Raw genomic sequence first — 227,797 nt, 5'->3', positions numbered from 1 at the left:
CTCCTTCAGCAGGCGCTCGACATAGATGGCGACATCCCCCTCGCCGCCTGGCGGGTTTTCGCTGCGGATGGCGATGATTTCCGCAAGTTCGCGCTTCATGCGTGCGATGTCTGGCTTGTTGGTCATGATTGCATGTCACCTAGTGCAGGATCTGGTCGAGAAAGCGTGTGGCCCGCTCGTTGACGGTTCCACCGAAAAAGTCATCGCGCGAGGCGTTTTCGATCACCTCGCCGTTTTCCATGAAGACGATCTGGTCTGCCGCCCGTTTGGCAAAACCCATTTCGTGGGTCACCACGATACTGGTCATGCCCTCGCTGCTGAGCTCGGCCATGACATCAAGCACTTCGCGGATCATTTCCGGGTCCAGAGCCGACGTGGGCTCATCATAGAGCATCAGCTTCGGTTTCATGGCGAGCGCGCGGGCAATCGCGATACGCTGCTGCTGCCCGCCGGAGAGCTCGTCGGGGAAGAAATCGGCGCGCTCGGGAATACGAACCTTCTTCAGAAGATCCATGGCAATGTCATGGGCATCGCTGCGGCTCAAGCCGAGGACCTTCATGGGTGCAAGCATGATGTTCTCGATGGCGGTGAGATGCTGGAAAAGCTCGAAATTCTGAAACACCATGCCGATCTGCCGGCGGATTTCGGCAGCGCGGCGCAATTCGCGGGCAATGTCATTACCCTCAAAGAAAATGTTACCGTCATCTGCGGGCTCAAGCAGATTGATGCAGCGCAACAGGGTCGACTTGCCGGAACCGGACGGGCCGATAATCACCATGGTTTCCCGGCTTCGGACATTGAGACTGCAAGCCTTTAAAATCTGCAGATCGCCGAAGCTCTTGTTGATCCCCATGATTTCCAGCAGCGGTTTGTTCTGTGTGAATGTCATCGCGTTTTCCATCATCGGGCTTCCGCTTTTTCCGTGAGCGCCGTCAGGCGCTCCATCCAGGAGACGGCACGTTTCTTCCCGCGCGGCCTTTTACGATCAAGCGCCCGCTCGAGGAGGTACTGCAAGCCCATGAAAATGGTGGTGAGTACCAGATAATAGATGCCCGCGGCGGTCAGCGCTTCGAAATATCTGAAGTTGGAACTTGCGGTCTGGTTTGCGACGAGAAGCAGTTCCTCCACCGCCACCACTGACACGAGCGCACTCGTCTTCAGCATTCCGATCATCTGGTTTCCCGTTGGCGGCAATACGATACGAGCAGCCTGCGGAATGACGATGTAGCGCATGACGGCAAAGCGGCTCATGCCAAGGGCAAGACCGGCCGTCCTCTGGCCTTTCTTGACGGCCTGAAGACCAGAACGAATGATCTCCGCCATATAGGCACCTTCGTTGAGCGACAGCGCGATAACGGCACTGACGAAGGCCGACAGCATGATGCCGAAGCTCGGCAACACGTTGTAGATGAAAATGATCTGAAACAGGACTGGCGTGCCGCGGAATATCCACAAATAGACAAGCGTGAATATCTTTAGCGGCTTTAAGCGGGACTCCTGCAGCAGCGCAACGATGAGGCCGGTTATCATTCCGAAGAACAACGACGTCACGGTAATGATGAGGGTCAGCAGCGCGCCCTGGAAGAAAGCGGGTGAAAAGACATAGTCGAAGACCAGATCAAGTGACATCCCGCTCTCCTTTTCTGTTGTTTATCAGCCGGTTCAGTTGAAGATTGAAACCGTTGCGGGAAGCTTCCACTTCTCGATCAACGCTTTGTAAGAGCCGTCAGCAACGATCTCGCCAAGCGCGGCCTTGATGGAAGACTGAAGGGCCGCATCCCCCTTGCGGGTTGCCATGCCGATGCTGGTGTTGGACTCGAATTCTTCACCAACTGTTTCATAAACGCCGGGAACGGCGCCCTGCAGTTCGATGGCGCCCGGCGTGGAATCGAAGGTCACATCGGCACGGCCCTGACGCAGGGTCAGCGCGGAGTCCTGGGCGGTCGGGAAGGTCAGCACCTTGACGGCTTCAAGTCCTTTTGCCTTGCAGCGTGTATCATCGGCGCGCGCCTGGCTTTCCTGAATGCCGCCGAGCGTAACGGAGATCGTCTTTCCGCAAAGGCTGTCGTCGCGGCCGGTGATCTTCTTCGGATTACCAGCCTGAACGATCACCCTATTGCCGATCTTCAGATAGGGAATGAAGTCAACTTGCTCGGAGCGCGCGGGATTGATGTACATGGCCGAGTTGATGAGGTCGATGCGGCCGCCGATAAGCGCAGGAATGAGGCCCTTGAACTCCATGTTCATCGGCTTTGTCTCGGCTTTCAGCTTCTTGGACAGTGCGGCGATGAGATCGATGTCAAAGCCCGTGAGCTGGCCGTCCTTCTGAAATTCGAAGGGAGCGAAGGTCGCAGCGACACCGTATGTCAGCGCCCCCTTCTCCACCAGTCCGCTTGCCGGAAGCTCGGCGGCGGAGGCCGTGGCGGCCATGCCAAAAGGCAGGATGAGTGCAGCGAGAATGTTCTTAAGCATGCGAGTTCCCTTATTATTGTTCAGTCACATTGCATTTTATGACTACAACAATACAATTCAGAAAAACGATAAGTCAAGCCAGAAAGCAAAATATTAAGCAATTCCGATTTGTGCCTATTATTTGCTCATATTGACCATTTTTGCCACATTCTCGATTTTTTCGCCCCTTGATTGAGTTTGAGCGCTTAATTCAACACGCGATCACCAAGGGGAGATAGACTTTCCCAAAGGAAAGGCTTTTAGTAGGCTACACAAAACGAAGCCTTACGATTGTACAACATGTCAGATAGCGATACAAAAATCCTCCAGGCAGTGACGACCAACGCACGGCAGAGCCGGCATCGCCTCGCCAACCAGATTCTGGATCTTATTCGCGACGCTAAATTCGAGATCGGCCATCATCTGCGCGAGCAACAACTGGGTGACATGCTCGGCGTGTCGCGCACCCCTGTCAGAGCGGCTCTCAATCTTCTGGCCGAACGCGGGATAGTCGAGGCCAGGAAGAACCAGGGCTTTTTTCTCAAGGCACAACAGGTAGCGCTCCATCGCACCGAGCTGGAAGTGCCGGCGACCGCCGATCAGGATCTCTACGCCCGCATCGTCGAAGACAGACTGTCCGGCATTCTGGGCGACAGCATCACGCAGGCGGAACTAACCCGGCGCTACAACATCGACCGAACACTTCTGCAACGGACTTTGACGCACCTCGTCAATGATGGCCTGCTCTCACGCAATAGCGGCCGCGGCTGGACTTTTCGGCCGACACTCGATTCACAGGTTGCGCTGCGTGACAGTTACGATTACCGAAGCACACTCGAGCCGGCCGGCCTGCTTCTCAGCAGTTTCAAGTTTGACGCGGGATTGCTTGAGCGTTCGCGGCTGGAACATATTTACCTTGAAGGTCATCCAGATATCGCAAATGTAGATCCACGCCTTCTGTTTGAAACGGACGCTCAGTTTCATGAAATGATCGCGGGTTTCAGCGGCAATATTTTCTTTCTTCAGGCCATTCAGCAGCAAAACAGGTTAAGGCGCCTGCTGGAGTTCGGTGGATACTCCAATCGTCGTCGGGTACGTGATTGGTGCCGCGAACATCTCAGCATTATCGCCGCCATATCAGAGGGTGACAAAACCAAGGCCTCGCAACTGATGCTGAACCATCTAAACGCAGCAAGAGGTGCTGCCCGTCATTATCCTAAAACGGCCCAGGCGCTTTAGATAAGGCACGCAAAAAGTCGAATCTTCTTTTAAACACCCTTGTCAGGACTGCCTGCTAGCGCCGCGATTTTGCTTTGCGTGCCTTACCGGCGACCAGCGTCGACTAGAGGAGCTGACGGGGAGACGGCCACGATTGGTCTTTCAGCGAATGCGCCCGCCGATTAATTGTTTCTCAATCGACCAATAAATGGTCAAATCCCACAAACACGCTGAATGAGAAGGCGCGAATTCCCTACAAAAGTCGACTTGGCACGCCTTTTGCTTTTGACTGATTTGACCGTTTTGACTGATTTGACGGTTTGCTCAAAATAGAAAAGGGGAACTCAATGGGTTCAGAATTCAGTCGCCGCCGCTTCCTTCAAGGCTCTGTTGGCGCCGCCGCTGTTGCGGGCTATATGCAGATTAATCCTGACTTCTTCATTTCGTCGGCTTTTGCACAGGCCGGCAAGACAATGACCTTCCTGTCGGCCGAAAACATCACCGGCAACTGGGACCCGACCGCTCACACCACACTGTCGCAGAAGAACATCGAAGGCTTCGTGATGGGTTTTCTGACCCGCACGCCGATGAAGCTCGACGACCCGGGTGCGGTCGTCTACGAGCTGGCAACCGACATCAAGCTGCTTGATCCCCACCGCCTGCAGATCAAACTGCGCGACGGCATCGTCTTTCATGACGGCAAGCCCTTCAAGGCGGAAGACGTCAAGGCAACCTTTGAATACGGCTCGCGGGCAGATCGTCCGGCACAGTGGTATCCCGGCCCCACCGAAACCCTAAGCATCGAAACACCTGATGATTTCACCGTCATCGTCGATACATCGAAGGGCGGTTATCCGGCCCACCTCTTCATCTTCCTTGCATCCTTCCTGCCAATCATGTCGGCCAAGGATATCGCCGGCGGGGCCGGTGGTCCGCTGTCGCAGCGGCTCAACGGGACCGGCCCGTTCAAGTTTGTCGAGCAGCGCGGCAACGACACCGTGATGGAAGCCTATGATGGCTATTTCAAAGGCAAACCCGCCATTCCCGGTATCAATTTCACCTTCACCGGCGACTCTACCACCCGGATGCTGTCATTGATGAATGGTCAGGCTTCGATCGTCGAACGGCTTGAGCCCGAACAGGTGGATTCGATCACGGACAATCCGGCAATATTCATCAACAAGGTCGTTTCGGTCGAAAACAAGTATCTGTGGTTCCGCTGCTCGAAAGCACCTTTTGACGATCCGCGTATTCGTCTGGCGGCCTGCCATTCGATCGACCGGGACATGATCATGGAGTTGATGGGTTCGGCGGGCCACGCCTCATCCAACTTCGTATCGCCGGTCAAGTTCGGCTATGTCGACCTGCCCGACTACCCGAAATTCGACCCGGAAAAGGCACAGGCCCTGCTGGCCGAAGCCGGTTTCCCGAACGGCAAAGGGCTGCCGCCGCTCGAATACATCACCTCTGTCGGCTTCTACCCGAAGACGAAGGAATATGGCGAGATGATCACGGCCATGTTGCAGGAACAGGGCTTCAACGTCAGCCTGACCGTGCTTGAGCCGGCGGCCTGGAACGAGCAACTTTATCATCGCCCAGGCGGCGGCCCGGGCCACATGGTGGATTGCGGCTGGTCGACGGCTTCGCCGGAACCCGATCTCGTGCTGCGCACTCATTTCCACTCCACCTCCCACCGCATCTGCGGCATCGAGGACAAGGATATCGATGCCAGCCTCGACAAAGAGCGTTCGGCACCGACATTGGAGGAACGCAAGAAAATCCTTCAGGAGGAAACCATGCCGCTCATAGCTTCGAAAATGCCGGCGCTCTCCTTGTTCACCTCGGTGATGATCCACGCCATGCAGAAGGACTTTGAAGGCATGTACATCTATCCGGACGGATCGATCGATGCCACCAAACCGGCTGCCTGACAACATTCATCTGCACGCCGCCTTTCCTTTGGAGGCGTGCAGACTTTCACGTAAGTTTTCGAGCGGAGTGGCTGAATGTTTGCCGTGAACTTCCTGATGCGGCGCCTTTTCCAGGGTGCCATCATCATATTCCTCGTCTCCCTGCTGATCTTCACCCTGTTGCGGGTAGTGCCGGGAGATCCGGTGCGCCTCATGGCGGGCGGCATGGCGCCCGAGGCGCTGATCGAGAAGATCGCGACCGACATGGGCCTGCGCGATCCCATCCCGGTGCAATTCGGCAGGTATATGAGCGGCGTCGTTCGCGGCGATCTCGGTCAGTCCTTCGTGCGCCCGGCAAACGGCGCTTCGACAGGCGGAGCCACATTCAACGACACGACGCGCGGTGAGCGCGCAAAAGTCTTCGACCTGATATTCGACGCCCTGCCGATGACGCTCCAGCTTGCGGCTGTCACACTGGTGATCGCGCTGATCTTTTCTGCAATTGTCGGCATTGCCGGCGGACTGTCGATCGGCAGATGGCCCGACAAGCTGGCATTCTACATTTCCTCGGTCTTCATCTCGCTGCCGAATTTCTGGCTCGGCATCGTTCTGGCTCTGCTCTTTTCAGTCAAGCTCGGCTGGCTGCCTGCGATCGGCTATCAGGGCTTTGCCTATACGATCCTGCCCGCCATCGTACTGGCGGTCGAATTGTCGCCGGTTCTGATCCGCACGCTGGTCAGTTCCGTGTCGGGGCAGATGATGGAGCCTTATGTTTCGGTCGGCCGCGTGCGTGGCTTGAGCAAGGCTCGGATCATTTCCAACCACGCACTGCGCAATGCCTCAGTTCCCTTGCTCAATCTGCTCGGCGTGCAGTTCTCCGGTTTGCTCGGTGGCGTCATTATCGTCGAATACATCTTCGATTATCCGGGACTTGGTCTTCTGACGATCAATGCTGTGCTGCAGCGTGACTTTCCGCTGATCCAGGGCATTGCCATCGTGACCAGTGCGATTTTCGTGCTGATCAACATCATCGTCGATCTTGTCGCAACAACCATCGATCCAAGGCTGGAATACTGATGTCCATCACATCCGCACTCGACACCCCGCTCGTATCGAAGGCCGCGAGCCGCTCTATTGCAAGGCGTATCTTTGACCGCGCCGCCTCCACGCCCGGTTTTCGCATCGGCCTTGCAATCTTCCTCCTGCTTGCGATCTCAGCGGCTCTTTATCCTGAGATCAGCGGTATCGACCCAACCAAGATGGATGTGAAAGCGCGCCTCCTGCCACCGCTTTTCATGGGGGACAACTGGAGCTGGCTCCATCCGCTTGGCACTGACCAGATCGGTCGCGACATGCTGGTTCGCTCGCTTGTCGGCCTGCGTTACTCTTTCCTGATCGGTATCGCCTCGGTTGCGGTGACGCTCATCATCGGATGCGCCCTCGGAACCATCGCCGGATATTTCGGCGGTCGCATAGACATGCTGATCATGCGTCTCACCGACGCACAGCTTTCAATTCCCATGATCATTCTGGCGATCGCCGTCCTCGGCGTCTCACGCCCAACGATTCCCGCTATTGTTCTTGTCCTTGGTCTGTCGAGCTGGCCTGTCTATGCGCGCATCATGCGCAGTATCGTCATGACAGAGAGACAACGGGAATATGTGCGCGCCGCAAAGCTGGGTGGCTCGACCGATGTTCGCATCATCATCGGCTTGCTTCTGCCCCTGCTGCTCCCGCCCGTGATCTTCACCTCCGTGTTAGACGTGGCGCGAATGATGATTTTTGAATCGACCCTCGGTTTCCTAGGCCTAGGCGTCCAGCCGCCGACTCCCACCTTCGGCAATATCATCGCGGATGGGCGGAAATACCTTCTCAATGCGTGGTGGATCGCCACCATGCCAGGCGTGTTCCTCGGCCTGACGTTGACCAGCATCAATCTTATCGGCGCCTCTCTGGAGCGTGCCCGAAACACCGTTCACGGAGGGTCAGAGTGATGAGCCAGCCGCTTCTCCAACTCAGGAATGTCACTGTTGCTGCCAGACGCGGGGCCCAGCCGAAGATCATTCTCGATGATATATCTTTCAGCATCGCGCCACGCGAAATCGTTGGCGTCGTCGGCGCCAGCGGTGCTGGCAAGACGGTTCTCTCAAAAGCCGTCGTCAACTGGCTGGAAGCCCCACTCGCCTTGCAATCCGGCAGCGTGCTCTTCGAAGGCAAGGATATCTACGGCATCCCTGAGAGCGAGATGCGCGTCTTGCGCAGGCGTGTCGCCTATGTTGGCGCCAACCCGATGGGCGCCCTCGATCCAACTCTTCCGGTCGGTTCTCAGATCGTGGAGAAGCTGTGTGCAGTGGTGCCGGGCACGTCTCGGCAGGAGGCGGAAAAAAGAACAATAGAGTTGCTTGAGGCGGTCCGAATTCCATCTGCGCGCAGCCGTTTCAGCGATTACCCCTCTCAATTTTCCGGCGGCATGATGCAGCGCGCCCTGATCGTTGATGCTCTGGTTACCAATCCCGCGCTTCTCATCGCCGACAATGTGACTCAACCGCTCGATGTCACCGTTGCCGCTCAAGTCATTCGTCTGATGAAGGAACTGACTTCAAGCTTCGACACGGCCGTCTTGTTCGTCTCCTCTTCCCTGCCGGTGGCCCGCGAAGCCTGCGACCGTATGCTGGTGATGGAGGAAGGCCGCATCATCGAAGAGCAGGAGACCGAGCGGTTGATCGCGGCGCCTGCCCATGCCTACACGAAGGACCTTGTTCAGCAGACGCCGAAGATCTGGATCGAGAAAAGCGAGATCCCGCGCCTGAATGACAAGCGCGACACCGTCCTGAGTTTGCGCGACGCGTCGCAGATCTACAAGGTCAGAAAGAAAACCGGCTTTGGCGGTTTCAATCACGTCCGTGCCGTCAGAAACGTCACCTTTGATGTCCGTCGTGGCGATAGTTTTGCGATCGTCGGCGAATCCGGCTGTGGTAAATCCACGCTGATGAGGCTCCTTAGCCGATTGGAGTTACCAAGCTCCGGTCAGGTCCTGTGCGGCGACAATGATATAGCGACCCTGAGCGGCAAGGACCTTCTTTCGTTCCGCAAGAAGCTTCAGATGGTTCTGCAGGATCCGTTCGGCTCGCTTCCGCCCCGCACTTCTGTCGGCAAGATGCTGGAGGGCCCGCTTCGCACTCACGGGTGGAAAGACAGCGCCAAGATTCGCGAACGCGTACTCAGGGTGATGGGAGAAGTCGGCCTGTCGACCGATCTCTATGAAGAGCTGCCGATAGGCCTGAGTGCCGGCCAGCGCCAACGGATCAATGTCGCCCGCGCACTTGTGCTGGAGCCGGAAATTCTCATCATGGACGAGACGCTATCTGCACTCGACCAGACGGAGCAATTCAAGCTGCTCGATCTTTTCCAGAAACTGCAGAAAGAATACGACCTCACCTACATCTTCATCTCCCATGACCTCGCGATGGTCCGCAAGGTTTGTAACCGCGTCGCGGTGATGTATCTCGGCGAGGTCTTCGAACTGGCCGACAATGAGCGGTTATTCTTCGATCCTGGCCACCCCTATACCATGGCGCTTTTAAGCGCGATGCCAACGCTTGAGGAACGCCGTTACCAGCCGGAAGATTGCCTTCTCGAGGGCGAGCCGCCAAGCCCGATCGACATTCCCACCGGTTGCAGCTTCAAGTCGCGCTGTCCGCATGCAATGGCGAAATGTGGCAACCTTCAGCCTGTTCTGACTGTACGAGGCAGCCAGGACTTCGCCGCCTGTCATCTGGTACCGTCACTCGCCGGCGGTGATACACAAACACCTCAAATGGCTTCGGCCTGAACGTAGTCGCCCGGCAATGTGGTTCCGACCGTCGCTAGCATCCAGGGAATATTCATGAGTTTCACGGAACATCGCCTCAAGCTTATCCTCGACACGCTGAAACAGACCCAGCGCGTCAACGTGAAGGAACTCGCCGATCATCTGCATGTCAGTCAGGAATCAATCCGGCGTGACCTGAAGGAACTGGAGGCACGCGGTTATGCCCGCCGGGTTTATGGTGGTGCAGTTCTCGACCAGCAGGAAAGCGATCAACCCTTTACCGAGCGTCTGCGCGTCGCGTCTCGGGAAAAAGCACGGATCGGTGAGGCAGCAGCTGCCCTGGTCGAAGACGGGATGAAGGTGTTCATCGATACCGGTACGACGACCCTTGCCTGCCTGAAACATCTCGAAAGCCGCAAGGATATCACTGTCGTCAGCAATTCTCTGGCTGTCGCTGCCCATTTTTTCCACCTGCCGCAGGCGAGCGTCCGCGTTCTCGGCGGACGTATGCGGCCCGAATACCAGGCGACTTACGGACATGAAACCGTTGCCGCTCTGAAAGAGCATTTCTTTGATCTGGCCATAATTGCCATCAGCGCCATCCATTCCGATCGCGGCTTCATGGACTTCGGTGAGGACGAGGCCGTCTTGCGCCGCGTTGCCAAGGCGCAGGCCAAACGCTCAGTAGTCGTTGCCGACAGCTCGAAATTTGGCCGCCTTGGCTCCATTCACACCTTCGGCCTCAATGACATTGACGCGGTCGTAACCAGTGGCGTGATGGCCCGGGAATTCTCGGAACAATTCAATCAATCAAACGTGGAAATCATACATGCCTGACGTTCCTTCCTCTCCCGCCCCTATCAATGCCGAGCGCCTTCAGACGCTGATGGAGGCCGTGTCTACCTTCGGCGGCGGTCCTGACGGATCGATGACACGCCTTACACTGTCCAGAGAAGACGGCATGGCGCGCGATTGGCTCGGCCGCTGGTTTGCCGATAACGGTTTCACGCAGTCCATCGATGCCATTGGCAACCAGTTCGGCAAGATGACGCTGGCTGGCGCCAATGCTCCGGTGATCATGGTCGGTTCGCACATCGACAGTCAGCCGAACGGTGGGCGCTTCGATGGCGCGCTTGGCGTCATCGCGGGCTGCGAAGCGGTTCTCGCCGTGACCGAGCGCCTCAAGGCTGAGGGCCGGCTTTCCGCCTGCAACTTTCAGATCGTCAACTGGACCAACGAAGAAGGCGCACGTTTCCAGCCAAGCCTTTTAGGCAGCAGTGTTTTTGCCGGGGCAACGGAACTCGAATGGGCGTTGGATAGAGCAGATGGCGACGGCATCACCGTGCGCCAGTCGCTGGAGGAAATTGGTTACGCTGGAAAAGACAAGGTCGAAATCCCCGACGCGCTGATCGAACTGCATATCGAGGGAGACACGACACTTAGCAATGCCGGCGAGCGGTTCGGTATCTTTACACGCTTCTGGGGCGCTACGAAATATCGTCTCGCCTTCCTCGGCCGTCAGGCCCACACGGGCGCCACTCCGATGGCAGACCGGAAGGATGCGTTGCTGGCCGCTGCCTATCTGATCGCCGACCTTAAACAAATCTCGACCGAGCATGGTCTCGACTTGCATACTTCGGTCGGGCGACTTGAAGTCTTTCCCAACTCACCAAATGTAGTGCCCGCCGAAGCCGTACTGTTCATTGAATTGCGATCAGGCTCGCCGGACGTTCTGGCGGATGCCGAGCGCAAGATGAAAATCAAGATCGATGAGGCTGCATTAAGGGCAGGAGTAACCTCTGAAGTACGCTCTATTGACCGTCGCAAGGCTGGGAAATTCGCGCCTGGACTAATTGCTCTTGCTGAAAGTGCAGCAGCAAATCTCGGGTTGAGCGCTCGCCACCTCGATACGATCGGCGGCCATGACTCGGTTGCGATGTCAGCGGTTTGCCCGGCGGTGGTACTTGCGGTGCACAGTCGTGATGGCGTCATCCATCATCCAACTGAATATACCTCCCCTGAAGACCAGGCCGCTGGCACGCAGATCCTTGCCGACATGCTCTACCGGATCGCCTGCGAAGGCTTGCAGGCCGCAGAACTCGTCGAGGCTGCCGAATGAAAATAGTGGGATCGCCGCAAAACCCGCTGGAAAACCGCGCGGAGGACGCACTTCTTGCGTTTTCTGCCGTGGTCGGAAACCGACCAGCCTATACTCCCTCAACGACTGCCGTCGCATCACCGTCTTACCACGCCGTCGAGTCCAACGGCTACGCAGTGACAAGCGATGAAGGGGAAGCGCAATATTTCCTTCGCCTTGGTGCTGATGAAGTCGCTGATCTGGTCGATGGCGAGGCGGCGTTTGCTGCCGCGACCCGTTTTCATGAACTCGGCTTCTCACCCGAACCCATCGCTTACGACAAGAAGACACGTGCAACCCTTTTTTCACTCCTCGCAAACGGCTGGCGGACGGCCAGGATCGACGATCTTATGCAGCCGGCAAGGGCCGCCCGACTGATAGAAATGCAGACAACAATCGCAACCGGTGCCCCCATCGGTCAAAGGTGGTCGGTCTTTGACGGGATAGACGAACTTTGGTCGATCGTTTCCGCTGGCGATGGCGGTGTGCCCGGTGATGCCGAGTGGATGCTGTCATGGATGAGGCCAATCCGCGAGGCGGTGACGGCAGCAGGTATCGATGTGAAACCGGCCCACGGTGATACGCAGACGTCGAATGTCATGCTTGGCCCCGATGGTTCTTTGAAGCTCGTCGATTTCGACATGGCAGCCGACATCGACCCCTATTATCAGCTCGGCGTGCTGATGAATGAACTTTACCAGTTCGAGAGCCAGATGAAGCCGCTGCTGGAAATGCACGATGGCGCGTTCACCGAAAAGGCCTTCAGTCGCTGCCGGGTCTATGCTGCGGCGGACGACCTCTATTGGGCCTTACGAAGCCTCGTGCTGGAGCTTCGGTCACCACCGAAGGGTGTCGAATTCCTGAAACATGCCGGCTGGCGTTTCCTGCGCTGCCGAATGTTGCTGGGCCATCCAGACTTCGAAGCCAGACTGCGGACACTCTAGGTCTGCACTTAAAACATTGGGCTAAAAACGATAACGGGAACAAGCCTATGAACGAACTGGGAATGGCACGATCGGATGCCGAAAGGGCGCTGGAAGCCGCAATCATCCAGGTTAAACCGTGGCAAGGCAGGCGATTGCGCTACCGTCCGGTTTCCGGAGGCATCAGCAACACCAATTTTCGCATAGAGGTAGAAGGTGACGACCTGGGATATTTTCTGAAAATCCCTGGTCGCGGCACGGAGATGTTCATCGACCGCAAGGCTGCGGCTGCGGCGAGCAAGCAGGCCGAGGCGATCGGCGTCGGGCCGAAGACGTTCGATTATCTCGATCACCTCGATATCGAAATCGCTGAATTTATCGACGGCCGCCGCGCCTCGACCCATAAGGATTTCGCCGACATAGCGATCAGAAACGAGGCGGTGCGTGTGTACCGGCAGTTTCACGATGCCCCTGCGCTGCCGCTGACAAAAACCGTGTTCGACATGATTGACGAGCATTTTGATCAGGCAAGAGCACTCGGCGGCCATTGGCCGCTCGACCACGACTGGCTGTTCCGCTCCTACAAGCAGGCACGCGCAGCGCTTGAGGCTTCCGGGCTTGATCTCGTTCCGTGCTTCAACGATCCCATGCCGGGAAATTTCCTGATTGGCGACGACAAGTCTATCAAGCTTATCGATTTCGAATATGCCTCGAACAACGAACGCCTCTACGATCTGGCGATCTGGAGCGGCGAAATGTTCTATTCCGAGGACATCGACTGCGAAATCATCGAGGAATATTTCGGCTTCTACAACAAGGCGTCTCATGCCCGCTTTATCGTGCACAAGGCGCTGGCCGACATCAAGTGGAGCACATGGGCGATGGTGCAGAACCGGATTTCGACGCTTGATTTCGACTTCTACAAATACGGGATATGGAAACACATGCGCGCCCGCTCGATCATCCATGATCCTCGCTGGCCCCTTTTCCTGAAAGCGCTCTGATGACCACCGACGCAATCCATTTGCAAGAGGCAGCGCCTTACCTCGCCTTTGCCGAAGCGCTCGCCGACGCTGCACGTCCGCTGGCGCTTTCCTATTTCAGAACGCCACTGGACGTCATGTCGAAACTCGACGACAGCCCGGTCACGATAGCCGACCGTGCAATCGAGGAACATCTTCGCGAGATGATTGAGGCGCGTTTTCCAGACCATGGGATTTATGGTGAGGAGTTTGGCGTCAAGAAAGGTGACGCCTTCACTTGGGTGCTGGACCCGATCGACGGCACAAAGAGCTTTATCACCGGCTTTCCATTATTTGGCACGCTGATTTCGCTAGCCTATCAGAGCAAACCATACTGTGGCGTAGTCGATATTCCCGCAACCGGCGAGCGGTGGCTGGGACAGCCGGGAGGAACAACATTTGCCGGAAAACCGGCACGAACCAGCAGCAACGCAAATCTCTCTGACGCTCGGTTCTACACGACCTCACCCGATATGTTCACAGGCGCCGACATCGCGTGCTTCGAACGTCTGTCCAAGGCAACCAGGCTGCGACGGTTCGGGGGTGATTGCTATATTTACGGCCTCCTCGCATCTGGCCATTGCGAGATCGCGCTCGAAACCGGCCTGCAACCCTATGACTACATGGCGCTCGTGCCAATCGTGACCGGCGCTGGCGGTTCAATCACCGACTGGCATGGCAACGCGCTGTCATTTCATTCGGATGGCCGCGTTTTGGCGTCGGCCAACCCAAAACTCCATGATCACGCCCTCACACTTCTCAACCGGTAATCCACCCTATGCCCCACACGATGACGATCGAGAAAACTGTATTTCGTTTTGATGACCTGAGGGACCTCATGGCGAAGGCAACGCCGGAGCGCTCCGGCGACCAACTCGCGGGAATCGCCGCCGAAGGTCCGGTCGAGAGGCTCGCCGCGCAGATGGCGCTCGCCGATCTGCCGCTCAAGGCATTTCTGGGCGAAGAACTGATTTCGTCCGACGAAGACGAGGTCTCACGGCTGATCGCTGAACGGCATGATGCGGCAGCGTTTGCGCCGGTCTCCTCGCTTACCGTAGGCGAATTTCGCGAATGGCTGCTACGTCCCGAGACGACGCAGCGAAAGCTGGAGGCGGTGACGTGGGGCCTCACCCCGGAAATGGTTGCCGCGGTATCGAAAATCATGCGGCTTCAGGACATGATCGCTGTCTCGGCCAAACGCAATGTCGTTACACGTTTCCGAAACACCTTGGGGCTCGCCGGCCGGCTTTCAACTCGAAATCAGCCAAATCATCCAACAGATGACAGCCGCGGCATCATCGCCTCTGCAATCGATGGTCTCCTCATGGGATCTGGAGATGCCGTTATCGGCGTCAATCCCGCAACCGATGCAACGGATGATTACATTCGCATCGTCTCACTGCTCGACGAATTGCGGGAGAAGCTGGTTATCCCTACGCAGACCTGCTGCCTTGGACATGTCACGACAGCGATGCAGGCGATGGAAAGATCCGCACCTGTCGACCTTGTGTTCCAGTCCGTTGCCGGCTCGGAGAAAGCCAATCGCGGTTTTGGCATTGACCTCGCCTTGCTCAAGGAAGCGCATGAAGCGGCCCGATCGCTCAAGCGCAGCCCACCGGGCGCCAACGTCATGTATTTTGAAACAGGCCAGGGAGCGGCGCTTTCCGCCGACGCCCATTTCGGCGTCGACCAGCAGACGATGGAAACACGCGCCTATGCGGTTGCCCGCGAATTCGACCCGCTGCTTGTAAACACGGTTGTAGGTTTCATCGGACCCGAATATCTCTTCAACGGCAAGCAGATTATCAGAGCCGGCATTGAGGATCATTTCTGCGGAAAGCTCCTTGGCCTGCCGATGGGTGTGGACGTTTGTTACACAAATCACGCTGACGCTGATCAGGAGGATATGGACACGCTCCTCACCCTGCTTTGCGCGGCAAATGTCAACTTCGTCATCACAGTTCCCGGCGCAGACGACATCATGCTCAACTACCAGTCTCTTTCCCATCACGACGCCGTCTATTGCCGTGAGACCCTGAAGCGACCGCCAGCGCCGGAATTCGAGAAATGGCTGTTTGATATAGGGCTGACCGATCGCCACGGTGCCATGGCTGGCGAGCCTGTCGCGCTGTCCAATTATGTCCGAAACAGCAACCTGATTGGAGCCTGAGGTGGTGAGAATGCTCAAACCGGCAACCAGGAACACAGCTCCCAGCCTCAAGGACTTGACCGATGCCCGTGTTTCGCTTGGCCGCCATGGAGCAGGCCTTCCGACACGCGCACAACTCGCCTTTCTTCTCGACCACGCTCGGGCTCGTGAGGCCGTTTGGACAAGCGTCGATCAGCGCTCGCTGACGGATAGGCTCAATCGCCTCGGCCTTTCGGTTGTCAATGTTGACAGCGCGGCACGTGACCGCAGCATCTATGTGCGCCGGCCTGATCTCGGGCGGCAGCTTTCAGCAGAATCTACGGCCCGCCTCAAACAAAAAAGGACGGCCGAAGGCTGTGATGTCGCAATCATCGTCGCGGACGGCCTTTCGTCCAGCGCGGTTGACCTCAATGCGGTGCCTCTGATCGAGGCGCTTGTTCCGAGGCTGGCAGCACTTGAGCTTTCGTCCCCGCCAATTGTCCTTGCTAATCAAGCTCGGGTCGCCATTGGTGATCCGGTCGGTAAGGCGTTGGGTGCCCAGTTGACGATCGTGCTTGTAGGCGAACGTCCGGGACTATCCGCTGCCGACAGCCTCGGTGCCTATATCACTTATGGCCCGGCGCCGGGAAACCCGGATTCCAACCGCAACTGCGTCTCCAATATCCGGGACGGCGGCCTGCCGCCCCACGAAGCTGCCGGAATTATTACCGCCCTTACGAGGGATATGATGAGTACCCGGGTCAGCGGCGTAGGCCTCAAGGCTGCCATCGCGGCGCTTCCTGAAAGCGAGAACGGTGCGGCGCTGCCTAAAGAACCGGTGATAATTGCCGGAACTCGGTCAAACCAGCAGAAATGACTGCGTTGCTTTTTCGCAAATCTCGTCATTTGATGTGAGTCCGACGCGGATTGGGGGCGCATATGGACGGCACGCATCTGTTCGAACTCGTGATCGCGATGTTTCTCGCCATCATCGTGCTGCACTACATCGCACATCGCATGGGCCTGCCGCCATCCGTAGCGCTACTGGTGGGCGGGGGAACGCTGGCGTTCCTTCCCGGCTTGCCCACGATCGCTGTCAATCCGGAACTGGTTCTTGTTATATTTCTACCGCCACTGCTTCTCGACGGAGCGTGGTCGATCGCCGTCGATCGCCTGAAACGACACGTCTTCGGAATTGCATCTCTCGCGATCGGTGCAGTGCTGTTCACGACAATCGTCATCGCGGTCGTTGTTCACCTCCTGATGCCGTCTCTGCCATGGGCGGCCTGCGCGGCCCTTGGCGCCATCGTCTCACCTCCGGACGCCGTCTCAGCCCGTGCCGTGCTGGAAAGGGTCAAGATTCCGAGGCGTCTGCAAATCCTTCTTGAAGGTGAGAGCCTTCTCAACGACGCCAGCGGGCTCGTGCTCTTTCGTTTTGCTGTAGCGGCTGCGGCCGGAAGTACATTCAGCACCACCGACGCAATCGGCACCTTCATTTTTCTGGCCCTTGGAGGCGCCGCAACCGGCGTGGTCGTTGGCTTCGCATGGGTAAAGCTCGTCCGGCACCTTGGCGACGAGTACCTCATCATTGCCGCCACCGCAATCTTGTCATGGATCGCCTATCTTTTGGCGGAACAGGTCCATGCGTCCGGTGTAATCGCCACCGTAACGGCCGGGCTGATAGCGTCATGGCATCAGCACACCGTCTTTTCTGCGGCGACGCGAATGCGCGGCACCTCATTCTGGAACGTCCTTGTTTTCCTGATGGAGGCTATGGTTTTCATCCTGATAGGACTATCGCTGCGAGACGTCGTTGAACGTGGCGGCGGCTTTGGCTCACTGGTTGGTTCGATGGCACTCCCCGCGGCCGTAATCCTCGTTACGCTCGTCATCGCGCGGTTCGTGTGGATATTCACATCGGATCTGGTCATCAGGTTTTTTCACGGGCTCAAGGTCGCTCGCTCGACGCCCCTCGGAGCAGGAGGGGCGACGGCGCTCGGCTGGGCAGGCATGCGCGGCGTCGTGACGCTGGCACTTGCGCTCAGCCTGCCGGAGGATTTTCCCGGACGTGACTTCATTCTGGTCATGGCATTCGCGGTTATCGTGGGAACCGTTCTCATACAGGGAACGACGCTTGGGTGGATTATCGCCTGGGCGGGGCTCGGCAATATCGAACCGGAGCGCGCACCGATGACGATGAGTGAGGCTGAAGCCGCCATGGCGCAGGTCCAGCTCGCAGCCGTGCAGGGGCTTGCCTACGACGAAAGTGGGGAACTCATCCATCCCCAACTCCTGAAGAGATACGAACACCGGCTGGCGGCAAGTGTCAGATACGCCGAAAGCACCGAGAAATATTCGCCACTTCTTCATGCCCACTTTGATGTCGTTCTTCAGGCTGTCGCCGCCGGCAGAAAGGAACTTATTCGTCTGCGACGCGAAGGGAAGATCGATGATGAAACTTTAAGGGAGCTTGAGCATGATCTCGATCTTGAAGAGCTCGGCGCAATTTCTGCGAAGGCGTGACTGGCTGGATGCTTTCCAACTTAAGGAAACCAGCACCTTTAAGCAGCAGGAAGCCAAGGAAAGCATCGCAACGGTAGTGCCGCGTCAGGATCAGCCGTGAAGAACACCATAATCAATGCAACCACTCGCAACGATAGGCTAGGACCGGCTTGGCGAAGCCTTTAAGCCTGTATCGATGGCCATATACGGGGACATCGGCGCTGCCATATTCCTGCAGGGTCTTGTCCGATATCAGGATCTGATCGCTATGGGCGGCAGCACAAAGCCTTGCAGCCAGCTGAACGGTCGTGCCGAAGAAATCATTGCTGTCTTCAATCGGCTCACCACAATCCAGCCCGATGCGGATGTGAATGGGTTCGCCCCTGTCGCTGTTGTAGCGATGGAAGGCGCGCTGAATATCGATTGCACAGTCGACTGCAAATGGCGTGGAGGAGAACACTGCCATTATGCCGTCCCCGGTGTGCTTTACCTCCCGTCCTGACCGTCTTACCAGACAGCCACGCACGAGCGCATCATGCGCGCGGACGAGTTCAGCTGCCATACGATCGCCCAGGCGAGCGGTCATTTCGGTTGAACCGACGATGTCAGTGAAAAGTATCGCACGGTGGCCAGCATCCATGTGTTTGGGGGCAGGCTCGAGCGGCGTAGGGTCCTGTATTCGCCCGAGAAACGCCTCCACAGCCGACAGGGCGACTTCCACAACTTCGCTGGCGACGAAGCCGTGGGCTTCGCGGTGCACGCATTGCGCTGTTTCAGCATCCGGCGCATCCATGAGGCAGAAGGCGGTACCGCGCCTTTCATCGAACCAGTAGGTTAAAAACCTGACGCCATACCGGTCCTGAATGTCGATATCCTTAAGATGCGCGGCGGCAATATCGGCCGCAGAAACTCCGGCGAGCTCATGCCGGTCCATGAAGATAGGCATTGTTTCCTCCCGAGAGTATGTCGTTGCCTCATCTGGCGGCCAGATTACGACGTCACCGATTGACCGTCCACCGTTCATACGGGTGACGTGGAAAACACAGAAGCACCGAAAGAGCGATACTCATTCGCATTATGTCAGGGGGTGAAAGTGCTGCGCGATTTTCGTCCGCGGTTGCCCGCTTCTTACCTGCGTTTGACCATGCGGCGGAGCAACGAGCCGGACCGGGCCTTCCTCGAAATGAGGTGGATATCGCTGACCAGCTTCGCGCCACCTTCCCGGCGTTCCAGCGTAATCTTGCGGCTGTGGAAGGCCTCCAGCTCGGCGCGATGTGCCACGCTGATGATCGTAGCATCTGGCAATTCGTCGATGACCGTCTGCATCATCCTGTCCTGGCTTTTTTCATCCAGGGCGGCAGTCGCTTCATCCATGACGATGATATCGGGATCGTTCAGCAGCAGGCGGGCAAAGGTGAGCCGCTGTTTTTCACCACCGGAGAGCGTCTGGTCCCACGGCGCCTCTTCTTCAACCTTGTCCTTGAGGTGGCCGAGACCGACCTTGTCGAGAGCTGCGCCGATCTCGTCGGCAGTCCAGCTCTCCGCTGCCTGCGGATAACAGACCGCCCGACGAAGCGTTCCGGACGGAATATATGGCCGCTGCGGCAACATGAACAGCCGGCTGCCGGCACGAAAACTGACGCTGCCGCCGCCCCATGGCCACAGGCCGGCGATTGCCCGCACGAGCGTGCTTTTCCCGGATCCGGATTCACCTGCGACGAGCACCCGCTCGCCGGGTCCGATTTCTACATCCGTTTCCTTGACGACAGCAGTACCATCGCCCAGCGAAACGGATACATCCTTGAGGCTCAGCATCGGCTCACCCTCCGTTTCACCGCGCACGATCCGGCCGAGCGTATCGCTCTGTTCAGCCCGCTCGAGGCCGTCAAGCGACATCATCAGCGATGCGACACGCCTTGCGCAGGCATTCCAGTCCGCCAGCCGGGGATAGTTATCGACCAGCCAGCCGAAGGCGGACTGAACGATGGTGAAAGCCGATGCCGCCTGCATGACCTGGCCCAGCGACATGCTTCCGTCGAGGAACTTCGGCGCGCACAGCAGGACCGGAACGACGGGCGCAATCAGCATCGATCCATGCGACACGACGGTGGTACGCATATATTGCTGCGCCATTCGCTTCCACTGATGCCGGACATTGCGGAACCTGCTGTCGAGATCGCTGCGCTCTTCTTCTTCGCCACCCAGCAGCGCAATGCTCTCGCCATTTTCCCTCACACGGGTCAGCGTATAGCGGAATTCCGCCTCGAGCTGGTTCTTGACTTCCGAGACTTTGACGAAGTTCCGGCCGATCCACGCAATCGAGCTTGAGGTGATAAGCGCGTAAATTACCGCTGCCACTACCAGAAAGCCAGGTATCGTTATCCAAACGCCGCCGATCGGCAACGTCAGCGCGCCGCCGATCGTCCACAGGACGACGATGAAGGTGGATGCCGATACGAAGGCGGCAATGACCCCTGCGACGAAATCCACCGGCGCTTCAGTGGCGATCCGCATGTCCTCCGACAGCCTCGCCTCCGGATTTTGATGGTCGCCGTCAATCAGGTTAAGCTGGTAATAGCGGCCATTTGCAATCCACCGGGAGACCAGCACCTTCGTCAACCAGGACCGCCAGCGCCGCTGGATCCGCATCCTGACATAGACCTGCGATGTTACGATCAGGACGCTGCCCAGAACCAGCGGCGGGAATATGGAAGCGAGAAAATAGACCGTGGACGCATCCCGTTTTTCAATCGCGTCGAAGATGCCACGATTCCAGACGTTGACACCGTATTGGAAAGCGACATTGATGCCGATCATCACCAACAGGCCGATGGAGAACGGCCATGCCAGCCCGTCGCCGCGGCGGCTCCAGAAGCCGCGCGCGCTGATCCAGAAGCGTTTCAGCAGATATTTTTTGCGGGCCTTTTCGGCTTCCTCCGGCGTCAGGCCCTCAGCAGGTTCGATTTCCTCCGGCGGCAGCGGCTCATCGGCTGCATTCTCGACATGTACTTTCCCTGCACCATTCTTGCCGGTGCCATCGGCTCGTTTCGAATTTGCGTCAGCATCGGTCATGGACGGCTAAACGGATGGCGGTTTGAAAGGTTGCCCGCCCGCAAAGTTTTCCCGCGGGCAGAAAGGCGCACGCCCCCCGGACACATCCCTGCGTCAACGCACGCGCCTGCGTTGTGCGTCGCACAAATTTGGACAAATAGGCATGAAATTCGGACTTTTAGATACATATCATCCAGCAAAATTCTTTAAAACTCTCCCAACTCAAGGAGAGATACCATGACCGACACCACATCAGAGTTTGACGGGGCAACAATGTCCCTCGACATCGAGGAGCAACCCGCGTGGACAGCCGCCACATGGTTCGCGGTTCTTTCGATGGCGGCCACCAGCTTTGCGCTGGTATCGGCCGAGTTCCTGCCGGCGGGACTGTTGACGCCGATGGCGCGTGACCTCGGCATCACCGAAGGGACAGCCGGACAGGTCGTCACGGCCACGGCATCCGTCGGCGCAGTGACGGCGCTGTTGAGCAACGTCCTCATCGGCAGGCTGAACCGCAAGACCGTGCTAGTCGGTCTAAGTGCACTGGCGATCGGCTCAAACCTTCTTGCTTCATTTGCAACCGATTTCTGGCTTCTGTTGCTGGGCCGGGCCGGGCTCGGGATTGCTCTCAGCGGGTTCTGGGCGCTTTCGGTTGCCGTCGTCGCAAGGCTTGTCGGCGCAAATGCGACAGGGCGCGGCATGGCCATCGTTACCCTCGGCGTTTCGCTCGCCACAATCGCCGCGCCTTCGATGGGAGCCCTCATCAGCGACTGGCTGGGATGGCGCACGGCAATGTCGATGACGGCAGGACTTGCCGTCATTGCCATGCTGCTGCAGATCCTCAGCCTGCCGTCGCTGCCGGCAAGCACCAGCAACAGCCTTTCCGATGTTTTCCGCCTGACGCGGCGGCGTAGCGTTCAGCTGGCCATGCTCGCGATCCTCCTGCTCATGACGGGACATTTCGCCGGCTCGGTCTACGTCCGTCCCTTCCTCGAGCAGGTGACGCTCCTCGGTACAACGCCGATTGCTCTCGCACTGCTTGGATTTGGCGTCGCCTCGGTGATTGGCAACGTCGCGGGTGGCCGGATGGCTGATGCCAGTATCCGTCTCGCACTCATCGTCACCGCCGCACTGATGGCATTTGCAACGATTTCCCTGGTTCTTTGGGGCGTCCATACCGGTGCCGCATTTGCTCTGGTCGCCCTTTGGGGCCTTGCCTTCGGCATGGCGCCTGTCGTGCTGCCGACCAACCTTTCCCGGGGCGCGCCGGATGCGCTGGAGGCGGCAGGCAGCCTGATGGTCGTTTCTTTCCAGGTGGCCATCAGCATCGGTGCAGTGTTCGGCGGCTATATCGTCGATTCCTACGGCGCCACCGCGCCGCTGGCTCTGACCGCGATCCTCGCGACATCCACCGTCGCGCTCGCGCTGCTACAGCGCGCCGATTGATATGTGTGTGCCGGCGCTTCCCTCGCCGGCACAATCGCTGCTACGATCTGATACATAAATCCCGGTTTCAGGAAACATGCCGGATACCTGCCGCGCAGATCATCGTCTGATCGTTTTCGGATGAGGCAGGATTTGTCATGAAGAACCAGATTTTCTTTGCCGTCGCTCTTGCAGTTGTGGCAGCAGGTTTCGGAGCCGCTTATTCAAGCCTTGAGGACAGCCCGCCGGAAAACGCCTCACCCCTCTATGGCGTTACGCTTCCCGAGGGATATCGCGACTGGCGCTTCATCGCTCCCGCACAGGAAGCGCCGCCGCTCGATGAGCTTCGTGCCGTTCTGGCAAACGACATCGCCGTGAACGCTTACAAGAGCGGAACCCTGCCCTTTCCTGATGGCTCGATACTGGTGAAGCTTGCCTACAAGCGGCAGCAATCCGCGGAATTTCCACCAGCCACGGTGCCGGGCGCGGCAACCACCGTGCAGGTGATGGTCAAGGACTCCAGGAAATATCCTGACAGCCATGGCTGGGGCTTCGGGCGCTTCGTCAACGGCAAACCGGTCGATATCGCACAGCATGAGACTTGCCTTTCGTGTCATGTCGGCAACGTCAAGGACCACGATTTCGTTTTCACACGGTACGCGCCCTGACGAGCAAAGGGCCGCGCCGCCGTTGCCTTCATGGTCGACGGTCCGTCCGCTCGCCTACACTCCCATACAAAATCACCCACACACCGACACATCAGAGATACGCGACGCCGGGAAGGTGGCGCCATTACCGGCTCACCTTCGCCGCCCGGTGCCCCTAATCCCAGCTGAAAGGAAAAGATAATGACGCTTCTGGTCGTTGCCTATCTCGGGGGCGTGCTGACAATTCTCAGCCCCTGCATCCTGCCTATTCTTCCCTTCGTCTTCGCGCGGGCCGGCCAACCGTTCCTGCGCAGCACGCTGCCGCTGCTCGCCGGAATGTCGATCACCTTTGCCGCCGTTGCGACGCTCGCTGCCATCGGCGGCAGCTGGGCGATCAACGCCAACGAATATGGCCGGCTCGCCGCCCTTTCAACGCTCTCCCTTTTCGGAATTGGGCTGATGTCACCGAAGTTCGCCTCTGTCCTGTCCCGTCCGGTCGTTGAATTCGGCAACCGACTTGCCAATGCCGCCGGCAAGCCCGATGCCGCCCCGACGGTCACTGGCTCCCTGCTGCTCGGCATCGCCACCGGGCTCCTGTGGGCGCCCTGCGCCGGCCCAATCCTCGGGATCGTGCTGACCGGTGCGGCCCTGAAGGGCGCCAATCTGGAAACCAGCCTGCTGCTTTCCGCCTATGCCGCCGGTGCTGCGACATCGCTTGCCGTCGCCGTCCTCATTGGAGGCAGGGTGTTTGCGGCGATGAAGCGTTCCCTCGGTTTCAGCGAGCGTATTCGCCAGGCAACCGGAGCAGCGGTGCTGGCCGGCGTTGCCGCCATCGCGCTTGGGCTGGACACCGGTTTCCTATCGCAGATTTCCTATGCCAGCACGACATCGTTCGAACAGCACGTTCTTGATCGTCTCGACGCAGCCAGTGGGCCCGAACAGACGGTCGAAGTAGCGGAGAAAACCGCAGCCACAGCCCCGGACGGTGACGCTGCCGCCATGCGCCCGGCACTGCCGGTTGAAGGCACCGCGCCGTCCCTCGATGGAGCTGTCGAATGGCTGAACTCCCCGCCGCTCACCCGTGAAGACTTGCGCGGCAAGGTCGTGCTCATCGACTTCTGGACCTATTCCTGCATCAACTGCATCCGCACCCTTCCTTATGTGCGTGCCTGGGCGGAGAAGTACAGGGATCAGGGTCTCGTCGTCATTGGCGTCCACGCGCCCGAATTTGCCTTCGAAAAGAAGATCGACAATGTCAGACAGGCCGTCGCCGGCTTCAAGATCGAGTATCCGGTAGCAATCGACAATGATTACAGGATCTGGCGCGCCTTCGATAACAGCTACTGGCCAGCGCATTACCTGATCGATGCCAAAGGCCAGATCCGTTACCACCATTTCGGTGAGGGAGACTACAGGGAGACCGAAGAGGCAATTCAGGATCTGCTGCGCGAGGCGGGCAGCACCAGCGCGTCCGCCACTGAGACTGTGACGCCGGAGACAAAGGGGGCTGAAGCCGGCGCGGACATGAGCCACATGCTCTCCGGCGAAACCTATGTAGGCTACCGTCAGGCGCGAAGCTTTGCATCGAACGAGACAATGGGTGCAGACGCGCCCCGAGACTATTCCGTCACGGCGCCTGCCCTCAATGAATGGGGCTCTCCGGCGAATGGACGGTCGGCGCGGAAGCGGCCACCCTTGATGCGGCCAATGGCGGCATCACCTACCGCTTCAGTGCCCGTGACCTGCATCTGGTGCTGGGTCCGGTTGATTCCAGAAAGCCGGTTCGTTTCCAGATGACCGTGGATGGCCATCCGCCGGGTCCTGATCATGGCGCCGATACGGATGCCAATGGCAATGGCGTCGTCACATCAACCCGCCTTTACCAGCTCGTTCGCCAGTCCGGCACCGTGACAGCAAAAACCTTCACCATCCGCTTCCTCGACCCCGGTGTGCAGGCCTACGCCTTCACCTTCGGTTGACCCGTTTTTATCCGGCCACATGAAAGGAATAACACGATGCATCATCGTCTCATGCCAAAATTCGCGCTCGCCTTTGCAACAGCGCTGATTGCTTTTGCCGCACAGGCGGCGGAGGTAAGGAATATCGTCATCGTCCACGGCGCGCTTGCAGATGGTTCTGCCTGGCGCAAGGCAACGGACATCCTCGAAAGCCGTGGTTTCAACGTCACCATCGTCCAGGAACCCATCACCTCGCTTGCCGATGATGTGGCAGCAACAAACCGCGTGCTCAATCTCCAGCAGGGCCCTAGCCTGCTGGTCGGGCACAGCTACAGCGGCATGGTGGTTTCGGAAGTGGGCAATCGACCCGATGTGGCGGGGCTGGTGTATGTCGCCGCCTTCCAGCCGGAAAAGGGAGAGAGCCTTCTTGACCTCGCCACAGCAAAACCACCTGCTGGAAACGGCATAAAGCAAACAAAGGATGGCGCCTTCCTCTATCTGGATCCGGCGGTCTTTGCGCAGGATTTCGCCGCCGACCTGCCCAGCGATGAGGCTGCCTTCATGGCCAAAAGCCAGGTCTTTGCCGCCAAGGCTGCCTTCACAGCCAAGGCCGGTGAGCCAGCCTGGAGAACAAAGAAAAGCTGGTCGATCATCGCGACGCAGGACAGGTCGATCAACCCCGATCTCGAGCGTGACATGGCAAAACGCGCCGGCAGCGCGGTGACCGAGATCGCCGGGAGCCACGCAGTCTTCGCATCCAGGCCCGAAGAGGTCGCAGACGTCATCACAGAGGCTGCCCGGCGGTCCGCGAAATAAACACGGATCTGGTGGAACGCCACCACAGCCGCTCCTGACATCGGGAGCGGCTGATCCGCATTTAGAGGGCAAGCTGAATGTATCAGTCTGTATATAGAAGGCTCGCTGCTACAAAACCATTCACATCAGGTTCGCCCGGGACACATCGGGGATACACGTACAGCGTTAACTGCCTGTCATCCAAAAAGGACAGGAGAGACGACAATGAATTCCGAGATCAATTTCCAGCGCCGCCGGTTCTTCGGCATTGCCGCAATGACTGTTGCCGCCGTAGAGTTCGGCGCGGCGGGCCTGGCCCAGGCCAAAGGCGAGGCGCCTTCAGCTACCCCGTCAGCAACAACAGGCGAAAAAACGTCCTTTGGGCCCCTGAAGCAGGTCAAAGCGGGTGTACTCGATGTCGGTTACGCCGAAGCCGGGCCCGAGGAGGGCCCGGTCGCTCTGCTGCTGCACGGATGGCCTTATGACATCTACAGCTATGTTGACGTTGCGCCCATCCTCGCTTCGGCAGGATATCGCGTGCTTATTCCCTATCTGCGCGGATACGGCACCACACGTTTTCTTTCTGATGAAACGGCACGCAACGGGCAGCAGGCAGCACTCGCGGTCGACATGATCGCCTTTCTCGATGCCCTTGGCGTGAGACAGGCCGTCGTGGCGGGCTATGACTGGGGCGCTCGCACGGCCGATATCATGGCGGCACTCTGGCCCGAGCGCTGCACCGGCCTCGTGTCGGTCAGCGGCTATCTGATCGGCAGTCAGGAAATCAACAAAAAGCCACTTCCGCCCAGGGCGGAACTTTCCTGGTGGTATCAGTTCTACTTCGCGACGGAACGCGGCCGTGCGGGTTACGCCGCGAATACCCGCGACTTCGTTCGCCTGATCTGGCAAACGGCCTCCCCGACCTGGAAATTCACCGACGAAACCTTCAATCGTTCCGCTTCCGCGTTTGACAATCCCGACCACGTGGCGATCACCATCCATAATTACCGCTGGCGGCTGGCACTTGCCGAAGGCGAAGCCAAATATGACGACTACGAGCGCCGGCTTGCGAAACTTCCCCTCATCACGATCCCGACGATCACGCTGGAAGGTGACGCCAATGGCGCACCGCATCCGGACCCCTCCACTTACGCATCAAGGTTTTCGGGCAAGTACCAGCATCGCAATATCAGCGGCGGCATAGGGCACAACCTGCCGCAGGAAGCGCCCGAGGCATTCGCCGGGGCCGTTCTCGACGTCGCAAAGCTTTAGGCTTGCCGAAGCCCGCGAACCGTTGTCTTACTGCTGTTGGCAGCGGGCAATGCAGTAGCGGGCCACTGAAACGTCCGCACGATGAAGGCATCCAATGGAACATATCGATCACATTCTCGTCGTGGACGACGACAGGGAAATCCGGGAGCTGGTTTCCAGCTACCTGAAGAAGAACGGCTTGCGAACAACGGTGGCTGCCGACGGACGGCAGATGAGGAGTTTTCTGGACGGCAATACCGTCGATCTGATCGTGCTCGACGTGATGATGCCGGGCGATGACGGTCTGGTTCTCTGCCGTGAGTTGCGGGCCGGAAAGCACAAGGCCACGCCGGTTCTGATGCTGACTGCCCGCGATGACGAGATGGACCGGATCATCGGGCTCGAAATGGGCGCCGACGACTATCTTTCGAAGCCCTTCGCCGCCCGGGAGCTTCTCGCACGGATCAAGGCAATCCTGCGCCGCACCCGGATGTTGCCGCCCAATCTGCAAATCAGCGAAGCGGGGCAGCTCCTGACCTTTGGCGACTGGCGTCTTGACACGGTGGGCCGCCATCTGCTGGACAGGGACGGTACGACCGTGGCACTGAGCGGCGCTGAATACCGGCTTCTCAGGGTGTTCATCGATCATCCCCAGCGCGTCCTCAACCGCGACCAGTTGCTGAACCTCACACAGGGGCGCGATGCCGAAATCTTCGACAGATCGATCGATCTTCTTGTAAGCCGCGTGCGTCAGCGGCTGGGAGATGATGCGCGGGAACCCACCTACATCAAGACGGTGCGTGCGGAAGGTTATGTCTTTTCCGTTCCGGTGGAGATTTCGGAGCCAAGGGCATGAAAGGCCGGCATCTGATTGCCGGCTGGTGGCCACGCTCGTTGCGGTCCAGACTCTTTCTCATCCTGCTTGCCGGGCTTGCCATTGCCTACGGGTTGTCGTTCAGCATCCTCTTTGCCGAACGGTATATGTCTGCCAAGGCAGTCATGCTCGGGACACTGGAGCAGGACCTTGCGGTATCCATCGCCATCATAGACCGCCTGCCTGCGGAAGAGCGGGCGGGATGGGTGAACCGCCTCGGCCGCAGCAACTACCAGCTCATCCTCGGTCCTGGCCTTCCCGGCGTCGCCGACATGTCCGGGCGCGGGGCAGAAATCGCGCAGAGGATCGAAGAGGCCGCCGGGCACCGGTTTCCGGTCAGGGTGGAATCCATTCCCGGCGACGGCAAGAGGCTTCAGGCTCATCTGACGCTGTCGGACGGCTCGCCCCTGACAATTGACGTAACACCACGGGGTGTCATGCCCATCGCCGAATGGCTGCCCTACGTCTTCGCCGCACAAATGGCGCTTCTCCTCCTCTGCACCTGGTTTGCCGTGCGGCAGACGACCAGACCCCTCAGCGCGCTGGCAGCCGCGGCGGAAGCGCTCGATCCGGGGGAGAAGGGGTTGCCGATGAGTGAGAGCGGCCCGAGCGAAGTTGCCCACGCGGCTCGTGCATTCAACGCCATGCGCGATCGCGTCGCACAATATCTTGAAGAACGCGTGCAAATCCTCGCGGCGATTTCACACGACCTGCAGACGCCCATCACTCGAATGCGGCTGCGGGCCGATATGGCTGATGATACGCCGGAAAAGGAAAAGCTGGTCAGTGACCTGCGTGAAATCGAACGTCTGGTGCAGGACGGGATCGCTTATGCGCGCAGCGCCCACGGCAACGGCGAGAAGTCCTCTCGCATCGATCTGGCATCCTTCATCGACAGCATCGCCTACGACTATCAGGATACCGGAAAGGTGGTCACGGTTTCAGGCATTGTGCGCGGCACGGCGTCGACAAAACCGCACGCATTGCGACGGATACTCACGAATTTCATAGATAACGCCCTCAAATTTGCTGGCAGTGCCGAAATAAAAGTGGATCGGCATGCTGAAGGCGCCGTTGTCATCACGGTGCTCGACAAAGGACCGGGCATTCCCGACGAGATGCTGCACAACGCCATGCAGCCATTCTTCCGGATTGAAACATCGAGAAATCGCGACACGGGCGGAACGGGCCTCGGGCTTGCGATTGCGCAGCAGCTTGCCGGAACGATCGGCGGCTCGGTGCGCCTCTATAACAGGCAGGGTGGCGGGCTGGCGGCCGAGGTTTCTTTTCCCTGACGCGGAGGCAGGCCGAGCACCTCGTAACACGCCGATACGTTTCGATACAGTTTCGCGTTTTCCGGAAACATGGCCGATACGCTGATCCCTCACAAAGCTCCTATCGCAAAACGCCGCGGCAGCGGCAATCAAAGGAGCCTCCCATGACCAGAATCGAGACTGTTCTTTATACCGGCAAGACCCGCACGACCGGCGGCCGTGACGGATCGGCGCAAAGCGACGACGGCGCACTTTCCCTCAAACTCTCGCCTCCGGGCAGCGGCAAGCCGGGGACCAATCCCGAACAGCTTTTGCAGGCTGGTCGGCATGCTTCATCGGCGCGATGACAAAGGCAGCGGCCAGGCGCCAGCTTCGCCTTCCGGCTGACACCGCCGTCGATGCTGAGGTCGACCTCGGCACGACGGGTGGCGAGTTCTTCCTGCAGGCCCGCCTGTCTGTCAGCCTGCCGGGCATCGATCGTGCCGCCGCGCAGGCGATCGTCGAGGATGCGCACCAGATCTGCCCGTACTCCAAGGCAACGAGGGGGAACATCGATGTCACACTCAAGCTCGCATAAACCGCTTTTCCGCCCGCGTTGGCTCGTCATCGCCCTCGTGCTCTCGGCAATATTCGCGGTGCCCTGTGTCTATGACGCAGGTTCAGACGAGCCTTCGTCGCTTGCGGGGCTTCTGGGCGCGGTCATCTGAAACCAATATCGTGAAAGCTGATGAGCGCGGCTCGACAAAGCCGGGCTTGTTTGCATATCGGTCATTCGGGGGATCTTGTCTCGTACATCGGCAGATCCCGTTCGGGCCCGGCATGATGTCTATTTTTCGCATCGGCACCCTGCGAGAGCGGAAGCTCAAGCTGGATATCCTCCATCTCCGGCAGGCTCGCGATCCCGTCACGAAGGACAGGAGCTTCATCAGCTGGTCTGAACGGCATCGAAATCTCCATCTCCGCAGAAACCGGCCGCCGCCCGCTTTCGCCGGCAGCCGCGCCTTACGCGATCAGCCTTTCACAAAAGCCAGCAGATCGGGATTGATAACGTCTGCGTGGGTGGTGAGCATACCATGCGGGTAACCCTTATACACCTTCAGCGTCCCGTTCTTCAGAAGCTTGACCGACAATTCGGCGGAGGCCGCAATCGGCACGACCTGATCGTCATCGCCGTGAAGGACGAGCGTGGGCACCGAGATTGCCTTCAGGTCTTCCGTCTGATCGGTTTCCGAGAAAGCCTTCACGCCATCGTAATGGGCCTTGGCGCTACCCATCATGCCCTGACGCCACCAGTTCTGTATAACACCGGGATAGACCTTCGCGTCCGGACGATTGAAACCGTAGAAGGGGCCGGTCGGGACATCTAGGAAGAATTGGGCGCGATTATCGGCGACGCCCTTGCGGAAACTGTCGAAGACTTCGATCGGCAGGCCGCCGGGATTGGACGGCGTCTTCAGCATCAGCGGCGGAACGGCGGAGACGAGCACGGCCTTGGCGACGCGGCCGTGCGGCTCGCCGAATTTTGCGACATAACGCGCGACTTCGCCACCGCCTGTTGAGTGCCCGATATGAACCGCATTTCTGAGATCGAGATGTTCCACGACGGCAAAGGCATCGGCGGCGTAATGATCCATGTCGTGCCCGTCGCTCACCTGCTGCGACCGGCCGTGGCCGCGGCGGTCATGCGCCACGACGCGATAACCGTTCTCTACGAAGAACAGCATCTGCGCGTCCCAGTCGTCGGATGACAATGGCCAGCCATGATGGAAGACGATCGGCTGGGCATCCTTCGGGCCCCAGTCCTTGAAAAAGATATCGACGCCGTCCTTGGTCTTTACGAATGATTCCGTCATTGGAAATGCTCCTTCGGTGGGAGGTGGGGTGGAGTTTGAAAAAGCTGTCGATGGCATGGCCATCGCCGTGGAAAGTGCCGCGCCCGCCAGCAGAAGGTGCCGTCTGGAAAGCGCGAGCTCGATGGGATTGCCGGCCATTTCCTGTCCTGCGTTCAGCGCGCACGGCGCGTGGTTTCAAACAGGAACCATGTGCGCCGCTCGGTCTCGTCGATCCAGTTCTCGATGAGACTGGTGGTCGCGTGGTCGTTGAGGTCGGAGGTAAGGCTGTGCGTTTGCCGCAGGATGGCGGTCAGCTGTTTGTTATCCTCGCGCAGTTCGGCAAGCATATCCTCAGGCGTGACGAAGTCGGCGTCATTATCGAGGAGGCGCTGGAGGCGGGCGATATGTCCGATGGAGCGGACGGTGGTACCGCCGATCTTGCGCGCCCTTTCGGCAATGTCGTCGGTCATGGCAAAGATCTGGGCGCCCTGTTCGTCCAGCAGCGTGTGATAGTCACGGAAATGCGGACCGGAAACATGCCAGTGGAAGTTCTTGGTCTTGACGTAGAGCGTAAAGACATCCGCCAGCAGGGCGGTCAACGCCGCGGCAATGTCGCGGCTTGCCTCCGCTCCGAGATCGGTCGGGGTTGCAAGTGGAAGCTTGCGGTTTCTGGAAGCTGTTGTCGTGTCCATGATCGTTCTCCTTTGGCAATTGACCGCCCGTTGTTGAGCGTCCCTGTTGCGGCTGTCTGATCGGCCTCGAGAATAGGGAGAAGAACGGGTGAGGAGAAATCGGCTGCTGGTACAGTCTACCCGATACCTAAGTGTAGTTTCGGCTAGCGCCGGCCCGGGATAACGTTTGCCCGTCGCCCCGCCCCTCGGCGATTGGCTCACAGAAGCCAGAAGCTCCGGCGTCCCCTCCCCGGAGCCGCGGATCTCCCTCCCGATCCGCAAAAGGCCGCCCCCGCCGCAGGAGGCGGCCTTTTTCATTTCGCCCTCTGGTGAGCAGGCAACCTATGCATGAGTATGATGTTTAAGCTTGCGTACGTGGGCTACCGTCGTGGCGCACGACAATCGCCAGGCTGCAAAATCGAAGGACTTCCCACATGACAGAAGAACGCCCGGAAGGTATTGAAAAATATGATCATCCCGCCGGCGGCTGGGATGCTTTGAAAGCCGTCGCGAAAACCCTCGCGCACCAGCAGATCGTCGCCCAGGGCACCATGACGCTGCTCAAGGCAAATCAACCTGAAGGCTTCGACTGTCCCGGCTGCGCCTGGCCCGATCCCAAACACACCTCATCGTTTGAATTTTGCGAAAACGGCGCCAAAGCGATCACATGGGAATCGACTGCCAAACGATCCGGACCTGAATTTTTCGGACAGCACACGGTCTCCGAATTGTGGCAGTGGACCGACCACAAGCTCGAGGATGCCGGAAGGCTGACCCTTCCCCTGCATTACAATGCCGAGAGTGATCGCTACGAGCCGATCGCCTGGGACGATGCGTTCCGCCTGATCGCGCAGGAGCTCAACAAGCTTGGTGACCCAGACATGGCGGAGTTTTACACGTCAGGCCGGGCGTCCAACGAGGCTGCTTTTCTCTATCAGCTTTTCGTACGCGCCTTTGGGACGAATAATTTTCCCGATTGTTCCAACATGTGCCATGAGGCAACCAGCGTCGGCCTTCCGAAATCCATCGGCGTCGGTAAAGGCACAGTGACGCTGGAGGATTTCGATCATGCGGATGCGATCTTCAGCTTCGGCCACAATCCGGGCACCAATCACCCCCGCATGATGACGACGCTGCACAATGCCGCAAAACGCGGCGTGCCGATCGTCGTTTTCAATCCGCTGAAGGAACGGGCGCTGGAGCGTTTCGCCGCGCCGCAGGACCCGATCGAAATGGCGACGCTCTCTTCCACTCCGATCGCCTCCGCCTATCATCAGCTGCGCACCGGCGGCGATCTCGCCGCCCTCAAGGGCATCATGAAGGCGGTGTTTGAAATGGATGCGGAAAGCCTCGGTGCGGGCGGAGCCGGCGCACTGGACCGGGCCTTCATCGAGCAGCATACCTCAGGCCTTGACGTGCTGCGCAGCGATATCGATGCCACATCATGGGATACGATCTGCTCGGTCAGCGGGCTGACGAGGGAGGCGCTATGGAGCGCTGCCCGGGTTTACGTCAACGCCTCCAATGTCATTATCTGTTACGGCATGGGTATAACGCAGCACTCCAAGGGTACGAGCAATGTCCAGCAGATTGCCAATCTATTGCTGCTGCGCGGCAATATGGGTCGCCAGGGTGCGGGGATAGCGCCCATTCGCGGCCATTCCAATGTTCAGGGCGATCGCACTGTCGGCATCACCGAAATCCCGAACAAGGCGCTGCTGGATGGCGTGGAACGCGCTTTCGGTTTTCGCCCCTCCGCTGAAAAAGGCCACAATGCCATAGAAGCCGTCGAGGCAATCATCGCCGGACAATCCCGGGCGCTCATCTGCCTTGGCGGAAACCTCGCCGTCGCCATGTCGGATACCGCCGCGACCTTCGAAGGTATGCGCAAACTCGATCTCGCTGTCCACATTGCGACGAAGCTCAATCGCTCGCATCTTCTGACGGCACGGACATCGCTGATCTTGCCCTGTTTGGGGCGAACCGATCTGGATACACAGGCCTCCGGCCCGCAGGCGGTGACCGTCGAGGATTCCATGTCGATGGTGCATGCCTCACGCGGTTTCCTCAAACCGCCAGGCGAACTTGTGCGGTCGGAGCCCGCCATCATCGCCGGCATCGCCAAGGCAACCATCGGAAACCGCCACTGCATTGACTGGGACTGGCTGATTGCCGATTACGATCGCATTCGCGACAAGATCGAAGAGGTCTTCCCTGACTTCAGGGATTTCAATAGCCGGGTCCGCGTGAAGGGCGGCTTCCGCCTTGATGTCGCAGCCTCCTTCCGCCGCTGGAACACGGAGAGCGGCAAGGCCAATTTCCTTGTCGCCACCGGGATCGAGGAAGATCCGCTGATCTCCAATCCGGACGCCCTCGTACTGACGACCATCCGCAGCCACGACCAGTACAATACAACGATCTACGGCATGGATGACCGTTATCGCGGCGTCTTCGGCCGCAGGGACGTCATCTTCATGAATCGGCAGGACCTCGCCGAACGGGGCCTGAAGGATGGCGACCGCATCGATATTCACGGTATCGCCAAAGACAGTGAGGGGCGCCACCTCGTTCAGGGTTTCACGGCTGTTGAGTACGATATCCCGAAGGGCTCGGCAGCGGGTTATTATCCCGAGATGAATGCGGTGGTCGCGCTAGGCCGCTATGATCGCCTTTCGGGAACGCCTTCCTATAAAGGCGTACCGATTACGGTGAGTGCAGCTGGCTGACGAGCGAAGGGCCGGTGCGCATTGCAAAGGCCATGGGCCCCTGTGGACGAGGTCTTGGGTAAAAATTTTGCATATGGCGCTACACCCAGTTGCCGCTATCGTGATGGTAAGACGGCGGTGGCACGCAAGACCTATGTATAGGTCAGGTTGTGCTGAAAAAACCGTATTGTCGGCAAAAATCGCATCGGGGGAACAATGTCGATTGCGTCAATGATGTTTCGCGCGCGAGAGCCGGAGGATGGAGCCCACCATCTGGTTTTTGGAATTGGCGCGCTGGTGCTGGCGGCCGGAGTATTTTACGTTGACACCTATACCGACATAGAAGGCGCGATCGCCGTTCTTTATGTCATCACGGTTCTTCTGGCCGCGCAGGCCGTGAGCTGGTCAGGTCTCATCGCGACCTCCTGCACCTGCGCCATCCTATCGCTGCTGTCCTATGCGGCGACCCATGCGCAGGACGCCGACTTTCAGTCTGCCCTTCGATTGGTGGTCGCCCTTGCAGCACTGGCCGTCACCACCATGCTGCTGCTGAAAACCGAAACCGCGCGGCTGGCGATGCTGTCCGTCAACGCGGCGCTCAAAGAAAGCGAGGAGCGCTATCGCTCCATTTTCGACCGCACGCGCGTGGCACTCTGGGAGCGGGACTACTCGAAGCTTCACGCCCTGTTGATGGGCCTCAAATAACAGGGCGTCACCGATATACGCGCCCACGCACGCGCCAATCCGGGTTTTACGCAGCGATGTATCGACCTCATCACGGTCGTTGCGTCGAATGAGGCAGGAAAGGAAATGCTCGGTTACGACTCCTCTCTGCGCGGAACCCTCCAGCAGTCAATCGTTTCGTCTTCCGGAAAGTTCGTCGATGTCCTGCAGGCAATCATCGATAACCGGCGTGTTTTCGAAGACAAGGTGGTGGTGCGCACGGAAAGCGGTGAAGACAAGCTGGTGCTTCTTTCCATCAGCTTTCCGGCCGAGGCGGCAGCCTTCAATCGCGTGGTGGTGAGCATGGTGGATATCACCCAGCGCGAAATGGCGCTGAAGGCGCTGGCCGAAGCACAGGCGGAGCTGACGAAGGCTTCAAAGGCCGCGGCGGTGGGCGCCATGTCAGCATCGCTCTCCCACGAATTGAACCAGCCGCTTGGGGCCATCATCGTCAATGCACAGACATTGCTGCGGTGGCTGGATCGCGATCCGCCGGATCTCGCCGCGGCCCGCCGTTCGGCCGAACGCATGATCCGTGACGGCCAGCGCGCCAGCGACATCATCCAGAACACACGCTGTCAGCTCGCCCATACCAGCGGCAAGACGGAAACCTTCGATCTCGATGAGTTCATTGACGAAACGCTCAGCCTTCTCGAACACGAGCTCGAGCGCAGTGGCACCACCGTCCACGTGGAGAAACAGGCCACTCCGCCAATAACGGCCGTCAGGATCGAATTGCAGCAGGTCCTCATCAACCTTCTCACAAATGCCATTCAGGCGATGGAAGAGGCCGGCAGCACCAATCGCACCATCACGGTGCGGAAAAAACGTGAAGACGGCCACAATATCCATATTGCCGTTCACGACAACGGACCGGGATTCCCCGCGCAGATGAAGGAAAAGCTGTTTTCACCATTCTACACGACAAAGGAGACGGGGATGGGCATGGGGCTATCGATCTGCCGCACCACTCTGGAAGCGCGCGGCGGCAGGCTGACCGGTGACAATCACCCCCTCGGCGGGGCGGTCTTTACCATTTCCATGCCGATCAGCCAGGAGATGGAACATGCCTGACCCACGCAAGCAGGCGAAGGAGCCACCCCAACCCGTCGTTTTCATCGTCGACGACGACGTGTCGATGCGCGAGGCGCTGACCGATCTTTTTCGCTCCATGAAGTTTGATGCCGAAGCTTTCGACAGCGCCACCGCCTTCCTCGAAAAAGCCAATCTGAACCGGCCGGGTTGCCTGCTGCTCGATGTGCGGCTTCCGGGCATCAGCGGCCTCGACTTCCAGATGCAGCTGGAACGCGTCGGCAACAGGATGCCGATCATCTTCATGACCGGCTTCGGCGATATCCCGATGAGCGTGCGGGCGATGAAAGCCGGCGCCGTGGATTTCCTGACAAAGCCCTTCAAGGAACAGGACATTCTGGACGCCGTCGCGGCCGCGATGGACCGGGATGCTTCCCGACGCCGCGAAAGCGCCCAGAACGAGGCCGTCGCATCCCTTGCCGAACAACTAACGCCGAGGGAACGCGAGGTCATGAGCGCTGTCGTCCGGGGTCTGATGAACAAGCAGATCGCCTATGAGCTAGGCATCAGCGAGGTCACGGTAAAACTGCATCGCGGCAATGTGATGCGCAAGATGGAAGCGAGGTCGGTCGCCGATCTCGTTCGCAAGGCGGAACTGATCGGCGAGAAGATGCGCCCACCTGTATCTTAGTATGGTATCTTTGAGGGCGGCATGGGCGCATAGAGGAAAAAAGAAAAACAGAAAAGGTCGCTTTCATTGCCCCCCGTTCCCGTCATTGCCGTCGTTGACGACGACCCTGCCATCCGTGAAGCCATGGACGATCTCATCATGTCCTTCGGTTACCAATGCCGCCTGTTTGCCTCTGCCGAACAGTTTCTGGACGCGCAGCAGCAGGCGGACATCGATTGCATCGTTGTGGATGTGAAGATGCCCGGCCTCTCCGGCATCGAATTGCAGAGTGAGTTGAACCGGCGCGGCGAGCATGCGCCGATGATTTTCGTGACGTCCTATGAGGATGACCGCACCCGCAACGCCGCCCTGAGCGGCGGCGCCCTGGCCTTTCTGCGCAAGCCGGTCAATATCGGCAAACTGATGGGATGCCTGGAATCGGTTCTCGGACCGCAGCCCTGACCTTCGGTTGACGCCTGGCGAAGACAGCCTTTCATCACGCTAAGCCTCTCCCTTCGAGCCCTGTTTTTATGCCCCGGCCCCGTGCCGCCAGGGCACGCCTTGCCGTTGGCGGAATTCCTCTCGGCGTTTGCCATACCGCCACGACCTTCCGCCATACCAACTAGACCTCTGTATAGGTGCCGCCAGCGCTGCCCCGCCGTAGCCTTGTCCCAGTCAAACGCCTCCTTTCCGGACGGTCCTGACGACACGATCATCCAATTCGAGGAGCGGGGCATGACCTCCATCAGTCAGACGACAGACGAGCGCAAACCTCGACATCCCAAGGTCGCAACGGTGCTGGCTTTGGCCGCGACCGCAGTGCTCGCCGGCAACGCTCTCCTGATCAGGAATACCGACCCGGCGCTTGCCGTCTCTGAAAACGTTGCATCGGCCAGCGCCTTCCGCATCCTCACGCCGCAGGCGATCGACAGGCTGGCCGGACTTTCGGGTCCTGTTGCTCCAGGGGAGGATGCGGCAACAGGCGTGTCAGCTCCGGCAGATGACAAAACGTCCTGCATCGCCATCCGCGCCGCCCGGAAAACGGACCGGTACGAGGCGCTCGAGCCAAAAGCCTTCTGTCAACTGCAGCACCGTCTCTTCAATGCCGAGCTGATTGATCGCATTGCCGCGCTCCAGCTTGCATCACAACCCGACGATACCGATACCTCGTCGCAACTCGCCATGAACAAGGAGTTCTGAAATGGAAGCTTTGACCAGACGCGCAGTCCTCGCAATCGGCGCCGTCGGCGGCACCGCGCTTGCCGCCAGCACCGCCGGGGCAGCATCTTTCGGCAATCCCGATCAGCCTGCGGAGGGAGCAATCAACGCCAATGCCGCGGGGCTCAGCGATCCCGGCCCGAAGAACCCTGTTATCAACGACCAGTTCCCCTCCTTCCAGAACCCGCCCGCGACGGATGTCGGCGACATGCAGCTCTTCTGGGGTTCGTTCAACAATGCCGCCAAGCGTATCCAGAACGGCGGCTGGGCACGTCAGGTGACCAAATCCGATTTCGCGATTTCGGATGCCGTGTCCGGGGTCAACATGCGACTGGGACCGGGCGGCATTCGCGAGATGCACTGGCACCGCGCCGCGGAATGGGCGATCATGACCAATGGACGCTGCCGTATCACCGTGCTCGATACCGAAGGCCGTGCTTATGTCCAGGACGTCGAGGCCGGCGATCTCTGGTATTTTCCGGCCGGTTATCCCCATTCGCTGCAGGGACTTGGTCCCGATGGTTGCGAATTCGTGATTGTGTTCGACGAAGGCGACCAGTCCGAATATGGCACCCTGCTACTGACAGACTGGCTGGCGCATACCTCACCTGAACTGCTGGCGAAGAATTTCGGCGTCGAGCAGGATGTGTTCCGCAATATTCCACTGCAGAACCTCTGGATTTTTCAGGGCAAGGAGCCTGGACCTCTCTCCAGGGATCAGGAAGCCGTTGCCGGTGCAGGACTTCCCCCTCACCCCTTCACCTACAAGCTCGCGGCCTCCAAACCGCTGAAGGAGAACGCTGCTGGCGTCATTCGCCTTGCCGACAGCAGCGCCTTTACCGTGTCCAAAACCATCGCCGCCGCCATCGAAACGATCAAGCCCGGCGGGGTGCGCGAAATGCACTGGCACCCCAACGCGGACGAATGGCAATACTGGATCAAGGGTGAGGGCCGGATGACCGTGTTCGACGCCGGTCCGCGCAGCCAGACCGCCGATTTCCGCGCCGGCGACATTGGCTACGTGAAACGGAGCCAGGGCCACATCATCGAGAATACCGGCAAGACCGACCTGCAGTTCGTGGCGGTCTTCAAGACGGCAGAGTATCAGGAAGTCAGCCTCTCTTCCTGGCTCACGCATACCCCGCCGGCGCTCGTTGCCCAGCACCTGAATGTCAGCATCGAGGATATCGCCAGGTTTCCCGCAAACCAGCCGGCAATCATGCCAGGCTGAACATCCTCTCCTTCAGTAGGGCCGGCGTATCCGATCCGCCGGCCTTCTCCCGTCGAGACAGAACGAACAATTGCCAGATCGATATCGAAAGGCAGGTACGGCCATGAAACCACTGAAAATCCGCATCGCTGGCGGCTCGCTTGCCGGGCTTTTCACCGCGATACTGCTTCAGCAGGACGGACACGATGTAAAGGTCTACGAACGCTCGTCATCCGGGCTTGCCGGGCGCGGCGCGGGACTGGTGCCTCAACAGGACCTGTTCGACGTTCTGAGGGAAATCGGCTGCGAAGACGTTGCCCAGATCGGTGTGGTTGCGAAGGAGCGCATCTACCTCGATGCCGGCGGGCGCATTGCCCAGCGCCAGCAAACGCCGCAGATGCAGGTCTCATGGGACTACCTCTTTGAGAGCGTATCCTCACGCCTCCTCTCCGATACCTATCGTCTCGGCCATCACGTCAACGCCGTTCGCGAAGACCCGTATGGAGTGACGCTCTCCTTTGCCGATCGCATGGAGGAACGTGCTGACCTCGTGATCGGCGCGGATGGTTTGGGTTCGGCCATCCGCAGCGCCGTCAACCAGCATTCGGAAAACGCCTATGCGGGCTACGTCGCCTGGCGCGGGCTGATCCCCGAAACAAGACTGCCTGCCGACGCCGCCCTGCTGCTGGACCGTTTCGCCTTCTACATCACGTCCGGAATTCATGTTCTGGGTTATCTCGTGCCGGGATCGCGCGGCGAGACCCGGCAGGGACAGCGTCGCTATAACTGGGTCTGGTATCGTCCAACGCCTGCCGAAGATCTCGCCCGAACCTTCACGGGCCGGGACGGCAGGCATTTCGAGCATTCCCTACCCCGCGGCGAGCTCTCCGGCAGCCGGAGGGCGCAACTGCGCGAAGAGGCTTTTTCCCTTCTGCCGCCGCAAATGGCGCTTGCCGTGGACGTAGAGGAGACGCCATCGATCCAGGGGATTTTTGATTACCAGGCGGAACACATGGTCTCCCGGCGTATCGCCCTGGTCGGAGATGCCGCCTTTGTCGTTCGTCCCCACACGGCAATGGGTGTTTCAAAGGCGGCAGGCGATGCAATGGCGCTGCGCGACGCCCTGCGGCAAACGGACGATCTTCCTGCCGCCCTTGCGCGGTATCAGAACACCCGCCTGCTGGTGGGCAAGGCAATCGCCGCCTATGGACGCCGGCTTGGCGAAACCGCGATGTGAATACGGGTGAAAAATCGGCAACGCTCCCGCCTTGCGCCCCTGCGTGTTTGCGTTACGCTTGCAACCGGGGAATTTCTCAATGGAGGGAATAAGGCATGTGCAATAGCTGCGTGATCGAGAACGTCAAACAGAACATGCTGTCACGGCGTCTGCTGTTCAAGGGTGCAGTGGCGGGTGTAACGGCGATGGCGGCGGGAAGCCTCGCGGCCCCGGTTCTGGCGCAATCGCCCAGACAGGTCGTCGATCTCACCCATACCTACGATTCCACGTTTCCGACGTTCGACGGAAAACCCGGCATTGAGATGGAGTGGGCAGCAGATATCGCCAAAAGCGGCTATCAACTCCATAAGCTGACCATCTTCGAACACACCGGAACGCATATCGATGCGCCTTTCCACTTTAGCGCAGACGGCGCCAGCGTCGATCAACTCGAGCCGCAAAAGCTCGTCGCCCCTCTGGTCATCATCGACATTACGGACCGCGCCAGGGAGGACGCCAACTCCACGGTCGAGGCGGGCGACATCGAACGCTGGATATCGGAAAATGGCGACATTCCGGCAGGCGCAATCGTGGCTTTGCGCTCCGGCTGGGCAACGAAGGTGAAAAGCCCGGCCTTCCGTAATGACGATGCCGGAAAATTTGCCTTCCCCGGCTTCGGCAAATCGGCCACCGACCTCCTGCTCAAGCTGGATACAGTCGCCATCGGCGTCGACACACTCTCGCTGGATCCGGGCAATTCTGCAGACTTCGCTGTCCATAATTCCTGGCTACCCGCTGGGCGCTACGGGATCGAGGGACTGAACAATCTGGAAGCACTGCCGGCCAAGGGGGCGACCATCATCGTCGGCGCGCCTGCCCACCGAGGCGGAACAGGCGGACCAGCCCGTATTTTGGCTCTGGTTTGACGCCGGTAGAGTTTGCCGCAAACCCGAAATCCGAGACGGATACCATCCGCTTGCCATCGCAGGTACAAAAGGGATTCTAAAATGAAAGGCCTTCGGAAGACCCTCGTTTTGCTCCTTTCGCCATGCCTGTTGAGCGGGGTTCAAGCTCTTGCCGCCGACAGCGTGGTCGTTCCCGGCTACGCCCCGGAAACGGGGGCGGAATATCTCTACCGTTCCCATAAAACCACCTCCACCGACATGTCGTTGTGGTTCGACAGGCCGGCAGCGATCATGCGCGGAGATTTTCGGCAGCGCATGACGGTCCTGTCGCGGGATGCGCAGGGTATGCGCGTGCGCTGGTCCCTCAGCGCAGATTTGCCACAGGACGCCGAGGGCGCTGCAGACACTTACGCAATGAACGCTCTCTATCGGAACTCTCTGTCGGCCTATGGCGTCCGGCAGGTGGAATATGAAGCGGGACTTAACGGCTTTCCTGGCAAACTCGTCGGATTGGATGCGATCCTCGGCAACCTGCACAGCACCTCGGTTGTCGGACCGGATGGCAGCGTTGCGAAGCAGCCAGCGGGTTTGCGCGATATTGTCGAGGGCATCAAAAGCGATCCAATCCTGGTTATTCATAATCTCGCACCGGAGGCAGAGCTTCTTTCCACAGTACAGGAGCAGGAAAGTTCCACATACGAGATCGGCCAGTCAGGTACGGCGTCGGTGATGGAATATGCGCGGGGAACGCCCATTCCCGTCGCCATCGAATGGACGCTCGAGACCGCAGATATCTCCCGACAAACAGCCACCTTCAGCCTCCAAAAAACCTACGACCGCGTTGCGCTCCAGCAATCACAGGCTTCTGCGGTGGAAGGAGTGATCTCAAGCTTCGGTGAAAAGGCCAAACAGCTTGGCGACGAGCAACTGGCGGCCGCCAGAAACGCAAGCAAAAAAGTGCAGATGACTGTCGTCATGTCACTGCGCGATGGATCGACCCTCGAAGCGACGGAAACCGTTTTGGCGGAAAGCGGCGGCATTAAAATCAGGACCCAAACCCACGTGTGGCGTGAGGACCTGCCGCGAAATCTGCCAGACCTGCCGGACTGGAACACTCACACCGTATCTGCAGCCTCCATTGATCCGTTGCCGGAACGTGGCGCCAATGCTGCGGCCCTCACGTCAGGACTTGCCGCGCCAACGGCACTTGAAGACGGACAGGCGGCCTATGACAGCGGCAATTATGGCGCCGCCCTGCGCTCGTGGAAACCGCTCGCCGATGGGGGAAGCCCGGCCGCGTAATATAAGGTTGCCGTTCTTTACCAGGCGGGTCTGGGCGTCGACCGTGATACGGCACTCGCCGCCGCATACATCCGCAAAGCGGCGGATCAGGGCTGGGCGGAGGCGCAAAGCAGCCTTAGCGATCTCTATGCGGTCGGCCAGGATGTTCCGCAGGACCTGGAACTCGCCGTGTCCTGGGGCCGCAAAGCAGCAGAACAAGGGCTGGCTGTCGCCCAGTACAATCTGGGGTACAGCTACGAAAGCGGCCAGGGTGTCGCTCAGGATTATGCACAGGCGTTGATCTGGTATCGCCGTGCCGCCGATCAGGGTTTTGCAACCGCTCAGTACGCTGTCGGCCTGCTCTACGATCAGGGTCTCGGCGTTACCCGCGACTATGGTGAAGCAGTCAGCTGGTATAAAAAAGCCGCCGATCAGGGGCTTGCCGTCGCACAGGGCAATCTAGGGAACATGTATGCAATGGGACATGGCGTTGCGCAGGATCGGGCCGAGGCCATCACATGGTTCCGCAAGGCCGCCGATCAGGGACTCGCGACTGCGCAGGAATCGCTAAAAAGGCTGGAGCAACCCTAGCTGCGGCCGGGTCGTTTTCTGACCGGGGGCCGATGATGCCCCGGTCCTCAGCCAGCTACTTTCCGCAGCGATTTTTCAATCTGCCCGCCGCAATAAGCGTCGCCATAGTCCTCAAAGGCGCGGCGGCTCAGGGCGGCCAGCGGGGCCGTCTCTTTCATTCGGCTGGAATAGGCCCAGATGACGGGCGAGGTATCCTCGATTATGCGCCTGATGACTGGAAAGCGGTCTGCAACTGTCGTCCAGAGAATGGCCGTGACGACATCTGCGACGCCGGGTGTCTCCGTTCCCAGCATGAACCCCGAATCGCCGGTCAGACCGTGTCTCGCCCCCGTGTCCTCGAAAATGCGGATCCACTCCTGCAACCGGGGAACGAACGCCTCCCATTTTTCAGGGGTCCACATCTCGCGCCCACCGTCGAGCGTCAGTTCATCGATCACATCGTTGGCATCGTTTACGATCTTGGCAGTGAGCGCGCGTCCCTCGGCGCCCGGCGGCAGAAGCTGCAACCGCTCGCCGAGATAGAGGGCGATTGCGGGCATCTGCGAGAGCGCGAAATTGCGCTCTCGATCGATCAGCACCGGCGGTCCCATGAACGCTATGGGCTGCTTGCCGGCATCACGGCCCATGATCTCCTCGATTGCACCGGCATCGTGTTCGTCCCAGGTACACCCGCCATGCGCTAAAAGCCCGCGAATGAACTGGCCTCGGAACGGGACCGGCCAGTAATAGAGTTCGAAGTTGCTCATTGCAGGCTCCTCATTGCGGTGCGCGGCGCGGGCGGCAGGTACGGAATTGGCCTCCCGGTTTTGACATCACCGGTGTGAAACGCGGATCGCACCCGCGTCACCGAGGCTGCGCTGGACAGCTGCAATCCGGCTGGATGCAATATCGGCGGACACCTCGATCTCGCCCTCATGCGGCGCATCGCTGCGAGGCAGGTCACCACGTGAAGATTGGGTGCCGGTCGTATTCTGCTCTGATGTGGACTGGATGAAGATATCCGGACGGGAGATCCCGTGCTGCTGGACCAGATGCTCGACGGCGATATCGGCTGCCTCGCGTGTTTCGAAAATGGCGCGAATGGTGACGGTGGCATCGTCGGCCATGGCTGTTCTCCCTTCAGGCTTAACTCAAACACCCAAACGCCCGGAGAGGCTGGTGGTTTCCAGGCTCCGTCAGTTTTTGCTCGGAGATACGCGTCCTTAGCGGAAAAGTCGTGCGCGGATCGACGATGCGGCACGGCAACGCCGGAGCATCACTTGCTCCGGCGTTGCTTTTGTCATGCGACCAAGCCCTTGGTAAGTTCCAGAGCCTGCCGCTCGAACAACCGGCGATAAATGCCGTCATTGAGCCGGATCAGCGCCTGATGGTCGCCCTCTTCAACGATCCTGCCCTTGTCGAATACGAGCAGACGGTCCAGAGCCCTGACGGTCGAAAGCCGGTGGGCGATGACCAGCGTGGTGCGCCCTTCCATCAGGCGTTCCATAGCCCGCTGGATCTGCACCTCGCTTTCGCTGTCGAGGCTTGAGGTTGCCTCATCAAGGATCAGCACCGGCGCATCCGCCAGGAAGGCGCGGGCGATCGCGACCCGCTGGCGCTCCCCGCCCGACAGCTTGACGCCACGTTCGCCCACCATGGTCTCATAGCCCTTGGGCAGGGACATGATGAAGTCATGGGCGCTGGCCTGTTTCGCCGCCTGCTCGATTTCGCGCCGCGACGCGTCCGGCCGGCCATAGGCGATGTTTTCCGCCAGTGTGCGATGAAACAGGATCGGCTCCTGTTGCACGATGGCAATCTGCCCTCGCAGGCTCGCCTGGGTGACATCGGCAATGTTCTGCCCATCGATGCGGATTGCACCGGACCTGATATCGTAGAGGCGCTGGATGAGCTTGACGAAGGTCGTCTTGCCAGAGCCGGAGTGGCCGACCAGTCCCATACGCTCACCGGGTTTTATGGTGACTGAGAAGTCATCATAAAGCGGCGTGGCGTGCGCGCCATACTGGAAGGTGACGTGATCGAAAACGATCTCGCCTTTTCCAATATGAATCGGTTTCGCATCTGGCCGGTCCTCGACGCCAAGCGGCATCTTGGAAAGCAGCACCAGCTCTTCCATATCGTTGACGGCGCGCTGCAGGTTGCGGATATCCTGCCCCACGTCCCGCAGATATCCCTGCAGCACGAAGAACATGGCCAGCACGAAGGTGATGTCGCCCGGCGTCGCCAGTCCCTGTCGCCACATGATGAGGCCGGTGCCGAGAATGCCGGCCTGCATGGAAACCATCATGAAGCTCTGGATCGTGCCGTTTATCGTGCCGCGTTTCCATGTCCTGCGCGTGCGGTTATCCCACTTCACCAGCACCTGGCCGAGCCGCGTTTCTTCACGCGTTTCCGCGCCAAAGGCCTTCACGACCGAATTGCAGCTGATGGCATCCGCCAGCGCGCCGCCAAGCCTCGTATCCCAGGCATTGGCAAGCCGTGCGGCCGGCGAAACATATCCCATGGAAAGCCCCACCGTCACACCGACATAGATCAGCGAGCCGAGACCGACGATCAGGCCCATGACGGGCCAGTAACTGCCGAGAACGATGGTGGCGCCCACCAGCATGACGAGCGATGGCAGAAGCGCGATGAGCAGGAGGTCATTGAGCGAATCGAGCGCCCACATGCCACGCGTGATCTTGCGCACCGTGGAGCCGGCAAAGCTGTTCGCGTGCCAGTCCGTGGAGAAACGCTGCACCTTGTGGAAACCGTTATTGGTAACATCCGCCATGGTTTTCAACGTCAGCCGGATGATGCCGTTGAAGATGAACCAGCGCAGCGCGACGCTGGTCAGCCCCAGCGCCACCACGATGACGAAGGCGCGCAGCGCCTGATCCGCCGCATCGCCGCCGGCGATCGCATCGACGATCCGCCCGGAGAAGACCGGCACCATGACTTCGGCCAATGTGCTGGCGATGACCAGAACGATGATGAAACCCACCAGCGCCGGCCGGTGGCTCCAGTGGTGAAAGACAAAGCCGAGCACATGGCGATAGGCATCGGCGCGGAAATCGAGCTTCTTGCGAGACATTTTTACCAGCACGGCGCCATTCTGCTCGGCGACCGGTCCTTGAAATGGAAGTTGGAAGGCACAGTCCAGGCGGGAGACAAAATGATCCCGTCAGATCAATCGGACTGTGAAGGAAAACAAAACCGCATGTCGGGCGCGCAAAAGGCGGGCCGCGAATGGATATGACCTAGTGTCTGGTCATTCCCTGCGGGAGGGTTTCGATGAATGCTGGTGTCATGCAACGCCTCCCTTGGTTCGATCTGACGCGGTAAAGAAATTTCTAGCTGAACCTAGCAGACTTGCCAAGCCGGTTTTTGCAACCTTGTGGCAAGTGATGCGAAAACGCCACATTGGCGCCTGGCGACTATATCCGTGGCCGATGCGGCCCGGCAACGGCTTTATGATGCCAGAAGCCCCGCCGCGCCCCTCTGGAGACGCAGCGGAAATCGGAAGATCGGTCTATCGAGCCCGATCAATCCATCTGGACATTTGCCGCCTTGACGACGGGTTCCCACTTGGCGATTTCAGCCGAGACATGGGTTTTCAGCTCCTCTGGCGTGGAGGCGACGATTTTGGCGCTGAAATCCGCCATGCGGGCGGCGACGGCCGGATCGGCAAGCGCTTTCTTGGCGGCGGCATTCAGCCTGTCGACCACCTCGGCCGGCGTTCCGGCCGGTGCAAAGAGCGCGTTCCAGGTATAGGTCTCATAACCCGGTACGGTTTCGGCGATCGTCGGCAGATCCGGGAAGGATGAAGCGCGCTCGCTGGTGGTCACGCCAAGTGCGCGCAAGGTGCCGGATTTCATGTGGCCCGACGAAGATGGCAGATTGTCGAACATGATGGAAATCTGGTTGCCGAGAAGATCGTTGAGCGCCGGGCCGGAACCCTTGTAGGGCACGTGCTGCATGCTGACGCCAGCCATGCTCTTGAACAGCTCGCCGGAAAGATGAAGCGGCGTGCCGTTGCCGGAAGACGCATAGGCATGTTTGTCCGGCTCGGCTTTCAGCAGCGCGATCAGTTCCTCGACGCTGTTGACGTTGAGCTTGGGGTTAACGACCAGCACGTTCGGCACCACCACCAGCAATGAAACTGGAGCAAAGTCCTTTTCGGGATCATAGGGCTTGGTCTTGAGGATGAGCGGGTTGAGAGCGTGGGTCGCCACCGTGCCCATCAGGATCGTATAGCCGTCCGGTTCCGCGCGGGCAACGCGGTCGGCGCCGAGATTGCCGCCTGCGCCGGCGACATTTTCAACAACGATCTGCTGGCCAAGTTCGTCGCCCATCTTCTGCGCGATGACGCGGGCGACCACATCAGTGGAGCCGCCGGCCGCAAAGGGAACCACCAGCGTTATCGTCCGATCCGGAAAGCCCTGCGCGCTCGCCGTCATTCCCAACATGCCGAAAGAAACTGCCGCGGCGGCAAGTTTCAACACCATGCGCCGTTTCGAAAACCGGTAATTCATGAACCCTCCTGTAACATGGCCTCCCCGCCATGGCGGCATAGTAGCTCAAATGCACCTGAGGGCAAGCCGCCGGGAAATGTGGCCCGGCGGCGAAACGCGGCTAGGCTTTCATGCGCTCCTCCACAACCCGCCAGTTGACCAGCTTGTCGAGCACGGCGCGGATGTGTTCGGCCTTGCGGTTTTCATAATCGACGTAATAGGCATGTTCCCAGATATCGATGCCGAGATAGGCCGGCCGGCCGACGGCGACGGGGTTGTTGCCATCCTCATAGCCGATCAGCGCAAGCCCGCTGTCGTCACGCGTCAGCCACACCCAGCCGGTGCCGAACACGGTGTCCGAGACATCGACGGCGCGCTTGACGAAGCCGTCATAACCGCCAAACGTCTTGTCGATTGAGGCGGCAAGATCGCCCTGCGGACGGTTGGGGCCGCCCGGAACGAACTGATCCCAATAGGCAACATGGTTCCAGGCCTGGGCCGCATTGTTGAAGATCTTGACGTCCGCAGCCTCCTTCGACCGGGCGGATTCGACGACGATGCGATCGAGCTCCATATCGGCATAACGGGTGCCGGCGGCCAGCGTATTGAGCTTGTCGTAATAGGCCTTGTGATGCTTGCCATAATGCAGCCCCACAGTCTTCGCCGAAATCACCGGCGCCAGATCCGCCTCGGCGAACGGAAGTGCCGGCTGGCTGAGGGGAAGCGCCGCCCGCGCCACGTGCGGCCGGGGGAAGACGGCTGCGGCAGCGGTTGCCGCGCCGGCGGCGAGAATCGTGCGTCTGGTGATCTCCATGATGGTCCTCCATGTCAGTGACGATAGAGGCAAACCCTGAAGGACGCCGGAGGTTGCCTGGATTTTCCCGAATTCTCCGGGCGCACATCCCCGGTCGGAAACCCTGGGGCGGTTTTGCAAAGAAGGAACAGCAAAAAGGCCCTCCGGATGGAGGGCCTCGTCTGGTCAGTAGCGGTAATAATCGCGACGGTTTCGCCAGTCACGATACTCGCGGCGGTCACGCCACTCGCGCCATTCGCGCCGTGCCTGACGTTCGCGCCATTCGCGGCGACCCTCCCAGCGATCGCGCCGGTCCCAGCCACGCTCGTAGCGCGGTCCGTTCGGGCGGCAATAGCCGCGGGGTGTCAGATGAAAGCCGCGGCCGCAGGCATAGTCCACATTCTGAATGTGGGATGCCGAAGGTGCGGATGGTTGACCGACGGGCATGGCGTTCGCGCCAGTGCCCAACAGGGCGCCGAGAATTACTCCAGCGGTTAAAATCATCTTACGCATCGCATCTCCCTCCTTATGGGATAGAGCGATTTAGCGCCCCGCCGGGTGAACTGTGGCTGAATGAATCTGGGTGTTTTCGTGGCAATTCGGCGGCAGCACCGACTGATGAATTCCCGGAAAACCGCCCAATTATGACTTGCCGAATTCCTTTCTCAGCTTGTCCTTTGCCTCCTCCAGAACCTCTTTACGCTCCTTCGGAAGTTTGCCACCTGCCCGATTGATATAGAAAACCAGCATCGACATTGCCGAGCGGAACGGATTGGCCTTGCGCCGTGTCGAGTGTTCCGCCGAGGCTTTCAGCGACCGGGCAATGCCGGTGGGATCCTTTTTCGTGAAAACATCCTTCTCGAGATCAAGCGCATCGCTTTCGCTGGTTACCTTCTGCGACCACTTCTTTTTCTTCTTGCCCTTTTTCATCGGTCTTCTCCCGAACCGGCGTCATTTTCGCTCCGGATCATGCGTGTGGTGGCTGTCGCGCTCGCCGCCACCACCCGAGACCTTGCTTTGGGAGCGCCTGTCGCTGTCTGCGGGCGGCTTCTTGATGTCCAGCGGCGCCTTGGCGTTTTCATGGGACGCGCCGGGGCCGCCCTGGCGGATGCTTGCCGGTGTCTTTGTCGAGGTCGACATCGTTTCCTCCTGTCCTATTGGTCGTCCTTGGTCTTCATCGCGTCGGAGACGCGTTTTTTCCTTGGATCGCGCAGATTTTCGCCCACGGCGTCCCTGTCACGTTCTGGATCGTCCTTGGGCTTCAGGTAGCCGCGCGGCCTGTTTTCTTCCGGCCCCTCCCAGCGCGGTGATTGGTCGGTGGTGCCCGGCGCACCGTCGCTTGGCGAGTTATTACCCATTTTTGCCTCCTGAGTCGTTTCGCTGATCCCGAACCACTCAGCCCGGGCAATGTTCCCGGCCCGGCGACCGGGGCGAATTTTTCGAAACCATTCCGCCGGGTCGAAGTTAGGCGGTTTTGACACAAACTGGTGGAGCACGATGATGACGGACAAACGCCATGAGCCCGATCGCATCTCCCGGATCGCGTATGAGCAACAGCAGGACTTTCTGAGGCGGTCGTCGCTGCAGTTCCTCGAATGCGCAATCCATCTCTGTGCGACGAACATGAGCATTTCCGAGCTTGCCGGGCGGCTGGAAAAGCAGGCGCAAATTTTGCGGGAATTCGGTTAGCGGCGGGCGGAAACCCGCCGGAAGCCGTCAGGTTCTGGGGACACTTCAATGCCAAGGTTTTTCTTCAGCATCGTCAGTGGCCAGCATATTCTCGATGATGACGAGGGAAGTGATCTCGCCTCGCTCGATCAGGCCATAGAGGAAGCCCGCAAGGACGCCCGCGAACTGATGAGCGAGGCGATCCTTCAGGGACACGACATCTCCGAAGGATGCGTCGTCATTCGCGATTCGGCCCGCGAGCTCCTAAAAGTGGTTCCCTTCGCCGATGCCCTCGACAGGAAGCCCTGAGGGAACGGGAATCTCTGCCCGCCATTGCGCCATCAGGCTCTCATATTCCTTTTCGGGGACACCATAGGTGACCCCTGCTATCTCCTCGAGCACCTTGCGATCGATGATTCGCACATTGCCGCGTGTTGCCCTGATGGCCCGCATGCCCTCGAGGATATGCAGCTCATTGGTGATTCCCGGCCGTCGCACCCCCAATACACTCGACATGAACTCATGCGTAATGGGCAGATCATCGGTGTCGAGCCGGTCGTGGCACATCAGCAGCCAGCGGGACAGCCTTTCACGCAGGGCATATTGTCCGTTTGCGAGGACAAGCTGACCCACCTGAAGCAGACAGATATTGATATATCCCAGCAACAGGTCGCGAAGGCGTGCGTCCCGTTCCATCTCGTGCCTGAGATCGGCTGCAGCGATGACGAATCCCTCGCCCGCGACGCCCATCGTCGTCTCGTCGGGCGTTGTCCGCGCGCCGAGCAGAACAGGCCATCCGGTCATGCCCTCGCGGCCGACAAGCATGTTCTCCATGCTTTTGCCGCCTTCCGTCCGGGCCACGGACGAAGCAATACCGCTCTCAATGAAACAGACGCGCGAGATGGGCGTGTTGGCGCCGACCAGTTGATAGCCCACGGGCAGATTGATCATCTCCATCCGGGCGACCAGCCGCGAAAAGCCCACTTCACCCAACGCCCTCAGCAATCGGTTGCGCGCAAAAATACTCGATCCAGGCATAACCGTTACCCGCTTCCCCCTCGCTCGACGACACCAAACGCGCGGCAACTTAGCAGCTTGAAATTGCAAGGAAATGCCATGTACGTTTCCGTACCCTTGGGCACCATCGCGGCCTTGCGATCGAACCGGGCAAAACTAGAATCCCATCAATGCAGGCGACCTCACGGTTCGCTTATGGGTAAGTTATCAGCGCTTTGAGAAAACTCTCGGGACGATCCCTGGTATCGTTCAGCGCCCGGTCCAGATCATTCAGAGTATACCGGTGAGTATATAATGTCGACGGATCGAGCTCGCCCGCGGCAACCGCTGCCACGGCCTTCCTCATTCCGCTGATATAGATGGCCGGATCTCTTTCATGCGCATTGATGACATCAAGCCCGCGCCAGTTCCACAATTGCATATTGATCTGGCGCGGCCCGTCCTGGTGATAGCCGGCGATGATCAACCGGCCGCGTTCGGCCGTCAGTTCGCCTGCGAGATCAAGCGGCCACTGTTTGCCCACCGCTTCGATGACACGATCGCAGAAGCGCCCGTCAGTCAACTGCCTGACACATTCAATGATGCGCCAGTGATCATCCATCTCGACAAGCTCAGTCGCGCCCATCCGTTGCGCTACTTCAAGCGAAAAAGGCCGCCGCGATATGGCAATGACCCTTGCCCCGCGGCGGGCGGCAAGCTGCGTCAACAACGCGCCGATGAAGCCGATACCGATGATGGCGACCGTCTGCCCTGCCTCAATCCCGCTGCGTTCGAAGATGTTCATGGCGCAGCCGAGGGGCTCGCCCGGAAATGGATGACCATCCAGCTCGGACGGCAGGCGCACCACGAGGCCGGCATCGGCAATATCATGGCTGGCATAGGCATGGTAACTCAACGCCGCGACCCTGTCGCCGATCTTGAGGTCGTCGACACTCGCCCCCACCCGGTCGATCACCCCCCAGCCCTCATGGCCGAGACCGCCCGGCTCCGTCGGAAACTGCATCCATTCGGGACCGGACCAGGGTGTCAGATTGGAAGCGCAGACGCCGCATCCTTCCAGCCTTATCCGAACCTGATGCGGTCCCGGCGCGGCAAGGGGATGGGCTTCGACGTGCAGCGTTCCAGGGCCAGTGACGACGGCAGCCTGCATGGTGCTGCTACGGTTATCGACGAGATTCATCACAACGCTCCTTGTCCTGATTACGGCAGGCATGCCCGTCGGAAGCAAAACAACGGGCTCGGAGGTGCCGAACAATAGTGCACGGCTTTGGTTCCGGAAGAAGTCATTGATGAAGTAGAAGACAACATTGAAGTCATTCAAGAAGGAACTTTTGCAACGGTCTGCGGTTGGGCCCCCCAATTCGCTCCCCGACGACCGGGCAAAGGATATTCCAGATGGCGACAATTCTCGTAACAGGCGGCGGCGGTTTCATCGGCCGGCATGTAGCGGCGGAACTGGCCGATCACGGTCACAGCGTTCGCATTCTCGACGCGTTCATCGATCAGGTCCACGGCAACGGGGGCCCGGCGCCAGGCAATATCACTGACATCGTCAAGGCCGACATACGTGACAAGAACGCCGTCATTACCGCGCTGGATGGCGCGGATGCCGTGGTGCATCTCGCGGCCGAAGTGGGTGTCGGCCAGTCCATGTACGAGATCGCCCGTTATGTCGGCAGCAATGATCTCGGCACGGCCATTCTTCTTGAAGCCATGATCGAACGTCCCGTCCGCAGGATCGTTGTGGCCTCCTCGATGAGCGTTTACGGCGAAGGGTTGTACCGCGACCGCCAAGGCGCGATCCTGGGCCACGTGCGCCGGCGCGCCGATCTGGTCAAGCGCCATATATGGGATCCCGCCGATGCCCATGGCGCCAGCCTGACGCCAGTCGCCACGGACGAGGAAAAGCCCGTCGATCTGGCCTCGATCTATGCCCTGACCAAATATTCGCAGGAGCAGCAAGTGCTGATATTCGGTCGTGCCTACGGGGTTGAAGCGGTGGCCTTGCGTCTTTTCAACGTTTTCGGAGCGGGCCAGGCGCTTTCCAACCCCTATACCGGTGTACTGGCGAATTTTGCAGCACGCCTTTCCAACGGCCAGCGCCCGATCATCTTCGAGGACGGCGAGCAGCGCCGCGATTTCGTTCACGTGCAGGATGTTGCCCGCGCCTTCCGTCTCGCGCTGGAGAAACCCGCAGCACCCGGCCACGTCTTCAACGTCGGCAGCGGTCAAGCCTACACGATCGCCGAGGTGGCCGCCCTTCTGGCGCAGGCGATGGATTGCCCCGACCTCACGCCGGAGATTACGCTCCAGGCCCGCGCCGGGGATATCCGCAACTGCTTCGCGGACATTTCCAAAGCGCAGGAGCTTCTGGGCTTCACACCCCGCCATCGTCTGGAAACCTCCCTTGGCCCATTCGCCGCCTGGGTGCGCAGCACCGGCGGACAGGACCGCGGCGCCCAGATGCAACAGGAACTGCTTGCAAGAGGGCTGGTGTCATGACGGAGCGCGTCAGCAGCCTGCCGGTTCCGCCGCGGAAATTCGGTTTCGTGGAATGGTTTCGCCCTGGCGAATATGAGAGGGCGAAAACCGCCCTGCCGGATATCTGCGCCAGCGGCGCCAGCTATCTACGCACCCATCTCTCCTGGGCGGAGTATCTGGCGCCCGGTGGCGAGGAATGGTTCGACTGGCTCATTCCCCATCTCGCCGCCCAGATAGAAATTCTGCCCTGCATCCACTACACCCCGCCCTCGATGTCGCGCACCGGGCGCTCGTCCGGCGCGCCCGTGGAACTTAAATCCTACGCCGATTTTGTCGACCACATCCTTACCCGCTACGGGCGGCATTTCACCCATATCGAATTGTGGAACGAACCGAACAACCTGCTCGACTGGGACTGGCGGGAAGACAGCGACTTCATGCTGTTTTGCGAAATGGTGGGCGGTGCGGCTTATTGGGCGAGACAGCGGGGCTTCAAGCCCGTCCTTGGCGGCCCCTGCCCGTTCGATCCGTTCTGGCTGAACCTCATGGGGGAACGCGGCGTTCTTGGCGTCGTGGACGCCGTGGGTTTTCACGGTTTTCCCGGGACATGGGACAGCGAACAGGGTGCGTGGGGCGGTTGGGACATGCATCTCGGCGAAATGCGCAAGGTTCTCGACCGCTACAATCCCGGTGCGGAAATCTGGATCACGGAAACCGGTTATTCGACCTGGCGCAAAGACGAAATCGAGCAGGCACGGCGCTTCATGGTGGCGCTCAATGTCGACGCCGACCGGATGTACTGGTACGCTTGGCAGGATGTGCCGCCCGACGTCGCGGTACAGGAAGGCCTCTGGTTTGACCCCAGACACTACCATCTCGGCGCCGTCAGTCATGACAACCAGCCCAAACTTCTGGCGCGCCTGCTGACCGAAGGTGGCATTGACCGGCTGGCGGACGTAACGCGGCTTGCGACGCCACGTCTTGCCACCCATGCGGCACCCATCGTCATTACCGGCGGCAGCGGTTTCATCGGGTCCAATCTGGCGGACAGTTTCCTCAGGGATGGCGAGGATGTCGTCATTCTCGACAATCTTCAACGCCCGGGCGTCGATCAGAACCTCGCATGGCTGATGGAGCGGCATCGCGACAGGGTTCATCCGGTTCTCGCCGATGTCCGCGATTTCAATGGTATCGACGCGGTGTTTACCGATGCAAAAGCGGTCTTTCATCTGGCCGCCCAGACGGCGGTAACGACCAGCCTCGCCCATCCGCCGGACGATTTCGAAACGAACGGGCGCGGGACGCTCAATGTGCTGGAGGCGGTGCGCCGGGCAGGTCGAAGGGCTGGCGTCATCTTCGCCAGCACCAACAAGGTCTATGGCGCTCTCGACGATCTTGACATGATCGAGGCTGGCGACCGCTATCTTCCCGCTGATGAGGATATACGCGCCGTTGGAATAGACGAGGACCGGCCGCTGGCCTTCTGCACGCCTTATGGCTGTTCGAAGGGCGTGGCGGATCAATATGTGCTGGATTACGCCCACTCCTTCGGCATTCCCACCAGCGTGCTTCGCATGAGCTGCATTTATGGCCCGCGCCAGTTCGGTACCGAGGATCAGGGCTGGGTTGCGCATTTTCTGCTTCGGCTGCTGGCGAATGAACCGGTATCAATCTATGGCGACGGCAGGCAGGTCCGCGATGTCCTTCATGTCAAGGACGCGGTCGCGGCCTATCGTGCGGCGCTTCTGAACATCGGGACCGTGACGGGTGAAGCCTTCAATCTTGGAGGTGGTCCGCTCAACGCCGTCAGCGTCTTGGAAGTGATCCGGGAAATCGAGGCTGTGATCGGACGCGAGGCCGACATTCACTTCGGCGACTGGCGCGCCGGCGATCAGCTGTTTTTCGTCGCAGACACCCGGAAACTGCAACGGATGCTGGGATGGCAGGCCACCACACCGTGGCGTTCCGGACTTCGCGATCTCGCGGCATGGCTGATCGAAAGCCGGTTTCGTGACATGGCCTCGCCAGTCGATACCAGCAGGAGGCGCGCATGACACCGCCGGCGATTAACGGGCATATCCGAACCATTCTCGTTACCGTCGACGCGGTCGGAGGCGTCTGGCGTTACGCGCTCGATCTCGCGGCCGGGCTTGAAGACGAGGATATAAAAATTGTCCTGACCGGTTTTGGTCCACCTCCAACGGCCGAACAGATCCTCGAGATACCCCGGAATTGCCGGCTCGTCTGGCTGAATGCGCCGCTCGACTGGATGGCGAACGACCCGGCACAACTCTCCGCCATACCGGCAATGATCGAAGAGGTCGTCCGACTGCACGACGTCGATCTCCTGCACCTCAACCTGCCGTCGCAGGCCGCCGGGCTTGCTGTCGCAAAGCCGGTGGTGGTGGTGTCGCATTCCTGCATACCGACGTGGTTTTCCGCCGTGCGTGGAACAAAGCCGCCGCCCGACTGGGCGTGGCATGAGGAACTGGGCCGCCGGGGCTTCAACCAGGCCGATCTCGTTCTCGTTCCGAGCCGGAGCCATGCAGAAAACGTGAGGGCGGCCTATGGGCCGTTACCCTCGCTGCAGGTCGTCTACAATGCGAGCGACAGCGTATCGCAGACCGGGGACAAAGGCGATGTCGTGGTGGCGGCGGGACGCTGGTGGGACGAGGGAAAGAACGGTGCGGTTCTCGACAAGGCAGCGAGCGATACCGTTTGGCCCATTCTTATGGCCGGTTCGACGAGCGGTCCGAACGGCCAGCATCTGGATATCGCTAATGCCCGCCCGGTCGGGGAATGTGCACATTCCGAGATCATGAAGCTGATGCGCGACGCCGCGATATTCGTCTCGCCCTCCATTTATGAACCCTTCGGCCTTGCCGCGCTCGAAGCCGCAAAAAGCGGCTGCGCGCTGGTTCTGGCGGACATCCCGACATACCGCGAATTATGGGGTGGCGCCGCACTCTTTGCTTCGCCACGCGATCCATCCGCGTTCGCCGCCGCCCTGAACCGTCTTGCGGGCGATGAATCTCTAAGGGACAGGCTGGCGACGCAGGCGCTGCTGCGCTCCGGGACCTTCACCCGCAAGGCGCAGCGCGACGCCATGCTCGATCACTACCGCGCGGCGGCACGTTCGCCCCGCCTCCTCACAGCTGCGGAGTAGACCATGAAGTTCGTCTTTTATACGCACTCTCTGATCTCGGACTGGAACCACGGCAATGCCCATTTCCTGCGGGGGATCACGCGCGATCTCCTGCGGCGCGGACATGTCGCCATCGCGCTCGAACCCGTCGGATCGTGGAGCCGTAAAAATCTGGAGGCCGATCAGGGCAGCGCCGCTATCGCCGCCTTTCACGATACCTTTCCCGATCTGCGGTCCGTCATCTATGACGAGGATTTCGACCACGAGGCGGCGGTTGATGATGCCGATGTCGTCATCGTCCATGAATGGACTGAACCGGCAACGATTGCGCATCTCGGCCGCCTGCGGCAGTCGGGCGCGACCTTCACGCTCCTGTTTCACGACACGCATCACCGTGCAGTCTCGACCGACGGCGACATTGCCGGCCTTGATCTTTCCGCCTTTGACGGTGTTCTCGTTTTCGGTGAGACATTACGCCAGCGCTATCTCGACGCCGGCTGGGGACGCAACGTCTTTACATGGCATGAGGCCGCTGACGACACTATCTTCAGGCCGCAGCCATCGACAGAGAAGATCGGCGATCTGATCTGGATCGGGAACTGGGGCGATGACGAACGGACGGCCGAAATCGGTGAATATCTCGTCCGTCCGGCGGCGGAACTCGGCCTCAAGACGACGGTGCGCGGGGTTCGTTACCCGCAAGACGCGCTGGATGCTCTGAAACGGGCGGGGATCGCCTATGGAGGATGGATCGCCAACGCTTCCGTGCCCGGCGCCTTCGCGCAGAACAGGGTGACCGTTCACATTCCACGCCGGCCCTATGTCGAGCATCTGCCCGGCATTCCGACCATTCGCATGTTCGAAGCCCTCGCCTGCGGCATTCCTCTCATTTCGGCCCCCTGGGACGATTGCGAAGGGCTTTTCCGTGGGGGCGAGGATTATCTCTCCGTCAGTTCCGGGGAGGCGATGGCGCGACAGCTTCGCAACGTCCTTGCCGATCGTGAGCTGGCCGGACATCTCGTCAGCTCCGGTCTCGAAACCATACGCGCCCGGCATACATGCCGCCACCGCGTTGACGAGCTTTTGGAAATACTCAGGGCCTGCGGTACTGCACGCGTCGATGACGCATTGTCCGCACGGGAGGCAGCACAATGAAGATCGCCTTTTACGGATCGAGCCTCCTCTCCGCCTACTGGAACGGCGCCGCCACCTACTATCGCGGATTGCTGAAGGCCCTGGCAGCCAGAGGTTACGATATCACCTTCTATGAGCCCGACATATTCGACCGGCAGAAGAACCGCGATATCGACCCGCCGGACTGGTGCAGGGTCGTTGTTTATGAAGGAACCGTCAGCGCGCTGCGACAGGCTGCAAGCCGCGCGGCGGAGGCCGATATCGTCGTCAAGGCAAGCGGCGTCGGGTTTGAGGATGATCTGTTGATGGCCGAGGTGCTGGATCACGCCCGCGAGAATGCGCTGACGATTTTCTGGGATGTCGACGCCCCGGCCACGCTTGCCGAACTGCGGACCTCTCCGGACCACCCGTTGCGCCATGCACTGGCGCGGACGGATCTTGTGCTGACCTATGGCGGCGGCGAGCCGGTGATCGACGCCTATCGGTCGCTCGGCGCCAGAGACTGCATCCCCGTCTATAATGCACTCGATCCCGAAACCCATCACCCCGTTCCACCCGACCGGCGCTTCGCTGCCTCTCTGGGATTTCTCGGAAACCGCCTTCCGGATCGTGAGGAAAGGGTCGAGACATTCTTCCTCGAGCCGGCCGCACGTCTCGATAAAGAAACCTTCCTGCTCGGCGGATCGGGCTGGCAAGGAAAGGCGATGTCCCCGAACATCCGCTATGTCGGCCATGTCTCCACCCGCGACCACAATGCCTTCAACGCGACGCCGAAAGCGGTCCTGAACGTCTCGCGCGCTTCGATGGCCCAGAACGGGTTCTCGCCCGCGACCCGTGTCTTCGAGGCCGCGGGGGCTGCTGCCTGCATCATCACCGACCATTGGGACGGTATCGACCTTTTCCTGAAACCCGAGGAGGAAATCCTGATCGCACGCGACGGCAAGGATGTCATCGATATCCTGTTGGCGCTCACCCCTGCAAGGGCGGCCGCCATCGGCGAGCGCGCCTCGACAAGAGTGCGACACGAACATACCTATGAACGTCGCGCCGAGGACGTGGACCGATTGTTTCGCGCCCGCAGCGCCATGAGCGTGGAGGCGGCGGAATGATAAAACCGCTCGACATCGTCTTCCTGGGCCTCAGCCTTTCGTCATCATGGGGCAACGGTCATGCCACAACCTTCCGCTCGCTCATTCGCGGTCTCGCCGCGGCTGGCCACCGGATGCTCTTTCTGGAGCGCGACACGCCGTGGTATGCGACAAAACGCGATCTGCCCGCTCCTGATTTCTGCGAGCTCGTCTATTACGATGACCCGATCGCCGTGACGCAGGAGTATGCGCAGCGGCTGCGGCAGGCGGATGCTATCATCGTCGGATCCTATGTGCCGGATGGGGTCGGCGTCATCGACGCCGTCAAGGCGCTCGGACCGAAACGGCTCTGCTTCTATGACATCGATACGCCGGTAACTCTTGAGAAACTCAACAGGAACGACGAAGAATATCTCGCCCGAAGGCAGATCCCCCTGTTCGACATCTATTTTTCCTTCACCGGCGGCGACACATTACATCGCCTTGAACAGCACTATGGCGCGCAGCGCGCGGAAGCGCTCTACTGCTCTGTCGATGCGGCCCGTTACCGGAAATCTGGCGATGAAACCCGGTGGGATCTCGGTTACCTCGGCACCTATAGCCAGGACCGCCAGCCGAAACTTGAAGAGCTGCTGATCGAACCGGCACGCCGGTTGCCCTACATGCGGTTCGTTGTCGCCGGCCCGCAATATCCCGGCAACATCGACTGGCCGGAAAATGTCGAGCGCATCGAACATCTGCCGCCTGAAAAACATTCGGCATTTTATAGCCGCCAGCGTTTCACGCTGAACATCACGCGCGCCGATATGGTTGCGGCCGGCTGGTCGCCGAGCGTCCGTCTTTTCGAGGCCGCTGCATGCGGCACGCCGATCATCAGCGACTTCTGGCCGGGCCTCGCAGACCTTCTGCCCGAAAATGAAGCCGTTCTCATTGCCCGCAACACGGAACAGGTGATGCAGGCGCTAACTTCCGTGGGGGCAGAACGCAGGAAAGCCATCGCGGCCCAGGCCCAGCGTCGGATTCTCAAGCACCACACCGGCGAAACAAGGGCCGCCGAACTGACATCACATCTCAACGGAATACCGGCGAGGGTTCCGGAAACGGCGAAACACCCCTTCAGGCTCCAGAACAGGGAGAGCGAGTATGCCGAAGCGAAATCAAGGTACTAGAACGGTTGTTGTCGCAGGTGGCGGCGGCTTTGTGGGTTCGCATCTCTGTGACGCGCTGCTTGCACGCGGTGACAGGGTCATCTGCGTCGACAGCTTCTTGACCGGTTCGCGGTCGAATGTCCGCCCGCTCGTCAATCATCCACGTTTCCGGCTTATCGAATCCGACATATGCGAATTGCAGGACATCGATGAACCGGTTCAGCAGATCTATAATCTCGCCTGTGCGGCGTCCCCGCCGCAATATCAGGCCGATCCCGTTCATACGATGATGACCTGCGTTTCAGGCACCGGCAATCTTCTTGCTCTCGCGCAACGCCATGGTGCCTCCTTCCTGCAGGCTTCCACGAGCGAAATCTATGGCGACCCGGACGAACATCCGCAGCGCGAAGACTACCGCGGCAATGTGAGCTGCACGGGGCCTCGCGCCTGTTATGACGAAGGAAAACGCGCGGCGGAAGCGCTGTGCTTCGATCTTTTGCGTGCAGGCAAGGTCGACGCACGCATCGCCCGGATATTCAACACCTATGGACCGCGCATGCGACCGGATGACGGGCGTATCGTGTCCAATCTGCTCGTGCAGGCGATTGCGGGCGAGCCGCTGACAATCTACGGGACGGGCGAGCAGACACGCTCTTTCTGTTATGTGAGCGATCTCGTCACGGGGCTGATCGCGCTCATGGATGTCGACCCCAATCCGGGCGTTCCCGTCAATCTTGGCAACCCAGGCGAATTCACGATCAGACAGCTGGCCGACCTCGTTCTTCTGACAGTTCCCACCCGGTCGATACTGGTACACCGTCCCTTGCCGACTGACGACCCGCGACGGCGGCGGCCGGATATTTCCCGCGCCCGGGAACTGCTGCGCTGGGCGCCGCAAGTACCGCTCACCGAGGGCCTTCGCCACACAGCGGACTGGTTCGCCTTCGCCCTGGCTGGCGGGAACTCCAAGGCAGTAGCGCTCCCGGCGGGCAGCGGAGCAATCGCCGCCGGCGCAGTGCTGGGACCATGACCATGCGCCAGAAACTGGAAAAGCAGATCGAGGATCTCGGGCCCTGGTTCCAGAACATGGCGATCAAAGGCGTGGAAACAGCGCCAGACCACTTTCTCGGTAACTACCCGGCATTTAAGTGGGAGGGCTTTCGCCACATCATTCCAGAAGATCTCGGCGGTCGCAGCGTTCTCGATATCGGTTGTAATGCCGGGTTTTACAGCGTGGAAATGAAACGTCGCAATGCCGGGCGTGTCGTCGGCATCGATGCCGATCCGCACTATCTCGCCCAGGCCCGCTTTGTCGCCGAGCAATCCGGACTCGACATAGAGTTCCGGCAATTGTCGGTTTATGACGTGGCCAAGCTTGAAGAGCGTTTCGACCTCGTGATCTTCATGGGCGTATTTTACCATCTGCGGCATCCGCTGCTGGCGCTCGATCTCATCCACGAACATGTCGCAGCCGACATGATGCTCTTCCAGTCGCTCCAGCGGGGTGACGGGAGAATACCCGACCTCGAAGAAGATTACCCGTTTTCCGAATGGGCCATGTTCGAGGATCCCGCTTATCCCAAACTGTTTTTCGTGGAGGAACGGTATGCGGCCGATCCGACGAACTGGTTCATACCCAACAGGGCCGCGGTGGAGGCAATGCTTCGCAGCGCCGGCTTCATCATCGAGCGACATCCGGAACGGGAGGTTTATCTATGCCGGCGCGGGGCACGCCACTATGCGGCAGAGCCGCCGCCGGGAGAATAGACCCGTGCCGACCGCAGCCCGCAAGAACCGCCCCCCACCGGCCTTTCAGCCCGATCATGCCGATGCGCCTTCACTCGCAGCATTGCACAGGCAGGCCGAAGGCTGCGAACGTTGCGATCTTTACAAGAATGCCACCCAGCTGGTTTTTGGCGAGGGCAGAAACGATGCAAGCGTCGTGCTTGTCGGCGAACAGCCCGGCAATGACGAAGACCTGAAGGGCCATCCATTTGTCGGCCCGGCCGGCCGGCTGCTCGACGCGTGCCTGCAGGAAGCAGACGTCGATCGCTCGCAATGTTATGTCACCAATGCCGTCAAGCATTTCAAGTTTGAACAAAGGGGCAAACGGCGGCTCCATGCGCGCCCCAACAGCGGGGAAGTGCAGCGCTGCGCGTGGTGGCTGGGAGCGGAACTGCGGTTACTCAAACCAGAGCTGATCGTCGCCATGGGCGCGACGGCTTTTTATTCGCTCACCGGCCGTACCAGCGGAGTGACCGCGCAGCGGGGGCATCTCTCCGCCACCCCTGGCGGAACACGCCTTCTCGTGACCATTCATCCTTCCTACCTGCTGCGCCTTCGCGACCGCGACGAGGCGCGACTACAACGGCAGGCCTTCGTCGCCGATCTGCGCAAGATAAGGAAATTTCTGGCGGCGGCAGAATAAGCGGTCTGCTGGCAGCAATCATTTCCAGCCGCGGGAACAAGCTTCTTCAAGCGTGGTTAGGCACTGCCGAAAGGGAGGATTGATGGCAATGAAGAAGAAGATCGAATGTGAGATCATGGCACATGAAAATGGCTGGGCCGTTCTGGTCGGCAGTGTCATGGAGGCTGTTTATCCAAGCCGTTATCTCGCGGTGACATCGGCGAAGGCGCGGCACATGGACTTCATCCTGGTGGACGAAGCCATGCCACTGCGTCACTCGACGACGGACGTGATGGCGACCGACCGGGCGGTATCGCGCCGAAACGGTGAAGCGTTCCGGCTGACAGTCGCCGCGCCTTACCAGGTGGACATTCCCTTAAAACGCAGGCGCGGGGAAATAAACACGCCGGTCTCGATTGAAGGCCGGGACTTGGTCACTGGAAAATTTTAAGGGATAAGGTATGGATGCCGTCCGAAAAAGATGCCGGACGGCATCGCTCCATCTATCCGCCAGGCGCCGGTTCAGCCGGCCAGCAGCCAGACGAGAAAGCCGCCGATAAGGATGAAGACCAGGATGACGCCAAGCAATCGCGCCAGCCCCTCATTGGTATTGGTGTCGGCGCCGACAATCGTCCAATAGATCGATTTTTCGTCTGTCCGTTCGCTCATCTGCCTCTCCTCGCGGGATACTTGTCAGGATACGCGGCCAGGATGCGTACCGACAAGGAAAGATAATGCAATCACGATAGCCAGTGCGAAGATAACCAAAGCATAGATCATCATCCTCTTCCATGTTCGCTTCCGTCCGCGAAAGGCACCGTCATCGACGCCGACGGGCGAATATTTGGAATCGAACTCCTCACTGACAGGGCGATTGAGGTCCTCTTCCGGTTTTATGCGGTCGCGTGGCTCGGCCATCTTGTCCTCGTGCTTTCTGTTCCGGGTCTCAGCGGCGGGGCGCGGCCGCCAAACTCCCTTTGCCGCCAGCTTTCGCCCCCGGAAAGAGCGGCAGCTGAGTATTTTCGATACCTGACGATGGGCCAAGCGGAATACCGGCCTCCAGGCATGCTGCAATCAAATGCTCTCTCGCAACCGCCGAAGAGCCGTTTCTCAACATGGCCAGGCGGCAACTCCTCAAAGCCCGAGCGTAATGGACGCCTTCCTTTTCAGGCCATTCCTCCTCCAGCAAACGAACCGCCTCATCCACGCCAGAAACATTGAAGCAGCGGCCGCCCAGAAAAATTTCAAGCGGATATGCGCCGAGCAGCGGAATTGTCGTCATCTTTTTCTCCATCGCCGTGGCATTTGCCACGCGGTCGTGGACCATGCAGGGTTCGGACGCGGAAACAGCCCGCGCCGTCACTTACGGGTCGACTTCCGCATCCTACAATGCGGAAGACGGACCCAGCGCTATTTCCGTCAGGCCGCTTTCTGGCTTTTCGGGTTGGCTACCGTCGCGGCGAGTTTCGTCAGTTTTTTGTCGGTTGCGCCTTCTTCGTCGAGGTTTGCCTGAAGCAGCGGAACGCCTTCGTCGATGCCCAGCTGGCCCGCCCACGCCACCAGAGTGCCATAACGGGCAATCTCGTAATGTTCGACGGCCTGCGCGGAGGCAATCAGGCCCGCATCCAGCGCCGGCGAATCCTTGAAGGATTCGATGATTTCCTCGGCTTCCGCAATAATGCCCTGAATGGCCTCGCACGTCTTGCCGCGCGCATTCTTGCCGATGATTTCGAACACGCGCTCCAGACGCTCGATCTGGCCTTGCGTCTCATCCCGGTGCTGCAGGAAACCCTGTTTCGCCTCTTCGAGCTGCGCGGCGCGCGCCATTTTCGGCAAGGCCTTGAGTATCTGTTTTTCCGCATAATAGATGTCCTTCAGGCCATCCAGAAACAGATCGTCGAGCGTTTTTTGACTAGCCATTTACGTCTCCTTGAGTGAACGACGCCCCGAACCCCGCGTGCCCGCAATTGTTCCGCTCTGGCTGAAAAGACCTGAAAAAGCGCATCCAGACGTGCCGCGTTCATCGTCGGTGCATGTTCGGAACTACACAGTAGTGCCGTCTCGCATATATTTGATGAAATCGAATGAACCGACTACGGTTAGTTAGACATTATAGTATTGAATGGACATACGCATTGCCGGTGGCATGCGAGGAGCAAGGCATGCAGACTATCAAGCGTCTCCCTATACTGGTCATCGGCGCGGCCGACACAGTCACACCGGAAATAGCAAAAGCCTGGTCCCGAGCGCAGGTCGGTCTGATAGGCCCCTACCCGGCCGACGTTATGGAAAATAACGATACGCTGCTGTTTTCCGCGGCCATCATCGATGTCCGCTACGAGGCCGAGGTCATGCTGCGCCTGACCGATCAGCTTGAAGAGAAGGCCGTTCCCTACCTGTTTTTCGTGCCCCGACCGGTCTTTGAGAGCGAACCGGGACCTTTTGTGCTCTCCGCACGTTCAGAGGACATAGACAACATTGTCTCCGCCTTGATTGCGCAGGGAGGGGGCATAAGACACTAGCGAGGCAAAGCGTTATGCTGGAGCGGAGCAACAGGCGAGAAGAAACGGGTTTCCTCCTTTCCCTTCTTGATGCGGAAATCCAGAGCGAGGTGCTGAAGGCGTCGACATCGTTGACACTTTCGCTTGGCGACAAACTTTTCTCAGCCGGTCAGCACATCGATCGCGTGCTTTTTCTCGCCTCGGGCATAGCATCCATCGTTATGGTTTCGAGATCAGGACGGAAAACCGAGAGCGGCATCGTCGGACATGAAGGTTTCATACCCGCCGGCGCACTCGCCGGCGCGGAGGAGAACTTGACCGAGATAATCGTTCAGGCGCCGGGCAAGGCGGTGGCTATGGACATGGAGGTTTTCCGCAGTCTGATGGCGAAACATCAAATGTTCTCGGACATCGTGATCTGCGCCTCGCACGTCGCGAGGACGCAGGTGGAATGCACGGCCGCCGCCAACGCCACAGGCACGGTCAGCCAGCGTCTGGCGCGTTGGCTCCTGATGTGTCACGACCGCGTGCGTGGCGACCAGCTACAGTTGACCCACGATTTCCTGTCGATGATGCTGGCGGTCAGGCGCCCGAGCGTGACGGACGCCCTGCACGTCCTCGAAAGCGAACGCCTGATCCGCGCCGAGAGAGCAAAAATCACCATAAGGGACCGGGAAGCGCTGGAAACATATGCGCAGGAATATTACGGGCTGGCGGAGGAGGAAAGTGCGCGGGTGTTCGCGCGCTTTCATGCGCAGATACCCGAAGTGGCCGGAAGACATAATCTCGCATTATAGGCAGATCGGCGCCTTCGGTACGGTCACGACCATTTACCTCCATTCTTTTCCGTATAAGATAGACAGGTGATCCCTTTTTCGGCCTCGCAAAACGCAGCCGCCAAGGAGGTGAGATTGTCCGCCTATCGCGCCTATCAGAGTTCGGGTATCTTCCTGAATGACGATATCAATACGGTCAAGTCGGCTTATGATAGCGTCCTGACCGGAGAGCACGATCCCAGCCTTTGCGTTGAGGACGTCGCCCGTTACGTCCTCAAAATGTATCATCGCGGCATTGTCAATCCCGGCAAGCTCCGTGAAATGTCGGCGCTTTATTTCAGAACGAGTCGCGCCGGCCAACGCCGGGCGTAGGCCCTTGGGTCATCAATGCGCCCGGGCGAAGGCGGCCGTGCGGGCGGAACTTTCGGCGGACCGGATTGTTAGCTGACGGTAGCTGACCCACAAATCATTCGGACATTCCCATGAATTCTGAAGAGGGCCTCTTTCCCCGGTGGTGTCATCTTTGCATCGACATGCAGCGCATGTTTGCGGAAGAGACGCCATGGCATGTGGACTGGATGCCGCGCATCATCGACAACGTCGGGCGGGTGGTTGAGAACTCGCCGCATACGACCATTTTCACCCGCTTCATCCCACCGCCGGATGCCGACGCCGCCTCGGGGCGGTGGGGGCGTTATTATGAGAAATGGTGGATGATGACGGGCGAGTACCTTCGCCCTGAAATGACCGATATCGTCCGCGAATTCGCGAGCTACGTTCCACCTGCGGAAGAATTCCTGAAAACCACCTATTCCCCCTGGACGGATGGTCGCCTGCACCGAAAACTCGTAGGCCAAGGTGTCGGCACGCTTGTCATTTCCGGTGGGGAAACGGATGTCTGCGTACTCGCAACCGTGCTGGGGGCGGTGGATCTGGGGTATCGCATCTTCCTTCTTGAGGACGCCGTCTGCAGCGCACGCGATGCAACGCATGATGCCTCGCTGACGGTATTGAGGGGCCGTTTCGCGGCACAATTGACCCTCGTCAGCACGCAGGACTGGCTTCAGGGCAGAAAGGAATTCCTGCGCAGCGACTAGCCTCGAAAACACCGCGCGGAAAATTAGCGACCGCGACGAAACGGACGGGAACAATCGCTCGGAAGCAGGGTTCGACTCGTTCGATCGAAACGATCAGCACCAGATCCAAACGAGGTTCAAAATGACCAGAAAAACGCTCCCCATTCCGAAAGACAACCAGACGGACAAGGGCCCGGGCGACGATGAGCGCCTCAATGCGGAGGAAGCCTCTTCTGCGAAGGAGAAGAACGCCTCCACCCGCACGGGACGACAGGCCAACATAAAAATCAACACCACCCATCAGGGACATCAGCAGGATCGATAGCGTTCCGCGGCGCCAGGGCAGAATTGCGGATCGGCCGTCCTTGATCTGAGCGCCGCCGCCCGCCCCCGTGACGCGGCACACCCAATAAAGCGGCGAGAGGCTTTGCAAACAATAAAAGCCCCGCGTCTCCTCACGATGACAGATCGACGAAATGCGGAGGCATTCATGCAGATTCTTGCCGTCACGGCCGAGATGTTCCCTTTCATCAAAACCGGCGGGCTGGCCGATACGACGGGAGCATTGCCGGACGCGCTTGCCAAACTCGGTGCGGAGGTGCGCACGCTGCTGCCGCTCTATCGCAAGCTGCGTCCCCTCATCGGCGGGCATCAACCCTGCTTCTCCGGGAGCGTGCTGGGACAGGACGTTACGATATATTCGCTCGTTGCCGACAAGAAGAATTTGCTGCTGCTCGATGCGCCCGACCTCTTTGAACGGGATGGGCATCCCTACGGCGAAAAGGACCACCCGTTTCCCGACAACGACCTGCGCTTCGCCGTCCTGTCCAAAACCGCGGCGGACATTGCCCTCGGATCAATCCCCGGGTGGAGGCCGGATATCGTCCACGTTCACGACTGGCACGCCGCCTTGACCTGTGTCTATCTGGCCGACGCGGCGCCGGGCGAGGTGCCGACCGTCCTGACCATTCACAACCTCTCATTTCAGGGTCAATATCCTTTTTCGCGCGCAAAAGTTCTGGGGCTTCCGGACGAGCTCTGCACGGTGGAATGCCTCGAATATTACGGCGACATCTCTTTTCTGAAGGGCGGCCTGACGACCGCATCGGCCGTTACCACGGTCAGTCCAACCTATGCGCGCGAAATCCTGACACCGGAAGCCGGCATGGGCATGCATGGCGTGTTCGGCACGCGAAGCGAAAGTGTGCGCGGCATCGTCAACGGCGTCGATCAGGATGTCTGGAATCCCGCGACCGATCCCTTCATTCTCGCGAATTTCATGTCGGCGACGGTCGCAAGGCGGAGCCTGAACAAATATGCGCTGCTTCAGGCTCTCGGCCTTGCCCACACACAGGGTCCGGTATTTGGCGTGGTGAGCCGCCTCACCTGGCAAAAGGGCGTTGATCTCTTGCTCGATGTTGTTCCCCTCATCATCGCGCGGAAAGGCAGGCTGATCGTTCACGGAGAAGGAGACGGGCAACTGGAAGATGGCCTGCGTGAGCTGTCGAAAAGATATCCGGAAATGGTCTGTGCCCATATTGGTTATGACGAACGTCTGGCCCACATGATCCATGCGGGGTCGGATTTCATCATCCAGCCTTCGCGCTTCGAACCATGCGGCCTGACCCAGCTTTACGCATTGCGATATGGCGCCTTACCCATCGTCAGCCGCACCGGAGGTTTGGCCGAGACGATCATCGACGCCAACGACGCCGCCATAGATGCGGGGGTTGCTACCGGCTTTCAGTTCGAACCGGCAAATATCGACGACCTGCGGGCGGCGCTGGAGCGCGCCATCGCTGCGTTCAACAACAGGGAACTCTTCAAGCGCCTCCAAGCCCAGGCCATGCGTGCCAACTTTTCCTGGGAAAAGAGTGCGGCCCGATATCTGGCGCTTTTTGAAGGGCTCGTCAGCAAAGAGCCGCAGGAGTCGCTTTCGTTTCCCGACATATTGCCGGACGCATTTGCGAGAATGCGTATCGAGCGGCGGCAGGCCAGACAATAAGGCAAACGCCGCCTTTACCGCGCATCAGAGGAGCCGGTCCTGTTTCCAGCGGACATAGGGAGCGAGCGACTGGCCAGGAAACCGGTTTTCGATCTCCGTGGCTGTCAAATCCACCAGTGCTTCCACTTCCTCCAGCCCCTCCTTCTCGCTCTTCGCTTCGAGTTCGCGCATCTTGTGGAATAATTCGTCGTCCGTTGCCACGCGGAGAAAGTCGGCAAGGTCGGTTTCCTGTGTCATGTCACCGTCTCTTTCTGTCTTCAGGTCAGCGATCGGGCGGCAAGCTGATGCCCGCCGAGCCGTCGTTTTGGCTGTTCAACGGCGAACGACGGCCAAACCCGTTTGTTCCTTTCATCAGCATATTCCCGGTGCGGAGGCAGGAACCGACCGACGGCGATCCGGTTAGGACCAAACGAGGCTGACTGGAGGTTCCGTGAATGTTCAACGCAATGAAATATCGCAAATGGGGCGTGCAATTCGATGCTGCAGGAGATGCGCGCTTTCGCATCTGGGCGCCCGGTTCTGATGCGCCGAGGCTCGTTATAAACGGTGCGGAATACGAAATGCGGTCTGAGGGGAACGGCTGGTACGAAGCCGTTGCAGCGGATGTGAGTGGCGGCGCCACCTATCACTTTGTTCTGCCGGACGGGCGTGAAATCCCCGATCCGGCCTCACATTGGCAGGAAGGCGGCCTGGACGGCCCGTCAACCATCATCGATCACGACTTTGCGTGGCGGCATGAGAACTGGACCGGCAGGCCGTGGCACGAGGCTGTGATCTACGAGGTTCACATCGGCACGTTCACGGAAGAAGGGACTTTCCGGGCAGCCGAAAAGAAGCTGGAACGACTGGCTGAACTCGGCATCACCGTCATTGAGGTGATGCCGCTCGCGAGTTTTCAGGGAGATCGCGGCTGGGGCTACGACGGCGTTGTGCAATTTGCGCCGCAGCGGGATTATGGATCGCCGGACGATCTCAAAGCCTTCATAGACGCGGCACATGGCCTGGGGATGATGGTTTTGCTGGATGTGGTTTACAATCATTTCGGGCCGGAGGGGAACTTCCTTCAAACTTATGCGCCCGACTTTTTTCAGAAAAACGAAACACCCTGGGGCCCTGCTCCCGATTTCGACAGCGCCGATGTGCGATCATATTTCCTGCAAAACGCCCTTTACTGGCTTCAGACCTACCGTTTTGACGGGTTGCGGATCGATGCCGCCGACCATCTGGCCGGCGGCGGCGGCGAGGTGGATTTCCTGACAGAGCTTGCCCAGACGATCAGGCACAAGGTGACGGGCAGGCATGTGTATCTTGTCATAGAGGATGCAAGAAACACGGCAAAGCCGATGACGCCCGAAGAAGATGCTCCGCCGCTGGTGGACGCCCAGTGGAACGACGACTTTCATCACGTCGTCCACGTCATGACGACCGGCGAAGATGGCGGTCTTTATCAGGATTTCGTTTCGAACCCGGAGAGCCTGCTTCGTCGGTCGCTTGCGACCGGCTTCGTTTATCAGGGCGATCCGCGCCCTTCCCGGGACTTTGCGGGGAGCGGCGAACGCAGCGATCATCTATCCCCGCAAACCTTCGTGAATTTCCTTCACAATCACGATCAGGCCGGAAACCGGCTTTGCGGCGAAAGACTGCGTGCCCTGCTCGAACCAGCTCTTTTCGATATACTGGAGTGCATTCTCCTGCTCTCCCCCCAAACGCCGCTGATGTTCATGGGCGACGACCACGCATCGACGCAGCCCTTCTACTTCTTTTCCGACCACCCGAAGCACGATCGGGAAGCCGCGATAAAAGGGCGGTTGCGGCAGGCTGAAATGTTTCAGGGAGCTCTTCCCGAAAACGCGCGCGATCTTGTCCAGGACCCCAATGATGTGCGCACGCGGCTCCTTTCTACCTTGAACTGGCGTCAGGCCGATGAGGAAGGTGGGAGACGGGCAAGCGAGATCCTTGCGGGATTGCTTGCAAAGCGCCGGCAGTATGTCTGGCCCCTGCTCGCTTCGGAATTCGGAGGCGGGACGGCACTCGGTTCACCTGCGCGAACGCTTGCCATAGACTGGGCGTTTGCGGCCGGCCGGTTGCAGCTCAGGGCCAATTTATCCGATGCTCCGGGGGATCTGCCACCGGTGGAAGGGGAAATCTTCCACCGGCTTGGCGACATCGACGGGCGAACGGGGAAATCCTGCAGCTACAGTGTGCTGTTCGCGGTAGCCCGCTGATGTCAGGCGAGATTGCGCCGCAGGGATTCGCGGGCGCGGTTGACGCGGCTCTTGATGGTGCCCACCCTGCAGCCGCAGATGGAGGCTGCATCGGCGTAGCTCGTTCCTCCGGCAACGAGCAGCAGCGCCTTCTTCTGATCCGCATCCAGATCGCGGATTGCGCGCATGACTTCATCGTGCTCCATCCGCCATTCCTGACTGGCGGGGACCGACATCGTTTGCTCTATTCCCGCCGGCAGCCCGACGCATTCGCGCCTTGCGACCTTGTATCGGGTACAGAAGGTGTTCCGCAAAATGGTGAACAGCCACGATTTCAGGGCTGTTCCGGGGGTGAAGCGGTGCAGGGAACGAAGCCCCCGCATCATGGTTTCCTGAACGAGATCGTTGACATCCTCGTCATTTCTGACGAAACGACGCGCAAACGCCGTCAGCGCTGGCGCGAGATCGGCAATTCCGATACGCAAGGTCTCAAGTTGCGCTTCGCTTAGTGCGGGGCCGGACTCTTCATTTATAGCGTGTTTGGCCATGGTCCTTCCTTTCACATAGAAGGGAAATGGCCCATCTACCGCTTGGTTGCCGTACGCCAACGTACAATGCGTATTTTTTCGGCGGTGCCAGAGGTCCTAGTGGCCCGAAGGGGACGCGGCCTTCTCAGACGTCTCCGGCGACGAGCGGGAAAGACGCAGCAGACGAAAATACCCGGTTGGGGGGATCGTCCTGTTTTCCGTCAGATGGAATGACGGGTTGCGGCGTAACCAGTCCTCAATCCCGTCCAGACGAAATGCCGAACTGAGCCCGATGTTATGGGCCACCGGCGAGACGATCTGTTCTATGCGGCGAACTGCGCCGCTGCTGTCGGTGATCTTGCTGACGATGACGATCTCGCCACGCGGCTTCAGCACTCGGGCGCATTCGGAAAGCAGCCGGCCGGTATCGGGAATGAGCGTGATGACGAAGGGCAGCGAAATCACGTCGAAGGACGCATCCGGAAACGTGGTTTCGCAGGCATCCATCACATGCAGTGCCTTCACATGCGGCAGTGAACCGCCTGCCACCTTTGTTTTGGCCTTCCGGAGCATGTCCGCTGAAATGTCGATCCCGGTCACGTTGCTGGCCGGAGGATAAAGCGGAAGGACCAGCCCCGTGCCGACGCCGATTTCGAGAATGTCGCGACCGGCACCACCCACACATCTGGCCAACTCCATCTGCGCCCGCTTGAGAAAGAAGCCGTAGACACGGTCATAAACCGGGGCCCAGAACCGATATGCCTTTTGCTGCTGTGCCCGGTTCGGGATACTCGATACCGTTTCGTCGCTCACTCGCCTCTCCCTCAGCGTGAAATGAACTTGTTGAAGCGGCTCTCGCCGCCCGACGTTCTGTCCTGATAAAGGAATGCCAGCTTCCTGTCCTCGAAGATTTCAAAAAACTCGTCCCATGATATGGCCTTCAGCGCATCCTCCGGCTCACCGAAATCGATCCTGAGGATCCCTCCATCGCCCGAGATGTCCACTTTGGCAGGGTGGCCATCGCGCTGCTCCGCCCATTTCCGTATCGTGTCATGATCGGTGGTTGTTGCGGATTCCGTCATCGTTGTTCTCCTTGTCTTCGTCGCGCCCATACCGGGAGCGCCTTTCGCGTTCGGCGTTTTCTGTCGCCTTTTCACGGTCTTTGCGGCTTTCATCGCTTTCAGTCGAGCGTGCGTCATCGGTGCCGGGTTCGGGCCTGACATCGTCCTGTGATCGGGTCATCGCGGAAGCCCCTTTTTTTTAAAACATCCTGCAGCGCAGACCCTGCGGTCCGCTCTCTCCTTCTAACCCCGGGAGCAAAAAGCGGTTCCGCACTGATGGTTCGAGGGAATAGCATCGGCGCAAAAAGGTTAGGGACAGACAGGAGGATGCCATGACGAAGAAAGACAAGCTCGAGCAGATTCACAAGGACAGCGCGCCCCAGTTTGCCCCCGGCAAAAAGACCTCGACCAATAACGGCGTTGCGAGCGCGAAGCCGAGGGTCATCACCGGCTCGGACGACGCAACCGCCAACAAGCTGCCACCAGGCACAAAAAAGCCGGAAAAAGACTGGGACATCAATTACGACGAGCGGGAAAGCAACGAGGGCGACTTTCGCGGCTAGAGGCGCGGCGCCCTTGCCGCGCCGAGTGTTCGCGAAGCGGCTAGCGAGCCAGGTCCTCGACAACCAGTTCGATGGATTGCGGCTCGGCGCCCTCCTTCGTCTGCACGCTTAGAACACTTCCGGTGTTCAGCACGCCTTCGAGGAGCGTTCGACCGTCGATGGTGATTTTGACCACCTTGGGGGTTGCGGCCTCTATGTTCAGGCTGTTGCAGGTCTCGTGATCAGTTTCCGGGTCCACGTGCCGACCTCCATGGGGATTGAACATGCCGGCCTAACCACAGTCGGCTCCGGTTGTTCCCGAACGGCGGCCATGACTGGCAATATGATCGCGCGGGAACCACAAACGGCATGCGAAGTTCGATAGCGGCGGATCAGCCGTGCGGCCGGACCCCGGCGCAATCATAAAAGTATGCTCTGACGATGGACCTTTCCGATGATGGTTCGCGAGACTCCCGGTTTTCATCTGTCGGTTCAGGCAGGCCGGCTGTTGATATGGTGTCTCGCAGCGGCGGCCTGCCTGGGAGCCTGGCTTCTGACCACGCCGAAGCCGGTCTTCGGACCGAACGACATCGGATCATCGCCCGGCGATCCGCAGCAGGGAAGACTGGTATTTCTGGCTGCAAGCTGCGGGTCCTGCCATGCCACGCCGGGACAGCCGGACTCGCTCGTGCTCGGAGGCGGATTGGCGCTTTCCTCCTCCTTCGGCGTTTTCCGTCCGCCGAATATATCCCCCGACATTGCCGACGGGATCGGCTCCTGGACCGTTGAAGATTTCGCAAATGCGCTGGTCGCCGGCATATCGCCTGACGGCCGCCATTATTATCCGGCCTTTCCCTATACGAGCTATACGGGAATGAAGATCGAGGACATAAAAAACCTTTACGCCTATCTGCGGACCCTGCCGCCTGTTTCCGGCAAAGCGTCGCCGCATGATCTGTGGCCACCCTTCAGGTTGCGCCGTGCCGTTGGCGTCTGGAAGCTTTTGTTCTTTGACGAGGTCGGCAAACCGCAGGCGATCACCGGCGATCCCGCTCTTGATCGCGGCTCCTATCTGACGGAGACGCTTGCCCACTGTGCCGAATGCCATTCCAGCCGAAATATCTTCGCCGCCATCCGCCCGGAAACCCGTTTCGCTGGTGGTCCCGACGCGGAAGGCACGGGCTTTGTGCCAAACATCACGCCGGCACGTCTCAGCGGGTGGACGCAGACCGACATCTCTACCATGCTCGCAACAGGCCAGACGCCACAGGACGGACATGTCGGGTCCGCAATGGTGGACGTGGTCGCCAATCTTTCGCAGTTGCCACAGGAAGATCGCGACGCGATTGCCCGCTACATCAAGGCCCTGCCGGCAAGGCAAACCCCGCATCCGTGACCCGTCAGTGAGCATAAAGATAGGCCGCGACATGGCGTGCTTCGGCCTCGGTGATACCGGTTTCGGGCATAGCGCTCTGCCGCGAAAAATGCGTCGGCGAGACGATCCAGCGAATGAGGTTGTCCGGTGTGTTGTTGAGGCCGTCACCGATATAGACCCGCTGGCGAAGTGAACGTAGTTCGCCCCCCACCTTCCCGTCCGCACCGGCAACGCCGGGGATCGCGTGGCAGCCCGTGCAGCCGTAGCGCCGGAAAATCCCCGGCGCCAGACGCGCATCACCGCCAGTGATTGCCGTGGCAACGGCGCCGCGCTGTGACACGTTCTTGACGATTGCGACCGCAATGCCCGTGGCAAGCGCCGCCGAAAGCACCGCAACGAGTATAAGGCCGGTTCTAGAGAAGGGACGCGCCATATCGGTCCTCCCTGCCCGACCGGGAAATCCACATCGCCAGCATCGCGAGCGCCGCCCCGGCATAGATGACACCGCCAGGCACCCACATCAGGAGACCGGCAAGCTGCTGGTCCTCGAAGGGCGTCAGGCCCCATGCCGGCGCGTCTCGGGTCTGGGCCACGTAAATCACCTGTGGCGCCAGCGCGATCAGGGCGCCGAGAATGCTGGTATGCATCATCGTGACAAACAGGTGCCAGGCCGCAAGCCCCCGGTCCGCGCGCCAGAAAACTGCCCACCAGAACAGGATCGCGGTCAGAAAGAAAAAGAGATGCTGTATCCGGTGCAGTGGCACGTTGCTCACCGTCGCATCGAACAGCGCAGGCGCATGCCAGCCCCAGATGGCAAGCCCGTGCAGTGATGTTGCCACAGCCCCGCCGGCAAGAACATTCCAGCTGGCCCGCACGCGCCTGTCGGTCATCACCGCAGCCATACGACGACGAATCATGCGCGGCATACTCCAGAGAAGGATACCGACGGGGCGCGCCAGAACGATCAGCGGCGCGGCAACCGCCATTACCATCTCGTGCTCTATCATGTGGAACGTAAACAGGTGCTCGCCCATGGAATGGATCGGAGAGACAAGTGCAGCAACCAGAACAAGCCAGCCGCCGGAAAAGGCGAAGGCGGACCTCGCCATCCACCGGCTGGTGCCCGACCGTCTCCGCAGCCGAAAAAAACCGGTACTGAAAAGGCTGGCTGCGACAAGCAGCGGTCCGATGATCCAGCCATCGAAAGTCCACATCAGCGCCGTCGGATGCGCCTCCCCCTCATGGGCCGAGAGCGGCCCGGCGCTGACCAGCAACAGAAAGATCAGTGTCAGCGCGCGCATGGGTTCAGCAGCAATGTCGCTGCCCCCTGAAGAAGGAGTGCGAAGGCAAAAACCAGCGCGACGAGGACGCCCAAAGACATCAGGAACATCGCCATTCGCGATGCCGTAAAACTCCGGCCCCTTTCCGAAAGAACGCCGCAGGTAACCGCAATCCCGGCAGAGAGGAAGGCAGCGACAGCTGTAAAGCCCGTCCGGCTGCCGCAATCGACCGCCGGCAAGATCTGGCCGAGCTGCGTGTTGAACGCCCAGATCAGGGGAGCGCCGAACAGTCCGGCAATATCGAGGGTTTTTAGGGTCATAGCCGTGGTATCCAGTAAAGGCAGGCGTAAAGCGGAAGCCAGGTCACGACGACGAAATTCCAGTAGAGCGCGTTGTCCTCCACATCGCCGTAACGGCGGGCGCTGTCGCCATGCCGGGTAAACATCAGGCAGGTCAGGACGATGGTATCGATGAGGTCGGTCAGAATATGGGTCGTGTGCAGTCCGAGGATCGTCCACACGATCGATCCATAGGCATTGTCATCCCACTTCACCTGGAGGGCTGGGAACTCAAAGGCGCGCACCGCCAACAGGACAAAGCCGATGGAGGACATGACGACTAAACCGAAACGGACGTGAACAAGCCGCCTCTGCCTGGCCCAGCGACTGACGAGGACATTCGGAACGACGCTGACGACAAGCAGCGCTGTCAGCACCGTGCCGGCTGAAAGATCCGGCGGCGGGGCGTCGATCGGCCATCGTGGTGCCAGGCTCATCAGGTAGAAATAAACGGCGACCGCGAGCGCGAAGCCCGTTCCTTCGATCAGCATGAAGGCGCAGGTTCCCCACCATGTGGGGCTGGCGGTGCCGTTGCCGGACATCGGCAGCTTGGAGACATCGAGCGCGACACGTTCCTTCATGCTTCCTCCTCCACCATTCCTTTCGGCCAGAACCAGCCGATCAGCGCTACAGCAATCGGGATCGATCCCCAGACGACTGCCCAGGGCGAGAACATGGACCAGATGAGCATGATGGACGTTGCGATGGCCGCCCAGAACGGCCACACGGAGTCCGTCGGGGAAGCCTCGCGGGCTTCGGGCAGCGCCTCGACGACGCTGGTGACCAGAATTTCACGGCGATCCACCCGCATCCCCGCGACAACAGGCAGTTCTCCGGTGTTCTCCCACAGTGGATCGCGGCTACCCACCACGGGTATGGAGCGGAAATTGAAGGGCGGCGGCGGAGAGGCGGTTGCCCATTCCAGCGTGGCGGCGCCCCAGGGATTGTCCCCGGCGGGACGGCCTTTGGCAAAGCTTCGGACGATATCGATGAAAAAGACGAGAAAACCTGTCGCCAGCACGACGGCGCTGAGGCTCACGAAGAGGTTGAGGCCCGCCCATGGCATCTCCGGCTGGTAGGTATAGATGCGTCGCGGCATTCCCTGCAGACCGAGAATATGCATTGGAAAAAACGTCAGGTGGAAGCCGACGAAGATCAGCCAGAAGCTGATGCGGCCGAGCGTTTCGCTCATCATCCGCCCCGTCATTTTTGGAAACCAGTAATAGACGGCTCCGATCAGGGGAAAAACGGCGCCCCCGATCAGGACGTAGTGAAAATGCGCGACCACGAAATAGGTGTCGTGAACCTGTGTGTCGAAGGGCACGGACGCCACCATGACGCCCGTCAGACCGCCGATGACAAAGGTGACGATGAAGCCGATGATGAAAAGAAGCGGGGTCTTGAAAACCGGCCGCCCGGCCCACAATGTTGCCAGCCAGCAGAATATCTGCACGCCGGCCGGCACGGAAATCGCCATGCTGGAGGCAGTGAAGAAACTTTCTCCGAGTTTCGGCAGGCCAGCCACAAACATGTGATGCACCCAGAGACCGAAAGACAGGACACCGGTTGCGACAAGCGCCATGACCATGGGCATGTAACCGAATATCGGCCGGCCGACAAAGGCGGGCAGGATGGTGGAGACCATGCCCACAGCCGGCAGGAAGATGATGTAGACCTCCGGATGTCCGAAAAACCAGAAGACATGCTGCCACAGGAGCACGTCCCCTCCTTCGGCCGGATTGTAAAAATGGGTGCCGACGAGACGATCCATGATCATCGTGGAACTGGCGAACATGATCGCGGGCATGGCGATGATGACGAGAAAGGCCATGACCACCATTGCCCAGACGAGAAGCGGAATTCGATCGAGCGACATGCCGGGAGCGCGCTGCTTGAAAACCGTCACCACGATTTCCACCGCAATGGAGAGCGCGGAAAGCTCCGTAAAGGTTATCATCTGAGCCCATATGTCGGCGCGTTTGCCGGCGCCATATTCCGGACCCGCGAGCGGCACATAGGCGAACCAGCCGACATCAGGCGCGCTGTCCAGCACGAACGAGACCCAGAGAAGCAGCCCGCCCACAAGGAATACCCAGTAGGAATAGGCGTTCAGCCGGGGAAAGGCGATGTTGCGCGTCCCGACCATCAATGGCACGAAATAAACTGCCATCGCCTCCATGACCGGCACGGCGAAGAGGAACATCATGTTCGCGCCATGCATGGTGAATATCTGATTGTACCGGTCCGGGTCGATAAAACGCGCTTCGGGCGTTGCCAGCTGCAGGCGCATGACGAGAGCAAGCAGGCCGCCGAGTATCAGGAACACGAAGGCCGTGACAATATATCGCCGGGCTACCACCTTGTGGTCGACAGTACCAATCGCGCCCCAGAAACCGCGGCTCGACCCCCATGTTTTTTCGAGCGCGCTCTCCATGTCGGGAACCGGCAGATCGGTATCCATGAGGACGGAGGCCTGTTTTCTCGCCATCAGTCGAGCCCCTCCATATAGGCGGAAACCTGCCGCAACTCTTCCCCGGTGAGCGGCACCAGCGGCATGTTGTTGCCCGGTTTCAACGTCTGTGGATCGGCGATCCATGCGGCAAGCGAGCCGCGTGTGGTCTCCAGCAGGCCTGCGCCGATCGTCCGGCGGCTGCCGACATGGGTAAGATCAGGCCCGTTGGTGCCGGCGGCCGGCGTTCCCCTGACGGTATGGCAGGCGGCGCATTGCTTGCGCAGGAACACGGCCTTCCCGGCCAGAGCATCTGCGTCCTGTGGCATGGCGGCCTCCGCCTTCTGCTTATTGGCCCACCGGCGATAGGACGCCTCGTCATCGGCCATGACCATGAAAGCCATGTGGCTGTGCTGAAGGCCGCAGAACTCCGCGCATTGGCCCCGATAAACACCCGCCCTGTCAGCGCGAAACACAAGCGTATTTTCCCGTCCCGGAACGAGGTCCATCTTGCCGGCAAGGCTGGGCACCCAGAAGGAATGAATTACATCCGGGCTTTCGAGCAAGACCCGGACATTCCGCCCGACCGGAATGTGCATTTCGTTGGCGGTCTGAAAACCGCCATCCGGCGTGGCACTTTCGTATATGAACTGCCACCACCATTGCTGGGCGCGAACACGTATCGTCAAGTCTGCCTCGCCGGTGAAGCTGATGGCCCGCGTTGCAAGAAAGCTCGCTAGCGTCAGGCCGGCGACAACGAAAACCGTCATCATGACCGCGCCCGTGACGAAAAGCTGCAATCGCCTGCCGCTTGCCCCCTCGTCCTGCGCCGCGATCCGCCGACTTCTGACGAGAGACAGGATCAGGATCGCGATCACTGCCAGCCACACGACGAGGCTCACCGCCACGATGAAGAGGATCAGGTGCTTCAACATCGACGCTGACGGCCCTGCAGCGTTCAGCACCGACTGAACGTCGCCGCACCCCGAAAGCAGGGTAAGGACAGCAAGGAGAGCGGCGACGATCTTCAAGGCACCGGCTCCTCCGGTCTTTTCCACGCCGACCCTTCGTTGAAGAGGATGGCAGCAGGCGCCCGGTTCTCAGCCGGACGGGTCTGACGGTCGTCATTGCGGGCCGGGGCCGCCACCGATGGCGAATAGGCCCCGATGGTTCTCACATATCCCGCAAGCTGCCAGATCTCTTCAGTCGTCATCTTGGCGCGGAAAGGCGGCATGCCGTGCGGCCGGCCATCCCTGATCGACGCCGCGACAGAGACCATGGATGGTCCATAAATCCATTGACCGTCGAGAAACGATGGACCTTTGCCGCCTTCGCCTTCACCGTGGCAAGCCGGGCATCCGAACCATGAATAGAGGCGTTTTCCCTGGGAAAGATCATAAGCACCGTTTTCGAACGGCCTGCCGAGAGCGAAATAAACTTCCGGCGGCGCGCCGGCCACGGGAACGGGCATGAAGCGCAATCGCTCAAGCGCTGCCGTTACGGGAGGGTCGCTGCGGAATGTTCGCGGTTCACGCCAGTAACCCATGATCGCCGCTGCCCCGATCAAAGAACCGCATAGAGCGGACCATGGAAGTGTCGCTGAACGATTGGCCTTTTCCCTCCTCCGCATCCCGCACCTCGAGTATCCTCAGTTGGAAGGAACCGTGGTTGACGGCGTCAATCGGACGGGCAGCAGCTTGTATGATGGCGTCTTTGCTTTCGGACTATGATGGCTCAGCGGAAACAACGGGTTGGTTTCCGGAAAATAGCCAGCACAACAGCCATGGGGAATATCATAGGCAACGATCCTGAACCCGCGGACCGCCCTTGGCGTCTGCGGCTCGATTGCCGTAACGATATCGACGATATCGCCGTCGGCAAACCCAAGCAGGGCGATGTCATCGACATTCATGAACAGAACCTGCCGCGTTCCTTCCACGCCGCGAAAACGGTCACTATAGCCGTAGACGGTCGTGTTGAACTGGTCGTTGGATCGCAACGTCGACAGGTGCAGGACGTCCGGACCCGACGCTTCAGGCGGGAATTCCGGGAACAGGCGGTCGGGCGTCAGGAAATTCGCCTTGCCGCTTGAGGTTACCCATTTTCGCTCCCTTGCGGGCAATGGGCGCGGGATGCCGCCGGGTTTGAAAAGCCGTTCGTTGAAGTTCCTGAAGGTTTCCGGATAGGTTTGCTCTATGGCGTCGCGAATGCGCGAATAATCGTGAACCCATTGCTGCCAAGGTACGTTGCCGCGCGTCAACGTCGCCACGGCCATGCCGGCAATGATCGCCGGTTCCGAGAGCAACTCCCGGCTGGCCGGCTTTGCCCTGCCACGCGAACCATGGAAATGCGCAACGGAACTTTCCATGGAGACGGCCTGGGGCCCTGTCGCCTGTTCATCGATTTCGATGCGTCCGAGACAGGGAAGCAGAAAGGCGATCTCGCCGTGGATGACGTGGCTGCGATTGAGTTTGGTTGCGATCTGGACCGTCAGCCGCAGCTTGCGCCACGCGGCTTCCATCGCCTCGGTTTCCGGCGCTGCCCGCAAAAAATTGCCGCCGAGGCTGATGAAAGCCTTTGTTTCCCCGGCGAGAATGGATTTGCAGCTGTCAACCGTCGAGTGGCCTTCCCACGCGGGCGGCTGGAACTGGTATAGGTCGGCGAGCTTGTCCAGCGGCACGAGGCCGGGTTTTTCCGTAATGCCGACTGTACGCTGGCCCTGCACATTCGAATGGCCCCTGACGGCACAGATATTTGCACCCGGCTTGCCGATATTGCCGCGCAGCAGCGCGAGGTTGGCAACCATGTGAACGTTCTCCACGCCCATCACATGCTGGGTGAGGCCCATGCCATAGACCATCATCACCGCGTCGGAATCCGCATATATGGCGGCGGCTTCCATCATCTCCTCGCGGGTCAGGCCTGAAACGCGCTCCAGCTCCTCCCATTCATGGCGGCGGGCTGCAGCGGCGAAATCGTCAAAACCCGCCGTGTGCTCGGCAAGAAAATCATGATCGAGCACATGCTTCTTGTCAGCCGCGGCAATGGCGGCGGCAAATGCGACCGCCGCCGCATTGGCCGGATCGCGCGGCTGCCCATCCGAGCCGGAAACCTTGCTTGCGCCACTCGCATGCAGCACGTCGTCTGCCTCGATAAGCGCCTTGCAGATGCCAAACAGGGCAGCGATATCGCCGCCATTCTTCACCTGGTAATACTTCGTCGAGATCGGCGTCGCGGGGGTCGCCAGCATCTGGCCGGGCGACTGCGGGTTGACGAAGCGCTCCAGCCCCGGCTCCCGCAGCATGTTGAATGTCAGTATCTTCACGCCGCGGTCGACAGCATCCTGCAGATCGTGCAGCAGTCGCGGCGAGGATGTTCCGACATTCTGCGCCATATAGAAAATGCAGTCGCAATTCTGGAAATCCGAAAGGATCGCCGTTCCCACGGAAGCGCCGATGCTTTCGGGCAGGCCGACGGACGAGCTTTCATGGCACATGTTGGACGAGTCCGGAAGATTGTTACTGCCATAGATGCGGGCAAAGAGCTGGTACATGTAAGATGCTTCCAGCGAGGCGCGGCCTGAGGTGTAAAACTCCGCCTGCTGCGGCGCGATGGCGCGCAGCTCCCGGCCGATCTCCTCGAATGCGGCCTGCCAGCTGACCGGCAGATATCTGTCCGTGGCCGCGTCCCAACGCATTGGCTGGGTCAGCCTGCCCTGTTCTTCCAGATCGTGGTCGCGCCAGCCCTCCAGTTCGGCGAGGGTGTGTCTGGCGAAAAACGCACCGTCGGCGCGTCGGTTCGTTATTTCCCACGCGGTGGCTTTCGCGCCATTTTCGCAAAATTCCAGGGGATGGGTCTTGGCCGGTTTCGCCCAGGCGCAGCTGACGCACATGTATCCCTGCGGCTTGTTCTGGTGTTTCAGCAATGTCGGACCGGACAGGGGAACATGTTCCCTCAACAGCACCTCTCCCACCGACTTGGCCGATCCCCATCCGCCGGCCGGACCGGGCTTAAAACCGATATCGGGAGCTGCCTTGCGTCGTGATGTCATGATCGATGAACTCCCGAATTGCTGAGTAACCGAACCTCTGAAAGCGCGGCGGGTTTCCATTCTCTAAAAAAAATTCCGCCCTGCCTTGCCGCCGGGAGCGAGAAGTTCCGGTGCCGCGTGGAACTTTCGCGCGGACGCCCGGTTAGGCACCCGCTCGACAAAGGGCGCTTCTGACAACCCAGCAGATAATGAAGGTGAGCGACATGAAGGCACTGACCTGGCACGGCAAACACGACATTCGCTGCGAAAGCGTTCCCGATCCGAAAATCGAGCATGGGCGCGATGCGATCATCAAGGTCACGGCCTGCGCGATCTGCGGCTCAGACCTCCACCTCTATAATGGCATCATGCCGGACATGCACAGCGGCGACATCATGGGCCACGAAACCATGGGCGAGGTGGTTGAGGTCGGTAAGGACAATACCGCGCTCAAGGTCGGAGACCGCGTGGTCGTCCCCTTCACCATCGCCTGCGGCGAGTGCTTCTTCTGCAAGCGTGGCTATTATTCCGGCTGCGAACGCAGCAATCCCGATCCGCACAAGGTGCGGAAGATGTGGGGCAATTCGCCCGCCGGCCTGTTCGGTTACACCCATCTTCTCGGTGGCTTCAGCGGCGGCCAGGCGGAATATATGCGGGTGCCTTACGCCGATGTCGGGCCGATAAAGGTTCCGGACGGTCTGACCGACGAGCAGGTCCTCTTCCTGTCCGACATCTTTCCGACCGGCTATATGGCCGCGGACTTCTGCAACATCCAGCCGGGCGATACGATTGCCATCTGGGGCTGCGGTCCGGTGGGTCAGATGGCGATCCGTTCCGCCTTTCTCCTCGGTGCGGAACGGGTCATCGCCATCGACGCCGTGCAGGAGAGGCTCGATCTCGCGGCGAAAGCCGGCGCGATGACGCTCAATTACCTCGACGAGGACATTTACGACCGCATCATGGAACTGACCCATGGTCGCGGCGCGGATGCCTGTATCGATGCGGTAGGAACGGAGCCCGATCCCGCGGCAGGATGGGATTCGAGGATCGACCGCATCAAGGTCGCCACCTTCATGGGAACCGACCGGCCGCATGTACTTCGCCAGGCAATCTATTGCTGCCGCAATTTCGGTACGGTCTCGCTGGTCGGCGTCTATGGCGGTCTTCTTGACAAAATTCCCATGGGTTCCGCCATCAATCGCGGCCTGACGTTCAAGATGGCGCAGACGCCCGTTCAGGCCTACCTCCCCAACCTCATGGGCCGCATCGAAAGAGGCGAAATCGACCCATCCTTCGTCATTACCCATCGCGCCACCCTCGATGAGGGACCCGATCTCTACAACACCTTTAGCCACCGCGACGATGGCTGCATCAAAGTCGTCCTGAAGCCATAGGAGGTGATCATGAGCAGGGGAGAATCCACCAAAGGCCTTGCAGTCGTCACCGGCGCTTCGTCCGGCATCGGTTATGAGCTCGCCCGGTGCGCCGCGCAGGATAGTTACGACCTCATCATCGTGGCCGATGAAAATGACATCGATGCCGCGGCCACCCGGCTGCGCGCGGCCGGCACGCAGGTAGAGGCGGTGCGGGCCGATCTTTCGACACAGGCGGGCGTGGAGGAGCTTCTCACGCGCATCACCGCCTCGTCGCGGCCAGTCGATCTTCTGTTCGCCAACGCAGGACAGGGCCTGGGCGATGGCTTTCTCGATCAGAGAATGGAGGACATCCAGCGGGTCATCGCCACCAACATCAGCGGCACGATTGCGCTGGTTCATGCCCTTGCAGGCGGAATGCGCCAGCGTGGCAATGGACGTATCCTGTTTACGGGTTCCATCGCCGGTTTCATGCCGGGCACGTTTCAGGCGGTCTATAACGCCACCAAAGCGTTCATCAATTCCTTTTCCTTCGCGCTGCGCGAAGAGCTTGATGGCACGGGTGTCACGGTAACCTGCCTGATGCCGGGGGCGACGGACACGGAGTTCTTCGAGCGTGCGGACATGCTCGACACCCCCGTTGGCAGACAGAAGAAGGACGATCCCGGTTTCGTGGCCAAGGCCGGCTATGAGGCGATGATGAATGGTGAGGGCGATGTCGTGTCCGGCTGGAAAAACAAGCTGATGTCGGCGATGGCCAATGTAACGCCGGCGGAAACGCTCGCCAGACAACACCGCAAGATGGCAGAGCCGGATGGGAAATAGCCTCGCAGCACTTCCGGCGCCACGAAGCCACATCCGGCCCGGCCGGACGTCACCTCAATCATCCGCGCCGCGCTTGTGGTGCGGGCTTTCCTGATTTTCACCGCGCAGCATCTGGCGATCATCCTTATCCGTTAATTCCGCATTGCCACCGCGAAGTTTCTCCGCCCCTCGGCGGGCATCCCGTTCTTCCTTCGACCGCTTCAGCTCCGCCTCGGCGTTAAAACCATCATCGGCATTAGCGGTGTTCTCGCGTTTTTCGATGATGCGGAGCTGTTGTTCATGCGTTTTTGGACCGGCCATCGTTGCGCCTCCTGTCGTCTGTTCGTGCGTCCGCGCCGCCGTTCAAGACAAAGCCCCCTTCCCGTGCGATCACGAACCACGGAGGGCGACAGAAGTTCCGGAACGAAAAGGCATGGGGGAAGTTCGGGAGCGACGGGTGGCGGCCTCGACTGCCGCAGCAGCCCAACCGACGCCAAGAGGAGGCGATAATGGCACATGCAGACAGGAAACACTTCGGAAAAGGCACGCAGGGGAAAGGTGCCGGCGCAGGCGCAATGACCGAGCTGGACAAGGGAAGCATTGAGGAAAACCAGATCCTTTCCAACCGCGACAAGAAGCAGCATTCGAAAGAGCGGGGCCAGGACGGTGCCGCCATCAAGACCGATCAGGAACAGGACCACGCCGCCAACAGGCGTCCCTAGGATAAACGCTGACGGGGGCGGTCAGACTTTGGGATCCACCCCCTCTGCCTTTCACCCGCCGGTCTCGCTATGGGGTGCTGCCACAGGTTTGGATTCGGGCGACCGCCTGAACCGCAGGAAGATGGACAGGACGATCAGGACTGCGGTGGAGAGGAACTCCGACTGCCAGTTCTGGAAGGACTCGAACCAGAACTCAACGCTTCCCAGATGCGCCATCAATGTCGTCGCCGGTTCGCCGTGCAGGCGTGCCTCCACTGCCGCGGCATCGGCGCTGTATCTCAGATGCAGCAGGAAGCTCGCTACAAAAAGAACAAACAGCGCCACTCCGAGCGAATAGGAATAGACGACGCGAATGATGCCGCCGGCCCTGACCGGCCATGGTGCTTCAGGGTCGTTTTTCTTGCGTGAAGGGTCCTCGTCTTGCGCTGTCGGCTCATCGGGATCCTTGGATTCTGCGGACCCGCGCTGGAACAGGAATGCCGTCAACACCACATAGGCCGACATCTGCAAAAATTCGCTTTCCCAGTTTTCGAACAGCGCCGAAAGGAAATGCCCGCTCGTGGCGTAGGACAAAAGCGTGAGCGGTTTATCATGATGTTGCACGAGTTCATCATTGTGAACGACCCAGCCTGTGGCGAACATCCCGCCGATCGTCAGCAGTGATGCAAGGACAAGGACGATGGTCAATCCGTTGTCGCGGACAAGCTTCATAATCAGACCTCGCTCTGGACAAGACCTCCGGGTGAGAAGTGCCGCCAAATGTGGCGGCACTGTCGTCTGCCGGTGCTGCGGCGCAGTGGCCGCGGGCGGCGCTCCCATAAACCGCGGGCGGCGCTCCCATAAACGATGAGGGCACGCCGCCGGTTGCGTTATCCGTTAGCGACAGGGACTGATGCCTTCCCAAGCTTGACCGACGGTTCGCGCGCCCAAACGCGCAACTTGCCGAGTTCGGAAACAAAGGCTGCCAACCCGTCTTCTCCCGGCAGAGGCAAGACGCCCTCATCCATGGCATCGGCAATTCCAGCCTTTTCCAGCAATGGCAGGGCCGACTGGTCATAACCGATGAACTTGCAGTGCTGGAACGCATCCGCGACAAAATCCCGTGCCGTTGCTTCCTTGACGAGATCGTCGATGGCCTCTGCCGATGTCAACAAGGCCACCGCATCAAAGAGAACCGAAGGACCGCCATCGATCATGTAATGCGCTTTAATGAGAGTGCCGTCCGAAGCCACGGCGCCCCCGACTTTAGGCGCGATCAACTCGACGACGGCCTTCTCGGCCGTAACAGCCTCGGTCAGCCCCTGCAGCAATTTTGCGTCGACGCCATCCGTAATGAGAATGCCGAGCTTGCGCCCTTCGAAACGTTGCGGCCCTCGATTGACGATGCTGAGGGCGGGTGAAGGCTCCAGGTCCTGTCGGGTCGGCACTGCCGCCTCCGCCGGTTTAGGCATCGTCTGGAAACCAAGCTTCTGGGCAACGGTCGACGCAAGCGTTTCATCGATGTTGAGGAGATGCGACACCATCCGTTCACGTATGGCGACCGTCTCCACCCTGCTCAGCTCGAAAGTGAGGGCGGAGGCGATATGGCGCTGTTCGGGAGGAGTCTGGCTGAGATAGAATTGCCTGGCCTGACTGTAGTGATCTGCGAAGCTCTCCGGCCGCAATCTCGCCTTGGCGCCCTGCTCTTCGCCTGCAAAATGCGTAAAGCCGCGCGCTGGCGATTCTCGCGGGCCTTCGCCAAAGGAGTTTGGCTGATAATTGGCGCGCCCCGTTGGATTGCGCATCGCCATGTGGCCATCCTGCTGGAAATGCGCGAAGGGACACTTGGGCGAATTGATGGGCAGGTGCGTGAAGTTCGGCCCGCCGAGACGCTTCAATTGTGTATCGAGATAGGAGAAATTTCTTCCCTGCAGCAGCGGGTCGTTACTGAAATCGATCCCTGGCGGCACGTTCTGCGTCATGAACGCCACCTGTTCGGTTTCGGCAAAGAAGTTGTCTGGCATGCGGTCGAGAACCAGCCTGCCGACCGGCTGCGGCGGCAATATCTCCTCGGGAATGATTTTGGTGGGATCGAGGACATCGAAATCGAAGCTGTCGGCGAAATCCTGGTCGAAAAGCTGGACCTGCAACTCCCATTCCGGAAAATTGCCGGACTGGATGGCCGCCCAGAGATCGCGACGGTGGAAATCGGGATCGGCACCATTGATCTTCACCGCCTCGTTCCACGCCACGGACTGGAGACCCAGCTTCGGCTTCCAGTGAAACTTCACGAAAGTCGACTGGTTTTTCGCGTTGATGAAACGGAAGGTGTGCACGCCGAACCCTTCCATGAACCGGAACGACCGCGGAATGGTGCGGTCGGACATGATCCACATGACCATGTTCATGCTTTCGGGCGTGAGGCTGATGAAATCCCAGAACGTATCATGAGCCGTTTGCGCCTGCGGAAAGTCGCGGTCTGGCTCCTGTTTTGCGGCATGGATGAGGTCGGGAAATTTGATGGCGTCCTGGATGAAGAATACCGGGATATTGTTGCCGACGAGATCCCAGTTGCCTTCCTGCGTATAAAGCTTGACGGCGAAGCCGCGCACGTCGCGCGCAAGATCGAAAGAGCCCTTATTGCCGGCCACGGTCGAAAAGCGCACGAAAGCCGGGGTTTTTTCGCCTGCACGCTGAAAAAGATCCGCTTTCGTGTAGGCGGCCAGGGATTCGTAGGTCTCGAAATAGCCATGGGCCCCATAACCGCGGGCATGAACGACACGTTCTGGAATTCGCTCATGATCAAAATGAAAGAGCTTTTCCCTGAAATGGAAATCGTCCATGACAAGCGGGCCACGAGGACCGACACGAAGCGTATTCTGGTCATCCGCGACGGGCCCGCCCTGCGCTGTCGTCAAGACGGGTGTGTCACCTTCGGCGGTCTGGTGCAACTCGCCGCCCTCGCCGCGGGAAAGTTTCTGGTCGTGGATCGTAACAACGTCGCTTTTTCCCGCCGATGCGGTGGTTTCCGGTTTTTTGGCCATGGTAACTCCTGAAAGCTTTTCGCAAGGGCGTGGCAGGACGCCACGCCCGGTGGGCGGTGGGGAACGCTCCTGTCAAAGCGCCGAGCGGCGATATCGGTTCCGCTCCTGCTCAACATCTTCAGCGGCGTAGGGCCTCGACGTTTCGTCAAAACGCGTCCAGCCCTCCTGACCATAGGCCGATCGCCGTTCGAAGGGATCGACCCAGTTCGAGCGTCGGAGGATAGCCTCCGCCTCAGGCACAAAATCGTCTTCAACCCGAGCAGTGACGAGAGTTCCGCCTCTGCGCACGCCCTCCGCATAGACATTGGCGTCCTCTTCCGAAACGCCTGAGCGGGTCATGGCTCCGATCAATCCGCCAGTGGCTCCTCCGGCAACAGCACCGCCTGCCGCACCGACGGCGGTGGCGGCCAGCCAGCCAGCGGCGACGACGGGTCCGACACCGGGTATAGCCATCATGCCGAGGCCCGTCAGCAGGCCGCCGGCGCCGCCGACAATGGCCCCGATGCCGGCACCGGTGCCGGCACCTTCAGCGGCTTTGCTGTCCTCGCCGTGGCGTCTGTCGGCGTTACTGGCCACAATGCTGATGTCGCTTGAGGGGATGCCCGCGCGCTCGAGTTCGCTGACAGCGTTACTTGCATCATCATAATCATCAAAAAGTGCAGTTACGGTTCTCATCATGTTTCTCCCAAAAATCCGTGCGCTTAAGTCCTGCCCTCACCTGGCGACAACGTTGCCTTGGTAATCGAGTGCTATGGCCACGGTTTTTCCGTCTTTCATTCCCGATGCCATCCACACGCCCTTGTCATTCTTGGTGAGGCCTGTGATCCCGGTGTAACCGGACTCCTCCATCCGCTTCTTCGCCTGCGCCTCCGTGAAGCTGTTGGCGCCTTCCACCGGAGCCGTCGGGTTTTTCGTGTCCGGCGTCACAACGGCCGGCGTATCACCACCGGGATTGGCTGTCGGAGCCTGCTGGGCAAAGGCCGAAACAGCCCCGGCTCCAGCAAACAACGCCATGAAAAAAGTCTTCTTCATTTGGGTCTTCCTCCCTTTTCACCATCGGCCATACTTCCCGTCGGAGGCGGTGCCTTTCCGGCCCGGGAAAGGCGCCTTCCAAACAAAGCGGGAGGCGGAGAGTTCCAAAAAAATAATGAGGGGGTGCCGCTTGAACCGTCGCCTCCGCGCGGCGACCGAAGCGGTGCCTGTTCACCAGCCGGAACAAGGCCCGCGCTACTGATCGCTGCCGGGATACGGGGAATTCCTGAGAAGAGCCGCCAGGTGCGCGGTATTGCGCACCAGCATGCTGACCATGGTTTTGACGGGCATCGGGCGTCTTGTCCAGATCGACGAAATTCGTCGACCCCATCGCTTCCCCGACCCAATAGGCAACCGCATTGGCAGGGATGGTGAAGCCGACGTCATTCAGCGCCTGAAAGAGCTCCGCCGAGACGTGGTGGGCGCCGTCTTCATTTCCGACAACCGCGACAGCCGCAACCCGGCCATAAGAAACCATCCGACCCTCATCATCGGTTTCCTCCAGGAATGCATCCATGCGCTCCAGCGCTCTCTTGCAGACGCTTGAAGGTTGGCCCAGCCAGATCGGTGTTCCCACGAGCAGGATATCGGCCTTCAGCATCTTTTCCCGAATGGCCGGCCAGGCATCGCCTTCGCCCTCGTCGGAACTGACGCCCGGCTTGATATCGTGATCGGCGAGCCTGATCGTCTCGGCCTTGATATCCTGGCTGGCGAATTCCCGTAATATGAGATCCAGCAGCTTCTCGGTGGAGGATGGTTCGGACGTGGCCGACGGTTTGAGCGTCGCGTTCAAAGCAAGAACGGTGAGTGGCATGGTAACTCCTTCTGCCATTCGGTCTTTCCAGGGTTTGGAAAGTGTTGTGAACAATGATCGGCCATCGATCAGGGCCGGTGACTAACGCCGGGAAAGCAGACGATCCATGGCGTGATGGGGCGGCGGCTTGTTGCTTTCCCGCCCGTTTTCTTTTTCGAGACGGGTCCGGATCTCCTCGATCTCGTCCTCCGTCAGATGCTCGATGCCGATGAAGTCGGCGCGCGCCTGCTCTACAGCCCGCAGCAACTCGTCCAGTTTCGCCTCCATCGCGGCGGAATCCCTGTTCTGGGAATTCTGTACGAGAAAAATCATCAGGAAGGTGACGATCGTCGTGCCGGTGTTGATGACGAGTTGCCAGACCTCCGAAAAATCAAACAGGGGTCCGCTGATGCCCCAGATGAGGACGGTGGCGAGCGCCACGACAAAGGCGCTGGGCGAACCTGAGAAAGATGCGATACGGCTCGCAAAGCGAGTGAAGAACTTGTTCATGACACGCTGAACCCTGCGGCTCGACACGAAAGCAAAGCCCGGTAAGGACCGTGGCTTTCCAGTGAAGCTCACAATCGAGGACAGCGATTGTTCCGTCATGCAGAAACGCCCACGGAAAGGAATTCCGTGCCGCGCTTTATCTCGCCCAATGTTTCAAGCCCGGGCGCGATGTTCGTGTTTTGCCGGAACCCGATCTGCCTTCGCACATTTACAGGTGCAGACCAAAAACAGTGGGAGGATCCAATGGATTGGAATCGTGTTGAAGGCAACTGGAAGCAGATGAAGGGCAAGGTCAAGGAGCAGTGGGGCAAACTCACCGACGACGACCTTGACGTCATCAACGGCAAGCGCGAACAGCTGGAAGGCAAGATTCAGGAGCGCTACGGTTACGAGAAGGACCGCACCCGAAAAGACATTGACGACTGGTATGGTCGCCAGACCTGGTAACGGAAACCCCGCTTCGGCGGGGTTTTTCTTTATGCTCCGTCGCGAATAGGCGCGATATGGGCGCGCGGCTCCGCGGCGGCGCGGGCGGACTGTCACGAAAGCGTTATGGAAAGACATTAGAACCGCGGCCAGCTGGTCCAAAAATGCACGGCTGTGCAGCGACCGGCCTGCGCCTGCCGGCCCCCCCGGGCAGCGCTCGACAGTTCCACTCGCGCCGACGATATCGGAGACATAGATGAAACGCCGCACCTTTATGATGTCCGCCGCAGGCGCCGCCGCCGGTCTCGCCCTTGCACCGCGCATGAGCTTCGCAGCTGCAGGCACGATCGACTGGTACACCAGTTCGGATACAAACATCCTCGATTTCTGGTCCAACACGGTCAAGCCCGCCTTTGAAGCCGCCAATCCTGGCCTGAAGCTCAATCTGGTTGACGCTGGCGATGGCGCCGGCATTATCGCCATCGGCGAGCGCGCCGTTGCCGCGAAGCAGACCGGTACCGATCCGCAGGCCGATTATTTCGAAACGGCCGATCCCCTGCTGCCTGCCGGCGCCATCGAAGCCGGTATCTATGTGAACATGGCGAAGGCCGGCCTTTCCAACTATTCGCGTGTCAACCCGCTCGCTATCCAGAGCGAGTACAGCCTGCCCTATCGCGGCAGCCAGGTCCTGCTCGCCTATGACACGAGCAAGCTGAAGCCGGCGGATGCGCCGAAGACATGGGATCAGCTCGTCAGCTGGATCAAGGCCAATCCGGGTCAATTCGTTTACAACCGCCCCGACAAGGGCGGTTCGGGCGGCAATTTCGTTCGTCGCGCCATCCATCAGGCGAACGGCCTTGATCCCAAGGCCTTCACTGTCGACAATTACACGCCGGAAGCAGGCGACAAGGCGCTCGGCAAGGCATGGGAACTGCTCAAGGACATCGCACCGTCGCTTTACGACAAGGGCGCCTACTCGTCCGGCAACACCCAGTCGTTGCAGCTTCTTTCCCAGGGCGTCGTCACCATGACCCCGGTCTGGTCCGACCAGGTGCTTCAGGCAATCGATCAGGGCGTTCTGCCGAAGGAAACCGGTCTGGTGCAGCTTCAGGATCTCGCGCTGTGCGGCAATTTTTCGCGTGCCGTCGTACTGGCGAACGGCGCCAATCGCGATGCGGCCCTGAAGCTCGCGAATTTCGTGCTGTCGGAAGAAATCCAGGGGGCAATCCTCACCGAACTTGGCGGCTTCCCGGGCGTTTCCTGGGACTTTGTGCCGGCAGAACTGCGCAAGCGTTTCGCCGACATCATCCCCCAGACTATTCCAACCTTCCCGGCCGGTAAATGGGAAACCGCCATCAATGATGGCTGGTATCGCAACGTCGCTCCCAACGTTGACCGCAAGTCGTGACCGAAGTCGCAGAAGGAGCGGCTCGCCCGCTCATGGACAATACGTCAGGCAGGAGGCCAAGCGGCCTCCTGCTCGTTGCCATACCCGTATTCCTGATGATCTGGCTCGTTATATGGCCAGCGATCAACGCCATCGGCCGCACTGTCTGGCGCATCGACGCCAATGGTGAAACGCGTTTGGACCTTTCCAGCTACGCTTTTTTCTTCTCGGACGGCTACAGTCTCGACAATCTTGCCGTGACATTGTGGACGACGATGGTCTGCGCGATCCTCCTGCTGGTCATCTGCCTGCCGATCGCGCTTTACCTGCGCTTTTCGCAGGGCCGCCTCTCGGCCTACGTGCAGGCGCTGGCCATCTTCCCGATGTTCGTGCCCTCCATCATCCTCGCCTTCGCCTTCATCCGCGTTCTCGGTCCGAACGGCATGGTTGACATATTGCTCAACGCCGTCGACCTCCCGAAAATCCGCACGCCCTATCTCACGCCCTGGGGACCCGTCATAGGTCTTGTCTGGGACAATATTCCGCTGACCGTGCTTATCCTGCTCGCGGGGCTTGGAAGCGTTGCCAACCAGTCGGTAGAGGCGGCGCGGGATGTCGGCGCAAACGTGCTGCAGGTTTTCTGTCACATCATCCTGCCACGCATTAGCAATTCCATTCTCGTGGCGCTTTCCTTTTCGGTGCTCGGCATTTTTTCCTCCTTCACCCTTCCATATCTTCTCGGACCGGCCTCTCCCGAAATGCTCGGCCCTTTCATGCAGCGCACGCTGCGCGAAGTGCAGGATCCCATCGGCGCCATGACGCAGGCCGTCATCGCTTTCGTTTTCTGCATTGCTTTCGGCCTGTTTTATGTGCGTTCGGTCGCGCGCAACCAGGGGAAATGACATGACGACGATGACGCGGGTTCGAGCCCGCATGGACTGGCCCGGCATTTTTTTTGCTACGCTTCTCACCATCGCCATCGTCGGGCCGCTGCTTGTTGTGGGCACATGGGCATTCACCGAGGTCTGGCGTTTCCCCAATGTCATCCCACAACAGTTCGGTTTCCGGTTCTGGGGCCAGACACTGGGCCGCGCTGACGTGTGGAACGCTTTGATGTTGAGCCTGCGGCTGACGACGGTTGTGACGCTGCTTTCGGCGGTGATCTGCCTTCCTGCCGCATACGCCTTCGCGCGTATGAGCTTCCCCGGCCGTAACCTCCTGTTCTTCTCCTTCCTCGCCGGCCACGCCTTTCCGAAATTCGGGCTTCTGGTGGCAATTGCCGCCATTTTCCTGCAGCTCAACCTCATCGGTACCTTCTGGGGCGTCGTTCTCATCCAGTTGGTCGGCACGCTGATGTTCATGATCTGGATTCCCGTGGCGGCATTCCAGGCCGTCGATCGGCGCATGGAAGAAGCCGCCCGGGATGTCGGCGCCAGCCCGCTCAGGGTCTTCTGGTCAATTACCCTGCCACAGGCGGGACCGACTATTGCCGCTGCCGTTCTGCTGAGCTTCGTTGGTACTTTTTATGAGACCGAGGGTGCATGGCTGATCGGGGCGCCCGGCATTCGCACGATGCCGGTTTTGATGATCAGCTACATCAACAACCAGATGGTCATCCAGTATGGTGCAGTTCTGTCCGTCCTGCTCTGGGTGCCGTCCTTCATTGCCCTCATGTTCGCCCGCCGCGTCATCGGAGGCGGCGCATTTGCCCGCGGTTTCGGCGGTTAGGAAATCTACATGTCCGTACTTCAAATTCGCCAGGTCACGAAAAGCTTTTCCGGTGGCACCAAGGCAGTCGACAGTTTCTCGCTCGATGTCGCTGATGGCGAACTCGTCTGCCTTCTCGGCCCCTCCGGTTCGGGAAAATCGACGTTGCTGCGCATGGTTGGCGGGTTCGAGCAACCGACAGGCGGGCAAATCACCATAGATGGCGAAGACGTCACCCGCCTGCCTCCGGAGCGGCGGCCGACCGGCATGGTATTCCAGAGCCACGCGCTCTGGAGCCACATGAATGTGTTCAAAAACCTTGCTTTCGGCCTCAAACTGCGCCGCATGCCGGCTGCCGTGATCAGGGAGAAAGTGGAGGCCGTGCTCGAACTCGTCGGTCTCTCCGGTTATGGCGAGCGAGCCACGAGCCAGCTTTCGGGCGGCCAGCAGCAGCGTGTGGCGCTTGCCCGCTCGCTGGTTCTGGAGCCGAAAATCCTGCTTCTCGACGAGCCTTTCGCCAGTCTCGACCAGCATCTGCGCGAAAGGCTGCGGGAAGAGGTTCGGGATATCCAGCAGCGTCTCGGCATCACCACGCTGTTTGTCACCCACGGCCAGGATGAAGCGCTTTCCATGGCAGACCGCATCGTCGTGATGGCGAATGGCAAGACCGAACAGATCGACCGGCCGAATGTGATCTACCGGGAGCCGAAGACCCCGTTCGTCGCCGGCTTTATCGGCACCATGAACCTGATTGAGGGCATGGTTTCAGGTGGGAACTTCATGCGCGCTGGCTTCACCTTTCCGCTTCCCGTCTCTGATGGCCCGACCATTCTCGCCGTTCGTCCGGAAGCCATCGATCTGGCGACCTCCGAAACACCGGAGGGGAGTGTGCACCGGGTGACGGATTATGGCACCCATGGCCTTGTCGACCTTGATCTGACCGATGGTACCAGGATCAAATCCATGGTCTCCCATCCGGATATGTTCCAGGCGGGACAGGGGGTACGGATTTCGCCCCGTTCCATTACGGCCTATCGCGACAACCGCCCGATCTACCGGAGCTGACATGACCCATCCGATGCTCATCGACCGCAACGGCCACAAAACCTGGCTCAAATGGCACCGCGGCCGACGCCGTGCTTCCGATCCGGTTTTTACGGGGGAGCGCATCATCGAAGCGATGCGGCTCGGTGCAAGCATCGAAGTCGATCTCGTCATTCATGCCGATCACGGTTGCGCCGTTTTGCATGACCGGACGCTGGAGCGGGAAACGACTGGCACCGGGAGGGTACGCGACACATCCGCTGCCGCCTTGCGAGAGCTTCACCTGCGCGACAATGACGGCCAGCCGATCGTTTCAAAAGTGATGCTGCTCGAAGACCTTTGCGCCCTGCTTGCCGATGACGCCGTTCATCCCGACGCCCTGCTCCAGCTCGATTTCAAGGAAAACCGGCAGGCGCTTGCTCCGCAGGTCGTCGCCGGGTTCGGGATGAGCGTTTCACCCATCGCAAAGTCGGTGATCCTGTCAGGCGGCGATTTCGACGCTATTACCGCGCTGGCTGGCTCGGCCCCCGGCCTTCGCACTGGCTATGACCCCTGCCATCGCGGCACCCTTGCAGAGTTGAAGGCAAGCGGAAACTATCGGGGCTTCATCGAAGACGCCCTTGCCACAGCACCCGATGCGGACATGATCTACCTCGCGTACGAGATCGTGCTTGCAGCTGCGGATGCTGGTGTCGATATCATCGCCCCGATCCATGCCGCGGGCCGCCGTGTGGATGCTTGGACGATCAACAGCGTCACGCCGCAATCCATCGAGCAAGTGACGCGCCTTTTAGGGCTCAAGGTGGACCAGATCACCACCGATGATCCGGAAGGGCTGGCGGAGGTTTTCAGCAAATGACAGTCAATTACAGCGCCATCCTCGAGCACATGGTCGCCACCGCCCGCGAAGCCGGCGCATTGACGCTCGACCATTTCCGGCGCTTTCGCGACATCGAGATCGGCGTCAAGGGGCCGGGAGACTTCGTTTCCGATGCCGACAGGGATTCCGAGACGCTGATCCGGAAGCGTTTGCTCGGCCAATATCCTTGGGGACTGACCGGCGAGGAATTTGCGCCTGTGGAAGGAGCCGATCAGGATCATCGCTGGCTGGTCGATCCAATCGACGGCACCACCAATTTCCTCTTCGGCCAACATTACACGATCACCATCGCGCTAAGGCGCGGCAACGAGACCATATGCGGCCTGGTCTACAATCCCGTCTCCGACGAGATGTTTACGACGATCAAGGGCTGCGGCGCCTACCTCAACGGCGAGCGCCTGCAGGTCAATGCCAGCACCGATGTTGCTTTGATGTGCGTCGGCACCGGTCTTCCCACGCCCAATCTCCGGCTTTATCCCGGCGCCTATCAGCGCCTCGACGCGATCCGCGCACCCATCGGCGCGATCCGTGTTGTCGGCAGCGCCGCCAATTCGTGCGCGTACGTGGCATGCGGCCGGCTGACCGGTTATTACGAGGAAACCGGTTTCGTCGACACCGCAGCCGGAATCCTGCTGGTGCAGGAGGCGGGCGGAATCGTGACCGACTGGTGGGGTCGCGGTCCTGAATTCTACGAAAAGACGGGCACGCTGATCGTCGCCAATCCCGCGACCCATGCTTACCTGATGGAGCACCTGCGAGGCGTTCCGCTCAAGAACCCGGCTTAACGGCTTCTTCTTCGAAGCATTGATACCGCAGCAACCGCCTCAGGCCACCTGCACCAGATGGCCGGGCGATACCGTCCTGTAGTTTCGCGCAGGTGTTTCATATCCCATAGCCCGTATCGGGCTCTTCAGCTCGTCATTGGATATGCCACGCCTTATCCCCCGCCTTGCCGGATCGGGCACTGGCACTGCTGCCATCAGCTTTTTTGTGTAGGGATGCTGCGGATTTTCGAAGACGGCTGCCCGCGGGCCGATCTCAACGATCTCGCCCAGATACATCACCGCGACACGATGGCTAACACGCTCCACCACCGCCATGTCATGGCTGATGAACAGAAAGGCGAGGTTGAGGCTCTGTTGCAGGTCGAGCAGCAGGTTGCACACCTGCGCCTTGATCGAAACATCGAGCGCCGACACGCTCTCATCGGCGACGATGACCTTCGGATCGAGCGCAAGCGCACGGGCAATGGCGATGCGCTGGCGCTGGCCGCCCGAAAATTCATGGGGATAGCGATTGGCCATGTCGGCTGAAAGGCCGACTTTTTCGAGAAGATCGGCCGTCTTTTCCTTCGCCTGTTTCGTGGTGCCCAGCCTGTGCTTGATGAAGGGCTCAGAAATCGCCGTACCCACCGTCATGCGCGGATTGAGCGAGGAGAACGGGTCCTGAAAAATCATCTGCACGGATTTGCGCATGTTGCGCAGCCCGACCGTATCGAGACGCATCACGTCGTAACCATCGAGTGACACATCGCCGGACGACGGCTCAACAAGCCGCATGATCGAGCGACCGGTGGTGGATTTGCCACAGCCGGATTCGCCCACAAGCGACAACGTTTCACCCTGAAAGAGATCGAATGAGACGTTTTCAACGGCATGAACCGCACCCGTCTGGCGCGCCAGCAGGCCGGACCGGATGGGAAAACGCGTCACAAGGTTCTTCACCGACAGGACCGGGGTCTGACCGCTTGCAACGGTCTCGGCCACCTCTTGCGGCTCAGTCGAAAGACCGGTCTTCATGTCGAGCACGGGAAAACGCGTCGGCCATTGCCGGTCACGCATTGAGCCGAGTTTCGGCACCGCTGAAAGCAGCGCCCGTGTATAGGGATGCTTGCCGCGTTTGAATATATCCTCGGTCGGCCCGGTCTCAACTTCATCACCGCGATACATCACGATCGTCCGGTCGGCGATTTCGGCCACGACGCCCATGTCATGCGTGATGAAGAGCACCGACATGCCCTCCTCTTCCTGCAGCAGTTTGATAAGGTCGAGGATCTGGCCCTGAATGGTCACGTCGAGCGCCGTCGTCGGCTCGTCGGCGATCAGCAGTTTCGGTCGTGAGGCGAGCGCCATGGCGATCATCACGCGCTGGCGCATGCCGCCCGAAAACTGGTGCGGATATTCGTCGAAACGGCCTGCTGCATTGGGAATTCGGACCTTTTCCAGAAGCCGCACCGTCTCGGCCCGCGCCTCGTGTTTCGAAAGCCCCTTATGGCGAATGAGAACTTCCGAAATCTGACGGCCGATGGTGAAGATCGGATTGAGCGACGTCATCGGCTCCTGAAAGATCATCGAGATATCGTTGCCGCGTACACCGCGCATTTCCTTTTCGGAAAGCGAAAGCAGATCGCGGCCGTTGAGCAGCACCTCGCCTTCTATCCGGCTGGAGGCCGGGGCAAGCAGGCGCATCAGCGACAGCGACGTCACCGATTTGCCGGAACCGGATTCCCCGACAATGGCGACGGTCTCGCCGGGCGCGACATCAAAGGAGACATCACGCACGACACTCTTCCAGGCGCCATCGACAAGGAAGGATGTGGTGAGGTTGCGGACGGAGAGGACTGGTTTTGTCTCCATGGTCTCACCGCCCCACCGCATAGGCCTGCATCAACCGCGGTGTTGCGGCGGCGCGCAGCAGGCCGTCTGCATCGCGACGAGCGGCAGTGAGCCGCCCCACCGACCAGGCATCGGCAACCGTGACCCGGTGGCCTCGACGGCGAAGCGCGGCGAGCGTTGCCTCGCCCACTGTGCCCTCCACCATGATTTCACCCGGTGAACTGGTGCGCGGATAAAACGAACCCGGAAAATGCGAGGTATGGAACAAGGGCATGTCGATGGACGCCTGCAGGTTCTTGCCGTGGTGGGCGTAACGCAGGAAGAAGGGTAGCTGCCACTGGTCCTGCTGGTCGCCACCCGGCGTACCGAAGACCATGGAAGGCCGGCCCTGATGCAGCGCAAGCGAGGGCGTCAGCGTGGTGCGCGGGCGTTTGCCCGGCGAAAGCGAGGTCGGCAGGCCTTCCTTCAGCCAGAACATCTGGGCGCGGGAATTGAGCGCGAAACCGAGACCCGGCACGATGGGGGATGACTGCAGCCAGCCGCCCGATGGCGTGGTGGAAACCATGTTGCCCCAGCGGTCGATGACATCGATATGCACGGTGTCACCGCGCTTTTCGGTCAGATGCGACATGGTCGGCTCGTAGACGGTGCCCTTGCCGCTCATCTCCGCCAGCATCGCCATTGTCGCGTCCACCTGCTTTTCGTAACCCGGCACGATGCCTGGACGCAGCTCCAGCGAGGCCTCACTACCGATCAGCGCCCGGCGCCCGGAATTATAGCCCTCGGAGAGAAGATACTCCGTTGGAATCTGCCCGAATTCCGGATCGCCGTAATAGACCTCGCGGTCAGCAAAGGCGAGCTTCATGGCTTCGACGATGGTGTGGATGAAATCGGGACCGGACGGGTCCATGGCCGCAATGTCGAAGCCCTTTAGAAGCGCAAGCGACTGCAGCAGAACCGGACCCTGCCCCCAGGCGGGCGTCTTGGCAATCGTCCAGTCGTGATAATCGAGCGTCTGTGGCGCTTCCACGGTAGCGCGCCACCCGGCCATATCCTGCGCCGTCAGCACACCCTTGTGCCTTGTGCCGCTGGCATCCATCACCTCTGCGGTGCTGATGTAACTGTCGATGGCTTCCGCAACGAAACCCCGGTAGAAGGCATCGCGCGCCGCCTCGATCTGGTTTTCGCGGCCAGAACGCGCTTCGGCTTCGGTGATGATCCGCTGATAGGTCGCCGCCAGAACAGGGTTGCGAAAATTGGCGTGAGGCTCCGGTGCGGCACCACCCGGCAGCCATGTTTCGTAGGATGTCGGCCATTCCGTCTCGAAGAAATGGGCGAGCCCCTTGATGGTGGCAGAGACACGCGGCAGCGTTGGATGCCCATGTTCGGCATAATAGATGGCCGGTTCCAGCACGTCGCGCACGCTCATCGTGCCATAGTCGCGCAGCATCAGCATCCAACCGTCGAAGGCGCCGGGAATGACGGTGGCGAGCAGCCCATCGCCAGGGATGAGTTTCAGACCTTCCGACGTATAATGTTCAATCGTCGCACCGCTCGGGGCCGGGCCCTGGGCACAGATGACCTCCACCTTGTCCTTCTGCTTCGAATAAAACACGGCGGGCATATCACCGCCCGGACCGCACAGATGCGGCTCGACGATCTGCAGGACGAAACCGGTGGCGACGGCGGCGTCGAAAGCGTTGCCACCCTTCTCGAGGATCGCCATGCCGACGGCCGAGGCGATCCAGTGGGTTGAAGTGACGACGCCAAAGTTGCCAAGGATTTCAGGGCGTGTGGTGAAATCAGTCATTCCGATATTCCTTATAAAAAATCATGCTTCGCGCGGATCGAGCGCATCGCGCAGGCCATCGCCCAGAAGATTGAAACCGATGACGACGAGGAAGATGGCAATGCCGGGCCACATCGTCATCCATGGCGCCTGGCTCAAGAAGTTCTTGGCGGTGTTCAGCATCGAACCCCAGGAAGGCGCCGGCGCCTGCTGGCCAAGCCCGAGGAAGGAAAGGCTCGCCTCGGCGATGATGGCGGTCGCCACCGTCAGCGTCGCCTGCACGATGATGGGGGCAAAGACATTCGGTAGGATGTAGCGGGTCATGATGTCGATGTGGTTGAGGCCGATAGACCTTGCACCCTCGACATAATCCTCCATCTTGACGGCCAGCACCTGCCCGCGCGTCAGCCGCACGAAGATCGGCATGGCCGAAAGGCCGATGGCGATCATCGCATTGGTAAGGCTCGGGCCGAGAAAGGCGGCAAGCGCAATCGCCATGATCAGGAACGGCATGGCGAGTAGCGCTTCGGTAATGCGGGAGATGACCATATCCGAACAGCCGCCGAAATAGCCGGAGATCAGCCCGAAGGGGACGCCGATCACCACCGCGATCATGACGGATACGACGCCGGCCATCAGCGAAGCGCGGGCGCCATAGATCATGCGCGAGAGAATATCGCGGCCGAGATCATCCGTGCCGAGCCAGTGGGCCGCCGACGGCGCCTTGCGAATGGCCGACCAGCTGGTCGCAACCGGATCGGCAATCGGCAATATTGGCGCGGCAATCGCCAGCACGGCGAAAAACAGCACTATGAGTAAGCCGGCGAGCGCCGACTTGTTGCGCTTCATTTTTTTCCAGGCGCGGCTTTCCTGCCGTGTCGCCGGTATCGAAAGGTTTTGATCCAGAACGGTCATGATATCAGGGCCTTAGATTGTCGCCCTGAGGCGGGGGTTGAGCAGGACATAGGCAATGTCGGCCAGGAGGTTCATGAGGATGAAGCCGACGGCGGTGCAGAGCACGATGCCCTGCACGACGGCATAATCACGGGTGAAGACCGCGTCGACCGTCATCTTGCCGAAGCCGGGAATGGTGAATATCTGCTCCGTCAGAACTGCACCGGCCAGCAGTTCCCCGAACAGCAGCGCCAACAGCGTGATAACGGGCAGAAGCGCGTTGCGGAAACTATGCGACAGGATGATCTCCCGCGGCGAAAGCCCCTTGGCGCGGGCGGTGCGGATGTAATCGGAACTGAGCACCGCCACCATCGCCGAACGCGTATGGCGCATCAGCGTCGCCGCCAGTGCGTTGCCCAGCACAAAGGCGGGCATGATCATGGTTTCGATGGAGCGGACAGGGTCGACGAAGATCGATTCATAACCGGATGCCGGCAGCCAGCCGAGTTTCACCGACACCAGCAAAATGAGCATAATGCCGAGCCAGAAATTCGGGATGGACAGGCCGGAAAGCGCCACGATATTGGCCGTGTAGTCAATCCAGGTATTCTTCTTCACGGCGGCCAAAATGCCGATCGGAATTCCGATGACCATGGCAAAGAACATCGCCATGACAGCCAACTGAATGGTCACCGGCAGCTTCTGACCGATCAGTTCCAGAACCGGCTGGTTCGTGCGCAGCGAAATGCCGAAATCGCCGGTTACCACGCCGCCCAGCCAGTTGACGTATTGGAGTGGAACCGGGTCGTTAAGACGGTATTTCTCGCGCAGAAACTCAATCGTCGCGGGGTCGCGCTCCTCGCCCGCCATCGCCAGGATGGGATCGCCCGGCAGAAGTTTCTGCAGCGAGAAAACGAAGATGGAAATGATCAGAAGCGTCGGGATCGCGACCAGCAGTCGCTTGCCGATATAAACAGGCATGGCATTGCCCCCGTTTTGGTCCGGTCTTGGCGGCCGCACGGCAAGCCGCGCGGCCTATGCGAAGTGGTCAGTCCTTGGAAACGCCGAGGAGGCGGATCATGCCGTCAGGCGACGGCGCCCAGCCCTTGACCTTTTTGGAAATGGCATAGGCATAGGGCTGGTGGCCGAGGTAGATGATCGGCATGTCATCGTTGAGGATGACGCTTGCGGCGTCGTATTTTTCCTTGCGGACCGCGTCGTCGGTCGAAGCGCGGGCCTCGTTCAGCAGCTTGTCCACTTCAGGATTGCAATATTTCACATCGTTGATGCCGCCCTTGCAGGTGACGAACTGGTGCAGGTTGCCATCGGGATCGATACGTCCCGACCAGTCGGAGCGGCTGAGCTGATAATTGCCCGCAGTCTGCTCGGACAGAAGCGTGGCAAATTCCGTGGCCTTCAGGGTGACGTTGAAACCGGCCTCCGCCACCATGGACTGGATGACCTGCATCATCTGCGTCTGCGTGGTGTTATTGGCATGCTGAAGCTCGACATCCAGCGTCTCGTAACCCGCCTCCTTCATCAACTGCTTGGCCTTGTCGATATCACGCGGCGGAACCGGCAGGTTTTGGTTGAACCAGGGGCTTGTGGGCGGATAAGCCTGATTGCCGGCCTTGGAGGTGCCTTCAAAAACAATCTGGCCGATCGCTTCGCGATCAATCGCGTAGGAAAAGGCCTGACGCAGGCGCTTGTCCTTGCCGAGCGGATTATCCGCGCGCGCGCCATTGTTGATGTTGACATACATGGCCATGTAGCCCGGTCCGATGACATCGGCATAGTTCAGTTTGGGGTCATTCTTGACGGATTCCGCATCGGAAGCCGAGATGCGCTCGGCGAGATCGAGATCGCCGGCACGAAGGTTCGCAAGCTTCACCGTGGTGTCGGGGATCGGGAGATAGACGACCTTGTCGACGAGGATTTTGTCCTTGTCCCAATAGTCAGCAAATTTCTCGAGCACGATGCGATCCTGCTGAATGCGCTCGACAAATTTGAACGGTCCGGCGCAGACCGGCTTCGAACCGAAATTGGCGCCCAGTTCCTTGGCCGCTTTCGGTGCGACGATCATGCCGGCGCGGTCGGAAAGCTGTGCCAGAAGGGTAACGTCAGGCGTCTTCAAGGTGAATTTGACTTCCAGCGGTGCTGCCGCCTCGACCTTCTCGACGGAGGACAACTCGCTCTTGCGGCGGGATTCCGGCAGCGTCATGTTGCGCTCGATGGTGGCGACGACGGCCGCCGCATCCAGCGTTTCGCCATCGTGGAACTTGACGCCATCGCGGATTTTCATGGTCAGCACCTTGCCGCCTTCGGACCAGGCCCATTCGGTGGCAAGCTGGGGCACGATCTTCATGTCCTGCGAGATATCCACCAGCTTGTCGCACATGGCGGTGTAAACGATGCGGCCGACGAAGGTGCGCGATTGCGCGGGGTCGAGCACATCGGCATCGTCATTGAGGCCGATGCGCAATTCGGACGATAGCACCGGCGAGGCCAGAAATACGCTTGCCAACAGCGCCGCAGTCAATGTCTGGATTTTCTTCATGTTCGTTCCTCTGGTCAGGTTATTTTGACTTTTTGTCATTGGCCGCCCCGTGAGGGGCGACAGTTTTCATCCGTGGCCTCAAGAGGCCTCAGTCATCGAACTAACAGCTTCGGCCGCATCGCCCTTCCCGACGCCTTCCTCCAGAAAGCCGAGAGACGTGGCGCGGATCAGCCTTTCCTGATGCATGAGAAGATGCTGACGCATGGCTTCACCGGCTCTGGCGGGATCACGGTCGGCGATGGCGTCGACAATGGCCATATGCTGTTCGAAAGACGCCCTGCCGTTTGCGCCGCTGCGCCGGGCAAGCTCCCGTATCGACTGCCAGGCATCATCCTGACGCACGCGGTTGATGACATCGAAGATGGACAGGAAAAGTTTGTTGCCAGCGCTCTGGGCAATCTGGCGATGAAGCGAGCCATCCCATAATTCCTTGGCGTCGGCATCCGTGCTCTGACCGGTCTTTTCGACAAGGGCGCGCATACGCTCCACCTCGTCCGGCTTGGCGCGCAAGGCCGCGAGCTGCGCCAGCTGCGGCTCGATGCGTAGGCGCACTTCCATGATTTCCATGAAATCCGTCCCGGCGACCAGTTCCGTGACCTGGGCGGACCAATCATCCGGTTTTTCACCCACAAAGGTTCCGGCCCCCTGCCGCCGCCATATGAGGCCTTCGGCTTCCAGAACCTCAAGAGCGCGACGAACCGCACGACGACCGACATTGAAGGTTTCCGCGAAGGCCCGCTCCGTGGGCAGGCGACGGTCTTTCGCAAGATCCTGCGTCTGAACGTACTCCCGCAACTTCGCAAGCGCGTAGTTGGAGTTGTCGTTGGGGTTCACCGTCACGTCGCACCATTTACCGAACCAATCTTACATTGGTTCATTTGGTGAGAAATTTTTGCCGTCGTCAAGCTTATTTTTAAGCGGCAATAACTGACGCTCAAAATATGGGCATGTGGCGTTTTTGAGGGTGAACGGCGGGCGCTGGGCGATTGGGCGCTATAGACGCACCCACCCCTCCTGAAGATCGATGGAGAGCCTGATGCGCCCCGACAGGCGCTCGCCGGGGCCAACCGTCATCAGACCCTGCCCTTCTCGCTGCGCCTGGGGCAGGCCAAGCGCTCCGGCGGCCATGGAAACGGGTTCAAGACAGAGATAACGTTCCATGCGGTGTACGGCGAGATGGCCGAAAACCGCATCGGCTTCGAGCCGTAGTGAAAACCTGTCGAAGTCGACCTGCGCGCTTGACCAATCGGTGAAATGCAATGTGTATCCCGTTGCAGCGGGAATGGCGGGTTTCGGGCGAGGTGCCGGCGGCTGGCCGGTTGGCACGTTCTGCGCGTCCAGCGGATATTGCAGTTTGGCGTCCGTCCGCGCATCGCAACCGAGCCCGGCCGCCAGATAGGGATGCCAGCCCAGCGACACCGGCGCAGGCACATTAGCGCGATTTGTTATCGACAATTCCACGGTCATGCTGTCGTCTTGCAGCAGGAAAGACTGCTCGGCGCGGAAGGAAAACGGCCACTCTTCGTCAGCCTCGTAGTCCAGTGCCAATGCGACCCGATCCGACGACAGGTCCGAAATCTCCCACGGCCGGCGGTGAGCCGGGCCATGCATGGCGTCAGGCGCAAGCGCCGGATGCGGCAGTAGGTCATGGCGGATAGCTGTATGGACGAAGGACCCGCGATAGAGCCGGTTGTGATAGGGAAACAGCGGGTATGCGCCAGCCCTCGGCCAGTTGAACGGCTCGAAATCCTGCTCCGTTATCGGCACCAGAATATCGCCGTAGTCCGCGTGCCACAGATGGGTCATCCTGCCACCCCAGGCGGGGCGCAGGCGGGCAGAGAGCCGCCCGCAGGCAATCGTAACCGTTTCAGGCGAAGGCATAGGAGCCGTCAGGCCGTTTCGGCACCCGTCTTTGCCAATGAACATAGCCATCTTCCTGCATGGCTTTTTCATCCATCTCGACACCCCAGCCTGGGCGGTCGGGCCTCAGCTCCAGATATCCGTCCTTCGGCAGATAGGGGTCGACGACATAGCGGGTTTCGTCCTCGCGTTTTTCGAGATCGGTGCCGCCATAGACGTAGCATTGCCCTTTCGGCAGCCGGTATTCGAGAATCCGGAAATTCTGCTGGGCAGCGGAAAAATGCACGTTGACGGCGGTGGCGAGCGGTCCCATCGGGTTATGCGGCGCGATGCTGACGAAGTGGGCTTCCGCGAGCGTGGCGATGCGGCGCATCTCCGAAATGCCGCCGACAACGCAGATATCCGGCTGGATGATATCCGCACCCTTTACCTGAAGAAGACGCAGGAACTCATTGCGATTATAAAGGCTTTCACCAGTTGCCAGCGTGCAGTTCAGCCCCTGTTTCAGGTCTCCCCACATCTCGATGTTTTCCGGGCGCAGAGGCTCTTCGAAGAACAGCGGATCATAAGGGGCAAGCGCATTGCCAAGCTGGCGGGCGGCCGCTGGCTCGAAAATTTTGGCATGGGCGTCAAAGGCGATGTCGTAGTCGGGCCGCACCGTTTCGCGAAGCGAACGGAAATATTCGGCGGAACTGCGCACAACCTCGCCCCAGCGATGGGCGTGGATATCGAGGCGCCACGGGCTGAGCTTGAAGGCCGTGAAGCCCCAATCCTCGTTGAGACGGTCGAATTCCTCCTTTGCCGCCGGCGCATCCGGCGCGGTGTAGACACCGGCATAGACCTTGATACGGTCGCGCACTTCGCCGCCCAGCAGCTTGTAGACCGGCACGCCCGCCGCCTTGGCCGCGAGGTCCCAGAGGCAATGATCGAGCGCCGAGATCGCCGACAGACCGAGCGCTCCAGGCGGAAAGCGGTTCTGCTGGAGCAGGAGATTATAGAGATACTCCACCCGAGTCGGATCCTGACCGGCGAGGAATCCGTAGAGGTAATCCAGCACCGGCGGCAGGGCGAGATCGGGGCCGTGATTGTAACATTCACCCCAGCCGGTCAAACCGTCATCGGTATCGAGAGCGACGATGACACGGGGGCGGTCCTTGTCGCGGGTGACGAATACCCGCATGCGATCGATTTTCATGCTTCAGTTTTCCTCATGAATTGCAGCGTGCGAGGCCCGGCATCATCGCGCGACGGCCCCGTTCTTGACTTCGGATGGTTCGACGTAGCGGAATCTGCGGGTACGGTCCCGGTCGCGTGGGTCCGGGCGCGGAATGGCGGAAAGAAGCGCCTGCGTATAGGGATGATCCGGCGCGTTGCAGACCTTTTCGGCGTCTCCCACTTCCACCAGCTTGCCGCGATACATCACGCCTACGCGGTCACACATATAGCGGATGACGCCGATATCGTGACTGATGAAGATATAGGCGAGCCCCAGCTCGTCCTGCAGCCGCATCAAAAGATCCAGCACCTGAAACCGCACCGAAACATCGAGCGCCGAGGTCGCCTCGTCCGCCACGATGATACGCGGCTTCAGGGTTATGGCGCGGGCGATGCCGATGCGCTGGCGCTGGCCGCCGGAAAAAGCGTGCGGGTAACGTTCACGTCCGGCCGGATCGAGACCCACCTGCTCCATCAGGGCGCAGACACGCTCATCCAACTCCCTGCCCCTGGCAATGCCGTTGACCAGCAACGGCTCGCCGATGACCTGTGCCACGGTCATGCGCGGATTGAGCGAGCCGAACGGGTCCTGGAAAACCATGCGCAGCTCACGCCGTGCGGCTTTCAGCTCGGGACCTTCTATCCTGGCCAGATCGACCACGCTGCCATCTGCCCGGCGATAGAGCATCGCGCCGCCGGTCGGATCGTAAAGGCGCATGATGGAGCGGCCCATCGTGGTCTTGCCGGAACCGCTTTCGCCGACGATGCCGAGCGTCTCGCCCGGCAATAGCTTGATCGACACGCCATCCAGCGCCTTCATCTCGCCGAAATGCATGGAAAGGTCATTCACTTCGAGCACCGGCGCGGCCGTGAGATCGAGCGGAGGTCGCGCAAGCCGGATTTCAGCCTTCTGCTCCAGCTTCAGCACGGAGCCGATCAACATGCGGGTATAGGGGTCCTGCGGATTGTGGAATATCTCATCCACGGTTCCATATTCCTTGGCGACCCCATGGTGCATGACCAGCACGTCGTCGGCAATCTGCGCCACCACACCCATATCGTGGGTGATGAACAGCACCGCCATGCCATGCGCCTTTTGCAGCCGCGATATCAGGTCGAGGATTTCGGCCTGTGTCGTTACATCGAGCGCCGTCGTCGGTTCGTCGGCGATCAGAAGCTGCGGTTTGCAGGCCAGCGCCATGGCGATCATCGCACGCTGGCGCATGCCTCCCGAATATTGGAAGGCGTAGCGATCCAGCGCCTTTTCGGGGTTGGGGATTTCCACCTGCCGCAACAGTTCGATGGCCTCGGCGCGCGCCTGCGCCTTGCTCATCTTGAGGTGCAGCCGCAGGACCTCGGTGATCTGGTCACCAACGGTATGCACGGGTGAAAGCGACGACATCGGCTCCTGAAAGATCATCGCGATATCAGCGCCGCGCACCGAGCGGATGGCACGGCTGCGCGGATCGAGCTTTGCCAGATCCAGAGAGGTGCCGTCGGCGCGGTTGAGGATGATCGACCCGGACGCAATGCGACCGGGACTGTCGATGATCTGCAGGATGGAGCGGGCGGTGACGGATTTGCCGGATCCGCTTTCGCCAACGACGCAGAGGGTCTTGCCGGGATCGATGGAGAAAGACAGATCGTTGACGGCCCGGAAAACGCCGTTTCTGACCGGAAATTCAGTGACCAGATTGCGGACTTCAAGCAGCGGTTTGGCTGGCTTCATGGAAAGAATGTCGCTCATCCGGGGCCTCACTTGTTATAGGGGTCGGCTGCGTCGCGCAGGCCGTCGCCGAGCAGATTGAGAGCCATGACGGCAATAACGACAGCCACACCGGGCAGGAACAGCCAGGGTGCGGTTGCAATCGAGCGGATATTCTGCGCCTCGCGAAGCAAAACGCCCCAGGAAATCGTCGGCGGCTGCAGACCGAGACCGAGGAAGGACAGCGATGTTTCCGCAAGGATCATCGCCGGAACCGCAAGCGTGACCGAAGCGATAATATGGCTCGAAAAGCTCGGCAGCATATGGCGGAAGATGATGCGCCCTTCCGGCACGCCATCCAGCCGGGCCGCGGCCACGAACTCTTCGGTCCTGAGCGACAGGAACCGGCCGCGCACGACACGGGCGAGTTGCGCCCAGCCGGTCAGAGACAGGATGATGGTGATCATCATATATTGCAGCGTGGCAGGCCAGCCCTGCGGCAGGGCGGCGGCCAGCGCCAGCCAGATGGGAATGGTGGGGAGCGACAGCACGAAGTCGATCACGCGCTGCATGACGAAATCGATGCGGCCGCCGTAATAACCGGATATGCCACCGAGAACGACGCCGAGCAGCAGCGAGAAGAACACGCCGACAAGACCAATGGACAGGGAAACCTGCGCGCCCTGCACAACGCGACTGAAGACATCGCGCCCGAGACGATCCGCGCCGAAGAGGAAGAGCGGCCGCGTTTTGTCGGTGGATGCCAGCAGATGGAGGTCCGTGGTGAACAGGCCGAACACGGAATATTCGTAACCGCGACCAAAAAGCTGAACCGGAATTTTCTTCGCCGTATCCTCGACGAAGACCGCCGCAAGCGTCTCCGGATTGCGGGTCAGCTTCAACGGATAATAGTGCAGCCCGAGCGAGAAACCCTCGGTCGTATCGATGAAGTGGACGCGCTGCGGCGGATGGAAGGTGGCGCGGGCATTCTGCAGCACAGGATCGTTGATGGCGAAGAAGCCCGGCACCAGCGCGACGATATACATGGCGATGGTGATGAACAGGGCGGCCATGGCCAGCTTGTGGCGTTTGAACGCCCACCAGATGAGCTGCCACTGCGAAGCGACGGCGGCGCGGTCCTGCCGGGCATTGGTGGTCATGGTGATATCGCTCATGGCGCCCTCCTATTCGAGCCGGATGCGCGGATCGACCAGCGCAAGCAGGATGTCGCTGATAAGCGAACCGATCAGCGTCAGCGCGCAGATCAGCAGCACGAAAGCGCCGGCGAGATACATGTCCTGCGCCATCAGCGACTGCAAAAGCAGCGGCGCGGCCGTCGGCAGATTGAGCACGATGGCGACGACCACGGAGCCCGAAATGAGATTGGGCAGCAGCCATGCGATGGTGGAGATGAACGGATTGAGCGCAATTCTGAGCGGATATTTCGTCAGCAGCTTGAACTCGGACAATCCCTTCGCCCGCGCCGTGGTTACATAGGGCTTGGGCAATTCATCCAGCATATTGGCGCGCATGACGCGGATGAGGCTTGCGGTGGAAGACACGGCAAGGATGGCGACCGGCAGCCAGATATGAGCCATCAGGTCCATCATCTTGGCGATGCTCCACGAGGCGGTCTCATATTCCGCGGAAAACAGCCCGCCGACATCGGCCCCGAACTCTACCGCCGCGACATACATCAGCACCAGCGCCAGCAGGAACGAGGGTATGGAAAGGCCGAAAAAAGAAAAGGCAGTGAAGAGATAGTCTCCTATCGAATATTTGCGCACGGCGGAGAAGACGCCGATGGGAAGCGCGATGGCCCAGGTTGCAAGAAGGCTTGCGATGGCCAGAACCAGCGTCAGCGCCATGCGCTCCCAGATGAGGCCTGAAACCGGCTGCTGCCATTCGAACGAAATGCCGAAATCGCCGCGGCTGACGATGCCCCATATCCATTTCAGATATTGCACGATCATCGGGTCATCGAGGCCGAAACGTTCGCGCAGCTGCGCCGCCGTATTGTGGTCGATGACCTCGTTGGAGGCGGCCAGTGTGGCGATATAGGTCGTCACATAGTCGCCGGGCGGCAGCTGGATCAGGACAAAGGCAAGGAAACTGACGGCAAACAGGGACGGTATCATCCACAGCAGGCGTTTTACGATGAAAAGCAGCATGTCGTTCTCGCAATCACATTGTGCCGCACGCACCGCCTTCCACTCAGGAGACGGGCTGTGGGTGGTCGAAACAACCTGAGAGGCGTCGCCGCGTTACGGCAGCGACGCCCATGTGGCGTTATCAGCTTGTGAAGGTGAACTGTTGCGGCAGCGCCGGGCCGGGATTGGGCCAGGTCCAGCTGTCGGGTTCCGTTTCCGGCACGTTGCGCAGATTGTTGCGGATGATGCCGAAACCGCCCACCGCAAGGCAGAGGCCGATCGTTTCGAACTCTTCCGCCGTAATGTCGAAGATCTGCTTCATCTTCTCGCCGCGCTTGGCAAGGTCGGCCGTGGAGCGCGCCTCATCGAAAAGCTTGAAGCGCTTCTTCTGGCTTTCTGGCGGCTCCTCGCCCTTCTGGCCGTTGGATGTATACCAGAGCGCCCACGGAATGGCGTAACGCGACCCCTGAGGGTGGAAGGCGAAGAAATCGCGCGGGTCGAGCATCGGATCGAGACCGCCGGGACCGGGCCAGACGGCGGCATCATGGGCGTTGTCATCGCCGCGTGTATAATAGAGCGCGCGTTCGATGGTATTGACCTTGATGTCGACGCCGATCTGCGCCCATTGCGCCTTCACCAGCTCCAGCGCATCGACCAGATCGGGATAGAGCGTCGGGATAACATCGATGGAGAAGAAGATCGGCTGGCCATCGGGACGAAGCCGCATGCCGTTGCCGTTCTTCTTGTCGTAACCGGCCTTGTCGAGAAGCTCGTTCGCCTTGTCGGTGTCATATTCGGTGAATTGCCGCGCCAGCTTTTCATTGTACCAGGGATGTGTCGGACGTGGCCCGGCCTGATACCCTTCGCTTTGGCCGAAATAAACGATGTCGATGATTTCCTGCCGGTTGAGCGCAATGGACAATGCCTGACGGAAAGACTTGTCTGCAAACATCTTGCGCATTGCCGGGTCTTTGTGGGTGATGTTCAGGTAAATCTGGCACTGCTGCGCGGCAGACGGCACCAAAGTCAGCAGGCGGTAGTCACCCTTTTTCATGTTCTGCGACAGGGTCGGCTTGTTGGCGAGAACGCTGATATGGCGCTCCTGAATGTCGATCTTGCCGGAAATGACGTTCAGCATCAGCGATTCGACATCCTGCGAAATGCCGAAATTGATTTCATCGATATAGGGTAACTGGTTACCTTCGGTATCGACCTGCCAGAAGTATGGGTTGCGGGTCATGACCACCCGTGTCGCACCGCCGGAGTAAGGCTCCTTCACCACCCATGGATCAAGCGTCGGCTTTTCGACATTCGACCAGCGGGAGGGAATTTCGATATCCCCGCATTTGGCGCGGAACAGTTCGGTCCAGCTGGAGACGCCCGCCGCCTTCACATCAGCATCGAGCGCCGTGTTGTATTTCGGCAGGAACTTGCTGCAATAGTGTTTGGGAAACAGCGTCGGATGCTGGCCAAGTGGCGTGGCGAGGTTTTCGAGATAAAGCGCATTCGGCGCGGCGAATTTGAACTTTACCGTGAAATCGTCGACTTTTTCGACATCGACCGCCTTGCCGGCCACGGAGAGCTGCGCCGGCGTGGCACTGTAAAGCTCCTTGTTCTTGATGCAGTCCTCGATGGCGAACACCACGTCATCTGCGGTGAAGGGGTGGCCGTCCGACCATTTTGCGCCCTCCAGCAAATGGAAGGTGAATTGCGAGGCATCGTCGTTGACCTCCCATTTCACCGCAAGGTTCGGAAGAACCTCGGTGAAATCCATGTTCCAGCGAACAAGGCCCTGATTGCCGACCATGCGCAGGATGCCGTTATGGTCCGACGAACCGCGCAGGCCACGGCGCAATGTGCCGCCATAGGTGCCGATTTTCTCGTGCGGCGTCACCACCATCGGATTTTTCGGCAGGCGTTCGGCCAAGGGCGGCAATTTGCCGTCCTTTACCAGCGCCTCCAGTTCCGGCGCCTGCTTGCCGGCAGCAGCCCGCGCCGAGGCTCCCATGACGGAAAGTGCGGCCACGCCGCCAACACCCGCCATAAAGGTTCGGCGCGTTACGCCCAGTGAAAATGCTTCGCCATCGCGCATCGACAATCCTCCCAAAAAATCACCGGCAGCGAGACGGCTTTCACCGAACCGCGACGGCCCTCCCGGCCAGCCAGCAAGCCGATCCTCCATCGGCAGGGGCAGACCATATGGGCGTTTTCAGATGATTACAAGTATTGACAGATTTTTACATCTTTTTTATCTCTAGACCGGATTTCAGGATCAGGCTTGAAGAAAAAATCGGTACGACAGCCCCCCGCGCATAAAAACTCCGGTATTTCTGTTGCGATTAAAATGCAGGAAACCCATTAACTTCAGCGATTTGCAACGAAAGGGCTGCTGATGGACAATCACACTGCATCTGCCGCCGCTCGAGGCGAAACTCGGCTGAGCGACATCATCTACGAAAAAATCGTCGGCATGATTTCGGACGGGCGGTTTCCTGTGAACGAGCGGCTGCCATCGGAACAGAATCTGGCGTCGCTGTTCGGTGCATCGCGGCCGGTTGTGCGGGAAGCGCTGGAGCGGCTTCGGAACGACGAGCTTATCGTTTCGCAAAAGGGATCCGGCTCCTATGTACGCCAGCAGCCGGATTCTTCCGTGTTGCAACAGGTGCCGGTCGGCTCGCTGGCCGACGTGCAGCGTTTTTTTGAGTTCAGGGCCGGATTGGAGGCTTCCGCGGCTGAGCTTGCGGCGCGCAACTGGCAGGCCGCTGACAGGGTGCGGATCGAGCAGGCGATTGCCGCGCTGGAACAATGTCTCGAGCGCAACGATCTAGGTGCTGAGGAAGATTTCGCCCTGCACGAAGCCATCGCGAAGGCGAGCCACAACCAGTTCCACATCACGGTGCGGATCTGGTTCAAGCCGCATTTCGCAATCGGCCAGTCGGTGACACGTAGCCTCAGCCTCAAGCGGACGCCGCAGCATGTGCGCGAAGTCCAGAACGAGCACACGGCAATCGTGGAAGCGATTTTTGCGCGACGGGAGCAGGCTGCGCATGACGCGATGAAAGACCACATATTGAAGGCGCGCGCCCGCATGTTTCAGGGCGTTGGCAGTTAGGCCGCATCCTGCACTGTCGAAAATAGAATCATAAAGGGCGGATGAGGGAGAGGAACCAGTGAGCCAGCCGCATAACATAGAACCGAAGCTCCGTTCCTTGATCGATACCCCGTTGAAGGTCGGCGAATCGCCTGCCTGGGACGATCGAACCGGCGATCTGTGGTTCGTCGATATTCTCGCGCCCGCCATTTTCCGCCTGCATCCCGGCGGAAAACTCGACAGATACGACATGCCCGCCCAGGTCGGCTGTCTCGGCCTTTGCGACAATGGCTTGATCGTGGCGGGCCTCAGGACCGGCGTGCATCTTCTTAATCCCGCGAGCGGCAAGCTCGATCTTCTCTGCGATCCGGACGGCGGGCGGCCCGACAGCCGCCTCAACGACGGGAAAGTCGGCCCGGACGGCCATTTCTGGGTGGGGACCCGCGATGAGGCCGCGGTACAGACGGGCAATGCACGCCTCTATCGCGTTGCCCCGCATGGCGGCATCGAACGCATCATCGATGGCGGCATGTTCACTTCGAACGGACTTGCCTGGAGCCCGGACGGCAGACGCATGTACCATTCCGACAGCAGCGGCCTCATGTATCAGGCGTTCGATTTCGATGTCGCGACCGGCAGGATCGGCCCGCCCGAACGTCTGCACGATTTCGCGCCGGATGAAGGCAGGCCGGACGGTGCGGCGACCGATTGCGAAGGCTGCTACTGGAGCGCCGGCGTTCAGGCGGGACGTCTCAACCGCTTTTCACCGGACGGCGAATTGTTCGAGGTCTACAGGCTGCCGTTCAAGGGGCCGACCATGCCCTGTTTCGGCGGTCCCGACCTCAAGACGATCTACCTTACAAGTCTCGTCACCGAGACGGACGGAATAACCACAGCAGGTACGGTTGTTGCATTCGATGCCCCGGCCGCCGGCACGCCCGTTCACAAATTCTCCATCTGAAGATGACTTTTGATCTTAAGGAACCCAGTTGATGACGACATTCGATTTTCGCCAGGCCCTGAAGGGCATCTCCGGCGTTCCGGTAACGGCTTACGATGCAAGCGGCGAAGTGGAGACCGGTGTTACCGCCGAGGTTTACGCACGCGTTGCAAAGGCTGGAATCCATAATATCGTCGCGGCAGGCAATACCGGCGAATTCTACGCCTTGACGCCTGCAGAAATTCTGAAGGTCTATGAGGCCGCGATAGAAGGTGTCGGCGGGAAAGCCCCGGTCACGGCGGCTATTGGACGCTCTCAGCGCGAAGCGCTCTCCTTGGCACGTCAGGCAAAAGAAATGGGCGCATCCGCCGTCATGTCGCATCAGCCAGTCGATCCTTTCGCAGCCCCGCAATCGCAGATCGACTACTTTACCGGCCTCGCTGAAGGCAGCGAACTGCCGCTGGTCGCTTATGTCCGGGCGGACGGCTTTTCGGTCGATGACATGGTGCGGCTTGCGAGCCACCCGAATGTCGCCGGCATCAAGTTCGCAACGACCGACATCATGCTTCTGTCGCGCGCGATTGCCGCTTCCGATCCGAACGGCGCTCTATATGTCTGTGGACTGGCTGAAAGCTGGGCGGCTGCCTTCGCGGCGGTTGGTGCGCGCGGCTTCACCTCCGGCCTCGTTAACGTGGCGCCGCAATTTTCGCTGCAAGTTCATGAGGCACTGACCTCAGGCGATTTTACGGCTGCACGAAAGATTGTTCAAAAGATCGAATTGTTCGAGCGGCTGCGCACACGATATCGCAACGGCGCCAATGTGACCGTTGTGAAGGAAGCCATGGACATACTCGGGTTCAAAGTTGGCCCGGTGCGAGCACCGGGACTGGCGCGTCTGGATAAAGAGGACCGTGCGACCCTTGAGGGACTGCTTGCCAGCTGGTCTTGATGGCGCCGCACCGTCCAGCTGCAAATTACGCAAATGACGGGGCGCGGTTCATCTGACGTGATCCGAACCGCGCCGCCTCGCCTTGATCGATCATGTGCCGGCCAAGAGCTGGCACATGAGTTTTTGCCAGAACGCCTAGCCGAATAGCGCCAGACTGCTTTTTACCGTGACCCACACGCCCCAGAGAAGCGGAATACCAACCGCAGCCCAGGCAAGAGCGGCCTTGGCGTCCAGTCCACCGCGACCGATCCCGAAGGAGCCTGTCGGCCCGGCATTCGCAGCCGCAGTCTTCGCCTGAAGCGCCGCCACCTCCGAATCCGACATGAACCATTTGTCCGAGAGCGGCCGCACGAAGGCGTTGGCCACGAGGCCGATCGCCAGCATGCCTGCCAGAATATACATGGTGCTTGTGTAGAGTGCGGGTCCGGGTGCCACGCCCGCCGCGATCTGTGCCTCGCGGATGTAATTGACGACGACGGGACCGGCGATGCCGGCAGTCGCCCATGCCGTCAGGAGACGGCCGTGGATTGCGCCGACGAACTGCGTGCCAAAGATGTCCGCAAGATAGGCCGGGATGGTGGCAAAACCGCCGCCATACATGGACAGTATGATACCGAAGGCGAGAACGAAAAGCGCCTTGTTGCCCATCGTCGCAAGCGTCGGCGCCAGCGCGTAAAGAATGATGCCGAGAATGAAGAAGCAGAAATAAGTGTTCTTGCGGCCGATCTTGTCTGACATGGAGGCCCAGAAAAAGCGGCCGCCAATGTTAAAGAGCGAAAGAAGGCCGGTGAAGCCGGCAGCAATCGCCGCAATCTGCGCCTTCTGGCCGGCATCGAGATCAGCAAAACCGACACCCGGAAGGCCGATCAGAGAACCCGCAAAAATTTCCTGCAGCATCGGAGAGGCCATGCCGATGACACCGATGCCGGCCGAAACATTCAGGCAGAGCACCGCCCAGATCAGCCAGAACTGTTTCGTCTTATGCGCGTCGCGCAGATGGACGTGTCGCGTGGTGATCATCGCGCTTTTGGCCGCCGGCGCCGTCCAGCCTTCCGGGCGCCAGCCCGCAGGCGGAATGCGATATCCGAAGGCGCCGGCCATCATGAAGACGAAGTATATCAACGCCATGACGACGAAGGTCTGCCAGACGCCGACAGAGGTTTCAGTCTTGAAGGTATTCATCAGCAGGTTAGCGAGTGGCGCACCGATCATCGCGCCACCGCCGAAACCCATGATGGCCATGCCCGTGGCCATGCCGCGACGATCCGGGAACCATTTGATCAGGGTCGAGACCGGCGAAATATAACCGAGGCCAAGGCCAACGCCGCCAATGACGCCGGCACCCAGCCACATCAGCCACAATTGGTGGGTCATGACGCCAACGGATGCCACCAGAATGCCGCCGCACCAGCAGCAGGCGGAAACGAAGCCCGCCTTGCGCGGTCCCACCCGTTCCAGCCAGCCGCCCCAGATAGCCGCCGAGCAGCCGAGAAGCACGAAGAAAAGCGTATAGATCCATCCAAGATCAGCCACACGCCAATTGCATTCGGTGGTAAACAGTGCGCCGACCAGCGTGAGGCTGGAGCAGCTCGGATCCGTCGCTGGCAACGCTTTCGACAGCGGCAGCCAAAATACGCTAAAGCCATAGGCCATGCCTATGCACAAATGAATGGCAAGCGCTGCCGGCGGCACCAGCCAGCGATTGAAACCCGGTCTTGCGATTATTCGTTCGCGGTCCAAAAACCCGGCTTGCGCCGCCTCTCCCGCCGTTGCGCCTGCTACTGCCATTGACACTACCTCCCTCGTGAATGTCTGGACATCTTTCATTCGCCCCGCCAGGCGAATAGCGATGCCGCCGAACGTCCTCCCATGCGGCGGCAAGCTTCATTCATTTCCGCACGCGTCAGACGCGCGTTGTTTCGGGCACGCTCGGCTCCGAAAGGGATTCTCCCGCAATCGGTCCCTTGCCGCCCGGTGCGCCCTTTGCGTCTTCGCCCAGCCCTACGGCATCGGCCGCTGGCGCGTCTGGCCTTCTGATCTCTCTGGATGCGGCAATCACAAGCGGTAGAAAATCACCGGCACCGGCGTCCACCATCTCAAAGAAGCGCCGCCGCATGCGCGGTTCCCAGAACTTGTTGATATGGGTGGCAACACCATCGATACGGATATCTTCCGGCTGTGACAGAAAAAACGTCGCAATCTGGTTCGCCATCCTCACCAGCTTTTCGTCCGTGTGATTGAGTAACATGATCTACTCCCCGCGCCAGTTCACGTCCCGACGCCACATGATGAGAAGGCCGGGACAAGCCCGGCCCCCGATTATTCCGCAGCTTCCAGCTTGCCGGCGATGCGGCGGGACTGACGCGAAAGCGCATCATATTCTTCCTGCCATTCCGTCGGCCCGTTGGATGGTGAGACCTGAACCGCCGTCACCTTGTATTCCGGGCAGTTGGTCGCCCAGTCGGAGAAATCGGTGGTGATGACGTTCGCCTGCGTGCCGGGGTGATGGAAGGTCGTGTAGACCACGCCCGGCGCCACGCGGTCGGTAATCAGCGCTCTCAGCGTCGTGTCGCCCGACCGGCTGACGAGCTTGATCCAGTCGCCGTCCTTTACACCACGCTGTTCGGCATCGTGCGGATGGATTTCCAGACGATCCTCCTCGTGCCAGACGACGTTTTCGGTGCGCCGTGTCTGCGCCCCGACATTGTATTGCGACAGGATACGGCCGGTGGTGAGCAGCAGTGGGAAACGCGGTCCCGTGCGCTCATCCGTCGCCACATATTCGGTGCGGATGAACTTGCCCTTGCCGCGCACGAAGCCGTCCACATGCATGATCGGCGAACCCTCTGGGAACTTTTCGTTGCAGGGCCACTGCACCGAGCCCTTCTCTTCGAGGTAAGCATAGGAAACGCTGGCAAAACTTGGCGTCGTTGCCGCTATTTCGTCCATGATCTCGGAGGGATGGGTGTAGTTCCACGAAAGACCCATGGCCTGTGCCAGCTTCTGGGTTACTTCCCAGTCGGCATAACCGTTCTTCGGCGACATGACCTTGCGCACGCGGTTGATGCGACGCTCGGCATTGGTGAAGGTGCCGTCTTTTTCGAGGAAAGTGGAACCCGGCAGGAAGACATGCGCATAGTTCGCCGTCTCGTTCAGGAAGAGATCGTGCACCACGACACATTCCATGGCGGCAAGGCCGGCGGAAACGTGCTTGGTATCGGGGTCCGACTGGAGAATGTCCTCGCCCTGAATATAGATGCCCTTGAAACTGCCATCGACAGCGGCATCCAGCATGTTGGGGATGCGCAGCCCCGGTTCGTTGTTGAGCTTCACGCCCCAGAGTTTCTCGAACACATCGCGTGTCGCATCATCGGAGATATGGCGATAGCCCGGTAGCTCGTGCGGGAAAGACCCCATATCGCAGGATCCCTGCACATTGTTCTGACCGCGCAGCGGATTGACGCCCACCCCGGGACGGCCGATGTTGCCGGTCGCCATGGCAAGATTGGCAATCGCCATGACGGTCGTTGAACCCTGGCTGTGTTCGGTAACGCCAAGACCGTAATAGATCGCGCCATTGCCACCCTTGGCATAAAGCCGGGCCGCGCCGCGCAGATCTTCCGCGGGAACACCGGTGAAACGTTCCGTCTCTTCCGGGCTGTGCTGCGGCTCGGCTACGAAAGCAGCCCAGTCCTCGAATTCCGACCAGTCGCAGCGCTCGCGAATGAATGCATCGTTGAACAGCCCTTCGGTGACGATCACATGCGCCAGTGCCGTGAGCACCGCAACGTTGGTTCCCGGCAGCAGCGGCAGGTGGAAAGCGGCCTCCACATGTGGCGTACGCACAAGATCGATACGGCGCGGATCGATGACGATCAGCTTTGCGCCCTGACGTAGCCGCTTCTTCAGTCGCGAACCGAAAACCGGATGGCCGTCGGTCGGATTGGCGCCGATGACAAGCACGACATCGGAATGCTCCACGCTGTCGAAATTTTGCGTGCCGGCAGATGTGCCGAAGGCCTGGCCAAGACCATAACCCGTGGGCGAATGGCAGACGCGGGCGCAGGTATCAACGTTATTGTTGCCGAAACCGGCGCGAATGAGTTTCTGGACGAGGAATGTTTCCTCATTCGTGCAGCGGGACGAGGTGATGCCGCCAATGGACTCTTTCCCATAGGTGCCCTGGATACGCCGGAACTCGGACGCAACGTGGGAGAAGGCTTCCTCCCAGGTGACTTCCCGCCACGGATCGCTGATCTTTTCGCGAATCATCGGGTTGAGGATACGATCTCTGTGGGTCGCATATCCGTAAGCGAAGCGGCCCTTGACGCAGGAATGGCCACGGTTTGCCTGTCCATCCTTCCACGGCACCATGCGCACCAGCTCTTCACCACGCATTTCCGCCTTGAAGGAGCAACCGACGCCGCAATAGGCGCAGGTGGTGACCATCGAATGTTCCGGCTGGCCAATCTCGATCACCGATTTTTCGGTGAGCGTCGCGGTCGGACAGGCCTGCACGCAGGCACCGCAGGACACGCAGTCGGAATCGAGGAATGCCTCGTGCGCGCCGGGCGATACCCTGCTTTCAAAACCGCGGCCTTCGATCGTGAGCGCGAAGGTGCCCTGCACTTCCTCGCAGGCGCGCACGCAACGGGAACAGACGATGCATTTGGAAGGATCATAGGTGAAATAGGGATTGCTTTCGTCCTTCGGCATAAAGCGGGCATTAAGATCGCCCTCCCCGGTGCGGGCCTTGACGTGATTGTCGCCCTCGTAACCATAACGCACATCGCGAAGGCCCACCGCTCCCGCCATATCCTGCAATTCACAATCGCCATTCGCGGCGCAGGTCAGGCAGTCGAGCGGGTGATCGGAGATATAAAGCTCCATCACGCCCTTGCGGATCTGCTTCAGCCGCTCCGTCTGCGTGTGCACGACGAGACCGGCGGCAACAGGCGTGGTGCAGGAGGCGGGGGTGCCGTTGCGGCCCTCCACCTCGATAAGACAGAGCCGGCACGAGCCGAAGGCATCCACCATGTCGGTGGCGCAGAGTTTCGGCACATCGATGCCCGCTTCACGCGAGGCGCGCATGATCGACGTTCCCGCGGGAACAGTTACCTGGCGGCCGTCGATTGTGAGCGTCACCATGTCCGTAGCGTTGGACTTGGGGGTGCCGTAGTCGAATTCAGTTACAAGGGCCATGGTCTTACTCCGCCGCTTCAACACGTGGGGTGGGGGCAAAATCAGCAGGGAAATGCCGGAGCGCGCTCATGACGGGATAGGGCGTGAAACCGCCGAGCGCACAGAGCGAGCCGAATTTCATGGTTTCGCAGAGGTCTTCCAGCAACGCCGTGTTTTTCTCCCGCTCGATTCCGAGCGCGATCTTGTCCACCGTCTCGACACCGCGTGTCGAGCCGATGCGACAGGGTGTGCACTTGCCGCAACTTTCGACGGCGCAGAACTCCAGCGCGAACCGGGCCTGATGCAGCATGTCTGCCGTATCATCGAACACCACGATGCCCGCATGGCCTATCAGGCCACCAGCCGCCGTAAACGCTTCGTAGTCAAAGACCGTGTCGAACAGCGACACCGGGAAATAAGCGCCGAGCGGACCTCCCACCTGCACCGCCTTGACGGGACGGCCGGTGATCGTGCCGCCACCGATATCGTTCACCAGTTGCCCGAGCGTCAAACCGAAGGCGGTTTCGTAAAGCCCGCCATGCTTGAGGTTGCCAGCAAGCTGGATCGGGATGGTGCCGTGCGAACGGCCGACACCGAAATCGCGATAAAACGCCGCGCCACGATCCATGATGACCGGAATGGAAGCGAGCGAAATCACATTGTTGACGACCGTCGGCTTACCGAACAGGCCCTGCAGGGCGGGTAGCGGCGGCTTGGCGCGCACCGTGCCGCGTTTGCCTTCAAGGCTGTTCAGGAGTGAGGTCTCCTCGCCGCAGACATAGGCGCCGGCGCCCATGCGCACTTCCATGTCGAACGCACGGCCTGACCCGAGGACGGAGGACCCAAGAATACCCTCACGCCTTGCGATCTCGATCGCCTTTTCCATGACCCTGATGGCGTAGGGATATTCCGAGCGGGTATAGATGAAGCCCTTGGACGCGCCGACGGCGAGGCCGGCAATCGCCATGCCTTCGATCAGCACGAAGGGGTCGCCCTCCATGATCATCCGGTCGGCGAAAGTGCCGCTGTCGCCCTCATCCGCATTACAGACGATGTATTTCTGGTCTGCCACCGCATCGGCAACGGTCTTCCATTTGATGCCGGTGGGGAAACCAGCGCCGCCGCGTCCGCGCAGGCCGCTCTGGGTCACCTCCGCAACGATATCCAGCGGGGCCATCGTCACAGCTTTTTCAAGACCCTTCATGCCCTGATAGGTGCGGTAATCCTCCAGCGACAATGGATCGGTGACGCCACATCGGGCAAATGTCAGACGCGTCTGGCTCTTCAGGAACGGAATGTCCTTTGTCAGCCCGAGACAGAGGCGATGGTCGCCACCAGTCAGAAAATCCGCGTCAAAAAGCGAGGCGACGTCGCTTGCCTTGACGGGGCCGTAGGCGATACGGCCATGCTCGGTGCGCACTTCGACCAGCACTTCCAGCCAGAGCATGCCACGCGAGCCGTTGCGGACAATCTCGACCTCAAGATTACGGCCAGCGGCCTCGCGGGCGATGGCATCGGCAACACGGTTTGCGCCAACGGCAAGAGCGGCGGAATCGGCGGGAACAAAAACGGTGACACTCATCGGCGCGCCTCCGTCAGAATGTCGCCAAGACAGTCCTCATCAAGACGGGCATGGACTTCGCCATCCAGCATCAGCGCCGGTGCCTGAGCGCAGAGCCCGAGACAGAAGACCGGCTCAAGCGTGACGGAACCGTCAGGCGCGGTTTCGTGCCAGTCGAGGCCGAGGCGGGACTTGATGGTTTCCGCAAGAGGCTCGCCACCCATCGACTGGCAAGCCTCGGCGCGACAGAGCTTTAAGACATGGCGACCATGCGGATGATCACGGAAATCGGGGTAGAAGGTGACGACGCCATGAACCTCGGCGCGCGATACGTTCAGCGCGGATGCGATGATCTGCTTGGCGCTTTCCGGGATATAGCCGAATTCTTCCTGCATTGCGTGCAGGATGGGCAGCAAAGGCCCCTCCAGATGGAGAAATTCATCAATGATGGCGGAAACACGCGCCGCCTCATCTACGGCAACCGCTCGAATATTCATAAGCCAGTCCTCCCAAACCGACAGGGGCAGGGATAACGAGCGGGATATAGTCAATCCTTTCGCCGCCCTGCAGTGCTTGCAAGAATGTCGAGATCGGCGGGATCAGGTCAATAATCAGTTTCCGTCATTTGATAGGAAATTCCTATCAAATGCCTTCTCGGCGGCCCTTTGGCGAGCCTCGTGAAGCAGCGCGGAGACAAGGGGGGTGTGTGGTTCCCGGTGGGTGGCAATCAGGCCCACGAGGTGTTCGGGGTCCGGATCAGTAATCGGGATTATCCTGATCTGCTTAGGAAAACCAAACGATTCCGCGAGGTTACGCGGCATTATTGAAGCCCATTGTCCGGTGCGGATATGAGAAAAAAGCACAATCATCGAGTTGGATTCGAGAGTCGGCTTGGCCTCCACGCCAGCCTCGGCCATGTGCCGGTTGATGATGCGCCTGTTCTGCATGTCCGGAGTTAATAGACAAAGCCTAAGACTGGAAACCTGTTGCCAGGTAACGCTTTCCTGATCAGCAAGTGGCGTTCCGGCAGCCGCGATGAGGTGATAACGCTCGGAATAGAGCGGCACGGTGGTCACGCGTCCGAGCGGCTCATTGTCGAGGTAACTGATTCCCGCGTCGATCTCGAGGTTTTCAATCTGGCTCAAAACCTGCAGCGAGGTGCGGGACGTGACGGAAAAAGTCACATCGGGATGGCGCGCCTGGAAGGATTCGGTCAATCGCGGCACCATGGCAAGCGCGGTCGGAATGACGGCCAGACGTATATGTCCGGCCAGGCCCCTACGGGCGGCGCGCATTTCCTCACGCATGGTGCGTGTATCGCCAACGATACGACGCGCCCATTCCAGCACACGCTGGCCTTCCGGCGTCAGCCCCTGATACCGCGCTGAACGCACCACGAGAACGACGCCCAACTGATCCTCCAACTGCCGGATTGCCGCCGACAGGCTGGGCTGGGAGACACCACATTCCTCCGCCGCCCGGCCGAAATGTTCAGCCCGCGCCAATGCAATGAAAAATTCCAGCTTGTCGATCATACGCTCTCCCCCGCGGCGCGCCCGGTTGACCGGTGTGCGCGGGAGAACACTAGAACGTGGCGCGAGCGCCCGCAAATGGCCGCGGGCATTTTCCTGCAGACTAGGCGCAGGCGACGAGGGCCGGCCCCTTCACGCGCGGATAGTCGTAAGCATTGACCTTCGAGGTATTGTAACCGGCGCCAACAAGAGCTTCGGCAAGCTTGATCGCTGCCGTCACGCCATCGATGACCGGAACACCTGTGGCGTCGCGCAGCCGGTCGCAGAGCGAGGACATGCCGGCGCAGCCGAGAATGATCGCTTCTGCCGCATCCTCGCGCTTGGCGGCCTCGATTTCGCGCCGAAGCAGGGCTTCCGCGACCTCCGGGTCTTCTTCAAGGCCAAGAACCGGCAGGTTGATTGCCCGGACCTTCCGGCAATGCCGTTGCGCGCCGTAATCCTCCACCAGATCTTCGATGATCGCGATGGAACGCGGCAGCGTCGTGATGATCGAGAAGCGGCGGCTGATCGTCATCGCCACCTGCACGGCGGCCTGGCAGATGCCGATGACGGGTCCACGCGCCACTTCGCGTGCGGCGTGAAGGCCCGGATCGTCGAAACAGGCGATCACATAGGCATCCACGCCCTGCGCCTCACCCTTGCGGATTTCCGCGAGCAGCCCGGGAAGAGCCATGGCCTCATCCGCCTGCCCTTCGATGCTGACGGGGGTATCGTCAGGATTTGCCGCGGAGACGTGGGTCTCCTTCTGCTTGACCCTTAGCGCGCTATCGAGAGCCTGCGCGGTCATGGAGGCGGTGGAATTGGGGTTTATCAAACGAATATGCATCGCACGCATCCTGATGAGCTGTCACTTGCCGTCAGGCGCGGTGAAATCGGTGATTGGTGGCGCCTTCAAAACAAACTGGCGGTCCGAGGTAATGTAGTTGTCGGCGTGAAGCCGGGCGATCGGCTGGTAGCGATCGGCATCGACATAACGTCCCTCCTCATCGAGGCATTCGTTATGGACATGCATATGAACCACTTCGCCCAGCACCAGCGTGCGGCGGGGGTAATCGATCAGTCGCTCCACCCGGCACTCGAAGGCGCAGGGCGATTGCGCGGCATAACTCGCATCGATCTTGCTGCAGGGCATGGCCGTAAGCTTGGCCATCGACATCTCGTCAACTTCATTGTCGAAGCCGAGACCGCAGATCAGCATCTGCTCCGAAAGCGACATATCGACCATATTGACGACGAACTCGCCAGTGCGGCGGATATTCACCATCGTATCCTTTTCCTCGCCGCTCACCTTCGGCTGAATGCCGAGGACCACGATAGGCGGATCATGCGAAAAGACGTTGAAGAAGCTCATCGGCGCTGCATTGTTATGGCCAGCTTCCGAGCGGGTCGTCACGAGTGCGATCGGCCGCGGACCGATAAAATTCGTCAGAAGGCGGTAGCGGCTCTGGGGCTCAAGCGCGCTGAAATCGAATTCCATGATCGACATCCTAATTTAGTCTACAATTATCTCTCATATTGTTGACAATGTTGCAACCAAAATCCCGTTGATACGGTTGACTTTTTCATTCACATCACGCTTCTCTAGGACGATTGGGGAGTATGTCGAATGAGCGAGCAGGCCGGCCCGTCCACGCAGCAGATTGTCGAGAAAGTATGGCTTTCGATCGCCGAACGCCGGCTGCGTCCGGGGGTGCAGCTGAAAGAAGAGCAACTGGCGACAATCTTTGGCGTCAGCCGTGCCAGAATCCGCCAGGCCTTGTCCGTTCTCGAACGTGACGGACTGGTGACCATCGTTCCCAATCGCGGTGCTTTCGTCTCCAAACCGTCGGTCGAGGAAGCCCGCGACGTCTTCTTCGTGCGCCGTACCGTCGAGCAATGCGTTGTCGAAAGACTTTGCAAATCCGCCACCAAGACCGATCTCAAAAAGCTACGCGACCACGTGGCCAAAGAGCGCGTGGCCAATGCCAAAAACGTCACGACCGACATCATCAAGCTTTCCGGCGGGTTCCACCTTCTGCTTGCGGAAACGCTCGGTTCTCATTTCCTCTTTACCACCATGCGCGACCTCATTTCCCGCTCGTCGCTGATAACAGCCGTTTACCGTAACACGGATCGCTTCAACTGCGGCCCGGACGAACATGCAGAAATCGTCGATGCTATTGCCAACAATGATCCGTCGCGGGCCATCCACCTGATGACCCACCACCTCGAGCATGTGGAAGCGGAGCTCGATCTCAGCGAAATCCGCGACCTTTCCCACGACCTCCGCGCCGCGCTCGGCTGATTTTTCCGCTCATGCGCGATGTCGCTCGCCCGCCCATTGCGTGTCATCTTCGACCAGATGACAGGCAACCCGCGTGCCGTTGGCAAGGCTCTTCACCTTAGGCACTTCTGCCGAACATTGCGCCGTTGCGAGCGGACAACGCGGGTGAAATGCGCAACCCGAAGGCGGCTTCAAAGGGCTTGGCACTTCACCGGCAACAATCTCCCGGTCCCGCTGCGGCGCCTTGATATTAGGGATCGTCTGGAGAAGCAGCCGGGTATAGGGATGGCGCGGATTGGCGAAAAGCTCTTCCGTATCCCCCTCCTCCACAATCCGCCCGAGATACATCACCGCAATGCGGTCCGACATGTGACGAACAACGCTCATGTCGTGGCTGATGAAGAGATAGGTGAGGCCGAGTTCATCCTGCAGGCGGCGCATGAGGTTCAGCACCTGCGCCTGCACCGAAACGTCGAGCGCCGATGTCGGCTCATCGCAGACGAGGAATTCCGGTTCACTCGCCAATGCACGGGCAATGGAGATGCGCTGGCGTTGGCCGCCGGAAAATTCATGCGGAAACTTTTCGCCGTCAGAGGCCGACAGCCCCACAGTCTTCAGAAGCTCCTCCACCCTATCCATCGTCTCAGCCTTGGTCGCGCGCAGCTTCAATTCGCGGATCGGTTCGGCGATGATGTTCTTCACCCGCCAGCGCGGATTGAGCGAGGCATAGGGATCCTGAAAGATCATCTGTGCCGACAGCGGTTTACCCTTGCCGCCTGCCGCGAAACGAAACTCGCCGGCACTTGGCCGAAAAAGTCCCGTTACCAGGCGGGCAACAGTAGATTTGCCACAACCGCTTTCACCGACGATACTGAGACAGCCGCCGGCCGGAACGGAAAAATCGATATCGTTGACGGCCTGCACGAACTGCCGTGGTTTGCGCTCGATGATGCGATTGAGCAGCGGGGCCGAAACGTCGAAGGTTTTCGTCAGGCCCTTCACCGTCAAGGCCGGCTTGCTCAATGCTGCCTTTTGAGATGCGGATTGTGTCATGCTGTGCCTCCTGCATTCAGCCAGCACGCACTGGCGCCGTTGCCGACGGTTTCGAGTTCAGGCCTTTCCCGCCGACAGCGTGGCCCGGCGAGTCCACAGCGTGGATTAAACGCGCATCCGGGCGGGATCGCGTCGAGACGCGGCATTGCGCCGTCGATCTGGTTCAGCCGCTCCACCCGTGCGCCAAGTGACGGGATGGAGGCCATCAAGCCCTGCGTATAGGGGTGGCGCGGTTCGTGCAGCACCTGCTCGACCGGGCCCACCTCGATCAGCCGGCCGGCATAAAGCACCGCCACACGGTCGGCAGCCTCGGCAATGACGCCCATGTCGTGGGTGACGAGCATGACCGCCGTCTGCTTTTCCTTGCACAGCCGCCGCAGCAGGGAAATGATCTGCGCCTGGATCGAGACATCGAGCGCCGTCGTCGGCTCATCGGCAATGATGAGTTTCGGAGAGGCGGCGAGCGCCAGCGCAATGACGACACGCTGGCGCATGCCGCCAGAAAATTGGTGCGGATAATGATCGACACGATCCGCAGGTGATGGAATACCGACATCCTTCAACAGTTGAACGGCCCGTGCGCGTGCATCCGCTTTCGACAGCGGCAGGTGCTGGCGGATCGTCTCGACAAGCTGCACACCGACCGTAAAGAGTGGATTGAGCGAGGTTAGCGGGTCCTGAAAGATCGCGCCGATCTCACGACCGCGAATGCTTTCCATCGCCCGGTCATCCAGTTGATCGATACGGCGCGACCCGAGCCATATTTCGCCATCGGCAATGTGGCCGGGTTTCTCGAGCAGGCCCTGTATGGCAAGGCCCGTCATGGATTTGCCGGCACCGGATTCACCGACAACACCCAGAATTTCACCGGGCCGGATCGAAAGGCTGATATCGGAAAGCGCAGTAACGGTGCCTCGACGGCCGGGAAACTCGACCTTGAGATTGCGGACATCGATAACCGATTGGTTCATGTCAACCATGCTGGGCGACCTCCACCGGATAGCTCGGAGGGAAGATTTCGGAGACGGGCGGATTTGCCCAGCTCCGTTCGGGATATTTTGCAATCAGGCGATCGAACTGCGCCTGCGCCTGTTCACGGGCACGCCGCATGTCGATACGGGCGACCTGCCTTTCACGCATGGAAAGACGGCCGTCGACAAAAACGGCCCGCGTGACCTTGCCCGAACCGCCGGTCACCAGCGTGGTGATCGGATCGATGCTCGGCGCCATGACGGTATCGTCGAGGTCAAAGACGGCAATGTCTGCCCTTGCGCCCGGGGAAAGATGGCCAAGGTCAGATCGTCCAAGAGCCCGCGCGCCGCCAAGTGTGGCCGCATCGAAGAGATCGGCACAGCGGATCTGGTCCGGAGCACCGTCATTGATGCGGCAGGTGATCAGCCCTACGAGCAAATTCATCAGCATGTCCGCCGGGGCCGTATCCGTTCCCATCGCGATATTGATGCCGCGTTTGCGGCAGGAGGAGAAGGATGAGAGCGTGCTGCCACCACGGCTCGAAACCAGCGGACAGTGGACGATGGAGACGCCGTTTTCCGCATAGAGCACCAGATCTTCTTCCGTCGCATTGGTGGCGTGCGGGGCGATCAGCCTTTCGCTGAGCAGCCCGGCCTTGGCGAGCCAGACTGGCGCGGTCGAACCGTGGAGCTTGCGAACCGTATCGACCTCCATGACGCCCTGCGCCATATGGAGACGGAACTTGCAGCCGAGTTCGCGGGCAGCCGCATCGGTGCGCTCTATGAGCGCCAGGGTGGAGGTTTCCACGCGGTCCGGCGCGAGCATGCCGCGCACCAGATCGCCGTGCCTTCCACTCTGCTTTTCGATGAAGGCGATCGCGTCGGCGAGGCCCTGAAAACCACGCTCCTCATCAAAAACAGGCACCATGCGGCCCGGTTCTTCCAGCACCATGCCGCCTGAACGGAAGGCGGGGCTGAGATAAACGCGCAAACCAAGTTCTCCGGCGGCATCGGCGGCCGCCTCGAATTCCGCCACGGTCTCCCCCCATTCGCGATAGAACAGCGAAGCGATGGGGGCTGCCGTGGTGATGCCATTGAGGAGCAACTGCCCGAAGGCGAAACGCTTCTGGAAGGCAAGCTCTTCCGGGGAATACATTTCGTAGGGACCAGCCTCGACATAGGAGCGCGGCCAGACACGACCCTTCGCCCAGCCCGGATGATGATCAATGCCGAGGATCGTCGTATCGAGATCGGAAAGCGCATCGAGATCGATCAGGCCGGGGCTGACGAGCGCATTGCCAAAATCGATACGCCGGGCAACCTCTCCGGGAAATCCATGTCCGACAAAGGCGATCTCGCCGTTTTCGAAGACAACCTCGCCGTTTTTCAGAAGGCGGTGCGATCCGTCCTTGTGCCCGACAACCCAGCTGGCTGTGAGCAACGTCCGCCCTTGCGGCCTTTCGCCAAGTTGCAACGCATTGAGAACGTCGCTCATCACGGCGCCTCCACAATGGCTTTGCCATCTCTCGCCGTAACCCGGCCGCCTTTGACGACCAGCGGCCGCGGCGCGATATCAACAACAGCATGCGCCAACGTTTCGCCGGTCAGCAGCGTGAAGTCGGCAGCACAGCCGATCTCCATGCCGTAATCCTCAAGACCCATGACATCGGCGCCACCCTTGGAAACGACATAGAGGACATGCGCAAGTTCGATATCCGAACGCAGACCGTTTTTCATGCCGATGATCTTGGCGCGATCCAGCATGTCCGGCTGTCCCCACGGACCCCATGTGTCGCGGATGCCATCACAGCCGCCGCCAACGCGCACACCCGCCTCCTTGAGGCGCATGATCGACGGCACGCTTGCCGATGGCGCACCCGTGGTCAGGATGGCGACATCAAGCCGCGCAATCTCGTCGATCAGCCTGCCGACGCGCAGATAGTCGTTCATGCCAAGGGCAAAGGCGTGGCTGATGGCGACGTTGCCCTGCATGCCGTTCGCCCGGATGCGCTCGAAGATGAGCTCCATCGTGAAGGCGCCGAGGTCGGCGGCTTCGTGCAGATGAATATCGATCGGCACGCCGTGTTTTGTCGCCAGTTGAAAAAGAATGTCCAGCTGGCCCTTCGGATCGCGGTCAATTCCGCAGGGATCGATGCCGCCAAGCACCTCGCAGCCTTGCTTCAACGCCTCATCGAGAAGCTCCACCGTGCCGGGCATGACCATGACGCCGGATTGCGGGAAGGCGACGACCTCGATGTCGATGATGCCATTAAGCTTCTCACGGGTTTCCCATATGCCCTCTACCAGTTTCAGGCCATGGGTGGGGTCGATATCGACATGGCTGCGAATATGGGTGCCGCCATTGGCCGCAAGGCCGATCGCATGGCGCATGGACTGGCGATGCGGATCGATGCCGATCTGAACGCGGTTTTCCCGCTCGAAATCGATCCGCTCGCGCAGGATAGCAGCACGATTGTTGACATGCCAGGGCATGCCCCACGTCGTCTTGTCCAGATGCGTATGGGCATCGATAAGACCGGTAACGGCAATTGCTCCCTTGCCATCCTCAACCGGCATGCCGGGTTCGGCGTCAAATGTTCCGAAACCTGAAATCTTGCCGTTCCTGATCAAAATATCGCAGGCTTCGCCCGCCATGGGCCGTACGTTGCGCAGAAGAAGATCGTGCATGGAGCTCACCTCAGTTTCGGATTGAGCGCATCGCGCAGCCAGTCACCCAGAAGGTTGACGGTGACGACGAGCAGGCAGAGTTGGAAGACAGGGAACAGCACGATCCACCAGGAGCCGGAAAACAGGAACTGGTTGCCGATACGGATCAGCGTGCCGAGCGACGGCTGGCTTGGTGGCATGCCAATGCCAAGGAAGGACAGCGTCGCTTCCGTCAGGATCGCCATGCCGAAATTCAGCGTGGCGGCAACCATGATCGGCGTTAACGTATTGGGCAGGATATGCGCCGCCATGATGCGGCGGGCGGGCACGCCGATCAGCTTAGCGGCCTGAACATAGTCCTTGCCGGTTTCTACAATCGCCTGTGCACGGACCGTTCGCGCATATTGCACCCAGGCGGAAAGCGCGATGGCGAGAATGAGCACGGCGGATGCACCGACCTCACGCAGATTGTCGGGCAGCATTTGCCGCACAACTGTCGACACGAGGATGGCAACCAGAATGGTCGGGATGGACAGCGTGATGTCACCGATGCGCATCAGGAGGCCATCGGCAAAACCGCCGAAGTACCCCGCCACCAGACCTGTCGTCATGCCGATGACGAGCGAAAGCAGCACGGAGGCGACACCGATGACGATAGAGATGCGTGTGCCGTAGAGAATGGCCGAGAGCATGTCGCGTCCCTGCGTATCCGTTCCAAGCAGAAACGGCCATTCGCCGCCCTCCTGCCAGATCGGCGGCAGCTCGGCCTTCCACATGTCCAGCGATGCACCGTCATAGGGATTCTGGGGCGCAATCCACGGCGCGAAGACAGCTGCGAGGATCAGGATTGCGAGAATGAGCGCGCTGATCTTGGCCGATTTACTGCGGCTGAACGACCAGTAGAGGTCGCTATCGCGCATGCGGCTGAAAAGTGACCGACGGGCGGTTTTTTCCGTTTGCGAAAGGTCTGTCATGAAACTGGCTCCCTTCGGTCAGCGCGCGGTGCGCAGACGCGGATCGATGACGGCATAGGCGATATCGACGAACGTGTTGAGGACAACGAAGATGAAGGAGATGATGCAGAGATAGGCCGCCATGACGGGGATATCGAGGAAGGTAACCGCCTGAATGAACAGCATGCCCATGCCCGGCCACTGAAACACCGTTTCCGTGATGAGCGCGAAGGCGATGAGCGAACCCACATTCATCGTCGTCAGTGTCACCACCGGCATCAGACAGTTGCGCAGCGCATGACGGAAGTAGATCCGCCAGCGCGGAATGCCGCGGGCCCGTGCGAACTTCACGAAATCGGACCGCAGAACTTCAAGCATTTCAGCCCGCACCAGACGCATGACGAGGGTGATCTGATAAAGCGAAAGCGCGATAGCCGGAAGAATGAGCGCAGCACGCCCGGACGAGGTCAAAAGCCCGGTTGACCACCAGCCGAGCTGAACGACATCGCCACGGCCAAATGCCGGTGCCCAGCCGAGGGAAACGGAAAAGACAAGAATGAGAAGAATGCCGACAACGAAGCTTGGCAGGGACACCCCGACGATCGACAGGAACTGCAGACCTTCCGTGTACCACTTCCCGCGCCGGATCGCCGTCAGAACACCCAGAGGCAGGCCGACGACCAGAGAGATCACGGTGGCAACCAGCACCAGCTCAAGGGTCGCGGGGAACCTTTCCGCGATCAGCGGCAGCACCTGCTGGCCGTTGCGGTAGGAAACGCCGAAATTGCCCTCCGCCGCGTCTTTGACGAACCGCAGATATTGGGTCGGCAGGCTGTCATTGAGGCCGAGCCTCTCACGCAGGGCTGCACGATCCTCCTGCGAGGTCTGTTCGCCGACCATCAGCTCGACGGGATCACCCGCCAGCCGAAAGATGAGAAAGGCGATAAGCGCAACGGAAAGCATGACCAGCACGGCATTTCCCAAACGCTTGATGATGAATACCAGCATTGTTACCTCTCGGACGCGAGCCTGAGCCGCGTAGGCTTTCAGGTTCGATCATTCTCTTCCAGAGATGGGGCAAAGGTTGCGCGGTGCGCAAGAACCACGAACACGATGCAACTTTGTCGACAATTTTTGGCACAGCTTCGTTCGGTTCCACACGTACTCGAATGTCTGCTGAAACAGGCAAGGCGCTCGGTCCAGTGACCGGCGCCTCGCTTGCTGTCCGTCTTATTTGTCGAGCTGGGTCAGCCAATGGCGTGGCTTGTTGTCGGCGCGGAAGTCGACACTTTTGACCTTGGCCAGCATCGCCCACGCAATCGGCTGCTGATGCAGCGGAACGAGCATGGTCTCGTCCTTGGCGATTTTCAGTGCGGCTTCTTCGAGCGCCAGACGCTTCGTATTGTCCTGCTCCTGCGCCGCCTGCGCGACAAGCTTGTCGATCTCGGGATTGGACCAGCCGCCATAGTTGGAGACGCCCATCGCGCCCTTGCGGGTCGAGAGGATCTGCGACAGCATCGAGAAGGCGTCGAGTGTCGGCTCGTTTGCCCAGCTGAGGTTAAAGACGTCAGCCTTGCCGCCATTGCGCTTGGGTGACTGCACGGAACGTGGTGCAATGTCGATGGTCGGCTGGAAACCACCACGCTTCAACATGTTGGCAACGCCCGAGCAGATATCCTCCTCGTTGACGCTCTCGTCATTCATGCAGGTATAGGTGAAGGCAAGGTTCTTCATGCCCGCATCGGCAAGCAGCTTCTGCGCCTTGGCCGGATCGGCCGGCTCGAACGTGTCGAGAGATTTGGCATAACCAGCGATCTCAGGTGCGATCAGCGAGCCGGACGGCCTTGCAAGACCACGCATGACTTTCTTGTTGATCAGGTCACGATCGATGGAGGCTTCGAAGGCCTGACGAACGCGCAGATCATTGAAGGGATTTGGCTGACCGTTTTCCAGTTTTTCGCGGCGGTTGAAGCCAATGAAAAGCGTGCGAAGCTCGGTGCGCTTCTTGACCGTGATATTGGGCGAGGATTCAAGGCGCGGCAAATCCTGGATCGGCGCCGAATCGATCAGGTCGATTTCACCTGACAGCAGTGCCGCGACGCGTGTTGCCGCAGATGCGATCGGCACGAATTCGATGCGGTCGAGATTGTGCTTCTTCTGGTCCCACCAGCCTTCATTGGCAACGAGAACAGTCTTGCTGTCGGGAACGCGGCTTTCGAGCTTGAACGGGCCTGTGCCGTTGGTGTGCATGGTGGTGTAGCCGTCAACCTTCGATGCAAAGTCTGTGGGCTTCTCGCTATTGTTATCTTTCAACCACTTGGCATTAAAAATGAAGATGTTGGTTATGTCGTTCAGAAAGAGAGAAGTCGGTGCGTTGACATCGAGGTCCACCGTGTAGTCGTCAACTTTTTTGACGCCAGCGTAAATCGGGATATTGCCCCGCAGCGGCGACGTCGCGTCCGAAGCGCGCGTGAAGGATGCGACGACATCATCAGCGGTGAAGTCTGCGCCGTCATGGAATTTCACGCCCTTGCGCAGGGTAAAGCGCCAGGTCTTTCCATCAATCAGCTTCCATTCGGTGGCAAGGGCCGGCTCGATCTGGAAGTCCGGGCCGTAGCGAACGAGGCCCTCGTAGATATGGTTCAGAAAAGCGAGGTTGGATGTGGACGGGACCGAATAGGGATCGAGCGAATAGAGATCGGCGCGACCGGCCCAGCGGAGGGTCTCGGCATTGGCGGGAACGGCAATGGCGGCGGCAGCCATGGCCGCCAGGACGAAACTTCTGATACGGGACATTTGATCCCCCTTTTTATAAATCGTTGGAAGACCGGCAGGCGGTCCGGTCGGGCAAGGGGAGTATTGTTTCGCTCAGGCTTATTGTCAATAATATTGTTGACAATTATCGTACTCAAAATTGTAAGTTTTTGGATACGAGTTCAAAAGAGGGAGGACGGAATATGGCAGGCTATCTGCTGCTGCACGGAACGATCGTCACGGTCGACAGGGAGCGGCGCACTATTGAAGACGGCGCCTTGGCCATCGACGGCGACAGGATTGTCGACATAGGCACTGCGGACGAACTGGAACCTCGCCATGAAGACAAGGAGGTTATCGACTGCAGGGCGAAACTGATCATCCCCGGGCTGATAGATGCCCATGGTCACGCAGGCCACGCACTTCTTCGCAGCATTGCAGCGGACACCAATGCAATGTGGATGAAAATCATCACCCCGACCTATTACCACTACGTCACCCGCGACTACTGGTATGCCGACGGGCTGATTTCCGGCATTGAACGGCTGCGCGCCGGGGTGACGACCGGGGCCAGCATCATCACCTCGATGCCGCGCGCGGATGACCCCGTCTTCGCGATCAACCACGCCCGCGCCTATAGCGAGCTCGGCCTTCGCGAAATCATCTGCGTCGGACCGTCGGGCCTCCCATGGCCTCATCCGGTCACTCGATGGGAGAGCGGTCTACCGGAACGTCGCGACGTGAGCTTCGACGAGATGATGGATGGCAGCGAAGCGGTGATCGACGCATTGCACGGCAGCGCCGATGGCCGCATCAGCGTTTTCCTGACGCCTTTCACCATCGTACCATCCGTCGAACCCTCCAATGCATCGACGCCGGACCTGGCTGTGAAACTGACAGAGGGTGACAGAATGCAGGCCCGCCGGATACGCGAGATGGCGCGCAAGAGAGGTGTCAGGCTTCATTCCGACGCCTTTGCCGGGCAAATCCGCATGGCGTTTCAGGATAAGGAAAATGCCCTGCTTGGCCCTGACATTCACCTTCAGCATTGCTGGGGTATCTCCCACGACGAAATAGACATACTGGCCGAGACCGGCACACGCGTGACCCATGCGCCGCCGGGCCGCGCAACTCCCATCATGGAAATAATGTCGAAAGGCATTCGTGTCGCCATCACCACCGATGGCGCAGCTCCAAGCCGCCATTTCGACATGTTGCAGACGGCGCGCCTCGCGCAATTTACGCAACATCTCCTGCACAATCACGACCGCTACCTGCTTCCGCCCGGCAAGATTTTTGAGATGATCACGATCGATGCCGCCCACGCTATCGGCATGGAAGACGAGATCGGTTCGCTCGAAATCGGCAAGAAAGCAGACGTCGTCATCATCGATATGCGCAAGCCGCATCTGATGCCCATCTGGATGCCGGTCCACCGTCTGGTACATCAGGTCCTTGGTAGCGATGTCGATACCGTCTTCGTGGACGGTAGATTGCTGATGGAAAATGGGCGGGTCCTGACATCAGATGTCGACGCCGCGCTTACCTTTGGCCAACAAGAAGCCATGGCGCTGGTCGAGCGCGCCGGACTGAAAGCACACATGCATGATCCGGGCTGGGGCCGCCTACTGCGCACGTTCGACGAACCCGTGCTCCCTCCCCGTCCGCCGGCGGATGCGAGATTCCGCGCCGCCGACCAAGGGCCTGTTCAGGATCACCAATCGACGCGGGATCACTAATCAATTGGGGTCGGCAAGGTCTCTTGGACTTCTTGCCAACATCATGACAAAGACTCCCCGGCCAGGAGAGGACCGGGGAGCAAACCTGACATCATGTCAGGAACTTTGACTGGAGCTAGCACTCACCCGTTCAAGAAACGGGGTGGATCTGAGTTGTCTAACCCGGTTATGCTGTTTGTCAGGCTCTGTTAGAACGAACGCTCGAGACGAACGAAACCGGTCCAGCTGTCGCCACCACCGTTTACGCCCTTTTTGCCATCGACGTCCTGATAGGTGACAGCAACCTTGGTGGAGAGACCAGAGGTGATCTTGTAACCGGCAGCAACACCAGCGCGCCATGCATCGCGGCTGCCAACGAAGTCGTTGTTAGCGCCGATGTCGATCGTGCCGAAATACTGGAAGCCGGGGGTGATGGTCAGCTTGTCAGTTGCCTTGATGGCGTATTCAGCAGCAACAGTCCACTCAGACTCTTCGTAGTAGTAGTTGGCGCCGGAAGCCCAAGCACCGGAGATGCCGAGCGTGCCGGGACCGATGTCAGCAGTGATGATTGCACGGATTGCACCGTTTTCCTGGTTCGTGTCGTAACCGCCAAGCAGGTTGGCCTTAACGCCGCCGATCTTTGCGCCGATGATGGCGCTGATGCCAACATCGTTCGTGTTGGTCTGGAACTTGCCGCCCTTCGTAACGCCGAGTTCGGAAGTGCCCTTACGCGAACCTTCGAGCTCTTCAACAGCGGCACCGACGTAGAATGAGCCGGCGTCGTAGGTGTAACGGATAGCGTTCAGACGGGTGCGGTTGGAGCTGAGCTGGTCATACTCACCGGAGAGACCGTCGTCCCACCAGTTGTAGTAGAAACCGACTTTCAGGCCACTGAGTTCGATGAACGCCTGATCAAGAACCAAGTTGCGGTCAGTATCGTTGTCGGCCTGACCGCGCAGACCGATGTAGCCACGCAGGGCGCCGAGTTCGGTGTCGGTGCGGGTGTCAATGTTGAACTGGGCGCGGGTGAAAGAGTCCCAGTCAGATGTACCGGACTGGTTGCGACCGAAGTCCGTCTGGAAACGAACGTAACCGTCGAACTTCAGGCAGGTTTCGGTGCCGGGGATGTAAAAGAAGCCGGTGCCAAAAGCATCGCAGACGCGAACATATTCCATGGGCTCGGGCTCAGCGGCGACGATGGCGTCAGCGGCCTGTGCGCCGGATACTGCTGCGAGAGCCGCAGCGGAGCCGATCAAAAGGCTCTTGATGTTCATTTGTAATCTCCAGTCAAAAATTTTTCAACGAATGCGCAGATTCGTGGGCTGGTCTTTTCCCTGCCGCCCGCTTCCCTGCGCTGATCAGCAAATGACAGAAATCGCGGGGGAGTCGCAATTCAAATCTCCGGATTTAAAATACAACACGATAACGCAATCACATTGCGTAGTAAAATTACAACAAATATAAAGTTTAAAATATAAAAATACGCTTATATACGTTGGGAAGATAAGCTTTATTTGATATTTAATTTACGATAATATTCTAATATTACGAGATTAGTAACAATATTGCTGCGGAAGGAGCCCAACAGCTCACCTTGAATAACAACGGTGATGTGACAATGGCCGAGGCTGGTGCAGTGAGTGCGCGAGGCGGCGATACCCGACCCGAACTCGCGCGTGGTGCTTCAATTCCGTTCGGATAACGCAGCGGGCGGTGGATCGGCGATTACAGCGGTTGGCTGGAAGAACCGGTTGCAAATGTGGACATCGCCTTCAGCATGCCCTCGATCTCGCCAGCCGCCACGGGGCGGCCGAAATAGTAACCTTGCCCGTAGGGACAACCGGCAGCGCGCAGAAAGTCAGCCTGCTCGGCCGTTTCCACGCCTTCGGCAATGACATCGATGCCCAGTGAACCGGCAAGCTGGATCATGATCGAAACAATGGCGCTGTCTTTGGTTTTTGCCGGCAGATGCGTGAGGAACGACCGGTCGATCTTCATGCACGAAAGAGGGAATGTCTTGAGCATGCCAAGACAGGAATAGCCGATGCCGAAGTCATCCAGTGCCAGGCTGACGCCCATCTGCTTGATGGCGCGCATGATGCGCACTGACGTGTCGACATCCTGAATGATGAGCGTCTCGGTAATCTCGATTTCCAGCAGCGAAGGTGCAAGGCCGGTTTCCTTCAGCACCGAACTGATCTGGTCCGCCAGGCCGGCCTGAAACTGCCGGGGGGAGATATTGACTGCCATTTTGACAGGCGACAATCCAGCAGCCATCCAGTCTCGCGCCTGACGGCACGCTTTTTTCAGAATGCTCTCCCCAAGCGCCACGATGAGGCCGGTTTCTTCCGCAAGGCCGATGAATTCCGCAGGCCCAAGCAGTCCCTCCGCCGGGTGCTGCCAGCGCACCAGCGCCTCCACCCCGCTGATTCCGCCGGTAAGTAGATCGACCTGCGGCTGGAAATGCAGGATGAATTCATCCCGTTCCACGGCCCTGCGCAATTCCTCGATACGCGTGACCTTCTTTCTCAAATCGTCTGCCATGCGCGGCGAGAAGGTGGCGATACCGTCCCGACCATTATGTTTCGCCTGATACATGGCAAGATCGGCAGCGGCGACGATCTCCGCCGTGGTTTCCCCATGTTCCGGAAAAAACGCCACGCCGATGCTGGATGTCGCCTTGATATCATAATTGCCGATGCGCAGCGGCTGTGAGACCGCAGCCTGGATGCCCCGAAGCCGGGATTCGAAACCGTCCCGCTGCTTCTCCAGAATGACGACGAACTCATCCCCGCCCACCCGCAACACGAGATCGTTCCGACCGAGGCTCCCTGCAATGCGCGCCGCCGTCTTCGAAAGCAGCGCATCGCCGACGCTGTGGCCCAGCGTGTCGTTGATCTGCTTGAAATTGTCGAGGTCGAGAAAGCAGACGGCGATCGTCCGCCTGGCTTTTGCCGCGGCCGCAAGAACTTCCGGCAGTCGTGTATCGAGAAAACGGCGATTGGGGAGGCGGGTCAGCATGTCGTGATCGGCCAGAAAGGCGATATGTTCGGCCGCACGTTTGCGGTCGATCGCGAGCCCCGCCATGCGTGCAGCCGCACCGATAAATTCCACCAGTGCCGGATCTGGCTGGCGGGCCGCGAGCATGCACCAGACAAAACCGTGCGCCTCGCCGTCGCTGGCGGGAATATCGAAGCTGAAGGCCGTGTTATCGGCAGGGGAAATGAGGCTGTCAGGATCGCTGACCGAGGAAATCAGCGCCGTCAGCCCCGCATGCGGAGCGAGTGCCGGCGATGCATAAACCGAAGGTTCACCCGTAGCGGCGTCGAACACCCGTACGGCACAGGCAAGCCCCGTGGCGAGATTTTCAATCGCCTTGACGAATTCCTCTAGGAAATCCTCGATACGCGCCGCCGCGACAATCATTTCGAGAATGCGCGCCTGCGTCTGCAGCAGCCTTTCGGAAGCCTTTTTCTGGGTTATGTCCCTAGAAGCGCCGACCACCCCGATGATGTTGCCGGACTTGTCCCGCAGCGGCACGCGCGACATCATCAGCCAGCGGTCAATGTCGCCGCGCATGGCCCGCTCTTCATAACCGAGATCCGGTTCTCCCGTGCGCATCACCCGTGCCTCGGTGTCGGGAATGCCCGCCCGCCGTGCTGCTTCGCCGTGAATATCGTAATCGGTGAGGCCAATCAGCTCCTCCACCGTGTCAAAACCATTTTCCTTGACGATTGCGCGGTTCGCAAACAGGAAACGACCTTCCAGATCCTTGGCATAGATAAAATCCGGCACGTGGTCGATCATCGCTTCCAACAACACATGCCGGTCGGATGGATTACTATTTTCATCTGTTGGGGTAGAGGCAGATGGCCCTGTTTCGCGCTTTTTTCGCGATATCCGGTTCTGCACGGGTGTCTTCGGGCCCTTGGAACGCACCTATCCGCCTCATCACTTTATAAGAGAGCAGAATAGTAGGATTATACATATTATATAAATATGAACGAGGGGCGGAGATAGGGTGGCCGGTAGCCGTCTGTACGCTTGCGGCGATGAAATAGCGCCTGTCTCAGGGAAAACGGCGCGGATAGAAGCCGCGCCGCAAGAATTCCGGCATCCAGCAAGACCCCGTCACACCACCGGCGTCGGCAGCTCCCTGCCGGCAAAATGCGCATCGAGATTGGCAAGAACGAGGTCTGCCATGGCCCGTCGCGTCTGATGCGTGCCGCTGCCGATATGTGGGGCGAGCGTGACGGTTTCGAAAGCAAACAGCGCTTCCGGCACACGCGGTTCATCCTCGAAGACATCAAGCGCAGCACCTGCGATCACGCCATTCGAAAGTGCCTCAATGAGCGCCTTCTCATCCACCAACGAGCCGCGAGCCACGTTGACAAGCACGCCCTGCGGGCCAAGCGCGTTCAGAACCTCGGCGCTGACGATGTGACGCGTTTCGGCGGTGGCCGCTGCGGCGATGATAAGCACGTCACAATTAGCGGCCAGAGCTTCGATGCTGTCATAATAATCATAGGCGACATCGCGACGATTTCTCGCGGTGTAGGAGATATGCGCATCGAAACCTTCGAGCCTCCTGGCAATCGCCTGACCGATGCGGCCGAAACCGAATATGCCATAGCGACGACCGGCCACGCGGGTGGAAAGGCCCATGTCGCCCTTCAGCCATTGCCTGGTGCGGACATATTGGTCTGCCTGCGGTAGCCTGCGCGCCTGCGCCAGAATAAGGCCCAGAGCAAGATCCGCGACATCGGCCGTCAACACGTCAGGCGTATTGGAAACACGAAAGCCGCGCCGCTTCGCTTCAGCCAGATCGACCTTGTCGAAGCCGACGCCGTTGATGGCAACGATTTCAAGCTTTGGTAACGCTGCACCAATATCCGCCGGCAGGCCGATATGACCGCCGGTGACGACGCCGCGGATCGCGCCGCCTTTTTCAACAAGGAAGGCGGCCCTGTCTGACACTTCGAACAGGCGATGCACGGTGAAGCGCTGCGCAAGTTCTTCCTCCAGTGCCGGGATGAGCGGGCACAGCTGCACGATTTCAGTGGTCATGGATTTTCCTTTGTGCCGGTGAACTACTTCACATCGGCCTTGACGAATTGCCGGAGTTCCGGCGTTTGCGGATTGGCGAAGAGTTCGGACGAGCGACCCTGCTCCCAGATCTTGCCCTTGTGCATGAAGATCGTTTCGGTCGCCACGCGCCGCGCAAAGGCCATCTCATGCGTCACGAGGATCATGGTCATGCCGTCTCTGGCGAGGTTTTCCATGACAGTCAGCACTTCTTCGGTGAGTTCCGGATCGAGCGCAGACGTCACCTCGTCGAACAGCATCACCTTCGGCCGCATGGCAAGCGAGCGCGCAATCGCCACACGCTGCTGCTGGCCGCCGGACAGCTGGTCCGGATAGGAATCGAATTTCTCCGAAAGACCGACGAGCTGCAGAACCTCACGGGCGATATCCTTGGTTTCCGATTTTGCCACGTCCTTGACGATGCGCGGCGCAAGCATGATGTTTTCGCCGACCGTCAGATGCGGGAACAGATTATAGCTCTGAAACACGATGCCGACATCGGTGCGCAGCTTCCGCAGGGCCTTGGCGTCTTCACCAATCGCATGACCAGCGATTTCGATGCGCCCGGAATTGATCTTTTCCAGCCCGTTCATGCAGCGCAGCAGCGTGCTCTTGCCCGAGCCCGAGCGGCCGATGAGGGCGAAGACTTCACCACGGCCGACCGTCAGCGACACGCCTTTGAGTACCTCCAGAGCGCCAAAGCTCTTGTGAACGTTTTCAACGATTACTTCCGGCATGAAGCCTCCTTTCCAGCCAACGCGACAGCTGGGATAACGGGTAGCAGACGATGAAATAAAGTACGGCCACCGCCACGAAGACGCGGAACGGCTGGAACGTGGCATTGTTGATGAGCTGCCCCGCTCTCGCCAGTTCGACGAAACCGATGATCGATGCGATGGACGTGTTCTTGACGACCTGGACGGCAAAACCGACGGTCGGCGGTAGCGAAATTCGGATCGCCTGCGGCAGGATGACGTAGCGATATTGCTGGGCGCGGGTGAGAGCGAGCGATTCCGACGCTTCCCATTGCTGCTTCGGCACCGCCTGGATGCAGCCGCGCCAGATTTCCGCGAGATAACCTGACGTATAGATGGTCATCGAGGCACCGGCGGCAAAAAGTGGCGGCAGTTCCAGCCCGGCAAGGCTGAGACCGTAATAGGACAGGAACAGGATCATCAGCACCGGAATGCCCTGGATCACCTGAATGTAGGTGCCGGCGGCAATGCGCAGCGCCTTGAAATTCGAGGTGCGGGCGAGCGCCACGAAGAAGCCGACGATACCGCCGCCGATTAGCGCAATGATCGTCAGAAGCACGGTCCATTGCAGGGCGGTCAGCAGGAAGCCGAATTCGTTCCAGCCGAAAGTTCTAAGGGTCATGACTGCACCTCCGGCAAAGCGGTCATCGTCTTGCGGGCCACGCGGCGACCGAACAGCCACATGCCGACAAGGGCAAGGATGAGCCGCAGGCTGAGCGCCAGCGCCAGATAGATGAGCGTGACGACGATGTAGACCTCGAAGGAGCGATAGGTCTGCGATTCCACGAAGGCTGCAGCGGCGGCAAGCTCATGGGTGGAGATGGCCGAGCATATGCTCGATGCCAGCATCATCAGCACGAACTGGCTGCAGAGGGATGGATAGACCTTGGCAATGGCGGGCACGATAATGACGTGACGATAAATCTGGTACTTGGTGAAGCCCAGAGCCTCACCCGCCTCGATCTGCGACTTGTGCACCGCCTCGATGCCGGCGCGGATGATCTCCGTCGAATAGGCGGCAAGATTGATCGTCATGCCGATCAGCGCCGCAGTATCCGCCCCGACGCGAAAGCCGAGACCCGGCAGGCCGAAATAGACGATGAACAGCTGCACGAGGAACGGCGTGTTGCGGATGACTTCGACATAAGCATCCACGATGATGCGGACGATGCCACCATTGATGGAGCGCAATGAAGCGAGAAGAATGCCGAAAGCGCAGCCGAGCACGATGGAGAGGACCGACAGCTTGATCGTCAGCCATATGCCGTTCAGAATTTCATTCTGATATTGGGCGAGCGCGCCGAATTGGAATGTATAGGACATGCGTCACTCCGTTGACATTTCCCCGCCCGCCGAACGTATTCCCGGCGGGCGCGTTGAAAGGCTCAATCAGAAGCTTGGCAATTGCGGCAGCGGGCGACCGGTCCACTTGACCGAGATGCGGTCGAGATCGCCGGACATCTTCATCAGGTAAATGGAGGTGTTCAGCCACTGGCGCAGCTCGAAATCCTCAAGCTTGGTCGCCATGGAATTGCCCTGCTGGAAGAAGGTGAATCCGACCTGGAGACCGGCTTCCGGGCGCTGCTTGATGATTGCTTCACCAACCGTGGACGGCAGGGCGACGGCATCCACCTGACCCGCAAGCAAAGCCTGGGCGCTGGTGGAATCGTCTTCGTAAACGACGATTTCGAGACCTTCGACGTTAGCCTTGCGCAGCGCGGTTTCCTGTGAGGAACCGCGGTTGACCGACACGCGCTTGCCCTTGAGGCTGTCGAGATTTTCGAATTTCTGGTCCTTGCCGGAGATGATATCCATGTTGAAGGCGCTGTATGGCTGCGTGAACATCACAGTCTTGGCGCGTTCGCCGGTCGGCGCGAGCGTCGCAACGAGGAAATCGACCTTGCCGGTCTGAAGGGCCGGAATACGCGCTGGAGGCGTCAGCGGCACCAGTTCCACCGGCAGCGACAGGTAGGAACCGATGAGATTGGCAACATCGACGTCATAACCGGAAGGGTTGCCCTTTTCATCCACCATGCCCATCGGCGGCGCGCCCGTGAGGACACCGATCTTGACCTTGCCGCGCGCCGTGATCTCGCTGAGCGAGACGGCATGGGCGGACGTTGTAGCCGCAAGCGAAGCTGCGGCAACGCCAACAGCAACGGTCATGTTTTTCAGAAATCTGGATATGCTCATGGTTTCTCCTCCAACCCAAATAGTAGCTGCCCAATGCAGAACAGCGGCCTTCGCAAACCGAAAAATGTTCTCGATAACATTTCTAGGCGCTTGACTGAAAACTCCTCCCAAGAAACTGTGAAAACACAGAACCAGATGGATTTCTTATGAAACTCAATCAGTTGGGATGATTATCGATTTTCCTCTCTTCGACATCGCTTCACGTTCTTGGCAGGATCAATAATGCATGTTATCGGTATCATTGCAAGTCCGATCTACAGAACTGTTTCGGTCGGCATTCATTTCGGGAGGAAACATGTACACACGCTCGGCAATTTTCGAAGGCAGGATTCACGCAGGCCGGGAGGAGGAGTTTTTTCGCATCGTCGAGGAAAAATTACTGCCTGTCTGGAAGCGCATGCCGAATGCGCAGGCGGTGCGAGTGATGCGTACGGAGCGCACGGACCCGGACGCGGCCCAGATCATCATGGTGCAGGAAATCGACTATCCGTCGATGGAGGCCGTGGAGGAAGCGCTGGTCTCGCCGGTCCGGCTGGAAGGCCGGGTACTGACGGATGAGATGATGAGCATGTGTGACGGGCGTTTTTATCATCTGGTCTATAGCCGCGTCGCATAAATCCGGTGCACGTCGCATTGATCTGCAATCATACGGCGTGCTTTCCCTTGGTATCTTCGTGTATGTCTTGTCGTGAACCGGTCTTCATTCAGCCGGATTGTAACTGGGGAGACATGCTTTGGTGGAGCGCACGCCCTTGGCCGCAGCGTTAGTCACGTCAAAAAAAGCTACCATGAGCGACGTCTCGAAACTCGCGGGCGTCTCCAAGATGACCGTTTCGCGGGTGCTGGCCGATCCTGCCCTGGTGTCGGAAGAGACGCGCCAAAAGGTGATGAAGGCCATTGAGAAGCTTGGTTATGTGCCTGACCGAATCGCCGGTTCGCTTTCCTCTCGCCGCACCAATTTCATCACCGCCATCCTGCCGACACTCACCAACTCAAACTTCGCCGACAGCGCTCAAGGCCTGGCCAATGCGCTACGCGCCGCCGATTACCAATTGCTGATCGGTTACACCATGTACGACCTGCAGGAAGAAGAGCGCGTCATCCGCACCATGATGGAGCGCCGTCCCGACGCGATTGTCGTCGCCGGCACGGTTCATACCAAGATGGCAAGCGAAGTGTTGATGCGCGCCGGTATCCCGATCGTTGAAATCTGGGACGTACCCGAACATCCGATCGACCACGCGGTCGGTTTCTCCAATTACGAAGTGGGAAGAACCGCCGCCAAACACCTGATATCGCTTGGATTCACGCGCATAGGCGCACTTGGCTCCCGAGCCGATGGCGACGTTAAGGACTGGCGCGGCGAAAGCCGCCTGCTCGGTTTCGGGGCGGCGCTGCGCGAAGCCGGCATCGCCGATGATCTCATCATCCGCGAGGGCAGCGCGCCGGTCTCATACGATCACGGCGCGAAAACGCTGGGCTCCCTGTTGGCCAAGGCGCCCGATGTCGAAGCCATCTTCGCCGTGTCGGATATTTCCGCTGTCGGTGCGCTGATGGAATGTCATCGCCGCGGCATTCATGTACCAGACCAGATTTCCATTCTCGGCTTCGGTGATTTTGATATTGGCAGACAATGCTATCCGGCGATTTCAACGATACGGGTCGACGCACAGATGATCGGCCGCAAAGCGGGCGAGTTGCTGCTTTCGATATTGGAGGCAGAAAAGGATGCCGCTGTTCCCGAGGGTGCGCGGGTGGATGTCGGCTTCCAGCTTATCGTGCGGGAGACGACGAAGCGGTTGGGCCGGTGAAGCTTTAGCCTCGTTGGAACGAGCGTGTACCGCTTCTTTCCCCGCCGGGGAGATGTCCGCGGCAGCGGGATGAGGGGGCAAGCTCTCCGAATATCGCTAACGTAGCCCCCTCATCCGACCCTTCGGGCCACCTTCTCCCCGGCGGGGAGAAGAAAAATGCCGCAGCGCCGCGACATATCTCAATATGCCATCTGAGTGACCTGTACGCCCTTATTTACCTCGCACCCCAGGTATCCGTCAGCCGATACCCTTCCGGCCATGGATCCGACGGATCGAGCATGTGCTGGTGTATTCCGGTGATCCAGCCGCGGCCGGATATTTCCGGCAGGATGGCCGGGCGGTCGCCGACTGTTGTGGTCCCGAGGATACGGCCTGTGAAGGTCGAGCCGATCAGCGACACCGCCGTCAGCGTTTCCCCTTCCTTCATTTCGCCGCGTGCATGCAGCACGGCCATACGGGCCGAAAGCGCCGTGCCGGTGGGGGAGCGGTCCACCTTGCCCGGCTGGATGGCGACGGCCGCCCCTGCCCGCAGGCCTTCGGCCGTGCGTTCCACCTTGCCGGCGAACAGGCAGAAGGAAAAATGCCGCCAGTCCGGGTTTTCGGGATGATCGAAACCCAGAGCCTTGTTGGCGGCGTTGGTGATGCGCACGCCGAGGCGGGCAATCTCGTGCGCCTCTTCCGGTTTCAGGCTGAAGCCCATTGCTTCGGCATCGACGATGACGAAACTGTCGCCGCCGTAGGCCGTATCCACTTTGAGCTTTCCAAGGCCTTCGACCTCGAGTTCGGCATCAAGCTTCGCGGCGAAGCTTGGCAGGTTCTGCACGAAAATACGCTCGGCCTTGCCGTTGCGGCATTCGGCCCGCACCTTCACCAGCCCGCCGGGAGCTTCCAGCAGCATATGGGTTTCCGGCTCCTGCATCGGCACGATACCGCCATCGAGAAGGACGGTGGACACGCAGATGGAGTTAGAGCCGGACATGGGCGGCGTATCCTCCGGCTCCATGATGATGAAGGCGGCATCCGCATCAGGATGTTTCGGCGGAACCAGCAGATTGACGTGGCGGAATACGCCGCCGCGCGGCTCATTCAGCACGAAGTTGCGAAGCGTCTCATCACGGGCGATGAAACGGCTCTGTTCCCAGATCGTTTCGCCTGGTGGCGGCTTGACGCCACCGACAATCACATCCCCCACCTCGCCTTCCGCATGGGCGGAAATGACATGAACGGTCTTAATACTGCGCATTGAATTCTCCTCAGGAAAGCCAGGCGGGAAGACGGGAAGCGGCACGGCCGGTCAACGCGCTCTCGACGCAATCGGCAAGGCTGCCGAAGCGCACCGCGCGGCCGCTGAGGCCGGGTCCGTAATGGGCGTATTTACCGGAATTGGTCATCAAGGCGCGCGTCTTCGTCGGGAAGACCGGCTCGGAAATCGAACACCAGCAGAGATCAGGCAGCACCTGTACGCCACAGTCCTTCAATTTCTGCAGCGTGCCGTCCTGCGCAGCTGCATCGATGACCTGCTGGCCGGCTGTGACGATGACGGCGACATCCGCACGGCGCCTGCGACCGTCGAAAACTGCCGCAAGGGCGCGGCACTCCTCCAGCGACGCGTGGGGACTACCGATGGCGACCAGTTGCACCTCCTCCGGTCCCTCGTTCAGCAGCGACCACCCGGCCGCCATATCGGCAAGCGAAATGCCGACCGTGTCGGCCGTTTCCAGAGGCGCGATACCGGCTTCCGGCGTAACGCCCTCTATATGCAGCATGGGCGCTGCGGAGGTGGTGCCGAAGGCAGCGCAGAGCGCTTTCAAATCATCCCGCGAGGGTTTCGCAGCCCCAAGTCCGCGCAGCAGCGGTATGCAATCGGGGGCAGCCTTGCCGGCGAGATAACCGACGAGCGGCCAGAACGCATCGTCTATCCCTTGCGGCAGCATCACGTCCACGATGCGCTGCGGCCGGCGATTTTCCTCCAGGTAAACACCCGAAAGCGGCGCCCTGCCCGTCATCGCGATACATAGATCGAGGAAATCGGGATGTTTGGCAGTGCGTGCACCAAGCACCGTATTGGCAAAAATCACCGCGTTCGATTCCGCCCAGGCAATCGATTCACCCGCGCCCGGCGCGCTGTCGAGCAGGTAAGGCGAACAGGTGAAGGTGGGCCGACAGCCCATGCGCACATAAGCATCCGCCAGTCTCGCCGCCGGATCGCCGAAATCATCCGGCACGCCCTGTGCCCGCCAGTTGGCCTTGTCCACCGAAATGGCGTTCATGGTCGTCGGCACCCGGACCTTGCCACCCATCTCAGCCATTTTTTCCGCGAAGGTGAGATTGGCGGGACTGGCATAGATGCAGCCGTCAATATGGCCCTGTGTGACATTAACGAGCGCGGAAGCGCCCTGCTGGGCTGCCATGGCGACGATGATGCGCATGGCCTGGCGCACGGCGATGCCGTCGCGCCCTTCCAGCATCGCGCGGTCGTCACCCGTGAGATCGAGACGGGCAGTCGCGGGATGCGCTATGGCAAGCGAAAGGCCATCGGCCTCGATGCTGTTTTCATCGATGCGAACATGGGCCGCGCGGGAAAAGCGGGCAAAACTTTCGGCGTCGAGACGGACGACCGGCAGCGCCCGCTCGAACATTTCCGCCGCGACAAGTGCGCCCAAGGTCAGCACATCCTCCGCCTCGCAGAAAACGAGAGCGGATGGCGCCCGGCCCGTTAGAATAAGGTCGAGCAGAACGCCAGACCCGGTGCACGAGCCCCGGCTGGTCGGCATGAAGAGCACGCCGCCGGTTAGACTGACGCCGTGCAGCGGGTGATGCACGTCGATCACCCTGCCGGTGGCGGGATCGACACCGCCCCAGAAACTCAGCGCTTCCGTCGTGGCGATCACGGGGCCTTCGGCCGCACCGGTAAGAATGCTGCGGGCTTGCGGAACGGCAGAAGACATCGAAAATCTCCCTAAGGCATTTCCAGTATAAGCGCGTCGCGCTTTGAGCCCCGGTAAATGCGTGAAAAAGTGCTAGAGAATTTTTGCGTTTCGGGAAAAAGCCGAAATCCTCTAGAAACGTTGCGGCGAAAAAGCGCTTGTGTCGATGGCGGGTTTTTGCCCCGTCAGAATGTCGGCGACGATGCGCGCCGTACCCGCAGATTGCGTCAGTCCCAGATGTCCGTGGCCAAAGGCGTAGACCACCCGCGCCGTGTGTCGCGCATGCCCAATGGCCGGCAGGCTGTCCGGCAGCGAGGGGCGAAAGCCCATCCACTGCTTGCCGCCTTCGGTTTTCAAGCCCGGCAGGAAGGCTTTCGCCTTGGCCAGCAGCGCTTCGGATCGGGCAAAATTGGCTGGAAGCTCCAGCCCGCCCAACTCGACCGCACCGCCGACGCGGATGCCGGAGGAAAGCCGGGTAACGACGAAACCATGGCCGCCGAAGGTCACCTGCGTCCGCAGATCGAATGCGCCTGAGGGCAGGGTTGTATTATAGCCCCGTTCCGTTTCCAGCGGAATTTTTTCCCCGAGCGAACGGGCAATGCGGTGCGAAAAGGCGCCTGCCGCCAGTACCACCCGGCCTGCCTTGCGCGTGCGGCCGTCATGGCTAACCACCTCGACCCCATCCTCCAACGGCCGGAGCGAGGCGATATCGAGGCATTCGATACGCCCGCCCATGGTGCGAAAATGGTCGGCCAGCGCCAGTGTGTAAAGCCTGGGATCGGCAATGGAATACCAGCCAGGCGTGAACGTGCCGCAGGTGAAGCGCGGTGCGATGCCGGGCTGTATCTCGGCCATCTGCTCTGCGTTCAGATGCCGGAACTCGATACCGTGGCGCTCACGCGCCTTCCAGCCGCCGAGTGACGCTTCGAATTCCGCATCGCTTTCATAGACCTGGAGGTTGCCTTCCCTGCGCAGCCTGGCAATGGTGTCGGTTTTTTTGAGGAACGGCTCCAGTTCGGCCCTGGAAAGGTCCATCAGTGCCGTCTGCGCTGCAGTTGAGTGCTCCACCTTCGAGACGGCGCAGGCCCGCCAGAACCGCAACATCCAAGGCGCGATCTTCAGCGCATAGGCCGGCGGCACGCTGAGCGGCCCAAGCGGATCGAGCAGCCACTTCGGCGCCTTCCAGAGAATGCCGGGCGACGCGAGCGGCAGGATATCGGTGAAGGCGAAGGCGCCGGCGTTGCCAGCCGAAGCGCCCGCCGCCGGTCCCTCACGGTCGATCACCGTGACCGAAAGACCGCGGCCCTGCGCCGCGATTGCCGCCGAGAGGCCGACAACGCCGGCCCCGATGACGATGACATCATTTGCAGGCATTACCGAACGCTCGCCAGGAACTTCTGCGTCTCGGGATGCTGTGGTGCGCCGAACAACTGATCTGGCGTGCCGATCTCGGCCATCACGCCCTGATGGAAGAAGGCGACGCGGTTCGAGACATCACGGGCGAAGGCCATTTCGTGCGTGACGCAGATCATCGTCATGCCCTCATCCGCCAGCATCTTCAGCGTGTCGAGCACCTCGCCGACCAGCATCGGATCGAGCGCGGAGGTGACTTCGTCAAACAGCATGTATTCCGGCGACATGGCGAGCGCGCGGGCGATCGCCATACGCTGCTGCTGGCCGCCTGACATGCGGTTCGGATAGACCTTCAGCTTTTCGGCAAGGCCGACGTGGGTCAATTGCTTGACCGCAATTTCTTCGGCCTTCTCTTTCGAAATACCGAGCACCTTGCGCGGCGCCAGCATGACGTTTTCAAGCACCGTCAGATGCGGAAAGGCGTTCCATTGCTGGAAGACGATTCCGACCTTGCGGCGCAGCTTGTTGAGATCGGTCGACTTTGCATGCACCTCGGTGCCATCGATGACGATCTTGCCGCTGTCGATCGGCTCGAGGCCGTTGATGCAGGTGAGCAGCGTCGACTTGCCGGAACCGGAGCCGCCGATGATGGTGACGACCTCGCCCTTGTTGACGGTGAGGTTGATCCCTTTCAGAACCTCCAGCGGGCCGAAGGATTTGCGGACGTTTTCGATCTCAATCATTGGGGGACCACCGTCTTTCGAGATACCCGCCAAAACGGGCGATGGGGAAGCTGATAAGGAAGTAGATGGCGCCGCAGATCATCAGGATGGTCAGCGGTTCCTGCAGGCGGGTCACGAGAATCTGCGAGGCACGCAGAAGCTCAATGAGCCCGAGCCAAAGGACGAGCGCTGAATCCTTCATGACCCCCAGCGTCAGGCCGATCCAGGCAGGCAGCGACACGCGCGTGGCAAGCGGCAGAACAATGTACCGCATGTCCTGCGACCAGGTCATACCGAGCGACCGGCAGGCGCGGCGGGTGTTCGAGGGCACCGCTTCGATGCCGCCACGCACGATTTCCGTGCAATAGGCCGCGGTATAAAGCGACAGAACCACGCAGGAGGTCGTAAAGGGTGGCCAGCCGAGCTTTGCGATCGACTGGAAGGCATTGCCGAGAACCAGCTGGATAAGCAGCGGCACGGAACGGAAGACATCCAGAACGAAGGTGAGCGGCAGGGCCCAGTAAGGCCCGAGCTGGAAGCGGAGGACGCCGAAGATGATCCCCATGATGGTGCCTGCCGTGACGGCGACGGCGGTGACGGCAAGCGTCATGCCGGCACCCTTGGCCAGGAAGGCGAGATCACTCCAAGTGAGAGCGGTTTCAAACATGGCTCACCTCTCTCAGTAACGGAACAGACGCGCGGCCAGCAATCTGGCGGCGAGCGTGACGATCTTGGCGATCACGTAATAGATGACCGCGGCGAGCGCGAAAAATTCGAAGGTGCGGAACGAACGTGCGTTCAAGGCCTGCGTGACACCGGCGAGATCCGTGTTCATGCCGACCGTGACGCCGAGCGAGGTCATGAGGATTGCCCAGACCATCTGGTTCGTGGCCGGCAGGAAAGCAACCCGCAGCATCTGCGGCAGGATGATCAGCCTGAAGGTCTGCATCGAGGTCATGCCGAGCGAGCGGCCCGAACGCGTCTGCGTATCCGGAATGGCCTTCAGCGCGCCACGGAAATTTTCCGCGAGATAACCGGCATTATTGAAGGCGATGCCAACCAGAAGCGCGGTATAGGGGCTCAGATGAATGCCGAAATTGCCGAGCCCGAAATGGGCCATGTAGATCTGGAACAACGCAGGCGTATTGCGGGCTATTTCCACCCAGACCGAGGCGAAGGCGCCGAGGATACGGTTGCCCGAAAGCCGGAACAACGTGAGAACGATGGCGCAGGAGACACCGATGACCATCGACAGGATAGCGATCTGCAGCGTCACCACCGCACCGTCCAGAAGCTGCGGCAAAGCCTTCAGCGCCTGATTCCAGTGAAATGTGTAGTTGAACATAACCGTCTCACCTTTCAGAAACGATCGACGGCGCGATCATTCGACCGCGCCGTTTCCGAAAAGTCCTGATCAGCGATAAACGCCGTTGACGGTGAGCGAAGGCACTTCGCCGCCAACCCATTTTTTGTAGAGCTCGGCGTAGCGGCCGGTGCGAACCTGCTGATTGATGAAGAGGTTCAGGTAGTTGATGAAGCCGTATTCATCCCGGTTGGTGAAGAGCGCGACGTAATCGATGTCGTAAGGCGCCTTGCCGACCACCGAGATACCGGCGAACTTGCCGCTCTTGACGTTGGACTGCGCAACGGTCGACGTGGAAACGGTGGCATCGATCTGCCCCTGGCTCAGGGCAAGGAACACATCAGCCTGGGTCTGGTAAGGACGGAATTCGCCGACGCCCCACTCCTTGACCGACTTTTCAAGCGCAATGGCTTCGAACGTGCCGGCGGTTGCGCCGACCGTCTTGCCCTTCATGTCCTCGAAGGACTTGACGCCGGACTTGTCGTAGGCGGTAACGGCCATTTCGAAGGCAAAGTAAGGCACGGTCATGCCAACCGTTTTGGCGCGCTCCAGCGTATCGGAGGTCGAAGCGACACCGACGTCGACGCGGCCGGACATCAGTGCCGGAATACGCTCGGGGAACGGCGTCTCGACGATTTCAGCCGTGACGCCGAGCGCCTTGGCGAGGTCGTTGCAATAATCGACGTCGAAACCGATAGGATTGTTGGCGTCATCGCGCGCGCCCATGGGCGGGAAGTCGAGCACAACCGCGCAACGCAGCGTGCCAGACGAGATGATGTCGTCAAGCTTGTCGGCCTTGGCCGGGGTGATAGCGGAAGTGGCGGCCAGCAGGCCGGCGAAAATGACCGATTTTTTCATTCTTGATTTGCTCCCAGAATTGGTCTGCCCTTGAAGGCGCGGTCACTATTTCCCCGTGGGGCTGAGAAATCAATAGAAAAATACAATGAGTATACAAAAAGAATTTTTTGCATCTGCGAACTGATGAGGTGTCGTGGATGATTACGCGAGCCGGCGCGGGGGAGCGAACAAGGTGGGCGAAACATTCAGCCTCCTTCATGCCGTTGCTTTTCACAGGAATCTAGCCAGCCCAAATCTCTGGGCTGAAAGAGGCTTTCCGATGCGCGCACGCGCGTCGACTGCAATCCTATGACAAGCACAGGAATGAGGGCTTAAGGTATCTTCGTGTTTGAGACGGTGGCCTTCTGCTGTGACTGAGCTTCATCGAAAAGACACGTTGCAATACTCACACCTTTGTATACTTTATGTATTCAAAATGTGCGAGCCCGACATCGGAGGATAATGATGAGCGACACCACCACCTTGACCATTGAAGAGCTTTCGACGCGGGTCGAGGCGATTTTCAGCAAGGCGGGCCTCAATAAGGTGCAGTCGGGCGCATTGGCACGCGTCATCACCGCCGGTGAGCGCGATGCCTGCAAATCGCACGGCATTTACCGTATCGAAGGCGCCCTCCGCACCGTCAAGGCCGGCAAGGTGAATCCGGATGCGATACCTGAAGTGGCCGAAGACGACGGCACGGCCGTCGTCAAGGTCAATGCCCATGGCGGCTTTGCCAACCCCGCCTTCGAACTCGGTCTGCCGGTTCTGGTGGAGCGGGCGAGACGCTCGGGCATCGCAGCACTCGTCGTCAATGACTGCACGCATTTCTCGGCGCTCTGGCCGGAAGTCGAAGGGCTGACCGAAAACGGTCTCGCCGGGCTGGTCATGTGCCCGAGCTATTCCACCGTCGCGCCCACCGGCGGAACCAAGCCTCTGCTTGGCACCAACCCCTTCGCCTTCGGTTGGCCGCGCAAGGACACCTCCCCTTATGTCTTCGATTTCGCGACGTCGGTTGCGGCCCGCGGTGAAATCGAACTACACCGGCGTGCCGGAAAGCCCCTGCCGGAAGGCTGGGCTCTGGACGCTGACGGCAAGCCGACGACCGACCCGGAGGCGGCCCTCGCCGGTTCCATGCTGCCCTTTGGCGGCCACAAGGGATCGGCCATCGGCACCATGATCGAGCTTCTCGCCGGCATCATGATCGGCGATCTCACTAGCCCCGAAGCGCTCGAATTTCTCGGCACCACCACGCTTGCCCCCACCCATGGCGAATTGATCGTCGCTTTTTCACCTGAAGCCTTTGCCAAGGGCCGCCCCGGCGACCCCTTCCAGCGCGCGGAAGTGCTGTTCGACGCCATTATCGGCCAGGGCGCCCGCCTGCCCTCGGGCCGCCGCTTCATTGCCCGCGCTAAATCCGAAAGCGAAGGCATCACGCTTACCGCCGCCGAAATGGCCGGGCTCGACCGGCTGCTGGAAAAGGGGCTGGACGCGGTTTCCTGACCATTTGGATGGGGAAATGGAAAAAAGGCCCGCAATTGCGGGCCTTCATAACGACAACGTCACCCAGCGTTTTTTTGCGACTGCATAGCATCCCCGCCCTGTCAGCCCGGACTAGATCCGGGGTCCAACGCGATCAAGTCCTTGACCGCGGAAGAGACCTTTCATGACGCAGACGCGCCCCGGCTGGATGCCGGATCTTGTCCGGCATGACGGAGGAGAGACATCAAACCTCATCGCATGCAAAAAAGGCCCGCAGTTGCGGGCCTTTTTTTCACAGCAGCAATATCTCAGGCGGCCTTGCAGGCCTGCACTGCGCCCGGCAGCTTGCTCCAGTCGGCGTACCAGCTCTTGAACAGCTTGAACTGTGCTTCGACATAACCCCGCTGGCTGTCCGTCAGTGCATCTGTTTCGTTGAAGTGCAGCGTGTATTCCTTGTCGCCCTTCAGCACCATCATGTGCTTGAAATAGAGAACCAGATCCGGGCCCTCGTCGAAGGACGAAAGAACGGCCAGCGCCTGTTCCAGTTCCAAGGCGCGTGCGCGGGCATCGGCGTCACCCTTGGCGGCAGCCTGCGACAGCTTGCAGAGGTGGATGACTTCCTTCGGCAGCACGTTGCCAATGCCGGTGATGGCGCCGGTTGCGCCGCAATTGACGAAGCCGTGGAAGACAGCGGTGTCGACACCGATCATCAGCGTGACTTCATCGTCACGGCTGGTGATGTTTTCAGCCGCATAGCGCATATCCGCCGGGCCGCCGAATTCCTTGAAACCAACGAGGTTCTTGTGCTCGGCGCGCAGCGCGAAGAAGAGATCGGCGCGGGTCGCAAAACCATAATAGGGGCTGTTATAGATGACGGCAGGGATTTCCGGAGCAGCCGAGAGGATTGCCTTGAAGTGAGCCTTCTGGGCGGCGATGACCGAACCGCGCGACAGAACGCGGGGAATGACCATCAGGCCCTTGGCGCCAACCTTCTGGGCGTGGGCGGCATGGGCAACGGCAGACGCCGTGTTGACCGCTCCGGTGCCGACGATGACGGGAACACCGGCCTTCACCAGACGCTCCACGCCTTCCATGCGCTGCTCGTCCGTCAGGAGCGGCCAGTCGCCCATGGAGCCGCAATAGACCACGGCGGACATGCCATCGGCGATCAGTTCCTTGCCCTTGCGAACAAGCGCATCGAAATCGGGGGTGCGATCATCCTTGCAGGGGGTCATCAAGGCGGGAATCACGCCGGAAAAAATGCTGGCCGTCATTACTAGCTCCTAAGGGACATGTTTTTCGGGAATGGACGCACGTCCGCGCCACCCTTTCGAGAGGGACATTACTATCTTGTATTTTATTTGTCGACAAGAAATCGACAAGCTACAGATTTATTTCCAGCCGTTCGTTTCGCACCAGCAGTTTCTGCACCTGCCGGACGATCTGTTCGGCGTGCTCCCGCGCCAGCCTTTCGGAAAGAGCGATATCGCGTGCGGCAATCGCCTCGATCATCTCTTCATGATCATCGACAAAGCGCTTCGGCAGACGATCGTCATAGGACTGGTAATAAAGCCTGAGAATGCGCCGCCCCTCGTCCAGCAGCCGCTTGAACAGGCTGGTGAAATAGGGGTTGCGCCCGGCCTCCGCGATGGAAAGATGAAGGGCGGCGTTGGTGGAAATCATCGCCAGCGCATCCTGCTCCTCCACCGCAACGGCGAATTCCGCATTATGGGCGCGAATGCCAGCCAGATCTTCTGGACGGTGATATTGCGCGGCAAGCTGGGTCGTTACCCGGTACATCAAGACCAGCGCATCGAAATAGGTGTGCATGTTGAGGAAATCGATGTTCGACACCATGGTGGAGCGGTTCGGCAGCGTATCGATCAGCCCCTCGCCCGAAAGCCGTACCAGCGCCTCACGGATCGGCGTTCGCGACATCTTGAACCGTTCGGCAAGCTGCACTTCATCAATGGGACTGCCGGGTGGCAGGACGAGATCAAGAATCTCGTCGCGCAGCAGATCGTAGACCATCTTCACACCGGAGCCGCGCTTGCGCTCGGCAGAAGCAATTATATCCGTCATAATCAAATCCTTCTTGTCGACATAAAGAGTACTATTATATTTTTTCGTTATCAACGACGTGTCACCGGGTCGCTGGCTTGCATGACGGAATAATTGTTCAAAAACAACAAAAAGACGTCGCGAAAATTGCCCGCGACGGCTTTCGATCGTTCGGTTTGTGGCGCAGACGTCTTTATCGCGCTTTCACGGCCGAAGCAGCGAATAGCGGCTTCCAGCGGCGATGCGACGCCTTACTCGGAGATCAGTTCCGCAGGCCGGTGGCCACGACGGAAATCTTGAAAGCGCCGTCCAGCGTTGGGTCGAACGAAGCGCCCATCACAACATCGGTTTCCTCGCTGACAGCCTCACGTACCAGCGTCATCGCTTCATCAATCTCGTAAAGCGTCAGGTCGTTGCCGCCGGAAATGGAGACCAGCGCGCCACGGGCTTCCTTCAGCGAGGGCTCGCCGAGCAGCGGATTGGCAATGGCCGCTGCCGCTGCTTCCGAAGCACGCTTTTCGCCCTTGGCCTGTGCGGTGCCCATCAGCGCCCGGCCGCCATTCTTCATGACGTATCGCACATCGGCGAAATCGAGATTGACCAGACCTTCACGCAAAATGAGATCGGTGATGCAGCGCACGCCGAGCGACAGCACCTTGTCGGCGGTTTTGAGCGCATTTTCGAAGGTGGTGCCGGCATCGGCAATGCGCAGCAGGTTCTGGTTGGGAATGACGATGACGGTATCGGCCGTGTTGAGCAGATTGGCGAAACCGTACTCAGCAGCCCGCATGCGGCGCACGCCCTCAAAGCTGAAAGGAAGCGTGACGACACCAACTGTGAGAATGTTCTTTGCACGGCAGGCTTCGGCAATAACGGGTGCCGCACCCGTCCCGGTGCCGCCGCCCATGCCGGCGGTGATGAAACACATATCATAGCCGCTCAGGTGATCCATGATCTCATCGAGGGAATCGATCGCAGCCTGCCGGCCAACCTCGGGATCAGCACCCGCTCCAAGCCCGCCCGTCAGTTCTGAGCTGAGCTGCACGAGCCGTGGCGCATTGGTCTTCTTCAGCGCCTGCGCATCCGTATTGGCCGCGATGAAATCGACGCCGCCGATACCCTCGGCAATCATGTTGTTGATCGCGTTTCCGCCACCGCCACCAACTCCGACGACGGCGATGTTGGGAGTGTTGCGGGCAATGGTGGCGCGCGGAGACTGTGTCATCGTCTAATTCTCTTTCCAAATTCATAGGGTCCCGCGCCGGTTTTGACCGCGGCACGCGATTGATCGGTGGCGTTCCCGCTCTTCCTTCCTGGCGCGCGAAGGAGGCCGTAACGTCTTGAATTTCCATGTAAGCCTTAAGGACCGATTGCGGCCAAAAGACTGGTGCTCCAGCGGCGAAAGATGCGCTACGGCGACGTTCCTCCACCCTTCCCCCGGATGAAAACCAAACCGAATCAACTGCTTCGCTATCAAGAGGTGATAGCCCAAAAGGCACGTTGTTTACACTCCATTCACTATGTTTATCTCACTTTGGAACGAGTTGGCCCGCCGGGTGTTTGCTTGCCGACCGTGCTGAGGCGGCGGGTGATGAGATCAAACAGTCCCGACGCTCCAGATATTGTCGAAGCACCAGACGACCCCAAACCGCGGCGTATTTTTTCAGTTCGGTGCTTGGTAGCGTACTCAATGGAGGCAGGCATATGTTGGCAGACGTTTTGCAGAGTGAACCCGGCTTCCGCATGGAGCAGCCGCGGGTACTGATCGTGGAAGACGAGTTCCTCATCGCCATGGACATAGAGGATTCCATTCTTCAGGCGGATGAAGAGGCAGACGTCATCGGTATCGCCAACAAGCTGGATGATGCCGTGGCACTTGGCCGCCGCGCCGATATTGCATTTGTCGACGTCAATCTTGCCGATGGACAAACCGGGCCGGAAATCGGGCGACGGCTTTCCGAAGAGCACGGTGTGGTGGTCATCTTCATGACCGCAAACCCCGAGGTCGTGGTTAATCTCGGCATCGGTGCCGGCGTCATCGCCAAGCCCGTTCCGCAGGATGCAGTCGAACAATGCCTCACTTATGCACTCGCCAGACGCGCAGGCACCCGTGCCGTGACGCCCATCGGCATGATGGCATTCGACTGAGATATACCAACACGGAAAACGGTCAAAAACAAAAAAGCCTGCCGCGGGAGGAGGTGCGGCAGGCTTTCTGAAAAGATGAACAGCGATATGGGAGGAGGAAAACCGCTGTCCCCGGGGCAATCCTTTGGGAGGAGGAGTAGGATCACCCGCTTTACGAAAAGGATGTGGGAGGAGGTACATCCGTTTCGATGAGAGGAACATACCATTTCCCTGCGCATTTGACAGGCACAAGGTTGCAGCACAGATATGCGCTGAGCGCATGGCGTCCGTCACGAAGGAAGATACCGGGCACTCACCCGCTTATCGCGGATCCGGCCTTTACCGATTTCCCAACCTGCACGGAACCTCGACAGCAATCGAGAACAATGCGGCGCATCCGGTGGGAGCGCCGCCTCGCTGTCAGACACCCCCAATGAAGTGCCTTCATTTTCAAACCAAACAAAAACGCCCGCAAAGCGGGCGTTGAAGCATTCAGAATGTGGCGGTATCGCCCTATTTACTTGCCAACAGCGGCGCGAGCGACACTGGTGATCTGGCTGCGATCGATACCGAGATCGTGCAGTTCACGGGTGCTCATGCGGCCGAGTTCGGTGATGGTCTGACGATATTTGCGCCAATTGTTGAAGCTGCGTGCTACGTTCATGACATTACCCTTTCTGAGGTTTAGGTGACGTCAGTAACGTTTTCGTTCCGGCGTCCTTCGATGACCTCTATATGCGCTTTCCAATGGGGAATTAACAGGCAGAATAAGGCAATCCACCCATGCGTCAGACGCAAGGGTTGCCGGCGCCGGTTTGCGTTGAAACAGAAACGTGGCTGAAATTCAGACAGTTCGCAGGACCTTATAACGTCGCGGCGGCTTAGAACTTGTAGCGGACTCCGAACACGTTGGCGTTTGTGGCGCCCTTCATGTTGCCAAGTGTTTTGCCGCCACCGGAACGGTGGTGGAGGCGCCAGAAGAATTCCGTCGAGGAACCCTCGCTGAAAGACACGTTGATTTCCGGCCCCAGATAAAAAAGGACATTGGCGTTGCCGTCGTCCTTGATTTCCTGTTCGCGCTCGCGGCCGGGCTGCGCATCCGTAACAAGGCTGAGCCCTGCTGTAAAACTTGGGGTGATGAACAGTCGCTCTCCAAGCCTGATCTGTTCATAACGCGCGACCGGGCCCGCCCACACCTCGCCGGTGAAGCCCTTGCCGAACCTGACGGCCATGCCGACCTCACCGCCCAGTTTTATGTTGCCGATACGGTAAGGATAGAACTGATAGCCGCCGCCGATGACAGCGTTTCTTTCATAGTCCACGGGAATAAGCGCCGCGCTTTTCAGCATGTCTTCTTTTGTCATGGCGCCAGCGAAGCCGAATATCGCCTCACTCGTCTCAGAGGTCATATCCTCCGACGCGAAAGATGATGTGGCAGCCAGTGCGACCATGGCTGCAGTCGACAGACGTGCTGCAATATTCATCGTGCTACTCCTGAACAAAGCCCGCTTTACCCTGCCGTCCTCATAGGCATAAACGCGGAAGGCGAACATACCGTTACCGAACACAATTAATTCAACTTGCGTGGAATCGGCTGAAACATGCGCATGATTCCGATGCTGTCAGCGCAGGAAACGCCTGAACCGGCGAAGCGCAAAAACGAAAAGAGCCGAGCCGATGGCAAGCAGCGCAAGCAGTTGCGGCCAGACCACATCCAGCCCCGCCCCTCTGAAAAGCACCGATTGCGCCAGGATGATGAAATGGGTGTTTGGCGCAAGAAGCATGATGTACTGGATGATATCAGGCATGCTTTCGCGAGGCGTCATGGCGCCGGACAGCACCTGCAACGGCAACAAAAACAGGATCAGCAACATGCCGAATTGCGGCATGGACCCGGCGACTGTCGCGAGAAAAATTCCCATGGAAGTCATGGCGAAGAGTTGCAATGCCGTTCCGAGCAGGAAAAGAGAAAGCGAGCCTTCGATGGGAATGGCAAGCAGGCCCCTCACCACCACGAACAGGGAAAATGCAGAGGCCACCAGCACGACCAGCCCCATGGACCACACCTTGCTGAGCATGATTTCCAGCGGCGTCACCGGCATGACCAGCAGATGCTCGACCGTTCCGTGTTCTCGCTCGCGAATGAGCGCCGCGCCCGTCAACACGATGGATAGCATGGTAATGGCGGTGATGATGTTGTTGATCGAGCCGAACCAGGACTTGTCCAGTTCCGGATTGAAGCGGGAACGTAGCGTGAGGTCCACCGGCACCGAGGTCGCGCCGCGATAGCGGTCGACATACTCCTGTATTTCGCTCGTCACGATGCTCTGCACATAACCGCCACCGCTGAAAGCCTGGCTCATGCGGGTAGCGTCGATATTGAGCTGGATGGCCGGCTGCTGTCCGGCCATCAGCCGGCGCTGGAAATCCGGGGGAATGTTGAGCGCGAAGGTATCGAGGCCCGCATCCATGCGCTTGTCCATTTCAGCGATGGAAATCTGCTTCGGCGGGGAGAAATAGGGCGGATAAAACGCCGTGCTGATGCGGCTGGAAAGCGGCGACTGATCCTCATCGACAATGGCGATGGCCGCGTTGTTCAGCGTCTCCGGCAGCGCGCTGGAACCGGTATAGATCTGCAGCGTGAAGGCATAGACGATAAGCAGCATCAGCATTCCGTCTCGCGCGAGACCGCGCAGTTCCTTTATGCCGAGCTGGAAGATGTTGGACGAAAAAAGCCTCATGACGCCTGCTTTCTCAAAAGTGCAGCGCCGGCAATGAGGAGCAGTGGAATGGCGATGAGAAGCGGTAGAAACGAGCCGGAAAGTCCGGCGAAATCCAGGCCCTTGGAGAAAGTTCCGCGCGAAATGGTCATGAAATAGGTGGCAGGATAGACGTTGCCGATAAAGGCGCCCGCCCCTTGCAGCGACGAGACGGGATCGATCATGCCCGAATATTGCGTCGCCGGAATGAGCGTCAGAAGAGCCGTGCCGAAGATTGCCGCAATCTGGCTCTTCATGAAGGAAGACATGAGGAGGCCGATGGATGTGGCGATGATGACATAGAGCAGCGCGCCCGTCGCATAAGCGAGATAACTTCCGGTGAACGGCACCTGAAAGATGAAGACCGCAAATGCCGTCAGAAGCACGAAATTGAGCATGCCAAGGGCGACATAGGGAAGCTGCTTGCCGATCAGGAATTCCAGCCGCGTGGTCGGCGTCACGTATAGATTGACGATCGAACCGAGCTCTTTTTCCCTGACGACGCTGAGGGCCGCCAGCATTGCGGGGATGAGCATGAGAAGCAGCGGAATGACCGCCGGCACCATGGCGACAAGGCTCTTGACGTCGGGATTGTAACGATAGCGCGTTTCGATGCTGAAGCTGCTTTGCGTGGCCGCGCTGCCGTAAATTTCGGCGGCCTTCCGCGCCAGCCATGTCTGATGCATGCCCTGCACGTAACCGCGAACGGTCTCCGCCCGCTGCGGCATGGCGCCGTCTATCCACGCCCCTACCTCCACAGTCTTGCCGCGCAAGACATCGCGGCCAAAGCCAGGAGGAATTTCTATGGCAAGGCTCAGTTCGCCATCACGCATCCGCCGGTCCATATCGGCATAGTCCCGGATAGGTTCCTTCTCGATGAAATAACGGGAGCCGGCAATGTCGAGCACGTAATCGCGGCTGATGGTGGAATCGTCGCGATCCAGCACCGCGAAAGTCAGGTCCTCGACATCGAGATTGATGCCGTATCCGATGACGAACATCAGGATGACGCTGCCGAGCACGGCCAGCGTGCCGCGAATGGGATCGCGCTGCAGTTCCAGTGCCTCGCGGCGCGTATAGCTGAACATGCGCCTGAAATCGAAAAATCTCTTTCGGGTGGGCGCCGCATGTTGCGTCACCTGCACGTCCGCTGCTGCCACAGATGCTGTCGCAGGCGCGTCCCTCGTAACCCCGGAAGCATCTTCCAGATAGGCGACGAAAGCCTCTTCAAGTGTTGCGGCATTACGGCTTCTGGTGATCGCCTCGGGCGTATCGCTGATCAACACCTTGCCGGCGTGCATCAGCGAAATCCGGTCGCAGCGCTCCGCCTCGTTCATGAAATGGGTGGAGATGAAGATGGTGACATTATCGTTGCGCGAGAGATCGGCGAGGATTTGCCAGAAGCCGTCCCGCGCCACCGGGTCGACACCAGAGGTCGGCTCATCGAGGATGAGAATATCGGGCGAATGGATCATCGCCACCGCCAGCGACAGCCTCTGCCGGATGCCAAGCGGCAGGTCGTCCGGCAGCGTGTCCATGACCGCGCCAAGATCGAAACGCTCCGCCATTTCGGCGATACGCGGTTGAATTGCCTCTTCCGGCAGCTTGAACAGGCGGGCGTGCAGATCAAGGTTCTGCCGCACCGTCAGTTCCGAATAGAGCGAGAAGGCCTGGCTCATGTAACCGACGCGGTGGCGGATCGCCATGTCGCTCGCATCCACCTTGTGTCCGAAGAGCTTCGCCTCTCCTTCGCTGGCGGCCAGAAGGCCCGTCAGCATCTTCATGGTGGTGGATTTTCCGCAGCCATTGGAGCCGAGAAAGCCAAAAATCTCGCCGCGCGGAATCTTGAAGCTGACATTGTCGACGGCGGTGAAATCGCCGAAACGCATGCTAAGGTGGGATGCCTCGATGGCATAATCACCCTCACCGGTCGGCTTTCGTGGCGCGATATGGACTTCGTGGTGATCCTTGCGCTTTTCTTCGGGAAGAAGCGCGATGAAGGCGGCGTCGAGATTGGGTGCCGCGGTGCGGTCGAGAAGTTCGGCGGGCGAGCCGGTGGCTAGAATCTTGCCGCCATCCATGGCAACCAGCCAGTCAAAACCGGCGGCCTCCTCCATATAAGCCGTTGCGACGATGACGCTCATGCCCGGACGCCCGGCACGGATAGAGTCGATCAGTTCCCAAAACTGCCGCCGCGATAAAGGATCAACGCCTGTCGTCGGCTCGTCCAGGATCAGCAGGTCCGGGTCGTGGATGAGCGCGCAGCAGAGCCCCAGCTTCTGTTTCATGCCCCCGGAGAGCTTCATCGCGGGACGATCGGCAAAAGGTTCGAGGCCGGTGCTCTTGAGCAATTCGGCGATACGCGCCTGCCGTTCCCTTGCGTCCTGTCCGAACAGCCGCCCGAAAAAGTCGATGTTTTCAAAGACCGACAGGGTGGGATAGAGGTTCTTGCCAAGGCCCTGCGGCATATAGGCGATACGCGGGCAGGTATCCTCGCGGTGGCGCGGATCGGACATGTCGCCGCCTAGAACCTCCACCTTGCCCTTCTGGATGGCGCGCGCGCCCGAGACCAGCGACAACAGGCTCGATTTGCCTACGCCGTCAGGCCCGATGAGCCCTATCATCAGCCCGGCGGGTATCTCGACCGATATGTCGTCCAGCGCAACCGTGCTTCCGAAGGTCAACCGCACATCGGTCAATCGCGCAACGGGTGCGTTTCTGTCATTCGTTTCGGGAGGCGCGACCATAGCGGCCACCCTCACTTGACGAGATTGCGTTCGAGATTCTCCGGCCAGGCGGCCTCCGGATCAAGCCGGACATAGGCCATGCCGGGCAGCCCGGTTTTCACATATTGAATATATTTCTGCAGAAGTGCCTGGGGGATTTGCGCCCTTACCCGGAATGTCAGCTTCTGGCGTTCCTCTTCGGTCTCCACCGTTTTCGGTGTGAACTGCGCGACATCCGCGACGAAGGACACTTTTGCCGGAATGGTGTATTGGGGGGCGGCATCCAGTATCAGTCGAACATCAGACCCCATGGACGTGCGGCCAGCCTCGGCCGTTGGCAGGAAAAACGTCATATAGACGTCGCCGAGATCGACGAGGTTCAGAACCCGTCCACCGGCGGAAAGCACTTCTCCGGGCTGGGCGATGCGATATTGCACGCGACCGTCGCGGGGCGATTTCAGCGTCGCATCGGCTATGTCAGTCTCGATGCTCTCGATGTCAGCCTGTGCGGCGTCTACCGCCGCTTCGGCGTCGACGATCTGCGCCTTGGCGGCGTTGATCGCGGCGTCGGAAGCCGCAAGCGAGGCCTGCGCAGAGGCGAGCGTTGCGCGGGCGGACTGCTCGGCGGCCTCGCTGTCATCAACGATCTGCTGCGAGACCGCATTGCCCGTCAGCAATTGTTTCGAGCGTGCATTGGTCTTGGAGGCGGAATCGAGCTGGGCCTTGCGCTGTTCCACCACCGCAAGCGCCGACGTCTTTTCCGCTTCACGCTGGGCGACAAGACTGTGGGCCGTGTCGATTGCTATTTTCGCACGGCGAAGCTGTGCTTCCGCCTGGCGTTTCCTCGCCTCCAGCTGGGCCGTATCCATCTGCGCCAGAACCTGTCCGGCCTTCACGAAATCACCCTCGCGGACCATAATATCCTGAAGGCGGCCGGCGGTCTTGGTGGAGATATCGATCTCGACGGCCTCGATGCGACCGTTACTGGCCACGAATCCCGAAGGCAGGCCCTCGGCCGTCAGCTTCGACCAGGCGAAATAGCCGGCCACGGCCAGAACCACAACCGCCAGACCAATGAGCAAGCCCTTTTTAGACATCCGTCTTCCCCATGAACCCTTCAGTTTCAACCGTAGTACGATAAAACCGAAGAAGCCAGCCACCATCACGTTCATAATTCGTACCTGGTATTTCCCGCACTGAAAGCGGAATAACCGGTTTCCGGGACTGTCTACGCCAGAGAGCGGCCTGCAGCCTTGACACAAGTCAAGCGGCGAAAGGATTTAATGGAGAGCGTCATCAAGGCGCCCCCGTTCGCCGGCAGTTAACCGGCTCACCTTTGAGAACACCGACGGTACCAAGCGATCATACCGATGCCGCGCCATCCCCTCGACAATCGGACGTCATCCTCGAGCTTGTCCCGAGAATGACAGAGTAGGGTCTTCGATAGCGCTTGCGAAAGGATGATGTGGGCTCGCTGCACACCTCCGATCCGTTATTGAGGGCGATGATGTTTACACAGCCCGCGCCCGTTTCACCTCCGCCTGCGTCCATTCCGGCAGCCAGTCACTATGGGCCAGCAGCAGATCGTCCACCAAGGACCAAATCTGATCGAGATCGAGTTCCGCCGCAGTATGCGGGTCCATCATCGCAGCGTGAAAGATGTGGTCGCGGTTTTCGCTCATCAACGCCCGCACGGTCAGCTCCTGAACATTGATGTTGGTGCGCATCAGCGCGGTGAGCTGCGGTGGCAACTCGCCGATGAAGGTGGGCTGCACGCCGTTATGATCGACCAGGCACGGCACTTCCGCCGCGCAATCCGATGGCAGCGAGGTGATGCATCCATTATTGCGCTGGTTGCCGTAGATGACGGAGGGCTCGCCGGTCCAGACCGAATTGATGATCGAGGAGGCATATTCCTTCGACTGCTTGACCTCGATCTTTTCGGCCGAGCGATAGGCGGCCGCCTGGCCCTTCCAGCGCTCGATCTGTTCGATGCAGCGCTTGGGATATTCATCGAGCGGAATGCCGAATTTCTCGATCAGGTCTTCGCGCCCCTCCTTGATGAAATAGGGCGTGTATTCCGCGAAATGCTCGGAGCTTTCGGTGACGAAATAACCGAGCCTCGTCAGCATCTCGTACCGCACCTTGTTGGGGCAGCGTGGGTTCCAGCCGGGTTTTGGCGCGCGGCCTTCGCGATAGGCGCGCACGAGATCGGGGTAGAGGCTCCTGTAGCTGCCATCGGGCTGGCGATGCTCGAATTCCAGGAAAAACGCCATATGGTTGATACCGGCCGAACGGTAGCGGATTTCCTCATAGGGAATATCGAGATCATGGGCGAGTTCCATCGCCGTGCCCTGCACGGAATGGCAAAGACCCACCTGCCGGATCGTCGGGTATTTTTCGGCAATCGCCCAGGTGTTTATCGCCATGGGATTTACATATTGCAACATGATGGCGTTCGGGCAGAGGGCCAGCATGTCCTCGCAAATCTTCCAGAGGTGAGGCACGGTGCGCAAGCCGCGCATGATGCCGCCGACGCCAAGTGTGTCAGCAATGGTCTGGCGCAGCCCATACTTACGCGGCACTTCGAAATCAGTGACCGTGCACGGCTCGTATCCGCCGATCTGGAACGCCACGATAACAAAATCCGCGCCGGAAAGCGCCTTTTTCTGGTCGGTATAGGTCTCGGCCTTCGCCTTTGCACCGAGCGTCGAAATCAGCTTGTTGACGACGATGGCGCTTTCTTCCAGCCTTTCACGGTTGATATCCATCAGCGCGATTGTGGCGCCGGAAAGGGCCGGACGCTGCAGCACGTCACCGATGATGTTCTTCATGAACACCGTGGAACCTGCGCCGATGAATGCAATCTTGGGATCTCTTGCCATGTCTACCTCCGGCAATTGGGAATTCAAGCGATTTCGAAAGCGGCTCGCACAAGCCGCTGTGTATATTCAGTTTTCGGCTGACTGAGCACGTCCTCGACAGGCCCCTCTTCGACAATCCGCCCGCGCTGCATGACGATGACGCGGTGGCAGAGGGCGCGGACCACTTTCAGGTCGTGGGAGATGAACAGGTAGCTCAAGCCACGCTCATCCTGCAGCTTGCGCAGGAGATCGATGATCTGCGCCTGCACGGAAAGATCGAGTGCGGAGGTCGGCTCATCGAGGAGGATGAATTCCGGCTCCAGCGCGACGGCACGCGCAATCGCGATGCGCTGTCTTTGGCCGCCGGAGAATTCATGCGGGAAACGCGAGAGGATGTTGCCGGGCATACCCGCCGCCTCCAGCGCGTCGCGCACCCGGTCCAGCCTCTCGGCCTTCGTTTTGCCGAGACCGTTGATGATGAGGCCTTCCTCGATGATCTGGCCAATGGTCATGCGCGGGTTTAGCGAGGCAAACGGATCCTGGAAGACGATCTGCATGCGCGACCGCAGAGGCCGCATTTCAGCCCGGGAACGGCCATCGACCCTCTGACCGTCAAAAACAACCTCGCCTCCGACAGGCTCGTTCAACCGGAGCAGGGACTGGCCGAAGGTCGTCTTGCCGGAGCCGGATTCACCCACGAGCCCCAGTGTCTCGTGCCGCCTGAGCGTCAAGCCGAGGCTGTCGACCGCTATCAGCTCCTTGAGTTCTGGTTTGAACAGGCCGCCATATCGCATCATGAAGGAGACGCGCACGCCGCTTGCCGTCAGGAGGACGCCGGAGTTCTCCGGCAGCGGCTTTGCCGTGCCCCGAGGTTCGGAAGCAAGCAGCCTTTTCGTGTAGGGATGCTGCGGCGCTGCAAACAGCCGCTCCGTGGTATTGTGCTCACGCATCTCGCCGTGCTGCATGACATAGACGTAATCGGAAAACTGCTTCACGATCGTCAGGTCATGGGTGATGAGCACTACGGCCATGCCGCGCTTCTTCTGGAGATCCCGGATGAGGTTGAGTATCTGCGCCTGTACCGTCACATCGAGCGCAGTGGTGGGTTCGTCGGCAATCAGCACGTCAGGATCATTGGAGAGCGCCATGGCGATCATAACGCGTTGGCGCTGGCCGCCGGAAAGCTGGTGCGGATATTGTTTGAGCCGCGCTTCCGGCTCCGGTATCTGCACCTGACGCAGCAGATCGAGCGCCCTCGCCTCTGCCTGCTTCTTGCTCAATTTCGAGTGGACGCGGATTGCCTCTACAATCTGGCTGCCGATCGTATAGATCGGGTTCAGCGAACTCATCGGCTCTTGAAAGATCATCGAGATGCGATTGCCGCGCAGCGCCCGGCGCTGGCGCGACGAGAATTTCAGGATGTCGTCGCCGTTGAACCGGACGACTGCCGATTTCGCGACTGTGGCGCGCTTGGTCAACAAGCCCATGACGGTGCGGGCTGTCACTGATTTTCCCGAACCGGATTCGCCGACGATGGCGATGGTCTCACCCCGGTAAAGCTGGAAGGAAATGTCCTTCACGGCCTCCACCATTCCGTGCTCCACCTTGAAGGTCACGGCAATGTTGCGGGCATCGATGATGGCGTTATCCTGACGATCATCCGCGTCGAAGCGGATGGCGGGGGCGAAGGTGTTGTTCAGGGCAGCTACCATGTCACGCTCCTCTCAATAGGGATCGACGGCATCGCGCAGGCCGTCGCCCAGCGCGTTGAAGGCAAAGACGGTGACCAGCACGAAACCAACCGGTGCAAGAATCCAGGGATAGGAACCTATGACCGAATAAGTAGCGGTATCCTGCAGCATCAGCCCCCAGGAGATCAGCGGCGGCTTTACCGCAAAGCCGAGGAAACCGAGGAAGGATTCGAGCAGCACGACGCTTGGAATATGCAAGGTCACCGCGACGATCACATGGCTCATCACATTCGGCAGGATGTGCTGGAAGATGATACGCCTGTCGGTGGCGCCAACAGCGATCGCCGCCCGGACATAATCGATCCGCGCCAAAGCCAGCGTCTTGCCGCGCACCTCCCTCGACATCTGCGCCCAGCCCAGCGCCGACATGACGCCGACCACAAAGACGAGGAACACGGTGGTTGGTGCGGTGACCGGAATAAGAGAAGTCAGCGCGAGATAGAGAGGCAATTGCGGGAAAGCGAGCACCACCTCCACGAAACGCTGCACCCAGGCATCCAGCGGCCCGCCGAAATAGCCTGAGATCAGCCCGACGCTGGTGCCGATGACGGTAACGATGGCGACAACACTGAGCGCAATGGCAAGCGAGATGCGCGAGCCATAAATGGCGCGCGACAGCACATCGCGCCCGAACTTGTCTGTTCCAAGAAAATGCACGGGCTGGCCATCGGTAGAGCCGAAGAAATGCCGGCTCATCGGAATGAGACCCAGAAGTTTGTATTCCGCACCCTTCACAAAGAAGCCGAGATAGACGGGATTATCGTAATCCGGGCCGACGATCGGCTGGAAGGTGACCGGATCGAGCTCTTCCGTCTCCGCAATGGCATAGACCCGTGGCGCCAGGCTGAAATTGCCGTCCTTGTCGGTGAACCGAACCACCTGCGGCGGTGAAAAACTGCCATGGGTTTCAAGCGGGTTCATCGGCGCGAAGAAGTCCGCAAAAATGGAGATGAGGATCAACAGCACCACCAGTACCAACCCGACCATACCCGTGAAGGATCGTCTGAGACGCCGCCAGACAAGCGCCAGATAGGTCTCGTTGCCATTGGCGGAGCGGTCGGGTTTTGCCGCGGCGGCCGTTTCGGTTTTCATCTCGTCAAACGCCATCATCTCAGGCCCTCCCGAATTCGCGGACGCGCGGGTCGAGCATGGCGAGCAGCATATCGGCGATGATGTTGCCGACGATCAGCGTGGCGGCCAGCACCATCATGAAGGTCGCGGTGACATAGACGTCACCCACCGCCATGGAGCCGACGATGGCGGGGCCGACGGTCGGCAACGCGAAGATGATCGCGGTTTCGATCTCGCCGCTCAGCATGTAGGGCAGCACCACGCCCTGATACATGACGAGCGGGTGCACGGCATTCGGCACCGCATGGCGCATGATGACGGCGCCTTCCGAAAGGCCCTTGGCACGCGCCGTCTCGACATATTGCGCATTCAGCGTATCGAGCAGATTGCCGCGCATCACCCGCATATTATAGGCCAGCCCCCCGAAGACGGCGATGGCGACGACCGGCCAGACGTGGCTGACCAGATCGACGAATTTCGCCCATGACCACGGCGCACCGCCATATTGCGGTGAAAAGAAACTGCCGATCTCCGACACATCGAAATGAAATACCATGAGGTAGACGAGGATCAGCGCCATCAGGAAGCGCGGGATCGTCATGCCGAGGAAGGCAATGGTGGAAAGCAGGTTGTCGACCCAGGAATATTGCCGTGTGGCGGCCCAGATGCCGAAGGCGATGCCAAGTACCGATGCGAAGATGTGGCAGACCAGCGCCAGAGCGATAGTGCGCGGCAGGCGTTCGCCAACCACATCGGCGACCGGCTTGTTGTAATAAAAGCTGTAGCCGAAATCGCCGCGGGTGAGGATGCCGCCGATCCAGTTGAAATATTGAATAACGAGCGGCTTATCGAGTCCGTGTTCGATACGGTATGCCTGCGCCTGCGCTTCCGCCTGCTCGAAGGACGCTCCGCCCTGGTTCATCAGCTGCGAGCGGATGTAATCGGCGTAGTCGCCGGGCGGCGCCTGGATGATGGCGAAAGTCACCACGCTCAGGATCAACAGCACCGGAATGGCGGATGCCACGCGTATCGTCAGAAATCTCAGCATCGAACGGTCTTCCTCGGTTTGGATTGGCCGTGTGTTGCCGGCCGCGCTTCACGCGCGACCGGTACCGGGTGTGCTCCGGGAGGAGTTCTTCAGGTTTTCGTACTTCCGGACATAATGGCGTTACGCACCTTTACCGGAAGCTTCAGTTGATCGGCCCGCCCTCGCCCGGCTTGCCGGGAAGCTGCTCAGGGAAAAGTTCGTATTTGCCCTGCCTGTCGGCCGCGACCCACAGGCGTTCGCGGATGATGGCGTCTTCGGCCCAGTTGAACATGAAGATCGGCGTACCCTGCGGCACATTGGAGAACCGCTTGTTGACGATGAGCGCACCGGGATATTCGGTGAGGCCAATCGTGTAGAGGTTCTGCGTATAGACCTTCTGGTACTGCTTCATCAGATCGGCCCGCTCGGCATTGTCCTGCGAAGATATGAACTTGCGCACAATGTCGGCCATGTCTTTTTCGAAGGGCATCAGGTCCAGTTCCTTGCCTTCGGGTGCGCGATGGTTCCAGCTGGTGCGCGGCCCGACAGGGGCCAGTTGCTCAGTATTCTGCACCACGGATGAAAGCTCGGTGGAATTGCGCCGCACCAGCCAGTCAAACTGCCCGCCATAATGGGCGGCGTCACGCTGGTTTGAATCAAGGCTATTGATGACAACGCGAAGCCCAAGTTTCGCCATCTGGCCAACGAGACCTTCCGCAAGGCTCTTGTCCGTCGCGTACCCGTTGTTGACGAGAAGGGTAATCTCGACATTACGGCCACCAAGCGTTTCCCTGGGGAAATTCAGGAAACCATCGCCATCCGTATCCTTCAGGCCAATCGAAGCCAGTGCAGCCTTGGCAGCCTCGAGGTTGAAGGGGTAATAGACCGTCGAAGAGCGATCATAGAAGCTTGTCCCGGACGAAATGCCACCCGGATAGATCGCCGTGAAAGGCCCCTTCACCAGCGAGTCACCGATCGCCTTGCGATCAAGAGCGGAGGTGACGGCCTGGCGGAACACCTCGTTACGGTTCAGCTCACGAATGGCCTGTCCGCGCTCATCCGGATTGCCCCAGCCATTGGCGGAAAAGTTCATCTGCAGATTGTACCCGATAAGGCGCGGCCCAAAGGCAAGCCGGGCCGGCGCATTGGGGTCAGCGGCGCGTTTCAGCGAGGCGACGAAATTCTCCGGCTGCTCGAGATTGGAGAAATCGCCCGATCCCGCTACGGCCTGCACATCGCGGTCCGCCCAGGTAGAAAGCTTGTAATGGACTTCATTGAGATAGGGCAACTGCTGGCCTTTCTCGTCCACTTTCCAGTAATAGGGGTTGCGCCGCAGCACGATGAGATCATCCGGCCGATAAGAAACCGGAACCCATGCGCCCATGACCGGCATGTTCATATACTCAGGCGGGAACGCGTTTTTGAACTGATTATAGGTGTTCTTGGAATATTTCGGATGCTGGGGTTTCAGAATATGCGACGGCCCGGGGCAGAAGCTCGGATAGGCCATGGTGTAGAGATATTGCTTCGGAAACGCCGCCTTGAACGTCCATTCGACGGTGTAGTCATCGACCTTCTTGAGCGTCGTTCCCTCACCGAAAGCCTCAGGCGATGCACCGCCGCCAAGCGGTGAGACATTCGGATCGATGACGGCGTCTTCCCAGTAGAACATCACGTCATCGGCATTGAAGGGCTGGCCGTCGGACCACTTGGCACCCCTGACGAGATGCATCGTCAGCTTGTGACCATCTTCCGACCACTCCCAGCTTTTCGCCAGATTAGGCAGCGGCTCGGTATCCTTGGCATCCACCTGGAACAGCGGGGCGGTGCGCGTCAGGCATTCGGAAAGGGCGATATCGATGCCGCCCCAGCCCTGGCTCTGGCCTGCAATGTAGTTCCAGCCCTCCGGCCTGCCGCCGACCACATGGCGCATTGTGTCACCATAAACGCCGGCGCCGTCAGGCATGTTGGCCGCCTTGTAGACCAGCGGCTCCTCGGGCAGGCGCTCTTTCAGCGGCGGCAGCTTGCCGGTCTTTTCGAATTTCTCGGTAATCCAGTCGGGTTCGCTGTAGCTTGGCAGCGCCTTGAATTCGAGGATCGAGTCGCGCGCCACATAGTTGATCTTGCCTTCGGCCGGAAATTGCGGCGGCTCGGGCGGCGTAGTGGTCTCGAAGGCATTCGCATTGAGTGCGATCATCGAAACACCGAACCCCAGTGCCGAGATGATACCAATCCTGCGTTGAAGTAACATCGTCATTCCTCCCAAATGGCAGCTCTTCGACCGCCGACCCTCTCTCATCGTTGAGACCGGACGGCGAACTCCCTTCCGCCGCCGGCCTTTTCCCATGTCTTTTCCTTCAAACAGCCTTTTTCAGCGCCGATTTCTCGGCCCGCAATTCCTCGATGGAACGCACGTTGCGGCGCGCGGCACCCGCCCAGTCACGGGTCTTGACGCTGGACTTCGCAAGTCGCTCCTTCGCCGCCGGAACGGCATCGGCATATTGCGGCAGCCAGCGCGCCTGAGCGACAACCATCTCGTCAACCATCTGCCAGACCTCCTCCGGCGTGGCGACGGCGCCGACCAGCGGATCATGCAGCACGGCGAGTTTCAAAAGATCGATATCGCCAGTGACTGCCGCATGGACCGACATGCGCTGCACGTTGATGGACGCCATGCAGGTGGCCGCGCAGGCTTCCGGCAACGTGATGCCGGAAACCATGTTGATGCCGAAACGGTCGACAAAACCGGGCGATTCGATGATGGCGTCCGCCGGCAGATTGCTGATGACGCCATTGTTCTTGACGTTGAAGTGGCCGCGATAGACACGCCCGGTCTCCAGCGCCTCAAGAATATGGCTTGCATGTTCGTTGGAGCGCTTGGCCGGATCAATCGGCTTGTCGGCCGAGGCGAGAAACTGCGGGAACTCCGTTTCGAACCAGTTGCGCGTTTCGGTGGAGTGGCGGAGATAACCGCCGGTTTCCCCGTGAATCCAGTCGGACATGTCGATCCAGCGGGCGATTTCCTCTGGCCGCTTACGATACCACGGCAGATATTCGGAGAGATGGCCGTTGCTTTCGGTCGAATAGACCCCGAAGCGCTTCAGCACGTCGATGCGAAGCTTCTCCTGCTGCGAGAAGACCGGATGCGCCTCAAACGCGGCAACCAGCTCCTCCTTACCGATCTTGCGGCCATTGAGCCGCAGATCGATGAACCATGTCTGGTGGTTGATGCCGGAGCAGATGTAATCGAGTTCTGCCGGGGATTTCGCACCGAGGATTTCGGCAATCTGTTCCGCCCCGTGCTGAACGCCATGGCAGAGACCGACCGTATCCACCTTGCCATATTCGATGGCTGCCCAAGTGTTCATGGCCATGGGGTTGGCATAGTTCAGGAACTTTGCGCCGGGTGCCGCAACCTCGCGGATATCCTTGCAGAAATCGAGAATGACGGGAATGTTGCGCTGACCGTAGAGAATGCCGCCGGCGCAGATTGTATCGCCTACGCACTGGTCGATGCCGTATTTCAGCGGAATGCGGATATCGTCCGCATAGGCTTCGAGCCCGCCGACCCGCACGCAGCTGATGATGTATTTCGCGCCCTCCAGCGCCCGGCGGCGGTCCGTATGGGCGGTCACCTTCACGGGGAAACCATTTGCCTCAATGATCTTGTCAAGGATCGCCCTGATCATATCGAGATTGTGCTGGCTGATATCCGTGAGCGCGACTTCAATATCGCGAAACTCCGGCACACACAGGAGATCGGTGAACAGTTTTTTCGTGAAACCGACGCTGCCAGCGCCAATAATAGCGATTTTGAAACTCATAACGCCACCTCTGTTGCAAATCGAACGGGTGAAACGGGCCGAAGGATCGTAAAATGGCATTGCAGAAAAATACCCGTGAGAATCCCGGAAAACCGGCCTTCCTCTCCAATTTTTCAGCAACAATATCCTGCTGGCTGTCTCCTCGCATCGGGATTATGCGTATAATACCGACGAGGACCAGAGAAGGATTATGCTTTCATGGGTAATTTTGTGCTGCGGGATTTGATCGATCAGGGACCCGGCATGCGAACCGTCTCGCTGCCGCGCGGCCGCCAGACGCTGCACACCATGCCGACCAGCAGCGGCTACGAAATCCGCCGTGGCGGTACTTACGACTGGGATGGTCGCAAACGCGGGCAGACGCCCTTTACCGTCCTGCAATATTGCATCAGCGGTCAGGGCAACCTGCGCTATGAGAACCGTCATTACGTGGTCAGGCCCGGCGAAACCCTGCTGCTGCTCATTCCCCACAATCACCGCTACTGGCTGGAAGATGGCAAGGAGTGGGAGTTCTTCTGGATTTCAATGAATGGCGAGGAAGCGCTCCGCATCCACCGCAACATTCTCTCCGTCACCGGCCCGATCCTCAAGCTGCAGCCGGAAACGGTGGATCATCTCGCCGGATGCTGCTCACGTCTCGTCAATGGTGCCGAGACACCGGGGGCGGCGTCGGCTGTCGCCTATGAGGCGGCGATGACGCTTTATGACGATGTCTTCGGCTCGCATCCTTCCTTTGGCGGCGAATATCGCACGATGCAGCAGGTGCTGAGCTATATAGACAGCCACCTTGGCGACCGACTTTCCGTCAGCGACCTGGCCGCCGTGGCGGGTCTCAGCCGCGCGCATTTTTCCCGAATCTTCACCGCAAGCGAAGGCCTGCCGCCGGCGGAATTCGTCTTGCAAAGACGCCTGAGACGGGCAGCCAAGCTATTGACGACTGCAGCCCACGTTCCGATCAAGGAAGTCTCGGTGCTATGCGGCTTCGAGGATCCGAACTATTTCTCGAAGGTGTTCCGCAGGCTTTACGGCACCAATCCGAGCGAATTCCGCACCACCGGCATGTATGCCAGTGTGAGGCAGGGCTGACGCGAAACAGGACTTGGTTTTGACATGTTTCAGGCGATTAAGAATAGGCGTTACACCTTCTTTGGAGGCTGGCAGAGGTGAACAGCAAAATCCGGACGATTCTCCTCTTTCCGCTCAGGGCGATCATCGTTTTCGCCATGGTCCTCGACGGCATTTTCCGCCCGCTCTACCGACCGGTCATCAGGGCCCTGTCGAACCTGAAAATCATCCAGCGGCTGGAAAGCCGGATAGCGCAGCTGCCGCGCCTTGCCATTCTACTCTGTCTCGCCGTTCCCTTCGCGATTGCGGAACCGATGAAGATCATCGGCCTCGTCCTCTTCGCCCATGGGGCTTTCAAGTCGGGGGTAGTTCTGACGATCATTGCCCATCTTTCCACCTTCCTGATTGTCGAACGCATCTACCATGCCGGCCGGGAAAAGCTTCTCACCTATGGCTGGCTCGCCTGGATCATGCGCTATGTGCGTTTTGCCCGTTCGTTTTACGACCGTTTGAAACTTGCGGCGCTGAGCTGGATTAGGCTTCGGCTCCTTGCACAATCGCGATAGAACCTGCCCGTCATCTTTTGCGGCGCAGCCTTTTCAAGAGATATTCCGCAAGCGCAGTCGATTGCAGCGACACGAGAATGATGACGATGCCGAACACAACGCGGGCTTCAGGCACTTCGTCGAACAGAAAATATCCGACCGCAGTCACAAACAGGATCGACAGATAGCTGACCGGCGCAAGGACGCTTGCATCCGCGATACGATAGGCCCGCAGAAAGCAATATTGTCCCATCTGCGCCAGCAATCCGATGCCGAGCAACGGAACCCAGTCAAATGACGCAACCGGCTTCCATGTCCAGATTGCCGGAATGGCGGTGATGACGGCGAGGCCCACCGTATAGAACACCATCATGACAGTGGTGTTCTCCCGCCGCAGCGCTCGTGTCTGGATAACCGCAAGCGCACCGAACACCACCGATATCAGCACAACGATCACGCCCACGCCAAATTCCGCGCCGCCCGGCCCAATGACGACCAGAACGCCGACAAACGCAAGACAGGCTCCCGCCCAGCGAAAGCGGCTCACGCTTTCGCCAAGAAAGGCGACAGCCAGCGCCATCGTCACCAATGGCCGGGAAAAACCAACGGCATTGACGGTCGCAAGCGGCAACAGGGTGATGGCGATGAAATTGCTGGTGAGTGCGATGGCATTGCAGCAGATGCGGAAAATGTTACGCCAGGGATATTGGATGCGCGCCATTTCTCCCCGGTGCCGCCAGATGAGTGGCAGGATGAACATCAGGCCAATCATCGCCCTGATGAAGACGAGCTGGAAGGCGGGATAGGTGACGCCTTGCGCCTTGACGAGCGCGGTCATACCGCCCGCAACAAGGGTCATGTCCAGCAACAGCCAGCCTATGCCCGCGCGGGTGTCCGTTTCGCGAGGGCCTTGCTGTTCTTCGCTTTGATCGTCGCCATTCACGCCGGTTGCACAAGATTGGCCATGAGGCGGAAAGCGCCAGGCACAAGCTTGTCCATCTGGTGATGCAGCACGAGGCTGGTATGGGTATGCCTACCCTTGCCGATGACGCCCGAAACCAGCGCACCCTTCAGCGGCTGCTCATCGACATCATGCATGGCGAGCAATGGCTCGTAGACATCATCCCAGCGCGAGGCGAAATAAAGCCCGCGCTCCTTGTCCCAGCCCCCCCAGTCGGCGGCATCAATCCTGTTGGGCCCGGCAAGCAGCGGATGGTCGGGCAAGAGCACCGTTACCTCCGCCTGCGGATCGGTCACACGCCAGCGCAGGGAAGGCTTGCCGATCTCAAGACGCCGAACTGGTGTCGTTTCCGGATTCCATCCGTCAGTCGGCCGGTGATAGAGCGTGACCAGATGACCGCCGTTTTTGACGAAGCGGTGAAGTTTCTCCGTCTCGGCAGCGAGATCCCTGCGGATGCCGAAGGCGAAGATGCCGATAACGATCGTCGTAAAGGATGACAGGTCCCCGCCAAGCGCCTGAGCGTCGAGGTCGGTGACATCGAGTCCCATTCGCGACAGCCAAAGACCCACCCTGTCAGCACCACCACCGACATAGCCGATCCGCGCCTTCTCGGGCAGCTGCAGGTCCAGCGAGAGGATTTTCAGAACGGACGGCGCCAGAAACCTTGCCCGACCGATGTGCGGATAAGCGATCGGCGTTATCTGAAAAGCGGGTTGCGCACCGACAAGCGCCTCGATCTGGGCAAGGCCCACCCTGGCCTCGCCGTTACGTTCGGCTATCCAGTCGCCGCCGTTCTTGCGCAGGTTCCAGCCGCCCGTATTCCTGAACGACAGCGACGCATCGGCGCCCTTTATATGAGCCTGAAAGACATGAGCCTCCTGCCCCTGTCCGAGGGGAACCAGAAGAGCGTCCGGCGCAATCGTCAGCGACTGCGCCGGCGTCACGAAAAACGGTTCCTCAAGGTCGAAGGCGGCCGAAACCGTTCTGCCTTCAACCGTTGCGGAAAGCCGCACTGAGGCATGGCCATTGCCGCCCATGGCTTTCCAGTCAGGCTGATACAGCCCGGAAACAGGTGCATCCTGATCCGCGACAAGCGTAAAGACCCGCCTCTCGCCAAGCGACTGGATGGATGACGATACACCTGATGGCAGGACCGGGGTGACCTCGACATCAATGTGAGCCGCCTTGTCTGAAAGCTCCACGGAAAGAACCGACGTTCCACCTGGTACGATCTCCGCCGGCGCGGCGTAGGCCCGCTCGAAAACATCAAGCGCCGTCAGGATGGCGGCATCGACCTGCGCCCGTTTGCGCCTGATCCGATGTCCGTGCAGTTCCGTGAAATCCGTCGTGGCGGATTCGTCCACCGTCTGCAAAAGCGCTGCAGCCGCAAGAAGTGACGCCGTGATCCGCTGCCTGTCGGGAAAGGCTGATATCGCTTCGCTTATCGCCTGTTCCGCCTTGACCAGCGCCTTTGCCAATTCGGTATCCAGGCCCGGGAACACCGCAAGGTCTGACAACGAAGACGGCAGCCCGTCGAGGATCGAGTGTTCTTGGCCCCCTGCATCACTGGCGAGTTCGAGATGCAGCGGCCAGACCTCTTGCGCCAGCTTAGGCCAATGTCCCATTCCCTGAGAAGCGTGATAATAACGCGACCATTCGCCGATCCGGTCATATTGCGCGCCAGTCGCCTGCTCCCTGCCGCGAGCATTTACCGTTACGGTCGTCTCCGGCGGCGGCACTTCGTCATCATAGGTGTCACCACCGCCCGACCACGCGGGAAGGTAATATTTCTCCACCTGCCACGGCTTCAGCCCCTCTGCAAGATGTTCAGGAAAGGCCGCAGGGTCCGCCGCCAGCGCGATGGCGCTCTTTGCCGCACGCGTCATGGCGCGGTGGTGCCCATGTTGTCCCGGCACATCGAGAAAGGTCGGGATGACGATATCCGGCCGCTCTTTGCGATAGGCGCGCACCAGCCGCTCAATGATGCGCTGCTGCCCCCAGCGGCCAAAGGTCTGGTCGCCATCCTTGGAGAACCCGAAGTCATGAATGAGATCCGCCGGCCCATGGCCGAGCCAGCTGATATCCGCATCGATGACGCGGGCCGCCTCCTCCAGCTCCCGCGAGCGGATGACGCCCAGCGCGCCAAGTCTTTCCGGCCCCAGCGCATTCTGACCGCCCTCGCCACGTGTCGAGCAGGCGATGATGGTACGCATGCCAAGCTCCATGCGGAAATAGGCAAGCAACCCGTTCTGCTCGTCGTCCGGATGCGCGCCGGTATGCATGACGGTCACCGTGGACTTCAGCGCGCTCAGCCTGCGATGCAGGCGTATGAGCCACGGATCGGCCATTTGCCGTTCGATGCGCTCCCGGGGGGTAAGCATGGGCGGTCTCCTCCAATATTCAGCCGGGTGCCTGCGCTGCGGCTCCCATGGATGTCTCAAGTTTTGGCGTGACGATATCGAAAAGCGGCAAGGCGGCAGCGCCAAGGGCAGCAGTCAACTGCCCGGACTTGCCATGGATGACACGCGGAAGTTCCCGCTGCCTGCGACTTGCGACCGAGGTCGGCAAAGGCCCCATCCGTGCAATGATTTCACTGATGATGACCTCAGGCAGAGCGCCGCCGAGAATGACTGTCTGCGGATCGAGAATATTCTCGAGCATCGCCACCATGGGCGCCAGATGCGCCGCAGCTTCGTCGATCCATTCCCTCACCACGGGATGGCCTGCCTTGAACAGGGCCTCCAGATCATCAAGTTCCGTATCCGCAACACCGGCGCATACAAGCTTTTCCTTCAGTACATAGACTGAGGCATAAGCCTCCAGGCACCCTCTCTGCCCGCAGGAAGGACAAGGCCTTCCCCTCGGCGAAACAGTCACGTGGCCGATTTCGCCGGCATTCCCGAATGCACCGCGATAGGGCGCGCCATCCTGGATGATGCCGAGGCCGATACCCACGCCGAAATAGATCATGCAGAAATTCGGGATCGCCAGACCAGCACCAAACAGCCGCTCCCCGACTGCTGCAGCCGTGGCATCGTTTTCAACCACGACCGGCTGGCCGCAGGCTTCGCCCAGCATCTGCCGGGCATCAATGCCGCCCCAGCCGGAAAGCGTCGTCGGTCCCACCGAAGTCATGCCATCGATCTCGAAGGGACCGGGCATGACGACCCCGGTGCCGAGCAGCCTGCAGCCTAGATTTTTGGCAACGGCGTCATGCTCGGCGGCAAAGGTCTTGAATATGGCTTCCGGTGTCGTGTCCGAGAGCGGCGTGATGCGCTGCGTGCGAAGATCGCCGGCGAGATCAAGACCGACGGTGACCATATGGTCGGCGGCGATTTCCACGCCGATCGTCGCCCCGCCATCCGGGTTGACCGAAAACTGGATCGGCGGCTGGCCGCGACCGGAGCGACGACGGCCGAGCTCCTTCAGCAACTCCTCGCCCATGAGTTCATCGACGATATTGGCGACCGCCTGCGGCGTCAGATGCGTGATCTTGGCGATCTGGGCGCGGCCGAGGGAGCCGTGCCGCCTGACAATATCGAGGACGACTCGCCTGTTATGTTCGCGGCTCCGCTCAGGGTTTTTTCCGATTGCTACGGGATAAGCGTCCACCGTGTGCACCGTCATCTCTTCAACTTCCCGTCTGTTAGAAAATTAATAGCGTCGAACCGACGATAAGCGCAATATAATAATTCAAGTAAATTATCTTATTGACAAATGCCTGCCTTCAGAGAACCGTAAGAGCGACCGGGGGTCAGGCTTGCCCGGGCGGAAGAGGAAACTCCGCCACCGGCAAATCGATGAGCGCGCGCGAAAGCGCGGAAAAGGGAACGATGGCTCCGCATCCGGAAGACCGGGCGGAGGAAAAGGAGGCTTACATGCGCAGGGCAACTCTGTTCGCCGGCTTGGTTGCCGGTTTCAGCACATTTGCATTCAACGCCGCGCAGGCGGTTGAAATCGAATATTGGCAATATGTCTTCGACACCCGCGTGAAGGCCATGGACGAGCTGATCGCACAGTTCCAGAAGGCCAATCCCGACATCACCGTCAAGCAGGTAACCTTCCCTTATGCCGATTACCAGACGCGCGTGATTGCCGCCAATATGTCCGGCAAGGGCCCGGACGTGATGCAGCTGTTTTACGGCTGGCTCGACAAGTTCGCGGCGGGCGGGATTTTGCAGCCACTGCCAACAGACGCTTTCCCGCATGACAAGATCGAAAGCGAATTTTTCCCGATCGTCAGCGCCATGAAACGCGGCGAGGACTATTACGGGCTGCCGACCGCGGTTCGTTCGCTTGCACTGTTCTACAACAAGAAGCTCTTTACCGAGGCGGGCCTCGATCCCGCAAATCCGCCGAAGACGCTCGATGAATTCGTCGCCGCCGCGCAAAAGATCGCCAAGCACGATGCCGCCGGCAATCTCACCGTCGCCGGTTCCACGCTCGATATGGGCGGACAGGATCACCAATGGTGGCGTGAGGTGCTCATCCGCCAATATGGTGGCGAGCCCTATACCGACAACGACCAGAAGGTCGCATATAATAGCGAGCCGGGCATCCAGGCTCTGAAATTCTACACCAGTCTGCAGCTCGAAAAAAAGATCGGTCAGGCGGGTTTCATGGATGAAGGCCAGGCCGCCTTCCGCGCGGGCAAGGCGGGCATGACCATCGACGGCACTTTCCGGCTGGGCTCGTTCCGCACCATCAAGGATTTCGAGTGGGGCGTGACCGAACTTCCGACCAATGACAAGAATATCCGCTCCAACTATGCGAGCTATTTCGCCAACGGCATCAGCGCCAAGACAACGGGTGAAGAGCTTGAGGCGTCCAAGAAGTTCCTCGCCTATATCTCTTCACCGGAAGCCATGGCGATATGGCTGAAGACAGTGGGCGAACTGCCGGCGCGACGCTCCGCAGCGCTGACCGAAGAAAACCTGAAGGACCCGATCTACGCGCCGTTCCTGAAGGGTCTGGAATATGCCCACACGACACTGTTCATGGATGAGGCCGCCCAGCGCCAGAACGCCATTGACATGACCAACCGGGTCCTGCTCGAGGGCCAGTCGGTTGAAGATTCCATCAAGCAGGCCGCCGAGGCCGAGCAGGAAATCATCGACGCGGCGAAACCCTGAAAACCGCAGGTCCAATCATGACAGCGACAGATCAACAGGGGGCGGTATCCGGCCGCCCCGGCGGCTCCTTTGGGGACCGTCTTTCCATGCGCACGAAACGGCTCTTATGGATATGGAGCTTTCTGGCGATCCCTATCCTGTTTTACAGCATCATCCGTTTTTACCCGACGCTGCAGGCCTTCTATCTGTCCTTCACCAACTGGGACCTGCTGAGGCCGGCAAAGTTCATCGGCGTCGCCAATTACGTCAAGCTCTTCAAAGACCCGCAATTCTGGAAGGTGTTCAAGAACACCTTCGCGTATCTCATCGTCGGCACGCCGATCAGCCTCGTGCTCGCCTTCGTCATCGCCTTTTATCTCGACCGCGTACGCATCCTGCACGGTTTCATCCGTGCGCTTTATTTCCTGCCCTATCTGACGACGGCGGCCGCGATGGCCTGGGTCTGGCGCTGGTTCTATCAACCGCCGCCCATCGGCATCATCAACGACGTCTTCGCACTTCTCGGCATTCCGCAGCAACCCTTCATCCGCTCTACGGACCAAGCGCTTTATTCGATCATGGTGACAGCCATCTGGGCAGGCCTTGGCTTCCAGATCATCATCTTCATGGCCGGGCTGCGCGCCATTCCAACGACATTTTACGAAGCCGCCCGCATCGACGGGCTGGGCGAATGGGCGATCCTGCGCAAGATCACGCTTCCGCTTCTGAAACCCACCACGGTCTTCCTCGTGGTCTTCTCGTCCATCGGTTTCCTGCGCATCTTCGACCAGGTCTACAACATGACGACCAATGATCCGGGCGGACCGCTCGGCTCAACGAAACCGCTGGTGCTGATGATCTATCAGACGGCGTTCAATTCCTATGCCATGGGTTATGCGGCAGCGCAGACGGTCGTCCTGTTTACCATTCTTCTCGTCGTATCGCTGATCCAGCTCTGGGTCCTGAGGGAAAAGAAATGAGCGAAGCAAAGCCACTTTCCCACGCCCGTATCCGCCCCGGTCGCATTCTCGCCTGGACGTTGCTGTTCATCGGCGGCGTGATCATGGTTTCGCCGCTACTATTCATGTTCTCGACCTCGTTCAAGACGGCGGACCAGGTCTATGATCTCAGGCTCATTCCCGCAGCACCGACGCTTGCCAACTATATCACGGTCATGGCCGACGGACGTTTCCTGCGCTGGTTCTTCAACTCCATGCTGGTTGCTGTCATCGTTACCGTCTCCAACTGCTTCTTTGACAGTCTGGTCGGGTACACGCTGGCGAAGTTCGAGTTTCGCGGCCGCTACTTCATCTTCCTCGCCATCCTGTCCACGCTGATGATCCCGACCGAAATGCTCGTCATTCCCTGGTATCTGATGTCCAGCCAGCTGGGCTGGCTCGACAGCTACTGGGGCATCATGTTCCCCGGCATGATGACGGCCTTCGGCACCTTCCTGATGAAGCAGTTCTTCGAGACGGTTCCGAACGACTTCATCGAGGCCGCACGCGTTGACGGGCTGAACGAATTCCAGATCTGGTGGAAAGTCGCCCTGCCGCTGGTGACGCCCGCGCTCTCCGCACTCGCGATCTTCACCTTCCTCGGCAACTGGACAGCATTCTTCTGGCCTCTGATCGTCACGACAAGCAAGGAACTCTACACCCTGCCGGTCGGTCTTTCGAGCTTTGCCGTGGAACAACAGATCCAGTGGGAAATGATCATGACGGGCGCAGCCATTGCGACCATCCCCACCCTCATCGTCTTCATCGTCCTGCAACGCTACATCGTGCGCGGTGTGATGCTGGCGGGCTTGAAAGGATAATATCATGGCCGATATCAACCCGCGCCAGTCGGATACCAGCAAGTTTCCCGACCCCGTCTACAAGGAAACCGTGCTGCGCCCGCTGTTTGACGGCGCCAAGAACCACCATGTCGATGGGTTCCGCCGCATAGACCGCGCCCACCTTGTCATGCTGCGCGAAACCGGCATTCTCGATGCCGAAACAGCGGCCAAGATCGCCGGCGCGCTTGAGGATATCGACCGGACCATCGAGCCCTCCGAGCTCGTCTATACCGGCGAAGTCGAGGATTTCTTCTTCCTGATCGAGAAAGAGCTGAAAGCCCGCATCGGCGTTGATGTCGCCGGCCGCCTGCACACGGCCCGTTCACGCAACGATATCGATCACACGCTGTTCAAGATCGGCCTGAAGGAGAAGATAGACACGCTCACCGTCAAGGCGCGTGTTCTGCTGAAAGCGCTGATCGATGCCGCCGAGCGTAACCAATCCGTGCTGATCGTGGCCTATACCCATGGGCAACCGGCCCAGCCCACCACCTTCGGCCATTACCTTTCTGCCGCCATCGAAGTGTTGATCCGGGATATTGACCGCTTTGCGGAGGCACGCCGCATCGTTGATCTTTCGCCGATGGGCGCGGCCGCCATCACCACCTCTGGCTTTCCAATCGATCGGGCACGCGTTGCTGAATTGCTGGGTTTTGCTGCACCGTTGCGCAATTCCTATTCCTGCATCGCAGCCGTGGATTACACGACCGCGACCTATGGCGCGATCGAACTGATGTTCCTGCATCTCGGCCGGCTCATCCAGGATTTCCAGTTCTGGACGAGTTTCGAGGTCGGCCAGATCTACGTGCCGAATGCGCTGGTGCAGATTTCCTCGATCATGCCGCAGAAGCGAAACCCGGTGCCGATCGAACATCTGCGCCACCTCGCCAGCCAGACATTCGGGCGGGCGCGCACGGTGCTGGATGTGATGCATAATACGCCCTTCACCGACATGAATGACAGCGAGGGCGAGACGCAGGGCATGGGTTATGAAGCCTTCACTTCTGCCGGCCGGGTTCTCGATCTTCTTGCCAGCCTCGTTGGCCAGATCAGCATCGACCCCGAAAGGGTCGACCAGAACATCCGCCGGTCGTGTATCACCATCACGGAACTGGCGGATTCGCTTGTCCGCATCGAAGACCTGTCTTTCCGCCAGGCCCATGAGATTGCCGCGACTGTTGCCAAGAGCGTCGTCGCGCTGAAAGGCGATCTGCCGAATGACGGTTACCAGCCGTTCCTCAAGGCGTTCCATGAGCTGACAGGGCGGCAAACCGGGATCGATGAGGAAAAATTCAGGCAGATCGTCTCGCCCGAGCACTTCGTTGCCGTGCGCAGCCGTTTCGGCGGCCCTGCCCCCGAACCGATGCGGGAGGCGATTGCCACCTATCGCAACAGGCTTGCTGCATTCGAGGCGGAAGCACGGCGATCCGCCGATCACGAAGCGGCAAAGGCCGCGGAACTCACAGAGAGATTCACCGCCCTGACGGGAGCCCGATGATGGCGACAATCGAATTCAATAAACTCGTGAAGCGCTACGGCAAGGTCGAGGCGGTCAAGGGCATCGATCTTGCCATTGAAGACGGCGAATTCGTCGTTTTTGTCGGCCCGTCCGGCTGCGGCAAATCCACCACCCTCAGAATGATCGCCGGGCTGGAAGAAATCTCCGACGGAGCGCTGAAGATCGGCGGCGACATCGTCAATGAGAAGGAACCGAAACAGCGCAACATCGCGATGGTCTTCCAGAACTATGCGATCTATCCGCACATGACGGTTCGCCAGAACATCGGCTTTGGCCTCTACACCTCGAAGCTTGACCGCGAGGAAAAGAACCGCCGCATAGAGGAGGCCGGCCGGGTGCTCGGTCTGGAGGCCCTGCTCGACCGGCGGCCGGCCGCCCTGTCAGGCGGTCAGCGGCAGCGTGTCGCCATCGGCCGCGCCATGGTGCGCGATCCCGCCGCCTTCCTGTTCGATGAGCCACTGTCTAACCTAGACGCCCAGCTGCGCGCACAGATGCGTATTGAAATCAAGCGCTTGCATCAGCGTCTTAAGACGACAACCGTTTATGTCACCCACGATCAGGTGGAAGCCATGACCATGGCCGACAGGATCGTCGTCATGAAGGACGGCCACATCCTGCAGGTCGGCACGCCAACGGAACTTTATGAAACACCCGTCGACATCTTTACCGCACGCTTCATCGGCAGCCCCTCGATGAACCTGCTGCGCGGAACCAGAGCCGGCGACAGCGTCGCGCCGTCCGCCACGGGTGAGCTTCTGATCGGCGTCCGGCCGCATGATCTGCTTGTTGGCGAGTCTGGGTCCGCTCAGGGGACGTTTATCCTGGAAGGAACGGTAACGGCAGTCGAGCCGCTCGGGCCGGAGACGCTTGTCCATCTGGACACCGACACCAGTTCGGTAATCGCCACGGCGAGAAGCAAAACCATTCCGGCCGTCGGCGGCAGGCTGCAATGCCAGGCGGCGCGAGGTTCGCTTTATCTTTTCGACGCCAAGACGGAAAAGCTTCTGGGCCGCGCATGATGACAACGGAAAAAACTGCCGTCATCAGCATCGGCCGGATCTATTGTGACCTCATTTTCACCGGTCTTAATGAACTGCCAGTGCTCGGCCGGGAACTGTTTGCCCGAGACATGGAAATCGCCCCCGGCGGCGGAGCCTTCATTGCCGCTGCCCATTTTGCCCATGTCGGACGCCCGGTTGCTCTGCTCGCAAGGCTCGGCACCGATACATTTTCACGCGACATCGGTGAGAAAATGGCGCAAAGCGGCGTCGACCTGCGGTTTCTGGAACATGCAGCAGATGCCGGACCGCAGGTGACGGTGGCGACGGTGGTTGGCCAGGACCGGGCGTTTTTGACGCGCCGCGCCGGTGCCGCCCGTCCCTCGACGCTCGATGCCGCCTTCGCGTGGGATAACGCCCGGCATCTGCACATCGCCGAATTCGCCACGCTGCATGAGATGCCTGATCTGGTTTCACGCGCCAAGGCAAGCGGATTGTCAGTATCGCTCGATCCAAGCTGGGATGCTTCGCTGATTTACGACAAGGGGCTGCTGAAGGCCTGTGCCGGTGTCGACGTGTTTTTGCCCAATCTTGAAGAGGCGGAAGCAATCACGGGGCATTCTGACCCGGAAAGAGCCATCCACGCCCTGTCAGAGGCCTTTCCCGTCGTGGCGCTGAAAGGCGGCGCGCAGGGCGCTTGGGTATCTTGTCGAAGGGGCTTGCAGCATCTGGCAGCCCAGGAAGTACCCGTGGTCGATACGACCGGCGCCGGCGATGCCTTTAATGCCGGTTTTCTTGATGCCTGGCTTCAAGGCAGGGACGAACAGCAATGCCTCACAGCCGGGGTTGCCGCGGGCAGTCTTGCCGTGCAGGCGGCGGGCGGCGCACCGAGGGTGTCGACCACCGCTTGAGGCACCTTGCCCACCTCACTCGCCGCGCGGAAAACGCTGGTTTTCTTCCAGCACGTTGAGGTCCATGTGGTTACGCATGTAGCGTTCCGAAGCATTCTGCAAGGGTTGGTAGTCCCACGGGTAATAGGCGCCGTTGCGCAGCGCCTTGTAGACCACCCAGCGCCGCGCCTGACTTTCGCGAACGGCGGCGTCGAACACCGGCAACTGCCACCGCTGGCCAATTTCGGCGGAAAGCAACGAGAGCACGTCGCTGAAAGCGGGATCGCCAGCGAGATTGGTGCGCTCTTCGGGATCGGCGTCCAGATCGTAAAGCAGCGGCGGATCGGCCTCACAGACGGACAATTTGTATCGGCCGTCCCTGATGGCGACGAGCGGCGAGATCGAGCCTTCGGCCGCATATTCCATCGGCACCGGGCCGCGCCCGCCGGTGCCAGCAGCCAACGGCGCCAGATCCTCGCCATCCGTCCAGCGTTTAAGCGAGGTGATATCAAGCCCTGCCAGACCGCACAGCGTCGGCGTCACATCCAGTGTCGAGGCCGGCGTATCGATCAATGCCGGCTGCCATCCTGGCGCGGCGATCATCAGCGGTACGCGGGCCGAGCCCTCGAAGAAGCACATCTTGAACCACAGGCCGCGCTCACCCAACATATCGCCATGGTCTGAAAGGAAGAGGACGATGGTGTCCTCCTCCATCCGCGTCGCCTTCAGGACGCCAAGGATTTCGCCGATCTTCTCGTCGATATAGGAGACGTTGGCGAAGTAACCGCGGCGTGCCCGGCGTATCTGCTCCGGCGAAATATCGAAGGCATTGTGGTCACAGGCTTCCAGCAACCGTTTCGAATGCGGGTCCTGCTGATCGAAAGCAATGGCCTCCGACTGCGGATCGAGCGCCGGGCAATCCTCATAGAGATCCCAGAATTTCCGCCGCGCCACATAGGGATCGTGCGGATGGGTGAAGCTGACCGTCAGACACCACGGCCGGTCATCGAGCCGACGAGACAGGTCATAGAGCTTGCGGTTGGCGTGGTAGGCTACCTCGTCGTCATACTCCATCTGGTTGGTGATTTCGGCAACCCCTGCACCCGTCACCGAACCCAGATTGTGATACCACCAGTCGATCCGCTCGTCCGGCTTGGTATAATCGGGCGTCCAGCCAAAATCCGCGGGATAGATGTCGGTCGTCAGACGCTCTTCGAAGCCGTGCAGCTGGTCAGGCCCGACGAAATGCATCTTGCCTGAGAGACCGGTGTAATAACCGGCCGCCCGCAGATGGTGCGCATAGGTCGGAATGTCGGAGGCGAACTCGGCGGCATTGTCGTAAACCCGCGTCCGGCTTGGCAATTGCCCGGACATCAGGGAAGCACGGGCCGGCGCACAAAGCGGGCTGGCCGTATAGGTATTGGCGAAGCGTACAGATCGCTCCGCCAAGGCTTTCAGATGCGGTGCATGGAGAAAATCGGCCGGTCCATCGGGAAACAACGTCCCGTTGAACTGGTCGACCATCAGTATGAGGATATTGGGACGCGGCATTTCCACTTTCCGGCTCAGAGACCAAGCTTGCCCTTAACGGCATCCGTACCCGGTTTTCCATCCAGCGTGGTAACGCCCTGCAGCCAGCCATCCAGCGCTTTGGGGTTGGCCTTCACCCAGGCCGCTGCCGCGGCTTTGGAATCCTCTCCGCCGAGAATCGAACCCATGAGGGCATTTTCCATGCCGATATCGAACTTCAGGTTTTTGAAGAGCGCCGCCGCGTTGGGGCATTTTTCCGGCCAGCCGGTGCGGGCAAGCGTATAAACCTCTGCGCCGCCGAAATTCGGGCCGAAAAAGGCGTCACCGCCGGAGAGATAGGCGATATCGATCTTCTCGTTCATCGGATGCGGCGCCCAGGCAAGGAAGACCACGGCCTTCTTATCCCGGCCCGCCCGTTCCACCTGCGCCAGCATGGCCTGCTCACCGGATTCGACGAGCTGCCAGCCTTTAAGGCCGAAATCATTGGCGTCTATGATCTTCTGGATATTCTGGTTGGCGGGTGCGCCGGGCTCGATGCCGTAAATCTTGCTCTCGAATTCATCGGCATGTTTGGCGAGATCGGCAAAATCCTTCACGCCCTTCTCCGCCATGTAAGAAGGCACCGCCAGCGTGAACTTGGCGCCCTCGAGATTCTTCGTCAAGACCTCGGCAGCTTTCGCCGAATTGAGGTCATCTACGAAGGATTTCTGCGCTGGCATCCAGTTCCCGAGGAAAACGTCGATTTCGCCGTTCTTCATCGCCTGATAGCCGATGGGCACGGAAAGCGTCTTGACGTCGGCTTCATAACCCAATGCATCGAGCAGTACCGAGGCGACGCCATTGGTTGCGGTAATATCCGTCCAGCCGGGATCGCTTAGACGTACCAGCTTGCAGGACGCGTCATCGGCCGCCTGAAGCGGGGTGGAGAAGGCCGCCACGGACAGGAACAGGCCGGCGGCGATGCGGTGCAGATGAGAAACGGTTTTCATTGCGGCTCCCCTTGTATTAGTCCAGTTTATTGAACACCACATTGTTTTTGCCTGTGAAGCAGGTATTTTTCGATAAGTGATATAAGGAAATTTAATGTCAGACCGGCCGCTCGATCTCGGATGGATGCGCATCTTTACCGAGGTTGCCCGCCAGGGCAGCCTGACGGCGGCGGCGGGCTACCTGCGGCTCACCCAGCCTGCCGTCAGCTATCAGATGCGCAGGCTCGAAGAGGAGCTTGGGGTGGCGCTCATCCGCCGCAAACATCGCGGCATCGATCTGACGGCAGAGGGACAAAGGCTGTTCGAGATCGTCTCCCGCAATGTCGATGCCATTGATCTGCTCGCGCAGCAGCTTCGACGGACGGAGGAACGTCAGACCATCCGCCTGCATACGGACTATGCCTTTTCGTCATTGTGGCTCATTCCGCGGATGCACGGATTTCGAGCGCTCAACCCTGACGTCAACATCCAGATCGTCGCCACGCAGGACCCGTTGGGTCAGGGCAAGCATGACAGCGACGTGATGATCATTTTCGGCACCCGGCAGGAGGCGGGTGACGGGGCCGTACTGCTGCTTTCGGAAAAAGTCACGCCGGTCTGTTCACCTGCGTTTCTGGCAGCAACGCCGGCGCCCGCAGGCGTTGCTGATTTTTCGCGGCGGAAACTCATCCACCTCGAAAACACATCGCAGGCGCACTGGTTCGACTGGGCTTCCTATTTCAAGCATTTCGGCGTTCAGAGAGGCCCCGAAAACGACGGCGGCGACATCAGCTTCAACAATTACACCATGGTGGTTCAGGCGACCATCGGAGAACAGGGCTTTGCGCTCGGCTGGGCCGGGCTCGTCGATCCACTGCTCGAGGCTGGCGTACTGGTCACGGCAGGCCCTAGCCTCGATGCACCGGGGCGCGGCTACTGGTTGATGCGGCCGAAAAGCAGCGACAGCGCGGTGAGAAAACTCACCGGCTGGCTGATCGACGAGCGGCGGTGAGGCCGCCGCAGCCGCCCCCGGCGTCCGGTTCAGATCGGATAATGCAGCGGCCCGTCCTGGAGCGTGACCCAGCGTAATTCGGTGAATTCCGCAATGCCCGCCGTGCCGCCGAAGCGGCCGTAACCGGAGGCCTTGACCCCGCCGAAGGGCATCTGCGCCTCATCGTGAACAGTCGGCCCGTTGATGTGGCATATGCCGCTTTCGATCCGCGCGGCAATGGCAAGCGCCCGCGCCTGGTCCCTGCCGAAAATCGCGGCGGAAAGACCAAACTCTGTTTCATTGGCGATGCTTACCGCCTCATCGACGCTGCCCGCCCTGATGATGGAAACGACCGGACCGAAACTTTCCTCGGAATAAAGCCGCATGGCCGGAGTGACGCCATCGACGGCGATCGCATCGAGCATGGTGCCAGTGCCGCCGCCGCCCGCGACCAGCTTTGCGCCTTTGGACACGGCGTCGTCCACCAGCGCCCTTATGCGTGACGTCGCTTCGGCGCTGACCAGTGAGCCGAGCGGTGTTTTGCCCTCACGTGGGTCTCCGGCCGTGAGGCTGGACGCTTTTCTGGCGAAGGCCTGCACGAATGTATCGGCAACGCTGTCGAGCACGATGATGCGCTCCGTCGACATGCAGATCTGGCCCTGGTTCATGTAGGCGCCGAAGGCGGCCGCCGCGACCGCTGCATCGATATCGGCATCATCAAGCACGATGAACGGCGCCTTGCCGCCGAGTTCCAGCAGTGCTGGCTTCAGGTAACGGCCGGCCGTTTCGGCAATCACGCGGCCAACGCGGGTCGACCCGGTGAAGTTGACACGTCTGACAGCGGAGTGCGCAATCAGCGTGTCGACGATCTTTGCTGCATCCTCCGGTGCATTGGAGACGGCGTTGAGCACGCCCTTCGGCAGACCTGCCGATGCCACCGCCTCGATGATCAGCGCATGGGTACGCGGGCAAAGCTCCGAGGTTTTCATCACCACCGTATTGCCGCAGGCGAGCGGCGTGGCGATGGAACGCACGCCGAGAATGACGGGAGCATTCCAGGGGGCGATGGACAATACCACACCCGCCGGCTGGCGCAGTGCCATCGCCGTGGTTCCCGGCCGGTTGGAGGGAATGATCTCGCCCTTGATCTGGGTGGTCAGGCTTGCGGCTTCCACCAGCATATCGCTTGCGAGCTTCACATTGAAACCAGCCCAGGCATCGGTCGCGCCGATTTCTTCCTTCATCGCCTGGGTAATGTCAGGCCCGGCGGCGAGTAGCGCCTGAGCCGCCGCCAGCAGCAGGCGGCGGCGCTCGCCGGGCGATGTGGCCGACCAGACGGGAAAGGCGGCCGCGGCAGCATCGGCCGCACGGGTAGCGTCCTCCACCGTTGCCGCCGCCGCGCTGGTCGCGACGTCGCCGGTGATCGGATTGTGACGCTCGAAGCGCTTTCCGCTCGCGGCCGGGCAATGGTCGCCACCGATGAAAAGATTGACAGTCTGCATGGTCTTCCTCCTGAATTCAGACAATGGCGGCGGTGGTGCCGCCGAGAAACGCCCGTTGCACGGCGGTATCGGCAGAGAGGGCTTTAGCTGTGCCTGCCCCGACAATCCGTCCTGCTTCCAGCAAATATCCGCGATCGGCAAGCGCCAGGCTTTCGCGCACATTCTGCTCCACGAGCAGAATGGAAAGGCCGGTCTTCTTGATCTCCGCCAAGGCGGCGAAAAGTTCCTGCGTAACGATGGGCGCAAGGCCAAGGCTCGGCTCGTCCAGCAACAGATAATCCGGTGCCGACATCAGCGCCCGCCCGATGGCGACCATCTGCTGTTCGCCGCCGGACATGGTGCCGGCAAGCTGCTGCCGGCGTTCGGCGAGACGCGGAAACAGCGAGAAAATATGCTCCCGCGTTACTTTTTCTGCTGAACGGGCATGGCGGGGATTGGCGCCGAGGCGAAGATTATCCTCCACCGTCAGCGCCGGGAAAATTCCGCGTCCTTCTGGCACCAGCGCCACGCCGCAGTCCACGATCCGATGAGGAGGAACAGCGGCAAGCGACGCCCCGTCGACGCGCACTTCGCCGGACGCCGGCACAACCATGCCGCCGACGGCTTTCAGCAGCGACGACTTGCCGGCGCCATTGGCGCCAAGCAGCACCACGGTCTCGCCCTTGGCGACATTGAGCGATATGCCGTCAACCGCGAGATGTTTGCCGTAGCGGATTGTCAATGCATCTATTTCAAGCATGTGCCGCTCCCAGATATGCGGAGATAACCTGCGGATCATCAAGCACCGCTGCCGTCGGCCCGTCGGCGATCTTGCGGCCGGCCGCCATGACCACGGAGCGCGGGCAAAGGGCGCGCACGGCCGCCATGATATGTTCCACCAGCAGGATGGTCGTCCCTTCCGATGCCAGCCGCCGGATCAGCGCGATCCCCTCTTGCAGCTCCGTGGGGTTGAGGCCTGCGAGCCATTCGTCGAGAAGCAGAAGCTTTGGTTCGCCCGCAAGCGCACGAGCCAGTTCGAGGCGTTTCTGATCGATATAGGTGAGATCGCCGGCCGGCATGTCTGCCCGCCCGGCGAGCCCTATTCTTACCAGGCAGGTGCGCGCGACCTTCTCGGCCGCGGGGCGGGACAACCGCTGCGGCCCGAACATGGCCGAAACCGCGACATTGTCCAGTAGGGAAAGCGAAGGCAAAAGCCGCACGAGCTGAAAGGTGCGCGCCACGCCTGCGCGCGCAATCGCATCCGGCCGCCGGCCGGCAATCTCCTTCCCTTCCAGCCGGATCGATCCCTCCGTCGGCTTCAGCGCGCCCGAGATCAGGTTCATCAGCGTCGTCTTTCCAGAACCGTTCGGCCCGAGCAGCCCCACGACCTCGCCGGCCTTGATAGTCAGGCCCAGACCATCCACTGCCTTCAGCCCGCCGAAGGTCTTGCGGATATCAGCAATTTCGAGAACGGTGCTCATGCCGTCTTCTCCTTGTTGCGCAACTTGTCCAGCGCCGCCAGCACGCCATCTGGCAGTACAAAGACGATGAGGATGAAGAGAGCGCCGAGAATGATGGAAAAATGGTTTGGGAAATTAGCGCCCAGCCATTCGAACAGCAGGAATAGCGGCACTGCACCGAGGATGGGTCCCCAGCGGCGCGAGGCTCCGCCAAGCAGGGCCATGATGACGGTGAGGAACGAGACCTGCGGATTAAAGACGATGGCCGGCTCGATATAGACCCAGCGTGGGGCCTGGATGGCGCCAACAAGCGTGATGATGGTGGCGGACAGCACGAAGAGCGTCAGCTTGGTGCGGGCAAGATTAATTCCTGCATGGGCGGCCACCACCTCATCATCGCCGATCGCCTTCAGCGCCAGGCCGAGCTTGCTGCGGTCGATGAGCGTCGACAGGACAAGAGTAACGGCGGCCAGCGCCAGCAATTGCCAGAGGACATGCTGCGGCTCCAGCGGCAGGAAGATATAGCGCCCGAGCGTTCCGGTCACATTCACTTCATACCAGGTGATGAGCTGGCGGATGAGTTCGGCGAGGCCGAAGGAAAAGATCACGAAATAAATGCCGGCGACGCGCAGCGTGGAAAGCCCGACGACGAAGGCAAGCGCCGCGCCGACAAGGGCGGAGCACAGGAGGACGAGCGGCCATGGCAAAACCTCGCTCAGCACCGCGACCGTATAGGCCCCGACACCGAAAAAGGCGACGGTGGCGAGCGATATATAGCGGGTCGGACCGGAGAACATCGCCCAGGCGGAAGCAAGCGTGGCATAACCGAGAAGGCCGATGATGACGCCGACACCATAGGCATCGAAGAAGAAGGGGGAAAACGCCAGCAGCGCGGCTGCGGCGAGGCCGATCAGAAGCGGAATCATTTGCCCCTCCTTGCGAAGATGCCTTCCGGACGCCAAAGCAGGACCACGAGAAAGAGCAGGTAGGTGGCGGCAAGTGTGAGGCCGGGATCGACATAAACCAGCACAAAGGTTTCCACGAGGCCGAGCAGCAGGCCGGCGACCAGCGCTCCGAGCAGATTGCCGACACCGCCCATGATGACGACGACAAGCGCCTTCATGGTGAAGACCACGCCATAGGAAGCGGAGAAGGTCTGGTACATTGAGATCATCACCCCGCCCGCCACGGCGATTGCGCCGCCGAGAGCAAAGCCGAGGGAAGCCACGCGGTTCACATCGATACCGACCAGCGGCGCGGAACGGGGCGACAGCGCCACTGCCCGCAGGTTAAGACCCCAGCGGCTGTGGGTGAGCACCAGATAAAGCCCACCGCCAATCAGGACCGACAAGCCGAAAGACAGAAGCCGGTTCATTGCCACCGTCGTACCGAAGATATCGACGCCATCGGCGAGATAGGAATAGGAATGGTAATTGCCACCGAACGCCACGAGCATGATGCCCTGGACAACGAAGAGCAGTCCGAAGGTTGCCAGAATGGAATCGACTTCCAGACGGCCGGAGCCGCCTGACCGGCGCACCAGCGGCCGCATCATGACCCGGTAGATCACGAAAGACAGGGCGTAACCGAGCGGCACGATGATGAAAAGCGACCAGAGCGGCGAAAGCCCGTAACCGGAAAACAGAACGAAGGTGATGAAGGCCGCCGCGATCAGCACTTCGCCATAAGCGAGGTTCATGATGCGAGCGATGCCATATTGCAGCGAAAGTCCAAGCGCGATCAGCGCATAGGTCCCTCCCAGCATCAAGCCGAAGATGAGGGTGGATAAGAACAAGGAAATGTCTCCAGTCTGGAACATGGCCGAAGCCTTCCGGCCGGGTTCACGGGTCCCGGCCGGAAAGGGCTTACCATTGCGGCTTCGGGACAAGGGGCTTGGCCGCACCGGGGCGATCCGCGGGCGCAATCGCGACGAAACGCTCGCCCTGCCATTGCCCCGCCCACCACAGCTGACGAAGCTGGTTGTCTTCAAGTTTGACCGGGCCAATAACGGTGTCGAAGCTTCCCGTCGAAAGCTCGCCCGCCACCGCTGCCCGGTCGAGCCCGACACGCTGGATTGACTGGGCCAGCATTTCGAGGCTCGCATAGGTGATGGCGCTTGCCCAGCTGTCCGGCTTGGTGCCGATGAAGGCTTCGTGACGCTTGAAATAATCCTCGATCCTGTCGCTGCTTCCATCGACGCCGCCGATGCTGATGACACCTTCCTGCTTGCCATCGGAAACCTTCGGGAAAATCGGGAAAGCACCGCCGACACCGACGTAGAACACCTTCGGATTATATCGTGCAGTCTGCGCCTGCTTCGTTACCGCGAAACTGTCCGGCGGGTAGGAGAAGGCGATGAAACTGTCCGCACCGCTTGCCGCGGCCTCGTTCACAAGCGCGGCAAAATCCGAGGTGCCGACCGGATAGGTCTTGTCATAAGCAAGCGTAAAACCTGCTTCCTTCAGCGCGGGTCGCGCGGCCTTGATGAGATCGATGCCGAAACCGTCCGCGACAGATATAACGGCCACCTTGTCATTGATCTGGCCTGCTTCGCGGGCGGCTTTCAAAACATCGGCCAGTGCATTGGCATAGTCGTGGCCCCCGCCCAGCATCCAGAAGCTCTTCTTCCATCGCGCGGCGAAATCGGGCGCCTTGTCGGTGACGCCGGTGACCGCGAGCTGCGGATAACCGAAACGGTCATAAAGCGGCGCAACCGCCAGATTAAATCCCGTGCCCCAGGGCGGCAGGATGAAATCCACCTTGTCCTGGCTGGCCAGCCGCTCGGTGAACCGCACCGCGTCCTCGGCCGAGGAACGGTCGTCATATTCGACCACGTCAACTGGCAAGCGCTTGCCATTCGGCAGCGTGAGGCCGCCGGCATCGTTGACCTCTTTCACCCATAATTTGTAGTTCGGAATGGTAGTGATGCCCGCGCCGGTGGCGTTGGCGCCGCTTTTTGACACGGCATAACCAATCTTTACAGAAGTGCGGTCCTGCGCAGTGGCATGACTGAAAGACACTGCCGACAGAGCAGCACCGGACAGCAGGCAGAACAGCGTTCTGCGCTTCAAATTGTTCATGATGTTCCTCCCAAAGCGCTCGATCGGGCAGCTCTTCTCCTCAAGACTTCCCGCGCGCTGATCGAAGTTTAGCAATGACAGTCGCATATAAAATGCACTAGTGTAGTACATTATTGCACTTTTGGAGATTGAATGCCGCTGCACACCCAGTTTGCCGCCAATCGGGTGGAGATCGCGGCACGCACCTTCGCCTCCTCGCTGCGCGTATCCGAATTCCGGCTGGAAGCAGACGGCGCCCACCTGCTTTTGCTTTCTGTCGGGGAAGCGGAGATCACGCAGGGCGATAAGAGGCTGGATGTCCCTTCGCCGGGGCTCATCTGGCTGCCCATAGGCCCGGCAGGCCGCGTGAGACTGAGCGCCGGAAGCCGCGGATCGCTGTTGACGACCACCGAAATCGGGCTGGCTCACGCGATGCCGACGGGCACGAGCGCAAGCGCCGTACGCGCGATACTGCAGCGTATTCTGGTACAGACGCCCGAAGAGCAGGACCAAAAGGAACTGGAGGCTTATCTCCAAACAATCGCGAGCGAAAATGTCCGCGCAGCGACCGGTTCCGACACGATCATCGCCAGCCTGCTCTGCGTCACTCTTGTCCGCATCTGCCAGCACGCCATCGCCGATATTGCCGCCGCCGTCTCCACCCCGGGCGGCCTCGCCGAACGTTTCGTCCTTCTGGTGAGCCAGCACAAGCACGATCAATGGGCAGTGGACGATTATGCACGCCATCTCGACGTCACCCGCGAGCGACTGGGATTCGCGGTTCGCAAGGCCACGGGGCTTTCGCCACAGGCCTACATCCACCGGGAACTCCTGTCAGAGGCGCGCGACCTTCTTCTGAACTCTTCGTTGCAAGTTGCTGAAATCGCGTTTCGATTGGGTTTTCAGGACCCCGGTTACTTCAATCGCTTCTTCACGCGCAACGAGGGTACCTCTCCTGGCCGTTTCAGAAGAACGGCAAGGCAGATGCAGAACATGCCGCCGCCATCCTATGCGGCTTGGCCGTGACGTCTGGCATACGCTTGTAACTTCAGTGGCCTATTGCTCTCCGTTATGCTCCGGATGCGATCTTACGCAGCCAGACCGGCGAGATATTTCATTGGATTTAATCCCGATTTTTATATCAGACTTCACATTTTGTAACTTATAAATTACAATCCGAATTAGAAATGCAGATCAAGCAATCTACTACGTTCAAAAAATGGTTTGGGAAGCTGAAGGATGAACGCGGCAAAGCTATTATTGCGTCCCGCTTGAACAGGCTTTCCTTTGGTCACGCAGGTGACGTTGCGCCGGTTGGCAATGGAATTAGCGAATTGCGCATCCACTACGGGCCGGGCTATCGGGTCTATTTCATCATTTCGGATGATGTCGTTGTCGTTCTCCTTTGTGGCGGTGACAAGAGCACGCAGGAGAAGGACATAAGAGCCGCAAGGGTGATTGCGGCGCAATGGAGTGATGACGATGAGTGAAAAGTTCACGAACTTCAATCCTGCCGAACACCTCAAGAGCGATGAAGCAATTGAAGTATTTTTGGAGGACGCGTTCGCAACCAACGACGCGGCATACATAGCAAATGCGCTTGGTGTTATCGCGCGCGCAAAGGGTATGACGCGGGTGGCTCGGGAAACCGGACTTGCCAGAGAGCATCTCTACAAATCCCTCAGCGAGGCAGGAAATCCGACGTTAGAAACCACAATAGCCGTTCTCGACGCCCTGGGCTTGCAACTCACCAGCAAACACAAGGCAGCATGATCATCACCTGACGTCAGTAGCTGCCGTCCGATGCCGCCCGATCGGCAGCATCATCGGTTTGCCCGATGTCGGATCCGTGATGACACGGCTTTCAATACCAAAAACGTGGCGGACATTTTCTTCCGTCAACACGTCTTCCGGGGTGCCGAAGCCATGCAGCTTTCCGTCCCTCATGGCGACGAGATGATCGGCATAACGGGCTGCGAGATTAAGATCGTGCAAGACCATGACGATGGTGGTCTCACGCGACTGGTTGAGGTCTGTGAGAAGGTCCAGCACCTCGACCTGATGGCTGATATCGAGGAAGGTGGTCGGCTCATCCAAGAGCAATATGTCGGTCTGCTGGGCAAGCGCCATGGCGATCCACACGCGTTGCCGCTGGCCGCCCGATAATTCATCCACCGGCCGTTCGGCAAGCTCGACCGTGTCGGTGGCGACGAGTGCTGCGGCAACCGCTTCGTCATCCTCACGTGTCCAGCGTGCGAACAGGCCGTGATGCGGATGTCGCCCACGGCTGACGAGATCCGCAACCACGATACCTTCAGGCGCTATCGGCGATTGCGGCAGGAGACCCATACGCTGAGCCAGTTCCCGGGAAGGCAGACGATGGATCGACTTGCCGTCGAGCAGGACCTGACCGGCGCGCGGTGTGATGAGCCGCGACATGCTGCGTAGCAGAGTGGACTTGCCGCAGGCATTCGCGCCGACGATAACCGTGATCTTCCCGCGCGGGACGGCGAGGTCCAGCTCTTCTATGATGAGGCTGTCGCCATAGCCGGCCGAGAGGCCGCTTAGGGAAAGAGAGTGGCCGGTCATAACGAGCCTCCGCTGCGGTTGACCCGCACGATCAGATAAATCAGATAGGGCGCACCGAGCGCACCGGTGACGACGCCGACCGGGTAACGGCCGGGCAGCAGGAACTGGCCGCAATAGTCACCCGCCAGCACTAGCACCGCCCCGACCAGTGCGGCGGGAAGGAGCAGCGATCCATTGCTGCCGACGATACGCGCTGCAATTGGTCCGGACAGGAACGCAACGAAGGCGATCGGCCCCGAGACGGCCGTAGCAAAGGCGATCATGCCAACGGCTGCGACGATGACGATAATGCGTGTTGCCCCGACCCGAACGCCGAGTGCCGCGGCGGCATCATCACCGAGCCTGAGCGTCTCGAGATCCCGTGCACGGCTGAGAAGCAGGCCGCCGAAGAAAACCAGCGCGATGGCAAGCGGCAGTGTCTGGGCAAGTTTGGCGCCATTGACACTGCCGGTCAGCCAGCGCATCGCCTCCTGCAGTGTCCAGGCCGGCGCGACGGAGAGAATATAGGCGATGATGCTTTCCAGCATGGCGGAAACACCGATGCCGACAAGGATCAGACGCGTTCCGGCCACGCCGTTGCGGAAGGAGAGGAGATAGACCAGTAGGGCGATGCCAAGGCCGGCGACGACGGCGACAACCGAAACCAGCGGTCCGTTCATCTGCAATACGACGATGGCAAAGACGGCGGCGGCGCTGGCGCCGGAGCTGATGCCGATAATGTCGGGGCTGGCGAGCGGGTTGCGTAGCATGATCTGAAAGGCGACGCCGCCAAGGCCGAAGCTCAGCCCCGCCAGCACCGACGGCAGCGCGCGTGGCAGGCGCAATTGTCCGACGGTAAAGCTGACGCCGGCGATGTCCTCGCCAAGGAGCACGCGGATCACCTCACCGGGCGGGGTGAATGATTGGCCGAGCGTCAGCGTGAGCGCAAAAGCCGCGACGAGAAGCGTCAGCAGGCAAAAGATGACGAGACGGCGTCTGCCCTGCCGACGATGGCGGTTGAAACCCAGCGTTTCGACGACTGACGGAAACATGCTCACAGCTCACGCACCCTCTGCCGTCTGACTATCCAGATGAAAAAGGGCGCGCCGACCAGCGCCGTGACGATACCGACATCGAGTTCGGAGGGCCGCGCGACGATGCGGCCGACAATATCGGCGGCCAGCAGCAGGCAGGCGCCTCCAAGCGCTGAGAACGGAAGAAGCCAGCGATTGTCCACCCCGACCAGCGAGCGGCAGAGGTGAGGCACCACCAGACCGACAAAACCGATCGGCCCGCAAATGGCGGTGGCCGCACCGCAGAGCAGAATGGCGCCGAAGGATGCCATGGCTCTGGCGACGGCAACGTTTTCTCCAAGGCCGGCGGCCAGCTCGTCGCCAAGCGCAAGCGAATTCAACTTCCGCGCCGAAAGCAGGCTTATGACGAAACCGGCAGCCAGAAAGGGCAATACGGTCTCGATACGTTCGAAGGTTGCCCCGCCGACACCACCGATCTGCCAGGCACGGACGCCGCCGGCGATATCGCTGCGCGGCAACACCACAGCGATGACGAGCGACGAGAAGGCGACGGAGGTGGCGGCACCCGCAAGCGCGAGTTTCAGCGGCGTGGCCCCACCTCGCCCAAGCGAACCGACAACATAAACGAAGATCGCGGATGCGCCCGCCCCGGCAATTGCCGTGACGATGAAGGCCTGAGCCGAGGCGATGCCGAACCAGACGATGCCGATGACAACGGCAAGCGACGCCCCCATGTTCACGCCGAGAATACCGGGATCAGCAAGCGGATTGCGTGTGACCCCCTGCATGATCGCGCCGGCCAGCCCCAGCGCGGCACCCGTTATAAGCGCAAGCACGGTGCGCGGCAGGCGCACAGCAACCGCCGCTTCTGCAACCGTTTCGACACGGCCACTCACCCCACCAAGAATATCCGCAAATGAGACCTCACGCGTGCCGATGGCAACCGACAACGCACATAGCAGCCCGAGAAGCGCCAGCACCGCGCCAAGCCACGCCATCCGCACGCGGTTCGAGCGCCCGGCCAAAAGCACGGCAGCCGCTTTGCCGGATCCGGACATTGTCACTGTGATTTCCCGGACTTACCGGCGGCCCTTGCCAGAAGATCGGCATAGTCCTTCAACACCCATGAAATCGACAGAGGCGTGGGATTAGAAGCCGTGCCGAGCGGATCGTGCCCCAGCATAACGACAGCATCGTTTGAGACGGCGGGCATCCGGGCGAGAAGCGGATCGGCGCGCATGGCATTCAGCAGCGGCTCGCTACCATAGGTCACTATGATATCGACATCGTCGAAGGCATCGACGCGCTCGGCGCTGATACCGGCAGCGAATTGCCCAGGCCTCGTTGCCTCCGCGACGCTTTTGGGGGACGCAAGGCCAAGATCTTTGAAGAACTTAACTCTGGTATCATTGGCCGTATAGAAATTGACAACGCTGAGATTTGTGGCGTCGAGATGGGTGACAAACATGGCCGACTTGCCCTTCAGTTGCGGGTGTCCGGCAACGACCTCGGCTATTTCGCCCTCGATGCGCTTGATGAGCGCCTCCCCTTCTGCGGCCATTCCAAGACCGGCGCTATTCAGCCGGATCATGTCGCGCCAGTCCGTCGCCCATGGCGAGACAGGATAAGCGACCACCGGCGCGATCTGGCTGAGCGTGTCGTAGTCGGACTGGCTGAGGCCGGAATAGGCCGCGAGGATGACATCCGGCTGCGTTGCCGCCACAGCCTCGAAATCGATGCCGTCACCCTCATCGAACAGCACAGGCTTTGGCGCGTCTAGCTCGGATAGCCGCTTCGCCACCCAGGGCAGCAGCCCGTCACCGTCATCATCGCCGAAGTTGGCGGCGGCAAAACCGACGGGCACGATGCCGAGCGCCAGCGGCACCTCATGGTTGGCCCAGGCAACGGTGGCGACCCGCTCGGGCTTCTTCGCAATCGTCGTCGTGCCGAACGCGTGTTTGATGATGACGGGATAGGGTGCCGTCTCCTCCGCCACAGCGATATTCTGTGCGATTACGGACAGAAGAAACACGAAGACCGGTACAAGACCACAAAACAGGCGGGGCATCAGCGAGGCTTTCAAAATTCAAAAGTAGACTTGAATTCTCAGCTTCAATTGCCCCCGTCAAGTCCGGGGACGAAATGCTGCCGCAACAGCGGTGAAATTTCCGGGGTTTTGTACAAAACCGCAAAAATCTACAATACCGGACAAACTTTCTCAAGTTATTGGGCGCATCGAGAGTGGTCCGTGAAAACGGCGATCGGGGCATTAATTTCTGGAACCTACCAATGAATATCGACATCCAAGGCAGAAACCGCAAAACCGCGCGACATCTCCACGGGAAAGCGGCCCTGCTGGCCTGCACGGCGCTTGCCGCATCCATGCCCGGCCTTCTCGTTGCGCAGGAGGCTGCCAACACGGGCGGCAGCACGGTTCTGGAGACCATCACCATCGACAGCGGTGACAATGATCAGAAATCGATCGTCGCCACCCGCACGACGAGCGGCAGCAAGATGGCGACCGATATTCTCGACACACCTGCCTCTGTCTCTGTCATCACCGCCAAGGAAATGCAGCAGCGCGGCGTGCAGACGGTGGAAGAAGCACTGCAATATACCGCCGGCGTCACCACGGATTTTTACGGCTCCGATGACCGTTTCGATTATTTCAAGATTCGCGGTTTCGACGCTTACATGTACCGCGACGGCCTGACGCTCGGCCGCCCCTTCGGCGCGCTGCGCGAAGAAACCTATGCCTATGAGCGCGTCGAAGTCTTAAAGGGCGGCAACTCCACGACCTTCGGTGTTTCGGACCCCGGCGGTTCGGTAAATTACTCCACAAAAGTGCCTAAACATGCGCGTTTCGGCGAAGCCTATGTGACCGGCGGTTCTTATGGCCGCGCCGAGACCGGCTTCGATTTCGGCGACAACATCACCGGCGACGACACTCTGTCCTATCGTCTGACCGGCAAGCTTCGCAACGCAGATGCGGAATATGACTATTCCCGCGACGACGAGAAATTCTTCATGGGCGGTCTGACCTGGCGTCCGACCGACGCCACCAGCCTCACTGTCGTTTACGACCATCTCAACAAGGATGGCGTTCCCGGTGGCGGCGGCCATCCCGTCGGCTCGCATTTCGACCGGAGCCGCTTCTTCGGCGAACCCGACTACAATTATCGCGGCACGAACCGTAACTCGCTGAGCGTGATGTTCGAGCACGATTTCGGATCCGGTCTGACGCTGAGTTCCAACGCCCGCTACAGCAAGGCGAATACGGACTTCGGTTATGCCTATATCTCATCGACGCCGACTAACGGTTCGACCATCGCCAATCGTTCCTATTTCGGTAACGACACCGAGACCGAAAACTTCCTGATCGACACGCGCCTGCAATATGACACGCGGTTCGACAACGTCGAAAGCCGCAGCCTGGTCGGTGTTTTCTATAATGACTACACCTCCGGCAGCAAAAGCTACTTTGGCGCTGCACCGAGCATCAACTGGATGAACCCGATCTATACCGGCGCGCCCTCTTCCGTGCCGCTCTATGCGGACTCCCTGACGGACCAGAAGACAAGAGCGCTCTATCTGCAGCAGGACCTGACCTTCTTCGACAGGCTCACCATCAGCGCCGGCCTTAGAAACGACTGGATCGACACCGACCAGACAAACCGGCTGAACCGCACGACGGCGAGCGGCGACATCAGCGAACTTACGAAGCGCATTGGTGTGTCCTACAAGATTACCAACGAGATCGCGCCCTATATCAGCTATGCTGAATCGGTTGTGCCCGCGTCCGGTCTCACCGTCGAGCCGGAGCGCGGCGAACAGATCGAACTCGGCGTAAAGTACCGTCCGGACGCTTTCCCGGCTCTCTTCACCGCCTCGATCTACGATCTGAAAAAGAACAACATCACCGTCACAAGCCCGATCACCAGCCTGCCCACAACGATCGGCGAGGTGCGTGTGCGTGGTCTTGACCTCGAGGCCAAGGCTGAGGTCACAGACAGTCTCAGCCTGACGGCAGCCTATTCCTATCTCGATGCGGAAATCACCGAAAACGGCACTGGCGGCAATGTCGGCAACAGGCCGCAGTTTGTGCCCGAACATCAGGCCTCGCTATGGGTCAACTATACGCTTGCGGGCAACGACCATTTCGGTGACATGACGTTCGGTCTCGGCGGCCGCTATACCGGCGCCTATTATTTCGACAACGCCAACAAGGTCGAAACCGGAAGCAGTGTGACCGTGGATGCGGCATTCAGCTACAAGATCCAGGAAACCGCCTCGCTGGATGTCAATGCCTCCAACCTTTTTAACGAAAAACACGTTTCTTATGGCGGGTTCGGAGCAGACTTCTACGACCCGGGCAGGGCGTTTTCGGTTACCCTGCGCAAGACATGGTGATGTAAGATATCCACAATATTTCAATATATTGTGGATATTTCCTGATGCACGACATCATGCTCTGGCTTGTCTGGAAATTCAAAAGGCGGTCGCCCGCCACCACCTACGCGCCAGGAGGCCAATCCCGCCTTTTCAAAGCAGCCTGTGCAGACGTCGCCAGGCAGCAGGCGTGTTACCCACGGACTGACGGAAAGCCTTGGTGAGATGAGCCTGATCGGAAAAACCGAGCTGGGCAGCAATATCGGCCACCGTCAGATCGCCTTCCAGCAGAAGTTTCTGTGCGGCATCGATACGCCGCTCAAGTTGCCATTGCAGAGGTGTTTTGCCGGTTGTTTGGCGAAACACCGTGGCGAACCAGCTTTCCGACAGCCCGACAATATCGGCCATCTCGGCGACCGTCATGCGGTCATCACCGCGCTTTTCCACGCGGGCGAGTAACCGGTTCATCTGCGCCTGCGTCAGCCTGCCATTGGCCTGCTCGGGCGTTGGTCCGGGAATATCCAGCAAGCCGGCAACAATACCGCCGACGAGGCTTTCGGCATAAAGCGGATGTTTCTGCGGCTCGGCCAGTTCATCCACCAGCAGGCCCGCCAGGGTTTCCACCCCGCCGATATCCTGTATCTCGACCGGACGGCGTAACGCGGTCATGGCCGCCGAACCGCCGACCGCCGGGGACAGGAAGCGGAGAAGCCGGTCCTTGTGGATATGCAGGTTGAGATGGGAAAAACGATGCGTGGCGTTGCTGCCCGTCCACATGGGCACGCCTGCCGGCACGTAAACCGCCCGCGTCATCGGCCGCGAATGTTGCGAAAGCTCGCCGTCGCGATTTGATATTCGGATTCGTGACGAGACGTCGTTGAAGAAAATCATGATGCGTGGATCGGCGGCGAGGTAATACCCCTTCGCCCCCACCTGGCTCTCCGCCTCCCAGAAAGCGCTGACCAGCCCGTCGAACTGGCGCCACTTGACCGGCGCGGTGACACTGATCCCTTCCGTGTGCCAGGTCATGGAATGCCAGAAACTCAATGCAATTACCGTCCGGTTGTCGAGCCGAGGCCGAGGCGTGGAAACAAACGTGGCACAGGGCAATCGTGGCGCTCACCCTGCATGCCGCCATAACATGACTTATCTATTCATGTTAATAGCAAAGATCATTATGAATAGAAACATTCTCCCCCGCGAAAAGGCTGGAACCTCTGCCCGGGACGACCGTTGAATTCCTGACAGGAACCAAACGAGGGAGATTATTCATGGACCGCAACAAGGAACCCGGCGACTTCGCAGAGAAGAAGCGCGAGGAACAGGGCCGCGGCGTCATCGTCGCCGGGCCGGATGCCCACGAGAATGAAAAGAGCGGCAGAACCCCGTCGCAAGGAGCGGAGAAATCATCCCCGAAGCGTCCGGTACCGTCTTCCGACCGTCGGTGATCCGCCGCCGCGTCCAGCACATTTGCGCAACGTGTGCGAGAGCGCCAAGCCGATCTACGAGAAGCCGAAAACAAAAGCGCCTCCCCGATCGCTCAGGGAGGCGCTTTTCAATGGCAAACAGGCTCGTTACAGAAGATCGAAACGGTCGGCGTTCATCACCTTCGTCCAGGCGGCGATGAAGTCGCGGACGAATTTTTCCCTGTTGTCGTCCTGTGCGTAGACTTCCGCATAGGCGCGCAGGATCGAGTTCGAGCCGATCACGAGATCGACACGGGTGGCGGTGTATCTTGCCACGCCAGTCCTGCGGTCACGGATCTCATAGAGATTGTTGCCGGTCGGGACCCAGGTATAGGCCATATCCGTCAGCGTCGTGAAGAAGTCGGTCGTCAGCGTGCCGGGCTTGTCAGTGAACACGCCATGTGTCGCACCGCCGTAATTGGCGCCAATGACGCGCAGACCGCCGATAAGTACTGTCAGTTCCGGCGCAGTCAGGCCGAGAAGCTGGGCGCGGTCCAGCAGCAGTTCTTCGGGGCTGACAACATAGTCCTTCTTGATCCAGTTGCGGAAACCATCCGCCAGCGGCTCGAGCGGAGCGAAGCTGTCAGCATCCGTCTGCTCGGCGGAAGCGTCGCCGCGGCCCGGTGCAAACGGCACGGCGATATCGAAGCCAGCCGCTTTCGCGGCCTGTTCCACGCCGTAATTGCCGGCCAGAACGATGACATCCGCGATGCTCGCACCGGTTTCACGGGCAATCGGCTCAAGAACCGAAAGCACATGGGAAAGACGGGCGGGCTCGTTGCCTTTCCAGTCCTTCTGCGGAGCAAGGCGGATACGTGCGCCATTGGCGCCGCCGCGCTTGTCCGAACCGCGGAAAGTGCGGGCGCTATCCCAGGCGGTGGCAACCAGATCTGCGACCGGAAGGCCGGAAGCGGCGATCTTGGCCTGTACGGCAGCCACATTGTAGCTCGTGGAGCCTTCGGGCACCGGGTCCTGCCAGATCAGGTCTTCTGCGGGAACATCCGGTCCGAAATACCGGGATTTCGGCCCCATGTCACGGTGCGTCAGCTTGAACCAGGCGCGGGCGAAGACTTCCGAGAAATGATCCTGATCGTCCTTGAACTTCAGCGAAATCTCACGGTAGATCGGATCGACCTTCAGTGCCATGTCCGCATCCGTCATCATCGGGATGGTGCGGATCGAGGCATCCTCGACGTCAACAGGCTTGTCTTCTTCGGCAATGGTGATCGGCGCCCATTGCGATGCACCGGCGGGGCTGTGCGTCAACGTCCACTCATGCTTGAACAGCATGTCGAAGAAGCCATTGTCCCACTTGGTCGGATGGCTCGTCCACGCGCCTTCGATACCCGAGACGACGGTATCACGACCGATGCCGCGGCCCTTGGTGTTGATCCAGCCAAGGCCCTGATATTCCGGGCCTGCGGCTTCCGGATCGGGGCTGAGATTGGCCGCGCTGCCGTTGCCGTGCGACTTGCCGATCGTGTGGCCGCCGGCGGTGAGCGCCACGGTTTCCTCGTCGTTCATGCCCATGCGCGCGAAGGTCTCGCGCATCTGCGCCGCCGTCGCCAGCGGATCGGATTTGCCGTTCACGCCTTCCGGATTGACGTAAATGAGACCCATCTGCACGGCGGCAAGCGGGTTTTCCAGCGTTTCCGGCTTCGTCACGTCGCCGTAACGACCGTCGCTCGGAGCCAGCCATTCCTTTTCATCACCCCAATAGGTGTCCTTTTCCGGAGCCCATATGTCTTCACGGCCGAAGGCGAAGCCGAAGGTCTTCAGGCCCGCAACGTCGTAGGCAATGGTGCCGGCGAGCGCGATCAGGTCTGCCCAGGAAATCTTGTTGCCGTATTTCTTCTTGATTGGCCACAGCAGGCGGCGACCCTTGTCGGTGTTGACGTTATCAGGCCAGGAATTCAGCGGTGCAAAACGCTGGTTGCCGGTGTTGGCGCCGCCGCGGCCGTCCGTTACGCGATAAGAGCCGGCGGCATGCCAGGTGACACGGGCCATCATACCCACATAGCTGCCCCAGTCGGCCGGCCACCAGTCCTGGCTATCGGTCATCAGGGCCCGAAGATCGGCCTTGAGGGCCTCGACATCAAGCGTCTTCAGCGCTTCGCGATAGTTGAAGGAGGTGCCAAGCGGATTGGTCTTGGTGTCGTGCTGATGAAGAATATCGAGGTTCAGCGCGTTCGGCCACCAGTCGGTCACCGATTTGCCGGAAGCCGTATTGCCTCCGTGCATGACGGGACATTTGCCAGCCGGTTTTGAAGTTGCGTCCATTTCGCCCTCCGATGGGTTTAGCAATTAAACAAAATAAGTTCGACACGGGCAGCGGTATGAATCAGCGTTCGCAACGGGTTACTGCCAACCGCAACGACACTGACGGCCTTTCACAGCTACAGCCTCTTTCTGTCATGATGATGACTATCAGGCGGGTTCCATAATTTCCAATTGTATATTCTAAAGGCTGCGATATGCTGAGCTTATGATTGCGCTCTCCATGAAACATCTCCGCTATTTTGACGCTTTGGCGAAGATCGGCCATTTCGGGCGTGCTGCCGAGGCCTGCGCCATTTCGCAGCCCGCCCTTTCGCTTCAGATCCGTGAACTGGAAGAACTGATCGGTGCGCCGCTGGTCGAAAGAGGCAGCCGGCAGATCAGGTTGACCGCTCTTGGCGAGGAGTTTGCCGAGCGCACCCGCGCGATCCTTCAATCGGTCGATGAGCTGCAGGATCTGGCGCGGGCTCGGCACGGGCCGCTCAGCGGCCGCCTGCGCATCGGCGTCATTCCGACCGTTGCTCCCTATCTTCTGCCGCAGGTCATCAAGACGCTTACGAGACATTACCCCGGGCTGGAAGCACGTCCGCGGGAGGCGGTGACGCAAAAACTGATCGAGGACCTTCTGGAGGCCCGGCTGGACATGGCCATCGTCGCCCTCCCCGTCTCGGAACCGTCGCTGGAGGAAATCCCGCTATTTTCCGAGGAATTCATTCTGGTGCGGCCGATGGAGGATGCGGGCATGCCGGTGCCGAGCGCCGACAAGCTCGGCGAAATGCGCCTGCTGCTTCTGGAGGAAGGCCACTGTTTCCGCAATCAGGCGCTATCCTTCTGCAGCACTACGAATGCGCCACCCCGCGTGCTGATGGAGGGGAGTTCACTATCCACCCTTGTGCAAATGGTCGGCGCCGGCATCGGCGTCACGCTCATTCCGCAAATGGCCGTCGACATGGAGACCCGGCAGTCCACGGTCTCGGTCTTCCGTCTGGCGGAACCGCGACCGTCCCGCACCATCGGTATCGTGTGGCGGAAGAGTAACCCGCTTTCGGCGCAGTTCGCTCATATCTCGGAGATCATCCGAGACTGTGGCCTGCAAAAAATTCAGGGCGGTAACGTTTCCACCAGATAGTGGTCAGGCGCACAGGGTGCGCAAAGTCGGGCCGAAGCCTCGAAAAAAGCCTTTTTGATGCGGCTGCGCTTGTCACTGCCATCCATTGTGGAAATGGGCACTTCGAACCCGAACATGCTCTCCGGCATTGCAAGCCGCTCGTTCCAGAAAGCGTCAATGTCCGAAAGCAGCATCTTCTGGCGCCGTCTTCGCCGGTGGTTTATCGGATGCCGGGCCTGCGAGATCGCAAAGAAGCTATGAGCACCCTGTCCCAGATAGGCCTGCATAACCATCAACACCGCCTCTTTGGGGCGCAGACCACAAAGATCACGCGTTACAGCCACCATTTCCTGCTTCGCCGCGTGCGGCCCCTGCATTCCGCCGACCACGATCGTCCTGACATCGCCCCTGTTTACGAACATGAACTTGGCTGTCCAAACTGTCGCCTCATCCCGGCATCGGATCAACCGGATGGCAAACGCGCCCTCGTGCCGGCCGCCAAAGCGGTCCGCAAGCGCCAGGTTGCACCGGTAATCGTCGGAACGGCCGGAAATCACTGACATCTGGACGGCCTCCCCAGCCCAGATCGCTGCCATCACACTGCGCGAAAAGCACTCCCTGGCGAGGTGAAAATTCGAGGTCAGAAGTGCGAGACGTTTCTGAGAGCCCAGATTGGCGATAAGGAATTTCGAGAAAGGTTTTTGCAGCAGATCGTCGTGCGGAAGCGCTAACTGCTCCATTGCCGAAAACCGCATGAGAAAAAGCCACCATCGCAGCGTCACGATGGGATTGCCTGCAAAACGCATCCACAAAAGAAAACCGCGCTTCCAGTGTGCCCGGCGGGTGAACCCCGCGAGCCTTGTCATAAGCGGCAAAAAAGACACTCCCGCCCCCTCAGAGGCTGGGAGACCTTGCGGGTAAGCCGGCAGCGGATCAAGCGCACCAGGGTCATGATCACGGCGGAGGGCAGACGTTTCAGCGCGCCACATTTTGACACCTGCAGAGAGAATGAGAGCAAAGGGAAAAGAGGGAGGAGGACATCTCGATAATAGCAATCACCTGCGAATCCGGATTTTGCCGCGCCAATCCAATTAGGCCCGTCAAGCTGACATGACTGTGAATCCAAACGGGCGGCGCATGATGAAAACGAAGACTTTTCAGACGGGGAGTCTTCACGTGGCGGCACGGCACCGGCGTCATCAAGAAGGGATCCACTGCGCCATCCCGGCCCATAGCGCCTTTGCCATCAGTCACGATCCGTCTCCACACCACAAACCAACTCAGTTCGGTCAGTATGACGGGCGTTCTGCACCGGTAACGTTACGTCAACATTATGCCGCCGGGCATTCGGGCCGGGTAATGCTGCTGCAATTATGGATGCCTATCCCTTGGCCATCGGCCTGGGCGCAGGCGACGTGACCCGGCGGTACCGGATTGGTTTTATCTGGAGAAACGATGTTATGTGGATAAAGAGAACGATAAAGGCGGGGGGCGCGCTTGCTGGCTGCGTTCTCGTCGTCACCGCTCTCGGTCCGGTACGCGGAAGCGCGGATGCGAATGAGCGCGTCAAGGGTGTCGTGGCGGCGGCTACCATGAGCCCTGCCGGCATTCCTTTCGAACTCACAGAGCAGGAAACGGCAAAGATCGGTACACGCTCCATGGCGGAGCGCCTCAGCATCAGCGGTGAGCTTCAGCCAATCAGCCGCGTTGTGATCCGCGCCCGCGAAGCCGGAAAGATACTTGAGATGACGGTCCGGGAGGGGCAGCCGGTCAAGGCGGGCGACCTGCTTGCGCGTTTTGAAACCGACGAGTTGCAATCAACGCTGCTGCTCCGGCAAAGCGACCGGAATGCGGCCGAGGCTGAGCTGACACTGGCGATGCAGGCGCTGGCGAGAACCGAACAGCTGGCTGCAAAAAACATTGCCTCGGCAGAACAGCTCGACAAGGCGAAAAGCGATGTCGTGGTGAAGACGGCAAGGGTTCAGAGCCTGTCGGCACAGGTGGATATTGCCCGTCTCGCCGTCCGCAACGCCGAAATCCGTGCACCATTTGACGGAACCGTTACCAGACGTGTGGCAGAGACGGGGTCGCGGATCAGCGCCGATGGCGAACTTCTGACGCTGGTGGATAGCAGCATGCTGGAAGCAAAAGTCCTCGTAGCCACCCGCGATGTTCCCCGCATCGCACTCGGCCAGACGGCCGACCTGGAGATCGACGGGCTAAGTGGGGACGTCGTCAGGAGCACCGTCGACCGCATCAATCCTCTTGCCGAAGAGGGGACGCGTTTCGTCGCGGTCTATCTGCGGCTTGCCAACCGTGACGGCAGGTTATGGGGCGGAATGTTCGCAAGCGGATCGATCCTTCTGTGGGAAAAAAACGACGCGCTGGTAGTTCCCGCCATCGCGCTTCGCAAGGATGAGACGGGCTATCATGTCCTCAAGGTGCTGAACGGCCATCTCCGCCGCCAGGCTGTTGCGCTTGGAGCGCGCTGGAACGGTGGAAGCTCTGTCGAGATCGCCGCCGGCCTGAACGGAGGCGAGACGATCCTCACCGCGCCGTTGCCGGAATTACAGCCTGATATGGCGGTGACGATAGACAGGGCGGGCTGACATGGTTCTGACCCGCATATCCGTTACTCATCCCGTTTTCACCACCATGATGATGGTGGCGCTGCTGGTCCTGGGCTTCTTTTCACTGCAGAGACTGGGGCTGGACCAGTATCCCAGGGTCGACCTGCCCGTCGTCGTGGTGGCCATTACCTATCCAGGCGCGACACCGGAGACGGTGGAGACCGACGTGACACGTCCGGTCGAGGAGGCCCTGAACACCGTCGGCGGTCTGGATGAAATCACCTCTACCTCCTATGAGGGGCGATCCGTCGTGGTCGCGAAATTCAAGCTGGAGGTTGAAGGCGCGACCGCCGCACAGGATGTGCGTGACAGGGTGGCCGCCATTGAGGCAAGTCTGCCGGAAGACACGAAAAAGCCGGTCATCTCTCGCTTCGACCCCGCTGCGGAACCGATCCTTTCGATCGCGATCAGCTCCACGGCACTCGATGTGTCCGCCCTCACCACACTTGCCGACCAGAAGGTGTTGCGGCAACTGACCAGCGTCTCAGGCGTCGGACAGGCGACACTCGTCGGCGGCCGAAAGCGGCAGATCGATGTTGCAATGGACGAGACACGCATGCGCGCGCTCGCGATTGGCGTCAACGAGGTGGCGAATGCGCTGCGCAGTGGCAACGGTAACAGCCCGGCAGGCAGCATCGTGGAGCCAACCTCCGAACGTACCATTCAGGTTCAGGGCCGCATCGACACCCCACAGGCACTGCTGGAAATGGTCGTGGCGCGGCGCGGCGGAGCGCCGATCCTGCTTGGCGACGTGGCAACAGTTTTCGAAGGGGCGGCCGACGCGGAAAGCCGCGCCCTTTACAACGGCCAGACGGCACTGGCGATCGATATCGTCAAGATACAGGATGCCAACACCGTTCAGGTCGTAAGGGACGTGAAGAGCCGCCTTGACGATCTCAATAGAGAACTCGCCCCGCAGAACGTGCAACTGCGCATCGTCACGGATTCGTCTATCCCGATCCGGGAATCCGTCACTCAGGTGCAGACAACCCTGATCGAGGGCGCGGCACTTGCAATCGCCATCGTTTTTCTCTTCCTCAATTCATGGCGCAGCACGGTCATTACCGGATTGACCCTGCCCGTCGCCATCATTGGCACGCTTTCAGTAATCGATTCCCTCGGCTTCACGCTCAATACGCTCAGCCTGCTGGCGCTGACGTTGTCGATCGGCATTCTGGTGGATGACGCGATCGTGGTACGCGAAAACATCACCCGCCATCTTCACATGGGCAAATCCCATATCCGCGCAGCACTTGATGGAACGAACGAGATCGGGCTTGCGGTTATCGCCACCACCGCGACCATCGTGGCAGTCTTCCTGCCGGTCGCCTTCATGGGCGGCATTGTGGGCCGGTTCTTCTACGAATTCGGCATCACCGTCTCGGCCGCCGTGCTCATTTCCCTCTTCGTCGCCTTTACGCTCGATCCGATGCTGTCGAGCGTCTGGTACGATCCTGGTTCACAGCCTGACGCGAAACGTGGGCGCATCGGTCGCCTGATTGCACGTTTTGATCATGGCTTCGGACATTTCGCCGGCAGGTACCGACGCGTGATCGGCTGGACCCTCCGCCATCGGCTCGTTACATTGCTTGCCACCATCGCCATTTTTATCGGTAGCCTCTTCATGGTGCCGCTGCTCGGCGCGGAATTCGTGCCGACCGCCGACGGGGGCCGCTTCCAGATAGCCGTTACCGCACCAGCCGGCTCTTCGCTGGATTACACCACGGCGAAGGTCCGGCAGGTCGAAAAGGCGCTCGGGCAGTTTCCAGAAGTCGAGACGCTTTATTCCACGATCAATACCGGCGGCGCCGCCGGCAAACATCGCGCCATCATTCAGGTGGCGCTCGTGCCGCTGGAGATGCGGAGCAGGACGCCGCTGGCGCTTGCCGACCCGATCCGCCAACGCCTGACGGCCATACCCGGCATTGAGTTCTCGATCCTGCAGGACGGCCTTGGCGGCGAGGAAAGCCCGGTGCAGCTCAGCGTTCTCGGCGACGACAGGGAGGTACTCGACAAAATCTCATCCGCCCTGATGGAAGACATGAAGAAAATCCAGGGCCTTGTGGATGTCACCTCCAGCGCCCGCAACGTGAGACCCATCCTTTCCGTACGCCTGAAATCCGCAGCCGCGAGCGATCTCGGTGTCAGCAGGTCCGAACTCGCTGCAGCACTCTCCCCACTCATCGGCGGGGAAGACGTATCGAAATGGACGGACAGGAACGGCAACAGCTACGACATAGTCCTGCGCCTGCCCGCCGAGCGGCGTTCCGATGTCATGGCGATCAGCGACCTCATGATCGCAACCGGACGGACCACGTCAAACGGCGCCCCCGTCATGGTGCGTCTCGATCAGGTCTCCGAGATCACCGTCGTTCCGGCACCGGCGGAAATCCGCCGTATCGACAATCGCCGCGAGGTGCTGGTCACGGCCAATATTGCCGGCCGCACGCTAGGCGATCTGACGGAAGCGTTGCAGAACCTCACAGCGCATCGCGATCTGCCGGATGGTTACCGCATACGCTTCGGCGGCGAGGCCCAAACAATGGAGGAAACCGTGGGCCATATGGTGACAGCGCTGACCATGGCGGTCATCTTCATCTACATCGTCCTTGCCTCGCAGTTCGGCAGCTTCATGCAACCACTCGCCATCATGGCATCGCTGCCGCTCTCGCTTGTCGGCGCCCTCGCCGGCCTTATGGTGGCCGGCAGTACGATCAACATGTTCTCGCTGATAGGCTTCATCATGCTGATGGGCCTCGTGACTAAGAATGGCATATTGCTGGTCGATTTCGCCAATCGTGAACGGCGGCGCGGCCTTTCCCTGAACGAGGCGCTGGAAAATGCGGGCGTGATCCGCTTCAGGCCGATCATCATGACGACGCTCGCGATGATCTTCGGCATGATCCCTCTCGGGCTCGCCATAGGTGGAGGCGGCGCGCAGCGCGCGCCCATGGCCCATGCCGTAGTGGGCGGCCTCATCAGTTCCACCTTTCTCACCCTGATCATTGTGCCGACCATCCTGTCCTATATCGACAGCATCAGCACGCGTTTCGCCCGACTGCTGCCGAAACCGCCGGACGAGGCGGATGAGCACGACGTGTCGGATCGGCAGCTGCAGTTTCTTCAGCATGAGCTTCACCTGCCAGAAGATATCCGGCAGATTTGAGCCTGTCGTTTTACGCCCACATTAGTCGTCGGTTCAGCCAGGCGATGCGGCAGATCTTCATGCCCCTTCGCCCGTGCGGCCCTTCCGTTTGCCCTTTGGCCTGAAATCGACCAGCAGCGATTTCAGCTCGATATCCCTGACCCTTCTTGCGGCCTCGTCCGGGCGAACCCATTCCACCAGGCGCTCGCCACGCTCCTTGAATTTGGTTTCCGCGCCCGTCACCTCGATCTGAAACACGTCCACGACGCAGGGCACGACTTCGCCATCATCGAGCATCTTGAGATAGGTATAGCGGCCGACCGCTTCCTTTCTGACCCGGCCACGAACACCGGCCTCCTCCCAAGCCTCAATTGCCGCGGCCTCATGGGGCTTCTTGCGCTTCATCGGCCAGCCGCGCGGAATGATCCAGCGACCGCTGGTGCGTGAGGTAACGAGCAGGATTTCGACATTGTCATCGCCCCCGCCATATCGAAAGCACAGCGCAGCATATTGCTGCCGGAAAGCGCCTGTGAAGAGCTTTTCCGGAACCGCAGCAAGCTGCTGAAGCAATGTCAGGGGGCGGGCCGGGCGGGATTTCCGGCTTTTTTTCGTCGATTTCATATCCGTTGATAGTGCTGATTTTCCGGGTTGCATCAATGCCCCGCGTGCATTTATGACAGTTTTATGACAATTACCCCCCACAACATTAAAAGCGCCACTGAGGGCCAATTCGCATGATGAGCTTTTTCCGCAAACTGATGCCGCGCGAGGATCGTTTCTTCGACCTGTTCAGCAAACATTCCGAAACCGTCATCAAAGCGGCCGAAGCCCTGGACAGCCTTTTGAGCGGCGTCGATGTCGAAAAGAACTGCGATCTCATCGTTGCCCTCGAACATCAGGCGGACGACATCACCCGCGACGTGTTGCTTGCGGTGCGACGCAGTTTCATTACGCCTTTCGACCGCGGCGATATCAAGGACCTTATCCAGTCCATGGATGACGCCATCGACATGATGCACAAAACGGTCAAAACCATCCGTCTCTTCGAGCAGAGCGAATTCGACCCGCTGATGAAGGAGATGGGCCATGAGATCGTGCGCGCGGCTAGCCTGATCGCAGAGGCCATTCCGCTTCTCGAAAAGGTCGGCACCAATGCCCAGCGCCTGTCATCGATCGCCGAAGAGATCACCCGCGTCGAGGGGCGCTCCGACGACCTGCACGACCAGGGACTGAAAGACCTGTTCCGCCGCCATGGCGCCGCCGGCAATGCCATGGCCTACATGATCGGCAGCGAGATCTACGGCGAACTCGAAAAGGTGGTTGACCGCTTCGAGGATGTGGCCAACGAGATCAGCGGCATCGTTATCGAGAACGTCTGATGGATGTCGCACTTGCACTGCCGCTGCTTGTCGGCCTCATCGCCATTGCACTGTTCTTCGATTTTCTGAACGGTCTTCACGACGCCGCAAATTCCATTGCCACGATCGTTTCCACCCGGGTGCTGCGGCCGCAATATGCCGTTGCGTGGGCGGCCTTCTTCAATTTCATAGCCTTCCTCTTCTTCGGCCTGCATGTGGCGGAAACGCTCGGCACCGGCATCATCGATCCGGCCATCGTATCTCCGCAGGTGATTTTCGCGGCGCTGATCGGCGCGATCGTCTGGAACATCGTCACCTGGATTTTCGGCATCCCCTCCAGTTCGTCGCACGCCTTGATCGGCGGCCTCGTTGGCGCAGGTCTGGCAAAGGTCGGCTTCAATTCCATCGTCTGGTCGGGGCTGCTGAAGACCGTCGGCGCAATCTTCATGTCACCGGCTATCGGCTTTTTCCTCGCGCTGCTTCTGGTGCTTGCGGTATCGTGGCTTTTCGTGCGGCAGACGCCCTTTGCAGTCGATCGCACCTTCCGCGTCATGCAGTTCATCTCCGCCTCGCTATATTCGCTGGGCCATGGCGGCAATGACGCGCAGAAGACCATGGGCATCATCGCCGTGCTGCTGTTCAGCCAGGGACATCTCGGGGAGAGTTTCTACGTGCCTTTCTGGGTGGTGATTTCCTGCCAGTCTGCCATGGCGCTCGGCACCTTGTTCGGCGGCTGGCGCATCGTGCATACGATGGGTTCAAAGATCACGCGGCTCAACCCGATGCAAGGTTTCTGCGCTGAAACCGGCGGCGCATTGACACTGTTCGGCGCCACGTGGCTCGGCATCCCGGTCTCCACCACGCACACCATCACCGGCGCCATCGTCGGCGTCGGGGCCGCACGCCGCGTCTCCGCGGTGCGTTGGGGACTGGCCGGCAACATCGTCATCGCCTGGATCGTGACCATGCCGGCCGCGGCACTGATTTCCGCTTCCGTTTACTGGCTGACATCGCTGTTCGGCTGACACTCCCCTGCCCCATCGGCCCCTCCCGGAACAAAAACCACACCGTGGCTGTTTGATCCGGGAGATCAACGGGCAAGCGGATCGCGGGAAATGGCACGTCAGGTTTTCTGGAAGGGTTATCTGAAGCTGTCGCTGGTGACGGCCTCCGTGTCGCTGACACCTGCAACGACAGAAGGCAACAAGTACCGCTTCCACGTTCTCAATCGCAAGACCGGCAATCGCGTCGAAAGCCGTTATGTCGACAGCGTCACCCACCGCCCCGTTGCGGCGAAAAACCAGGTGAAGGGTTTTCCCCGTGGCGAGGACGATTATGTGCTGCTCGAGGATGACGAGATCGATGCGGTGGCGCTCGAAAGTACGCGCACGATCGATATCAAGACCTTTGTGCCAAAAGGCTCCATAGACTGGATCTGGTACGACCGACCGCACTTTCTTCGCCCGGAAGACAAGATCGGCGCCGAAGCCTTCAGCGTCATTCGCGAGGCCATGACGGCAAACGGCGTTTTCGGCATTGCCCGGCTTGTGCTCTACCGGCGGGAACGGGCCGTGCTGCTGGAACCTTCCGGCAAGGGTATCATCCTGTGGACATTGCACTACGGCGAGGAGGTGCGCGAAAGCATTGACGCTCTCGATCCGAAGATGAAACTTGAAAAGCCGCTGCTGCAGGCCATGGAAAAACGCATTTCCAGCCAGATGACGGAGTGGAAACCAACGTTGGTTCAGGACCCGATCCAGAAAAAGATCAGGTCGCTGCTCAAGAGCAAAGGCAATGAGGCGCCCGCCTCGAACAAGAAGGCCGGCACCAAGGCCCGAACCGGCGGCAACGTCATCAACATCATGGACGCTTTGAAGAAAAGCATCGCGGCCGAAAAGAAGCGCTGAGACGCGGTCTTAGCGCGCCTTTTTCGGCAAAACCTCCGCGGCGGCAAAAAAGCCCTCCCAGGGATCTTTCTTCAATGCGGAAAGACGTGCCCCGATATTGTTGACCGTGAAATGGGCAGGACCGATATCGGCCGTGAGTTCGGACCATTCGAGGGGGGCGGAGACCGCCGCACCCGGCCGCGCCCGGGTCGAATAAGGCGCCACCGCGGTATTGCCGCGACCGTTGCGCAGATAGTCGATGAAAATGCGGCCTTTGCGTTTTGCCTTGGTTGCGACCGAGAGATACCTGTCCGGCTCGGCCTTCGACATGTCTGCGGCCATGGCTTTGGCAAATGCCTTGACTGCCGTCCAGCCAGCCTGCGGCTTCAGCGGGGCAACCACATGAAGCCCCTTGCCGCCTGATGTCTTGACGAAAGCTGCCAGACCCGCCGCTTCAAAACGTTGCTTCAGTTCGAGCGCCGCCTCTATCACATCCTCCCAGGAGACATCCTCGGCGGGATCGATATCCATGGTGATCATATCCGGCTTTTCCCAGCTCGCGGTGGTCGCTCCCCATGGGTGGATTTCAAGCGCCGCGGACTGCACGAGCGCCATCATGCCATCAAAATCGGTAATGCGGATCAGTGGTTCGCCGGCCTTATCCTTGGGATCCCTGATCTGTTCGATGGCCTTGTTGATGCCGCGCCAGGCGTGTTTCTGGAAAAACCGCTGCCCTTCTATACCCTCCGGGCAGCGCAGCAGCGCGAGCGGCCTGTTGACCACGAAGGGCGCCATCTGCTTCCAGACCTGGGCATAATAATCGGCAAGACCTTCCTTCGTCACGCCGTCATCCGGCCAGTAAAGGCGGTCCGGGTGAGTGAATTGGATGGCAGACTGCGGCGGTCTGGTGTCGTTCACGGCCTTCTCCTCGCGTTCGATTTCTTGAGCAGGCTTATCCTCGCGCAGTCCTCGGAATGAGGCGTGCCGCAGATTGCCATCGCCCGACCACGCCCGGAATTCGACCTCCGCCACGAGGTCCGGTTTGACGTAGTGGAGGTCGCGACGTGCAAGCGCGGTCAGCTTTTCTCCGAAGGGGCTTTCCTTTTGCGCGAGCGGCTTCAGGCGTCCGAGCAGCATCTCAGCCACCTCGCCGGTGTAACCCGTACCGACGCGGCCTACATGGCGCAGCTTGCCCTTTTCATAGACGCCGAGGGCCAGTGAACCGATGGCATGATCCGAAGTGGAAGAAACCGTATAACCACCGATGACGAATTCCTGCCGCATCGAACATTTCGATTTCACCCATTCACCCTTGCGGCCGGAGACATATTTGCTGTCCTTGACCTTGGAGATCACCCCTTCGAGGCTGAGACGACAGGCGTGGTCCAAGACCAGCGCGCCGCTCTCCTCGAAATGTTCACTGTAACGCAGCTGGGGATCGCCCGCCGGAAGGAGTTTTTCGAGGAGAGCCTTGCGTTCGGTGAGCGCTGCGCCGCGCAGGTCGGACCCATCGAGATACAGGAGATCGAAGGCGTAGAAGACGAAACGGTCGCTGCGCCCTTCGCTTAAATCCTGTTGCAGGGCTGAAAAGTCGGATGCGCCGCTGTCCCGTTCCACGACGATTTCACCGTCGATCAGGGCTGTTTCGGCGGGCAAGACCTTTAACGCGCGGGCCACCGCATCCCCAAATTTCTCTGTCCAGTCCAGACCACTACGGGTCAGAAGCTGGAGTTTGCCGTGGTCGAGCCGGACCTGCAGTCGGTATCCGTCGAACTTGATTTCGTGCAGCCAGCGATCGCCGCCAGGCGGTTTCGGCTTCAGCGTGGCAAGCGCCGGCGGCACGAAGGACGGAAGCGCCTGTTTACGCGCGCCCCTGGGCAAATCATGCGCCTGCTTCCGGCCTGAAGAGGATGCCGTGGCCTTTTTCGACACGGGTTTGGAATTCCACGTGTCCTTGGGTTTTGAAGCGACATCTTCGACGCTGCGACCGGTTTTCACCGATTCCGGCCGCTCTTCCAGAATGTCGGCACCACCGTCTTGCCGCGCCTCGTCATCATCGCCCTTGATCAGCAGCCAGTTTTCCCGCTTTTCGCCAGGCTTTCCGTGCATACGCACGAGATGCCAGCGGCCTCTCAGCTTTTCGCCTTCCAGCTCGAATTCGAGATGGCCTTTTCGATAGCCCTTTCTGGCGTCGCCGATCGGCCGCCAGACGCCGCGATCCCAAACGATGACGGTGCCGCCACCATATTGTCCCTTGGGGATGACACCCTCGAAATCGCCATAGCTGAGCGGATGGTCTTCCACGTGCACGGCAAGGCGCTTTTCTTCCGGATCAAGGCTTGGGCCTCGCGTGACCGCCCAGCTCTTCAGCACCCCATCCATTTCCAGACGAAAATCGTAATGCAGCCTGCGGGCATCGTGTTTCTGGATGACGAAGCTCGAGCCTTCGACCTCGGCCTTCGTCCCTTTGGGCTCAGGGGTCTTGTCGAAGCTGCGTTTGGCGTTATAGGTCTGCAATCCCATGGATCAGCTCGCTTTCCGCGACGTCTTGCGGCCTGACGGCTTCGCTTTTTTTCCGGCGTCTTCCCTTGCGCTGCGACGAAGCGCCTCCTTGAGATCAATCACATTGTCCTGTTTCTGCGGTGCCCGCTTGCGGATTTCCCGGCCCTCAATCTTGGCTTTCACCAGCTCCGCAAGGGCATCGTTGTAACGGTCGCTATAATCGGAGGGATCGAAGGTGCCGGCCCGCGTTTCGATGATATGCCCGGCAAGTTCCAGCATTTCGTCATCGAACTCGATGTCCGGGATGGATTTGAAGACGGTATTCTCTGCCCGAACCTCGTAACCGAAATTCAGCGTGGTTGCGACGAGCGCCCTGCCGCTCGGGCGGATGAGGACCACGCGGTTGCGCCGGAACAGCACGGCCTCTCCGAGGGCAGCAACATTTTCGTCTTCCATCGCTCTGGCGAGAAGCGTCAGCGCCTCCTCGCCACCTTCCTGCGTCGGCGCAAGATAATAGGATTTGTCGAAATAAAGCTTGTCTATGTCGTCGCACTGGAGGAAGTGCCGGATACGGATGACCTTGTCATTTTCCGGCATCAGCTTTGAGATTTCGTCACCCTCGATGACGATGTAATCGCCATTATCGCGTTCGTAGCCCTTGACCTGCTCGTCCCGTTCGACCGCCTCGCCGGTATCGCTATCCACATATTGCCGTTCCACGCGGTGACCCGTCTTGCGGTTGACGATGTTGAACGAGATTTTCTCCGACGAGGTCAGCGCGGAATAAAGACCGATTTCACAGTTCAAATCACCAAAGACCAGATGGCCTCTCCAGCTCGCCCTCCTGTTCATGACGCCCGCCCGTGATTGTCGTTACGCGACGAGCGGCCGCCATTCCGGTCTGCGGCAAGAATGCGCTCGATGGCAGGAACGTCCGCTTCCGCAAGAACCGGCACAGGGTCGGAGGCCATGGCTTCCAGCACTTCAGGGGAAAGGCCGCCATTGCGAATGACCCATTCCATGGCCTCTCTCGTCTGCCTTTCCGCCTTCAGCTGCGCGTAAAGGGCCAGTATCAGCCGGTCGCGTACATCGAAGGGTTTTGCATCCGTTTGTGAACGTCGTTCATGCCTTTTCATGTCTGCTCCTCGAACAGCCAGCTGGCGCCTGAGTCATTGTCTCAGGCAATACCCTTGCCGCCGGTCACGCCGTAAACCTCGCCATTGATAAAACTGCCGTCCTGCGATGCGAGCAGGACATAGACCGGCGCAAGCTCCACCGGCTGGCCGGGGCGGCCAAAATCGCTATCCTTGCCAAAATTGCGCACCTTTTCGGCGGGCTGGCCGCCGCTCGGTTGCAGCGCCGTCCAGAACGGGCCCGGTGCGACAGCGTTGGCGCGCACACCCTTGTCTATCAGCTGCTTCGCGAGCGCTTTGGTGTAGGCCCCGATGCCCGCTTTTGTGGTCGCATAATCCAAGAGGATTGCAGAAGGCTCGTAGGCCTGTATCGAGGCCGTGGTGATAACGGAGGCGCCCGGCTGCAAATGGGGAACTGCGCCCTGCGCAATCCAGTGAAGAGCATAGAGATTGGTCTTCATCGTTCGGTCGAAATCTTCGGTCGACAGCTCCTCTATATTCTCGCGATATTGCTGTCTTGCGGCATTGATTACAAGAATATCCAGGCCGTTGAGATCGCCAGCCGCCTTTTCGACGAGTTCGCGGCACCAGCCTTCATCGGTAATGTCGCCCGGCAACGCCACCGCCAGACGTCCTTCCGCCTCGATGAGCGCGACCACCTCCTCGGCGTCGGATTCTTCTTCAGGAAGGTAGGAGATCGCGACATCCGCTCCTTCTCGTGCGAAAGCGATTGCCACCGCACGGCCGATGCCGGAATCGCCGCCCGTTATCAGCGCCTTGCGACCGGCAAGTTTTCCCGAGCCCCTGTAGCTCTTCTCCCCATGATCCGGAAGAGGCATCATGTTGGTCACCAGACCCGGCATCTCTTGCTCCGGCGTCGAAAAAGGCGGGCGCGGATACTGGCTGCGCGGATCCTGGGGCTCGAGGCGGTCTGTCATTGCGGGCTCTCCCAATAAAAGGTGTCCATTCGTCGCGCGCGGTCCGGGAAAAGCTGATCCGACAGCTTTGTCCTAGCGGTTGTCCGGCGCCGGCACCGACACGGACAACAGGGCGCGCCACACGCAATCCTAACGATCTGCGCAGGCTCTCGTTCCATGAAATCAGGCTGGGAGGATGAATGGCCGAGCGTGGATGGCCGACCTAGAGATGGACGGCAGCGAGCGCCACGCGCTGCCGCGCCTTCCTCAAACGGTATATTTCTTCCGGGTGGTTGTGCCCGCGGCCTGTGCCGGCGCCACATCCGGCTTGCCAAAGAGATAGCCCTGGGCCTGCGCGCATCCTTCATCGACGACCATGCGATATTGCGCATCGGTTTCGATTCCTTCCGCCGTTACCGGCAGATCGAGGCTGCGTCCAAGGCCGATAACCGCGCGCACGATGGCGCGGGCATTGTCGTCATCGCTCATGGCGGCAATGAAGCTGCGGTCGATCTTGATCTTGTCGAAAGGGAAGCTCTGCAGGTTGCTGAGCGAAGAATAACCCGTACCGAAATCGTCCATGACAATGGCAACGCCAAGCGCCTTGAGCTGGGTCAGAATTGTCAGCGTCGCCTTGCGGTCTTTCAGCAGAGCAGCTTCGGTGATCTCCAGTTCCAGCCGGTTCGGCGAAAGGCCGGTTTGCATCAGGATCGTACAGACGACATGGCCCAGATTGGCAAGGGAAAATTGCAGCGGCGAGACATTGACCGCGATTTTCAGATGCGGCGCCCAGGTGTTCGCCTGACGGCAGGCCTCGCGCAGCACCCATTCGCCGAGCGAGATGATGATACCACTTTCCTCGGCAATCGGGATGAACACGTCTGGAGGCACCACGCCTCTCGTGGGATGCTGCCAGCGCACCAGCGCCTCATAACCGACGACCTCACCGCATTCGACGGAAAGGACCGGCTGGTAATTCAGCACGAGCTCATCACGATTGATTGCCAGCCTCAAATCCGTCTCGAGCTGGCGACGCTCGCGCGCCTCCTGATCCATCAGTGGGTCATAAAAGGCCAATATGCCACGGCCGCCCATCTTGGCGCGATAAAGCGCGAGATCGGCGGCATGCAGGATACTCTCGTCATCCTTTCCGTCGCGCGGAAAGACGGCAATACCGATGCTGACACCGACGGCGGTCGGATCGTTGGCGGCATTCATTTTGAGGGCGAACATGGCGAGGATCGTCTCGGCAAGCAGGCGCGCTTCTTCCGCCTTGGTATGCCGCGCGGTCAGAATGACGAACTCATCACCACCGAGCCGGGCGACCACATCGCCAGATCTCGCGCATTCATCGAGAATCGCCGCGACTTTCTTGAGTACCCTGTCGCCTTCGGCGTGGCCGAATATATCGTTGACCGCCTTGAAGCGGTCAAGGTCGAGCGCCAGCAGCGCAAATTCGTCCCCCTCGCCGCAATGTTCGATCTGCTGGCGCAGCCGCGTCTGGAACATGGTGCGATTGGAAAGGCCGGTCAGCACATCGTGGCGGGCAAGATATTCGATCTCCCGCTGCGCCTCACGCTTCTCCGTCAGGTCGCGGATGGCCATGACCTCGCAGGGACGACCTCGGTATTCGATGGTGCGCACGGCGAGTTCGAACACCTGCGCGCGGTCGGCGCGCTCACGTATGGCCTCTACGGGCGCATTACGGGGTACATAGACGGGTTGCCCATCCGTGGCCCGGAAAAGTTCGTCGGGATTCTTTCCGACCAGCGACGTTTCATCGCGCCCCAGCAGGCCTGCGAAACGCGTATTCAGCTCGACGATGCGGCCATCGCGCACGACCGCAAGACCGTCCAGTGTCGCGTCGACGAGACCCTTGAGGTCGACGAGATACCGGTCCACGAGCGCCGCGGTTGCGGTTGCGGAAAGGATCAGGAACGTCACGCTGGAAACCGCGCCGATCATGATCAGCCGGCCGAGATTGTCGGGGTCTGGTCCGGAAATGGACGGGTCGGGCGAAAGAACGGTGGCCGACACGGCAGTGAAATGCAGTGCGCAGATTGCAAGGATCGACGCGGCGGCGGGAAAAACGATGCGCTTCCAGGAGCCGAGGCGGTGAAACAGCCAGGAGGACAGAAGAAAAAACGTCCAGGCGACGGCAAAACCGCCAAGAACAGCCCCCCAATCGTAGCTGACCGTGGCGGCGACATCTATTCCCGCCATTCCGACGAAATGCATGACGGCAACGGAGAGCGTCACCAGGGTGGCGGCGATGACCGGGCCGAAAATTGCCTGCGGGCGGGCGGTAAGCGCCAGCCAGAAGCCGAGTACGGCAAGAACCGCCGAAAGCGCGGTGAAGGAAAAATCGAAGCCGATGGGAACAGTGCCCTTATAGGCAAGCATGGCGACAAAATGGGTGGCCCAGACGCTGAGCCCCGCCGCGAAGGCGGCAACCAGGATCCAATAGGGCTTTCGGCTGGAGGGACTTTCCTCAGCGCGCAACAAGAGGTGAAAAAAGGCGAGCATTCCCAGCAGACAGATCAATGCCGCAAGAAGCACGATCTCCCGATCGTGTTGGACGGCAACGCATTCCAGCACCGTGAACATGATGCACTCTCCCAGCCTCTGAAGAACCGCTCACGATGGCACTATGAAAGTGGTTTATTTATAAATATCTAATGCAACTATTGATAATGGCCTCTTCTCGACCAGAATCCTGAGTAGAGTCCGGGCCGGTGTGCCAGGCTGTAACGCTTTTGGCAAACCGACCCGACGGTAAAAAGGAAAACCCTTTATTTCCAGCTTTGATAATCCGCAGCGGCGCAGCCAAACGGAGCCCGGCCGTCAGAGGAGCGTTCTTGCAGGCGAGCGCAGCCCCACTCGTTGAGTGCCGCCGGCAGCATGTTGTTGATGTCCATGCCGGGGGAGTTGAATTGCGACGGAGCGCTTGTGACATACCACAGCCAGTAGCCCATCACCGCCACGATGATGACGGCGAGAATGGCGACGAAAGTCCCGAGCCTACGCAAGAGGCCGGGTCCCTTGTTCATCGACGCGGCCTGGGCGGCGGCAGCCTCCTGCGTCTCGTGCGCGACCATCGGGGCAAGCGATGCGAGAGCTTCCGCGCGCTCCTGTTCCGTCAG

The 227,797-nt window shown here is 59.8% G+C and carries 212 protein-coding genes and 5 pseudogenes (2 of these 217 cut by a window edge); 92 read left to right on the top strand and 125 right to left on the bottom strand.

Features of this window, described 5'->3' with window-relative positions:
- The 4 genes in view from BTN45_RS24160 to BTN45_RS24145 are tightly spaced (at most 33 nt apart) and all read right to left on the bottom strand, a layout consistent with a single transcriptional unit that may run on beyond the window.
- Positions 1 to 126, bottom strand: partial view of a M20 family metallopeptidase gene (locus BTN45_RS24160; protein ID WP_207591550.1) — the beginning only. 1,038 nt of this gene lie to the left of the window's left edge; 126 of the gene's 1,164 nt are visible here — the first part of the coding sequence; it begins with the start codon at positions 124 to 126; its stop codon lies off the left edge, out of view.
- A gap of 13 nt (positions 127 to 139) precedes the next feature.
- Positions 140 to 889: an amino acid ABC transporter ATP-binding protein gene (locus BTN45_RS24155; protein WP_281434757.1), complete on the bottom strand. Its 750-nt coding sequence runs from the start codon at positions 887 to 889 to the stop codon at positions 140 to 142.
- 11 nt (positions 890 to 900) lie between these two features.
- Positions 901 to 1,629, bottom strand: a complete 729-nt coding sequence (locus BTN45_RS24150) for an amino acid ABC transporter permease (RefSeq protein WP_207591549.1) — start codon at positions 1,627 to 1,629, stop codon at positions 901 to 903.
- Between the two features lie 33 nt (positions 1,630 to 1,662).
- Entirely contained in the window at positions 1,663 to 2,472 is an 810-nt protein-coding gene (locus BTN45_RS24145) for an ABC transporter substrate-binding protein (RefSeq protein WP_207591548.1), read from the bottom strand.
- Between the two features lie 279 nt (positions 2,473 to 2,751).
- On the opposite strand from BTN45_RS24145, the gene BTN45_RS24140 reads away from it, so the two are divergent.
- The 13 genes from BTN45_RS24140 (at position 2,752) to BTN45_RS24080 (ending at position 18,123) form a co-directional block, all read left to right on the top strand.
- Entirely contained in the window at positions 2,752 to 3,690 is a 939-nt protein-coding gene (locus BTN45_RS24140) for a GntR family transcriptional regulator (protein ID WP_207591546.1), read from the top strand.
- Positions 3,691 to 4,016: 326 nt separating this feature from the next.
- Positions 4,017 to 5,600 carry an ABC transporter substrate-binding protein gene (locus tag BTN45_RS24135; RefSeq protein ID WP_207591544.1) on the top strand — a complete coding sequence of 528 codons (1,584 nt, stop codon included), beginning with the start codon at positions 4,017 to 4,019 and terminating at the stop codon, positions 5,598 to 5,600.
- Positions 5,601 to 5,675: 75 nt separating this feature from the next.
- The gene (locus BTN45_RS24130; RefSeq protein ID WP_207591542.1) at positions 5,676 to 6,656 is read left to right on the top strand and encodes an ABC transporter permease; all 981 of its coding nucleotides are present in this window, start codon (positions 5,676 to 5,678) and stop codon (positions 6,654 to 6,656) included.
- On the top strand, positions 6,656 to 7,573 hold the full coding sequence (locus BTN45_RS24125; RefSeq protein WP_035210544.1) for an ABC transporter permease: 918 nt from the start codon (positions 6,656 to 6,658) through the stop codon (positions 7,571 to 7,573). Before BTN45_RS24130 ends, BTN45_RS24125 begins: the two co-directional genes overlap by 1 nt.
- Positions 7,573 to 9,411 carry an ABC transporter ATP-binding protein gene (locus tag BTN45_RS24120; RefSeq protein ID WP_207591540.1) on the top strand — a complete coding sequence of 613 codons (1,839 nt, stop codon included), beginning with the start codon at positions 7,573 to 7,575 and terminating at the stop codon, positions 9,409 to 9,411. The genes BTN45_RS24125 and BTN45_RS24120 overlap by 1 nt, the downstream gene beginning before the upstream one ends.
- A gap of 54 nt (positions 9,412 to 9,465) precedes the next feature.
- Entirely contained in the window at positions 9,466 to 10,227 is a 762-nt protein-coding gene (locus BTN45_RS24115; protein WP_006700553.1) for a DeoR/GlpR family DNA-binding transcription regulator, read from the top strand.
- Complete coding sequence (locus tag BTN45_RS24110; protein ID WP_207591539.1) at positions 10,220 to 11,509, top strand: Zn-dependent hydrolase; 1,290 nt, start codon at positions 10,220 to 10,222, stop codon at positions 11,507 to 11,509. The genes BTN45_RS24115 and BTN45_RS24110 overlap by 8 nt, the downstream gene beginning before the upstream one ends.
- A complete protein-coding gene (locus BTN45_RS24105) occupies positions 11,506 to 12,471 on the top strand; it encodes a phosphotransferase (RefSeq protein ID WP_207591538.1) in 966 nt (321 codons plus the stop codon). Before BTN45_RS24110 ends, BTN45_RS24105 begins: the two co-directional genes overlap by 4 nt.
- Before the next feature lie 47 nt (positions 12,472 to 12,518).
- Positions 12,519 to 13,454 (top strand): choline/ethanolamine kinase family protein, encoded by a 936-nt coding sequence (locus tag BTN45_RS24100; protein WP_207591537.1) that lies wholly within the window; start codon positions 12,519 to 12,521, stop codon positions 13,452 to 13,454.
- Positions 13,454 to 14,242 (top strand): histidinol-phosphatase, encoded by a 789-nt coding sequence (hisN, locus tag BTN45_RS24095; protein WP_207591536.1) that lies wholly within the window; start codon positions 13,454 to 13,456, stop codon positions 14,240 to 14,242. Before BTN45_RS24100 ends, hisN begins: the two co-directional genes overlap by 1 nt.
- An 8-nt stretch (positions 14,243 to 14,250) precedes the next feature.
- Complete coding sequence (locus BTN45_RS24090; RefSeq protein ID WP_207591533.1) at positions 14,251 to 15,642, top strand: ethanolamine ammonia-lyase subunit EutB; 1,392 nt, start codon at positions 14,251 to 14,253, stop codon at positions 15,640 to 15,642.
- A gap of 10 nt (positions 15,643 to 15,652) precedes the next feature.
- On the top strand, positions 15,653 to 16,477 hold the full coding sequence (gene eutC / locus BTN45_RS24085) for an ethanolamine ammonia-lyase subunit EutC (RefSeq protein ID WP_207591529.1): 825 nt from the start codon (positions 15,653 to 15,655) through the stop codon (positions 16,475 to 16,477).
- Between the two features lie 62 nt (positions 16,478 to 16,539).
- On the top strand, positions 16,540 to 18,123 hold the full coding sequence (locus BTN45_RS24080; protein WP_207591528.1) for a Na+/H+ antiporter: 1,584 nt from the start codon (positions 16,540 to 16,542) through the stop codon (positions 18,121 to 18,123).
- Positions 18,124 to 18,235: 112 nt separating this feature from the next.
- On the opposite strand, the gene BTN45_RS24075 is transcribed toward BTN45_RS24080, so the two are convergent.
- The gene (locus BTN45_RS24075; RefSeq protein ID WP_004444419.1) at positions 18,236 to 19,048 is read right to left on the bottom strand and encodes a nickel-binding protein; all 813 of its coding nucleotides are present in this window, start codon (positions 19,046 to 19,048) and stop codon (positions 18,236 to 18,238) included.
- 182 nt (positions 19,049 to 19,230) lie between these two features.
- Positions 19,231 to 21,174: an ABC transporter ATP-binding protein/permease gene (locus BTN45_RS24070; RefSeq protein WP_207591527.1), complete on the bottom strand. Its 1,944-nt coding sequence runs from the start codon at positions 21,172 to 21,174 to the stop codon at positions 19,231 to 19,233.
- A 216-nt stretch (positions 21,175 to 21,390) separates the two neighbouring features.
- Here BTN45_RS24070 and BTN45_RS24065 point away from each other — a divergent pair, with 216 nt between their 5' ends.
- From BTN45_RS24065 to BTN45_RS24030, 8 genes and pseudogenes are all read left to right on the top strand, one after another.
- Positions 21,391 to 22,599, top strand: a complete 1,209-nt coding sequence (locus BTN45_RS24065; protein ID WP_207591526.1) for an MFS transporter — start codon at positions 21,391 to 21,393, stop codon at positions 22,597 to 22,599.
- A gap of 137 nt (positions 22,600 to 22,736) precedes the next feature.
- Positions 22,737 to 23,246, top strand: coding sequence for a cytochrome P460 family protein (locus BTN45_RS24060; RefSeq protein ID WP_207591524.1), 510 nt, complete (start codon positions 22,737 to 22,739; stop codon positions 23,244 to 23,246).
- A gap of 180 nt (positions 23,247 to 23,426) precedes the next feature.
- Positions 23,427 to 25,204: pseudogene (locus tag BTN45_RS24055) on the top strand (cytochrome c biogenesis protein DipZ).
- A 36-nt stretch (positions 25,205 to 25,240) separates the two neighbouring features.
- The gene (locus tag BTN45_RS24050; RefSeq protein WP_207591522.1) at positions 25,241 to 25,999 is read left to right on the top strand and encodes an alpha/beta hydrolase; all 759 of its coding nucleotides are present in this window, start codon (positions 25,241 to 25,243) and stop codon (positions 25,997 to 25,999) included.
- Positions 26,000 to 26,203: 204 nt separating this feature from the next.
- Entirely contained in the window at positions 26,204 to 27,250 is a 1,047-nt protein-coding gene (locus tag BTN45_RS24045; protein WP_207591520.1) for an alpha/beta hydrolase, read from the top strand.
- A gap of 94 nt (positions 27,251 to 27,344) precedes the next feature.
- Entirely contained in the window at positions 27,345 to 28,085 is a 741-nt protein-coding gene (locus BTN45_RS24040) for a response regulator (RefSeq protein WP_022563954.1), read from the top strand.
- The gene (locus BTN45_RS24035) at positions 28,082 to 29,398 is read left to right on the top strand and encodes an ATP-binding protein (protein WP_207591519.1); all 1,317 of its coding nucleotides are present in this window, start codon (positions 28,082 to 28,084) and stop codon (positions 29,396 to 29,398) included. The genes BTN45_RS24040 and BTN45_RS24035 overlap by 4 nt, the downstream gene beginning before the upstream one ends.
- A 143-nt stretch (positions 29,399 to 29,541) precedes the next feature.
- A pseudogene (locus BTN45_RS24030) lies at positions 29,542 to 29,954 on the top strand (organic hydroperoxide resistance protein).
- Between the two features lie 191 nt (positions 29,955 to 30,145).
- On the opposite strand, the gene BTN45_RS24025 reads toward BTN45_RS24030, so the two are convergent.
- The 3 genes from BTN45_RS24025 to BTN45_RS24015 all read right to left on the bottom strand — a co-directional run bounded on the left by BTN45_RS24025 (position 30,146) and on the right by BTN45_RS24015 (position 31,901).
- The gene (locus BTN45_RS24025) at positions 30,146 to 30,322 is read right to left on the bottom strand and encodes a hypothetical protein (protein ID WP_207591518.1); all 177 of its coding nucleotides are present in this window, start codon (positions 30,320 to 30,322) and stop codon (positions 30,146 to 30,148) included.
- Between the two features lie 65 nt (positions 30,323 to 30,387).
- Positions 30,388 to 31,368 carry an alpha/beta hydrolase gene (locus tag BTN45_RS24020; RefSeq protein WP_172873905.1) on the bottom strand — a complete coding sequence of 327 codons (981 nt, stop codon included), beginning with the start codon at positions 31,366 to 31,368 and terminating at the stop codon, positions 30,388 to 30,390.
- A 14-nt stretch (positions 31,369 to 31,382) separates the two neighbouring features.
- Positions 31,383 to 31,901, bottom strand: coding sequence for a Dps family protein (locus tag BTN45_RS24015; RefSeq protein WP_207591517.1), 519 nt, complete (start codon positions 31,899 to 31,901; stop codon positions 31,383 to 31,385).
- Positions 31,902 to 32,314: 413 nt separating this feature from the next.
- Between BTN45_RS24015 and BTN45_RS24010 the strand changes: the two genes are divergently transcribed.
- From BTN45_RS24010 to BTN45_RS26450, 11 genes and pseudogenes are all read left to right on the top strand, one after another.
- Positions 32,315 to 34,606: an FdhF/YdeP family oxidoreductase gene (locus BTN45_RS24010; RefSeq protein WP_207591516.1), complete on the top strand. Its 2,292-nt coding sequence runs from the start codon at positions 32,315 to 32,317 to the stop codon at positions 34,604 to 34,606.
- 195 nt (positions 34,607 to 34,801) lie between these two features.
- Positions 34,802 to 36,382, top strand: a pseudogene (locus tag BTN45_RS24005) (ATP-binding protein).
- The gene (locus BTN45_RS24000) at positions 36,375 to 37,031 is read left to right on the top strand and encodes a response regulator transcription factor (protein WP_207591512.1); all 657 of its coding nucleotides are present in this window, start codon (positions 36,375 to 36,377) and stop codon (positions 37,029 to 37,031) included. The pseudogene BTN45_RS24005 and the gene BTN45_RS24000 overlap by 8 nt, the downstream one beginning before the upstream one ends.
- A gap of 66 nt (positions 37,032 to 37,097) precedes the next feature.
- Positions 37,098 to 37,472: a response regulator gene (locus BTN45_RS23995; protein WP_004444449.1), complete on the top strand. Its 375-nt coding sequence runs from the start codon at positions 37,098 to 37,100 to the stop codon at positions 37,470 to 37,472.
- Between the two features lie 273 nt (positions 37,473 to 37,745).
- Complete coding sequence (locus tag BTN45_RS23990) at positions 37,746 to 38,210, top strand: hypothetical protein (protein ID WP_207591510.1); 465 nt, start codon at positions 37,746 to 37,748, stop codon at positions 38,208 to 38,210.
- A 1-nt stretch (position 38,211) separates the two neighbouring features.
- The gene (locus tag BTN45_RS23985) at positions 38,212 to 39,459 is read left to right on the top strand and encodes an oxalate decarboxylase family bicupin (protein WP_207591508.1); all 1,248 of its coding nucleotides are present in this window, start codon (positions 38,212 to 38,214) and stop codon (positions 39,457 to 39,459) included.
- Between the two features lie 103 nt (positions 39,460 to 39,562).
- Positions 39,563 to 40,675: an FAD binding domain-containing protein gene (locus BTN45_RS23980; RefSeq protein WP_207591507.1), complete on the top strand. Its 1,113-nt coding sequence runs from the start codon at positions 39,563 to 39,565 to the stop codon at positions 40,673 to 40,675.
- Between the two features lie 95 nt (positions 40,676 to 40,770).
- On the top strand, positions 40,771 to 41,580 hold the full coding sequence (locus BTN45_RS23975; protein ID WP_135856113.1) for a cyclase family protein: 810 nt from the start codon (positions 40,771 to 40,773) through the stop codon (positions 41,578 to 41,580).
- Between the two features lie 81 nt (positions 41,581 to 41,661).
- Entirely contained in the window at positions 41,662 to 42,861 is a 1,200-nt protein-coding gene (locus BTN45_RS23970) for a sel1 repeat family protein (protein WP_246751730.1), read from the top strand.
- A gap of 12 nt (positions 42,862 to 42,873) precedes the next feature.
- Positions 42,874 to 43,050: pseudogene (locus BTN45_RS26455) on the top strand (sel1 repeat family protein); the annotation flags it as partial.
- Positions 43,030 to 43,431, top strand: coding sequence for a tetratricopeptide repeat protein (locus tag BTN45_RS26450; protein ID WP_246751729.1), 402 nt, complete (start codon positions 43,030 to 43,032; stop codon positions 43,429 to 43,431). The pseudogene BTN45_RS26455 and the gene BTN45_RS26450, both read left to right, overlap by 21 nt.
- A gap of 47 nt (positions 43,432 to 43,478) precedes the next feature.
- Here BTN45_RS26450 and BTN45_RS23965 read toward each other — a convergent pair whose 3' ends face one another.
- The 9 genes from BTN45_RS23965 to BTN45_RS23925 all read right to left on the bottom strand — a co-directional run bounded on the left by BTN45_RS23965 (position 43,479) and on the right by BTN45_RS23925 (position 50,072).
- Complete coding sequence (locus BTN45_RS23965; RefSeq protein ID WP_207591506.1) at positions 43,479 to 44,177, bottom strand: glutathione S-transferase; 699 nt, start codon at positions 44,175 to 44,177, stop codon at positions 43,479 to 43,481.
- 66 nt (positions 44,178 to 44,243) lie between these two features.
- Positions 44,244 to 44,537, bottom strand: coding sequence for a hypothetical protein (locus BTN45_RS23960; protein ID WP_080823111.1), 294 nt, complete (start codon positions 44,535 to 44,537; stop codon positions 44,244 to 44,246).
- A gap of 173 nt (positions 44,538 to 44,710) precedes the next feature.
- On the bottom strand, positions 44,711 to 46,501 hold the full coding sequence (locus BTN45_RS23955; RefSeq protein WP_207591743.1) for an ABC transporter ATP-binding protein: 1,791 nt from the start codon (positions 46,499 to 46,501) through the stop codon (positions 44,711 to 44,713).
- 451 nt (positions 46,502 to 46,952) lie between these two features.
- Entirely contained in the window at positions 46,953 to 47,876 is a 924-nt protein-coding gene (locus BTN45_RS23950; protein WP_246751755.1) for a tripartite tricarboxylate transporter substrate binding protein, read from the bottom strand.
- A gap of 166 nt (positions 47,877 to 48,042) precedes the next feature.
- Positions 48,043 to 48,735, bottom strand: a complete 693-nt coding sequence (locus BTN45_RS23945) for a superoxide dismutase (RefSeq protein ID WP_207591504.1) — start codon at positions 48,733 to 48,735, stop codon at positions 48,043 to 48,045.
- Between the two features lie 165 nt (positions 48,736 to 48,900).
- The gene (locus BTN45_RS23940) at positions 48,901 to 49,227 is read right to left on the bottom strand and encodes a hypothetical protein (protein ID WP_207591503.1); all 327 of its coding nucleotides are present in this window, start codon (positions 49,225 to 49,227) and stop codon (positions 48,901 to 48,903) included.
- 129 nt (positions 49,228 to 49,356) lie between these two features.
- Complete coding sequence (locus tag BTN45_RS23935) at positions 49,357 to 49,644, bottom strand: DUF3175 domain-containing protein (RefSeq protein ID WP_006700511.1); 288 nt, start codon at positions 49,642 to 49,644, stop codon at positions 49,357 to 49,359.
- A gap of 21 nt (positions 49,645 to 49,665) precedes the next feature.
- Positions 49,666 to 49,854, bottom strand: coding sequence for a hypothetical protein (locus BTN45_RS23930; RefSeq protein ID WP_006700510.1), 189 nt, complete (start codon positions 49,852 to 49,854; stop codon positions 49,666 to 49,668).
- A gap of 14 nt (positions 49,855 to 49,868) precedes the next feature.
- Positions 49,869 to 50,072, bottom strand: a complete 204-nt coding sequence (locus BTN45_RS23925; RefSeq protein ID WP_022563935.1) for a hypothetical protein — start codon at positions 50,070 to 50,072, stop codon at positions 49,869 to 49,871.
- A 142-nt stretch (positions 50,073 to 50,214) separates the two neighbouring features.
- On the opposite strand from BTN45_RS23925, the gene BTN45_RS23920 reads away from it, so the two are divergent.
- Positions 50,215 to 50,403, top strand: coding sequence for a hypothetical protein (locus BTN45_RS23920; protein WP_207591502.1), 189 nt, complete (start codon positions 50,215 to 50,217; stop codon positions 50,401 to 50,403).
- A gap of 48 nt (positions 50,404 to 50,451) precedes the next feature.
- Positions 50,452 to 50,691, top strand: a complete 240-nt coding sequence (locus BTN45_RS23915) for a hypothetical protein (RefSeq protein ID WP_022563934.1) — start codon at positions 50,452 to 50,454, stop codon at positions 50,689 to 50,691.
- Here the strand turns inward: BTN45_RS23915 and BTN45_RS23910 are convergent.
- Both BTN45_RS23910 and BTN45_RS23905 read right to left on the bottom strand, forming a co-directional pair.
- The gene (locus tag BTN45_RS23910) at positions 50,647 to 51,420 is read right to left on the bottom strand and encodes a Crp/Fnr family transcriptional regulator (protein WP_022563933.1); all 774 of its coding nucleotides are present in this window, start codon (positions 51,418 to 51,420) and stop codon (positions 50,647 to 50,649) included. The genes BTN45_RS23915 and BTN45_RS23910 overlap by 45 nt on opposite strands.
- Before the next feature lie 172 nt (positions 51,421 to 51,592).
- Positions 51,593 to 52,579, bottom strand: a complete 987-nt coding sequence (locus BTN45_RS23905; protein ID WP_207591500.1) for a zinc-binding dehydrogenase — start codon at positions 52,577 to 52,579, stop codon at positions 51,593 to 51,595.
- A 215-nt stretch (positions 52,580 to 52,794) separates the two neighbouring features.
- On the opposite strand from BTN45_RS23905, the gene BTN45_RS23900 reads away from it, so the two are divergent.
- The 10 genes from BTN45_RS23900 to BTN45_RS23855 all read left to right on the top strand — a co-directional run bounded on the left by BTN45_RS23900 (position 52,795) and on the right by BTN45_RS23855 (position 63,253).
- Positions 52,795 to 53,901, top strand: a complete 1,107-nt coding sequence (locus BTN45_RS23900) for an NAD-dependent epimerase/dehydratase family protein (protein WP_207591498.1) — start codon at positions 52,795 to 52,797, stop codon at positions 53,899 to 53,901.
- A complete protein-coding gene (locus BTN45_RS23895) occupies positions 53,898 to 55,934 on the top strand; it encodes an NAD-dependent epimerase/dehydratase family protein (RefSeq protein ID WP_207591496.1) in 2,037 nt (678 codons plus the stop codon). Before BTN45_RS23900 ends, BTN45_RS23895 begins: the two co-directional genes overlap by 4 nt.
- Positions 55,931 to 57,046, top strand: coding sequence for a glycosyltransferase (locus BTN45_RS23890; RefSeq protein WP_207591494.1), 1,116 nt, complete (start codon positions 55,931 to 55,933; stop codon positions 57,044 to 57,046). Before BTN45_RS23895 ends, BTN45_RS23890 begins: the two co-directional genes overlap by 4 nt.
- A gap of 3 nt (positions 57,047 to 57,049) precedes the next feature.
- On the top strand, positions 57,050 to 58,180 hold the full coding sequence (locus BTN45_RS23885; RefSeq protein WP_207591492.1) for a glycosyltransferase: 1,131 nt from the start codon (positions 57,050 to 57,052) through the stop codon (positions 58,178 to 58,180).
- Positions 58,177 to 59,268, top strand: coding sequence for a glycosyltransferase (locus tag BTN45_RS23880; RefSeq protein WP_207591491.1), 1,092 nt, complete (start codon positions 58,177 to 58,179; stop codon positions 59,266 to 59,268). The genes BTN45_RS23885 and BTN45_RS23880 overlap by 4 nt, the downstream gene beginning before the upstream one ends.
- A complete protein-coding gene (locus BTN45_RS23875) occupies positions 59,265 to 60,416 on the top strand; it encodes a glycosyltransferase (protein ID WP_207591490.1) in 1,152 nt (383 codons plus the stop codon). The genes BTN45_RS23880 and BTN45_RS23875 overlap by 4 nt, the downstream gene beginning before the upstream one ends.
- Positions 60,391 to 61,425 carry a UDP-glucuronic acid decarboxylase family protein gene (locus BTN45_RS23870; protein WP_207591489.1) on the top strand — a complete coding sequence of 345 codons (1,035 nt, stop codon included), beginning with the start codon at positions 60,391 to 60,393 and terminating at the stop codon, positions 61,423 to 61,425. The genes BTN45_RS23875 and BTN45_RS23870 overlap by 26 nt, the downstream gene beginning before the upstream one ends.
- Before the next feature lie 2 nt (positions 61,426 to 61,427).
- Positions 61,428 to 62,162, top strand: a complete 735-nt coding sequence (locus BTN45_RS23865; protein ID WP_207591488.1) for a TIGR04290 family methyltransferase — start codon at positions 61,428 to 61,430, stop codon at positions 62,160 to 62,162.
- A gap of 4 nt (positions 62,163 to 62,166) precedes the next feature.
- Positions 62,167 to 62,823 (top strand): UdgX family uracil-DNA binding protein, encoded by a 657-nt coding sequence (locus BTN45_RS23860; protein WP_246751728.1) that lies wholly within the window; start codon positions 62,167 to 62,169, stop codon positions 62,821 to 62,823.
- Positions 62,824 to 62,911: 88 nt separating this feature from the next.
- Positions 62,912 to 63,253 (top strand): hypothetical protein, encoded by a 342-nt coding sequence (locus BTN45_RS23855; protein WP_044458996.1) that lies wholly within the window; start codon positions 62,912 to 62,914, stop codon positions 63,251 to 63,253.
- 71 nt (positions 63,254 to 63,324) lie between these two features.
- Here the strand turns inward: BTN45_RS23855 and BTN45_RS23850 are convergent, their stop codons facing one another.
- From BTN45_RS23850 to BTN45_RS23835, 4 genes are all read right to left on the bottom strand, one after another.
- Positions 63,325 to 63,471: a hypothetical protein gene (locus BTN45_RS23850; protein ID WP_004444478.1), complete on the bottom strand. Its 147-nt coding sequence runs from the start codon at positions 63,469 to 63,471 to the stop codon at positions 63,325 to 63,327.
- Between the two features lie 24 nt (positions 63,472 to 63,495).
- A complete protein-coding gene (locus tag BTN45_RS23845) occupies positions 63,496 to 63,720 on the bottom strand; it encodes a hypothetical protein (protein WP_004444479.1) in 225 nt (74 codons plus the stop codon).
- A 28-nt stretch (positions 63,721 to 63,748) separates the two neighbouring features.
- Positions 63,749 to 64,129 carry a DUF982 domain-containing protein gene (locus tag BTN45_RS23840; protein WP_207591485.1) on the bottom strand — a complete coding sequence of 127 codons (381 nt, stop codon included), beginning with the start codon at positions 64,127 to 64,129 and terminating at the stop codon, positions 63,749 to 63,751.
- Between the two features lie 92 nt (positions 64,130 to 64,221).
- Positions 64,222 to 64,722, bottom strand: a complete 501-nt coding sequence (locus tag BTN45_RS23835) for a ferritin-like domain-containing protein (RefSeq protein ID WP_004444481.1) — start codon at positions 64,720 to 64,722, stop codon at positions 64,222 to 64,224.
- 242 nt (positions 64,723 to 64,964) lie between these two features.
- Here BTN45_RS23835 and BTN45_RS23830 point away from each other — a divergent pair, with 242 nt between their 5' ends.
- The 6 genes from BTN45_RS23830 (at position 64,965) to glgA (ending at position 69,160) form a co-directional block, all read left to right on the top strand.
- Complete coding sequence (locus BTN45_RS23830) at positions 64,965 to 65,324, top strand: hypothetical protein (protein WP_207591484.1); 360 nt, start codon at positions 64,965 to 64,967, stop codon at positions 65,322 to 65,324.
- A gap of 14 nt (positions 65,325 to 65,338) precedes the next feature.
- Positions 65,339 to 66,100 carry a Crp/Fnr family transcriptional regulator gene (locus BTN45_RS23825; protein WP_207591483.1) on the top strand — a complete coding sequence of 254 codons (762 nt, stop codon included), beginning with the start codon at positions 65,339 to 65,341 and terminating at the stop codon, positions 66,098 to 66,100.
- Positions 66,101 to 66,214: 114 nt separating this feature from the next.
- Positions 66,215 to 66,451 carry a hypothetical protein gene (locus BTN45_RS23820; RefSeq protein WP_207591481.1) on the top strand — a complete coding sequence of 79 codons (237 nt, stop codon included), beginning with the start codon at positions 66,215 to 66,217 and terminating at the stop codon, positions 66,449 to 66,451.
- 110 nt (positions 66,452 to 66,561) lie between these two features.
- Positions 66,562 to 67,176, top strand: a complete 615-nt coding sequence (locus tag BTN45_RS23815; RefSeq protein WP_207591479.1) for a cysteine hydrolase — start codon at positions 66,562 to 66,564, stop codon at positions 67,174 to 67,176.
- Between the two features lie 121 nt (positions 67,177 to 67,297).
- On the top strand, positions 67,298 to 67,480 hold the full coding sequence (locus BTN45_RS23810) for a hypothetical protein (RefSeq protein WP_006700478.1): 183 nt from the start codon (positions 67,298 to 67,300) through the stop codon (positions 67,478 to 67,480).
- Between the two features lie 165 nt (positions 67,481 to 67,645).
- Positions 67,646 to 69,160 (top strand): glycogen synthase GlgA, encoded by a 1,515-nt coding sequence (gene glgA, locus BTN45_RS23805; RefSeq protein ID WP_207591476.1) that lies wholly within the window; start codon positions 67,646 to 67,648, stop codon positions 69,158 to 69,160.
- A gap of 24 nt (positions 69,161 to 69,184) precedes the next feature.
- On the opposite strand, the gene BTN45_RS23800 is transcribed toward glgA, so the two are convergent.
- Positions 69,185 to 69,397, bottom strand: a complete 213-nt coding sequence (locus tag BTN45_RS23800; RefSeq protein WP_044458872.1) for a hypothetical protein — start codon at positions 69,395 to 69,397, stop codon at positions 69,185 to 69,187.
- Positions 69,398 to 69,594: 197 nt separating this feature from the next.
- On the opposite strand from BTN45_RS23800, the gene treZ reads away from it, so the two are divergent.
- On the top strand, positions 69,595 to 71,385 hold the full coding sequence (treZ, locus tag BTN45_RS23795; RefSeq protein WP_207591475.1) for a malto-oligosyltrehalose trehalohydrolase: 1,791 nt from the start codon (positions 69,595 to 69,597) through the stop codon (positions 71,383 to 71,385).
- Positions 71,386 to 71,387: 2 nt separating this feature from the next.
- On the opposite strand, the gene BTN45_RS23790 is transcribed toward treZ, so the two are convergent.
- The 4 genes from BTN45_RS23790 to BTN45_RS23775 all read right to left on the bottom strand — a co-directional run bounded on the left by BTN45_RS23790 (position 71,388) and on the right by BTN45_RS23775 (position 73,133).
- Complete coding sequence (locus BTN45_RS23790) at positions 71,388 to 71,912, bottom strand: sigma-70 family RNA polymerase sigma factor (RefSeq protein ID WP_004444493.1); 525 nt, start codon at positions 71,910 to 71,912, stop codon at positions 71,388 to 71,390.
- 96 nt (positions 71,913 to 72,008) lie between these two features.
- Positions 72,009 to 72,704, bottom strand: coding sequence for a class I SAM-dependent methyltransferase (locus tag BTN45_RS23785; RefSeq protein ID WP_207591474.1), 696 nt, complete (start codon positions 72,702 to 72,704; stop codon positions 72,009 to 72,011).
- 11 nt (positions 72,705 to 72,715) lie between these two features.
- Positions 72,716 to 72,973, bottom strand: a complete 258-nt coding sequence (locus BTN45_RS23780) for a hypothetical protein (RefSeq protein WP_112552857.1) — start codon at positions 72,971 to 72,973, stop codon at positions 72,716 to 72,718.
- The gene (locus BTN45_RS23775) at positions 72,942 to 73,133 is read right to left on the bottom strand and encodes a hypothetical protein (protein WP_004444502.1); all 192 of its coding nucleotides are present in this window, start codon (positions 73,131 to 73,133) and stop codon (positions 72,942 to 72,944) included. Before BTN45_RS23775 ends, BTN45_RS23780 begins: the two co-directional genes overlap by 32 nt.
- Before the next feature lie 151 nt (positions 73,134 to 73,284).
- Between BTN45_RS23775 and BTN45_RS23770 the strand changes: the two genes are divergently transcribed.
- Complete coding sequence (locus BTN45_RS23770) at positions 73,285 to 73,515, top strand: hypothetical protein (RefSeq protein WP_004444504.1); 231 nt, start codon at positions 73,285 to 73,287, stop codon at positions 73,513 to 73,515.
- Between the two features lie 40 nt (positions 73,516 to 73,555).
- Here the strand turns inward: BTN45_RS23770 and BTN45_RS23765 are convergent, their stop codons facing one another.
- Entirely contained in the window at positions 73,556 to 73,753 is a 198-nt protein-coding gene (locus BTN45_RS23765) for a hypothetical protein (protein ID WP_022563908.1), read from the bottom strand.
- A 195-nt stretch (positions 73,754 to 73,948) separates the two neighbouring features.
- Between BTN45_RS23765 and BTN45_RS23760 the strand changes: the two genes are divergently transcribed.
- Positions 73,949 to 74,890: a cytochrome c gene (locus BTN45_RS23760; protein WP_246751727.1), complete on the top strand. Its 942-nt coding sequence runs from the start codon at positions 73,949 to 73,951 to the stop codon at positions 74,888 to 74,890.
- Between the two features lie 4 nt (positions 74,891 to 74,894).
- Here BTN45_RS23760 and BTN45_RS23755 read toward each other — a convergent pair whose 3' ends face one another.
- The 8 genes from BTN45_RS23755 to BTN45_RS23720 all read right to left on the bottom strand — a co-directional run bounded on the left by BTN45_RS23755 (position 74,895) and on the right by BTN45_RS23720 (position 82,987).
- The gene (locus BTN45_RS23755; RefSeq protein WP_207591471.1) at positions 74,895 to 75,302 is read right to left on the bottom strand and encodes a cytochrome C; all 408 of its coding nucleotides are present in this window, start codon (positions 75,300 to 75,302) and stop codon (positions 74,895 to 74,897) included.
- Positions 75,283 to 76,170, bottom strand: coding sequence for a cytochrome c oxidase assembly protein (locus tag BTN45_RS23750; RefSeq protein ID WP_207591469.1), 888 nt, complete (start codon positions 76,168 to 76,170; stop codon positions 75,283 to 75,285). The genes BTN45_RS23755 and BTN45_RS23750 overlap by 20 nt, the downstream gene beginning before the upstream one ends.
- Positions 76,158 to 76,469, bottom strand: coding sequence for a hypothetical protein (locus BTN45_RS23745; protein ID WP_207591467.1), 312 nt, complete (start codon positions 76,467 to 76,469; stop codon positions 76,158 to 76,160). Before BTN45_RS23745 ends, BTN45_RS23750 begins: the two co-directional genes overlap by 13 nt.
- Positions 76,466 to 77,068, bottom strand: a complete 603-nt coding sequence (locus BTN45_RS23740; protein ID WP_207591465.1) for a cytochrome c oxidase subunit 3 — start codon at positions 77,066 to 77,068, stop codon at positions 76,466 to 76,468. The genes BTN45_RS23745 and BTN45_RS23740 overlap by 4 nt, the downstream gene beginning before the upstream one ends.
- Complete coding sequence (ctaD, locus tag BTN45_RS23735) at positions 77,065 to 78,975, bottom strand: cytochrome c oxidase subunit I (RefSeq protein WP_207591457.1); 1,911 nt, start codon at positions 78,973 to 78,975, stop codon at positions 77,065 to 77,067. Before ctaD ends, BTN45_RS23740 begins: the two co-directional genes overlap by 4 nt.
- A complete protein-coding gene (gene coxB, locus BTN45_RS23730; protein WP_207591455.1) occupies positions 78,975 to 79,967 on the bottom strand; it encodes a cytochrome c oxidase subunit II in 993 nt (330 codons plus the stop codon). The genes ctaD and coxB overlap by 1 nt, the downstream gene beginning before the upstream one ends.
- Positions 79,964 to 80,482, bottom strand: coding sequence for a cytochrome c (locus BTN45_RS23725; RefSeq protein WP_107340418.1), 519 nt, complete (start codon positions 80,480 to 80,482; stop codon positions 79,964 to 79,966). Before BTN45_RS23725 ends, coxB begins: the two co-directional genes overlap by 4 nt.
- A 102-nt stretch (positions 80,483 to 80,584) precedes the next feature.
- The gene (locus BTN45_RS23720) at positions 80,585 to 82,987 is read right to left on the bottom strand and encodes an FdhF/YdeP family oxidoreductase (RefSeq protein ID WP_142187658.1); all 2,403 of its coding nucleotides are present in this window, start codon (positions 82,985 to 82,987) and stop codon (positions 80,585 to 80,587) included.
- 203 nt (positions 82,988 to 83,190) lie between these two features.
- On the opposite strand from BTN45_RS23720, the gene BTN45_RS23715 reads away from it, so the two are divergent.
- Both BTN45_RS23715 and BTN45_RS23710 read left to right on the top strand, forming a co-directional pair.
- Positions 83,191 to 84,360: a zinc-dependent alcohol dehydrogenase gene (locus BTN45_RS23715; protein ID WP_004444520.1), complete on the top strand. Its 1,170-nt coding sequence runs from the start codon at positions 83,191 to 83,193 to the stop codon at positions 84,358 to 84,360.
- A gap of 9 nt (positions 84,361 to 84,369) precedes the next feature.
- The gene (locus BTN45_RS23710; RefSeq protein ID WP_207591453.1) at positions 84,370 to 85,164 is read left to right on the top strand and encodes an SDR family NAD(P)-dependent oxidoreductase; all 795 of its coding nucleotides are present in this window, start codon (positions 84,370 to 84,372) and stop codon (positions 85,162 to 85,164) included.
- Between the two features lie 54 nt (positions 85,165 to 85,218).
- On the opposite strand, the gene BTN45_RS23705 is transcribed toward BTN45_RS23710, so the two are convergent.
- On the bottom strand, positions 85,219 to 85,464 hold the full coding sequence (locus tag BTN45_RS23705; RefSeq protein ID WP_037092885.1) for a hypothetical protein: 246 nt from the start codon (positions 85,462 to 85,464) through the stop codon (positions 85,219 to 85,221).
- Positions 85,465 to 85,652: 188 nt separating this feature from the next.
- Between BTN45_RS23705 and BTN45_RS23700 the strand changes: the two genes are divergently transcribed.
- Positions 85,653 to 85,865 carry a hypothetical protein gene (locus BTN45_RS23700; protein ID WP_207591449.1) on the top strand — a complete coding sequence of 71 codons (213 nt, stop codon included), beginning with the start codon at positions 85,653 to 85,655 and terminating at the stop codon, positions 85,863 to 85,865.
- A 51-nt stretch (positions 85,866 to 85,916) separates the two neighbouring features.
- Here the strand turns inward: BTN45_RS23700 and BTN45_RS23695 are convergent, their stop codons facing one another.
- The 6 genes and pseudogenes from BTN45_RS23695 to BTN45_RS23670 form a co-directional block, all read right to left on the bottom strand.
- Positions 85,917 to 86,576, bottom strand: a complete 660-nt coding sequence (locus BTN45_RS23695; protein WP_207591447.1) for a DUF6766 family protein — start codon at positions 86,574 to 86,576, stop codon at positions 85,917 to 85,919.
- Between the two features lie 158 nt (positions 86,577 to 86,734).
- Positions 86,735 to 88,888 carry a catalase gene (gene catE, locus BTN45_RS23690; protein WP_207591445.1) on the bottom strand — a complete coding sequence of 718 codons (2,154 nt, stop codon included), beginning with the start codon at positions 88,886 to 88,888 and terminating at the stop codon, positions 86,735 to 86,737.
- A gap of 72 nt (positions 88,889 to 88,960) precedes the next feature.
- Complete coding sequence (locus tag BTN45_RS23685; protein WP_006700454.1) at positions 88,961 to 89,563, bottom strand: general stress protein; 603 nt, start codon at positions 89,561 to 89,563, stop codon at positions 88,961 to 88,963.
- 39 nt (positions 89,564 to 89,602) lie between these two features.
- Positions 89,603 to 89,920, bottom strand: a complete 318-nt coding sequence (locus BTN45_RS23680) for a PepSY domain-containing protein (RefSeq protein WP_207591439.1) — start codon at positions 89,918 to 89,920, stop codon at positions 89,603 to 89,605.
- Between the two features lie 195 nt (positions 89,921 to 90,115).
- A pseudogene (locus BTN45_RS23675) lies at positions 90,116 to 90,734 on the bottom strand (NAD(P)H-dependent oxidoreductase).
- A gap of 81 nt (positions 90,735 to 90,815) precedes the next feature.
- Positions 90,816 to 91,223 carry a low affinity iron permease family protein gene (locus BTN45_RS23670; RefSeq protein ID WP_034497847.1) on the bottom strand — a complete coding sequence of 136 codons (408 nt, stop codon included), beginning with the start codon at positions 91,221 to 91,223 and terminating at the stop codon, positions 90,816 to 90,818.
- 243 nt (positions 91,224 to 91,466) lie between these two features.
- Between BTN45_RS23670 and BTN45_RS23665 the strand changes: the two genes are divergently transcribed.
- The 7 genes from BTN45_RS23665 to BTN45_RS23635 all read left to right on the top strand — a co-directional run bounded on the left by BTN45_RS23665 (position 91,467) and on the right by BTN45_RS23635 (position 97,452).
- Positions 91,467 to 91,670 carry a CsbD family protein gene (locus tag BTN45_RS23665; RefSeq protein WP_004444538.1) on the top strand — a complete coding sequence of 68 codons (204 nt, stop codon included), beginning with the start codon at positions 91,467 to 91,469 and terminating at the stop codon, positions 91,668 to 91,670.
- A gap of 235 nt (positions 91,671 to 91,905) precedes the next feature.
- A complete protein-coding gene (locus BTN45_RS23660) occupies positions 91,906 to 93,057 on the top strand; it encodes an extracellular solute-binding protein (protein WP_207591438.1) in 1,152 nt (383 codons plus the stop codon).
- 32 nt (positions 93,058 to 93,089) lie between these two features.
- Positions 93,090 to 93,938, top strand: a complete 849-nt coding sequence (locus BTN45_RS23655) for an ABC transporter permease subunit (RefSeq protein WP_246751726.1) — start codon at positions 93,090 to 93,092, stop codon at positions 93,936 to 93,938.
- Between the two features lie 10 nt (positions 93,939 to 93,948).
- Positions 93,949 to 94,764: an ABC transporter permease subunit gene (locus BTN45_RS23650; RefSeq protein WP_207591741.1), complete on the top strand. Its 816-nt coding sequence runs from the start codon at positions 93,949 to 93,951 to the stop codon at positions 94,762 to 94,764.
- Positions 94,765 to 94,773: 9 nt separating this feature from the next.
- Positions 94,774 to 95,808 carry an ABC transporter ATP-binding protein gene (locus tag BTN45_RS23645; RefSeq protein ID WP_207591429.1) on the top strand — a complete coding sequence of 345 codons (1,035 nt, stop codon included), beginning with the start codon at positions 94,774 to 94,776 and terminating at the stop codon, positions 95,806 to 95,808.
- A 1-nt stretch (position 95,809) separates the two neighbouring features.
- On the top strand, positions 95,810 to 96,646 hold the full coding sequence (locus tag BTN45_RS23640) for a glycerophosphodiester phosphodiesterase family protein (protein WP_207591427.1): 837 nt from the start codon (positions 95,810 to 95,812) through the stop codon (positions 96,644 to 96,646).
- Complete coding sequence (locus BTN45_RS23635) at positions 96,643 to 97,452, top strand: inositol monophosphatase (protein WP_207591425.1); 810 nt, start codon at positions 96,643 to 96,645, stop codon at positions 97,450 to 97,452. The genes BTN45_RS23640 and BTN45_RS23635 overlap by 4 nt, the downstream gene beginning before the upstream one ends.
- Positions 97,453 to 97,491: 39 nt before the next feature.
- On the opposite strand, the gene BTN45_RS23630 is transcribed toward BTN45_RS23635, so the two are convergent.
- The 12 genes from BTN45_RS23630 to BTN45_RS23575 form a co-directional block, all read right to left on the bottom strand.
- Complete coding sequence (locus BTN45_RS23630) at positions 97,492 to 99,303, bottom strand: ABC transporter ATP-binding protein (RefSeq protein ID WP_207591424.1); 1,812 nt, start codon at positions 99,301 to 99,303, stop codon at positions 97,492 to 97,494.
- A 4-nt stretch (positions 99,304 to 99,307) separates the two neighbouring features.
- The gene (locus BTN45_RS23625; RefSeq protein ID WP_207591423.1) at positions 99,308 to 101,092 is read right to left on the bottom strand and encodes a gamma-glutamyltransferase family protein; all 1,785 of its coding nucleotides are present in this window, start codon (positions 101,090 to 101,092) and stop codon (positions 99,308 to 99,310) included.
- A 21-nt stretch (positions 101,093 to 101,113) separates the two neighbouring features.
- Positions 101,114 to 101,986: an ABC transporter permease gene (locus tag BTN45_RS23620; protein WP_207591422.1), complete on the bottom strand. Its 873-nt coding sequence runs from the start codon at positions 101,984 to 101,986 to the stop codon at positions 101,114 to 101,116.
- Between the two features lie 12 nt (positions 101,987 to 101,998).
- On the bottom strand, positions 101,999 to 102,946 hold the full coding sequence (locus tag BTN45_RS23615; RefSeq protein ID WP_063951703.1) for an ABC transporter permease: 948 nt from the start codon (positions 102,944 to 102,946) through the stop codon (positions 101,999 to 102,001).
- Between the two features lie 67 nt (positions 102,947 to 103,013).
- Positions 103,014 to 104,522: an ABC transporter substrate-binding protein gene (locus BTN45_RS23610; RefSeq protein ID WP_207591419.1), complete on the bottom strand. Its 1,509-nt coding sequence runs from the start codon at positions 104,520 to 104,522 to the stop codon at positions 103,014 to 103,016.
- Between the two features lie 78 nt (positions 104,523 to 104,600).
- Entirely contained in the window at positions 104,601 to 105,362 is a 762-nt protein-coding gene (locus BTN45_RS23605; protein WP_207591417.1) for a FadR/GntR family transcriptional regulator, read from the bottom strand.
- Positions 105,363 to 105,515: 153 nt separating this feature from the next.
- Positions 105,516 to 106,403, bottom strand: coding sequence for an aldose 1-epimerase (locus tag BTN45_RS23600; protein ID WP_207591415.1), 888 nt, complete (start codon positions 106,401 to 106,403; stop codon positions 105,516 to 105,518).
- Positions 106,390 to 107,577, bottom strand: a complete 1,188-nt coding sequence (locus BTN45_RS23595) for a galactarate dehydratase (RefSeq protein ID WP_022563876.1) — start codon at positions 107,575 to 107,577, stop codon at positions 106,390 to 106,392. Before BTN45_RS23595 ends, BTN45_RS23600 begins: the two co-directional genes overlap by 14 nt.
- A gap of 42 nt (positions 107,578 to 107,619) precedes the next feature.
- The gene (locus BTN45_RS23590) at positions 107,620 to 109,344 is read right to left on the bottom strand and encodes an ABC transporter ATP-binding protein (protein WP_207591413.1); all 1,725 of its coding nucleotides are present in this window, start codon (positions 109,342 to 109,344) and stop codon (positions 107,620 to 107,622) included.
- An 8-nt stretch (positions 109,345 to 109,352) separates the two neighbouring features.
- Positions 109,353 to 110,477: an ABC transporter permease gene (locus BTN45_RS23585; protein WP_004444561.1), complete on the bottom strand. Its 1,125-nt coding sequence runs from the start codon at positions 110,475 to 110,477 to the stop codon at positions 109,353 to 109,355.
- 9 nt (positions 110,478 to 110,486) lie between these two features.
- Positions 110,487 to 111,473: an ABC transporter permease gene (locus tag BTN45_RS23580; protein ID WP_003521681.1), complete on the bottom strand. Its 987-nt coding sequence runs from the start codon at positions 111,471 to 111,473 to the stop codon at positions 110,487 to 110,489.
- Between the two features lie 121 nt (positions 111,474 to 111,594).
- On the bottom strand, positions 111,595 to 113,544 hold the full coding sequence (locus BTN45_RS23575; RefSeq protein ID WP_207591411.1) for an ABC transporter substrate-binding protein: 1,950 nt from the start codon (positions 113,542 to 113,544) through the stop codon (positions 111,595 to 111,597).
- Positions 113,545 to 113,844: 300 nt separating this feature from the next.
- Between BTN45_RS23575 and BTN45_RS23570 the strand changes: the two genes are divergently transcribed.
- From BTN45_RS23570 to BTN45_RS23560, 3 genes are read left to right on the top strand one after another with little or no spacing between them, the layout of a single operon-like run.
- Positions 113,845 to 114,564: a FadR/GntR family transcriptional regulator gene (locus tag BTN45_RS23570; protein ID WP_003521683.1), complete on the top strand. Its 720-nt coding sequence runs from the start codon at positions 113,845 to 113,847 to the stop codon at positions 114,562 to 114,564.
- 58 nt (positions 114,565 to 114,622) lie between these two features.
- On the top strand, positions 114,623 to 115,504 hold the full coding sequence (locus BTN45_RS23565) for an SMP-30/gluconolactonase/LRE family protein (RefSeq protein ID WP_207591409.1): 882 nt from the start codon (positions 114,623 to 114,625) through the stop codon (positions 115,502 to 115,504).
- 31 nt (positions 115,505 to 115,535) lie between these two features.
- Positions 115,536 to 116,432 carry a dihydrodipicolinate synthase family protein gene (locus tag BTN45_RS23560; protein ID WP_207591407.1) on the top strand — a complete coding sequence of 299 codons (897 nt, stop codon included), beginning with the start codon at positions 115,536 to 115,538 and terminating at the stop codon, positions 116,430 to 116,432.
- A 135-nt stretch (positions 116,433 to 116,567) separates the two neighbouring features.
- Here BTN45_RS23560 and BTN45_RS23555 read toward each other — a convergent pair whose 3' ends face one another.
- From BTN45_RS23555 to BTN45_RS23520, 8 genes are all read right to left on the bottom strand, one after another.
- On the bottom strand, positions 116,568 to 118,220 hold the full coding sequence (locus tag BTN45_RS23555) for an OFA family MFS transporter (RefSeq protein ID WP_034497883.1): 1,653 nt from the start codon (positions 118,218 to 118,220) through the stop codon (positions 116,568 to 116,570).
- A 115-nt stretch (positions 118,221 to 118,335) separates the two neighbouring features.
- The gene (locus tag BTN45_RS23550) at positions 118,336 to 118,680 is read right to left on the bottom strand and encodes a formate dehydrogenase subunit delta (RefSeq protein WP_004444566.1); all 345 of its coding nucleotides are present in this window, start codon (positions 118,678 to 118,680) and stop codon (positions 118,336 to 118,338) included.
- A 71-nt stretch (positions 118,681 to 118,751) separates the two neighbouring features.
- Entirely contained in the window at positions 118,752 to 121,634 is a 2,883-nt protein-coding gene (fdhF, locus tag BTN45_RS23545; protein ID WP_207591405.1) for a formate dehydrogenase subunit alpha, read from the bottom strand.
- Between the two features lie 4 nt (positions 121,635 to 121,638).
- Positions 121,639 to 123,195: an NADH-quinone oxidoreductase subunit NuoF gene (locus tag BTN45_RS23540; protein WP_207591400.1), complete on the bottom strand. Its 1,557-nt coding sequence runs from the start codon at positions 123,193 to 123,195 to the stop codon at positions 121,639 to 121,641.
- Complete coding sequence (locus BTN45_RS23535) at positions 123,192 to 123,671, bottom strand: formate dehydrogenase subunit gamma (protein WP_207591399.1); 480 nt, start codon at positions 123,669 to 123,671, stop codon at positions 123,192 to 123,194. Before BTN45_RS23535 ends, BTN45_RS23540 begins: the two co-directional genes overlap by 4 nt.
- Before the next feature lie 114 nt (positions 123,672 to 123,785).
- Positions 123,786 to 124,709, bottom strand: coding sequence for a LysR family transcriptional regulator (locus BTN45_RS23530; RefSeq protein ID WP_006700319.1), 924 nt, complete (start codon positions 124,707 to 124,709; stop codon positions 123,786 to 123,788).
- A gap of 100 nt (positions 124,710 to 124,809) precedes the next feature.
- Positions 124,810 to 125,532 carry an aspartate/glutamate racemase family protein gene (locus tag BTN45_RS23525; RefSeq protein WP_004444573.1) on the bottom strand — a complete coding sequence of 241 codons (723 nt, stop codon included), beginning with the start codon at positions 125,530 to 125,532 and terminating at the stop codon, positions 124,810 to 124,812.
- 21 nt (positions 125,533 to 125,553) lie between these two features.
- A complete protein-coding gene (locus BTN45_RS23520; protein ID WP_022563864.1) occupies positions 125,554 to 126,183 on the bottom strand; it encodes a flavin reductase family protein in 630 nt (209 codons plus the stop codon).
- 129 nt (positions 126,184 to 126,312) lie between these two features.
- Between BTN45_RS23520 and BTN45_RS23515 the strand changes: the two genes are divergently transcribed.
- Complete coding sequence (locus BTN45_RS23515) at positions 126,313 to 126,990, top strand: GntR family transcriptional regulator (RefSeq protein WP_207591398.1); 678 nt, start codon at positions 126,313 to 126,315, stop codon at positions 126,988 to 126,990.
- Positions 126,991 to 126,999: 9 nt separating this feature from the next.
- Here BTN45_RS23515 and BTN45_RS23510 read toward each other — a convergent pair whose 3' ends face one another.
- The 7 genes from BTN45_RS23510 to BTN45_RS23480 all read right to left on the bottom strand — a co-directional run bounded on the left by BTN45_RS23510 (position 127,000) and on the right by BTN45_RS23480 (position 135,409).
- Positions 127,000 to 128,022 carry an ABC transporter ATP-binding protein gene (locus BTN45_RS23510; RefSeq protein ID WP_037092940.1) on the bottom strand — a complete coding sequence of 341 codons (1,023 nt, stop codon included), beginning with the start codon at positions 128,020 to 128,022 and terminating at the stop codon, positions 127,000 to 127,002.
- Complete coding sequence (locus BTN45_RS23505; protein ID WP_207591397.1) at positions 128,019 to 129,002, bottom strand: ABC transporter ATP-binding protein; 984 nt, start codon at positions 129,000 to 129,002, stop codon at positions 128,019 to 128,021. Before BTN45_RS23505 ends, BTN45_RS23510 begins: the two co-directional genes overlap by 4 nt.
- Complete coding sequence (locus tag BTN45_RS23500) at positions 128,995 to 130,488, bottom strand: amidohydrolase family protein (RefSeq protein WP_184287273.1); 1,494 nt, start codon at positions 130,486 to 130,488, stop codon at positions 128,995 to 128,997. Before BTN45_RS23500 ends, BTN45_RS23505 begins: the two co-directional genes overlap by 8 nt.
- Positions 130,488 to 131,681: an amidohydrolase family protein gene (locus tag BTN45_RS23495; RefSeq protein ID WP_207591396.1), complete on the bottom strand. Its 1,194-nt coding sequence runs from the start codon at positions 131,679 to 131,681 to the stop codon at positions 130,488 to 130,490. The genes BTN45_RS23500 and BTN45_RS23495 overlap by 1 nt, the downstream gene beginning before the upstream one ends.
- 5 nt (positions 131,682 to 131,686) lie before the next feature.
- The gene (locus BTN45_RS23490) at positions 131,687 to 132,634 is read right to left on the bottom strand and encodes an ABC transporter permease (protein WP_207591395.1); all 948 of its coding nucleotides are present in this window, start codon (positions 132,632 to 132,634) and stop codon (positions 131,687 to 131,689) included.
- An 18-nt stretch (positions 132,635 to 132,652) separates the two neighbouring features.
- The gene (locus BTN45_RS23485) at positions 132,653 to 133,621 is read right to left on the bottom strand and encodes an ABC transporter permease (RefSeq protein ID WP_004444583.1); all 969 of its coding nucleotides are present in this window, start codon (positions 133,619 to 133,621) and stop codon (positions 132,653 to 132,655) included.
- Between the two features lie 222 nt (positions 133,622 to 133,843).
- Positions 133,844 to 135,409 carry an ABC transporter substrate-binding protein gene (locus BTN45_RS23480; RefSeq protein ID WP_207591394.1) on the bottom strand — a complete coding sequence of 522 codons (1,566 nt, stop codon included), beginning with the start codon at positions 135,407 to 135,409 and terminating at the stop codon, positions 133,844 to 133,846.
- Between the two features lie 161 nt (positions 135,410 to 135,570).
- Between BTN45_RS23480 and BTN45_RS23475 the strand changes: the two genes are divergently transcribed.
- Positions 135,571 to 137,106, top strand: coding sequence for an amidohydrolase family protein (locus tag BTN45_RS23475; protein ID WP_207591393.1), 1,536 nt, complete (start codon positions 135,571 to 135,573; stop codon positions 137,104 to 137,106).
- Positions 137,107 to 137,294: 188 nt separating this feature from the next.
- On the opposite strand, the gene BTN45_RS23470 is transcribed toward BTN45_RS23475, so the two are convergent.
- From BTN45_RS23470 to BTN45_RS23440, 7 genes are all read right to left on the bottom strand, one after another.
- The gene (locus tag BTN45_RS23470; protein WP_207591389.1) at positions 137,295 to 138,359 is read right to left on the bottom strand and encodes a porin; all 1,065 of its coding nucleotides are present in this window, start codon (positions 138,357 to 138,359) and stop codon (positions 137,295 to 137,297) included.
- 451 nt (positions 138,360 to 138,810) lie between these two features.
- A complete protein-coding gene (locus tag BTN45_RS23465) occupies positions 138,811 to 140,985 on the bottom strand; it encodes a GGDEF and EAL domain-containing protein (protein ID WP_100911619.1) in 2,175 nt (724 codons plus the stop codon).
- A 231-nt stretch (positions 140,986 to 141,216) separates the two neighbouring features.
- Complete coding sequence (locus tag BTN45_RS23460) at positions 141,217 to 142,152, bottom strand: 2-hydroxyacid dehydrogenase (RefSeq protein WP_207591387.1); 936 nt, start codon at positions 142,150 to 142,152, stop codon at positions 141,217 to 141,219.
- 23 nt (positions 142,153 to 142,175) lie between these two features.
- On the bottom strand, positions 142,176 to 142,907 hold the full coding sequence (locus BTN45_RS23455) for an amino acid ABC transporter ATP-binding protein (protein WP_004444596.1): 732 nt from the start codon (positions 142,905 to 142,907) through the stop codon (positions 142,176 to 142,178).
- Positions 142,888 to 143,547 carry an amino acid ABC transporter permease gene (locus tag BTN45_RS23450; protein ID WP_003521700.1) on the bottom strand — a complete coding sequence of 220 codons (660 nt, stop codon included), beginning with the start codon at positions 143,545 to 143,547 and terminating at the stop codon, positions 142,888 to 142,890. The genes BTN45_RS23455 and BTN45_RS23450 overlap by 20 nt, the downstream gene beginning before the upstream one ends.
- Positions 143,544 to 144,248: an amino acid ABC transporter permease gene (locus tag BTN45_RS23445; RefSeq protein ID WP_006700307.1), complete on the bottom strand. Its 705-nt coding sequence runs from the start codon at positions 144,246 to 144,248 to the stop codon at positions 143,544 to 143,546. Before BTN45_RS23445 ends, BTN45_RS23450 begins: the two co-directional genes overlap by 4 nt.
- A 66-nt stretch (positions 144,249 to 144,314) precedes the next feature.
- Positions 144,315 to 145,118, bottom strand: coding sequence for a transporter substrate-binding domain-containing protein (locus BTN45_RS23440; RefSeq protein ID WP_004444612.1), 804 nt, complete (start codon positions 145,116 to 145,118; stop codon positions 144,315 to 144,317).
- A 295-nt stretch (positions 145,119 to 145,413) separates the two neighbouring features.
- On the opposite strand from BTN45_RS23440, the gene BTN45_RS23435 reads away from it, so the two are divergent.
- Together BTN45_RS23435 and BTN45_RS23430 are read left to right on the top strand one after the other, a co-directional pair.
- Positions 145,414 to 145,734 (top strand): hypothetical protein, encoded by a 321-nt coding sequence (locus tag BTN45_RS23435; protein ID WP_006700306.1) that lies wholly within the window; start codon positions 145,414 to 145,416, stop codon positions 145,732 to 145,734.
- Positions 145,735 to 145,906: 172 nt separating this feature from the next.
- Positions 145,907 to 146,929, top strand: a complete 1,023-nt coding sequence (locus BTN45_RS23430; RefSeq protein WP_006700305.1) for a LacI family DNA-binding transcriptional regulator — start codon at positions 145,907 to 145,909, stop codon at positions 146,927 to 146,929.
- Between the two features lie 214 nt (positions 146,930 to 147,143).
- Here BTN45_RS23430 and BTN45_RS23425 read toward each other — a convergent pair whose 3' ends face one another.
- The 7 genes from BTN45_RS23425 to BTN45_RS23395 all read right to left on the bottom strand — a co-directional run bounded on the left by BTN45_RS23425 (position 147,144) and on the right by BTN45_RS23395 (position 154,152).
- On the bottom strand, positions 147,144 to 148,172 hold the full coding sequence (locus BTN45_RS23425; RefSeq protein ID WP_006700304.1) for a proline racemase family protein: 1,029 nt from the start codon (positions 148,170 to 148,172) through the stop codon (positions 147,144 to 147,146).
- A 10-nt stretch (positions 148,173 to 148,182) separates the two neighbouring features.
- A complete protein-coding gene (locus tag BTN45_RS23420) occupies positions 148,183 to 149,877 on the bottom strand; it encodes an aconitase X (protein ID WP_207591385.1) in 1,695 nt (564 codons plus the stop codon).
- 111 nt (positions 149,878 to 149,988) lie between these two features.
- Positions 149,989 to 151,230: an FAD-dependent oxidoreductase gene (locus BTN45_RS23415; RefSeq protein WP_207591383.1), complete on the bottom strand. Its 1,242-nt coding sequence runs from the start codon at positions 151,228 to 151,230 to the stop codon at positions 149,989 to 149,991.
- Entirely contained in the window at positions 151,230 to 151,952 is a 723-nt protein-coding gene (locus tag BTN45_RS23410) for an amino acid ABC transporter ATP-binding protein (protein ID WP_004444624.1), read from the bottom strand. Before BTN45_RS23410 ends, BTN45_RS23415 begins: the two co-directional genes overlap by 1 nt.
- Entirely contained in the window at positions 151,945 to 152,598 is a 654-nt protein-coding gene (locus tag BTN45_RS23405) for an amino acid ABC transporter permease (RefSeq protein WP_006700301.1), read from the bottom strand. The genes BTN45_RS23410 and BTN45_RS23405 overlap by 8 nt, the downstream gene beginning before the upstream one ends.
- Before the next feature lie 12 nt (positions 152,599 to 152,610).
- Positions 152,611 to 153,276 (bottom strand): amino acid ABC transporter permease, encoded by a 666-nt coding sequence (locus BTN45_RS23400; protein ID WP_004444628.1) that lies wholly within the window; start codon positions 153,274 to 153,276, stop codon positions 152,611 to 152,613.
- Between the two features lie 69 nt (positions 153,277 to 153,345).
- The gene (locus tag BTN45_RS23395; protein WP_207591382.1) at positions 153,346 to 154,152 is read right to left on the bottom strand and encodes a transporter substrate-binding domain-containing protein; all 807 of its coding nucleotides are present in this window, start codon (positions 154,150 to 154,152) and stop codon (positions 153,346 to 153,348) included.
- Between the two features lie 444 nt (positions 154,153 to 154,596).
- Between BTN45_RS23395 and BTN45_RS23390 the strand changes: the two genes are divergently transcribed.
- On the top strand, positions 154,597 to 155,634 hold the full coding sequence (locus BTN45_RS23390) for an Ldh family oxidoreductase (protein ID WP_207591381.1): 1,038 nt from the start codon (positions 154,597 to 154,599) through the stop codon (positions 155,632 to 155,634).
- Positions 155,635 to 155,921: 287 nt separating this feature from the next.
- Here BTN45_RS23390 and BTN45_RS23385 read toward each other — a convergent pair whose 3' ends face one another.
- The 3 genes from BTN45_RS23385 to ftsZ all read right to left on the bottom strand — a co-directional run bounded on the left by BTN45_RS23385 (position 155,922) and on the right by ftsZ (position 158,899).
- Positions 155,922 to 156,887: a dihydrodipicolinate synthase family protein gene (locus BTN45_RS23385; protein WP_108081321.1), complete on the bottom strand. Its 966-nt coding sequence runs from the start codon at positions 156,885 to 156,887 to the stop codon at positions 155,922 to 155,924.
- 109 nt (positions 156,888 to 156,996) lie between these two features.
- On the bottom strand, positions 156,997 to 157,695 hold the full coding sequence (locus BTN45_RS23380; protein ID WP_004444640.1) for a GntR family transcriptional regulator: 699 nt from the start codon (positions 157,693 to 157,695) through the stop codon (positions 156,997 to 156,999).
- A gap of 241 nt (positions 157,696 to 157,936) precedes the next feature.
- Positions 157,937 to 158,899: a cell division protein FtsZ gene (ftsZ, locus tag BTN45_RS23375; RefSeq protein ID WP_004444641.1), complete on the bottom strand. Its 963-nt coding sequence runs from the start codon at positions 158,897 to 158,899 to the stop codon at positions 157,937 to 157,939.
- A gap of 479 nt (positions 158,900 to 159,378) precedes the next feature.
- On the opposite strand from ftsZ, the gene BTN45_RS23370 reads away from it, so the two are divergent.
- Positions 159,379 to 159,822: a response regulator gene (locus tag BTN45_RS23370; RefSeq protein ID WP_006700295.1), complete on the top strand. Its 444-nt coding sequence runs from the start codon at positions 159,379 to 159,381 to the stop codon at positions 159,820 to 159,822.
- A 496-nt stretch (positions 159,823 to 160,318) separates the two neighbouring features.
- Here the strand turns inward: BTN45_RS23370 and BTN45_RS23365 are convergent, their stop codons facing one another.
- From BTN45_RS23365 to BTN45_RS23315, 11 genes are all read right to left on the bottom strand, one after another.
- Positions 160,319 to 160,465 (bottom strand): DUF1127 domain-containing protein, encoded by a 147-nt coding sequence (locus BTN45_RS23365; protein ID WP_004444643.1) that lies wholly within the window; start codon positions 160,463 to 160,465, stop codon positions 160,319 to 160,321.
- Positions 160,466 to 160,682: 217 nt separating this feature from the next.
- Positions 160,683 to 161,285 (bottom strand): hypothetical protein, encoded by a 603-nt coding sequence (locus tag BTN45_RS23360; protein WP_035209641.1) that lies wholly within the window; start codon positions 161,283 to 161,285, stop codon positions 160,683 to 160,685.
- Between the two features lie 138 nt (positions 161,286 to 161,423).
- A complete protein-coding gene (locus tag BTN45_RS23355; protein WP_035209548.1) occupies positions 161,424 to 162,542 on the bottom strand; it encodes an ABC transporter permease in 1,119 nt (372 codons plus the stop codon).
- Entirely contained in the window at positions 162,539 to 165,307 is a 2,769-nt protein-coding gene (gene rbbA / locus BTN45_RS23350; RefSeq protein WP_207591380.1) for a ribosome-associated ATPase/putative transporter RbbA, read from the bottom strand. Before rbbA ends, BTN45_RS23355 begins: the two co-directional genes overlap by 4 nt.
- A gap of 11 nt (positions 165,308 to 165,318) precedes the next feature.
- Positions 165,319 to 166,383, bottom strand: a complete 1,065-nt coding sequence (locus BTN45_RS23345; protein ID WP_035209543.1) for an HlyD family efflux transporter periplasmic adaptor subunit — start codon at positions 166,381 to 166,383, stop codon at positions 165,319 to 165,321.
- Between the two features lie 414 nt (positions 166,384 to 166,797).
- The gene (locus tag BTN45_RS23340) at positions 166,798 to 168,171 is read right to left on the bottom strand and encodes an alpha-glucosidase/alpha-galactosidase (protein ID WP_207591379.1); all 1,374 of its coding nucleotides are present in this window, start codon (positions 168,169 to 168,171) and stop codon (positions 166,798 to 166,800) included.
- A gap of 23 nt (positions 168,172 to 168,194) precedes the next feature.
- Positions 168,195 to 169,862, bottom strand: a complete 1,668-nt coding sequence (locus BTN45_RS23335; RefSeq protein WP_153775103.1) for an ABC transporter ATP-binding protein — start codon at positions 169,860 to 169,862, stop codon at positions 168,195 to 168,197.
- A 12-nt stretch (positions 169,863 to 169,874) separates the two neighbouring features.
- Entirely contained in the window at positions 169,875 to 171,011 is a 1,137-nt protein-coding gene (locus BTN45_RS23330; protein ID WP_022563840.1) for an ABC transporter permease, read from the bottom strand.
- Between the two features lies 1 nt (position 171,012).
- A complete protein-coding gene (locus tag BTN45_RS23325) occupies positions 171,013 to 172,020 on the bottom strand; it encodes an ABC transporter permease (protein WP_004444659.1) in 1,008 nt (335 codons plus the stop codon).
- A 142-nt stretch (positions 172,021 to 172,162) separates the two neighbouring features.
- A complete protein-coding gene (locus BTN45_RS23320) occupies positions 172,163 to 174,250 on the bottom strand; it encodes an ABC transporter substrate-binding protein (protein WP_207591377.1) in 2,088 nt (695 codons plus the stop codon).
- Positions 174,251 to 174,356: 106 nt separating this feature from the next.
- Positions 174,357 to 175,823, bottom strand: coding sequence for an alpha-glucosidase/alpha-galactosidase (locus BTN45_RS23315; RefSeq protein ID WP_207591374.1), 1,467 nt, complete (start codon positions 175,821 to 175,823; stop codon positions 174,357 to 174,359).
- Between the two features lie 198 nt (positions 175,824 to 176,021).
- Here BTN45_RS23315 and BTN45_RS23310 point away from each other — a divergent pair, with 198 nt between their 5' ends.
- Complete coding sequence (locus BTN45_RS23310) at positions 176,022 to 176,909, top strand: AraC family transcriptional regulator (RefSeq protein WP_207591372.1); 888 nt, start codon at positions 176,022 to 176,024, stop codon at positions 176,907 to 176,909.
- Positions 176,910 to 176,986: 77 nt separating this feature from the next.
- Positions 176,987 to 177,454: a hypothetical protein gene (locus BTN45_RS23305; RefSeq protein ID WP_207591370.1), complete on the top strand. Its 468-nt coding sequence runs from the start codon at positions 176,987 to 176,989 to the stop codon at positions 177,452 to 177,454.
- Between the two features lie 10 nt (positions 177,455 to 177,464).
- Here BTN45_RS23305 and BTN45_RS23300 read toward each other — a convergent pair whose 3' ends face one another.
- Genes BTN45_RS23300 through BTN45_RS23290 form a run of 3 tightly spaced genes read right to left on the bottom strand, consistent with a single transcriptional unit; the run spans position 177,465 to position 182,021 of the window.
- Positions 177,465 to 178,376: a DMT family transporter gene (locus tag BTN45_RS23300; protein WP_035209532.1), complete on the bottom strand. Its 912-nt coding sequence runs from the start codon at positions 178,374 to 178,376 to the stop codon at positions 177,465 to 177,467.
- Positions 178,373 to 180,775, bottom strand: coding sequence for a PIG-L family deacetylase (locus BTN45_RS23295; RefSeq protein WP_207591368.1), 2,403 nt, complete (start codon positions 180,773 to 180,775; stop codon positions 178,373 to 178,375). Before BTN45_RS23295 ends, BTN45_RS23300 begins: the two co-directional genes overlap by 4 nt.
- 19 nt (positions 180,776 to 180,794) lie before the next feature.
- Complete coding sequence (locus BTN45_RS23290) at positions 180,795 to 182,021, bottom strand: ROK family transcriptional regulator (RefSeq protein WP_100911500.1); 1,227 nt, start codon at positions 182,019 to 182,021, stop codon at positions 180,795 to 180,797.
- Between the two features lie 251 nt (positions 182,022 to 182,272).
- Here BTN45_RS23290 and BTN45_RS23285 point away from each other — a divergent pair, with 251 nt between their 5' ends.
- The 6 genes from BTN45_RS23285 to BTN45_RS23260 are packed head-to-tail and all read left to right on the top strand — an operon-like array spanning position 182,273 to position 188,773.
- Positions 182,273 to 183,526 (top strand): extracellular solute-binding protein, encoded by a 1,254-nt coding sequence (locus tag BTN45_RS23285; RefSeq protein WP_037092597.1) that lies wholly within the window; start codon positions 182,273 to 182,275, stop codon positions 183,524 to 183,526.
- A 17-nt stretch (positions 183,527 to 183,543) separates the two neighbouring features.
- Positions 183,544 to 184,485 (top strand): sugar ABC transporter permease, encoded by a 942-nt coding sequence (locus BTN45_RS23280; RefSeq protein WP_045533932.1) that lies wholly within the window; start codon positions 183,544 to 183,546, stop codon positions 184,483 to 184,485.
- Entirely contained in the window at positions 184,482 to 185,324 is an 843-nt protein-coding gene (locus tag BTN45_RS23275; protein WP_044458934.1) for a carbohydrate ABC transporter permease, read from the top strand. Before BTN45_RS23280 ends, BTN45_RS23275 begins: the two co-directional genes overlap by 4 nt.
- A 4-nt stretch (positions 185,325 to 185,328) precedes the next feature.
- Positions 185,329 to 186,843: an argininosuccinate lyase gene (gene argH / locus BTN45_RS23270; protein WP_207591367.1), complete on the top strand. Its 1,515-nt coding sequence runs from the start codon at positions 185,329 to 185,331 to the stop codon at positions 186,841 to 186,843.
- Positions 186,843 to 187,883, top strand: coding sequence for a sn-glycerol-3-phosphate ABC transporter ATP-binding protein UgpC (gene ugpC, locus BTN45_RS23265; protein WP_207591365.1), 1,041 nt, complete (start codon positions 186,843 to 186,845; stop codon positions 187,881 to 187,883). The genes argH and ugpC overlap by 1 nt, the downstream gene beginning before the upstream one ends.
- On the top strand, positions 187,880 to 188,773 hold the full coding sequence (locus tag BTN45_RS23260; RefSeq protein ID WP_207591363.1) for a sugar kinase: 894 nt from the start codon (positions 187,880 to 187,882) through the stop codon (positions 188,771 to 188,773). The genes ugpC and BTN45_RS23260 overlap by 4 nt, the downstream gene beginning before the upstream one ends.
- 15 nt (positions 188,774 to 188,788) lie before the next feature.
- Here the strand turns inward: BTN45_RS23260 and betC are convergent, their stop codons facing one another.
- Together betC and choX are read right to left on the bottom strand one after the other, a co-directional pair.
- The gene (gene betC, locus BTN45_RS23255) at positions 188,789 to 190,303 is read right to left on the bottom strand and encodes a choline-sulfatase (protein WP_207591361.1); all 1,515 of its coding nucleotides are present in this window, start codon (positions 190,301 to 190,303) and stop codon (positions 188,789 to 188,791) included.
- 14 nt (positions 190,304 to 190,317) lie between these two features.
- Positions 190,318 to 191,271 (bottom strand): choline ABC transporter substrate-binding protein, encoded by a 954-nt coding sequence (choX, locus tag BTN45_RS23250; protein WP_207591359.1) that lies wholly within the window; start codon positions 191,269 to 191,271, stop codon positions 190,318 to 190,320.
- Between the two features lie 94 nt (positions 191,272 to 191,365).
- Here choX and BTN45_RS23245 point away from each other — a divergent pair, with 94 nt between their 5' ends.
- Entirely contained in the window at positions 191,366 to 192,262 is an 897-nt protein-coding gene (locus BTN45_RS23245) for a LysR family transcriptional regulator (protein WP_207591357.1), read from the top strand.
- A 29-nt stretch (positions 192,263 to 192,291) separates the two neighbouring features.
- Here BTN45_RS23245 and BTN45_RS23240 read toward each other — a convergent pair whose 3' ends face one another.
- From BTN45_RS23240 to BTN45_RS23215, 6 genes are all read right to left on the bottom strand, one after another.
- Positions 192,292 to 193,743, bottom strand: coding sequence for an aldehyde dehydrogenase (locus BTN45_RS23240; protein WP_207591355.1), 1,452 nt, complete (start codon positions 193,741 to 193,743; stop codon positions 192,292 to 192,294).
- A gap of 16 nt (positions 193,744 to 193,759) precedes the next feature.
- Positions 193,760 to 194,482: an ABC transporter ATP-binding protein gene (locus tag BTN45_RS23235; RefSeq protein WP_207591353.1), complete on the bottom strand. Its 723-nt coding sequence runs from the start codon at positions 194,480 to 194,482 to the stop codon at positions 193,760 to 193,762.
- Positions 194,475 to 195,203 (bottom strand): ABC transporter ATP-binding protein, encoded by a 729-nt coding sequence (locus BTN45_RS23230; protein WP_207591351.1) that lies wholly within the window; start codon positions 195,201 to 195,203, stop codon positions 194,475 to 194,477. The genes BTN45_RS23235 and BTN45_RS23230 overlap by 8 nt, the downstream gene beginning before the upstream one ends.
- Positions 195,200 to 196,108 carry a branched-chain amino acid ABC transporter permease gene (locus tag BTN45_RS23225; protein ID WP_207591349.1) on the bottom strand — a complete coding sequence of 303 codons (909 nt, stop codon included), beginning with the start codon at positions 196,106 to 196,108 and terminating at the stop codon, positions 195,200 to 195,202. The genes BTN45_RS23230 and BTN45_RS23225 overlap by 4 nt, the downstream gene beginning before the upstream one ends.
- The gene (locus BTN45_RS23220; RefSeq protein ID WP_207591348.1) at positions 196,105 to 196,977 is read right to left on the bottom strand and encodes a branched-chain amino acid ABC transporter permease; all 873 of its coding nucleotides are present in this window, start codon (positions 196,975 to 196,977) and stop codon (positions 196,105 to 196,107) included. The genes BTN45_RS23225 and BTN45_RS23220 overlap by 4 nt, the downstream gene beginning before the upstream one ends.
- A gap of 70 nt (positions 196,978 to 197,047) precedes the next feature.
- Positions 197,048 to 198,262: an amino acid ABC transporter substrate-binding protein gene (locus tag BTN45_RS23215; RefSeq protein WP_207591346.1), complete on the bottom strand. Its 1,215-nt coding sequence runs from the start codon at positions 198,260 to 198,262 to the stop codon at positions 197,048 to 197,050.
- Positions 198,263 to 198,394: 132 nt separating this feature from the next.
- Between BTN45_RS23215 and BTN45_RS23210 the strand changes: the two genes are divergently transcribed.
- The 3 genes from BTN45_RS23210 (at position 198,395) to BTN45_RS23200 (ending at position 200,014) form a co-directional block, all read left to right on the top strand.
- Entirely contained in the window at positions 198,395 to 199,267 is an 873-nt protein-coding gene (locus BTN45_RS23210) for an AraC family transcriptional regulator (protein ID WP_207591344.1), read from the top strand.
- Positions 199,268 to 199,428: 161 nt separating this feature from the next.
- Positions 199,429 to 199,731, top strand: a complete 303-nt coding sequence (locus BTN45_RS23205; RefSeq protein ID WP_207591342.1) for a type II toxin-antitoxin system RelE/ParE family toxin — start codon at positions 199,429 to 199,431, stop codon at positions 199,729 to 199,731.
- On the top strand, positions 199,724 to 200,014 hold the full coding sequence (locus tag BTN45_RS23200) for an addiction module antidote protein (RefSeq protein WP_207591340.1): 291 nt from the start codon (positions 199,724 to 199,726) through the stop codon (positions 200,012 to 200,014). The genes BTN45_RS23205 and BTN45_RS23200 overlap by 8 nt, the downstream gene beginning before the upstream one ends.
- 3 nt (positions 200,015 to 200,017) lie before the next feature.
- On the opposite strand, the gene BTN45_RS23195 is transcribed toward BTN45_RS23200, so the two are convergent.
- Genes BTN45_RS23195 through BTN45_RS23180 form a run of 4 tightly spaced genes read right to left on the bottom strand, consistent with a single transcriptional unit; the run spans position 200,018 to position 203,911 of the window.
- A complete protein-coding gene (locus BTN45_RS23195) occupies positions 200,018 to 200,830 on the bottom strand; it encodes an ABC transporter ATP-binding protein (protein WP_207591338.1) in 813 nt (270 codons plus the stop codon).
- The gene (locus tag BTN45_RS23190) at positions 200,827 to 201,861 is read right to left on the bottom strand and encodes an iron chelate uptake ABC transporter family permease subunit (protein WP_207591337.1); all 1,035 of its coding nucleotides are present in this window, start codon (positions 201,859 to 201,861) and stop codon (positions 200,827 to 200,829) included. Before BTN45_RS23190 ends, BTN45_RS23195 begins: the two co-directional genes overlap by 4 nt.
- A 2-nt stretch (positions 201,862 to 201,863) precedes the next feature.
- Positions 201,864 to 202,907 carry an iron ABC transporter permease gene (locus BTN45_RS23185; RefSeq protein WP_207591336.1) on the bottom strand — a complete coding sequence of 348 codons (1,044 nt, stop codon included), beginning with the start codon at positions 202,905 to 202,907 and terminating at the stop codon, positions 201,864 to 201,866.
- Positions 202,904 to 203,911, bottom strand: a complete 1,008-nt coding sequence (locus tag BTN45_RS23180; protein WP_077987594.1) for an iron-siderophore ABC transporter substrate-binding protein — start codon at positions 203,909 to 203,911, stop codon at positions 202,904 to 202,906. The genes BTN45_RS23185 and BTN45_RS23180 overlap by 4 nt, the downstream gene beginning before the upstream one ends.
- A gap of 221 nt (positions 203,912 to 204,132) precedes the next feature.
- Here BTN45_RS23180 and BTN45_RS23175 point away from each other — a divergent pair, with 221 nt between their 5' ends.
- Complete coding sequence (locus tag BTN45_RS23175) at positions 204,133 to 206,253, top strand: TonB-dependent siderophore receptor (protein ID WP_207591335.1); 2,121 nt, start codon at positions 204,133 to 204,135, stop codon at positions 206,251 to 206,253.
- Positions 206,254 to 206,385: 132 nt separating this feature from the next.
- Here BTN45_RS23175 and BTN45_RS23170 read toward each other — a convergent pair whose 3' ends face one another.
- A complete protein-coding gene (locus tag BTN45_RS23170; protein WP_207591334.1) occupies positions 206,386 to 207,279 on the bottom strand; it encodes an AraC family transcriptional regulator in 894 nt (297 codons plus the stop codon).
- Positions 207,280 to 207,503: 224 nt separating this feature from the next.
- Here BTN45_RS23170 and BTN45_RS23165 point away from each other — a divergent pair, with 224 nt between their 5' ends.
- Complete coding sequence (locus BTN45_RS23165; protein ID WP_207591333.1) at positions 207,504 to 207,680, top strand: hypothetical protein; 177 nt, start codon at positions 207,504 to 207,506, stop codon at positions 207,678 to 207,680.
- Between the two features lie 126 nt (positions 207,681 to 207,806).
- Here BTN45_RS23165 and katG read toward each other — a convergent pair whose 3' ends face one another.
- A complete protein-coding gene (gene katG, locus BTN45_RS23160; RefSeq protein ID WP_207591332.1) occupies positions 207,807 to 209,978 on the bottom strand; it encodes a catalase/peroxidase HPI in 2,172 nt (723 codons plus the stop codon).
- 205 nt (positions 209,979 to 210,183) lie between these two features.
- Between katG and BTN45_RS23155 the strand changes: the two genes are divergently transcribed.
- A complete protein-coding gene (locus BTN45_RS23155) occupies positions 210,184 to 211,104 on the top strand; it encodes a hydrogen peroxide-inducible genes activator (protein WP_035208302.1) in 921 nt (306 codons plus the stop codon).
- On the opposite strand, the gene BTN45_RS23150 is transcribed toward BTN45_RS23155, so the two are convergent.
- A complete protein-coding gene (locus BTN45_RS23150; RefSeq protein ID WP_246751754.1) occupies positions 211,077 to 211,949 on the bottom strand; it encodes a DUF535 family protein in 873 nt (290 codons plus the stop codon). The genes BTN45_RS23155 and BTN45_RS23150 overlap by 28 nt on opposite strands.
- Before the next feature lie 594 nt (positions 211,950 to 212,543).
- Here BTN45_RS23150 and BTN45_RS23145 point away from each other — a divergent pair.
- Positions 212,544 to 213,692, top strand: a complete 1,149-nt coding sequence (locus BTN45_RS23145; protein WP_207591321.1) for an efflux RND transporter periplasmic adaptor subunit — start codon at positions 212,544 to 212,546, stop codon at positions 213,690 to 213,692.
- A 1-nt stretch (position 213,693) separates the two neighbouring features.
- Positions 213,694 to 216,879: an efflux RND transporter permease subunit gene (locus tag BTN45_RS23140; protein WP_207591320.1), complete on the top strand. Its 3,186-nt coding sequence runs from the start codon at positions 213,694 to 213,696 to the stop codon at positions 216,877 to 216,879.
- A gap of 57 nt (positions 216,880 to 216,936) precedes the next feature.
- Here the strand turns inward: BTN45_RS23140 and BTN45_RS23135 are convergent, their stop codons facing one another.
- Positions 216,937 to 217,479, bottom strand: a complete 543-nt coding sequence (locus tag BTN45_RS23135; RefSeq protein ID WP_060942131.1) for an NUDIX hydrolase — start codon at positions 217,477 to 217,479, stop codon at positions 216,937 to 216,939.
- Between the two features lie 113 nt (positions 217,480 to 217,592).
- On the opposite strand from BTN45_RS23135, the gene BTN45_RS23130 reads away from it, so the two are divergent.
- The 3 genes from BTN45_RS23130 (at position 217,593) to BTN45_RS23120 (ending at position 220,123) form a co-directional block, all read left to right on the top strand.
- Positions 217,593 to 218,237, top strand: coding sequence for a DUF47 domain-containing protein (locus BTN45_RS23130; protein ID WP_022563805.1), 645 nt, complete (start codon positions 217,593 to 217,595; stop codon positions 218,235 to 218,237).
- Complete coding sequence (locus BTN45_RS23125) at positions 218,237 to 219,241, top strand: inorganic phosphate transporter (RefSeq protein WP_004444749.1); 1,005 nt, start codon at positions 218,237 to 218,239, stop codon at positions 219,239 to 219,241. Before BTN45_RS23130 ends, BTN45_RS23125 begins: the two co-directional genes overlap by 1 nt.
- Before the next feature lie 90 nt (positions 219,242 to 219,331).
- Positions 219,332 to 220,123 carry a Ku protein gene (locus BTN45_RS23120; RefSeq protein WP_035208297.1) on the top strand — a complete coding sequence of 264 codons (792 nt, stop codon included), beginning with the start codon at positions 219,332 to 219,334 and terminating at the stop codon, positions 220,121 to 220,123.
- Between the two features lie 9 nt (positions 220,124 to 220,132).
- On the opposite strand, the gene ligD is transcribed toward BTN45_RS23120, so the two are convergent.
- The 6 genes from ligD to BTN45_RS23090 all read right to left on the bottom strand — a co-directional run.
- The gene (gene ligD, locus BTN45_RS23115) at positions 220,133 to 222,625 is read right to left on the bottom strand and encodes a DNA ligase D (RefSeq protein ID WP_207591318.1); all 2,493 of its coding nucleotides are present in this window, start codon (positions 222,623 to 222,625) and stop codon (positions 220,133 to 220,135) included.
- A 3-nt stretch (positions 222,626 to 222,628) separates the two neighbouring features.
- Positions 222,629 to 223,456 (bottom strand): Ku protein, encoded by an 828-nt coding sequence (locus BTN45_RS23110; protein ID WP_207591311.1) that lies wholly within the window; start codon positions 223,454 to 223,456, stop codon positions 222,629 to 222,631.
- On the bottom strand, positions 223,453 to 223,740 hold the full coding sequence (locus BTN45_RS23105) for a hypothetical protein (RefSeq protein WP_004444758.1): 288 nt from the start codon (positions 223,738 to 223,740) through the stop codon (positions 223,453 to 223,455). Before BTN45_RS23105 ends, BTN45_RS23110 begins: the two co-directional genes overlap by 4 nt.
- Positions 223,741 to 223,781: 41 nt before the next feature.
- On the bottom strand, positions 223,782 to 224,675 hold the full coding sequence (locus BTN45_RS23100) for an SDR family oxidoreductase (protein ID WP_207591303.1): 894 nt from the start codon (positions 224,673 to 224,675) through the stop codon (positions 223,782 to 223,784).
- Between the two features lie 246 nt (positions 224,676 to 224,921).
- Positions 224,922 to 227,261 (bottom strand): EAL domain-containing protein, encoded by a 2,340-nt coding sequence (locus BTN45_RS23095; protein ID WP_207591301.1) that lies wholly within the window; start codon positions 227,259 to 227,261, stop codon positions 224,922 to 224,924.
- 185 nt (positions 227,262 to 227,446) lie between these two features.
- Positions 227,447 to 227,797, bottom strand: partial view of a hypothetical protein gene (locus tag BTN45_RS23090; RefSeq protein WP_207591739.1) — the 3' end only. 753 nt of this gene lie beyond the right edge of the window; 351 of the gene's 1,104 nt are visible here — the last part of the coding sequence; its start codon lies off the right edge, out of view; its stop codon occupies positions 227,447 to 227,449.

It is taken from the genome of Rhizobium sp. ZX09 (assembly GCF_017357485.1).
Classification (GTDB): domain Bacteria; phylum Pseudomonadota; class Alphaproteobacteria; order Rhizobiales; family Rhizobiaceae; genus Agrobacterium; species Agrobacterium pusense.
Note: the sequence above shows the minus strand (reverse complement) of the source record. Positions and strands in the feature narration are given on the sequence as shown.

What these genes read in the sequence shown, in the direction of transcription:
- BTN45_RS24155 (WP_281434757.1), bottom strand. Translation starts at nt 889, where the DNA reads ATGACATTCACACAGAACAAACCGCTGCTGGAAATCATGGGGATCAAC.
- BTN45_RS24150 (WP_207591549.1), bottom strand. Translation starts at nt 1,629, where the DNA reads ATGTCACTTGATCTGGTCTTCGACTATGTCTTTTCACCCGCTTTCTTC.
- BTN45_RS24145 (WP_207591548.1), bottom strand. Translation starts at nt 2,472, where the DNA reads ATGCTTAAGAACATTCTCGCTGCACTCATCCTGCCTTTTGGCATGGCC.
- BTN45_RS24140 (WP_207591546.1), top strand. Translation starts at nt 2,752, where the DNA reads ATGTCAGATAGCGATACAAAAATCCTCCAGGCAGTGACGACCAACGCA.
- BTN45_RS24135 (WP_207591544.1), top strand. Translation starts at nt 4,017, where the DNA reads ATGGGTTCAGAATTCAGTCGCCGCCGCTTCCTTCAAGGCTCTGTTGGC.
- BTN45_RS24130 (WP_207591542.1), top strand. Translation starts at nt 5,676, where the DNA reads ATGTTTGCCGTGAACTTCCTGATGCGGCGCCTTTTCCAGGGTGCCATC.
- BTN45_RS24125 (WP_035210544.1), top strand. Translation starts at nt 6,656, where the DNA reads ATGTCCATCACATCCGCACTCGACACCCCGCTCGTATCGAAGGCCGCG.
- BTN45_RS24120 (WP_207591540.1), top strand. Translation starts at nt 7,573, where the DNA reads ATGAGCCAGCCGCTTCTCCAACTCAGGAATGTCACTGTTGCTGCCAGA.
- BTN45_RS24115 (WP_006700553.1), top strand. Translation starts at nt 9,466, where the DNA reads ATGAGTTTCACGGAACATCGCCTCAAGCTTATCCTCGACACGCTGAAA.
- BTN45_RS24110 (WP_207591539.1), top strand. Translation starts at nt 10,220, where the DNA reads ATGCCTGACGTTCCTTCCTCTCCCGCCCCTATCAATGCCGAGCGCCTT.
- BTN45_RS24105 (WP_207591538.1), top strand. Translation starts at nt 11,506, where the DNA reads ATGAAAATAGTGGGATCGCCGCAAAACCCGCTGGAAAACCGCGCGGAG.
- BTN45_RS24100 (WP_207591537.1), top strand. Translation starts at nt 12,519, where the DNA reads ATGAACGAACTGGGAATGGCACGATCGGATGCCGAAAGGGCGCTGGAA.
- hisN (WP_207591536.1), top strand. Translation starts at nt 13,454, where the DNA reads ATGACCACCGACGCAATCCATTTGCAAGAGGCAGCGCCTTACCTCGCC.
- BTN45_RS24090 (WP_207591533.1), top strand. Translation starts at nt 14,251, where the DNA reads ATGCCCCACACGATGACGATCGAGAAAACTGTATTTCGTTTTGATGAC.
- eutC (WP_207591529.1), top strand. Translation starts at nt 15,653, where the DNA reads ATGCTCAAACCGGCAACCAGGAACACAGCTCCCAGCCTCAAGGACTTG.
- BTN45_RS24080 (WP_207591528.1), top strand. Translation starts at nt 16,540, where the DNA reads ATGGACGGCACGCATCTGTTCGAACTCGTGATCGCGATGTTTCTCGCC.
- BTN45_RS24075 (WP_004444419.1), bottom strand. Translation starts at nt 19,048, where the DNA reads ATGCCTATCTTCATGGACCGGCATGAGCTCGCCGGAGTTTCTGCGGCC.
- BTN45_RS24070 (WP_207591527.1), bottom strand. Translation starts at nt 21,174, where the DNA reads ATGACCGATGCTGACGCAAATTCGAAACGAGCCGATGGCACCGGCAAG.
- BTN45_RS24065 (WP_207591526.1), top strand. Translation starts at nt 21,391, where the DNA reads ATGACCGACACCACATCAGAGTTTGACGGGGCAACAATGTCCCTCGAC.
- BTN45_RS24060 (WP_207591524.1), top strand. Translation starts at nt 22,737, where the DNA reads ATGAAGAACCAGATTTTCTTTGCCGTCGCTCTTGCAGTTGTGGCAGCA.
- BTN45_RS24050 (WP_207591522.1), top strand. Translation starts at nt 25,241, where the DNA reads ATGCATCATCGTCTCATGCCAAAATTCGCGCTCGCCTTTGCAACAGCG.
- BTN45_RS24045 (WP_207591520.1), top strand. Translation starts at nt 26,204, where the DNA reads ATGAATTCCGAGATCAATTTCCAGCGCCGCCGGTTCTTCGGCATTGCC.
- BTN45_RS24040 (WP_022563954.1), top strand. Translation starts at nt 27,345, where the DNA reads ATGGAACATATCGATCACATTCTCGTCGTGGACGACGACAGGGAAATC.
- BTN45_RS24035 (WP_207591519.1), top strand. Translation starts at nt 28,082, where the DNA reads ATGAAAGGCCGGCATCTGATTGCCGGCTGGTGGCCACGCTCGTTGCGG.
- BTN45_RS24025 (WP_207591518.1), bottom strand. Translation starts at nt 30,322, where the DNA reads ATGCCGTTCAGACCAGCTGATGAAGCTCCTGTCCTTCGTGACGGGATC.
- BTN45_RS24020 (WP_172873905.1), bottom strand. Translation starts at nt 31,368, where the DNA reads ATGGCCGGCAATCCCATCGAGCTCGCGCTTTCCAGACGGCACCTTCTG.
- BTN45_RS24015 (WP_207591517.1), bottom strand. Translation starts at nt 31,901, where the DNA reads ATGGACACGACAACAGCTTCCAGAAACCGCAAGCTTCCACTTGCAACC.
- BTN45_RS24010 (WP_207591516.1), top strand. Translation starts at nt 32,315, where the DNA reads ATGACAGAAGAACGCCCGGAAGGTATTGAAAAATATGATCATCCCGCC.
- BTN45_RS24000 (WP_207591512.1), top strand. Translation starts at nt 36,375, where the DNA reads ATGCCTGACCCACGCAAGCAGGCGAAGGAGCCACCCCAACCCGTCGTT.
- BTN45_RS23990 (WP_207591510.1), top strand. Translation starts at nt 37,746, where the DNA reads ATGACCTCCATCAGTCAGACGACAGACGAGCGCAAACCTCGACATCCC.
- BTN45_RS23985 (WP_207591508.1), top strand. Translation starts at nt 38,212, where the DNA reads ATGGAAGCTTTGACCAGACGCGCAGTCCTCGCAATCGGCGCCGTCGGC.
- BTN45_RS23980 (WP_207591507.1), top strand. Translation starts at nt 39,563, where the DNA reads ATGAAACCACTGAAAATCCGCATCGCTGGCGGCTCGCTTGCCGGGCTT.
- BTN45_RS23975 (WP_135856113.1), top strand. Translation starts at nt 40,771, where the DNA reads ATGTGCAATAGCTGCGTGATCGAGAACGTCAAACAGAACATGCTGTCA.
- BTN45_RS23970 (WP_246751730.1), top strand. Translation starts at nt 41,662, where the DNA reads ATGAAAGGCCTTCGGAAGACCCTCGTTTTGCTCCTTTCGCCATGCCTG.
- BTN45_RS23965 (WP_207591506.1), bottom strand. Translation starts at nt 44,177, where the DNA reads ATGAGCAACTTCGAACTCTATTACTGGCCGGTCCCGTTCCGAGGCCAG.
- BTN45_RS23960 (WP_080823111.1), bottom strand. Translation starts at nt 44,537, where the DNA reads ATGGCCGACGATGCCACCGTCACCATTCGCGCCATTTTCGAAACACGC.
- BTN45_RS23955 (WP_207591743.1), bottom strand. Translation starts at nt 46,501, where the DNA reads ATGTCTCGCAAGAAGCTCGATTTCCGCGCCGATGCCTATCGCCATGTG.
- BTN45_RS23950 (WP_246751755.1), bottom strand. Translation starts at nt 47,876, where the DNA reads ATGTTGGGAATGACGGCGAGCGCGCAGGGCTTTCCGGATCGGACGATA.
- BTN45_RS23945 (WP_207591504.1), bottom strand. Translation starts at nt 48,735, where the DNA reads ATGGAGATCACCAGACGCACGATTCTCGCCGCCGGCGCGGCAACCGCT.
- BTN45_RS23940 (WP_207591503.1), bottom strand. Translation starts at nt 49,227, where the DNA reads ATGCGTAAGATGATTTTAACCGCTGGAGTAATTCTCGGCGCCCTGTTG.
- BTN45_RS23935 (WP_006700511.1), bottom strand. Translation starts at nt 49,644, where the DNA reads ATGAAAAAGGGCAAGAAGAAAAAGAAGTGGTCGCAGAAGGTAACCAGC.
- BTN45_RS23930 (WP_006700510.1), bottom strand. Translation starts at nt 49,854, where the DNA reads ATGTCGACCTCGACAAAGACACCGGCAAGCATCCGCCAGGGCGGCCCC.
- BTN45_RS23925 (WP_022563935.1), bottom strand. Translation starts at nt 50,072, where the DNA reads ATGGGTAATAACTCGCCAAGCGACGGTGCGCCGGGCACCACCGACCAA.
- BTN45_RS23920 (WP_207591502.1), top strand. Translation starts at nt 50,215, where the DNA reads ATGACGGACAAACGCCATGAGCCCGATCGCATCTCCCGGATCGCGTAT.
- BTN45_RS23915 (WP_022563934.1), top strand. Translation starts at nt 50,452, where the DNA reads ATGCCAAGGTTTTTCTTCAGCATCGTCAGTGGCCAGCATATTCTCGAT.
- BTN45_RS23910 (WP_022563933.1), bottom strand. Translation starts at nt 51,420, where the DNA reads ATGCCTGGATCGAGTATTTTTGCGCGCAACCGATTGCTGAGGGCGTTG.
- BTN45_RS23905 (WP_207591500.1), bottom strand. Translation starts at nt 52,579, where the DNA reads ATGAATCTCGTCGATAACCGTAGCAGCACCATGCAGGCTGCCGTCGTC.
- BTN45_RS23900 (WP_207591498.1), top strand. Translation starts at nt 52,795, where the DNA reads ATGGCGACAATTCTCGTAACAGGCGGCGGCGGTTTCATCGGCCGGCAT.
- BTN45_RS23895 (WP_207591496.1), top strand. Translation starts at nt 53,898, where the DNA reads ATGACGGAGCGCGTCAGCAGCCTGCCGGTTCCGCCGCGGAAATTCGGT.
- BTN45_RS23890 (WP_207591494.1), top strand. Translation starts at nt 55,931, where the DNA reads ATGACACCGCCGGCGATTAACGGGCATATCCGAACCATTCTCGTTACC.
- BTN45_RS23885 (WP_207591492.1), top strand. Translation starts at nt 57,050, where the DNA reads ATGAAGTTCGTCTTTTATACGCACTCTCTGATCTCGGACTGGAACCAC.
- BTN45_RS23880 (WP_207591491.1), top strand. Translation starts at nt 58,177, where the DNA reads ATGAAGATCGCCTTTTACGGATCGAGCCTCCTCTCCGCCTACTGGAAC.
- BTN45_RS23875 (WP_207591490.1), top strand. Translation starts at nt 59,265, where the DNA reads ATGATAAAACCGCTCGACATCGTCTTCCTGGGCCTCAGCCTTTCGTCA.
- BTN45_RS23870 (WP_207591489.1), top strand. Translation starts at nt 60,391, where the DNA reads ATGCCGAAGCGAAATCAAGGTACTAGAACGGTTGTTGTCGCAGGTGGC.
- BTN45_RS23865 (WP_207591488.1), top strand. Translation starts at nt 61,428, where the DNA reads ATGCGCCAGAAACTGGAAAAGCAGATCGAGGATCTCGGGCCCTGGTTC.
- BTN45_RS23855 (WP_044458996.1), top strand. Translation starts at nt 62,912, where the DNA reads ATGAAGAAGAAGATCGAATGTGAGATCATGGCACATGAAAATGGCTGG.
- BTN45_RS23850 (WP_004444478.1), bottom strand. Translation starts at nt 63,471, where the DNA reads ATGAGCGAACGGACAGACGAAAAATCGATCTATTGGACGATTGTCGGC.
- BTN45_RS23845 (WP_004444479.1), bottom strand. Translation starts at nt 63,720, where the DNA reads ATGGCCGAGCCACGCGACCGCATAAAACCGGAAGAGGACCTCAATCGC.
- BTN45_RS23840 (WP_207591485.1), bottom strand. Translation starts at nt 64,129, where the DNA reads ATGGTCCACGACCGCGTGGCAAATGCCACGGCGATGGAGAAAAAGATG.
- BTN45_RS23835 (WP_004444481.1), bottom strand. Translation starts at nt 64,722, where the DNA reads ATGGCTAGTCAAAAAACGCTCGACGATCTGTTTCTGGATGGCCTGAAG.
- BTN45_RS23830 (WP_207591484.1), top strand. Translation starts at nt 64,965, where the DNA reads ATGCAGACTATCAAGCGTCTCCCTATACTGGTCATCGGCGCGGCCGAC.
- BTN45_RS23825 (WP_207591483.1), top strand. Translation starts at nt 65,339, where the DNA reads ATGCTGGAGCGGAGCAACAGGCGAGAAGAAACGGGTTTCCTCCTTTCC.
- BTN45_RS23815 (WP_207591479.1), top strand. Translation starts at nt 66,562, where the DNA reads ATGAATTCTGAAGAGGGCCTCTTTCCCCGGTGGTGTCATCTTTGCATC.
- BTN45_RS23810 (WP_006700478.1), top strand. Translation starts at nt 67,298, where the DNA reads ATGACCAGAAAAACGCTCCCCATTCCGAAAGACAACCAGACGGACAAG.
- glgA (WP_207591476.1), top strand. Translation starts at nt 67,646, where the DNA reads ATGCAGATTCTTGCCGTCACGGCCGAGATGTTCCCTTTCATCAAAACC.
- BTN45_RS23800 (WP_044458872.1), bottom strand. Translation starts at nt 69,397, where the DNA reads ATGACACAGGAAACCGACCTTGCCGACTTTCTCCGCGTGGCAACGGAC.
- treZ (WP_207591475.1), top strand. Translation starts at nt 69,595, where the DNA reads ATGTTCAACGCAATGAAATATCGCAAATGGGGCGTGCAATTCGATGCT.
- BTN45_RS23790 (WP_004444493.1), bottom strand. Translation starts at nt 71,912, where the DNA reads ATGGCCAAACACGCTATAAATGAAGAGTCCGGCCCCGCACTAAGCGAA.
- BTN45_RS23780 (WP_112552857.1), bottom strand. Translation starts at nt 72,973, where the DNA reads ATGACGGAATCCGCAACAACCACCGATCATGACACGATACGGAAATGG.
- BTN45_RS23775 (WP_004444502.1), bottom strand. Translation starts at nt 73,133, where the DNA reads ATGACCCGATCACAGGACGATGTCAGGCCCGAACCCGGCACCGATGAC.
- BTN45_RS23770 (WP_004444504.1), top strand. Translation starts at nt 73,285, where the DNA reads ATGACGAAGAAAGACAAGCTCGAGCAGATTCACAAGGACAGCGCGCCC.
- BTN45_RS23760 (WP_246751727.1), top strand. Translation starts at nt 73,949, where the DNA reads ATGATGGTTCGCGAGACTCCCGGTTTTCATCTGTCGGTTCAGGCAGGC.
- BTN45_RS23755 (WP_207591471.1), bottom strand. Translation starts at nt 75,302, where the DNA reads ATGGCGCGTCCCTTCTCTAGAACCGGCCTTATACTCGTTGCGGTGCTT.
- BTN45_RS23750 (WP_207591469.1), bottom strand. Translation starts at nt 76,170, where the DNA reads ATGCGCGCGCTGACACTGATCTTTCTGTTGCTGGTCAGCGCCGGGCCG.
- BTN45_RS23745 (WP_207591467.1), bottom strand. Translation starts at nt 76,469, where the DNA reads ATGACCCTAAAAACCCTCGATATTGCCGGACTGTTCGGCGCTCCCCTG.
- BTN45_RS23740 (WP_207591465.1), bottom strand. Translation starts at nt 77,068, where the DNA reads ATGAAGGAACGTGTCGCGCTCGATGTCTCCAAGCTGCCGATGTCCGGC.
- ctaD (WP_207591457.1), bottom strand. Translation starts at nt 78,975, where the DNA reads ATGGCGAGAAAACAGGCCTCCGTCCTCATGGATACCGATCTGCCGGTT.
- BTN45_RS23725 (WP_107340418.1), bottom strand. Translation starts at nt 80,482, where the DNA reads ATGGGTTACTGGCGTGAACCGCGAACATTCCGCAGCGACCCTCCCGTA.
- BTN45_RS23720 (WP_142187658.1), bottom strand. Translation starts at nt 82,987, where the DNA reads ATGACATCACGACGCAAGGCAGCTCCCGATATCGGTTTTAAGCCCGGT.
- BTN45_RS23715 (WP_004444520.1), top strand. Translation starts at nt 83,191, where the DNA reads ATGAAGGCACTGACCTGGCACGGCAAACACGACATTCGCTGCGAAAGC.
- BTN45_RS23710 (WP_207591453.1), top strand. Translation starts at nt 84,370, where the DNA reads ATGAGCAGGGGAGAATCCACCAAAGGCCTTGCAGTCGTCACCGGCGCT.
- BTN45_RS23705 (WP_037092885.1), bottom strand. Translation starts at nt 85,464, where the DNA reads ATGGCCGGTCCAAAAACGCATGAACAACAGCTCCGCATCATCGAAAAA.
- BTN45_RS23700 (WP_207591449.1), top strand. Translation starts at nt 85,653, where the DNA reads ATGGCACATGCAGACAGGAAACACTTCGGAAAAGGCACGCAGGGGAAA.
- BTN45_RS23695 (WP_207591447.1), bottom strand. Translation starts at nt 86,576, where the DNA reads ATGAAGCTTGTCCGCGACAACGGATTGACCATCGTCCTTGTCCTTGCA.
- catE (WP_207591445.1), bottom strand. Translation starts at nt 88,888, where the DNA reads ATGGCCAAAAAACCGGAAACCACCGCATCGGCGGGAAAAAGCGACGTT.
- BTN45_RS23685 (WP_006700454.1), bottom strand. Translation starts at nt 89,563, where the DNA reads ATGAGAACCGTAACTGCACTTTTTGATGATTATGATGATGCAAGTAAC.
- BTN45_RS23680 (WP_207591439.1), bottom strand. Translation starts at nt 89,920, where the DNA reads ATGAAGAAGACTTTTTTCATGGCGTTGTTTGCTGGAGCCGGGGCTGTT.
- BTN45_RS23670 (WP_034497847.1), bottom strand. Translation starts at nt 91,223, where the DNA reads ATGAACAAGTTCTTCACTCGCTTTGCGAGCCGTATCGCATCTTTCTCA.
- BTN45_RS23665 (WP_004444538.1), top strand. Translation starts at nt 91,467, where the DNA reads ATGGATTGGAATCGTGTTGAAGGCAACTGGAAGCAGATGAAGGGCAAG.
- BTN45_RS23660 (WP_207591438.1), top strand. Translation starts at nt 91,906, where the DNA reads ATGAAACGCCGCACCTTTATGATGTCCGCCGCAGGCGCCGCCGCCGGT.
- BTN45_RS23655 (WP_246751726.1), top strand. Translation starts at nt 93,090, where the DNA reads ATGGACAATACGTCAGGCAGGAGGCCAAGCGGCCTCCTGCTCGTTGCC.
- BTN45_RS23650 (WP_207591741.1), top strand. Translation starts at nt 93,949, where the DNA reads ATGACGCGGGTTCGAGCCCGCATGGACTGGCCCGGCATTTTTTTTGCT.
- BTN45_RS23645 (WP_207591429.1), top strand. Translation starts at nt 94,774, where the DNA reads ATGTCCGTACTTCAAATTCGCCAGGTCACGAAAAGCTTTTCCGGTGGC.
- BTN45_RS23640 (WP_207591427.1), top strand. Translation starts at nt 95,810, where the DNA reads ATGACCCATCCGATGCTCATCGACCGCAACGGCCACAAAACCTGGCTC.
- BTN45_RS23635 (WP_207591425.1), top strand. Translation starts at nt 96,643, where the DNA reads ATGACAGTCAATTACAGCGCCATCCTCGAGCACATGGTCGCCACCGCC.
- BTN45_RS23630 (WP_207591424.1), bottom strand. Translation starts at nt 99,303, where the DNA reads ATGGAGACAAAACCAGTCCTCTCCGTCCGCAACCTCACCACATCCTTC.
- BTN45_RS23625 (WP_207591423.1), bottom strand. Translation starts at nt 101,092, where the DNA reads ATGACTGATTTCACCACACGCCCTGAAATCCTTGGCAACTTTGGCGTC.
- BTN45_RS23620 (WP_207591422.1), bottom strand. Translation starts at nt 101,986, where the DNA reads ATGACCGTTCTGGATCAAAACCTTTCGATACCGGCGACACGGCAGGAA.
- BTN45_RS23615 (WP_063951703.1), bottom strand. Translation starts at nt 102,946, where the DNA reads ATGCCTGTTTATATCGGCAAGCGACTGCTGGTCGCGATCCCGACGCTT.
- BTN45_RS23610 (WP_207591419.1), bottom strand. Translation starts at nt 104,522, where the DNA reads ATGAAGAAAATCCAGACATTGACTGCGGCGCTGTTGGCAAGCGTATTT.
- BTN45_RS23600 (WP_207591415.1), bottom strand. Translation starts at nt 106,403, where the DNA reads ATGCCTTCGCCTGAAACGGTTACGATTGCCTGCGGGCGGCTCTCTGCC.
- BTN45_RS23595 (WP_022563876.1), bottom strand. Translation starts at nt 107,577, where the DNA reads ATGAAAATCGATCGCATGCGGGTATTCGTCACCCGCGACAAGGACCGC.
- BTN45_RS23590 (WP_207591413.1), bottom strand. Translation starts at nt 109,344, where the DNA reads ATGAGCGACATTCTTTCCATGAAGCCAGCCAAACCGCTGCTTGAAGTC.
- BTN45_RS23585 (WP_004444561.1), bottom strand. Translation starts at nt 110,477, where the DNA reads ATGAGCGATATCACCATGACCACCAATGCCCGGCAGGACCGCGCCGCC.
- BTN45_RS23580 (WP_003521681.1), bottom strand. Translation starts at nt 111,473, where the DNA reads ATGCTGCTTTTCATCGTAAAACGCCTGCTGTGGATGATACCGTCCCTG.
- BTN45_RS23575 (WP_207591411.1), bottom strand. Translation starts at nt 113,544, where the DNA reads ATGCGCGATGGCGAAGCATTTTCACTGGGCGTAACGCGCCGAACCTTT.
- BTN45_RS23570 (WP_003521683.1), top strand. Translation starts at nt 113,845, where the DNA reads ATGGACAATCACACTGCATCTGCCGCCGCTCGAGGCGAAACTCGGCTG.
- BTN45_RS23560 (WP_207591407.1), top strand. Translation starts at nt 115,536, where the DNA reads ATGACGACATTCGATTTTCGCCAGGCCCTGAAGGGCATCTCCGGCGTT.
- BTN45_RS23555 (WP_034497883.1), bottom strand. Translation starts at nt 118,220, where the DNA reads ATGGCAGTAGCAGGCGCAACGGCGGGAGAGGCGGCGCAAGCCGGGTTT.
- BTN45_RS23550 (WP_004444566.1), bottom strand. Translation starts at nt 118,680, where the DNA reads ATGTTACTCAATCACACGGACGAAAAGCTGGTGAGGATGGCGAACCAG.
- fdhF (WP_207591405.1), bottom strand. Translation starts at nt 121,634, where the DNA reads ATGGCCCTTGTAACTGAATTCGACTACGGCACCCCCAAGTCCAACGCT.
- BTN45_RS23540 (WP_207591400.1), bottom strand. Translation starts at nt 123,195, where the DNA reads ATGAGTGTCACCGTTTTTGTTCCCGCCGATTCCGCCGCTCTTGCCGTT.
- BTN45_RS23535 (WP_207591399.1), bottom strand. Translation starts at nt 123,671, where the DNA reads ATGAATATTCGAGCGGTTGCCGTAGATGAGGCGGCGCGTGTTTCCGCC.
- BTN45_RS23530 (WP_006700319.1), bottom strand. Translation starts at nt 124,709, where the DNA reads ATGATCGACAAGCTGGAATTTTTCATTGCATTGGCGCGGGCTGAACAT.
- BTN45_RS23525 (WP_004444573.1), bottom strand. Translation starts at nt 125,532, where the DNA reads ATGCATATTCGTTTGATAAACCCCAATTCCACCGCCTCCATGACCGCG.
- BTN45_RS23520 (WP_022563864.1), bottom strand. Translation starts at nt 126,183, where the DNA reads ATGGAATTCGATTTCAGCGCGCTTGAGCCCCAGAGCCGCTACCGCCTT.
- BTN45_RS23515 (WP_207591398.1), top strand. Translation starts at nt 126,313, where the DNA reads ATGAGCGAGCAGGCCGGCCCGTCCACGCAGCAGATTGTCGAGAAAGTA.
- BTN45_RS23510 (WP_037092940.1), bottom strand. Translation starts at nt 128,022, where the DNA reads ATGACACAATCCGCATCTCAAAAGGCAGCATTGAGCAAGCCGGCCTTG.
- BTN45_RS23505 (WP_207591397.1), bottom strand. Translation starts at nt 129,002, where the DNA reads ATGGTTGACATGAACCAATCGGTTATCGATGTCCGCAATCTCAAGGTC.
- BTN45_RS23500 (WP_184287273.1), bottom strand. Translation starts at nt 130,488, where the DNA reads ATGAGCGACGTTCTCAATGCGTTGCAACTTGGCGAAAGGCCGCAAGGG.
- BTN45_RS23495 (WP_207591396.1), bottom strand. Translation starts at nt 131,681, where the DNA reads ATGCACGATCTTCTTCTGCGCAACGTACGGCCCATGGCGGGCGAAGCC.
- BTN45_RS23490 (WP_207591395.1), bottom strand. Translation starts at nt 132,634, where the DNA reads ATGACAGACCTTTCGCAAACGGAAAAAACCGCCCGTCGGTCACTTTTC.
- BTN45_RS23485 (WP_004444583.1), bottom strand. Translation starts at nt 133,621, where the DNA reads ATGCTGGTATTCATCATCAAGCGTTTGGGAAATGCCGTGCTGGTCATG.
- BTN45_RS23480 (WP_207591394.1), bottom strand. Translation starts at nt 135,409, where the DNA reads ATGTCCCGTATCAGAAGTTTCGTCCTGGCGGCCATGGCTGCCGCCGCC.
- BTN45_RS23475 (WP_207591393.1), top strand. Translation starts at nt 135,571, where the DNA reads ATGGCAGGCTATCTGCTGCTGCACGGAACGATCGTCACGGTCGACAGG.
- BTN45_RS23470 (WP_207591389.1), bottom strand. Translation starts at nt 138,359, where the DNA reads ATGAACATCAAGAGCCTTTTGATCGGCTCCGCTGCGGCTCTCGCAGCA.
- BTN45_RS23460 (WP_207591387.1), bottom strand. Translation starts at nt 142,152, where the DNA reads ATGACCACTGAAATCGTGCAGCTGTGCCCGCTCATCCCGGCACTGGAG.
- BTN45_RS23455 (WP_004444596.1), bottom strand. Translation starts at nt 142,907, where the DNA reads ATGCCGGAAGTAATCGTTGAAAACGTTCACAAGAGCTTTGGCGCTCTG.
- BTN45_RS23450 (WP_003521700.1), bottom strand. Translation starts at nt 143,547, where the DNA reads ATGACCCTTAGAACTTTCGGCTGGAACGAATTCGGCTTCCTGCTGACC.
- BTN45_RS23445 (WP_006700307.1), bottom strand. Translation starts at nt 144,248, where the DNA reads ATGTCCTATACATTCCAATTCGGCGCGCTCGCCCAATATCAGAATGAA.
- BTN45_RS23440 (WP_004444612.1), bottom strand. Translation starts at nt 145,118, where the DNA reads ATGAGCATATCCAGATTTCTGAAAAACATGACCGTTGCTGTTGGCGTT.
- BTN45_RS23435 (WP_006700306.1), top strand. Translation starts at nt 145,414, where the DNA reads ATGTACACACGCTCGGCAATTTTCGAAGGCAGGATTCACGCAGGCCGG.
- BTN45_RS23430 (WP_006700305.1), top strand. Translation starts at nt 145,907, where the DNA reads ATGAGCGACGTCTCGAAACTCGCGGGCGTCTCCAAGATGACCGTTTCG.
- BTN45_RS23425 (WP_006700304.1), bottom strand. Translation starts at nt 148,172, where the DNA reads ATGCGCAGTATTAAGACCGTTCATGTCATTTCCGCCCATGCGGAAGGC.
- BTN45_RS23420 (WP_207591385.1), bottom strand. Translation starts at nt 149,877, where the DNA reads ATGTCTTCTGCCGTTCCGCAAGCCCGCAGCATTCTTACCGGTGCGGCC.
- BTN45_RS23415 (WP_207591383.1), bottom strand. Translation starts at nt 151,230, where the DNA reads ATGCCTGCAAATGATGTCATCGTCATCGGGGCCGGCGTTGTCGGCCTC.
- BTN45_RS23410 (WP_004444624.1), bottom strand. Translation starts at nt 151,952, where the DNA reads ATGATTGAGATCGAAAACGTCCGCAAATCCTTCGGCCCGCTGGAGGTT.
- BTN45_RS23405 (WP_006700301.1), bottom strand. Translation starts at nt 152,598, where the DNA reads ATGTTTGAAACCGCTCTCACTTGGAGTGATCTCGCCTTCCTGGCCAAG.
- BTN45_RS23400 (WP_004444628.1), bottom strand. Translation starts at nt 153,276, where the DNA reads ATGTTCAACTACACATTTCACTGGAATCAGGCGCTGAAGGCTTTGCCG.
- BTN45_RS23395 (WP_207591382.1), bottom strand. Translation starts at nt 154,152, where the DNA reads ATGAAAAAATCGGTCATTTTCGCCGGCCTGCTGGCCGCCACTTCCGCT.
- BTN45_RS23390 (WP_207591381.1), top strand. Translation starts at nt 154,597, where the DNA reads ATGAGCGACACCACCACCTTGACCATTGAAGAGCTTTCGACGCGGGTC.
- BTN45_RS23385 (WP_108081321.1), bottom strand. Translation starts at nt 156,887, where the DNA reads ATGACGGCCAGCATTTTTTCCGGCGTGATTCCCGCCTTGATGACCCCC.
- BTN45_RS23380 (WP_004444640.1), bottom strand. Translation starts at nt 157,695, where the DNA reads ATGACGGATATAATTGCTTCTGCCGAGCGCAAGCGCGGCTCCGGTGTG.
- ftsZ (WP_004444641.1), bottom strand. Translation starts at nt 158,899, where the DNA reads ATGACACAGTCTCCGCGCGCCACCATTGCCCGCAACACTCCCAACATC.
- BTN45_RS23370 (WP_006700295.1), top strand. Translation starts at nt 159,379, where the DNA reads ATGTTGGCAGACGTTTTGCAGAGTGAACCCGGCTTCCGCATGGAGCAG.
- BTN45_RS23365 (WP_004444643.1), bottom strand. Translation starts at nt 160,465, where the DNA reads ATGAACGTAGCACGCAGCTTCAACAATTGGCGCAAATATCGTCAGACC.
- BTN45_RS23360 (WP_035209641.1), bottom strand. Translation starts at nt 161,285, where the DNA reads ATGAATATTGCAGCACGTCTGTCGACTGCAGCCATGGTCGCACTGGCT.
- BTN45_RS23355 (WP_035209548.1), bottom strand. Translation starts at nt 162,542, where the DNA reads ATGAGGCTTTTTTCGTCCAACATCTTCCAGCTCGGCATAAAGGAACTG.
- rbbA (WP_207591380.1), bottom strand. Translation starts at nt 165,307, where the DNA reads ATGGTCGCGCCTCCCGAAACGAATGACAGAAACGCACCCGTTGCGCGA.
- BTN45_RS23345 (WP_035209543.1), bottom strand. Translation starts at nt 166,383, where the DNA reads ATGTCTAAAAAGGGCTTGCTCATTGGTCTGGCGGTTGTGGTTCTGGCC.
- BTN45_RS23340 (WP_207591379.1), bottom strand. Translation starts at nt 168,171, where the DNA reads ATGGCAAGAGATCCCAAGATTGCATTCATCGGCGCAGGTTCCACGGTG.
- BTN45_RS23335 (WP_153775103.1), bottom strand. Translation starts at nt 169,862, where the DNA reads ATGGTAGCTGCCCTGAACAACACCTTCGCCCCCGCCATCCGCTTCGAC.
- BTN45_RS23330 (WP_022563840.1), bottom strand. Translation starts at nt 171,011, where the DNA reads ATGATGGCGTTTGACGAGATGAAAACCGAAACGGCCGCCGCGGCAAAA.
- BTN45_RS23325 (WP_004444659.1), bottom strand. Translation starts at nt 172,020, where the DNA reads ATGCTGAGATTTCTGACGATACGCGTGGCATCCGCCATTCCGGTGCTG.
- BTN45_RS23320 (WP_207591377.1), bottom strand. Translation starts at nt 174,250, where the DNA reads ATGTTACTTCAACGCAGGATTGGTATCATCTCGGCACTGGGGTTCGGT.
- BTN45_RS23315 (WP_207591374.1), bottom strand. Translation starts at nt 175,823, where the DNA reads ATGAGTTTCAAAATCGCTATTATTGGCGCTGGCAGCGTCGGTTTCACG.
- BTN45_RS23310 (WP_207591372.1), top strand. Translation starts at nt 176,022, where the DNA reads ATGGGTAATTTTGTGCTGCGGGATTTGATCGATCAGGGACCCGGCATG.
- BTN45_RS23295 (WP_207591368.1), bottom strand. Translation starts at nt 180,775, where the DNA reads ATGCTTACCCCCCGGGAGCGCATCGAACGGCAAATGGCCGATCCGTGG.
- BTN45_RS23290 (WP_100911500.1), bottom strand. Translation starts at nt 182,021, where the DNA reads ATGACGGTGCACACGGTGGACGCTTATCCCGTAGCAATCGGAAAAAAC.
- BTN45_RS23285 (WP_037092597.1), top strand. Translation starts at nt 182,273, where the DNA reads ATGCGCAGGGCAACTCTGTTCGCCGGCTTGGTTGCCGGTTTCAGCACA.
- BTN45_RS23280 (WP_045533932.1), top strand. Translation starts at nt 183,544, where the DNA reads ATGACAGCGACAGATCAACAGGGGGCGGTATCCGGCCGCCCCGGCGGC.
- BTN45_RS23275 (WP_044458934.1), top strand. Translation starts at nt 184,482, where the DNA reads ATGAGCGAAGCAAAGCCACTTTCCCACGCCCGTATCCGCCCCGGTCGC.
- argH (WP_207591367.1), top strand. Translation starts at nt 185,329, where the DNA reads ATGGCCGATATCAACCCGCGCCAGTCGGATACCAGCAAGTTTCCCGAC.
- ugpC (WP_207591365.1), top strand. Translation starts at nt 186,843, where the DNA reads ATGGCGACAATCGAATTCAATAAACTCGTGAAGCGCTACGGCAAGGTC.
- BTN45_RS23260 (WP_207591363.1), top strand. Translation starts at nt 187,880, where the DNA reads ATGATGACAACGGAAAAAACTGCCGTCATCAGCATCGGCCGGATCTAT.
- betC (WP_207591361.1), bottom strand. Translation starts at nt 190,303, where the DNA reads ATGCCGCGTCCCAATATCCTCATACTGATGGTCGACCAGTTCAACGGG.
- choX (WP_207591359.1), bottom strand. Translation starts at nt 191,271, where the DNA reads ATGAAAACCGTTTCTCATCTGCACCGCATCGCCGCCGGCCTGTTCCTG.
- BTN45_RS23245 (WP_207591357.1), top strand. Translation starts at nt 191,366, where the DNA reads ATGTCAGACCGGCCGCTCGATCTCGGATGGATGCGCATCTTTACCGAG.
- BTN45_RS23240 (WP_207591355.1), bottom strand. Translation starts at nt 193,743, where the DNA reads ATGCAGACTGTCAATCTTTTCATCGGTGGCGACCATTGCCCGGCCGCG.
- BTN45_RS23235 (WP_207591353.1), bottom strand. Translation starts at nt 194,482, where the DNA reads ATGCTTGAAATAGATGCATTGACAATCCGCTACGGCAAACATCTCGCG.
- BTN45_RS23230 (WP_207591351.1), bottom strand. Translation starts at nt 195,203, where the DNA reads ATGAGCACCGTTCTCGAAATTGCTGATATCCGCAAGACCTTCGGCGGG.
- BTN45_RS23225 (WP_207591349.1), bottom strand. Translation starts at nt 196,108, where the DNA reads ATGATTCCGCTTCTGATCGGCCTCGCCGCAGCCGCGCTGCTGGCGTTT.
- BTN45_RS23215 (WP_207591346.1), bottom strand. Translation starts at nt 198,262, where the DNA reads ATGAACAATTTGAAGCGCAGAACGCTGTTCTGCCTGCTGTCCGGTGCT.
- BTN45_RS23210 (WP_207591344.1), top strand. Translation starts at nt 198,395, where the DNA reads ATGCCGCTGCACACCCAGTTTGCCGCCAATCGGGTGGAGATCGCGGCA.
- BTN45_RS23205 (WP_207591342.1), top strand. Translation starts at nt 199,429, where the DNA reads ATGCAGATCAAGCAATCTACTACGTTCAAAAAATGGTTTGGGAAGCTG.
- BTN45_RS23200 (WP_207591340.1), top strand. Translation starts at nt 199,724, where the DNA reads ATGAGTGAAAAGTTCACGAACTTCAATCCTGCCGAACACCTCAAGAGC.
- BTN45_RS23195 (WP_207591338.1), bottom strand. Translation starts at nt 200,830, where the DNA reads ATGACCGGCCACTCTCTTTCCCTAAGCGGCCTCTCGGCCGGCTATGGC.
- BTN45_RS23190 (WP_207591337.1), bottom strand. Translation starts at nt 201,861, where the DNA reads ATGTTTCCGTCAGTCGTCGAAACGCTGGGTTTCAACCGCCATCGTCGG.
- BTN45_RS23180 (WP_077987594.1), bottom strand. Translation starts at nt 203,911, where the DNA reads ATGCCCCGCCTGTTTTGTGGTCTTGTACCGGTCTTCGTGTTTCTTCTG.
- BTN45_RS23175 (WP_207591335.1), top strand. Translation starts at nt 204,133, where the DNA reads ATGAATATCGACATCCAAGGCAGAAACCGCAAAACCGCGCGACATCTC.
- BTN45_RS23165 (WP_207591333.1), top strand. Translation starts at nt 207,504, where the DNA reads ATGGACCGCAACAAGGAACCCGGCGACTTCGCAGAGAAGAAGCGCGAG.
- katG (WP_207591332.1), bottom strand. Translation starts at nt 209,978, where the DNA reads ATGGACGCAACTTCAAAACCGGCTGGCAAATGTCCCGTCATGCACGGA.
- BTN45_RS23155 (WP_035208302.1), top strand. Translation starts at nt 210,184, where the DNA reads ATGATTGCGCTCTCCATGAAACATCTCCGCTATTTTGACGCTTTGGCG.
- BTN45_RS23150 (WP_246751754.1), bottom strand. Translation starts at nt 211,949, where the DNA reads ATGACAAGGCTCGCGGGGTTCACCCGCCGGGCACACTGGAAGCGCGGT.
- BTN45_RS23145 (WP_207591321.1), top strand. Translation starts at nt 212,544, where the DNA reads ATGTGGATAAAGAGAACGATAAAGGCGGGGGGCGCGCTTGCTGGCTGC.
- BTN45_RS23140 (WP_207591320.1), top strand. Translation starts at nt 213,694, where the DNA reads ATGGTTCTGACCCGCATATCCGTTACTCATCCCGTTTTCACCACCATG.
- BTN45_RS23135 (WP_060942131.1), bottom strand. Translation starts at nt 217,479, where the DNA reads ATGAAATCGACGAAAAAAAGCCGGAAATCCCGCCCGGCCCGCCCCCTG.
- BTN45_RS23130 (WP_022563805.1), top strand. Translation starts at nt 217,593, where the DNA reads ATGATGAGCTTTTTCCGCAAACTGATGCCGCGCGAGGATCGTTTCTTC.
- BTN45_RS23125 (WP_004444749.1), top strand. Translation starts at nt 218,237, where the DNA reads ATGGATGTCGCACTTGCACTGCCGCTGCTTGTCGGCCTCATCGCCATT.
- BTN45_RS23120 (WP_035208297.1), top strand. Translation starts at nt 219,332, where the DNA reads ATGGCACGTCAGGTTTTCTGGAAGGGTTATCTGAAGCTGTCGCTGGTG.
- ligD (WP_207591318.1), bottom strand. Translation starts at nt 222,625, where the DNA reads ATGGGATTGCAGACCTATAACGCCAAACGCAGCTTCGACAAGACCCCT.
- BTN45_RS23110 (WP_207591311.1), bottom strand. Translation starts at nt 223,456, where the DNA reads ATGAACAGGAGGGCGAGCTGGAGAGGCCATCTGGTCTTTGGTGATTTG.
- BTN45_RS23105 (WP_004444758.1), bottom strand. Translation starts at nt 223,740, where the DNA reads ATGAAAAGGCATGAACGACGTTCACAAACGGATGCAAAACCCTTCGAT.
- BTN45_RS23100 (WP_207591303.1), bottom strand. Translation starts at nt 224,675, where the DNA reads ATGACAGACCGCCTCGAGCCCCAGGATCCGCGCAGCCAGTATCCGCGC.
- BTN45_RS23095 (WP_207591301.1), bottom strand. Translation starts at nt 227,261, where the DNA reads ATGTTCACGGTGCTGGAATGCGTTGCCGTCCAACACGATCGGGAGATC.